The organism is Pseudomonas protegens, assembly GCF_003363755.1.
Lineage (GTDB): Bacteria > Pseudomonadota > Gammaproteobacteria > Pseudomonadales > Pseudomonadaceae > Aquipseudomonas > Aquipseudomonas danubii.
Genome location: NZ_CP031396.1, coordinates 2560744 through 2789340, shown reverse-complemented (window position 1 = coordinate 2789340; position 228597 = coordinate 2560744). Strand labels below are relative to the sequence as shown.

Below are 228597 nucleotides of genomic sequence, written 5' to 3'. Positions count from 1 at the left end.
GGCCTGCGTCAGTACAAGTCCGTTGAAGAACTGCCGAAAGTACGTGGCGGTCTTGGCGTGTCTATCGTCTCCACCAACAAAGGTGTGATGACTGATCGTGCTGCGCGCGCTGCCGGTGTCGGCGGCGAAGTTCTTTGCACTGTGTTCTAAGGGGGGATAAGCATGTCTCGCGTCGCTAAGAACCCCGTTAAGCTGCCAGCTGGTGTCGAAGTTAAATTCGCCGGCCAACAGCTTTCGGTGAAGGGTGCCAAGGGCACTCTCGAACTGAACGTTCACTCGTCCGTTGAAATTGTTGAGGAAGCTGGTGAGCTGCGTTTCGCTGCTCGCAATGGCGACCAACAAACTCGTGCAATGGCCGGTACCACTCGTGCTCTGGTAAACAACATGGTCCAAGGCGTTAGCCAAGGCTTCGAGCGTAAGCTCCAACTGGTCGGTGTTGGTTACAAGGCACAAGCAAAAGGCACAGTGCTGAACCTGGCCCTCGGCTTCTCGCATCCAGTGGATTACGAACTGCCGGAAGGCATCACCGCTGAGACTCCTAGCCAGACCGATATCCTGATCAAGGGCATCGATAAGCAGCTGGTAGGTCAAGTGGCCGCTGAGATCCGCGACTTCCGTCCACCAGAGCCTTACAAAGGTAAAGGTGTGCGCTACGCGGACGAAGTCGTCCGTCGTAAAGAAGCCAAGAAGAAGTAGGGCATAGCAAATGACCGACAAAAAAGTTACTCGACTGCGTCGCGCTCGCAAAGCACGCCTGAAAATGCACGAACTCGAAGTCGTGCGTCTCTGCGTGTTCCGCTCTTCGCAGCACATCTACGCCCAGGTCATTTCGGCCGACGGCAACAAAGTCTTGGCGAGTGCCTCGACTTTGGATAAAGAACTGCGTGATGGCGCCACTGGCAACATCGACGCGGCCACTAAGGTTGGCCAGCTGGTCGCTACGCGTGCAAAAGCCGCTGGCGTCTCGCAGGTGGCTTTCGACCGCTCTGGCTTCAAGTACCACGGCCGCGTCAAGGCGCTGGCTGATGCTGCTCGTGAAGCTGGGCTGGAGTTCTAAGTTATGTCAAATAACGACCAAAAGCGCGACGAAGGCTACATCGAGAAGCTGGTTCAAGTTAACCGCGTAGCCAAAACCGTTAAAGGCGGCCGTATCTTCACTTTCACCGCGTTGACCGTGGTTGGTGATGGTAAGGGCCGTGTTGGCTTCGGCCGTGGCAAGTCGCGTGAAGTGCCTGCTGCGATCCAGAAGGCAATGGAAGCTGCTCGCCGCAACATGATCCAAGTTGATCTGAACGGCACCACTCTGCAGTACGCTATGAAGTCCGCTCATGGCGCTTCCAAGGTGTACATGCAGCCTGCTTCTGAAGGTACCGGTATCATCGCTGGCGGCGCTATGCGTGCTGTCCTTGAAGTTGCTGGTGTTCAGAACGTTCTGGCCAAGTGCTACGGCTCGACTAACCCAGTAAACGTGGTTCATGCCACTTTCAAAGGTTTGAAGGCTATGCAGTCCCCTGAATCCATTGCCGCCAAGCGTGGCAAAAGCGTCCAGGAGATCATCTGATCATGGCTACCGTTAAAGTAACGCTGATCAAAAGCATGACCGGCCGTATCCCTAACCACAAACTGTGCGTTAAGGGTCTGGGCCTGCGTCGCATCGGTCACACTGTAGAAGTCCAAGATACTCCCGAGAACCGCGGGATGATCAACAAGGCTTACTACATGCTGCGTGTCGAGGGTTAATCGATGAAACTCAATGATCTGAGTCCAGCGCCGGGTTCCCGTCGCGAAAAGCATCGTCCGGGCCGTGGTATCGGTAGTGGTTTGGGTAAGACTGGTGGCCGTGGTCACAAAGGTCAGACTTCCCGCTCCGGTGGCACCATCGCTCCAGGCTTTGAAGGCGGTCAACAGCCGCTGCATCGTCGCCTGCCGAAGTTCGGTTTCGTTTCCCTGAAAGCCATGGACCGCGCAGAAGTGCGTCTGTCCGAGTTGGCCAAAGTGGAAGGCGACATCGTTACCGTGCAGTCCCTGAAAGATGCCAACGTGATTAACCAGAACGTTCAGCGTGTGAAAATCATGCTGTCCGGCGAAGTTACTCGCGCTGTGACCATCAAGGGTATCGCAGCCACCAAAGGTGCGCGTGCGGCTATCGAAGCAGCTGGCGGCAAGTTCGAGGAATAAATGGCTAAGCAAGGTGCTCTCTCTGCGCTCGGCAAAGGCGGTATGTCTGAACTCTGGGCTCGTCTGCGTTTTCTGTTCCTGGCGATTATCGTCTACCGAATAGGCGCACACATCCCGGTTCCAGGTATCAACCCGGACCGACTCGCAGACCTGTTTCGACAGAATGAGGGGACCATTCTTAGCTTGTTCAACATGTTTTCCGGCGGCGCGCTGGAGCGGATGAGCATTTTTGCACTGGGGATCATGCCGTACATCTCGGCTTCGATCATCATGCAACTTATGACAGCCGTCAGTCCGCAGTTGGAGCAGTTGAAGAAGGAAGGTGAAGCTGGCCGTCGCAAGATCAGCCAGTACACCCGCTACGGCACTGTCGTCCTAGCTCTGGTTCAGGCCATCGGCATGTCCGTTGGTCTGGCAGGGCAGGGCGTTGCGTTCACTGGTGACTTTGGCTTCCATTTCGTCGCGGTATCCACGTTTGTGGCTGGTGCGATGTTCATGATGTGGCTGGGTGAGCAGATTACTGAGCGTGGTGTTGGCAACGGTATCTCGATGTTGATTTTCGCAGGTATCGTCGCCGGTCTTCCGAGAGCGATCGGGCAGTCTTTCGAGTCTGCGCGTCAGGGTGATATCAACATTTTTGCCTTGGTTGCGATCGGTTTGCTGGCAGTAGCGATTATCGGTTTTGTGGTGTTCATTGAGCGTGGCCAGCGTCGTATTGCTGTTCACTACGCCAAGCGTCAGCAGGGCCGCAAGGTTTTTGCTGCGCAGACCAGCCACTTGCCGCTGAAAGTGAATATGGCCGGTGTAATTCCTGCTATCTTCGCGAGCAGCATTTTGCTGTTTCCGGCTTCGTTGGGTGCCTGGTTCGGTCAGTCTGAAGGTATGGGCTGGTTGCAGGACATCTCGCAGTCGATCGCTCCTGGTCAGCCGTTGAATATTCTGCTGTTTAGTGCAGGGATTATTTTCTTCTGCTTCTTCTATACGGCGTTGATGTTCAATCCGAAAGACGTAGCGGAAAACCTGAAGAAGTCCGGTGCCTTTATTCCGGGCATCCGTCCAGGTGAGCAGTCGGCGCGCTACATTGATGGCGTTCTGACCCGCTTGACCATGTTCGGTGCTCTATATATGACGGCCGTGTGTCTGTTGCCCCAGTTCCTGGTGGTTGCTGCAAACGTTCCGTTCTACCTTGGCGGGACCTCGTTGCTGATCGTGGTCGTGGTTGTTATGGACTTTATGTCGCAAGTACAATCGCACCTCGTTTCCCACCAGTACGAATCCCTGATGAAGAAAGCCAACCTGAAGGGTTACGGCAGCGGCATGCTGCGCTAATCCATAAGGTTCGAGGAGTTGGTGATGAAAGTTCGTGCATCGGTGAAAAAGCTGTGCCGTAACTGCAAGATTATTCGCCGCGAAGGTGTTGTTCGAGTAATTTGCAGCGCGGAACCGCGTCACAAACAGCGCCAAGGCTGAGTGTGATTGTGCTTCAAGCCCGGCAGCTAGTGCGCTGCCGGGTTGATTATTTGTTATTACAGCGATATTATCTCGCGCCCTATTTCTTGGCTTCCGGGGCGTAGGTAGCTGTCAATTGGAGTCCCACTGAATGGCCCGTATTGCAGGCGTTAACATTCCAGATAACAAGCATACTGTTATCTCGCTGACCTACATCTATGGTGTTGGTCGCACTACTGCGCAGAAAATCTGTGCAGTGACTGGGGTCAACCCAGCTGCGAAGATCAAGGATCTGAGCGACGAGCAAATTGAACAGCTGCGTGGCGAAGTGGCGAAGTTCACCACTGAAGGTGACCTGCGTCGCGAAATCAACATGAAAATCAAACGCTTGATGGATCTGGGCTGCTACCGCGGTCTGCGCCATCGTCGTGGTCTTCCAGTGCGCGGTCAGCGTACCAAGACCAACGCGCGTACTCGCAAAGGTCCGCGTAAGCCGATCCGCAAGTAATCGCACCAGCGAATCGACAGGAATTTAGTCATGGCAAAACCTGCTGCTCGTCCTCGTAAAAAGATTAAAAAGACAGTGGTTGATGGCATCGCCCACATCCACGCGTCTTTCAACAACACCATCGTGACCATTACCGACCGTCAAGGTAACGCTCTTTCCTGGGCAACCTCCGGTGGTTCGGGTTTCCGCGGTTCTCGCAAGTCCACCCCGTTCGCTGCTCAAGTAGCTGCCGAGCGTGCTGGTCAAGCTGCGCTGGAATATGGCCTGAAGAACCTCGACGTTAACGTCAAGGGGCCAGGTCCAGGTCGTGAATCCGCAGTCCGCGCTTTGAACGGCTGTGGCTACAAGATCGCCAGCATCACCGACGTGACGCCAATCCCGCACAACGGGTGCCGTCCGCCGAAGAAGCGCCGCGTGTAATCCAGGAGATTGTAAAGAATGGCTCGTTACATTGGTCCAAAATGCAAACTGGCTCGTCGCGAAGGCACCGATCTCTTCCTGAAGAGCGGCGTGCGCGCTATCGAATCCAAGTGCAACATCGAAGCAGCTCCTGGCATCCACGGCCAGCGTCGTGGTCGTCAATCCGACTACGGTACTCAGCTGCGTGAAAAGCAAAAAGTTCGTCGTATCTACGGCGTGCTCGAGCGTCAATTCAGCGGCTACTACAAACAAGCAGCTGGCAAGAAGGGCGCAACCGGCGAAAACCTGTTGCAACTGCTCGAATCCCGTCTGGACAACGTTGTATACCGCATGGGCTTCGGTTCTACTCGTGCCGAGTCCCGTCAGCTGGTATCGCACAAGTCGATCAGCGTAAACGGTCAGACCGTTAACGTTCCGTCCTACCAGGTTCGTGCTGGTGACGTGGTTGCTGTTCGCGAGAAAGCAAAAAATCAACTTCGCATTGTCCAAGCTCTCGATCTGTGTGCTCAACGTGGCCGCGTAGAATGGGTAGAAGTAGACACTGAGAAGAAGTCGGGCGTTTTCAAGAACGTTCCAGCTCGCAGTGATCTGTCCGCCGACATCAACGAAAGCCTGATTGTCGAGCTCTACTCCAAGTAAGGGCTAGAAAATAGGTGCATCCATGCAGATTTCGGTAAATGAGTTCCTGACACCCCGCCACATTGATGTGCAGGTTGTCAGTCCAACCCGCGCCAAGATCACCCTCGAGCCTCTCGAGCGTGGTTTTGGCCACACCCTGGGCAACGCGCTGCGCCGCATCCTGTTGTCCTCAATGCCCGGCTGTGCAGTAGTCGAGGCCGAGATTGACGGTGTGCTCCACGAGTACAGCGCCATCGAAGGTGTACAGGAAGACGTAATTGAAATCCTGTTGAACCTTAAAGGTCTGGCTATCAAGCTGCACGGCCGTGACGAAGTTACGCTGACCTTGTCGAAGAAGGGTTCGGGGGTGGTTACCGCTGCCGATATTCAGCTGGATCATGATGTCGAGATCGTTAACCCCGATCACGTAATCGCTAACCTGGCGTCTAACGGCGCCCTGAACATGAAGCTCGTAGTAGCTCGTGGTCGTGGTTATGAACCGGCCGACTCGCGTCAGAGCGATGAAGACGAAAGCCGCAGCATTGGTCGCTTGCAGCTTGACTCTTCGTTCAGCCCGGTTCGCCGTATCGCATACGTGGTGGAAAACGCCCGTGTCGAGCAGCGTACTAACCTGGACAAGCTGGTTATTGATCTGGAAACCAACGGTACTCTGGATCCTGAAGAGGCTATCCGTCGTGCTGCAACCATTCTGCAACAGCAGTTGGCTGCGTTCGTCGACCTCAAAGGTGACAGTGAGCCAGTGGTAGTCGAGCAGGAAGACGAGATCGATCCGATCCTGCTTCGCCCGGTTGACGATCTGGAACTGACTGTACGTTCGGCTAACTGCCTTAAGGCGGAAAACATTTACTACATCGGCGACCTGATTCAGCGTACCGAAGTAGAACTGTTGAAGACTCCGAACCTGGGCAAGAAATCCTTGACCGAAATCAAGGACGTTCTGGCCTCCCGCGGTCTGTCCCTCGGCATGCGCCTCGACAACTGGCCGCCTGCAAGTCTTAAGAAGGACGACAAGGCGACTGCCTGATCGTCGTAATCACCGAACGTTGTGTTTGGTAAGGAATGAACCATGCGTCATCGTAAAAGTGGGCGTCACCTGAGCCGCACCAGCTCGCACCGCAAGGCCATGTTCCAGAACATGGCGGTGTCGCTGTTCGAGCACGAGCTGATCAAAACTACACTGCCGAAAGCTAAAGAACTGCGCCGCGTTGCCGAGCCGCTGATCACTTTGGCCAAGACAGACAGCCTGGCTAACCGCCGTCTGGCTTTCGACCGTACTCGTTCGAAAGCTATCGTTGGTAAGCTCTTCAACGACCTGGGCAAGCGTTACGCTACCCGTGAGGGTGGCTACCTGCGCATCCTCAAGTGCGGTTTCCGCGCTGGCGACAACGCTCCTATGGCGTACGTTGAACTGGTTGATCGTGCTGTCGGCGGTGAAGCTGTATCCGCTGAGTAAGACGTCAGTCTGAAACAAGGAACCGGGCCTAGTGCCCGGTTTTTTGTATCTGTATGTATTAGATATTTCTATCGTTAGCTAATGTGTAATGCATTGGATCTTGTAACACTGCTGGTCAATACTCTTCGTCAGCCGATTAGCCGGCAGTTTCACAGACTGACAGAGGAAGATTGTGCATGAGCCAGACCAAAACTCTTACTACCGCTAGTGGCGCTCCTGTCGCTGATAACCAGAATTCCCGTTCCGCCGGCCCTCGTGGCCCGCTGCTTCTCGACGATTTTCACCTGATCGAAAAGCTCGCCCATTTCAATCGCGAGAATATCCCTGAGCGTCGCGTGCACGCCAAGGGCTCGGGTGCCTACGGCACTTTCACGGTCTCTCGCGACATCACCCAATACACCAGTGCCAAGTTGTTTGAAGCGGTTGGCAAGAAAACTCCGACCTTCCTGCGTTTCTCTACAGTAGGCGGCGAGCGTGGTTCGGCTGACACCGAGCGCGATCCCCGCGGCTTTGCCCTTAAGTTCTACACCGAAGAAGGCAACTGGGACATCGTGGGTAACAACACCCCGGTCTTCTTCATTCGTGACCCGCTGAAGTTTCCCGATTTCATCCACACCCAGAAGCGCCTTCCTCAGAGCAACCTGAAAAGTGCTCAGATGATGTGGGACTTCTGGTCGCATTCGCCTGAGGCGCTGCACCAGGTAACCATTCTGTTTTCCGATCGGGGCATTCCAGACGGTTACCGTCATATGCACGGCTTTGGCAGTCACACCTACAGCCTGATCAACGCCAAGGGCGAGCGGCACTGGGTCAAGTGGCACTACAAGACCAAGCAGGGCATCAAGAATCTGGCGCCGGCAGAGGCTGCACGTCTGGCGGGTACCGATCCGGATTACGCTCAGCGCGACCTGTTCAACGCGATCGAGCGCGGCGACTTTCCGAAGTGGAGCGTGTGCATCCAGATCATGACTGAGGCGCAAGCCGCGGCGCACTATGAGAACCCGTTCGATGTGACCAATACCTGGTCGCAGAAGGAGTTCCCGTTGATCGAGGTTGGCGAGTTGGAGTTGAACCGCAATCCGCTGAACTACTTCGCTGAGGTCGAACAGGCCGCTTTCGGACCAAGCAACATGGTGCCAGGGGTCGGGCTTTCTCCAGATCGCATGCTGCAGGGCCGGGTGTTTGCTTACGCCGATGCTCACCGTTATCGCGTTGGTACCAATCACCAGCAACTGCCAGTGAATGCGCCGCTGAGCCCGGTGAACAGCTATCAGCGCGACGGCTCCATGGCTTTCGGAAGCAATGGCGGTGCTGCGCCGAACTACGAGCCCAACAGCTACAGCGATGCGCCTAAGCAGGCTCCACGCTACGCAGAACCGCCCCTTGCCCTTAGCGGTGGCGCAGACCGCTACGATCATCGCGAAGACACCGACTATTACAGTCATGCAGGAGCTCTGTTCCGCTTGATGAATGATGAGCAGAAGGCTCTGTTGATCAACAACATTGCCGGTGCCATGACTGGAGTGACTGCTGATGTGGTTGATCGTCAGCTGCAACATTTCTATAAGGCTGACCCGGCTTACGGCGAGGGTATTGCCAAGGCTTTGGGTGTATCGCTCAAGTAAGTCTAAATAAGAAGCAGAACCGCCCTCATTTGGGCGGTTTTTGCGTTATTTATACTGCTTTTCTCAGATAATCTTCACTTTTTCGGTTATTTCTAAGTGACCTGCAAGTCAGCTTGGTTCACACTATCGACTTTCAAGCAGGGAGATGTAGGGCGATGCAAGGTCACCCGGACGTAATCGATTACCTCAACACGTTGCTGACGGGCGAACTGGCAGCACGCGACCAATATTTCATCCACTCGCGGATGTACGAAGACTGGGGCTTTACCAAGCTCTACGAGCGTATCAACCACGAAATGGAAGAAGAGGCGCAACACGCCGATGCCCTGATGCGCCGCATTCTGATGCTCGAAGGCACGCCGCGCATGCGTCCTGACGATCTCGACACCGGGACCACGGTGCCGGACATGCTGGCCAGCGACTTGCGCCTTGAATACAAGGTTCGCGCTGCGCTGTGCAAAGGCATCGAGCTGTGTGAACTGCACAAGGACTACGTCAGCCGCGACATTCTGCGTATCCAGTTGGCAGATACCGAGGAAGATCACACCTACTGGCTGGAGAAGCAGTTGGGCCTGATCAAATCCATCGGGCTGGAGAACTACCTGCAGTCGCAGTTCTGACTGCATAAGGCGTGGATACCGGTTCGTGAGCAAGCTCGCTCCTACGGTAGATGCGTCAAGCCTGAGATGTAAAAAAGCCCCTGTCACCGTGAGATGATAGGGGCTTTTTCATGGGGCTCAGGCTCGATCGCGGCTTAGCAGCGGCTTGAGGTAGTGCCCGGTGTGGGACTGCGGCATTTCCGCTACCTGTTCCGGGGTGCCGACGGCGATGATCTGGCCGCCTTTGGAGCCGCCTTCCGGCCCCAGGTCCACCAGCCAGTCGGCCGTTTTGATCACATCCAGGTTGTGCTCGATCACTACCACTGTGTTGCCGTGATCACGCAGGCGGTGCAGGACGTCCAGCAATTGCTGGATATCCGCGAAGTGCAACCCAGTGGTCGGTTCATCGAGGATATACAGGGTCTTGCCAGTGTCACGCTTGGACAGCTCGCGTGACAGCTTGACCCGTTGAGCCTCGCCGCCAGACAGCGTGGTAGCCGACTGACCGAGCTTGATGTAGGACAGGCCCACATCCATCAGGGTCTGCAGCTTACGCGCCAGGGCCGGGACGGGAGCGAAGAATTCGCGGGCCTCCTCGATGGTCATTTCCAGCACCTCGTGGATGCTCTTGCCCTTGTACTTGATCTCCAGCGTCTCGCGGTTGTAGCGCTTGCTCTTGCACACATCGCAGGGCACGTAGATGTCCGGCAGGAAGTGCATCTCGACCTTGATCAAGCCATCGCCCTGGCAGGCTTCGCAGCGTCCACCCTTGACGTTGAAGGAGAAGCGTCCAGGCCCGTAGCCTCGGGAACGGGACTCAGGAACCCCAGCGAACAACTCGCGGATCGGCGTGAACAGCCCGGTGTAAGTGGCTGGGTTGGAGCGCGGAGTACGACCGATCGGGCTCTGATCGATATCCACGACCTTATCCAGGTGCTGCAGACCATTGATGCTGTCGTGAGGCGCTGCCTCCAGGGTCGTGGCACCGTTCAATGCTGTGGCGCTCAATGGAAACAGGGTGTTGTTGATCAGCGTCGACTTGCCCGAGCCGGAAACCCCGGTCACGCAGGTCAGCAGGCCGATGGGAATTTCCAGGTCGACATTGCGCAGGTTGTTGCCGCGAGCGCCCTTGAGTGTCAGGGACAGCTTCTTGTTGCGCGGCGTACGTTTGGCCGGCACCACGATCTTCACCCGGCCCGACAAGTACTTGCCGGTCAACGAGTCCGGGTGCGCCATGACTTCAGCAGCCGTGCCTTCGGCGACGATACGGCCACCGTGCACACCGGCGCCCGGGCCGATATCCACCACATAGTCGGCCAGGCGGATAGCGTCTTCGTCGTGTTCAACCACGATTACGGTGTTGCCAATATCCCGCAGGTGTTTCAGGGTCCCCAGCAGCCGATCATTGTCCCGCTGGTGCAGGCCAATGGATGGTTCGTCGAGGATGTACATGACCCCCACCAGGCCGGCACCGATCTGGCTGGCCAGGCGAATACGCTGAGCTTCGCCGCCGGACAGGGTATCGGCACTGCGATCCAGGGTGAGGTAGTCGAGCCCGACGTTCACCAAGAACTGCAGGCGCTCGCGGATCTCCTTGAGGATCTTGTCGGCAATCTCACCACGGCGTCCGGTGAGTTTCAGCGTACCGAAGTAGTTCGTGGCATCGCCGATGGGCAGGCTGGTGACCGCCGGAAGGGTCTTCTCGCCGACCCAGACATGGCGAGCCTCGCGACGCAGGCGCGTGCCACGGCAATCCGGACAGGGCTGGGTGCTGAGGAACTTGGCCAGCTCTTCACGGACGGTGGCCGATTCGGTCTCCCGATAGCGCCGTTCCAGGTTCGGCACTATGCCTTCGAAGGGGTGGGAGCGCTTGACGATGTCGCCCCGGTCGTTGAGGTACTTGAAGTCGACGTTCTGGGTGCCACTGCCGTGCAGGATGACCTTCTGCTGATCCGCCGGCAGTTGGTTGAACGGCACTTCCAGGCTGAAGCCGTAATGAGAGGCCAGTGAACCGAGCATCTGGAAGTAATAGACGTTGCGTCGGTCCCAGCCGCGAATCGCCCCTTCGGCCAAGGTCAGTTCGCCATTGACCAGGCGCTTGATGTCGAAGAACTGCTTGACCCCCAGACCGTCGCAGGTAGGACAAGCGCCGGCGGGGTTGTTGAAGGAGAACAGCTTGGGTTCCAGTTCGCTGATGGCATGACCGCAAATCGGGCAGGCGAAACGCGCGGAGAAGATCATCTCTTCCCCCGGCTCGTCGTCCATCGGCGCTACCAGGGCAATCCCGTCCGCCAGTTTCAGCGCGGTTTCAAAGGACTCTGCTAGACGCTGCTGCAGATCGCCACGCACCTTGAAGCGGTCGACCACCACATCGATGGAATGCTTCTTCTGTTTATCCAGCTTCGGCAACTCGTCCAGTTCAAACAGCTTGCCGTTGACCCGGGCCCGCACGAAGCCCTGGGCCCGCAGCTCTTCAAAGACCGAGAGGTGTTCGCCCTTGCGCTCACGAATGACCGGGGCCAGCAGCATCAGCTTGCTGCCTTCGGGCTGCGCCAGCACCAGGTCGACCATCTGGCTGACGGTCTGGGCTTCCAGCGGAATGTCGTGGTCCGGACAGCGCGGGGTGCCCACGCGAGCATAGAGCAGGCGCAGGTAATCGTAGATTTCGGTAATGGTGCCGACGGTGGAGCGCGGGTTGTGAGAGGTGGATTTCTGTTCGATGGATATCGCCGGCGACAGCCCTTCGATGGTGTCGACATCGGGCTTTTCCATCATCGACAGGAACTGTCGGGCGTAAGCCGACAGCGATTCGACATAGCGGCGCTGGCCTTCGGCATAAAGCGTGTCGAAAGCCAGGGACGACTTGCCGGACCCAGACAGCCCGGTGATGACGATCAACTTGTCCCGCGGCAGGGTCAGGTCGATGTTCTTCAGGTTGTGGGTGCGGGCCCCACGAATCAGAATCTTGTCCAAAAGTGGCCTCGATCGGCGGGCGTAAAGGCAGGAGTATAAAACCAAACACTGGATGGATGCACACTATCATGCGGTGCTTTTTTGCTCGCTGTTGGGGCTGCGCGGCAAAGCGTCGCCATATACCCCCTCAATCGATCGGACTGGTAGAATCGCCGCCGGTTCACATGAGGTTTATCCATGCACGATCCCCACAGCGAACGCATGAGTGGCAGCGAGACCCGCGCAGCGAGCGGTCTGGCCCTGGTGTTCGCCTTCCGTATGCTTGGCATGTTTATGGTACTGCCGGTCCTGGCGACCTATGGAATGGATCTCGCAGGAGCGACCCCGGCTTTGATCGGCTTGGCGATTGGCGCCTATGGTCTGACCCAGGCGGTTTTCCAGATTCCCTTCGGCATCATTTCCGACCGTATCGGTCGTCGCCCAGTGATTTACCTGGGGTTGATCGTGTTCGCCCTGGGCAGCGTGCTGGCGGCCAATGCCGATTCGATCTGGGGCGTGATCGCCGGACGAATCCTGCAAGGTGCCGGGGCGATTTCCGCCGCAGTGATGGCGCTGCTTTCGGACCTGACCCGCGAGCAGCACCGGACCAAGGCCATGGCCATGATCGGCATGACCATCGGCCTGTCCTTTGCCGTGGCCATGGTGGTCGGTCCGCTGCTGACCCGCAGCTTTGGTCTGTCGGGGCTGTTCCTGGCCACGGGTGCCATGGCCCTGGTGGGCATCCTGATCGTTGCTTTCATGGTCCCGCGCTCCACCGGCCCGTTGCAGCACCGCGAGTCCGGCGTGGCGCGCCAAGCGCTGATCCCGACCCTCAAGCATCCCGATCTGCTGCGCCTGGATCTTGGTATCTTCGTGTTGCACGCCATGCTGATGTCGAGCTTCGTCGCCTTGCCCCTGGCACTGGTGGAAAAGGCCGGTTTGCCCAAGGAACAGCACTGGTGGGTCTACCTCACCGCGTTGCTGATTTCCTTCTTCGCCATGATCCCGTTCATCATCTATGGCGAGAAAAAACGCAAGATGAAACGAGTTCTGCTCGGCGCGGTCAGTACGCTGCTGCTCACCGAGCTATTCTTCTGGGAGTTCGGCGACAGTTTGCGGGCGCTGGTGATCGGCACCGTGGTGTTCTTCACCGCATTCAACCTGCTGGAGGCGTCGTTGCCGTCGCTGATCAGCAAGGTCTCGCCGGCAGGCGGCAAGGGCACGGCGATGGGGGTGTATTCCACTAGCCAGTTCCTCGGTTCGGCACTGGGCGGCATCCTCGGCGGCTGGTTGTTCCAGCATGGCGGTTTGTCGGTTGTGTTCCTTGGATGCGCAGGTCTGGCTGCACTCTGGTTGGGCTTTGCTGTTACCATGCGCGAGCCTCCATATGTGACGAGCCTGCGCTTGCCGTTATCGCCTGAAGCGATCCGCGAAGCTGGTCTGGTTGAGCGCCTGAAAGCCGTCGCTGGAGTAACAGATGCCGTGGTGGTGGCCGAAGAGGCTGCCATTTACATCAAATTGGACACCGAATTATTGGATCGCGCGACGCTCGAGCAGTTGGTCAACTCAGCGCCGTCGCCGCGCGAAGCCTAGGAGAACGTTATGGCCCGTGGGGTTAACAAAGTCATATTGGTCGGTACTTGCGGCCAGGATCCCGAAGTTCGCTATCTGCCTAACGGTAACGCCGTGACCAACCTGAGTCTGGCCACCAGCGAACAGTGGACCGACAAGCAGACCGGTCAGAAGGTCGAGCGCACCGAGTGGCACCGTGTTTCGATGTTCGGCAAGGTCGCTGAGATTGCCGGTGAGTACCTGCGCAAGGGTTCCCAGGTCTACATCGAGGGCAAACTGCAGACTCGCGAGTGGGAAAAAGACGGCATCAAGCGCTACACCACCGAGATCATTGTCGACATGCAAGGCACCATGCAGCTGCTGGGTGGCCGTCCACAGGGCGACCAGCAAGGCCAGGGCGGCATGTCCAACTCGGCACCGCGTCCTCAGCAGTCCCGTCCTGCTCCGCAGCCACAGCGTGAGTCGCGTCCGGCGCCACAGCAGGCCGCTCCGCAGCCGGCACCGGATTTCGACAGCTTCGATGACGATATTCCGTTCTGATTGCTCCCTCGAGCATTCAGTATCGATGAGAAAGGGGCCCCGTACAGGGCCCCTTTTTTATGCCGGACTGTTTCCTTTCAGGCGCTGGGATTGGGCTCAAAGTTGCACTCGGCGCAATCGACCGCTCAGGGCAACCACCTGATGATCCGGTGTGGGAATCGGCCGTCCACTGAGGCCCATGCCTTCGCTCACCAGCACCGCCCCCTCGACGCAGCACAGATTGGACGGTGTATCCAGTTCGTTGGCGAGCACTTGCACACTGCGTTGCTGCAGGTCGCAGCGCAGCAGCCGTCCACTGAAGCGGGCAAAGCCTCCGTGCAAGGTCTCGCCGGACCAATCGGGTTGCAGGGGCTGCAACAGCCGGTCGCACAGTTCCAGCACCAGAATCCGCTCCTGCGGGTCCAGCGCCAGCCCGGTGGGCAATTGCAGCCCGCGAATCAGTACCTCGATCCTGCCACTCTCGGGCCAGACCCGGATTACCTGGCCCGCCTTGTCGGCGAAGTCGATGCCCTTTCGCGCCGGGTCACTGTGCAGCTCGCCAGAGAACAGGCTGATCAGCACCGCGTCGGTCTGTGGCTCATGCACCAGGGTCACGGGTACGGCTTCCTGGCCCTGATCCAGGTCGGGCAGTTGGGCCAGGATCTGCTCCTCACCCTGAGTGAACTCCACCAACTGGTTGGTATCGGGCTTGACCGCCAGCCAGCTCTGGCGCGCGGGGTGATAGCACAATGAGTTGAGGTTGCCGTGGCTGTGGAACAGCGGCTCGGGCGGGCTGTATTGCAGGTCCAGAAGCTTGGAACCGGCGACGTAATCGGTCTGGCTGGCCAGGTAGCGCCCGGTACCGAAGGCAATGTCCGACAGCCCCATGATTTCATCGCGCAGCATCCGCGACTGCATGTTCATCGAGCGAAAACCCTTGGCCAGAACCTCGGGTGGCAGGTAGGTGCCGGGGGCGTGAGGATCTGGTCGCAGGCGACTGATGCGACCGCTGAACGCTTGGTCCGGCAGGCCTGAGCCAGCTTCTACCAGCAGCAGGCTGCCATCGTTTTCCACGCAGATACCGCGAGGGTTGAGCAGCCCCTGGGCGATGATGCTGCTTGAGCGCAGCAACTGTTCCGGCTGGGCGGGAATGTGTAAAGCAACGGGCATGGTCTTCTCCTTGTTCAAGGTTGCCAGGGCGTGCCGTTGAGATAGGCGGTCAGCAGGGAGCGCTGGCTCGGCGACATCGAACGCACCACGGACATGTACAAGGTGGTGTTCTGGTACTCGGGGGATATCCGGGCCAGGATCGCCTGTTTGTAACCCATCACCGCGTCGGGTTGATTGAGCTGGATGTAGCGCGACATGGCAGGGAAGGCCAGGTAATGAAAGCGCAGCACGTTTTGAAACGCCTGCTCCCAGGTGACGATGCTGCCGGTTGGAATGCCGAAGTCGCTCCAGGCGTACTTGCGGAAGTTGCTGAAGCTCTGGGTCAGAGGGTTGTTGTCGATGGTGTAGGTCAGTGTGGTGAAACCGGCCTGGGTATTGGAACCGGCGACGGGGACGACGTTGAAGCTCACCGAAGGTTGACCAGCCGGTACCGTTACCGAGTTCGGAAGCTCCAGGAAGTTCCAGTAGCGATTGGCTTGATAGACGGCGGTCGCCGAGGCGTCGATGCTGATTGGCGTATCTTCCTGTACCGGTGCTCCCAGGTAACGGACTTGCAAGGTGATCTGCACGCCGCTGCTGTCGGGGTCCAGGTAGGTGTTGCGCTGATCGCTGTAGACCCGATACGGGCATTCGGGAGCCGACAGCGCCGGGTTGCGGGTGGTCCCGGGGGCACTGATGCACAAGGGCGTGCTCTGCACCAACTGTGTCTGGGTCGAGTTGAGCGGCACGTCGATGATGCCGCCGTACCGGTAGTAGTCCTGCAGCAGCGGGTCGCTGGGCTCAAAGCTCGCCAGGGGCGTCGTTCCGGCCGCAATGGTGACGGTCCCGTAGTCGGCGTTGGGACCGATGGGGCTGGTGATGTCGTCGCGTACAGCCCTGAACGTCTGCTTGGGGATCAGGTTGACCATGTCGATGCTCAGTTGCCCGTTGGCAACCTCGGCATAGGCAACGCTGTTGATGTTCAGGTCTTTGTCGGCATTGATGATTTGCCGGCCCGGCGGACAGATTTGCGGCTCATCGGTAAACGCCGTGGCCAGGGTGCCGATGATTCGGCCGATGCTCGGGTTCGGGCTGAACTGGTTGGCGGCGTAGTCGGCGTTCAATTGCTCGGTAGTCAGGGTCGGACACATTTCGAACATCACGAAACGCAGCACGATCCCAGTCGCGTTAGGCGCTTCGATCAGGGCCCTGAGTCCGGCACTTTCCTTGTTGTAGCTGACGATGCTGCTCAGCGGAAAGGTCAGTTGAAAGGTGCCGCTGGCATGGAAGGAACCTGGTGAGTCCATGGTTGCCGGCTCCAGCACCCGAGTGTTGAGGTCGAAACTGCTGCACACGGTATCCCAGCGAATCAGTAGCTCAGGCGTGTTGCCGTTGCCGATCTGCAGGCCTCCGACAAAGATCTGGGTCGTGGTGCTGGCTGTGGGGTCCAGGTCGACCATCATCGGGCCGGAGTAGGGCCCTTGTCCGGTGCCGGGTGTAACGGAGCCGAGCAGGTAGACCGGTTGGCCGACCATATCCCCTTCCAACGCAATGTTGCCCGGGGTGCCTTGGGAACTGATCAACGCTTTGTGCAGTGTCACCACGTGTTCGCCATAGTGGTTCCAGCCGCCGGCCGTGTACCGGCTGTTGGGGCCGATTCTCGGGTCCGGGGCGTTGATCAGTTGGTACAGGTGCTCATCGCTGTAGGTCTTGGCCTGGTCCGCCACGGTCGAGGTGGTCAGGTCGAACAGCTCAAGGGACGTGGTGATGCCGTTGGGCAAGGTCGGCGAGTTGTTCGGCACGCTGACGTCGGTGGAGATACCGCCCCAGAAGTTCAGTCGGGGTCCATTCAATATGCTCATGTTCTATTCCTTATCCTTGGTGACGCTGCTGACCGGGGCTTGGGCGAATCTGAACAGGAAGGAGAAGTCGCTCTTGTACTGGCTGTTGAGCGGTGCCGCCATGGAGTGGCAGTTCATGCAGCTGCTGTTGGTCTGGATGTAGCTTTCCATGGTGACGTTGGCCGAAAGCGACGGCGTTGGCTGCCCCAACGGATTGCCGGGGTTGTCCGGCGACTGTGGGCGTTGGGTGGTGATCAACTGGTAGTACTTGAACACGCTCTGCTGTACCTGCGGATCGCTCTGGTACTGGGTATTGATCTGCTGGGTGACGTCCGTGATCGGGGTGACCCGGTTCAGCGGGTCAGGGGTGCTGAAGCTGCTACCGGGTTTGGGCGTACAGACCATCTTTCCCACCTGTTGCTGCCACAGGCACGGGGACTGGTTGAGGCTTTCGGCGGGTGCCTTGGCGTTGAAGTAGGAGTAGAAAATCCCCGAGGCCGGTTGGTCCACCCAACGGCCCCCCAGCTGGGTCTTGGGCGGCACGTTGTCGACCTGCTCGAAGGTCGACCAGATCCACTGCGGGAACCCCTCCACCTTGCTGATGATGTGCAGCCCCACCAATCCCAAGTTGGCCTCGGTGGTGCCACTGGGCTGTCCCTGACTGTCGAACTGGGTGACCAGTGCCTTCATCGTCAGATAGCGGCTGCTGTCGTCGGCGCTGGTGAGGATGCGCCAGCTGCTCTTGATCTCGCCGGCGTTGTTGGGAAAGCCGATGTTCTTCGCGGCATCGACGACCACCGCGTTGTAGAAGTCGTTAGCGACGATGTAGTTGTAGGAGACCTCGTTGGCGGCGATGTCGTAGTAGGTCGGGTTGCCGCGCTGATCAATCAGCCAGCCGCCCACCGCCTGGTTGTCCGCTTGCACCACCTGAGTGTTCTTGACCGCGGCAATGTTGATCAGGCTGAGGTTTCTGCGGGGCAGTTGCGAGTTCCAGGGGCCCGGATTCTTGGCCCCGGGGAGGAAGGTCTCGCTGACGCTCTTGTAGGTCTGCCACACGGTATCGCCTGGGCTGCCCAGGGGCTTGCTGCAATCGGCCACTCCGCGCTGCCCCGCCTGGGCCGGCCAGTTCAGGTTGATGAACATCTGCCAGCTGTATTGATCGAAAGCCTGCTGCGAGGCGCCGACGGCAGGCACCGTTGCTGTGGGTGGGCAGCTGGTTTGCGCCCCCGCTGCACTGGGTTGCAGGGCGCTGGCTTGCTGACTGCCCAGGCCAAGCAACAACAGGGCGGTGAAACGGCTCCAATGGTTCATGAGGCGGCTCCTGTCACTGCGGGGTGGGTGAAAGTTGGTTCCACTGTGGCCGTGCACCGTTCTTCAGCGATGGCGGTGGTGTGAAGAGCTGGCAGTCAGGCGGGTTGACCGGGCACATCTTCGCCACCTGGTCCCAGGTCTTGGCCGGGTCCGGCTTTGCATTGCTCCAGTTGCGGTAGTTCTGGCTGACGATGGGCGCGTTGGCGACGCTGGCATCACCGGAGAAATAGAACGACTGCGGGTGTTGATAGGCCGGTTGGCCCGGCCCGTCGCTGGTGGCCTGCTTGTAGAAGGCATAGCCGAAGAGGATGGGTGGGCTGCCTTTGCCGGGTTTGAGCTCCAAGGCGTAGGCCTGCACGCTGCCGTCCAGATGCTGGCTGCGGGCGGCGCTGTAGGGCAGGTGCTTGATGAAGTCCCGGCGCGGCGGGTGGTTCATGGGCGAGAACAGGCAGCAGGCCGGCATGTCCTTGGGCCGGTCCTCGGGGTAGGTGAGGAAGTAGGCCTTGTTACCCAGGGAGACGAAGGAGCAGGTGTAGTTGTTGTCCTTGATCGGGAAGATCGGCAGGCAGTATTTCTCGTAGTGCTCCATCATCGCCCCGGAGCCGTCGCCGTCGGCCGGGACATAGTCGTTGTCGTAGTAGCTGCTGCCCTGGGACACGGTGTAGTCGGCAGGTTGCAGGGTGCTGGGCGGGCTGCTGTAGGGCGGCGGGTTCTTCTCGTAGTTGGCGGTGACCCGGTACATGGTCCAGTCACTGACCCAGGTTGCCGGATAGAGCGGATCGGTCGGCTCGCCGGCCTTGCGCTTGATCACGCAGTTGTTGTTCAGGGCGTCGCAGCCCTTGGTGTTGTGCACGCCCATGTTGAAGTAGACGTTGTCGGGGTATTTCTGGGCCCACAGTGTCTGGCTGGCGCACAGCAGGGTGGCGGCCAACAGCAGGCGCTTGAAGAAACTGGCGTTCATCTGACTCTCCTTTGCAAAGCCGGGCGACCCAGGTCGCCCGGTGTTCCAGTGCGGGGCCGTTGCGGCTCAGCCTTGCTGATAGTCGTCGAGGTTCAGCTGGGTCGGCGGGTAGCCGGTGCTCACCAGGTCCTTGGCCCAGATTTCCAGCACCTGGCGACGGCTCTGCGGCAAGTCCCGGGTGATAGGCATGGCCAGGGTGCTGGCCTCCTGATACTCCTTACTGATCAGTTTGATGAACTGCTCGATCGCGCCCTCGATGCGTTGCAGGGAGTTGAGCGGCATGTACTTGTTCATGATCGGGTAGAGGTAATAGAAGGGCTGGAGGATTTGCGGAAAGATGAAGCCGTTCCAGATCCGCACGTTGGCGTCGTCGAACTTGCACACGCCGTTCCAGTAGTCGATGAAGTCCTTGAGCATCTGCGGTTCTTGCGGCAGCACCCGCAGCGGCGAAAGGAAGTCGGTGAAGGCACCGGTGTAGGAGAAGCTGAACGGAATGCCCGTCGGATCGTCCTGGATGAAAAACCGCACAGTGGGGAAGCCCGGCGCCACGGCATGCACCGTCAACTGGGCAATGCCGTCGGCATTGGTCTGGATGCGGGTCAGGCTGTAGTTCACGGTGGCGCCCATGCCGGCGTCATTATCCAGTTGCCCGCTCATCGCTTGCGGGTTCTCGAACCTCAGGCAGGGCCTCAGATCGACCGCGGCCGGGGTTTTCAGGAACTCCTGATAGGTGATGGCGTTGCTGACCGGCTCATCGCACGCGGAACCCCTGACGATCATGGCACTCAGGCTCCTGCCACTGCCCTCCCTTAACAGGCTCGGATGCTGCGAACCGCCGATGAACTGGGGCATTCCCGGCTTGTTCTTGGCACGCGCTTTGGGATAGTCAGTGATCAGCACGAAATCTGCCGGGTTGCTGAACGCCAGGTAGTAGTTGCTGGTGGTCAGCATGTAGGCGTTGTTGTACTCGGCGACCCACAAGGTGGTGCCGGCCGTTGCGGGCTTGCCGTTGTTTTGCACCATGATGTTCAGCGTCCGGCTGTCACCGACGTCGATGAAGCTGCCGCTCTCGATGACTTCCGCGGTCCACATCTGCTGTTCGGCGGCGATGGTATCCGTGCCCTTCAGGCGCAGTGCCAGGTTGCCGTTTTTCAACAGGGCCTGGGCGCTGGTATCGAGGGGCAGGTCCAGCAGGCCGGAACGCTTGTCAAAGGCGCTCTGCTGATATTGCTCGTAGCTGACGCTGGTCAGGGGCTCGAAGTTGCCGCCCTGCTGGACCCCCAACTCAAAGTCGCCGACGTGGAACTTGGCGGCGACCGGAACAGCGTTGTTGCGGCCATCCAGATCGGGGGCGGCCGGGCCATCATGGACGTCCGGGTAGATCGGAAAGGTATTGCCCAGATCCAGAGACAGCGTGTCGCCGTGGAGCTCGGCGCTGATCACGCCCAGATTGACCAACTGTTCATCCGCATGGATCTGCGTATCGTCCGGGACCTTTTTGTAGAACGGCACCGAAGTCTTAGGCACCAGGCGCTGGCCGGCCGGAGCGGTGGGGAACTCATTGGCGAACCACAGGCCAAGGGTGCCAGCGGTGCGGCTGTAGGCCGGGTTGAAGAAGGTTTCGGTCGGGTTGTCCAGGCCCATTTGATAGAGCATCTGCAGCCTGGACATGTCCCAGGGCGCCTGGGAATGGCTGTTGACGATCTTGAAGTCGTTGAACAGGCCGTTCTTGTCATAGACGGTCAGGTAGGTGGTGAACCTGATCATCAGGCCCTGGGCGTTCTGACTGAGCATTTCATCCTGCAGGTTTTTCAACAGTTTTGAGTCGCCGATGACCCATTCCAGTTGGTCCTTGGGAAAGCAGGTCTGCCAGGTGGCCGTGACGTAGACCAGGCCGCCAAAGGCGCCCCAGTTGAAGTCGAGAAAGCGGTTGAGCATGCGGTACGTGTGTTTCAGGGTCAGGCCACAGGTGGCGTCACCGAGCACCAACTTGTCGAAGTACAGGGCGGTGAAGGTGTTCTGCCAGGGGCTGACGTCGACGAAGCGTGCGGCGGTCGGGGTCGGGTTGCCGAAGGAGTTGCCCAGCAGTTGGTAGGACTTGTTGATCAGCGGATCGCTGTCGATGTAGCTGTCGACCTTGGATTCCCCGCCGATGATCACCGAGCGCAACTGCTGGTAGTCCACGGTGCCGCAGGCATTGTCGCCGAACAGATCCCACTCGGCGGGAATCATCGGGTAGTTGTTGGGATCGCCGTTGGTGGGCACCTGCAGCACGTAGTCCGGGACGTTCTCGTAGGCCAACGGCGTGATGCCCCAGGGCATCAGCGTTTGTGGGGCATTCTTGTCGTTGATCCCGTACCGGTTCAGGAAAGGCCAGTTCATCTGCATCTTCACCGCGTCGTATAGCGGCAGCACATCGTTGTTGTTGAAGGTTGGCGGGTTCCAGAACATGAAACCGTTGAGGTAGATCCGTGGAAAGTTCAAGACGCTCATGGGCTGCTCTCCTTAGCGTTTCCACTGGGCGCGTTTGAGCGACCAGACGTAATCCAGTTTTTGATAACCGACGAAGTCTTTGTCCGGCAGTACGCTGGTGGGGTAGAGGATTCCGCCTGTGTGGTCGATGTTGAACGAGAAGAAGGTGTTCTTCTTCGTCGAATAGGCCGCTGTGCTGTGGCAGGCCAGGCATGAAGAACTGCCCTGGAACGCCGACTCCAGCTGGGAGTTGGCCAGCAGCTTGGGTTCGGCAAGGTTCTGGTCGTACTGCACGCCGATCAGTTCGTACTGGGCCAGGTTCGAATACTGCTGCTGGAAGCCGGTGTTCACCGGTTTGGCCGCCTCGGTGGGGCCGGTGATGTTGGTCATCGGCTTGGGTGGGGTGTCATTGGTGACGGTGTACTTGGGATTGTTGCGGTTTTCGAAGGTGGTCCAGACCCAGTCCGGGGTCAGCTTGTTGATCACATGCATGCCGCTCAGGGCGGCGTAGCCCACCTGATACTGGCCCGTGCTGTCCACGTAATAGGCCTGGGAGATGTAGTACCCGTCCTGGGTCAACAGGGCCTTGAAGTCCTGGTCGGTGCCGATCCAGAACCAGGAGGTTTTCAACTCCCAGGCCGTGTCCGGGAAGTCCAGGTTGCTGGTGAGCTTGGCCAGGCCATCGCGGTTGTAGATCTTGTTGGCGACGATGTAGTTGAAGGTGTCCTCGCCCATCAACAGGTGAAAACGCACCAACTGTTCGTTTTTCGACGGTGGCACCGGTGGGCCGCTGCGCATTTTCAAAGCCAGGCCATCCACCTGCTGGATACCGTTCTGCGGGCTGCCTGGCATGTCGTTGCCGAGAAACTGAAACAGCCCTTTGGGGTCCATGCCCTGCTTTTGTGCCAGTTCCGGGACTTCGCTCGGCAGGTTTTCATGGTCGGAGTAGGGCAGGGGCTCGGCCCCCTTCAACAGGTAAACCTGATCGGAAGGCTTGAACGTTTCCCAGACCCGATTGTTGTTATGGCTGGCATCCGGCTGGTTGAGGCAGACAAACCAGTTCCAGGCCATGGTTTCCGGGCTCTGCTTGAACGTCGCCAGAGTGGTCGTGGGGTCGTCTGCGAAGGTCAGGAACTTGTTGCAATCGAAGGTGTTCGGGCTCTGTGCCTGAGCGAGACCGCTCAACACACTGAGTACTGCTATAGGGATGGTTCGCCGCATGGAATCTCCTTGGCTTGAGCCGTGTCGTCATAGGGGCGCCCTAGGAAATGCTCTAGGAGCAGGTGCTTTACCGCAGTGGCCGGCAGATGCTCCGGCAGTGGTAAATCGCAATCGGTGATCAATAGCGGTCCCACCTCATCGTTGCTCGGCAAGCGTCCGTGGCTGCCGCGAATCAGACGGGTGTCCAGGGGAATCAGGTCCATGTAGTAGCGAAAGCCGAGCTTCTTCTGCAGCAGGCGGCGGGCGACCCGCAGCTTGGGAAAGCGGATCGCCGGATCGATGAACAGCTCCAGCGGGTCATAGCCCGGCTTGCGGTGGATATCCACGGTGCGGGCGAAGTCCGGGGCCAGGCGGTCGTCGAACCAGTAGTAGTAATCGAACCAGAAGCTCGGGGCGGCCACCGCCACCAGCTCGCCGCTGCGCGGGTGATCGAGCTGCCAGGCCCGCTGTTCGGTTTTATCCAGCACCTGCTCGATACCCGGCTGGCGCTGCAGCAGGGCCTTGACCCGAGCAATGTCCCTGGGCTGGCGCACGTAGACGTGGGCGATCTGATGGTCGGCCACGGCAAAGGCGGCACTGGCGCCGGGGTCGAGCAGCTCCCAACTCAGGGAACGGCGTACTTGCAGCAGGCCCTGTTCCCGCAGCACGCGGTTGATGGAGATTGATTGCTGCACCGCTTCGATGCCGTATTCGGAAACCAGCATCACCGCCGCGCCTTGTTGCTGGGCAAAGTCCAGCAGGCGCCCGACTTCATGGTCGATGGCCCGCACTTCGTCGCTGATGGACGGATGCTCGGGCCCCAGGCGTTGCAGGCTGTAGTCCAGGTGCGGCAGGTAGATCAGTTGCAGGTCGGGGCGACTGATCTGGAACTCGGCGATGGCGCAGTCGACGATCCAGCGACTGGAGGCAATGCCCGCCGCCGGGCCCCAGAAGCCCGGAAAGGGAAACTCGCCAATCTGCCGTTCGATGCGTTCGTGCAGCCCGGGCGGTGACGAGTAGAGGCCGAACATCTTGCGCCCGTCGGCCGGGTAGTGGGGGCGTGGCGTAATGGCGGCATCCACCTCGGCGTACATGTTGAACCACCAGAACAGCTGGCTGCAGCGCAGGCCGGGGATCTCACGTTGCAAGGTCTGCCAGACCTTTTCACCCTGGATCAGCGCATTGGGCTGCAGCCAGAAGCGCACTTCGGCCTGATCGCGCAAATACCAGCCGTTGCCGACAATGCCGTGTTGCGAAGGTGGCAAGCCGGTGAGGATCGAAGCCTGTACCGTCGAGGTCACGGCCGGGAACACCGGGCGCAGCCGGGCCATTTTGGCCCGTTGCAGCAGGGCGTTGATCCGCGGCGTGGCCGGGCCCAGCAAGCTGGGGGTCAGGCCGACCACGTTGATCAGCAGCAGGGGCTGGCGCAGTGCTTCAGAGGGCATGGGCTGGCGCCTCCATGGGGGACGATTGCCCATGCAGCAAGTGCCGCTGGCGCAACTGTTGTTCAACCCACTGCAGCTCTGCGGCTATGCCTTGGAGCAGGGCTTGTTCGGTGTCCGGACGCAGGGTGCCGGGCAGTACGTTCCAGCTGTAGGTCTCGACTTCCAGCACCGGCTGGCACTGCGGATGGGCGGCGAGAAAGTCGAAGGTGCGCATCAGGGCCTGCTGGCTGCCGTTGAGCTCTGGCAACAGGAACTGTTCACTGAACAAGGGCACGTGAAAGTGAATGCGCAACTCGGGGCACTGGCCCTGCACCGCTTCCACCGCCTGCAGTGCCTTGGGCAGGTCGGCCCAGGCCAGCAGTTGGCCTTTGCGGTCACGGGCCTTCACCTGATGCAGGTAGGTGGCTTCGGCGAAGTTACCCAGGGCCTGCAGTACCTGCTCGCGGCGTGCCAGGTCCGTCACCGGCAAGTGACAGATCAGTGCATTGGACAGTTGGATCTTGCCCACCGGAATACGCGCCTGCAGCAGCCGTTGCAGCGATTGGTAACAGTCCTCGAAGACCACCGCCTGGTGGCAGACGTCGAAGCACAGCGCCAGGTATTGATGGTGGGGGTCGGTGGCTTTCCAGCGCTGAAAGAAGGCGATGGCCTGATCGGTGTTTTCCAGTACGCAGTCCGGCTCCATCTCCAGGCACAGCAGGATCTTCTTGCCGCTGCGTCGATGCAGGCTGGCCAGCCCGGCAGTCAACTGCAACAGCTGGGCCTCGGCCTGTTGTTGCTGGGCGTCGTCCCAAAGGGCGGCATAACCCAGGGGCACGCTGGAAATCACGCCCTGTTGGCAGTCCAGGGGCAGGGCGGCGGCGAGCAACTCCGCCAGTTGCAGGCTGTACTCCAGGCGTTGTGGTTCGGCCCAGGTCGGTCGGTAGACCTCGGCCTTCACCGCACCCTGATGGAACTGGCCGTAGGGAAAGCCGTTGAGGGACGTCAGGCGCATCCCGCTGTCGTGCAACAGCCCGAGGAAGGATTCGCGCACTGCGGGCTGCTGCAGCTCGGCGGCCGCCTGGGCGCTGATCCACAGGCCGCTGTCCTGCACCGCCAGGCCACGCTGGCGGCGCACCCCCTGGAAGTGCTGGAGGATCGAACTTTCCAGGCCGGCCACGTCCCGCGCCGGGTGCACGTTGCTGCAGTAACCGATCTGCGCGGCGCTCCAACCGGCCCGGGCGCTCATTTGACCACCGGTTCCTGGCCGCGCAGGGCGGAGTTGTCCTGCCATTGGCGACGCTGGTCGATGGGCAGCGGGGTGCTCACCTGTTGCTTGTCGAGTTGTCCGCTCTGGGCGAAGAAATCCACCGGGTTATGGAACAGCACCTGTTCCACCTGAGCCTCGCTGAATCCGGAGGCGAGCATGGCCTGGCCGGTCTTTGGCACCTTGAGCGGATCGCTGATGCCCCAGTCGGCGGCGCTGTTGACCACCATCTTCTCGGTGCCGTACTCCTTGAGCAGGGCCACCATGCGCTGCTCCGACATCTTGGTGTTGGGGTAGATGGAGTGCCCGCGCCAGCAGTCGCTGTCCAGCACCAGGGGCAGGGTCAGTTCGTTGAGGTGATCGATGATCACCAGATGCTCGGCGATGCCCACTTCACGGATCACCGCCAGGGTGCGCTTGGTGCCGCCGATCTTGTCCCGATGTGGGGTGTGCACCAGCACCGGCAGGTTGAACTGCTTGGCCAGCTCCAGTTGCGCGGCGAGAAAGCGGTCTTCCTCGGGAGTGATGTCGTCGTAGCCGATCTCGCCGACCGCTACCACACCGTCCTTGACCAGGTAGCGCGGCAGGATCTCCAGCACCTCGTTGGCCACCGACAGGTCATTGGCTTCCTTGGGATTGAGGCCGATGGTGCAGAAGTGGTGAATGCCGAACATGCTGGCGCGAAAGCGCTCCCAGCCCAGAAGGGTGTCGAAGTAGTCAATGAAGCTGCCGACGCTGGTGCGCGCCTGGCCTTGCCAGAAGGCCGGCTCGATCACCCCGGTGATACCGGCGGCGGCCATGTTCTGATAGTCGTCGGTGGTGCGGCTGACCATATGAATGTGCGGGTCGAAGTACTTCGGCATGGTGAGTCCCTGATGCAGTGGTAGAGAAAATGGAGTGGGTGCGCCGGTGTCGAATCAGGCGTCGGGTGGCAAGTGCTGGAGCCAGTGCGGTGGCAGTCGTCGCTGCTGGCACAGGTGGCGCAAGCGTTGGCGCTGGGCCTGGCTCAACAGCTCGAAGGCGATGGCATGGGGCAGCCCGTCGCTGACACTGCGGAACGCCGCCAACTGTTCTTCCATATGCTCCAGGGCCAGTTGGTTGAGGTCGACGCTGTGGCGCTGGGCCAGGCCTTCGATGCGCCCACTGTCCAGGCCCATGCCCAGGGTCTTGAGCAGCAACTGGTGAAAGGCCCGGTCGTGGTAGTGGCGAGCGGGAAAGGGGTTGTCCAGGGCGAGGGCGGCGAACACTTCACGGTTGTTGGTACGTCCTGCCTGGAGCGCCAGTTCGAGGCTGCGACCCTCTGTGTCGAGGTCGTCGAGGACCCTGAGCAGCACGCTTTTTTCCTGGTCGTCGCCCCACAGAAACAGCTGGCGCAGCAGGGCCAGTTGATCGCCCCCGGCCTGCTGTTCCAGCAGTTGCTCCAGGAGCAAGGCGCGGGCCAGTTGAGTCCGGTTCCAGCCTGGGCTGGCGCTGACCTCGGCGTTGCCAAAGCGACGCTTGCACTGGCTGCTGAGCAGCACCAGGGTGTTGGCCGACGCTTGGCTGGCCAGTTGCTCCAGGGCGGCGTGCCACCAGCGGCGGTTCTCGTCGTCGAGCTGGTCGTCGAGTTGGCGGCGGCGTTCGGCAAAGGCCTCATGGCGCATGACGAGCGGGAGCGAGGTGGGGAAAGTGACGTCCATGGTCATGTCGGCTTGATCCAGCGTTGAAGGTGGGGCAGCAGAAAGAACACCAGCACGCACAGCAGGCTGCCCAGGGGTTGATTGGCCAGGGCCAGCACCAGGGCATCGAACAACGGTAGGGCGGCGAGGCCGGCACCGATAAAGGCACGAATCTGCCGCTGTTGCGGGTTGGCCAAATGACGCCGGTAGTGCCAGCCCAACCAGCCCAGCCACAGCAGCAGGACCAGCCAGAACACCCCGTTGTCTGCGTAAGCGGCGAGGGCCAGGGGGCTGAGCATCAGCAGCAGCGGCAGGCGGCTGAGCAGTTGGTTGCGATGCTCCAGTCGGGCCAGGTAGGTCAGGCCGGCGATGTAGGTGCCCAGCAGCGCGGCACACAGCCACAGCGGCTGCGGTGGCATGGCCAGGCTGGCGGCGGCGGTCAGGTACAGGGCCGAGCGGCAGCCGCCCATGAGCCAGACGCTGTGGGGGTATTTTTTGTGCAGCAGGTTGTAGGCCAGGATGAACAGCAGCAGCAAGCCGGCGCTGGCCAGCAGCCAATGGGGCTGCGCGATCAGGTGGCTCAGGCCCAGTACCGACAGCGCCGCCAGCAGCAACAGGGCAGCGGTGGCCAGGCTGACCTGAGTCCGGCTGACCAGGCCCAGGACAATCGGCCGCGGGTTCTGATGTTGCTGGTCCCAATCGGCATCCAGCAGGTCGTTGAGCAGCATCCCGGCCAGGTACAGCGCCGAGAGCGCCACCAGCAGCAGGGTCCACACCAGTGGCGAGGGCGGTGCCAGGGTGGTGGCGCTGCTGGCCAGCAACGCGGCGGCCAGGGCGTTGGTCCACACCGTCGGCAGGTTGGATACCCGGCCCAGGGTCAGCCAGGTGGTCAGGGAGGAGTGGCTCATTGGGCGCAGCCTTCGGTCCAGGCGAAGTCCGGCCCACCGAAACTGCTCAGACGCAGCAGGGCCTGCTCCATGACCGGCAGTTCGATGTGGTGCACATCGGTGGACTGGCCCAGGCGGTTGAGCATCGGGATCGACAACTGGCCCCCCAGGTGCTGGCGAAACTCCTCCAGCCCCAGCAGCACCAGGGAGCGGCCCTGGGCATCCTGCAACCGCAACTCCGGCGGGCACAGGTTGAAGCCGAGCTTGTCCAGCAGCTGCAACAGGCGCTGGGTTTCAGCATGGCTCAGCAAGCCGGTGGCATTGGCATAGAGCGCGTCCAGGGCCATGCCCACCGCCACCGCCTCACCATGGCGCAAGCGGTGCTGGCTGAGGTTCTCCAGCTTGTGCGCAGCCCAGTGCCCATAGTCCAGGGGGCGGCCATTGCCCCGTTCGAAGGGGTCGCCGGCCCCGGTGATATGCCCCAGATGCAATTGCGCACAGCGGAAGATGGCGTAGCGGCTGGCGCTGTGTTCAAAGCTCGCCAGGGCCTCGGCCTGCTGCTCCATCCACTGGAAGAATGCAGCGTCCTTGATCACGGCCACTTTCACCGCTTCGGCCAGCCCGGCGATCTGGTCCCGGGGCGACAGGCTGAGCAGCAGCTGGAAGTCGTTGATCACTGCCGTGGCCGGGTAGAAGGCGCCCAGCAGGTTCTTCTGGGCGAACGCGTTGATGCCGTTCTTGACCCCGATGCCGGCGTCGTTCTGGGCCAGCACCGTGGTCGGGATGCGGATCAGCCGCATCCCCCGATGAAAGGTGGCGCAGGCATAGCCGACGGCGTCCAGTACCGCGCCGCCGCCCAGGGCCAGCACATAGCAATGGCGGTCCAGGCCGTGTTCAAGCATGTGGGCATACAACTGCTGGAGCACGTCCGGGGTCTTGCTCAGTTCGCCCGCCGGCACCGGGATCGGTGCGGCCTGCAGATGCAGGTCGGCGGCGTGGGCGCTGAAATAGGCGTCGATCTGTTGCGGCAGTTGTGGGCAGCACTGCAGCAATTGTTCATCGATGAACACCAGCACGGTGGTGCGTCCCTGTTGCGCCTGGACCAGTTGCCGGTGCAGGCAGGGATTGTCGGCCTGGAAAATGTGATCGGTGAACAGCACCGGGTAGTGGTAGCTCACCTCGAAGCGTCCTTCCAGAGGATGGTTTTGCTCCATCGGCGGCTGCGCAGCGCGAGGCTTGAGCAGGCTGCGGGCGCCCAGGACCAGCCCCGGCAGCACCATGCTGGCTAGAATGGTCGCCAGCAGTGCGTTCTGCTCCACCAGCAAACTGCCGATGGCGGCGTAGGCCAGGGCCAGCCCGGCATTGGCCAGGGTGGTGACCAGCAGGAACTGGCGCAGTGGATAACGCTGCATGCCCGCGGCCAGCACCGAGGTCTCTGCCAGCACTGGAACTCCGCGCAGGCAGATCAGCGACAGGGTGCTGAGGCGATAGGCCAGTTGCCCCGGCTGCCAGCTCCTGAGCCCCAGCCAGTTGGACAGCAGGCGAAAGTAGCCGGCCCCCAGCCAGTAGCCCAGACAGGCTCCCAGGCACAGGCCGATGAAAATCACCAGATAGCCGCCAACGGCGCCGAGGACCGCAACGGCCAGCAGCGCCACCAGGCTGGAAGGCACCGGCAAGAGCACGTCCAGGGCCAGCAGGGTGACCAGCAGCAGAGCGAGGCTGGTGCGTTGCACGGGATCGGAAGGGAGGAAGTTGCCAAGGTGATTCAGCAACTGTTGGATCTGTTGTTCAAACAGCAGGAAGCTGGCGACCACCAGGATCGAAAACAGCACTAACGAGAGCCAGTAATTTTCGGCCGCACCCTTGAATGAAAAAACTCGAGGCAATGAACTGCGCTTCATCAAGCATCCCTCTTGATTAATATGACTAATTCCGTGTCAGTCTCAGCTGGGGCAGGCGGGGGGCGTCCGGTTATTGAGTTCCTCGACAGTTTTTTATTGGTTTTCTGGCGGCTGAAGAGCACTTCAGTGGCGAGTAGCTATCAACTTAGCCAAGGTCGCTGGATTTGCAAGTAAGGTGATTGAAGTGGCTCGCAAGGCTCTTTTCTGGCGCGCTGGGAAAGTATCGAGTTCTGCTGTTGATACTGTTGCAAACACCCTCCCCAGGGACGTGGTGCAACCTTGTTGCTTGGCTTTAAGGGCAATGAATCCGGGGGGTGGGGAGTCCTGTGATAGGTGAGCTTGTTTTTTGTTATATGTATTATTCGCTTTGGCTATATTGAATTAGAGGTAACCGTAAGAAGTAAGCACTGAGATTTATAAGTGTTGATGTTATTAGGCGCGAAGCGACTCTTGGTAAAGCTCAAGGCAGGATTTGAAATAATCGGGGGTTAAAGCATTTCCATTAGTTAGCTATTGAATGTCGACCATTGTTAATGACGCCATTTATTTGACCGCTTTGAGTTGTGGCGACGAGAGTTTGGTCGCAACTAACAATTAGCCTGAATAACAAGAATCATTCGTAAGTAGTTCGGGAAGTTGTCTTGCTGGCGACAACAGGCGGTGTGGCGTCCTTGCCCGTGGATATCTGTCTGGGGCATGCCTGCCCAGACACAAACGGCGGTGAGGCTGAGCTCACCGCCATCGTCGGCGCAGAATGCAAGCGATCAGGCCGCGAGGAACTCTTCGGTGGACAGGACATCGGCGTAGGCGAATGCCAGGGCCGACATCACCGCGCTTTGTACTTGCGCCGCCGCTACTCGCTGGCCGTTGAACTCCAGGTCGAGGGTGGCACAGGCGTCGTGTATCACCTTGACCGGGTAGCCCAGGTCGGCAGCGGCCCGTGCGGTGCCCTCTACGCACATGTGGCTCATGTTGCCCACGATCACCAGTTCATCGATGCCCTGTTGCTGGAGGATCGCCTGCAGCTCGGTTTCCCGGAACGAGTTGACGAAGTGCTTGAGCACCACGGGTTCGTCGGCGCGGTTCAGCACCTTGGGGTGCAAGTGCGCACCCTCGGAGCCTGGGGTGAAAAAGGGCGCGCTGTCGGAGGTGAATTCGTGGCGGATGTGCACCACCGCCTGCGCCTTCTGGCGAAAGGCCTGGATCAGCCTTGCCGCGTTGTCCGCCGCTGCGTCGACCCCGACCAGGGGCCATTTGCCGTGGGCGAAGTAGTCGTTCTGGATATCGATTACGATGAGCGCCTGTTTGGCCATGGGTGTTGCCTCCAAGTGAGTGGATAACCTGGGGCCCAGTATCGGTGGCCCTTGCTCCCAGGAGGATTGGCCGCATCGACATTAACAGGGGGAAAACTGACAGTGGGCATTCAAGGCTCGGTCGCCGAACTGGGCGTACTGCTTTATCCCGGGGTGCAGATGGCGGCAGTGCATGGTCTGACCGATCTGTTCGAAGTGGCCAATCGGATTGCCGGTGAGCAGCCCCTGGCGCAACTGCCGCGGTTGCGGGTCAGCCATTGGCAAGCCTCTGAGGCACAAGGCCCACGGCGGATCTATGACAGCCAGGAGGGAGAGAGCGGCAAGCTACTGGCCGTGGTGATACCGCCTTCGTTGGCAGGTTTTTCCGCAAACCAGTCGTCCTCTGCCCTGGTGAGCTGGTTGCGCCAGCAGCATGCGGCCGGCGCCACGCTTGGCGGGGTCTGTGTGGGCTCGATCCTGCTGGCCGAGAGTGGCCTGCTCGATGGCCGCAGCGCCACCACCCACTGGACCTCGGCCAAGGCGTTCGCCGCCCGTTATCCACAGGTGCGCCTGGAGGCCGACCAGCCCATAGTCGACGATGGCGACCTGATCACCACGGCCGGGCTGATGGCCTGGGCCGAACTGGGACTGCGCCTGGTGGACCGCCTGCTGGGGCCGAGCATCGCCAGTGCCACGGCGCGTTTTCTGGTGATGGAGCACAGCGACAGCGCCAGCCAGTGCGGTAGCAATTTCGCGCCGATCCTCAACCATGGTGATGGGGCGATCCTCAAGTTGCAGCACTGGCTGCAGGCCAATGGCGCGGTGGATGTGTCGCTGCCGACGATGGCGCAACAGGCGGGTCTTGAAGAGCGAACCCTGCTGCGACGTTTCCGCGCCGCCACCGGCCTCAAACCGACCCAGTACTGCCAGCACCTGCGGGTGGGCAAGGCGCGGGAGATGCTGGAGTTCACCAACGGCACCATCGATCACATCGCCTGGACCGTGGGTTACCAGGACCCGGCGACCTTTCGCAGCCTGTTCAAGAAAATCACCGGCCTGGCCCCCAGCGAATACCGCAACCGTTTCGGTGTGTCTCCCAGTGCCGCCAATCGAGGGCAATAGACCCGGCAGCGGTAAAGCCCGGCCCTGTAGCTGTTGGGAAGACCGGGCAATGGCCGGGGATTGACGCTGCCGCCTCTGCCAGCATGCCGGCTCCCGCAGGGGAGGGTCAGTGCTGGATGAGTTTGTTGCGCAGGGCCTGGGCGGCCTCGGGTTCCAGTTCCAGCCACCAGTGTTGGGTGCCGCCGATCTCGGCCGCGGCGGGCAGGCCGTCGCGATACACCAGGCGGTTGCCACTGAGTGCCGCCACCTTGGGCCCGGGCAGCAGGGTGCCGGCAAGGTTCAGCGGGTCCACGCCACACACCGCGATCAGGCTGCCGTCATGGGGCCGGCGGCGTACCTCCCGTAGCAGCGGGATGGCTTCCGGCAGGGCGAACTGCTCGCCGGCCAGACCGCTGACAAAGCGCCCGCCACGGATCTCTCCCCGGGCTTCCAGCCGATGGAAGGTGCGCAGCAGTTCGCGCCAGCTGGGCAGCCAGTCCGCCTCGCGTTCCAGCAGTCGCCAGAACACCACGCCGTAACGGCGCAGCAAGGTCATGGCCACCTGTTCCAGAGTGGCTGTCGAGTCTTGAGTCGCTGAACGACGCAGCAAGGCCCAGCGTCCGGCATCGTCCATGCCACCGACAAAGGCCCCGCGACCTCGTCGGCTGCTGCGGTTCTGGCGTTTGCTCGCCGGTGTAATCAGGGCGCGCAGCCCGGCGAAACTGTCGGCGTTCACCAGGCCGGCGCCCACCAGTTCCTGGAGCACGCTTTCCAGTTCGCTGCGCAGCAGGTGGGCTTCGTGCAGCAGCTCATCGAAAAACAGAGCGCCTTGCTGGCTCAGTACGCTGTGGACTTTCTGCGCCCTGGGCGAGAGCTCGTGGCTGTCGGCCGGACAGGTCAATGCGCTCCAGAGAGCGGCCTGGGAGCGTGGCAGCAGCACGATCGGCGTGCTGCGCAGGGCGCTGCTGGCGGTCTTGCCCGTGCTGTTGATCCGGCTCCAGACCACCTTGCCGCTACGGCACAGCTCATCCAGCCAATTGGCGGAGTAATCCTTGATCCGCGCCGGCAGCAGGTCGCTGTCCCAGGCTGAGGCCGCCGCCGGGTAGCCTGCGAGCTGGCTGACCACTTCGGCGAGCATGGCGCTGCCCTGGCCCTGGGTGCCTGGGGACAGGTGCTGCCAGTCGAACAGGAAGCGCATGAAGTCCTGCAGGGCCACCGGTTCGATCTCCCGGCGCAAGCGCTTGACCGTGTAGCGGTGAATTCGTGCCAGCAGGTGGCGTTCGCACCACTGCTCTTCTTGGCAATCGGGGCTGAAGCGCCCCCGCAGTACATAGCCTTCGGTTTCAAGCTGGACCAGGGCCTGGGTGATTTGCCCGGGAGGCAGCCCAGGGGGGCGGCGATCTGGCTCAGGGTCTGGGGGGCAAAGCCGCTGAGGCGCGCGCGAATCAGTTCCACTCGCGCAGGTTCCGGGTCCCAGGCCTGATCGAAGCCGGGTACGGGGTTCAGGGCCGGCTGCAGAGGCGCTTGGGGATACAGGGCTTGCAGGCAGGTAATGCGTTCCAGGGCCAGCCATACCTGTTCACTGGGGCCCACCGGCAAGCGGCAGGCACGGCCTTGGGCTGCCAGGGTTGCGAGCCATTGCGGCCACTGGGGGTTGGCTTGGGCTTCAGCCTCGCTGATGGCGGCGAGGCTCATCAGGGCTTCGTGCATTTCATCGACCGTGGCCGGGTTTGGCCACGCCTCTTCAGCCACGGCGGTTATGGCGTCGGCATCCAGCGCGCCAAGGTCGTCGGTGGCTTGCGGGTCGCTCCAGCGCCGCGCCAATACCGCCTGAGTGCGGCGCTCTTCAAGGGGCGCGTCATCGAGAAAGGTGTAGGGCTTGGCGCTGAGAATTTCCGCCGCCAGGGGCGAGGGCGCCGGCAACTCGCGGCTCAGCAGGCGCACCTGACCCTGTTCCATGCGCCGCAACAGCTGCAGCCAGCCTTCGCTGTCCATGGCGTCGTGCAGGCAGTCGTCGAGGGTCTGTTCCACCAGCGGGTGATCGGGGATTTCCCGTTCGCCGGCGAGGTTTTCCAGGCAGGCGATCTGGTCGGGAAACACACTGGCGATCAAGTCTTCGCTTTTCATCCGCTGGATCTGCGGCGCCACTTTGCGCCCGCCGCTGTAGCGCGGCAGTGCCAGGGCGATCCCGGCGTTCCAGCGCCAGCGCACGCCGAACAGTGGGGCGTCCAGCAGCGCCTGGATGAGGAGGTGCTCGGCGCTGTTGCTATGCAGATACCGCCAGACTTCATCCAGGGCGAAGCTGTGGCTGGTAGACAGCGACAGGACGATGGCGTCCTCGCTGGCGGCAGCCTGCAGTTCGAAGTTGAAGGTGCGACAGAAACGCTTGCGCAGGGCCAGGCCCCAGGCGCGGTTGATGCGGCTGCCGAAGGGGCTGTGGATCACCAGTTGGGTGCCGCCGGATTCGTCGAAGAAACGCTCCATGATCAGCGTGTCCTGGGACGGCAGGGCGCCCAGGGCCAGGCGCGCGGGCGCCAGGTAATCCACCAGTTGCTCGGCGCTGGCGCGGTTCAGCCCCAGCGCCTGCTGCAGCCAGTCGATGGCCGGTTGCAACTGGCCCGGCGTCGCGCCGAGCAGGGCGTCGAGTTGCGCCAGCAGGCGGGCCACGGCGCTGGACAGCTCGGCACTGCGCCCCGGGGCCTCACCGAGCCAGAAGGGGATGTTCGGCGGCTGGCCCTGGGCGTCCTCGACCCGCACCTTGCCGGCTTCCACCCGCAGGATGCGATACGAGGTGTTGCCCAGCTGGAACACGTCGCCGGCAATGCTTTCCACGGCGAAGTCTTCGTTGACGCTGCCGATGTTCAGGCCCTGAGGTTCCAGCAGCACGCTGTAGTCGGCGTTGTCGGGAATGGTGCCGCCGCTGGTGACCGCCGTCAGCTTGGCCCCACGACGGCCGCGCAGGGTGCGGGTCAGGGCATCGCGATGCAGATAGGCGCTGCGCAGGCCCTGGCGACCGTTGAAGCCTTCGGCAAGCATCTGCAGCAGGGCCTGGTAGTGGGCCTGATCCAGGTCGGCGTACGGCGTGGCCCGGCGCAGCAGGTCCAGCAGCGCTCCTTCCGGCCATTCCTGGCAGCTGACTTCGGCGACGATCTGCTGGGCCAGCACGTCCAGCGGCGCATGGGGAATCAGCAGACTGTCCAGCTCGCCGCGGTGCACGCAGTCCAGCAGAGCGGCACATTCGATCAGGTCGTCCCGGGTCAGGGCAAACAACCGGCCCTTCGGGGTGCCGCCGACCTGGTGGCCGGAGCGCCCGACGCGCTGTAAAAAGGCCGAGATCGAGCGCGGCGAGCCGATCTGGCACACCAAGTCGACATCACCGATATCGATGCCCAGCTCCAGGGAGGCGGTGGCAATCAACACTTGCAGGTCCCCGGCCTTGAGCCGCTGCTCGGCCTCCAGGCGCTGCTCCTTGGCCAGGCTGCCGTGGTGCGCGGCCACCGCCTGTTTGCCCAGGCGTTCGCTCAGGTGCCGGGCCAGCCGCTCGGCCAGGCGTCGGGTGTTGACGAAAATCAGCGTGGTGCGGTGTTCCCGGCTCAGGGTGGCGAGGCGCTCGTACACCAGCTCCCAGACATCATTGGCCATGACCGCCGACAGCGGCACCGGGGGTACTTCGATATCCAGGTCCCGGGGGCGGGCATGGCCGATGTCGACGATGTCGCAAGGCCGCTCATGCCCCACCAGAAAACGTGACACGGCCTCGATGGGTTTCTGCGTGGCCGACAGACCGATGCGCAACAGGGGCTCGGCGCACAGCGCCTGCAAGCGCTCCAGGCTCAGGGCCAGGTGGCTGCCGCGCTTGCTCCCGGCCAGGGCGTGGATCTCGTCGACGATCACGCTGCGGGTGCTGGCCAGCATCTTGCGTCCGGAGTCCGAACCCAGCAGCACGTAGAGCGATTCCGGGGTGGTGACGAGAATCTGTGGCGCGCTCTTGCGCATGGCGCTGCGTTCTTTCTGCGGGGTGTCGCCCGTGCGCACCGCGGTGCGGATGCACAGTTCCGGCAGGCCCATCAGACGCAGTTGTTCGGTGATGCCGGCCAGCGGCTGCTGCAGGTTGATCTGGATATCGTTGCTCAGGGCCTTGAGCGGCGAGACGTAGACCACCAGGGTGGCGTCCGGCAACTGGCCGCCAGCAGCCAGGCCCTGGCGCACCAGGTCATCGATCACGGCGAGAAAGGCGGTGAGGGTCTTGCCCGAGCCGGTGGGGGCGGCGATCAGGGTCGAGCGGCGCTGGGCGATCAACGGCCAGGCGCGGGCCTGGGCCGTGGTCACGGCGGCAAAGGTGCGCTCGAACCAGGCGCTGACGGCGGGATGAAAACCGTCCAGGACCGGGTTCATGGATTCGGCGAGGGTCATGGATGGGTTTATGCGGCCGCTCGGGGCAACTTGCAAGTAGCGTGCTGTGCAGCTGGCGTCGCAGTCGGCGCTGAGGGCACAAGGTCGCACCGACACTTTCTCAGTGACGCTTGCGCCACAAACCCGCAAAATGCAACGATTCCGGCAATTCTCGACGGTCAAACCCACGGGACTGGCCGATCCAAACCATCGTTCTGAACAGACTGGGCCTGCTGACTCTATGCGAATGCGCCTTATGTTACTGGGCGGCGGAAATGCCCTTGGGCAGGCGCTGATTCGCCTGGGTGCGGAGGAGGACATCGGTTTCCTCGCCCCCCGTCCGCCGCAAGACGGTTGGGATGCCGCGAGCCTCACGCAACTGCTCGACGACACCCGCCCGGATGCCTTGATCAACCTGGCTTACTACTTCGACTGGTTTCAGGCGGAGACGGTGAGCGAGGCACGCCTGAGTGCTCAGGAGCGCGCGGTCGAACGGCTGGCGGAGCTTTGCCAGCATCACAACATCATTCTTGCGCAGCCTTCGAGCTATCGAGTGTTCGACGGTTCCCGGGCCACCGCCTACAGCGAGAAAGACGAGCCGGTGCCCCTGGGGCTGCGCGGTCAGGCACTGTGGCGGATCGAGCAGAGCGTTCGCGCCACCTGTCCGCAGCACGTCTTGCTGCGTTTCGGCTGGTTGCTGGACGACAGCTCCGACGGCATTCTCGGGCGTTTCCTGGCCCGGGCCGAATCCCCGGAAGAACTGTTGATGGCGGACGACCGTCGGGGCAATCCGACCCCGGTGGACGACGCCGCGCGGGTGATCATCTCGGTGCTCAAGCAGCTCGATTGTGCCGCGCCGCTGTGGGGCACCTATCACTATGCCGGCCAGGAAGCGACCACGCCCCTGGCTCTGGGCCAGGCGGTGCTGACGGAAGCACGGCAACTGCACCCGCTGGCCATCGAGGCCCCGACTGCCCAGGCCCATGCCGCTTGTGGCGATGCTGCCGAAGAACCGCAGCACGCGGTGCTGGCCTGCAAGAAGATTCTTCATACCTTCGGGATCAAGCCGCGCGCCTGGCGTGCCGCGCTCCCGGCCTTACTGGATAGGTTTTATCGTCATGGCTGATGGCCCTGTATTGATCACCGGCGGCGCCGGTTTCATTGGTTCGCACCTGACCGACGCCCTACTCGCCAAGGGCTACTCGGTGCGGGTGCTGGACGACTTGTCCACTGGCAAACCGAGCAACCTGCCGCTGGACGACCCGCGGGTAGAACTGATCGAGGGCGACGTCGCCGACGCGGGGTTGGTGAGCCGTGCCATGCAAGGCTGTTGCGCCGTGGCGCATCTGGCGGCGGTGGCCTCGGTACAGGCCTCGGTGGACGATCCGGTGCAGACTCACCAGAGCAATTTCATCGGCACCCTGAATGTCTGCGAGGCCATGCGCCAGTGCGGCGTCAAGCGGGTGTTGTTCGCCTCCAGCGCGGCCGTGTACGGCAACAACGGCGAAGGCCAGTCCATTGATGAGGACACGGCCAAGGCGCCGCTGACCCCTTATGCGGCGGACAAGCTGGCCAGCGAGCATTATTTTGATTTCTATCGGCGCCAGCATGGCCTGGAACCGGCGATCTTCCGCTTCTTCAATATCTTCGGTCCGCGTCAGGACCCTTCCTCGCCCTATTCCGGGGTCATCAGCATCTTCAGCGAGCGGGCCCAACAGGGGCTGCCCATTACCGTGTTCGGCGATGGCGAGCAGACGCGGGACTTTGTTTACGTCGGTGATCTGGTGCAGGTGCTGGTGCAGGCCATCGAGGCACCGCAGCTGGAAGTGGGGGCGGTCAACGTCGGCCTGAATCAGGCCACCACCCTCAAGCAGATGCTTGCGGCCCTGGCCGAGGTGGTCGGCGAATTGCCTGCCATCAGCTACGGTCCGGCCCGGGCCGGTGACATCCGTCATTCCCGCGCCAGCAACCAGCGTCTGCTGCAGCGCTTCACGTTTCCCGAGCCGACTCCGATGAGTGTCGGCCTCGCCCGCCTGATGGGGCGCTGAGGGAAAGTGCAGGCATGAAAAAGGCGCCTTTCGAGGCGCCTTTTTTATTGTCGGCGGGCTTAGAACTTGTAGCCCAGACCCACCATGTAGACCCAAGGATCAACGTCGACATTGACCTTGGCACGGGTGCCGGCGGCCAGGGCGTTGTTATCCACATACGCACGGGTATCGATATCGATGTAGCGCACCTGGGCGTTGACCATGATCTTGTCGGTCAGCATGTAGTCGGCACCGACCTGCCAGGCCAGACCCCAGGAGTTCTTGGCGCGGAAATTGTCGAAACCTGCGGCCTGGGCGCGGCTGCCGACGTGCTCGTCGTAGATCCAGGTGTAGTTGATACCGGCACCGACGTAGGGTTGGAACGCCGATTTGCTATCCAGCGGGTAGTACACAACGCTCAGGGTCGGCGGCAGGTGTTTGAGGGTACCGAGCTTGCCGTTGGCGGCGGCCAGGGAGGTGTCCTTGATCTTCACATCGTGTTCGAACGGGGTGGCGGCCAGCAGTTCGATACCGACGTTATTGGTCACCATGTAGGCGAAGTTCAGACCCAGCTGAGTGTCGCTGCTCATGGTCGCCTTGCCGCCCAGGTTGGCGCCGGCCAACGGGCCGCTGTCGACCTTGACGTCGGAGCTGTTGGCTTTTGGATTGACGGTAATGGCACCGGCGCGGATCAGGATATCGCCAGCTTCATGGGCGTTGGCAATCGGGGCGGCGAGTGCGAGCGCGATCAGGGAAGCGCTAAGCAGAGACTTGTGCATGGGAGCTCCAAAGGACGATTCAAATTGGCTATGTCCAATGGTAAGGATCGTCAAGTTGACTGCCTTGACTCAGCTCAATGAAATGGCGAACCCCGGTGGCAGGGCTGAACTATTCTTTTGTTCTGCACTCATTTGGCCTGGTGCCCGAACCCTGTCCGAGCCGGCACCGCTGCTGCACTCACTCCTGCAACTCATAGACATAGATCTTCTGCGCCGCCATCTGGTAGCCGGCGTCCGCCAGCTCGCTGGTAGAGGGTTTGACCTGCATGGCGCCCTCGATCCAGTAAGGCTGATACAGCTCGTCGAGTTTTACTCCGAGCTCGCTGGTGACGTGGACGATCTGGTTCGACGGCGGGGGGGGCACGTGGATGCAGGCGCCGAAGTAGGGCACCAGGAGAAATTCCGTGGTGCGGCCTTCCTCGTTTACTTCCAGGGGCACTATATAGCCCGGCAGGCGCACCGTCTGGCCGTCCAGGCTCTTCACCACCGGCGCATTGGGCAGGTCCTGCTTGGCGGCGGGGGCCGATTCGGCGGCCAGTGCATCGCTCATCTGCGACAGGTCGTGCAGCGGCTGCATGTTCGGCACTTCCGGCGGCGCGTCCGGCGGGATCATTTCCGACCAGGTCAGATCCTTCGGCGCTCCGGCCGCCCACAGCGGCGTGGCGATCAGCAGCGACAGGGCAAGCAGGGGGCGCAGCAGGCGTTGGGCTTTCATAAAGCGGTGCTCATAAACGAATCGACAGGCCATCGGCCAGGGATTGCCGGTAGGCGCGCCAGGCCGGCACGCTGCCCATCAGCAGCGCGGCGATCAGGATACCGCCCAGCAACGTCCACTCATACTGGCTGGGCCAGGACAGCGGCAGGTACAGGCCGTAGTTCGATTGCACGTAGCCCTGGGCCAGGGCGATGCCCAGGTACAGCAGGCCCAGACCGGCCAGGACCCCGAACAGTGCCAGGGCAAAGGCTTCTAGTACCAGCAATGTTGCAATATGCCAGGGACGGGCGCCTACCGAACGTAGGATGGCCATCTCCCGGCGACGCTCGTTGAGGCTGGTAAGGATTGCCGTGAGCATGCCGATCAGGCCGGTAAGAACCACGAACAGCGACACCACGAACAAGGCTTTCTCGGCGGTGCCCATCAGGCTCCAGAGTTCCTGCAGGGCCACGCCGGGCAGGATCGCCAGCATCGGCTCGCCGCGAAATTCGTTGATCTCCCGTTGCAGGGCGAAGGTCGAAATCTTGCTGTTGAGGCCAAGCATGAAGGCGGTGATCGCCTGGGGCGTCAGGTCCAAGTTGCGCGCCTGATCGGCAGTAATACGACCGTCGCCACGGGCCGGCACGCCGTTGTGCCAGTCGATGTGGATCGCCTCCATACCGCCCAGGCTGATGTGCAGCGTGCGGTCCACCGGAGTACCGGTGCGCTTGAGGATACCCACCACGGTGAAGGGCTTGTCGTCATGCTTGACCAGGCTGATGGCCGCCACGCCGTGGGCCAGCACCAGCTTGTCGCCAAGTTTGTAGTGCAGGGCATCGGCGACTTCGGCCCCCAGTACCACCTCGAAAGGATCACTGGCGAAAGCCCGGCCCACGGCCAGTTGCAGGCTCTGCTGATGACCGTACTGGTAGTGCTGGAAGTAGGCCTCGGTGGTGCCCATGACCCGGTAGCCACGATGGGAGTCGCCGAGCGAAATCGGGATCGCCCACTTCACCTTAGGGTTGTTGGCGAAGTGCTCGAAGCTGTCCCAGCGGATGTTGTTGGTGGCGTTGCCGATGCGAAACACCGAGTACAACAGCAGGTTCACCGAGCCGGAGCGGGCGCCGACGATCAGGTCGGTGCCGCTGATGGTGCTGGCGAAACTGGCCCGGGCTTCGGTGCGGACCCGTTCCACCGCCAGCAGCAGGCAGACCGAGAGTGCAATGGCGAAGGCGGTGAGGATCGCGGTGAAGCGGCGGTTAGCCAGGCTGGCCATGGCTAGACGGAACAGATACATCTCAGACCTCTGCGGGCGTGGCGGCGCGATTGAGTTCGGCCAGCGACAGATTGCGATCAAACAGCGGCGCCAGGCTCTGGTCATGGCTGACGAACAGCAGACTGGCTCCAGCCTCACGGCACTCGGCGAAGAGCAGTTGGATGAAAGCTTCCCGGGCGTCGTAGTCCAGCGCCGAGGTGGGTTCGTCGGCGATCACCAGCTCTGGCTGGCCGATCAGGGCCCTGGCGGCGGCGACCCGTTGCTGTTGGCCGATGGATAGCGAGTCGGCACGACGGCCGAGCAGGTCGGGGTCCTTCAGACCCAGATGGGCCAGCAAAGTGGCAGCCGCCTGATCGACGCTGCCGTGGCGCTGAATGGCGCGGCTGGCCCGCAGTCTGGAGAAGTGGCAGGGCAGTTCGACGTTCTCGCGTACCGAGAGAAACGGCAGCAGGTTGAACTGCTGGAAGATGTAGCCGGTGTGATCGACGCGAAAGCGGTCACGTGCTCCGGCGGCCAGCTCGGTCAGCTCCTGGCCCAGCAGGCGGATGCTGCCCTGATTGGGTTTCTGTACCCCGCCCAGCAAGCCCAGCAGCGTGGTCTTGCCGCTGCCGCTGGGGCCCTTGAGGAACAGTGTTTCGCCGGCTTCCAGGCGGAAACTCGGGATGTCCAGCAACTGAGGGTGGCCGGGCCAGCTGAAGCCCAGGTCGGACAGTTCGATGAGTGCTTGGGTCATGTTGGGCCGATCATGCAGTGAGTGGTGTAGCCGCCGCTGGAAGCCGCGGCTACAGGCGCAGCGCTTAGAACTTCAGGGTGGCAGCCTTGGCGGTGGCTTCGACACCTTGCTGGCCGTTTGGCGAAATCAGTTGTACCTGAATTTTCTGGGTGGCGGGGAAGGTCTTGAAGACTTGTTCCAGGTCGAGGTGCTTCAGGGCGTCCGGCTTGGCGCAGGTGAACTGGTAGTGAGCGTGGATCTCGCTGTGTTCGTGGTGATGTTCATGACCTGCCGCGTCCTTGTCATCGTCATCGTGGTCATCGGCTTCGGGCTTGTCGCCGAACAGCGGGCTCTCCAGTTCCTGTTTGGCCACTGTGCAGGCGGCGGCCTTGGGCAGGCTGAACAGCACCAGGGGCTGTTCCAGTTGAGTGCGGGCGGCAGCGACCTTGGCCTTGTCGGCGTCGGTGCTGGGGGCGTGTTCGAACCCCACCAGGTTCATCGCCGGGCTTTCCAGTTCCAGCTCCAGGGCCTGGCCGTCGAGCACCGCGTTCAAACGGGCTACGCCGTGTTCATGGGCGCCAAGGCTGCCGTGTTCATGCTCGTGATCATGGGCTTGCGCGGCCTGGGCAACGGCCAGCGGCAACAGGGCGAAGGGCAGGGCGAGTAGCAGACGGCGCATAGCAAGTCTCCAGGGCGAAGATGAAATAAATGTTATGTGATCTTATAACAATAGGCCGCAGAGTTTGACCGCCTGCTTGGCGTTGCGCAAGACGCGTGGGAGCATGCTCGTCAGAAAAATGTGGGAGCACAGCGATGTTGCGGATTCGTGGAAGCATCGGCGATTGGCCGGTGGATTTGACCCTGGAACTGGACGAAGGCGATTGGGCGCAACTGGGCGCGCAGTTGCAGGCGGCCAAGCCTGAAAGTGTCGCGGTAGCTACCCGGCCGGCCAGTCAGGACGATGCGTTGTGGCAGACCGCCAAGGATCTGTTGCGCAAGGCGGGCCAGATCAGCGGGCCCGAGTTGCTGGAGCAGTTGCAGGGGCTGACCGGCAGCGCGGCGGCGGGCAAGCGTTTGCTGGTGCGCTTGCGCCACTGCGCCGAGGTCAAGGTGATCAGCGGCGCCGATACGCCGCTCTACAGCTGGGTGCAATGATCCTGTAGGAGCCAGCTTGCTGGCCAATGGGTTCTGTCTGTCAGAACCCTTTCGCTGGCAAGCCAGCTCCTCCATCAGCCGGCAGATCAGTCTCAGTACAGCGCGGCGAACAGTTTGCGGCGATACGCGGTCACCAATGGGTGATCGTTGCCCAACAGGTCGAAAACTTGCAGCAGGGTCTTGTGGGCAATGCCTTCGTTGTAGCTGCGGTTGCGCATGAAGAGTTTGAGCAAGGCTTCCAGCGCCGCTTCGTATTGCTGGCGGGCCAGTTGCTGGATCGACAGCTGGTAGGTTGCCTCGTCATCCAGCGGGTCCTTGGCCAGGCGCGCCTTGAGGTCGGCGGCATCCGGCAGGTCCGCGGCCTGCTTGAGGAAGGTGATCTGCGCCTTGGCACCGGCCAGGGCGGCCTTGTGTTCATCGTTCTTGACCGCGTCGAGCACGGTCTGGGCTTCGCCCAGTTCGCCGCGCTCGGCCAGGCAGCGGGCGTAGAGAATCAGGGCCTTGGCGTTGCTGTTGTCTTCCCCCAGCAGCACTTTGAGGAGGGCCTCGGCGTCGCCGATCCGGCCGTCGCTGAACAAGGCTTCGGCCTGCTCCAGCGGGTCGGCGGCAGGGGGTGGCGGCATCTGCACATGGGGTTCGAGCATCGCCCGTACTGCGGATTCCGGTTGTGCGCCGGCAAAGCCGTCCACCGGTTGACCGTCCTTGAACAGCACCACGGTGGGCAGGCTGCGGATGCCGAAGCGGGCGACGATGTCCTGCTCGATATCGCAGTTGACCTTGGCCAGCAGCAACTCGCCCTGATAGCTCTCGGCGATCTGTTGCAGCATCGGCATCAGCGCCTTGCAGGGCGCGCACCATTCTGCCCAGAAGTCCACCAGGACCGGTTTGTGGAAGGAATTCTCGATCACCGACTGGTCGAAATCAGCGGTGCGGGCGTCGAAGATATACGGCGTGTCCTGACTCATGGGGTATCTCGAATAAGCGGGAATGGAACCACTATAAAGTTGCGCGAAGTAGATCGCTATTGCCCGTGGCAGCCGGGTCGCCGGTGAATGGCCGCTGCGCGTGATACAGGCTCACATTGCGAAACTCCCAAGGCTCGGCCAGGTCAGGCAGCGTCAGGGCGTTGAGCATTTCCAGGCGCTGATACAGCGGGTGCTGGAAGTCCCTGACCCGGGAATCCGCCACCAGGGCTTCGCGGCCGCGGCTGAGGAATTCATCCAGCAGCGGCAGGTTGGCTCGGTCATAGAGCACGTCCGCCACCAGGATCAGGTCGAAGCGATCAGCCTCGGCGAAAAAGTCCGTTGAATAGCTCAGCTCAACGTCGTTGAGTGCAGCGTTGGCCCGGCAGGCGGCGATGGCCAGTGGGTCGAGGTCGCAAGCCACCACTTCCAGGGCACCAGCCTTGGCCGCGGCAATCGCCGCCACCCCGGAGCCGGCACCGAAGTCCAGCACCCGCTTGCCTTGCACCCAGTGCGGGTGTTCGGCCAGGTAGCGGGCCAGGGCCAGGCCGCTGGCCCAGCAGAAACTCCAGTAAGGCGGTTCATGGAGAATGCGTCGGGTTTCTTCCGGGGTGAAGGCGCGGTCCATGTTCTGGGCGTCGATCAGCCAGAGTTTCAGGCGCGTGTCGGGCAGCTCGCAGGCCACCAGTTGCGCATCACCCAGCAGCTCGCTGAGGGCGTCTTGCAGGTCGAGCGGTACCTTCATGGGGCTTTGACGAATTGCAGTGGTCCCAGGGCCTGGGTGGTGGGTTGGTCGATGCGTACTGCCGGCAGGTGCAGGATCAACTGGCCGGATTGGCTGGCGCGGCCGCGCAGTTCGACCCGGGCGCCGGCGGGGAAGGCGTCGGGAGCGAAACGCAGGCGAAAGGGCAGGGCCTGGTTGGTACCGGTCAAGTTGTTGCTGGCCAGCAAGCGTTGCGGACGGCCGCGCTCATCGATTACCAACAGCGCCAGTTCGACGTTGGCGCCGGCCGGCACCCCGTCGAGGGTACCGCTCAGTTCGCGCTGGTAGGCCGGCAAGGGCCCAAGATCGGCAGGTTCCTGATTTTTTTGCGTGGTCTGTTGCTGTGAAGAAGAGGGGGCCGCAGGTTTTGGGGCATCGCTGCTGCAAGCGACCAGCAGGCTGACGAGACTGAGCAAAACGAGCGGTCTGAGCGGCATCTGAAGCTCCAACAAGGCGAATGTCCATGTGCGAAACATAATAGTCGGTCTGTATACCGTAAAGGCTATGGCTTGTCTTGCCAGTGGGATGCGCTACCATGGCCCTCCCTTTTTTTGTTGCCTGCCACCATGCACTGTCCCTTCTGCGGTGCCAACGACACCAAGGTCATCGACTCGCGTCTGGTCGCCGAGGGCGAACAGGTGCGCCGCCGGCGTGAATGCCTGGCCTGTGGTGAACGTTTCACCACCTTCGAAACTGCCGAACTGGTGATGCCGCGCCTGATCAAGACTGACGGCAGCCGTCAGCCCTTCGACGAAGAAAAACTGCGCGCCGGTATGCAGCGCGCCCTGGAAAAACGCCCGGTCAGTGTCGAGCGTCTGGAGGCGGCGCTGGTGCACATCAAGCATAAGCTGCGGGCCACTGGTGAGCGCGAAGTCAAATCCCTGGTCGTGGGTGAACTGGTGATGACCGAGCTGCAGAAGCTCGATGAAGTCGCCTATATCCGTTTCGCTTCGGTCTATCGACGTTTCCAGGACCTCAACGAATTCCGCGAAGAGATCGACCGTCTCGCCCGCGAGCCGGCCAAGCAATGAGCCTGTCCCCGGAGCAAGCGGTACTCGACGCGCACTACATGGCCCGTGCCCTGGAACTGGCGCGCAAGGGCCGGTATTCCACCCATCCCAACCCCCGCGTCGGCTGTGTCATCGTTCGCGACGGCCAGGTGGTAGGCGAAGGCTGGCATGTGCGGGCTGGTGAACCCCACGCTGAAGTCCATGCCCTGCGTGCCGCCGGGGAACTGGCCCGTGGCGCCACGGCCTATGTGACTCTCGAGCCTTGCAGCCATCACGGCCGCACACCGCCTTGCGCCGATGCCCTGGTCAATGCCGGGGTGGCGCGGGTGGTTGCGGCGATGCAGGACCCGAACCCGGAAGTGGCCGGGCGCGGCTTGCAGCGTCTGGCCCAGGCCGGCATCGACACCCACAGCGGAGTGCTGGAAGCCGAGGCCCGGGGGATCAACAAGGGTTTCCTGAAACGCATGGAGCACGGCCTGCCTTATGTGCGGGTCAAGCTGGCGATGAGTCTCGACGGTCGCACTGCCATGGCCAGTGGCGAGAGCCAATGGATTACCGGGCCTGCTGCCCGCTCCGCGGTGCAGCGTCTGCGGGCCGAATCTTCGGTGGTGCTGACCGGTGCCGACACAGTGCTGGCGGATGACGCCCGGCTGACCGTGCGCGCCGCTGAGCTGGGCCTGGACCCTGAGCAGACTGCCCTGGCCATGAGTCGCCCACCGCTGCGGGTGTTGATCGATGGCCGTTTGCGGGTGCCTCTCGACGCGCCGTTCTTCAAGGCCGGACCGGTGTTGGTGGCCACCTGTGCGGCCGTGGAAGAGCAATATGCCAACGGCCCGGAGTGCCTGATCGTTCCCGGCCCCGATGGCCAGGTCGACCTGCATCGCTTGCTGTTGGAGCTGGCCGCCCGTGGCGTCAATGAAGTGCTGGTGGAAGCCGGCCCGCGGCTGGCGGGAGCCTTTGCCCAGCAGGGGCTGGTGGACGAGTACCAGATCTTCGTCGCCGGCAAGTTCCTCGGTTCCTCGGCGCGGCCGTTGCTGGACTGGCCGCTGGCGCAGATGAGCGAGGCACCGTTGCTCAAGATCATTGAAATGCGTGCAGTGGGCGATGACTGGCGAGTCACTGCCATCCCGACCCCGCCAGCGAGCGTATAATTCCCGACTTTCGCCTACCCGGCGGCCCTGTTCTCGAGGAGGACTCCATGTTCACCGGCATCATCGAATCCATCGGCAGCATTCGCGCATTGACCCCAAAAGGCGGAGATGTGCGGGTCTATGTAGAAACCGGCAAGCTTGATCTGGCCGACGTCAAACTGGGCGACAGCATCGCGGTGAACGGCGTCTGCCTGACCGCAGTCGAGTTGCCGGGTGACGGTTTCTGGGCCGATGTCAGCCGTGAGACCCTCGATTGCACGGCCTTCCATCAGTTGAAGGCCGGCAGCCGGGTCAACCTGGAGAAAGCCCTGACCCCGACCACCCGCCTGGGCGGTCACCTGGTCAGCGGTCACGTCGACGGTGTCGGCGAAGTGGTGGCGCGGGAAGAAAATGCCCGGGCCATTCAGTTCCGTATCCGCGCACCGAAAGAACTGGCCAAGTACATCGCCCATAAAGGCTCGATCACCGTCGACGGCACCAGCCTGACGGTCAACGCGGTCAATGGCGCCGAGTTCGAGCTGACCATCGTGCCCCACACCCTGGCGGAAACCATCATGGCCGACTACCGGCCGGGTCGGCAGGTCAACCTCGAGGTCGACCTGCTGGCGCGCTACCTGGAACGCCTGCTGTTGGGTGACAAGGCGGCCGAAGCCACCACCGGCAGCAGCATTACCGAAAGTTTTCTGGCCGCTAACGGCTATCTCAAATCCTGACTCAAGGGGGTGCCGCGTGGCGCTCAACAGCATCGAAGAACTGGTTGAAGACATCCGCCAAGGCAAGATGGTCATCCTCATGGATGACGAAGACCGCGAGAACGAAGGCGACCTGATCATGGCCGCCGAGTGCTGCAAGGCCGAGCACATCAACTTCATGGCCAAGCACGCCCGTGGCCTGATCTGCATGCCCATGAGCCGCGAGCGCTGCGAGCTGCTCAAGCTGCCGCTGATGGCGCCGCGCAACGGTTCCGGCTTCGGCACCAAGTTCACCGTCTCCATCGAGGCCACCGAAGGCGTGACCACCGGCATCTCTGCCGCTGACCGTGCGCGTACCGTACAAGCGGCAGCGGCCAAGGACGCCAAGCCCGAGGACATCGTCAGCCCGGGTCACATCTTCCCGCTGATGGCCCAACCCGGCGGTACCCTGGCCCGTGCCGGCCACACCGAAGCCGCCTGCGACCTGGCGCGCATGGCCGGTTTCGAGCCAAGCGGGGTGATCTGCGAAGTGATGAACGACGACGGCACCATGTCCCGTCGTACCGAACTGGAAGCCTTCGCCGCCGAGCACAACATCAAGATCGGCACCATCGCCGACCTGATTCACTACCGGATGATCCACGAACGTACCGTTCAGCGGATTGCCGAGCAGCCCCTGGACAGCGAACTGGGCCAGTTCAATCTGGTGACCTATCGTGATTCGGTGGAAGGCGACGTGCACATGGCCCTGACCCTGGGCGATATCTGTGCTGAAGAGCCGACCCTGGTGCGCGTGCATAACATGGACCCGCTGCGCGACTTGCTGATGGTCAAGCAGCCGGGCCGCTGGAGCCTGCGCGCGGCCATGGTCAAAGTGGCCGAGGCCGGCAGTGGCGTGGTGCTGTTGTTGGGTCACCCGCTGGATGGCGATGTACTGCTGGCGCACATCCGTGAAACCGCGGAACACCAGCCGGTGAAGAAACCCACCACCTACAGCATCGTCGGTGCCGGTTCGCAGATCCTTCGCGATCTGGGCGTACGTAAAATGCGCCTGATGAGTGCGCCGATGAAGTTTAATGCGATATCCGGTTTCGACCTGGAAGTTGTAGAATACGTGCCCTCCGAATAAAAGCCGGTCGTTTCCGGCTTGAAATTCGCGGTTCAAATATCACTGAAGAGCGTGTGCTAGACACGCTCTGGCTCTTTAAGAGATTTGTCGAATGACCCTGAAGACCATCGAAGGTACCTTCATCGCCCCTAAAGGCCGCTATGCCCTGGTGGTCGGCCGTTTCAACAGCTTCGTCGTCGAAAGCCTGGTCAGCGGCGCGGTTGACGCCCTGGTTCGCCATGGCGTGAGCGAAAGCGACATCACCATCATCCGTGCCCCTGGCGCCTTCGAAATTCCGTTGGTCGCGCAGAAAGTCGCACAGAAGGGTGAATACGCGGCGATCATCGCCCTGGGCGCGGTCATTCGTGGCGGTACTCCGCACTTCGAATACGTAGCCGGCGAATGCACCAAGGGCCTGGCCCAGGTGTCCATGGAGTTCGGCGTGCCAGTGGCCTTCGGCGTGCTGACCGTTGATTCGATCGAACAAGCTATCGAACGTTCCGGCACCAAGGCCGGCAACAAAGGGGCCGAAGCTGCCTTGTCCGCCCTGGAAATGGTCAGCCTGCTGGCGCAGTTGGAGGCCAAGTGATTAGCGACGATAGCGATCGTTTCAACCCGCGCGATCCCAAGCCTGCCAACGCCGGCAAGCCATCCAAGAGCGCCAAGCGTCGCGAAGCCCGTCAGCTCGCGACCCAGGCGCTGTACCAATGGCACATGGCCAAGCATTCGCTGAACGAGATCGAAGCGCAGTTTCGGGTCGACAACGATTTCACTGACATCGACGGCGCCTACTTCCGGGAGATCCTGCACGGAGTTCCGGCCAACAAGAACGAGATCGACAACGCGCTCGTGCCTTGCCTGGACCTGGCCATCGATGAGCTGGACCCGGTTGAACTGGCGGTCCTGCGGCTGTCCACCTGGGAATTGCTCAAGCGCGTCGACGTGCCGTACCGCGTTGTGATCAACGAAGGTATCGAACTGGCCAAGGTTTTCGGTTCCACCGACGGCCACAAGTTCGTCAACGGTGTTCTCGACAAGCTGGCCCCACGCCTGCGTGAAGCTGAAGTGAAGGCGTTCAAGCGCTGAACCGCGCTTGCAGCTGCCATGGGCGAGTTTGAGCTGATCCGTAACTTCTTCGCTGCCGCGCCTTGTGCTCAAGGCGGCGAGGGTGTTGCCCTGGGGATTGGTGACGACTGCGCCTTGCTGGCGGTTGCTTCGGGCGAGCAGTTGGCGATTTCCACCGACACCCTGGTGGCCGGTGTGCATTTCGCCGATCCCTGCGACCCCTATCTTTTAGGCCAACGCTCCCTGGCGGTGGCTGTCAGCGATCTGGCTGCCATGGGCGCCACCCCGCTGGCCTTTACCCTTGCCCTGACCCTGCCGACGGTAAGCGCCGATTGGCTGCAGGCCTATGCCCGTGGCCTGAACGCCATGGCCCAGAGTTGCGACGTGCGCCTGATCGGTGGCGACACCACTCGTGGCTCGCTGACCTTGACCCTGACCGTCTTCGGGCGAGTGCCCGCGGGCCTTGCCCTGACCCGCAGTGGTGCCCGTGTGGGTGATTTGCTGTGCGTCGGCGGTGAGCTGGGCAATGCCGCCGGAGCCCTGCCGCTGGTCCTGGGCCAGCGCAGCGCTGATGCAAGCATCGCCGCCCCCTTGCTGGCTCACTACTGGTCACCGCAACCGCAATTGGCCCTGGGCCAGGCACTGCGGGGCAAGGCCACCTCGGCCCTGGATATCTCCGATGGCCTGCTGGCCGATTGCGGGCATATCGCGGCCGCTTCGAAGGTCGCCTTGCAGGTGGAGGTGGAGAAACTGCCACTGTCGCCAGCATTGTTGAGCTTTCTTGGAGAACAGGGTGCCCGCGCTGCGGCCTTGAGTGGCGGCGATGACTATGTCTTGGCCTTTACCTTGCCGCCTGCCGAGCTGGCGCCGCTGTTGGCGGCTGGTTGGCCGGTGCAGGTGGTGGGGCAAGTGGTGGCCGGGCAGGGTGTGACCCTGCTGGACGCCGGCGGCCAGGACATCACCCCCGGCACTCGGGGTTATCAACACTTTGCGGAGACACCGTGACAGATCATCCCAAACAGGTCCCGGCGGAGTTCGTACCGCCGTCGGTCTGGCGTAATCCCTGGCATTTCCTGGCGTTCGGTTTTGGTTCCGGCACCTTGCCCAAGGCGCCAGGCACCTGGGGCTCGCTGGTTGCACTACCCTTTATCCCGCTGTGGCAGATGTTGCCGGACTGGGGCTACTGGCTGATGCTCGGCGTCACCATGCTGTTCGGCTTCTGGCTGTGCGGCAAGGTCGCCGACGATCTGCGGGTGCATGACCACGAAGGTATCGTCTGGGACGAAATGGTCGGTATGTGGATCACCCTGTGGCTGGTGCCCGAGGGCTGGTACTGGCTGTTGGCGGGGTTTTTAATGTTCCGTTTCTTCGACATTCTCAAGCCGTGGCCGATTCGCTGGGTCGACCGGCATGTGCATGGCGGTGTCGGCATCATGCTCGATGATGTGCTGGCTGGCGTGTTTGCCTGGTTGGCGATGCAAGGGCTGGTGTGGTGCTTCAACTGAGGAATTAGGCATGGATGTCTGCCGCGTGCTGCTGGTGTTGCTGGTTGCCTGGAGCTGTTGCAGCGTCCGGGCCGGCGAGCTGCAGGCGCCATCCGGGCAGATTCGCATCGCCAGTGAGGTCTGGAGCGAATACACCGAGGCCGACGGCGATGGGTTGGCCTGGGCCATCCTGCGCGAAGTCTTCGAGCCCGTGGGAATCACCATCGAGCGTTGCAGCGTGCCTTATACCCGTTCGGTCGGGTTGGTGCAGCGCGGCGAGGTGGATGCACAGGTTGGGGCTTATCGCGACGAATCGCCGGGCGTGTTGTACCCGCACTGGAACTACGACACGGACCACATCTACGCCCTGGGCCTGGCGAGCAGTCCGGAACTGAGCCTGGCGACGCTCGGCAGTTACCGGCTGGTCTGGGTGCGTGGCTACAAGTACCAGGACTACCTGCCCAATGTTCGCCGCTACAACGAGATCCGGCGCCGTGTCGGTATCCTGCCGATGCTGCTCTACAGTCGCGCTGACTACTATATCGATGCCCAGACCGAGATCGATTATGTGCTGAGCCAGGCTCAGGACCCGAGCCAGTTCAAGCGCACCCATTTGGCCGAGCTGCCGCTGTACCTGGGGTTTGCCAGTAATCCCCGGGGCCGGGAAATGCGCGAGCTGTATGACCAGCGTATGGCGCAGTTGGTGAGTACAGGGCGATTACGGCCAATCTTCGAGCGTTGGAAGCAGCCTTATCCCTTTGATGGGAGTCCGCGTCCGGCGGTCCGTTGATCAAACTTATCGATCTTTATCTCCGATAATTCAGCCTAAGCGTGCAGTGGAGGCTGCTGTTACAATGCCGCCTCTGCGAATCTCCAGTCCTCATACAGATCAGGAGCACAACAGTGCCCGTCGTTTTTGTTGCCGCTTCCAAGCTGCCTACGCCTTTTGCGCAATTCACCATGCATGGTTTTCTCGATGAAGCCACCGGTCGCGAGCACGTCGTGCTCAGCCTGGGGGACATCGCCGATGGCGCGCCGGTTCTCGGCCGCCTGCACTCCGAATGCCTGACCGGCGACGCCCTGTTCAGCCAGCGTTGCGATTGCGGCTCGCAACTGGAAGCCGCGCTGCGGGCCATCGCCCGGGAAGGTCGCGGGGTGCTGCTGTACCTGCGTCAGGAAGGTCGCGGCATTGGCCTGCTGAACAAGATCCGTGCCTATGAGCTGCAAGATGGTGGCGCCGATACCGTGGAAGCCAACGAGCGCCTGGGCTTTGCCGCGGACCAGCGTGACTACGGCATGTGCCTGCCGATGCTCGAGCATCTGGGGGTCAAGTCCCTACGCCTGATGACCAACAACCCGCGCAAGGTCAAGGCACTGACCGAGATGGGCATCCAGGTTGCCGAGCGGGTGCCGCTGCACACCGGGCACAACCCCCACAACAAGCTGTACCTGGCGACCAAGGCCAGCAAGCTCGACCACATGATGGGCAACGAGCACCAGGGCGAGGTCGACCGCGCGTGACTCGGGGTCAAGTCAAACGGCGTCTGACCGTTAGCTGGTGGCAATACCTGGCCCTGGCCTTGCTGCCGCTGTTTGTGATCAACCTGGTGTTTGGTCAGGGCGAGGCCTTGATGCCAGTGCTGGCGATGCCATTCTTTATCGCCGGTACGGCCTCGATGTTCGTCAGCCTGCGTTTTTTCAACGGCTACAAACATGCCTTGATCGCCGCTGGCAAGGCCCTGGATACCCCTGAGGAACCTGCCGCCTGGATCACCCTGGCGGCCCGTCGTCGTGCCGCCTTCCTGGCGGCATCCTTGCCAGCCTGGATCGGTGCCCTGGCGGTGTTCGTCGGCCTGGAAGCGGTGCCGCTGATGCTCCTGGCCCTGTCCAGCGCAGTGCTGTTCTACCTCTACCGTATTCCTCGTCAGCTTGGCTGATGTGGCGCTGGCTGGCGGTCCTGTGCCTGCTGGTCGGCACACCGGCACTGGCGGCGCAGCGGGTGGTCAGCCTGGCGCCGTCACTCTCGGAAATCGTCGTCGAGCTGGGGGCTTCCGACTTGCTGGTGGGCGTGCTGGATGCCGGTGAGCGGCCGGCACCGCTCAAGGACCTGCCTTCGGTAGGGCGTTACGGCCAGTTGGATATCGAGCGTCTGCTGAGCCTTCGACCGGATTTGCTTTTGCTCTGGCCGGGCAGCGTCGGCCCGGTCCAGCGCGATCAACTGGCGCGCCTGGGGATCCCCACTTATGTCGCCGAGCCTCATGACTTCAAGCAACTGACGGCGCAGATCGCCGAAATCGGCGAGCGTCTGGGGCGCTCGGCGGCCGCTCGTAAACTGGCCGCCGAGTTGGACGGGCAACTGGCCGGTTTGCGTGCCCGCTATCACCGCGAACCGGCATTGCCGGTGTTCTACCAGGTCTGGGACCGGCCGCTGTATACCGTGGGCGGTGGCCAGATCATCAGCGAAGCCCTTAGCGTCTGTGGCGCCCGCAATGTGTTTGCCGACCAGTCGTTGCCGGCGCCCCAGGTCAGCATCGAATCGGTGTTGCAGCGTAATCCGCAGGCGATCCTGGCCACCGCCCAGGGGCAGCTGGATGCCTGGAAGGCCTGGCCGCAGATCGCGGCGGTGCAGCAGGGGCGGCTGTTGCTGGTGAGGGACAAGGGGCTGGAGCGACCCAGCGGGCAGATGATCGCGGCGACGGCCAAGCTCTGTGCCTTGATCGCGCCTGAGCGCTGAGCCCCTTCGGCGGATCTTACAGCTCGGGCGTCCAGGTCACGCCGAGCATCCAGGTGCGGCCTTCGGTGCGGTAGCCATAGTCGCCGCCTTGGTAGCTGTAGAGCGCTCGGGAGTAGGACTTGTCGAAAAAATTGTCGAGCTTCAGGTCCAGTTTGATCTCGCGATTGACGGTCCAGCTGCTGCGCAATCCAACCAGCCCATAGCCGCCGAGTCGCGCCTGCTTCTGCGGAGCTTGATCTTCACGGCTATCGCTTACCAACTGCCAACTGGCGCCCAGGCCCAACTGCTCGAACTGCCGGTCCAGATCCAGGTTCAGGGTGCGCCTGGCTCGGCGTGGCAGTTGCTCTCCGCTCTGACGGTTGCGTGGGTCGATGATGGCGGCGCCAAGGCTGCTCTGCCAGCCGAACCACTCCTGCTTCAGGGCCGTTTCCAGGCCATTGATCCTCGCCGAGCCGATGTTCTCCGGGCGCTGCGCGCCGAAGTCGAAGATGATCGCGTCCCTGATGTCGGTACGGTACACCGATGTTTCCAGGCGGCTGCTTGGCGTCAGTTGGCTGCGCCATTGCAGTTCGTAGCTCCTGGAGTGCTCCGGCTTGAGGTCCGGGTTGCTGAAGCCTGGGTAATACAGGTCGCTGAAGTTCGGCGCACGGAAGCCTTCGCTGTAGGACAGCAGCAGGTCGTTGTCCGGATTCAGTGGCAGGGTCAGGGTGCCGCTCCAGGTGTTCTGGCTGCCGTACTGCTGGTTCTGGTCACGGCGCAGGCCCAGTTCGGTGGAAAAGCTCTCGCCTTGAAACCGATGCTGGATAAAGGCTCCACGATTCCAGCGGCTGTCTTCGGCGAAGTACAGCGGGGTGCTACCGATGAAAAAGGCCGGCCCGGTATTGAGTCGGTCCTCATACCAGTCGGCGCCAAGGATCAGGCTGTGCTGCGCATTCAGGCGCAGATCGTTTTGCCAGGCGAGCGAGTCGCGGTAGGTGTTAAACACGCTGTTTTGGTCGCTGAGCTTATCGCGCTTGAGGTCGCGGTTCTCGCTGTGGCCCAGTTCCAGTCGAGACTGCCAGTGATCATTAACCATTGCATCGATAAAGCCGCTGACGCTGCTGACGGTGAAGTCGGTGTAAAGATCCTGCTCCGGGCCGAACGGGTTGTCATAACGGCTGCGGCCTCGGTTATCCAGCAGGTTGAAGCCCACTTCCAGGTCGTCGCTGAGGGCATGGCTGAGGGTGAAGCTCAGGGATTGGTTGCGGTAGCCATCGTGATCCGCATCGCTTGGGTAGGAGGCGTGGGTCCAGTCGATTCCGGCACTTTCATCCAGGTTGGCGCCGAGGCTGAAGCGGGTCTGGGCGTCGCCGCCGGAAAGGCCCAGGCTGCGCTCCCAGGTCTGGTTGCTGCCAGCGGCGACGCGCATGCGCCCATGCAGTCCCGACTCGGCGCCGCGCCGGGTGAAGATCTGGATCACCCCGCCAATGGCGTCGCTGCCGTAGATCACCGAGCGCGAGCCGCGCAGCACTTCCACTCGCTCGATCTGCTCGACGCTGATGAATTGCAGATTGCTGTCGCCGGAGGATGAACTGCTGATGCGCTGGCCATCCACCAGCACCAGGCTCTGGGCCGAGTTGGTGCCGCGAATGAAAATGTTTGGCAGGTTGCCGCGTCCGCCGCTGCGGGCGACTTGCACACCAGGCACCCGTTGCAGCAGATCGGTCAGGCTGCTGGGTTGCAGGCGGTCGATGTCCTCCCGGGTGAACACGGTGTTGGCGGCGCTGCTGTCGTTGCGAGCTTCCACCTGACGGTTGGTGCTGATCAGCATCTCGGGCAGTTTCAGGGCCTGATCGCGCTCGGAGGTGTCGGCCAGCAGATCGGCGCAGGGCAGGAGACATAGCGGCAGGGCCAGGCGAGAGAGTTTCATGGCTATTCCGTTAGCGCGGCTCGGCCTTCGCCGCAGTCTGTGAAGCCGGATAAGGAAGGGAGCAAAAGCGACGCCCGCATGGCGGGCGTGCAGCAGCGGCTACAGGTAGCCGCTGTGGATCAGGCCAGGCCCAGCAGTTCCAGGCGCTGGCGCACCGAAGCTTCGATGCCGGCTTCGTCGAGGCCGCATTCGGCAAGCATCTGCGCCGGTTTGGCGTGCTCGACGTAGGCGTCGGGCAAGCCCAGGTGCAGGATCGGCTTGAGGATGCTTTCGCGGGCCAAAAACTCGCTGACCGCGCCACCGGCGCCGCCCATGATGGCGTTTTCCTCGATGGTTACCAGCAGTTCGTGGCTACCGGCGATCTCGCGGACCAGGGCTTCATCCAGGGGTTTGACGAAACGCATGTCGACCACGGTGGCGTCGAGCTTTTCGGCCACTTGCAGGGCTTCCGCCAGTTGCACGCCGAATACCAGCAGGGCCACTTGCTTGCCTTGACGGCGGATCACGCCCTTGCCGATCTCGATCGGTTCCAGGTCCTTGTCGATCGGCGCGTTGGGGCCGGTGCCGCGCGGGTAGCGCACGGCGGCGGGGCCGTTGTACAGGTGCCCGGTGCTGAGCATCTTGCGCAACTCGTTCTCGTCGCTCGGGGTCATCACCAGCATGCCGGGGATGCAACGCAGGTAGGACAGGTCGAAGCTGCCGGCGTGGGTCGGGCCGTCTTCGCCCACCAGGCCGGCGCGGTCGATGGCGAACAGCACATCGAGGTTCTGTACCGCCACGTCGTGGATCAGTTGGTCATAGCCGCGCTGCAGGAAGGTGGAGTAGATCGCCACCACCGGCTTCGCGCCTTCGCAGGCCATGCCGGCTGCCAGGGTCACTGCGTGTTGCTCGGCAATTGCCACGTCGAAATAGCGCAGCGGGAAACGCTCGCTGAAGGCCACCAGGTCCGAACCTTCCTTCATCGCCGGGGTGATGCCCACCAGGCGCGGATCGGCGGCAGCCATGTCGCACAGCCACTCGCCGAAGACGCCGGAATACTTCGGACCGCCAGCCTTTTTCGGTGCGGCCGCCGGAGCATCCAGGGGTTCCAGCTTGGTGATGGCGTGGTAGCCGATCGGGTCGACTTCCGCCGGGGCGAAGCCCTTGCCCTTCTTGGTCACCACATGCAGGAACTGCGGGCCCTTGAGGTCACGCATGTTGCGCAGGGTGGCGATCAGGGTCGGCAGGTCGTGGCCGTCGATGGGGCCGATGTAGTTCCAGCCCAGCTCTTCGAACAGGGTGCCGGGGACCAGCATGCCCTTGGCGTATTCTTCGGTGCGGCGGGCGATTTCCCAGGCACCGGGCAGGCGCGACAGCACTTTCTTGCTGCCTTCGCGCATGCTGGCGTAGGTGCGGCTGGAGAGGATCTTGGCCAAGTAGTTGGACAGCCCGCCGACATTGCGCGAGATCGACATGTCGTTGTCGTTGAGGATCACCAGCATGTTGGCGTCCACTTCCGGCGCGTGGTTCAGCGCCTCGAAGGCCATGCCCGCGGTCAGGGCGCCGTCGCCGATCACCGCGATGGCCTTGCGCTCGCTGTGCTGCAGGCGGGCGGCGATGGCCATGCCCAGGGCGGCGCTGATGGAGGTGCTGGAGTGGCCGACGCCAAAGGTGTCGTACTCGCTCTCGGAGCGCCGCGGGAAGGCCGCCAGGCCGTCTTTCTGGCGCAGGCTGGCCATCTGTTCGCGACGACCGGTGAGGATCTTGTGCGGATACGCCTGGTGACCCACGTCCCACACCAGCCGGTCGTCCGGGGTGTCGAACACGTAATGCAACGCAATGGTCAGCTCGATGACCCCGAGGCCGGCACCGAAATGCCCGCCGGTCTGGCCGACCGTGTAGAGCAATTCCAGGCGCAACTCATCGGCCAGGGTTTCCAGCTCGGCTTCACCTAACCGACGCAGGCCGTCCGGCGTCTGGGCACGGTCGAGCAGCGGCGTGGTAGGGCGTTTGCGGGGAATCTCATGAAACGTCGTGGGCATCAGGCGAATCGTTATAGGTATAGAAAGAGGCGGCAGTTTACCTTATGCATCGCAAGCTGCCCACGCGGAGCGCCGAACTTGGCCGATATGCGGTCCGGCTATCGGGAGTCGATCAGCTGCGGCGCTCGACGATATACCGCGCCAGCTCGCGCAAGGGCTCGGCCGCTGCGTCAAACGGACGCAGCGCATGCAGCGCCTGGTCCCGCAATTCCAGGGCGTATTCCTTGGCTGCGGCCAGGCCCAGCAGCGCCGGGTAGGTCGGTTTGTCCCGAGCGATGTCGGCACCCTGGCGCTTGCCCAGGGTGGCGGTATCGCTTTCGACGTCGAGGATGTCGTCCTGCACCTGGAATGCCAGGCCGACTGCCTGAGCGTAGGTCTGCAGGGCCTTGAGTTCGTCTTTCTCGGCCCGGCCGCTGGCCAGGGCCCCGAGAATCACGCTGGCTTCAATCAGCGCGCCGGTCTTGTGCCGGTGCATGTACTCCAGGGCTTTCTGATCGAGCTTGAGCCCCACCGAGCCCAGGTCGATGGCCTGGCCGCCCACCATGCCCGCCGGGCCTGCGGCCTGGGCCAGGGTGGTGACCATGCGCAGGCGTATCTCGGCGCTGGCGTCGCTCAGCCCCGGGTCCAGCAGGGCGCTGAAGGCCAGGCTCTGCAAGCCGTCGCCGGCGAGGATCGCGCAGGCTTCGTCGAACGCCTTGTGGGTGGTGGGCTGGCCGCGACGCAAGTCGTCATCGTCCATGGCCGGCAGGTCGTCGTGGACCAGGGAGTAGGCATGAATCAGTTCTACCGCGCAGGCCGCGCCGTTGGCTTGCTCGGGCCGGCCGCCCAGGGCCTCGCAGGCGGCGTAGGCCAGCAGCGGGCGCACACGCTTGCCGCCATTCATCACGCTGTAGCGCATGGCTTCATAAAGACGGGCAAGTTCGGGGCTTGGCGCGGTGAACAGGGTGTGCATTGCAGCGTCGACGCGGGCCTGGCTGGTGGCCTGATAAGCGGCAATCATTCTGGCTGTTCCGCGTCGAAAGGTTGTTCGGCCAGTTCGCCGTCGCGCTCCAGCAGGATCTGCACCTTCTGCTCGGCCTGGGCCAGGGCGGCCTGGCAATCACGGGTCAGGCCGATGCCTTGTTCAAAGGCGGTCAATGAGTCTTCCAGCGACAGCTCGCCGTTCTCCAGACGCTCGACCAGGGTTTGCAGGTCGGCGAGGGATTGTTCGAAATCTAAGGCAGCTTTTTTGCGGGCCATGGCGGCTATCCCGGTTGACGTTAAACCGGCGCGACACTAGCAGACACCGGGGTTTCGGGCAAATGAGAAGCGCTCGCTGGCACGCGTTTCACTGGCCCTGGCTTGAGCGTTTCACGGGGTTTTTCCAGGGGTGCCGAGACGCTCCGGCAGGTCTTCGCTGCGTGGACTGGTGCGGCTTTCCAGAGGGAGTTCCAGGCCAGGCGCCGTGCTGTTGCCAGATCCAGCGTGGGTGGTCCATGGGCGGGCTCTTCGGGGATGAGCCGAATAAATGCGCTATTCGGCTCAGCGTCCAGTTGCACCCTGCCTGAATCAGGCGGATGCAGCGTCGGTCTTGAGCGTGCTGCGCCCTGGTTCACCGGGCGGTGGTGCCTGGATCAGCCACTCCCCGGGCACAGCCTCGATGCGTGGATCAAGGGTCGAGGCCTGCACGCTTGGCGGATGCTCGGGCATGGCCACGTGCTGCAACGGCGCGTCGTCGACCCGGAACTCCCCGCTGACCTTGCTCGGTTGTACCCGCCAGGCCAGCAGCAGGGCGAACAGCGAAAACACCATGTATAAGGCGTTGTGGCCATAGAGGCTCATCAGCGCGCCGCTGAGCAGCGGCCCCAGGCAGGCGCCGACGCCGTGGGTGGCCAGGAGCATGGCGCTCAGGGCCACGCGTTGGGGTTGCTCAATGTGGTCGTTGGCCAGGGCGACCGCCAGCGGGTAGAGGCTGAACAACAGCAGGCCGCTGAGGCAGGCGAACAGCAGCAAGAAGGTAAACGACAGGCCGAACAGCCCCCACAAAGGCACAGTCACCAGGCACAGGAGCAGCGCGCAGGCGCGGATCAGTCGCGCGCGGTCGAGGCGATCCGAAAGCCAGCCGAGCGGCCACTGGGCGCACAGCCCGGCCAGGATCGCCACGGCGACGAAAGTGCCGGCTTGGGCCGTGTCCAGGCCGCTCAAGGTGATGAACACCGGTGCCAGGGCATAGAACGAACCGACCAGCAGTCCGGTGATGAACACCGTGCTCAGGGCTTGCGGCACCCGGCGCCAGAAAAAGCCGATCTGCAGGGGTGCTGTCACCAGCTTGGCCGGGTGCAGGCGTCGGGTCAGGGCGACGGGTATCAGGCACGCGGCGAAACACAGGGCGACGATCAGCAGAGGCTTGAAGTCCAGTTCGGGACGCCAGATCAGCACGCTCTGACCCAGCATCAAGCCCAGGGAGACCGCCACCATGTAGCCGGCGAACACCGCGCCGCGCTGCTGGTTGCCCGCCTGCTCGTTGAGCCAGCTTTCGATCACCATGTACTGGTTCATCATCACCAGGCCGGTGATGAAGCGCAGCACCAGCCACAACCACAGATCTTCGAACAGCAGGTGCAGGAGCACGATCATGGTCGCGGCACCCGCGCAGGCGACGTAAGAGCGGATATGGCCCACGGCGGCAATCATCCGATGGCCGAACTTGGCGCCGCAGACCATGCCGGCGTAATAGGCGGCGGTCAGGCCACCGATCCACAGTTCGCCGACCCCGTCGCTGGTCAGGCGCAGGCCGATAAAGCTGAAGAACAGCCCGTTGCCGGCAAGCATCAGGAGGGTGGCGCAGTAGAGCGCGGGGAATGTCAGCAGGTTCAGGTTCATGAGTCGTCAGGTCGGGGCGGTCAAGGGCCGGTGTCGCGGGCAAGGTGGGTGTGTTCCAGCAGCCATTGGCGAAAGCGGCGTACGGCGGATGGTGGGTTGCGGTGGTGCGGTTGCATCAGGTTCAGGCGCCCGCGGCTGGGCATGCGCTGCGGCAGTGCGCGTTGCAGGCGTCCGGCGGCGAGTTCGTCCTGCAGCAGGCTTTCCCAGCCCAGGGCCACGCCCTGGCCCATCACCGCCGACTGCATCAGCAACTGGTAGCTGTTGGTGCGCAGGGCGTGTTGCGGGGAGTGATAGGTCGCGCCCACGGCGCTGAACCAGTCGGACCAGGTCAGCCAGTCGTGATAGTGGTCTTCGACAATCAGCAGCCGGTGTTCCTGCAGCAGGTGTTGCGCATCGCGAATCGGCCCCTTGCGGCTCAGGTAGTCCGGGCTGCAGACGCAGATCACCTGCTCCCCGGCAAAGACCGGGGTCAGCTCCAGGCCCAGGGGCGCCGGCAACTCGTCCAGGTGATAGAACAGTCCCAGGTCGTACTCGCTGACATCCAGGTGCTGGGGGCTTTCACTGCAGAGGATGCGGATGTCCAGCTCCGGATACAGGCTCTGGAACGCCGGCAGCAGGCGCGCCAGCCAGATCGAGCTGATGGTCGGGGTGCTGGCCAGGGTCAGTTGGCGCTCGGCGCCGCGGCGGCGCAGTTCCGCCGACTCGCGGTCCAGCTCGCGCAGCAGGCGCTGGATGGTGCGAAAGTAACGCTCGCCCGCCGGGGTCAGGCTGATGCCCAGGTTGTGGCGGTGGAACAGCGGCCGGGCGAGGTTTTCCTCCAGCCGCTTGATCTGGCGGCTGACCGCGCTCTGGGTCAGGTTCAGTTCCTGGGCGGCCCGGGTAAAGCTCAAATGACGGGCCACGGCCTCGAAAGGCTGCAGGCAGTTGAGAGGGGGCAGATCGACGTTTCGATGCGACATGCGGGTACCAGTCTACAGGGGCGGGCGCTGTGTCCTGCGTCCCGCCGAGTCTCGGAGATTGGGCATCCTGCCACGCTTTACAGCGTGGATCGGGCGATCCGTTTGTGCCACTGGCGTTGATGAATCTGCCGGCCATCGAGTCGCGCAACCTGGGTGGCGCGCAGGTAGAACCATTGCGCGTCGGCGTGCAGGCCCAGGGTGCTGTCCACTTCCACCGACCAGGTGCCGCGACCGGCCCGGTAATGCCATTGGATATCGGCCCGGGTCGACAGCGGGTCCCAGGGCAGGGTGCGGTACTGCTCGGTGCAGCGCTGGTCGACCCACAGGCCGTGGTCGAGCAAGCGCATGGCGCCCAGGTCGTCGTCGATACACACGCAGACTTCGCCGCTGGCCACGTCTTCGCTGAGGGTGCGCTTGGGGGCGGCGGCGCGGATGATTTCCAGGTTGGCCGGCGGGGCGCTTTGCGGGGCTTCGAACGGACACGCCACGGGTTCGCCGATGAACACCGGCAACTGCACGCTCTGCACCTCGGGCAGCAGGGTCAGGGTGGTCAGCTCCCGGGCCGGCCACAGCAACGGGAAGCTGGCGGTGCTCAACGCCAGGCGCAGGCGATAACCGGCCGGCAGGCGATAACCGACATGGTCGAGGTTGAAGCGCACCTGCAGGGGCGCGCCGGGCTCGGGTGGGCTGGCCACGGCGAAGTCGTCGCGCAGCGACAGGTTCAGGGTGCCGTAGGTGATCTGCGCCACCTGACCGTCCGGGGCCACGGCGTTGAGCCGGGCGACGATCTGCCCGCAAGGCTGGTCCGAGGTCAGGCGCAGGTCCAGGCGCACATCGCCCAGCAAGGCCAGGGGCTCGCTCAAGGGCTGGCTGTCGAAGCACAGCGAATGAGCATCGTCCCGGCGCTGGTCGGTGGGGCCGTCCGGGCCGAACCAGATGGCGCAGTACTCGCCCTGATGCAGGCCGGTGGTCAGGGGCGAGCAAATGCTGCGACTTGCGCTCAGCGCTTGCGCTCCCGCGCTGAGCCCGCTGTCGCTGAGGCTGAAGGTCTGCCACTGGATCTGTGGATCGGGCCAGCCGGCGGTCTGCACCCACACGCCCGGGCGTTCGGCGTAGCTGGCCTTGGGCGGCACGGCGTCCTGCAGGTAGAAGGTGCAGGCGGGCTCGTCCATCACCCCGTTGTCGATGCCCTTGAGCCAGTGGTCCCACCAGCGCTTGGCCTCCTGGAGAAAACCGATGGCCGGGTTGGGCACGGCAAAGTGCGGGTACTTGTGAATCCAGGGGCCGAGCAGGGCTTTCTTCGGGCCATTCAGGTGCTGCATCAGGCGCGGCACGCTGTTCTTGTAGGCATCGCCCCAACCGCCGATGCAGTACACCGCGGCCTTGATCGCCGCGTAGTCCTCGCACACCGAGCCCTGGCGCCAGTAGTCGTCACGGGTCTGATGCTGCAGCCAGGTTTCGGCCAGCATCGGCATGGCGTCCAGGCGTTGCTGCCATTGCGCCTGCCAGTCCGGTACCAGCAGCGGGTCCGGTACGGCGGCGCTGAAGTTGAGCATGGTGGCGGCCCAGCCCTGGTTTTCCATCAACAGGTTGCCGCCCTTGTAATGAATGTCGTCGGCGTAGCGGTCGTCGGTGGAACACAGGGTAATGATGGCTTTCAACGCTGCGGGTTGATGGGCTGCCACTTGCAGGCCGTTGAAGCCGCCCCAGGAGATGCCCATCATCCCCAGGTTGCCGTCGCACCAGGGTTGGGCGCAGAGCCAGTCGAGCACCTCCAGGGCGTCCTGTTGTTCCTGCGGCAGGTACTCGTCGGCCATCAAGCCCTGGGATTCGCCGTTACCGCGCATGTCCACGCGCACGCAGGCGTAACCCTGGCCCGCCATCCAGGGGTGGGTCAGGGCATCGCGCACGGCGGTGCCGTCGCGCTTGCGATAGGGCAGGTATTCGAGAATTGCCGGGTAACGCCGGGTGCCGGCATCGGCCGGCAGCCAGATACGCGCGGCCAGTTGGGTGCCGTCACGCAGAGGGATCAGGCAGTGCTCGATCTCGCGGATCGGATGGGGAAAGTCGCGGATGACGTCCATGGGCTACTCCAGTCGAAAAAGGGGCCGGCACCGGGCCGAGCGCGGTGGATCACAGCAGGCTGAAGGGGTATTCGGTGACCAGGCGGATGTGGTCGATATCGCCGTTCGAGGTTCCGTGGATGCGGTAGGTGCCCTGGCGCAGGCTCAGGGACAGGTCCTTGGCGACGCCGCTCTGCACCCGGTAGCTCAGGTCGATGTCCCGCTCCCATTGGCGCTCCTTGTCGGCGTAGTAGCGGTAGGGGCTGTCCTGGGGGATCCGCCGGCCGTCGACATGGCTGCCACGGATGTAGCGGGTGCCGAAGGACAGGCCGGGCAGGCCCAGGTGTTCCAGGTCGAGTCGGTAGCCCAGGCTCCAGGAACGCTCGCCGGGGCCGTTGAAGTCGGCGATCAACGAGGCGTTGGCCAGGTAGATCGAGCCGTGGAAGCCGCCGCCGCTCAGGGCCAGGTAGTCGAAGGGCTGCTGGCCATGGATGCGTTGGTGGGCCAGGGTCACGGTGTGCGGGCCCTGGTTCAGGGCCAGCGCCGCCGACCAGGCCGTTACCGCGATGTCTCCGGCCAGGGCCTTGCCGTCGTCCAGGGAGCGGTAGAGTCGCAGGTCCAGGTTCAGGCTGCGCCGTTCCTCGGCGTCCAGGGGCTGGTCGAGGTTGAGGTTGACGTAGTGCTGGCGCCACAGGTCCTGGTAGCGCGAGCTGTAGAGCCCCAGTTCGACCTGCGGATGCAACTGGTAGGTGCCGCCCAGATAGCTGGCGTCGCCGCCCTCGACCCTGGCGTAACCGGCGTGGAAGCCGCCCCGATGGCCGGTCTGGTTGAAGTCCCGGGAGGCGGTGAAGTGCCCGCCCTCCAGCAACAGGCCTTCCACCTCGCGGCTGCTGAAGGCCAGGCCGGTGGCGGTCGCCGGCATCAGCCGGTTGTCGGCCAGGGCCAGCACCGGGGTCTGTGGCCGCAGGTCGCCGTACTTGAGCTCGGTATTGGACAGGCGCATTTTCAGCGCGGCCCCGGCGGTAGCCGATTCTCGGCGGCTGCTGCCGTCGCTGTCGCTGACCAGCATCATGGTGCGCGCCCGGCCACCACCGCTGTCGAGTCGGGTGGCGAAATAGGCATGGGCATCCAGGCCCCAGCCCAGGGTGCCCTGGGTGTAGCCGGAGGCGTAGTCCAGCTGCAGGCCCTGGCCCCACTCGCGGGCATCCAGGTCCAACTGACGATGGTCGTTGTTGCGGTAGTTGTTGCGCACCAGGCCGTTGATTCGGCTGTCTTCGACAAAGCCCCGGGATTGCGCCTGACTGGCGTGGGCCAGCGCGGGGCAGAGCAGCGTCAGGCCCAGGCCGCCCAGGATCAGGAGACGGACGTTCATGGGGTAGGCCCTCGTGACGAGTGGCTTTCCCCGGGCTCTTGCGCTGGCCGCGGCGGTGTCAGCAATGCCGGGTTTTTCATCCAGATAATCAGCGCGCTGCTGGAGAGCAGGACAATCAGCATGCCCGGCAGGCCGCCCAGGTTGGAGAGCATCTTGACCCCGTCGATGCCGACGTAGGCCACCATCACCCAGGACACGCAGCCGATGATCGCGCCCCAGATCACCTTGAGCAGCGGGTTGCCGTCCAGATCGGAGTCGGCGGTGACCCCGCGACTGCACAGATTGCCGATGACGTCGGTGCTGGAGTCGGCAGCGGTGACGAAGGAAATGAAGGCAATGAACAGCAGGAAGGCAATGATCAGGCCGCTCGCCGGCAACTGCTGGAACACCTGGTACAGCACGTGCTCCACCCCTTGCTCGTTGAGCACGCGGTTGAGTACCCCATCACCCTGGGCGTCGAAGTACAGGCTGCTGCCGGAGAAGATGCAGATCCACAGGGCGGTGAACAGCGCCGGGTAGAGCATGGAGATGTGGATGAACTCGCGCACGGTATAGCCACGGCCGATCTTGCCCAGGAACATCGCACTCACCGGGGCCCAGGCGAACCACACCGACCAGTAGAACACCGTCCAGCTCTGGGGCCAGTTATCGCCACTGGCCGCGCCGGTGAACAGGCTGCGGCCGAAGAAGGTCTGCAGGTAGGTGCCGAAGGACTCGATGCCGAGGCTGAAGATGTACAGGGTCGGCCCGCAGACCAGAACGAAAAGCCCCAGCGCCAGCATGATCCAGGTGTTGAAGGTGGAGAACTTGACGATGCCCTTCTGCAAGCCGCTGGCGGCGGAGAACACGAAGGTGGCGACGATCACCGCGATGATCAGTCCCAGGCGCAGCGGTGTGGTTTCTCCGCCGATGTACTGGCTCAGGCCGCCGGACAGGGTCAGGGCGCCGGTGCCCAGGGAAGAGGCCATGCCCGCCACCAGGGCGAACATCGCCAGGGTGTCGATCAGTCCGGCATGGCGCTTGACCCATGCCTGGCCGAGCAGGGGTTGCAGCATGGCGCCGATGGAGAAGTGGCCGCGCAGGTTGTAGAACACCAGGGCGAACACCAGTGAGGGCACCAGATAGATGGCGTAGGGCGTCAGGGTCCAGTGCAGGAACATGCTGGACATGGCGAAGTGCTTGGCTTCGCTGCTGCCGGCTTCGATGTTCAGGCTCGTGGGCGGGCCATACAGGTGATAGAGCGGCTCGGCGGTGGTCCAGAACAGCACGCCGACCGCCAGGGTGGTGCAGAGGGCCACCATGAACCAGCGCGGCTTGCTCAGCAGGGGCTTGGCGTCTTCGCCACCGATGCGCACCCGCCCCAGGGGCGAAAAGTAGACGATGGCGGTCAGTACCAGGAGGAAGAAGCTGCCGGCGCTGAACAGCCAGGAAAAGTTGTCGAGGATGATCCGGTTGAGCTGCCTGCTCACCGCCAGGAAACCCTGCAGATCAAGGTAGCTGGCGATCACGGCTGCCAGCAGAATCAGAAAGGTGGGCCAGAAGACCCAGGCTCTTAACGGATACTTCATCAGTGAGGCACTCCCGTTGCTTATCTTTTTTATGGCCAGGCGAGGCCGCAATCACAGGGCGCCGCGGTGCAACGCTGCGGCGTTCTTAGATAAGCGTTGAGTGGTGCGCTGTAGCAATCGACTAATGGGTATGGGGTCATTCCCTGAGGGAATGCGCGATGGCCCCTGGCTGCCATGGGCGATGGCCGGGCCGATTGGTGTAGCAGGCATTGCAGAGCGCTTGCCGCAGGGTCGATCGGCAGCCGTCGGTGGTTGGCGGCCGGACGCTTGCGAGTGCTGGAGAGAGGGGGCCTCTGGGGCAGATTCGTACTTGAACTAAGGGTTTTTCTTGTCGGCTGATGAGGTGCGCAATTAATGGCGTATGGCCACCTTTCTCGGCGCGGATAATGTCGCCGTAGTGGCACCTGCGGGGCGGACTTCAGCAGGGTGTCGATTGCCTTGCAAAATCCCTTTTCGCCAATTGTGCAACAGGCGCCAAGTCGCTAATCTGCGGCCTTTCCAGCGCCCTTTGTCGCCGGGCACTCTTTCTGAATATTCGCAGCCGCGCCGAGGATCTGGCGCCAGGGTTTTCCCATGCATGGCAGGACGCATTACATGCGCGTTTTATCCTCCCTCCTGCTGACCTTGCTGGTGGCCGGGGCGGCGTTCGCCGAACCTTCCGCCGAACTTCAGGAACCCCTGGCCGGCTGGCGCTATTCCGGACTGCTGGACCGTACCGAGCAGGACCGGGTGGCCTATCCGACGCCACCCATCGACCGTGGCATTCAACGCAACCGCACTCTGATCGAGGGCCAGCTCAAGGCGATCGGTCACTTGCGCCAGCCCCATAGCCTGTCGGTCAACGGCAATCCGCTGAACCTCTACACCGACGAACAGGGCCGCTTCGCTCGCCCTTATGCATTTGGCGCCGGCTCCAACAGCGTCGAAGTGCGCAGCTCCGAGGGCAAGTCCCTCAAGCGCGTGCAATTCTACGAAGCCAATCAGAACAAGACGCCCCCACGCATTCGCGTGGTGCTGGGCTGGGATGATCCCAAGGCCGAGCTGGACATGCACATCATCACCCCCGACGGTCAGCACGCGTTCTTCGGTCATCCCGGTTTGACCAACGGTGGCGGCCTGGACCCGGACGGCGTCGACGGGCCGGGCCCGGAAATGTTCACCATGACCGCGCCGCTGCGGGGCACCTATCTGATCTACGTCAACTACTGGGGCAACTTCGGCGGTGGCGGGTACAACTTCGACGAAGGCAGCAATCAGAACGAGGTGATCACCTCGCAGATCAACCTGATCCTTAACGAAAACACCGTCGATGAGAAACGCGAGACCTTTATTGTGCCCATGCGGGCCATCGGCGACCTGTTGCTGGTCAAGTCTTTCAACTATTGAACATCCCGCACCACGGATGAATTGGGCTTTGTGAATCATGAGCGAAAACACAGCATCCCCGGCGGCCGGCGTTCCCGGCCCTGTACAACCCGGTAGCAAACGGCGCTGGCCAGCACTGGTCGCGGGCCTGTGTCTGGTCGCCGCCGCAGTCGCGGGTGTGGGCTGCAAGCCCAAGACCCCGGTGGTCGAACTGGCCGGCGACAAGCTGGGCCTGAGTCGCCCCGACGGGCTACTGGAAACCCACTCCCTGACGCAACTGCCCAAGGACCTGCTGGCGGTGCCTTTCCTCAAGGACACCCTGACCGAAGACTTCGTCTTCTATTACCAGGCCCACGCCGACCGCCTGGGCCTGATCGGCAGCCTGCGGCGGATCATCTACGAGCATGACCTGAAATTGCAGGACAACCTGATCGAGCAACTGTTCGACCAGCCGGCGGATGTGGCGCTGTGGCGCGGTGTCGATGGGCGTCTCAAGGATTTCCTGCTGGTGATGGATCGTGGCGGGCTGGCCAAGCTGCTGGAGCCCCTGGCCAAGGTTGCCCTGGACGACACGCAACTGAGCAAGCTGGCTGAGCTGAAGGTCGGCGGCGATGCGGTGACCCTCTACCAGTTGAACTACAACGCCGGTAAATCCCTGGCGTTCGCTTCCCACGGCGACAAACTGGTGGTGCTGTCCAACCCGGCCAAGCTGTATGACCTGAGCAGCGGTGCCGACGATGAGCATGGCGCCGTCTCCACCGCTGCCCTGGAAGCCCTGCTCAACGGTGACAAACTGTTCCCCGAAGCCTTTGGCCTGGAGGCGCGCAAGCCTGAAGTGCAGCAACGGTTGGCGGTCAACTCCAGTGTCCTGGCCATGGGTTACCAGCGTTTCATCCCCAACTTCGCCGGCCTGCGCTTCGACATGGACGCCAAGGGCTGGCACAGCTACCTGGCCATGCAAGAGCAGGACAACCAGCCGGCCTTCGACTTCAAGCCGATCTGGCAGGCCATGCCCATGGGCGCCAGTGCCTGCGTGGCGCTGCCCCTGGCAGCGGAGCAGCAGAAACCGTTGCTGGTCAAGCTCGGTGCCGAAGAAGCGGTGGCCAGCAGCCTGACTGAACACATGGCCGGCACCGCCGGCCTGTGCTGGTACGCCGATTCGCGGCTGTACACGCCGCTGCTGGTGGCCAGCCTCAAGGATAAGGACAACACCCAGCTCGATGGGGAACTGGGCAAGCTGTTCGGTTCCATGGTCGGGGCCCGGGAAAGCAAGGTGCCGGAGCGCATCTTCCCTGTGGTCGAGCAGCAGAACGGCGAGGTACACCAGTGGCAGCGCCAGGTCAGTTCCAACTTCGGTCAGTACCCGGCCAAGGAGGCCAAGGACCCGCAAGCCATCACCGGCCGCGCCTTCATGCAGGTCAGCCTGGCTCGCCATGGTTCGACCCTGGTGTTCTCCCTGGACGACAAGCTGGTGAGCAAGGCCCTGGATACTTTGGATAAACGCTTCCCGCCCCTGGCCGATGTGGTACCCAAGGATGCACTGATGCCGGTGTACCTGGGCCCGCAATCCCTGGCGCAGTTGATCCAGCAGGAAACCTTCGACAGCTTGCCCCAGGACATGGAGCCGGTGTTCAACAACGCTGCGCAAACCTACCTGGTGCCCAAGCTGCGCACCCTTGGCGGTTACGGCAAGTACGCCCTGACTCTGCCCGAAGGCAGCGAGCCCAACGGTCACTGGCAATGGCTGCCCCTGCAATGGCGCGCGCTGTGAGTGCATGGCGCAAGAGTCTTTCCAGCCTCGGCCTGCTGGCCCTGTTGCTGAGCAATGCCGTGGGCGCGACCCTGGTGCCGCCGCTGGACGTGCAGCAGTCCCAGGTGTTTCGCGCCTGGTTCGTGCGCATCGCCCAGGAGCAACTGAGCCAGGGGCCGAGCCCGCGCTGGTACCAGCAGGACTGCGCCGGCCTGGTGCGCTTTGCCGCCAACGAAGCGCTCAAGGCCCACGACAGCAAATGGCTGCGGGCCAACGGCATGTCCAATCGCTACCTGCCGCCGGAGCTGCAACTGAGCGAAGGCCAGCGTGGCCTGGCCCAGCAGTGGCAGCAGGGCGGCGGCCAGACCGGGCCCTACGTCAACGCCATCAAGCTGATCCAGTTCAACAGCCATCTGGTCAGCCGTGACCTGGGCCAGGCGCGCCCCGGTGACCTGCTGTTCTTCGATCAGGGCGACGACCAGCACCTGATGATCTGGATGGGCCGCAACATCGCCTATCACACCGGCACCACCACCCCCACCGACAACGGCATGCGCTCGGCCAGCGTGCAGCAACTGATGACATGGAAGGACACTCGATGGATACCCGACCCCGCCAACCCCAACTTCATCGGCATCTATCGACTGAACTTCCTCACCCAATGAGCGAATCGCGTATGTGGCGTTTTCTGTTTCGACTGACTGTTGTTCTGACCCTCGCGGCCCCCGCGAGCCTGGTCAATGCCGAAGACTCGGTGCCGTCCAGCGATTACGCGGCGGTCTCCGGCGAGAGTTTCTTCCTCCTGGCCGACAGCAGCTTTGCCAGCGACGAGCAGGCCATGGTGCGCCTTGAGGCTCCGGGCCGGGATTACCGGCGCTTTCGCATGGAGCCCTACGGCGGCGCGGACATCCGGGTGTACCGGATCAACCAGCCGCTGGACTTCCTCAAGCGCCAGAAGAACCTGCACCGGGTGGTCAGTGACGGCCAGTTCAAGGGCGAGGGCCTGTCCAACACCCTGGCCTACCTGTGGGACAACTGGTATCGCAAATCCCGCCGGGTGATGCAGCGTGCCTTCTCCTACGAGTCACGCAAGCAGGTGACCGAGGAGGTGCCGGAACTGAAGGTCGGCAATTCGATGTTGGCGCCGACGCCCTATGACGCACAGCCGCAGTTCGCCCTGATTCCGGGGCTGCCGCTGGTGACCCAGTTCCGTTATCCGCTGTGGCAGGCCAAGCCGATCCAGCCGCCGGCCGGGGTTGACCTGTCCGGTTCCTCCAGCCAGTTCATCAACGTCGCGCCGGGCAACGTCTACATCCCGCTGGGGCAACTCAAGCCGGGCCTGTACCTGGTGGAAGCCCTGGTGGGCAAGTACCGCGCGACCACCATGGTCTTCGTCTCCAACACCGTGGCGGTGAGCAAGATTGCCGGTGACGAGCTGCTGGTCTGGGCCGCAGGCAAGCATGAAGGCAACTCCGTGCCCAAGGTCAACGTGCTGTGGACCGACGGCCTGGGCGTGATGAACAGCGGCGCCACTGACGAGCAGGGCCTGGTGCGCCTGAAACACGTCAGCCCCGAGCGCTCCTACGTGATCGGCGAGGACCAGGAAGGCGGGGTGTTCGTCTCCGAGAACTTCTATTACGACAGCGAAATCTACGACACCAAGCTCTATGCGTTCACCGACCGGCCGCTGTATCGCCCGGGGGACTGGGTATCGCTGAAAGTCGTCGGCCGCGAGTTCAAGAACGCCCGGGATTCGGTGCAGCCGGGTGCCGGCACGGTGAATGTCAGCGTGCTGGATGCCGCCGGCACCGCGCTGCAGAACCTGACCCTGAATCTGGATTCCAAGTCCGGCACCCAAGGCCGTTTCCAACTGCCGGAAAATGCCGTGGCCGGTGGTTATGAGTTGCGTTTTGCCTACAAGGACCAGGTCTACAGCAGCGCCTTCCGCGTGGCCGAATACATCAAGCCGCACTTCGAGATTGCCCTGAGCCTGGCCAAGCCGGACTTCAAGACCGGCGAGCCGGTGAAGGGCAACCTGGTACTGCTCTATCCGGACGGCAAGCCGGTGGCCAATGCGCGCCTGCAACTGAGCCTGCGGGCCCAGCAGCTGTCCATGGTGGACAACGAACTGCAGTACATGGGCCAGTTCCCGGTGGAACTGACCAGTGCCGAGCTGACCACTGACGCCAAGGGCAGTGCCACCCTCGACCTGCCAGCGGCCAGCAAGCCGAGCCGCTACATGCTCACCGTGTTCGCCAGTGACGGCGCGGCGTACCGGGTCAAGACCACCAAGGAAATCCTCATCGAGCGCGGCGCTGCAAGCTTCAGCCTGAGTGCGCCACAGCGCTTCAGCGCCGCCGGCGACAAGGTGCAGTTCAGCTACGTCAACCAGAACACCGGCGAGCAGAGCCAGAAGGTTTCCCCCAGCCGCTACAGTTGGGTGCGCCTGGAAGACCAGTCCACCGGCGAGGGCAAGCTGGGCGAGGCCGACAAGGGCTTTGCCCTGGCCTTCGAACGTCCCGGCACCTACAACCTGACCCTGAAGGACGAGCACGACCGAGTGCTGGGCGGCACCAGCCACTCGGTCACCGGCGAAGGCGTTAAAGCGGTGCCGGGCACCGTGGAAATCGTTCTCGACAAGGCCGAATACAAGACCGGTGACGAAGCTCTGGCGCTGATTACCTTCCCCGAGCCGATCAACGATGCGCTGCTGTCGCTGGAGCGCGACAAGGTCGAAGCCACGGCGCTGCTGTCCAAGGGCGGCGACTGGCTGAAGGTGGAAAAACTCAGCCCTACCCAGTATCGCGCCCGGGTGCCGGTGAAGGACAACTTCGCACCGAACCTGACGTTCTCTGTGCTCTACACCAAGGGCGGCGAATACAGCTTCCAGAATGCCGGGATCAAGGTGCTGACACCGCAGATCGATGTGGCCATCCACACCGACAAGGACAAGTACCAGCCGGGTGACCTGGTCACCGTGGACCTGTCCACCCAGTTCGCCGGCAAGCCGGTGCCGGCGCACCTGACGGTCAGCGTGGTGGACGAGATGGTCTACGCGTTGCAGCCGGAAGTGGCGCCGAGCATCGACCAGTTCTTCTACCACCCTCGGCGTAACAACGTGCGCACCAGCGCCAGCCTGTCGTTCATCAGCTACGACGTGGCCCTGCCGGGCAGCCCCACCGCACCGGGCAAGGCCAACCGCAGCGAGCGTGGGGTCAAGGTGCTGGAGCGGCCACGTCGTGAAGACGTCGACACCGCCGCCTGGCAGCCGGAGCTGGTGACCGATGGCAGCGGCAAGGCGCGTTTCACCTTCCGCATGCCGGATTCCCTGACCCGCTGGCGCATTACCGCTCGGGCCATCGCCGATGACGGCCAAGTGGGGCAGAAGAAACAGTTCGTTCGTTCCGACAAGGCTCTGTACCTGAAGTGGAGCGGCCCGAGCCGCTTCCGCAGTGGCGACAAGCCGGACCTGGGGGTGTTTGCCTTCAGCCAGTCCGAACAACCGGTCAAGGCCGAGCTGGTGATTCATTACGCCGGGGAATCCCAGCGCCTGCCGCTGACCTTGAACAGCGGGATCAACTATGTGGCGCTGCCGGCCATTGCCCCGGGCAATGGCGAGTGGAGCGCCGAGCTGGTGCAGGGCGGCAAGACAGTGGACGCCCTGGCTGTGCGTCTGGTGAGCAGCGCGGCTGGCTGGCAGACGGTGCAAACCCAGAGCCTGGACGTGGTCAGCACCACGACGCCGTTGGGCCTGCCGGCCGATGCCGCAGAGATTCGCCTGCGTCTGGACGACAGCCCGCAAGCGCTGTTCCGTTCGGCCCTGGATGGGTTGCTGGAATACCCCTATGGCGGCGTCGAGCAGACCGCCAGCCAGTTGCTGCCGTTGAGCGTTGCCTACCCGGCGCTGGCCAGCAACCCGCAGATTCGCGATCGGTTGCGCCTGATCATGCAGAACAGTCGCCTGCGCCTGGTGCATATGGCCGGGCCGGAAGCGGCGTTCACCTGGTGGGGTGAAGACGCCGAACCGGATGCGTTCCTCACCGCCTATGCCTATTACGCTGACTGGAATGCCAGCAAGGTCATGGAGCTGAACCTGCCGCCGGAACACTGGCAGCGGGTGCTGGAGGTCTATGCCAAGCAGGCCGGCAGCACGCCATTGCTGCAACGGGCGCTGATCCTGTCCTTCGCCCGTGAGATGAACCTGCCGATCAATACCCTGGTCAGGGGACTGATGGACGACCTGGCCAAGGTGGGGGCCGGTCCGGCTGCCAGCATGGATGACGACAGCAGCGACAGCCTGGTGATGGTGGACCCGGATTCGGCCCTCGGCCTGGCCAGCGCCCGGGTGCTGACAGCCGCCCTGGCGCGGGACGCCAAGGTCACGCCGCCACCTGCCTTCGTGGCGCAGTTGGAGGCGGCACAGCAGCAGGTCGACATCAGCTCGCAGCCGTTCGCTCAGGCAATGAATCTGTCCTTGAAGCCTTTCGATCAAGCGACGGCGCGCGCATTGCTGCAACGTCTGCTGCCATCGCAACCGACCCTGGACCGTGCTCTGGCCCTGACCTGGCTGCAGCGTAGCGTGGCCCAGTCGGCACCGGCCGAGGCCCTGAATCCGGGGCAGGGCTGGCAACAGCAGCAGGGCGCCAGCGGCGAACGCTACTGGCAGTGGCAAGGGCCGCAGGTGCCGGCCGTGCTGACCCTGGACAAGGTGCCGGAGCGTCCGCTGCAGGCCTCGGTCAGCTACCTGAGCAAGCTGGACATGGGCACGCCGTCGCCGGTGAACATTACCCGTCGCCTGTTGCGCCTGGTGCCCGGGGATGAAGCCTTCACCTTCAAGCTGGAGCCGGTGGGTAACAAGCCGATCGCCAGTGACGGCCTGTATCTGGACGAAGTGATCATTGCCAACGAGGGCAACCGGCCGCTGCTGTACGGCATGCTGGAAGTGCCGTTGCCGCCGGGCGCCGATGTCGAACGCACCACCTGGGGCATCAAGCTGGCCGGTCCTGCGGGCACTGAAGCGGCGTCCCTGGAAAAAGCGCGTTTCGAACCCGGGCAGATGAGTTACGCGGTGCCGCTGGATGCGTTGAACGACAACAGCGAAGTGCGTCTGCGGCATTTGATCCGCTTCTCCCAGAAGGGCCAGTTCAACCTGCCTGCGGCACGTTACTACCAGGTGTATGCGCCAGAGCATCAGGCCCAGGAACGTACGCCGGCACTGGGTCAGGTCACGGTCAAATAACATGACGCGGTGTTGGGCCTGGTTGTGCCTGTGTCTACTCCCTGGGCTGGTGACAGCCCAGGACGAGCCTCTGCGCCTGGCCTGGAAAGCCGCCCCGGACAGTGAGCTGGTGAGCCTGAGCAAGACTCAGGTGCTGGCTCGCGAGCCGTTGCCGCAGGATCTGCAAGCGCCCCTGGGCAGCATCTGGAAACTCTTCGTCTACGCCTGGCTGGTGGATACCGGCGCACAAGAACCGGCCTATGCCTGCCAGGGCAAGTCCAAGGACGAGGTCTATTGCTGCACGGCAGGCGGCAGCATTGCCCGGGATCAGGCCCTGGTTCGCTCCTGTGGTCTGTACTTCGAGCCTCAGCGCTTGCAGCTGTCCAGTGCTGACTGGCGCGCCTACTGGCAAGCGCGCAATGCTCCGAACTGGCTGCAGGACCTGGACCAGTTGCAACCCCAGACCCGGGTTCCGGTGACGCAACTGTTGCAGGTGCTGGCGCTGCTGCCGGCACGGGATACGGCGCGGCGCGTGCTGCTGGATGTGGTGCTCAATGCCGGTGACGGTGCCGTAGCGGGCGAGTTGGGTGGGCGCCTGCGGGTCAAGACCTGGAGCTGGCTGGCGGATCAGGACCCGCAGTCGCGCCAGGGCGGCTTTGCCGGTTGGCTGGTGGATGGTACGCCGCTGTGGGTGGGCGGGCGCGGTACTAGCCAGCGGGTGCTGAAGGACTACGCCCAGGCCCTGAACCAAGTGCTGCCGGACAATCCGCCTGTGGATGAAGGCCGCTGTGTGGAAGTCAGCCTGTTTTCCCGCTACCCGCTCAAAAGCGTCAGCCAGAAGGGTCAGCCAGCCAGGCCGGGCGCTCTGCAAGGGGATTATCGGGTGGAATTTGCCAACGGCAACCGGCTGGATATCCACAGCGCCGGCGAGTTGTTCCTGCAGCAAGACCCTGCGGCCCAGCGACTGGTGGCGCGCCTGGACCGTGAAGAATATGTGGCCCGTGTGCTGCAACGCGAGGCCAGCAGTGAACCGGCGGAGGCCGCCAAGGCCCTGGCCGTGGCGATCCGCACCTACCTGCTGCAGAACGCCGGACGCAGCGGCGAATGCCTGAGCATCGACGACAGCAGCAATCGCCAGCGGGTCGCGCCGCGCCCGGCGACCGCCCAGGCCCGCGCCGTTGCCGCCTGGACCAGTGACCTGGTGTTGGCCGGCACGCAAGTCACCTACCACTCGGACCTGAGTGCGCCGGACAAACTGTCCTGGCAGCAGGCCGTTGAACAGGCGCGCGCTGGCCAGCGTTACGACGCCATCCTGCTGCATGCCTACCCTCGGGCCAGCCTCAGCCGCTGGGACAACCCGGTGGCGTCTTGCGAACCCTTGCCCGCAGCTCAGGAGTGGCTGTTGAACCAGCGTCGGCGCTGGCGCCAGCCGCTGGAGCAAGAGATCGGCTACAACGAAATCAGCCAGTTCGCCGTGTGCCGCCTGAGCTTCGGTCGGCCCTACGTCGACCGCGAACGACAACGCATCTACGTGCGTGGCGTGCTCTCGCTGCAAGACCGCCTCGACCTGACTCACGAATACCTGCACCTGGCCTTTGAAGCTCATCCCAACGGCCAGGATGAAACCTACATCGAAGGGCTCGCCCGTCATCTTTTATTGGAATAGGCCATGAAACTTCCTGCTCCCCCGGTCCTCCTGTTCCTTTGCGGAATGTTCAGCCTGCCCATGGCCCTGGCCGACAGCGGCATCCAGCTCGACACCCCCAAAGGCGGCTGGCGGACCCGCGCCGTCGATGGCGAGCAATACATTCAGGAGGTCAACTACCCAGCCTCCTCGGTGAACACGCCCCAGGGCCAGGCCGATAGCGCGCGTATCAGCGGGCAGATCAAAGGCGCGCCCAAAGCGAGCAAGGAGCCGGGCCAACTGATCGTCAATGGCGTCAGCATGCCGCTCAAGTTCAATGAACAAGGTGGTTTCGACCGGCCATATTCCTTCCCCAATGGCAGCAACAGCGTTGAGGTGCGCAGCCCGGACGGCCAGCAGCGCAAGCGCGTGCAGTTCCTCAATACCGGCGGTGGCGTGACTCCGCCCAAGTTGCGGGTGCTGCTGTCCTGGGACAGCGACAACACCGACCTCGACCTGCACCTGGTGACCCCAGACGGCGCGCACATCTGGTATGGCGAGCGCGTGGCCCCCAACGGCGCGGCCCTGGATGTGGACGTGACCACCGGCTACGGCCCGGAAATCTTCTCCATGCCGGCGCCGCTCAAGGGCCAGTACCTGGTGTATGTGAACTACTACGGTGGCGGCTATCGCAGTGACGATGAAGACGGCGGCCAGGAAAACGCCGTGCAGCCCCTGACCACGGCCCAGGTCACGGTGATTACCGAGGAGGGCACGCCGGATGAGAAGAGCGAATCCTTCATCGTGCCGATGCGGGCGCCTGGGGAGCTGACCCTGGTACGCAGTTTCAGCTATCCATGATCGGGCTCAATCTATCCGCCTGCCCGAGCGTTGGTTCATTGCCCTGAGACAATACGGTTGCCCGGCGCTTGCCTTGCAATGAATGACCATTCATTGGCAGGGAAATGCGCAACATGGGTAGGTTTCAATCGTGGTTGAAGTGTTGTGTGGTGGTCGGCAGTTGTGCCTCCGGCCTGGTGTTGGCTGCCGGTGCCGACGGCTTGCAGAGGGTCAAGGTTGACCTGGTGGCACCGCCCCAGGTGCACGCCCATGAACAAGTGGTCAGCGGGCCGCCGAAGGTCGTGCAGTTTCGCATGACTGTGGAAGAGAAAAAGATGCAGGTGGATGACCAGGGCACCACCTTGCAGGCCATGACCTTCAACGGCTCCATGCCCGGCCCGACGCTGGTGGTGCACGAGGGCGACTACGTCGAGCTGACGCTCAGCAACCCGGCCAGCAACAGCATGCCCCACAACATCGATTTTCACGCCGCCACCGGCGCCCTGGGCGGGGCCGCGCTGACCCAGGTCGTGCCGGGCCAGGAGGTGGTGCTGCGGTTCAAGGCCGATCGTAGCGGCACCTTTGTCTATCACTGCGCGCCGTCGGGCATGGTGCCCTGGCACGTGGTCTCGGGCATGAGCGGAACCTTGATGGTGCTGCCTCGCGATGGTTTGAAAGACCCTGCCGGCAAGCCCTTGCACTATGACCGCGCCTACACCATCGGTGAGTTCGATCTGTATATCCCCAAGGACAAGGACGGGCATTACAAGGACTACCCGGACCTGGCCTCCAGCTACCAGGACACCCGTGAAGTGATGCGCAAGCTGACCCCGAGCCATGTGGTGTTCAACGGCCGGGTTGGGGCTCTGACCGGGGCCAATGCGCTGACCGCCAAGGTCGGGGAAAGCGTGCTGTTCATCCACTCCCAGGCCAACCGCGACAGCCGTCCGCACCTGATTGGCGGCCATGGCGACTGGGTCTGGACCACCGGCAAGTTCGCCAATGCCCCTTTGCGCAATCTGGAAACCTGGTTCATCCCCGGCGGTTCGGCGCTGGCCGCGCTCTACACCTTCAAGCAGCCCGGCACCTACGTGTACCTCAACCACAACCTGATCGAGGCCATGGAGCTGGGGGCCCTGGCTCAGGTCAAGGTCGAAGGCACCTGGGACGATGACCTGATGACCCAGGTAAAGGCCCCGGGGCCCACTGTTCCGGCCAAGCCTTGACCTGAAGCCGCGCCGTGGCCGCGGGGTTCAAGCCGCGGCTCCGAAACCTGGCATCAGAGGTTCAGGGCGAACTTCAGGTAGCCCGGGTACGCCTGGCGCCAATCGTCCTGGAAGGTGTGGCCTTCGGCATGTTCATGGCTCTGGACCTGGTTGCCGGGTTCCAGGGCCTGTTGCGTGGTGGCGGTGAGCTTCTGGTTGCTCTCGTGCTCTTGGGCGCCATGGACAATGACGATGCGCTTGTCCCGGGCCCGGGTTTCGCCGAACGGAATCCGGTAGCCGCCGGGGGACAGCAGCAACGCGCCGCTGTACTGCTGCGGGTATTCGGCGATCAGGTGCGAGGCGTGCTCGGCGCCTTGGGAGAAGCCCATCAGGGCAATGCGCGAGCGGTCGATGCGAGTCTGTTTTTCCAGTTTCTTCAACGCCGCGCTGACCGCTTCCTGAGTGGGCGCTACAGAGTGCTGCTGCCACATGAACTGGTGCTCATCGCGCTTGAGGGTGCCGTTGATGCCCACCAGCACGGCCTGCTCGCCCACAAGGTCGGTGCGCATATCGACGCCGTCGCTGCCCTCGGTGCCGAATCCCGATAGCCAGACCACCACCGGCCAGCCTGCGGCCGGGGCCTTGCCCTGGGGAATACTGAAGGCCGCAAGGCCGGCATCCTTGGCCTTGGCCGGGTAGTTCTGTTCCGCGGCTCGCAGCAGCTTCTGGTAGGCCGGGGTCTGCTGCAGGGATTGCAGTTCGTCGTCCTCCTTGAGAATCACCAACTGCCAGAAGCCTCGCTCGCGGGCCTGATCGAGGAATTCGGCGGCGCGCTTGTTCTTGTCCATGGCGGCCAGGCTCCCAGCCGCCTGATAAGAGGCGTAGGCATTCTTCGGGTCGAGGCGGGCGGCGGTCAGGTAGTAGGCGAGGGCGCCAGCGTAGTTGTCATGCTGGCTCTTTTCGTTGTCCCCGGCCTCAATGAAATCCGCCGGCGTGGCCTCGTCCAGGTACAGGTTGGCCATACCGGCCAGGCCTTGCCAACGGCCCTTGGCGACGTCCTGTTGCGCATCGGCATGGGCCCAGGAACCGCTGAGGCTCAGAGCCCCGAACAACGAGAGGAATGACAGGGGCAGGCGTACTGCGGCCGGCAACGACATGACTGAGCGTCCTTTTTCAGTGAAGGAAGTCCCGGGCCGTTGCCCGAAACGGCGCGCAGCTTAGCATGGTGGATCGCCCTGGCGGACGACCCGTGCACTGGCTGGATTCAACGCCGAAATGCCAGATCAGTCGCTCTGATCGGCGGTGGAAAGTACCTCGTCGATCTTCCAGCAGCCCTTGTCCTTGATCATCCGCACATCGACGATCTGGGTGGTGTCCGGGGTGCTGCCCAGCGTCACCTGTTCCTTGGCGCTGGAGCCCTGGACCTGCGGTTCGCTGACCTTGATCTGGGTCAGCCACTCATCCATGTAGTCCTGGGCTTTGAGGAAGTAGTCCTCTTCCAGGCCGTCGGGGCTGGCCATCTGTTTCTTGATCTTGGCGATCAGCGAGTCCGTGACGTATTTCTTCATCTCGGGGACGCTGTCGGTGATCGGGTCCTTGTCTTCGCTGAAGGTTTGCAGGTACCAGCTGTAGAACGCCTGGGTGGCGGGTTTTGGCGAGCTGGCGCAGTCGGCCAGGGCGACCGACTGATGCATGGCGACCGCTGCCAGCAGCGAGCAGAACAGCATTCTCATGGGGAACCCCTTACGGATGGCGATAGATTTTGTAGGCAGGCTTCTGCACCCGATAGGAATGCCCCGGGTAAAAACCGTGCAGTTGCTTGAAGTCTGACACCCAGATGGTGCCGTTGAACATCGCCATGTGGCCGTGGGGGTGCCCGGGAATGGGCTGGATGATGACCACGTCGCCTGCTGCGGGCGCCTGGCCGGCCGGTTGCTCGATAAAACCGGCGGAGGTCAATGATGAGCCGAAATCCTTGGCCGAGTGCTTCCTGTGCAAAATCACCCCACCGCCACCGGCTTCGATCGCTTTGCGGGTATAGGCCGCGCAGCGCCCGGTACTGCCGGCGTGAGCGTGCGCGTTCAAGTGACTGATAGCGGCTTGTTTATTCCACATTCCTTGTTATCCGAGAGTCCTGAAGAGCGGCGATTCTATGCTTGCGCAGGGGTAGCGGAAATACTGGCTAAGTGCCTTTTCTTCGGGCTTTGGGGGCCGTATCACAGTTATCGTTAAGGCCGCTAAAACCGCGTTGAGTCCACTTCGGCAAAGGTTGCCCTGACCATTCAACCCGGCTGTAGCTCAGGGACGTTGCGCGCCGCCGTTTGCACCCGGTTGCGCCCCCGGTCCTTGGCGCCATACAGGGCTTCATCGGCCAGGGAAAGCAGGCGCGGCAGATCGTAGCCTTGGGTTTCACTGGTTACTACGCCAATGCTGACACTGAGCAGCCCTGGCTCCAAAAGAGGCAACCGGGCAAATGCCTGGCGAATCCGTTCGGCGACCCGCACGGCGGACTGCTCGTCGGTCGATTCCAGCAGGCAAGCGAACTCTTCACCGCCGATGCGGGCAAACACGTCTTTGCCGCGCAGGGTGTCTGAGAGTACCCGGCTGAAGGCGATCAGCGCCTGGTCACCGGTCTGATGGCCAAAGGCGTCGTTCAAACGCTTGAAATGGTCCAGGTCGCACAACAGCAAGGCTATTGGCGCGCCTCGACGCTGGCATTCGAGCAGCATCCGCTCGCCATGGACCATGAACGCCCGGCGGTTGCCGATGCCGGTCAGGGCGTCACAGAAGGCTGCGGCCTTGAGGCGCAGTTCGACCCGTTCCTTGACCATGCACAGGGTCACGTAGGCGATGCCGATCACATACAGCATCGATTCGAACAACATGAGCGAGAACAGCGGCACTCCGGCGCCGTAGCCTTTGAGCACCTGATCCATGGCCAGGCCCTGGTCAATCACCGCGCGCACGCTGTAGAACACGGTGTGCAGCAGAGTCAGGGCCAGGGCAGGCATATAGGCAACTTCCAACTGCCGACGGCTGCGCCAGAACTCCAGCATGATCAGCAGGCCATAGCCGGCCACCAGCAGCGAATACACCGAGACCCGAACCGTCATCGACTGGTAGAACGCTGGAACCATGCACAGGGCCAGCCAGATGCCGGCCCCGGCGAGCATGCCCGGTGCATGGGGCGGACGTCCGGCGAACACCCGCATGGCCGTCCAGTTGAGACCGGCGCTCAGCAGCAGGACCACGTTGCCCAGCACCTTGGGTACGAAGTCCATGCCCATATCGCGCAAGCTCACCAGCACCATCCCCGCAGCGGCCAGCAGCATCATGCCGCCCAGGTAGGCCAGCGGGCGCTCGCGGGTTTCCTGCCGCCAGGCGTGGAAGGTCAGCAGGCTCATGAGGAAGAAAATGAACACCGAGACGACCAGCAGGGTGGGGATATGCAGGGCCATGTCCGGGGTTCTCGTGAAGTCGCGTTCAAGGGCGGGGAAGCAAAGCCGCGGCCGGAAGCGGGCGAATTGCCATCAGTGGGCGCGATTGTAGCGAGAACTTCCGGGCCTTGGTGGATGTTGCTGCAGGAAGTGCCCGGTCTAGCGAAATACGCCGCAGACCGCGTTGCCCTGGTAGCCGTGCGCGATGGGTCCGAGAAACATGAACGGACCACAGGCGTAGAAATCCGAACTGATTTTCCGATTTGTGTACAACAGCGGCACTTCGACGCCATTGATATCGTCGCCATAAGCGGTGGCGCTGTAGGACTCGCAGACTGGCAGCTTGAGTGGAATCGGCAGGATCACGACCAAGAGGGTGGTGCCACACCACTGGCGTTCGGGCGTGCTCTTTTGCGTGTGGGTGACAACCGGCTTCATGGAGTTGCCGATGAGCTTTTGGTGAGCGTCGGTCTTCGATACTTGCTGGTAGGGCATATCCACCCAGGCCCCCACGCAGCCGCTGAGGCCAAGCGTTGCAAGCGTCGCTACCAGTGCGCCTTTCATGGTCCGCTGCACGGGCTGCGGGAGGACCCGGCTGGGGCGCACGGCCGATGCTTCGGGCTTGGATTCCAAGGGGGCGGCAAAGCTGCGTAGGTCGTGCATCCTGCACCTGCTGTCGGAGTGGTCAGTTCTTTGCGTGCCCGGCTTGCAGGCATTAAAAAGCCGGCTTGTGGCCGGCTTCTCGGGGACTGGCTTGGTTCATTTTTGGTAAACCGCACCAGCCTTCAAAACGTACACCCAGCTCTTGCGGCTGGCTGTGGGACTGGGCAGGAAAGTCATCCGCTTCGTCGGGCGATCTGACCGCAGGGAGGGTCGATGCGCAAATGTGGGGCGCAGCATACGCATATTCGCCGGCAATTCCCAGTGCGAAGCGCTATCCAGAGGCCCTGGGGACGAAAATAGTGCGTGGGAATTTGTTGCCGGGTGCGTGTTTGGTGCGGCCTTGTTGGCTGGCAGGACGATTGTGATGGGGGAACAGGTACGAAAAAGCCCCGATCACTCGGGGCTTTCTCTTGAAGCTTGTCGCTCGAAGCTTAACGCTGCTTCTCAGCCTTTATAGGCGGCAACCGACTTCAGGATCTCGGCGCGGGCTGCATCGGCATTGCCCCAACCGTCGATCTTCACCCACTTGCCTTTTTCGAGGTCTTTGTAGTTCTCGAAGAAGTGCTTGATCTGTTCCAGCAGCAGGGCTGGCAGGTCGGTGTATTCCTTCACGTCGACATACAGCTGGGACAGCTTGTCGTGAGGAACCGCGATCACTTTGGCGTCGCCGCCGCCGTCGTCGGTCATGTTCAGGATGCCCACTGGGCGAGCACGGATCACCGAGCCTGGCGCTACTGGGTACGGGGTCACGACCAGCACGTCGAGGGGGTCGCCGTCGTCAGCCAGGGTGTTGGGGATAAAGCCGTAGTTGGCCGGGTAGAACATGGGGGTGGCCATGAAACGGTCAACGAACAGGCAGTCGCTGTCTTTGTCGATTTCGTACTTGATCGGCGCGTGGTTGGCCGGGATTTCGATAGCGACGTAGATGTCGTTCGGCAGGTCTTTGCCCGCCGGAATCTTGCTGTAGCTCATTGGGCGTTGCCCCCGTTAGTTGACCAAATGACTTGGCCGGATTGACCAAAAAGTGGCGGCGATTATAGACACACTCCGCAACCGTTGCTACGTGCCAAGGGTCGTAGAACCTTGGTTGTACTGTCTCGCAGACCTGTTCGGGCGAGCCTTGCGACCGGCGGTTTTGCCATCGGTCGGCAGGCGGTGCAGTGGTCTTTCAACTGGCCTTCAGATGAACAACGTATCGGCGCGACAGGACATTAGTGATGCGTTTGATAGACCGGATCTTCAGCTTGAAGTTGCTGCAGTCGGGCCAATGGATTCTGCCGATAAAACAGCTGCAACTGTTCATAGACTTTCGGATAGGCCGCCACGAGCAAGTCCGGGGCACTGAAGAAGTATTCGCTGGTGACGGCGAAGAACTCCGCCGGGTTTTCCGCCGCGTAGGGATCGATGGCGGTTTCGGCGTCCGGATCATGGTCGAGCTGGCGGTTGAGATCGTCGTAGGCACTTTGCATCACCTGCGCCCAGTCGCTGACTCGCATGTCGCTGTGCAGCGGCGGCAGGCCATTGGCGTCGCCGTTGAGCATGTCCAGCTTGTGGGCCAGTTCGTGGATCACCAGGTTGTAGGCTTCCCAGCCGCCGCTGGCTTGCACCCCGGGCCAGGCAAGGATGATCGGCCCCTGTTGCCAGGCTTCGCCGCTGTGCTCGCCGTCCCATTCATGCTCGATACCGCTGGCATCGCGGTGGCGCTGGGGGCTGAGGAAGTCGTCGGGATAAAGAATGATTTCATGGAAGCCCTGGTACCAGTTCAGGTCGCCCAGGTGCAGCAATGGCAGTTGCGCCTGGGCTGCCAGCAGCAGGCGTTGTTCCTGATGCAGCTCCACGCCGGGCAGGGCGGTGAGGTGCTTGTCATCGAGAAACAGCACGCTGGCCTCCCTGAGCCACTGGTCCTCGGCAACGCTGAGGCCGTCGAGGAAGGGCAGGTGCTGGCGCACCCGCTGCCAGGTTTCATCACTGACCGGGTGCTTGGCCAGTCGGCGCTTGCGGCGCCAGGCACTGAGGGACCACATGGTGTTTAGCGGGTTTCGGCTTTTTCAGCACTGCGGCCGAAGCGGCTGCGCAGCACGCCAATGATCATCGGCACCAGGGACAGCAGGATGATGGCCACCACCAGCAACGACAGGTTTTTCTTGATGAACGGTACGTTGCCGAAGAAGTAGCCCAGGGTCACCAGGCCGCCGACCCAGAGGATGGTACCGATCACGCTGAAAGCGAAGAATCGTGGGTAGGGCATGCGGGCCACGCCAGCGACGAACGGTGCGAAGGTGCGGATGATCGGCAGGAAGCGCGCCAGGGTTACGGTCTTGCCACCGTGTTTTTCATAAAAATCATGGGTTTTCTGCAGGTAGTCGCGACGGAAGATCTTCGAATTGGGATTGCTGAACAACCGTTCGCCCGCGGTTCGCCCGATCACGTAATTGGTGCTGTCACCGAGGATCGCCGCCAGCATCAGCAGGCCCCCCAGCAGCACCGGGTCCATGCCGCCGCCCGCAGCGACTGCGCCGGCGATGAACAGCAAGGAGTCCCCGGGCAGGAACGGCGTCACCACCAGGCCGGTTTCACAGAAAATCACCAGAAACAGGATGGCGTAGATCCAGGTCCCGTAGTTTTTCACCAGCATGTCGAGGTAAACGTCGAGATGAAGGATTAGGTCGATCGGGTTGAAATCCATGGGGGCACCTGTGGTGACAGCCTGGCTCGGCAGGCCTGTGCGATGACTCGGAGAAAGGGACTACAAGGACGTGTAGCTTTTCTTACGCGCCGAAAAGGGCGGCCATTATAAAGGCAGAGAGGTGAAATGCGTGTTCAGATTGTAGCGGGGCGTTTCGGCGTGCAAAGCGCGGCAGGCCCCCTGGGATCATCCCCGGCCTGAGGGACTAAAGCGGCCCGCAGGCCGCTGTTGGTGAGATCAGCTATCGCTGAGAGGCAGGACGTAGTTCTTGAACTCGCTGTCTTCGCGAAAGCCCATGGACTCGTAGGTTTTCTGCGCCACGGCGTTGTTGCTGCTGGTGGACACACGCAAGCGGACGGCGTTGGTTTCCTTGGCCATCTTCTTTGCGGTGCGCATCAGGTTGTCGGCCACCAACTGGCGCCGGGCATCTTCAGCGACGTAGATGTCGTTGAGAATCCATACGCGCTTGAGCGACAGGGAGGAGAAGCTTGGGTACAGCTGGCAAAAACCCAGCAATTTGTTGCTGTCATCATCGGCCAGGGCCAGGTAGATCACCGATTCCTTGCGGCGCAGGCGCTTTTCCAGAAAGGCCCGGGACGAATCCGGATAGGGCAGGGCGCCATAGAACTCGCGGTATTTGACGAATAACGGGGTCAACAGATCCAGGTGCTCGAGGGTTGCTTGAGTAATCCGCATGGTGGCTCTCAACTTCAAGTGGATGTGACGGCACAGGTTGGATGACTCGGGCAGCCGTGTTCCGATGCTGCCCAAAGCGGAAAAAAAGCGCAATCGTCTTGCAAAATCACGCTTGGGGCGGCCCCAGAAGGAAGTTGCCCTTCATGTCTGCCGTTGAGTCGCTGTCCAGAGTCTGCACTTGCGCTTCGTCTTTGAGGTTTACTCCCGACAATTGCCGGCGGCAGGCTTCACGCATCAAGTACAGCAGGCGATGGGCGGCCATGCCATAGCTCAGGCCTTCCAGGCGCACATTGGAGATGCAGTTGCGATAGGCATCGGTGAGCCCGACTTTCGGCTGGTAGGTGAAGTACAACCCCAGGCTATCGGGAGAACTGAGCCCGGGACGCTCACCGATCAGGATCACAGTCATCTTCGCCCCCAGCAGTTCGCCAATCTCGTCGGCCACCGCTACCCGACCCTGTTCCACCAGGATCACCGGCGACAGCGACCAGCCTTCGGCAGCGGTCTGTTCCTCCATGCGCGCCAGAAAGGGCAGGGTGTGGCGATGCACCGCCAGGGCCGACAGACCATCGGCCACCACCACCGCCAGGTCGACCCCACCGGGATGGGCGCTGGCGTAGTCGCGCAGGCTCTGGGCCGATTCATCACTGAGCCGGCGCCCCAGGTCGGGGCGTTGCAGGTAGCTGTGGCGATCGGTAGCGGCGCTATGGAGCAGCAGGCTGTCACGGCCGCGCTCGGCCAGTTGGGCGCTCAGGCCGGCGTGGTCGAAGGGCAGGTGCACGGCATCCCGGGCCTGGGCGTGGGCGAATTGGAAGTCCAGTTGGGCACCGGTCGGCAGGCTGGTGCCGGTGCGGCCCAGGGCAATGCGCGCGGGGGTCAGGCGGCGCAGTTCCAGCCAGGAATTTTGCGAGTCGGTCGGATGTTTTTGCATGTGCCTGTTCCTTATCCCAGCTGGGCCAGTGCCTGGCGGAAAGCCGGTGGCAGGTTGTTGCCGAAATGCACCTTGCCGTCGGCCTGGGTGAAGATACCGGTCCTGGCTAGCCATTGTTCGAACTCAGGGGCAGGTTTCAGGCCCAGGGTCTGGCGAGCATAGAGTGCGTCGTGGAAGGACGTGGTCTGGTAGTTGAGCATGATGTCGTCGGAGCCGGGGATGCCCATGATGAAGTTGATCCCGGCCACGCCCAGCAGGGTCAGCAGGTTGTCCATGTCATCCTGATCGGCTTCGGCGTGGTTGGTGTAGCAGATGTCGCAACCCATGGGCACGCCCAGCAACTTGCCGCAGAAGTGGTCCTCAAGGCCGGCGCGGATGATCTGCTTGCCGTTGTACAGGTATTCCGGGCCGATGAAACCGACCACGGTGTTGACCAGGAACGGCTTGAAGTGCCGGGCCACGGCGTAGGCGCGGGTTTCACAGGTTTGCTGGTCGATGCCGAAGTGGGCGTTGGCCGAGAGGGCGCTGCCCTGGCCGGTCTCGAAGTACATCAGGTTCTGCCCGAGGGTGCCGCGGTTCAGGCTCAGGCCTGCTTCGTAGCCTTCCTGGAGCACGTTGAGGTTGATGCCGAAGCTGGCGTTGGCGGCTTCGGTGCCGGCAATCGACTGGAACACCAGATCCAGGGGCACGCCGCGATTGATGGCCTCGATGGAGGTGGTGACGTGGGTCAGCACGCAAGCCTGGGTCGGGATCTCGTAGCGCTGGATGATGGCGTCGAGCATTTCCAGCATGGCGCAGATCGAGGCGATGCTGTCAGTGGCCGGGTTGATGCCGATCATCGCATCGCCGTTGCCGTACAGCAGGCCGTCGAGAATGCTCGCGGCAATGCCCGCTGGCTCGTCGGTGGGGTGGTTGGGTTGCAGGCGGGTGGACAGGCGCCCGCGCAGGCCCAGGGTGCCGCGAAACTGTGTCACCACGCGAATCTTCTGCGCCACCAGGATCAGGTCCTGCACGCGCATGATCTTCGACACCGCGGCGGCCATTTCCGGGGTCAGGCCCGGCGCCAGGGCACGCAGGCTCTGCTCGTCGGCGGCGTCACTGAGCAGCCAATCGCGAAAACCGCCAACGGTGAGGTGGCTGACGGTGGCGAAGGCCTGCTTGTCATGGCTGTCGATAATCAGCCGGGTGACTTCGTCGGACTCATAGGGAATCAGCACTTCTTCGAGAAAGTGCTTGAGGGGGATATCCGCCAGGGTCATCTGGGCAGCGACCCGTTCGCCGTCGTTGAGGGCGGCGACACCGGCTAGAAAATCTCCGGAACGGGCCGGGCTGGCCTTGGCCATGACTTCCTTGAGGCTGTCGAAGCGATAGGTCTGAGAACCTACGCTGTGGGAAAATTGGGCCATCTCAGTCTCCGTTTCAACGATGTAGGGGCGTTGCCGAGTGCTGGCGGATCATCAGGATGCCACCTTCTTCAGCAGGTTTTCCAGACGGTTTCCGGCAGCCCGGTGGTGGAGGATGGCAAAGGCCTTTTCCGCCACCAGGCTGCCGCCTTCCAGCGGTGGCAGGCCACCGCTGTAGATGTTCGAAATCACGGTGTATTCGTAGCGAATGTCCGGATTGCCGCTGAACTGGGCGGCGGCGCGGCGTGCCTGGTCGTCCGGCAGGCGGTAGCCCAGGTAGGCGGACATGCTGCGCGAGGCCAGGGCATCGCCGCCGGGACGCTCGCCAATCAGCACGATGATCAGTTGCGGTTGCAGGGCTTCACCCACCGACTCCGCCAGCTTGACCCGGCCATAGGGCGCGAGGATCGGCTGGCCGATGCGCAGCTCGCGGCTCTGCAGACCGTCCAGCAGCACCGGCAGCAGCTCGGGAATGTTGTGGTGGATGGCCTCGGCGCTGAGACCGTCGGAAATCACGATCTGCACGTCGTTGTATTCCGGTTGCAGGCGCCGTAGCACCTCTTCGGTCAGCCGCGCACCCAACTCCGGGTCCTGCAGGTGGGCCAGCTTGTCCGGGGCGGCGGTGCGCAGTTCCCGCAGGGGAATGGCGGCGATTTCGGCAGGGCGCAGGTCGACGTAGATCGCCTCTCGGGCCACCGCGAGGTTGGCGCGCACGGTCCGCGATACCGCGTTGGCCGGGCGTGGGCCGGCGTTGTCGAAGCCGTAGGTGGCCGGGGTGGACTCCAGCAGGCGCTGGAAATCGATGTCCGACTCACAGAAAATCCGCGGGTTGCCCCAGTTCGGTCCGCGTTCCACGTTGCCGTGGGCGTCCTCCTGGAAAATCCCCTTGCCCAGGGCCCAGCGCAGGTATTCCGGGGCCGGCGCCAGGTCATGGACTTCGCGCAGGGTCTGGTTGTCGTGGGCGCTGGTGTCGAAGTAGGCGAGCATGCGGTCGGTGCTCAGGTACACGTCCATGAAGAAGTTGGCACCGGCGGCGGTCAGCAATTCGGTGGCCATTTGCTGGCCTTCCAGGGTCACCTGGGAGTGCAGGGTGTAGCAGGGCGCCATGCCCATGGGCAGCCCCAGCAGCTTGCCCATGAACTGGTCCTGCAGGCAGGAATAGGTCATCTCGAAGTTGTCGAGGTGGGTTTCCGGGCCGATGAAACCGGTGACGTTGTTCACCATGTACGGCCGATAGCGCCGGGCCAGTCCGTAGCACAGGGCTTCGCAGGTGGTCATGTCGATGCCTTCGTGCTTGCCGTAGGTCAGCTCGCTGCCCTGGCCGGTCTCGAAGTACATGAAGTTTTCTGCAACATCGCGCAGCGGGCCGCGCTCGGTCATGGTCTGCCAGGCCTGATCCAGCAACTGCACGGTGACGTCGAACTCGTCGGTCAGGGTGCGTTCGGTGCCGGCCAGGCTCTGGAACATGATTTCCACTGGCGCGCCCTGGTCGAGGCAGGCCAGTTGGGTCTTGATGTGGGAGAGCACGCAGATCTGCGTCGGCGCTCCGGTTTCCCTACGCAACTTATCCAGGTGGCGCAGGGTGGCGCTGATGTTGTCCACGGTGTCGATGGCCGGGTTAAGGCCGATCAGCGCGTCCCCCGAGCCCATGCTCAGGCCGGTGTAGACCAGCAGCGTGATGCCGCTGAGGTTGTCGGTGGGATGGTTGGGCTGTAGCCGCGACGACAGAGTACCGGGCAGGCCCACCAGGGTCCGGGCCTTGGCCGCCGCGCCGCTCTTGAGCTTTTTCGACAGCAGGATCAGTTCATGCACGTCCAGCAGCTTGGCCAGGGCCGCCACCATGACCCCGGTCAGGGCCGTGCCGATACGGCGTATTTCAGTGCCATGGCTGCGCAGCAGGCGATCTTTCAGGGCGCCCAGGGTCAGGTCGGCGATTTCGCCAAAGACGCTGTGGTCGATGTCGTAGTTGACCTGCATGACGCTGTCGATGCGGCCGTGGCGATCGGTCAGTGGATGCTGGAAGTAGTGATCCAGGGTCAGCTCTGAGAGCACCTTGCGCGCCGCCTCGCGGGTGATTTCATCAGCCGCCGCGAGCCCTGCCACCCGGTCCCCGGCCTTGCTGATGTCGGCGGCGCCGAGCACCGCCTTGAGGCTGGCGAAGCCTATCTCGCGGTCCAGCACCCGGGTGCTGTAGGCCCGTTCGGCAAGCGCTTCGGGAAGGCGGATGTGCTGCAGTGCGGTGAGTGACATGGCAAGACGCTCCTTGGCCGGCATCGGCTCAGTGCACGCCGTAGAAGGCGACGGGCACGATGTGCTGGTGGGGTTTTCCCAGGTTGATGAAGTGTGCCGAACGCTCGCGTACTTCATCGATGACGATCAGGTTGCAAGATCTGCGCCCCCAATCCGTGGCGTAGTTGCCCAGGACCTTGCCGACGTTGCTTTCCAACAGCAGCACCAGCGGCCAGTCCGGGGCGGGTCGTGCCTGCTCCAGGGCGCGGGCCAGGCGTGCGCCCAGCTGTCGGATGTCCTCCAGTCGTGGCGCCTGGCCGTTGTCGAGCAATTGCAGGCAAGCGCCGTCGCAACTGCTCAGTGCCAGGGCCAGGGCGTCGTCCAGTTGCTGCTCGGTGGCATCCATGGGCAGCCGGGCGACGATGGGCAGGTCCTTGAGCGGCAGCACCTCGGGCTGGGGCAGAAACAGGGTGCTGCCGGAAATCTCGGTGTTGTGCAGGGTCAGGCCGTAGACCGTGGCCCGGCCGCGGTTTTCCGGCACCAGCCGGGTGGCCGCCTGCACCAGTCGCGGGTGGCGGGCAATGGCCAGGGCCAGATCGATGCCCAGATCGCCGTAATAGGTGGTGCCGGGCATGGGTTCGCCTTGCAGGTGGCGATAGAGCAACTCGCCCACACCACCGGAAAAAGTCAGGGCCGGGTCGGCATTGCGTGCAGGGAGGATCAGCGGCAGTTGCTCGGTCAGTTGGCCCAGCGGGCCGGCAAAGAAGTGGCGATCACCTTCGGCAATGGCGACCAGGGCATCGATGTACCAATTGACCACCGCCCCCAGCTCGGAACGCTCCAGGACCTGTCCGGGATGCTTGTGGATTGCCAGGTGATCGAGCAGTGCCTGACCGAACTCCGATACGCCGCTGAGACGATAACTGCCCGGCTCGAACTGCAAGTGCCGGGCACCGATGAAATGGCAGCCGCTGGCCAGGACGTTGCCATCCAGGCCCCAGGCCGCGTTGGTGGTGCCCCCGCCGATATCCAGGTTGAGTATCGGTTGCCGAGCGTGGAAGCGGCTCAGCGCCGAACAGCTGCCCATGAAGGCCAGCCAGGACTCCAGCCCGCCGTCGTCGGCGCGCGTGATCAGGGCGTTGCCGATCAATTGGCCGACCAGTTGCGCCAGGGCCTGGGCGTTGTGCCGCCGCGCCGCCAGACCGGTGATGATCACGCCACCGGAAAACAGCTGTTGCGGGCTTACGCCGGCCTGTTCGAGCCAGGTTTCGATCAGGGCCCGGATCGCGGCTTCATCGATGACCTGGCCCTTGAACGGGGTGAACACCGGCTCGCCACGAAACAGTACCCGTGGCTCGTTGAGGGCCATGCGTCCGGTGATGCAGTGGCTGCTCAGGCTGGCCTGGGCGATCAGCGCGCTGCTGGTGGTGGACCCGAAGTCCAGCCCCAGCAGCAGTACCGATGCGCCGCCCGTGATGGCTTGCATGCAGGCGTTCCTCGCCGCGCCGCAGTCAGGCGGTGGCCTTCTGGCCTGCAGGTTCCGGCGTGTCCAGCGCAGTGCCGCCCAGGTACTCGCCCGGGGCGATGATGCCCGCTGCCCGATCCTGAGCCTCCAGTTGCAGCGCCTTGGGCACCGACAGCCAGTAGGCCAGGCCGACGGCGACGAAGCCGGCGCTGATCTTGCCGATCAGGACCGGCAGGATGATGGTGGGCTGGAAGTTGGCGGTGAAGGACAGGTGGTCCCCCAGCAGGAAGGCGGCGCAGACGCCGAAGGCGATGTTCACCACTTTGTCCTTGGGGGGCATGAGGCGCACCAGGCGGAACATGGCGAGGATGTTGGCGATGGTCGCCAGCATGCCGGCGCTGCCTACCGCGCTCAAGCCGATCTTGCCGCCGAGGTTTTCCAGAGGTTTGCCCAGGTATTTGCGCAGCAGGTAGACCATGGGGAAGGCGCCGGCCAGCATGATGCCGATGTAGCCGGCGGTTTCCAGGGCGCGGGTCTGGTCCTGAGCGTCGGCGATGATCGGGTGGAAGCCCCAGCCGCCAAATACCACGGAGAAGACCCCGGTGAAGTACTCGACGATGGAGAACACCAGCACCAGCTTGATGGCCGCGTCCATGGCGCGGCCGAAGATGATGAAACCCTTGATCATCATGTCCGGCAAAAAGCGCAGGCCCAGGGCCAGGGCCACGACGAAGATCAGGATCGGCAGCAGGTTGGCGAAGATGCTGCCCAGGCCCAGGGCCAGTTGGTAGCTGGCTTCACCGTTGGTGCTCACCAGTTCGCGTACCACCGGGTTGCTGAAGGCCAGGATCAGGCTGGCGATCATCACCCCGACGGGGATGGTGAGGATGCCGGACATGATCCCCAGGGCCATGTACTTGTGGTCGCGCTTGTCGAGCATCGCCAGGCCCATGGGGATCGAGAAGACGATGGTGGCGCCGCCCATGAAGCCGGTGATCAGGGCCATCACCAGGGCTTCCTTGCTGGCGGCCAGGGCCGAGGCCAGCTGATAGCCTCCCATGTCCGAGGCGATGATCATGGTCGCCGCCAGGGCCGGGTCGGCGCCCAGGGAGTTGAAGAACGGACCGAAGACGGTCTCGATGACCACGGTCAGGTAGGGAATGGAAGCCATGATCCCTGCGGCCGGCACAAAGATGTAGCCGGTGGCATGGATGCCTTCCATGAATTCTTTGCCCAAGCCTCGCTCGCTGTCATAGATGGCGGCGAAGGCACCGATTACGGCGCAGAGCATGATGAGGTAGAGCACGTAGTTGCCGATCTGATCCATTGCGTTTGTCCCTTGTTATTGTTTTTCAAGCAGGGTCTGTGCACGACTGGTTTGGCGCAGAACTTCCGACAGCAGTGTTCCGTCCGGCCAGCCTTTGGCACCGGATCAGAGCAGGTGAACAAGTGCGGCAAGGCCGCGAAAAGGCCTCCCGGCGACCTGGGTCGCCGGGAGGGTCGATCAGAAGAAGCCCAGTGGGTTGATGTCGTAGCTCACCAGCAGGTTCTTGGTCTGCTGGTAGTGGTCGAGCATCATCTTGTGGGTTTCACGGCCAACGCCGGACTTCTTGTAGCCACCGAACGCGGCGTGGGCCGGGTACAGGTGGTAGCAGTTGGTCCACACGCGGCCGGCCTTGATCCCGCGGCCCATGCGATAGGCGCGGTTGATGTCGCGGGTCCAGACCCCGGCACCCAGGCCGAACTCGGTGTCGTTGGCAATCGCCAGGGCTTCGGCTTCGTCCTTGAAGGTGGTGACGCTGACCACCGGGCCAAAGATTTCTTCCTGGAACACGCGCATCTTGTTGGTGCCCTTGAGCAGGGTCGGCTGGATGTAGTAGCCGCTGGACAGGTCGCCTTCGAGTTTCTCCACCTTGCCGCCGGTGAGCAGCTGCGCGCCTTCGTTCTTGGCGATGTCGAGGTAGGAGAGGATCTTGTCGAACTGCTGCTCGGAGGCCTGGGCGCCGACCATGGTGTCGGTGTCCAGCGGGTCGCCGCGCTTGATCTGCTCGATCTTCTTCATCACCACTTGCATGAATTCGTCGTAGATCGACTCCTGCACCAGGGCGCGGGATGGGCAGGTGCAGACTTCACCCTGGTTGAAGAACGCCAGCACCAGGCCTTCGGCGGCCTTTTCGATGAACTTCGGTTCGGCCTGCATGATGTCTTCGAAGAAGATGTTCGGCGACTTGCCGCCCAGTTCCACGGTGGACGGAATGATGTTCTCGGCGGCGCACTTCATGATGTGCGAGCCCACCGGGGTCGAGCCGGTGAAGGCGATCTTGGCGATGCGCTTGCTGGTGGCCAGGGCCTCGCCGGCTTCACGGCCGAAACCTTGCACCACGTTGAGCACGCCCGGTGGCAGCAGGTCGCCGATCACTTCCATCAGTACGGTGATGCCCAGTGGGGTCTGCTCGGCGGGTTTGAGTACCACGCAGTTGCCGGCAGCCAGGGCTGGGGCGAGTTTCCAGGCGGCCATCAGGATCGGGAAGTTCCACGGGATGATCTGCCCGACCACGCCCAGGGGTTCATGGATGTGGTAGGCCACGGTGTTGCCGTCGATTTCCGCGGCGCTGCCTTCCTGGGCCCGCAGGCAACCGGCGAAGTAGCGGAAGTGGTCGGCGGCCAGGGGAATGTCGGCGTTCAGGGTCTCGCGTACCGCCTTGCCGTTGTCCCAGGTTTCGGTGATGGCCAGCAGTTCCAGGTTCTGTTCGATGCGGTCGGCGATCTTCAGCAGGATCAGCGAGCGGGCCTGTACCGAGGTGGCGCCCCAGGCGTCGGCGGCGGCATGGGCGGCGTCCAGCGCCTTGTCGATGTCTTCGGCGGTGGAGCGGGGGAATTCGGCAATCGGCTGGCCATTGACCGGCGAGGTGTTGGTGAAGTACTGGCCTTTGACTGGCGCAACGAATTCGCCGCCGATGTAGTTACCGTACTTGCTCTTGAACGAAACAATAGCGCCTTCAGTACCGGGGTGTGCGTAACGCATGGTGGGTATCTCCTGGCTTTTATGCTTATGGGGGAGGACGCGCTATAGCGCATACCAAGCGTAGAGCAAAGGTCGGGCCAGTGGGGTGCAGGCCATATGAATCAAGGGTTTGCGGATGTTTCGAAGCGGTGCCAACGGCAGCGTGTGACGAATCTGGTACGGCACTGAGTGACAGTTTGTAACCTGGATGGCACAAGCTGTGACTCATGGGTCAAGCCGGCATTGCAATGAAACAGCGGCTGGAGGATGCTGGTTCGCGTGTCGAATCTTGTCGGATAGATCTGATGGTCTGTCCTTCTTTACAGGGCCGATTGCGGCCTGCAGCGGCGCCAGTGTTCCGTCTGAGCGTGACAGCGCATCAGGAGAATAATAAGAAATGCACAGTAGTAATCATCTGAGTCGACATGCCCAGCAGGTGCTGACGGTGGCCCAGGGTAAAGCCCATTTGCAGGGCCCCGGCAGCGATCCTTCCATTGCTCGCTCCTGGCTGCGCTGCCTTGAGGACTATCACCTGGATCCGGCCCAGGCCATGGCCCCCACAGTGCTGGAGCATGGTCGCCTGCTGGAAAGTCGCGAACGCCTGCAGGATGTGCTGCAAATAGCCGGCACCGAGATGGCCAACCTGCACCAGCAATTGTCCGGCGCGGGCCATGCCGTGCTGCTGACCGATGCCCGAGGGGTAATCCTCAACTGCATCACCGCCCCTAGCGAGCGCAAGATTTTCGAGCATGCCGGTCTCTGGCTGGGCGCCGACTGGAGCGAGGCCCGGGAAGGCACCAATGGTATTGGCACCTGCCTGGTGGAGCGCCAGTCGCTGACCATTCACCAGGGCGAGCACTTCCGTGGCCGGCACACTGGCCTGACCTGCTCGGCGAGCCCGGTGTTCGATCCCCATGGCGAATTGCTGGCGGTGCTGGATGTGTCCTCGGCGCGTCAGGATGTTTCCCGGCAGAGTCAGTTCCACACCATGGCTTTGGTCAATCTCTCGGCGAAAATGATCGAGAGCTGCTATTTCCTGCGTTATTTTGAGAACCAGTGGCTGCTGCGCTTTCATCTGCAGGCGGAGTCTGTGGGGCTGTTCAGCGAGGGTTTGCTGGCATTTGACGGCGAAGGGCGAATCTGTGCGGTGAACCAGAGCGCCCTGAATCTGCTGGGGCATATTCGCGGTGGTTTGCTGGGCAAGCCGGTGGACAGCTTTTTCGACTGTTCCCTGGATGAATTGCTCAGTCGCGCCAGCATCAATGCCAGCGCCAGTTGGCCCTTGCGCACCCGGGATGGGCGGCGCCTGTTTGCCTTGTTGCGCGGTCAGCCGCACCCGGTATCGCAACCAGCACCGCGGGTGCCGGCTGGTGTTACGTCGCCACGCACTTCAAGCATCTGCCTTGGGGATGAAGGGCTGCAGAATGATTTTCGCCGCGCCTCGCGGGTGTTCGAGCGTGATGTGCCGCTGTTGATCAATGGTGAAACCGGCTCCGGCAAGGAGGCTTTCGCCAAGGCCGTGCACCAGGGCAGTGCCCGTTCGGATAAAACCTTTGTCGCCCTCAATTGCGCGGCGATTCCGGAGAGCCTGATCGAGAGCGAACTCTTCGGTTATCGCGGCGGCAGCTTTACCGGGGCACGCAAGGAGGGCATGCGCGGCAAGTTGCAGCAGGCCGATGGCGGCACCTTGTTCCTCGATGAAATCGGCGATATGCCCCTGGCCCTGCAGACGCGTTTGCTGCGGGTGTTGGAAGATCGCCTGGTGGTGCCGATTGGCGGTGAGCCGCAATCGGTCAACGTGCGGATCATCAGCGCCACCCACCGGGATCTGCTGGAGCGGGTCCGCGACGGCAGTTTCCGTGAGGATCTGTATTACCGGCTCAATGGCCTGGAGATCGCGCTGCCGGCCCTGCGCGAGCGCAGCGACAAATCCCAGTTGCTGGACTTTCTCCTGGCCGAAGAAGCGGGCGGGCAACCGGTGGTGCTGGACGAAGCGGCGCGTCAGAGCCTGTTGAGTTATTCCTGGCCGGGAAACGTGCGGCAATTGCGCAATGTGCTGCGAACCCTGGCGGCCTTGTGTGAAAACGGCCGCATTGGTCTGGAAGACCTGCCGCCGCTGATCCGCAACAGCCGCCCGGCGCCAGTTGGCGAGCCGGTTGCCGAAGCGCAGGAGCGCCCCCTGGAGGACGCCGAACGGGTTGCGTTACTGGCAGCCCTGGAGCAACAGCGCTGGCACATGACCCATACCGCCGAACAGCTGGGGGTCAGCCGCAACACCCTCTATAGAAAGCTGCGCAAACACGGTATTGCGCGTTAAACCGCACCTGTGACCGCCGGTACAGGGCCGCTTGCCTTGTGCCAGCAGCGGCAAGCTCAGCAGCCTCCCGGTCAGCTAATGGGTGCGATTTGCAGCCCTCTAGGCTAACCTGCGCCGATGTTTTATGAGGTCGACTATGCACATCCATATTCTCGGTATCTGCGGCACTTTCATGGGCTCGATGGCGGTTCTGGCTAAAGAACTGGGCCATCACGTCACCGGCTCCGACGCTAACGTCTATCCCCCCATGAGCACCCAGCTGCAAGCCCAGGGCATCGAGCTGACTCAAGGCTATGACCCGGCCCAGCTGGACCCGGCTCCGGATCTGGTGGTGATCGGCAATGCCATGTCCCGGGGCAACCCGGCCGTGGAGTATGTGCTGAACAAAGGCCTGCCCTATGTTTCCGGCCCGCAGTGGTTGGCGGACCATGTCCTGCAAGGGCGCTGGGTCTTGGCGGTAGCCGGCACCCACGGCAAGACCACCACCAGCAGCATGCTGGCCTGGGTACTGGAGCATGCCGGCATGAGCCCGGGCTTCCTGATTGGTGGGGTGCCGCAGAATTTCGCCGTTTCGGCCCGCCTGGGCGGCACACCGTTCTTCGTGATCGAGGCCGATGAGTACGACAGCGCGTTCTTCGACAAGCGCTCGAAGTTTGTCCACTACCGCCCGCGCACCGCGATCCTCAATAACCTTGAGTTCGACCATGCGGACATCTTCCCTGACCTGGCAGCCATCGAGCGGCAGTTCCACCATCTGGTGCGGACCATTCCCAGCGAAGGCCTGGTGATTCATCCCACCACCGAACCTGCCTTGCAGCGGGTCATCGAGATGGGCTGCTGGACGCCGGTGCAGACCACCGGTGCCGGTGGGCAGTGGCAGGTCAAGTTGCTCAGTGCCGACGGTTCGGCCTTTGAAGTGATGTTCGAGGGCGTGAGCCAGGGCGTCGTGGAGTGGGAACTGACCGGGCAGCACAACGTGGCCAATGCCCTGGCGACGCTGGCCGCTGCTCGTCATGTTGGCGTGGTGCCGTCGATGGGCATTGCTGGCCTGAGTGCGTTCAAGAGCGTGAAGCGCCGCATGGAGAAGGTCGCCGAAGTGCATGGCGTGACCATCTACGATGACTTCGCCCACCACCCGACGGCCATCGCCACCACCCTGGACGGCCTGCGCAAGCGGGTCGGCGACGCACCGGTGATCGCCATCATCGAGCCGCGCTCCAACTCCATGAAGCTTGGCGCCCACCGTGATGGGTTGCCGGAAAGCGTCAACCAGGCCGATCAGGTGATCTGGTACGCACCGGCCAACCTGGGCTGGGACCTGGCGGCAACGGCGGCCTTGTGTTCGGTGCCATCGATTGTCAGCGACTCTCTGGAAGGCATCATCGAACGGGTGAAAAGCCAGGCTAAGCCGGGCACCCAGGTGGTGATCATGAGTAACGGCGGCTTCGGCGGCCTGCACGGCAAACTGGCCGAGGCACTGCAATGAGCAACGGCCCGGAACGCATCACCCTGGCCATGACCGGTGCCTCGGGCGCCCAGTACGGTTTGCGCCTGCTGGATTGCCTGGTGCGTGAGGATCGGGAAGTGCACTTCCTGATCTCAAAGGCTGCGCAGTTGGTCATGGCCACGGAAACCGATGTGACCCTGCCGCCCAAGCCGCAGATGATGCAGGCCTTTCTCACCGAGTACACCGGTGCGGCGGCGGGGCAGATCCGGGTGTACGGCAAGGAAGACTGGATGTCGCCGGTAGCCTCGGGTTCCGGCTCGCCGGCGGCGATGGTGGTGGTGCCTTGTTCCACCGGCACCTTGTCGGCGATTGCTACCGGGGCTTGCAACAACCTGATCGAACGGGCTGCGGACGTGACCCTCAAGGAGCGCCGGCAGTTGATTCTGGTGCCTCGGGAGGCTCCCTACTCCAGCATTCATCTGGAGCACATGCTCAAGTTGTCGAACATGGGCGTGACTATCCTGCCGGCCTCGCCGGGTTTCTATCATCAGCCGCAGACCATCGATGACCTGGTGGACTTCGTCGTGGCGCGGATTCTCAATTTGCTGAACATCCCCCAGGACATGTTGCCGCGCTGGGGCGAGCATCATTTGAGCAGCGATGAGTAAATCCCTGCTGATGCTACTGGCTGCCCTGCAGTTGGGGGGCTGTGCCACGGTCCGCACCTTGAACGCCGCGCAACCTGGGGCGCCGGTGGTGTATTCGGGGACGCGCCTGGATCTTTATGCCATGCAGGGTGGTTGCTGTGCCATGGACCGCTTTGGCGCCGAGGCACCGAGCTATCCGGGAGTAGACCTGCCGGCCAGCGCCTTGCTCGATACGCTGTTGCTGCCGTTGTCGGTGCTGACAGTGTTGGGGGTGGGGTTTCAGGCAACGGGTGGGTTGTAGTGTTTCGCCGGCAATCCGGCTCCTGCAGCTATGTGCAGGAGCCGGATTGCCGGCGAGTGCTTTATTTACCTAGCTTGCGCAACTCATCGGATTCGACGACCCGAGTGCCGCTTTGCTCTTCCAGGGCCAACCGCCACATGGCGCGTGCCAACTGGCAGGCTTCGATGCCGTGGTACTTGCCCGGGATCAGTCGCGACAATGGGCCAGCCAGTTGTTCGGTCAGGCGCGGTTCGATCCGGTCTCCCAGCAGCAGTGACGGCCGGCAAATGGTCAGCTGTGGCCAGCCCTGCTGCTTAAGGGCCTCTTCCATTTCACCTTTGACCCGGTTGTAGAAAATCGATGACTTGGGGTCGGCGCCCAGGGCGCTGACTACTATCAGGTGCCGCGCGCCCATTTCCAGGGCGCGTTTGCCGAAGGCCACCACCATGTCCAGGTCCACCGCGCGAAAGGCCGCTTCGGAACCCGCCTGCTTGATGGTGGTGCCCAGGCAGCAGAAGGCGATCTCCACCTTGCCGCTCAGTTGCGGCAGGAATACCGCCGGATCGCCGACGGGGTTCTCCAGGCGTGGGTGCTTGCTTAGCGGGCGTCTGCTGGGTGCCAGAACACGAATGATGGTGGGCTCGTTGAGCAGGCGATCGAGCAGATGCTCTCCGGTCAGTCCGGAGGCGCCGGCGAGCAGGATATGCTGAGGCGTCAAGTACATAGTCATTCCCCCTTGATACTGTTTCAGCTTAGTTGCTCTGTGCTTCCTTGCTGCCTATAGAGACACTTTGCAGCGCTTTTCGTGCCTGCTGTTTGCGCAATTGTTGCCAATGCGCGATCACGCCCTTGGGTGCCCAGATCTGTGGTTCTGACGCTTCGAAACCATCGGCCTGTTCACGTTCGGCCACAGTGGCCCGGGCCAGCTTGAAGGCGTGCTCCAGGTCATCGGTCTGGTTCAGTGCCTGGGCGAACATAGCATCGCCGAAGTAGGTGAAGTCGGCTTCTTCGGAACAGCCGAAAGATACCCGGTCGGCCTGGGAGGCGGTCATGATCAGGGTTCGTTCGTCCTTGAGCGCAGGGATGAAACCGCCCGAGTAGCAGGACGAGATGACGATGATCTTGTCGCGGTTTTTCAGGGGGGCCAAGGCGATGGCCAGTTCATCGGCTGGTAGGTCGGTCAACTCCATGCGCGGCTGATCCAGTACCAGTTCGTGCTCGCTGGTGCCATGGCTGGTGAGGTAGATGAACACCAGGTCCTCGGGGCCGCTGCGTTCGGCCAGGGTCTGTGCGGCGCGGCGCAGGTTCTCCCGGGTGGCCATGGGCCGGTTCATCAGGTGGTCCCGGTGGTTGACCAGGCGGATCTGACCGTAGGCGCCGAAGCGGCTCGCGAGCATGTTGCTGACGTAGTCGGCTTCGCGCAGGAAGACACTCTGCTTGCCGTCGCCGGCCAGGGTCAGGCTATAGAGTTCGATGGTCGGGCTGGAGGCAGGCACCGCATCGAGGGCCTCCTTGAGCAGGCGACCCTGGACCAGCAGAGCAGTTTCCAAGGGGTCAGGCAGTAGTTTGCCGTCGGCGTCGCGAACCCGCATGCCATTGCTCCAGACACCGCTTTGCACACTGCCATCGCGCAGCACCAGCACACCGTGGCCCTGGTAGTTGTCGCTGTCGAAGCCGCCGATGTAGAAGCTGCCGTCACTGAGGTTCAGTCGTCCTTCGCCGCTGAAGCGCCAGTCGCTGAAGGTGCCGACATAATGGCTGCCATCGGCGCCGATCAGCTCGCCCTTGCCACCCAGGGCGCCTTCCTTGAACTGGCCGATCCAGACGTCGCCGTCGGAGTTTTCGTAGCGGCCCTTGCCATTGAGCTGGTTGTGTTTGAAACCACCGACATAAATGTCGCCTTCGGCGCTGTTGAAGGTGCCGTTGCCTTCCAGTTGGCCGTTGACGAAGTTGCCGCTGAACTGGTTGCCGCTGGCATCGCTGCGCTGGCCTTCGCCATTGGGCTTGCCCTTGGCGAATTGCCCCTGGTACTGGCTGCCGTCCTCCAGCTCCAGGCGGCCCAAGCCCGAGTACAGGTCGGCCTTGAACTCGCCGCGATAGGTCATGCCGTCTTCTTTGAGGGTGCCTTCGCCGTCCCGGCGGCCTAGTTTGAAGCCGCCGCTGTAGCTGCTGTCCTTGGTGGTCAGGGTGCCTTGCCCGTGGAACAGCCCTTGCTGGAACTGGCCGCGATAGACCTCGCCATTGCTGCCGTGCCATTCGCCCTGGCCATGCCATTGGCCCTTGTCGAACTGGCCGGCGTACCAGCTGCCGTTGGGGTAGTCGATGCGTCCCTGTCCCTGGAGCAGGCCATTGACCAGGTCGCCGCGATAGCGCCCGCCGTCGGGCAGTCGGGCATCGGGCGGCAACAGCGATTCGCCGTCTCCGCAAGCGCTGAGCAAGAGAGTCAAGACCAGGGGTACAAGTGGGCGCATAACGGGTTCCGGATAATTAGGGGACCGAGTATGCCGCAGCGGTGTGACTTATATATAGAGAGGTTGAGCGAAACAGCATGAGCTGTTTCGCATCAGGGACATTTCAGACGAAGCAGAGCGAAAGAGGCTCAGCGATATAGGCAGGTTTTTCCTCGCCGTCGATTTCCAGGGTGGCCGTGGCCTTGAGCAGCCATTGGCCGGGTTTCTTCTCGGTGACGTCGGTCAGTTCGACCTTGAGACGCACCTTGGAGTCGACTTTCACCGGCTGGATGAAGCGCACGCTGTCCAGGCCATAGTTGACCACCATCTTCAGGCCCTCGGGCAGCACGAGGATGTCTTCCATCAGTTTGGGGATCAGCGACAGGGTCAGGAACCCGTGGGCGATGGTGGTGCCGAACGGCGTTTTCGCTGCCTTGACCGGGTCCACGTGAATGAACTGGAAGTCGCCAGTGGCTTCGGCGAACAGGTTGATACGCTCCTGGTCAATGGTGAGCCATGCGGAACGTCCGAGTTCCTTCCCGACATAATCTTTGAGCTCTGCAACAGGAACATAGGGCATTGAGACTCTCCTTGGTTCAACGATTTTTTAGTATTCGACCCAGTGCTTTGTGGTCTGAAGTATCCACTTTAGATCATCATGGCGATCCTTCCCGGTAAACATCCATGCTTTTGGCGAATGCCGGTTCATAGCGCCTGCGTGCTTATAATGCGCCACGGGATCAGGCTGGAGAGGCGGTATGTTGTTACGCGGTTTGACATGGCTGGTGCTGTTCCAATTGCTCGGCACGGCGCTCAATCATCTGCTGTTGCCCGTACTTCCCGGGCCGATCATCGGCCTGTTGTTGCTGCTGGTTTTTCTGGTGGTGCGCGGCGAAGTGGGCGAGCCGTTGAACCTGGCGGCCAGCAGTTTGCTGCGATACCTGCCGCTGTTACTGGTGCCGCCTGCGGTCGGAGTGATGGTCTATGCCCGGGATATTGCCGCGGACTTCTGGGCGATCAGTGGCGCGCTGGTGCTGTCTCTGGTGATCTCCATGGCCTTTGTCGGTGTGCTGATGCAGCGCCTGGTCAAGCGCCAATCCCGCCAGGAGGACAGTCAATGAGTGTTGATTGGCAAGGCGCCTGGGCGGCGGTGATTCACCATCCGCTGTTCGGCATCGGCATCACCCTGGGTGCCTACCAGTTGGTGCTGGCGGCCTTTGAGAAAACTCGCTGGATGTTCCTGCAGCCGGTACTGGTGTCCATGCTGCTGGTGATCGGTGTGCTGCTCGGCTGTGGTTTGAGTTATGCGGAGTACCGCAAGAGCACCGAGATTCTGAGCATTCTGCTGGGCCCTGCCACGGTGGCCCTGGCGGTGCCCCTGTACCTCAACTTGCGGCGCATCCGCCAATTGTTCTGGCCGATATTGACTACGCTGGTGGTGGGCGGGGTGCTGGCCACCAGCCTGGGGGTACTGCTGGGGTGGTGGTTCGGTGCTGAGCACATGATCCTCATGACCATGGCACCCAAGTCGGTGACTTCGCCGATCGCTATGCTGGTGGCCGAGCAGATTGGTGGCGTCGCGGCTCTGGCTGCGGTGTTCGTGCTGATTACCGGGGTGATCGGGGCGATCTTCGGCCCGAGTATCCTCGACCGCCTGGGCGTTCATGGGCCTGAGGCGCGGGGCATGGCCCTGGGCATGACCGCCCATGCGGTGGGCACCTCGGTGGCCTTGCAGGAGAGTGAGGAGTGCGGCGCCTTTGCGGCGCTGGCCATGAGTCTGATGGGCGTGGCCACGGCGGTACTGCTGCCGTTGGCGGTGTCTTTGCTGGTTTAAGGATGGGTGTATGAGCCTGGCGCTGTTTCCTTTGAATACCGTGCTGTTCCCTGACTGCATCCTCGATCTGCAGATTTTCGAGGCGCGCTACCTGGACATGATCGGCCGCTGCATGAAGCAGGGTTGCGGCTTCGGGGTGGTGTGCATCCTGGAGGGCGAGGAGGTCGGTACGGCCGCGCCAGGCTATGCCCTGGTGGGGTGCGAAGCACTGATTACCGACTTTCACCAGCAGGACAATGGGCTGCTGGGAATCAGGGTCAAGGGTGGTCGACGCTTCCGCGTGCTGGAGAGCGAAGTGCAGAAAGACCAACTGACGGTGGCCCAGGTCCAGTGGCTGGCGGAGGCTGCGGAGCAACCATTGCAGGATGAGGACGCAGACCTGATCGCGCTGCTCAAGGCTCTGGCCGAGCATCCGATGGTGGAGGCCCTGGACATGGGCAGCGAGGCCCAGGGGCAATTGTCCCTGGCCAATCAGCTGGCCTACCTGTTGCCCTTTTCCGAACAGGACAAGATCGACCTGCTGCAACTGGATGATCCGCAGCAGCGTCTCGATGCAATCCAGCAACTGCTGGATGAACTGCAGGGCGAGCTCTTCGCCTGAGACCTGAACCTCTAGCGGCGGCTACAGGTTGCCGCCTGCACGCTTAATAGGCGTATCGCAGCAGGGCGTGAGGCAGATGCCGTGTCGCCATGAACCCGCACAACAGCAGCATGACTGGCAGTAGCAGCCACCAGACCTTGGCCGACATCGGCTTGAGCGATTCTTGCCATTGAATCAGGGTCAGGCTGGCGGCGCAGACACAGGTCGCGAGCATGGCGCCGGCGAGAATGTCGGTTGGCCAATGGGCCCCCAAGTAGACCCGGGACAAGGCAATGGATGCCGCCGGCAGGCAGCCCAGCAGCAGCCAGGTCAGGCGCATTCGTGGTGGCTGGCCACGGCCTGCCAATACCGCCAGGGTCAGGAACAGGGCGAAGGAGCCAGAAGAATGCCCGCTGGGCATGCTGAAACTGGTGAGGGGCTCGGTCAGGACCTCGGGACGTACCCGCGCAAAGAACCATTTGCTGGCAGTGTTGGCCAGTGCGGTGCACATCAGGGTGGCGCCGGCGAATACGGCGTGACGCCATTGGCGCAGGGCCAGAAGTAGCAGGGTCAGTACCGCGCTGATGATGAACATGGCGCGAAACTCGCCGATCTGGGTGACCATCACCATGATCTTGTCCAGGGTCGGGTTCCGGTGTTCCTGCACCAGGGCGATCAGCCCCTGGTCGAACTGCGTGAGATAGGGGTAACCGATGAACAGCCCTGCCAGGATCAACAGGCTCAGGCCGGACATCAGCAGGGTAGCCCGACGATGGCGACGCAGGCTGCTGGCGACGCTCAAGCCGATCAGTATTGCGAGGCTGCCGGCCACGACACCGGCTTGTGGCCAGAAGCCTTCGGGCAGCGGCAGGCGAATCGCCGCACCCGTGGCCCAGCCTGGCAGCAGGTAAGCCACCGACCAGCCCGCGGCTGCCAGCAGGCTGACGGCGAAAAATCGTACAAATGGCATGTCGAACATGCCGGCAACCATTGGCAACATTGGCCGCAGCGGGCCGATGAAGCGTCCTACCAGCAGACTGGCGATGCCGTAACGCTGAAAATAGGCTTCGGCGCCGTTGATCCATTCCGGATGATGGCGCAGTCCCGGCAGGCGCCGGATGCTTTGGTGAAAGTGACGCCCCAGCAGGTAGGACACCACGTCCCCGAGCAAACCGCCGAACAACCCCAGAAGCAGGGTTTCTCCCAGTGACAGCGCGCCGTTGCCCGCCAGCACGGCAATCGCGAACAGTAGCACCGTTCCCGGAACGATCAGGCCGGCAATGGCCAGGCACTCCACGCAGGCCACAATAAATACAGCGGCGGCCAGCCATTGCGGGTTGGTGGTCAGCCAGGCGGTCACGCTGTCGAGCCATGGGCCCATAATTTCAACTCCATTGTCAGTGTCTGGCGGGTACGGGGTTGCGCTAATCAGTCGAGGATCAGGTAGTCGCGACCTTCGACTTGGCCGCGGCGCAGCGGGTTCCGTGTGCAGTAGGGCGCATAGGCGGCATCGACGAAGCGGTACATCAGGTGTTCGTCACGACCGCGGGGGATACCCAGGCGGGTGGTCTGGATGATGTGCGGCACTGCGCTGCCGACGTCCTCGACGAAAAGGGTTTCGTGATCGAAGCGCTTTGCATCCCAGATTGGGACTTTCAAGCCCATGGCCTTGCACAGCAGGGTCTGGCCGGCGCAGAGCTTTTGCGAGGGGCGCGGGCGGCCACTGGCGTCCGGGTTGTTCAGTAGCATCTGCGCCAGGCTGGTCGGGCCGGAGACAGTGTCAACCCAGGGATAGGCGGACTTGATCAGTACCGCATTGCCGGGCCCCTGGGCGCTGAAGTTCAACGAGTCGCCACCGCGTGCGTAATACATATAGATGTGGCCGCCATCGAGAAACAAAGCCTTACGCTTTTCTGTGTAGCCGAGGGAGGCGTGGCTGCCTTTTTCCTCGCAGTAATAGGCTTCGGTTTCGATAATGCGCGCGGATAACCACAGCTCGCCGACTTTATGGCGAATGACTTTGCCCAGCAGTTCACGGGCCAAAAGCTCGGCGTCACGGTCGAAAAAGCCGTCAGGCAAGGCTTTGGGCGGGTTCGCAGAGGTCAGGATGGACATGGTGGCGAGGGTTATGGCGGAAAAAGTGACGTAATGGTAACAACTCCAGGCTTAATTCAGGCTGAACTGCGGGTATTTACACTCCATTTCGACCATCCGCCCGTGACCGCTGTCCGTGAACGGGCGCGACAGCTATAATCAGCCGCTTTCCTCTTTGCCAAGACCACACCAGACCATGACTGAGTCCGTTCTTGACTACATGACCCGTTTGGGTCGCGCTGCCCGCCAAGCTTCCCGGGTGATCGCCCGTGCCACCACTGCGCAGAAGAACCGTGCGCTGTTGGCGGCTGCCGATGCCTTGGACGCTGCGCGACCGGAGCTGACCGCAGCCAACGAGCAGGACCTGGCCAACGGCCGGGCCAATGGTCTGGAACCGGCTCTGCTGGATCGTCTGGCGCTGACTCCGGCGCGTATCGATGAAATGATCGAAGGCCTGCGTCAGGTGGCCAAGCTGCCTGACCCCATCGGTGAAATCCGCGACATGCGCTACCTGCCTTCGGGCATCCAGGTGGGCAAGATGCGTGTGCCCCTGGGAGTGATCGGCATCATCTACGAGTCCCGTCCGAACGTGACCATCGATGCTGCCAGCCTGTGCCTGAAGTCCGGCAACGCCACCATCCTGCGGGGTGGTTCCGAGGCCATTCATTCCAACCGTGCCATTGCCACCTGCATTCAGCAGGGATTGGCGGCTGCCGATCTGCCACCTCACGTGGTGCAAGTGGTGGAAACCACTGATCGCGCCGCGGTGGGTGCGTTGATCACCATGCCCGAGTTTGTCGACGTAATTGTGCCTCGTGGCGGCAAGAGCCTGATCGAGCGGGTCAGCCGCGATGCCAAAGTGCCGGTGATCAAGCACCTGGACGGCGTCTGCCACGTGTATATCGATGTGGCGGCGGACCTGGACAAGGCGATTCGTATTGCCGATAACGCCAAGACCCAGCGCTACGCGCCGTGCAACACCATGGAAACCCTGCTGGTTCACGCCGCCATTGCCGAGCGCGTATTGCCGCCATTGGCTGCGATCTATCGCGACAAGGGCGTCGAGTTGCGTGGCTGCGAGCAAACCCGAGGAATTCTTGGCGCCGATGTGCTGCAAGCGACCGAAGAAGACTGGCGCACCGAGTACACCGCGCCGATCCTCTCGATCCGGGTGCTGGACAACCTGGAGCAGGCCATCGAACACATCAACACTTACGGCTCGCACCATACTGACTCCATCGTCACCGAGAACTTCAGTGACGCTCGGCGCTTCCTCAATGAAGTGGACTCCAGTTCGGTCATGGTCAATGCCTCTACGCGCTTTGCCGACGGTTTCGAATATGGCCTGGGCGCTGAGATCGGCATTTCTACCGACAAGCTGCACGCCCGTGGCCCGGTGGGCCTGGAAGGCTTGACCAGCGAGAAGTATGTGGTTTTCGGCGACGGTCACGTGCGCACTTGATGGGCAAACGTATCGGTCTGCTGGGCGGCACCTTCGATCCAGTGCATATCGGCCACTTGCGTGGTGCGCTGGAGGTGGCTGAATCCATGCAACTCGATGAGCTGCGCCTGACACCCAGTGCCAGGCCGCCGCATCGGGATACACCGCAGGTGTCGGCGCTCGATCGTCTGGCGATGGTCGAATATGCGGTGGCGGGCGTTTCACCCCTGGTGGTGGACGACCGTGAGCTGAAACGGGACAAGCCGTCCTACACCATCGACACCCTGGAGCAGATGCGGGCCGAGTTGGCCGCGGATGACCAGTTGTTTCTGTTACTGGGCTGGGACGCGTTTTGCGGCCTGCCCACCTGGCATCGTTGGGAAGAATTACTCCAGCATTGCCACATCCTGGTGCTGCAACGCCCGGATGCCGACAGCGAGCCACCGGATGCCTTGCGCAACCTGTTGGCGGCGCGCTCGGTGAGCGACCCACTGGCCCTGCAAGGGCCGGGGGGACACATTGCATTCGTCTGGCAGACGCCGCTTGCGGTGTCCGCCACCCAGATCCGTCAACTGCTGGCCAGCGGTAAGTCGGTACGTTTCCTGGTGCCTGACGCGGTCCTGGCCTATATCGATGCTCACGGACTTTACCGTGCGCCGAACTGAAGGAACGCTGCCGGCCTGTGCTGAGCGGCGCTCCAAACATACGAGCTGAACGAGTTTTATATGACTAACCAAGTAATGAAAGGCGAAGATCTGGTCAAGGTGGCTGTTGCCGCGCTGGAAGACGTCAAGGCCCAGGATGTCCTGGTGATCGATGTTCGCGACAAGCAAAGCATCACTGACTACATGATCATCGCCACCGGTACCTCCAATCGCCAGATCGGCGCGATGCTGGAAAAGGTCCGCGAGATGGTCAAGGCCCAGGGCGTGCGTCCGCTGGGTGAAGAAGGCAAGGGTGACAGCGACTGGGTGCTGCTGGACCTGGACGATGTGATCGTGCACATGATGACTGCCTCGGCTCGTCAGTTCTATGACCTGGAGCGTCTGTGGCAGGGCGCCGAGCAGAGCCGCGCGGCCGATGGCAAGCACCACAGCCCGGAGCATGGCCACGAGCACTTCACCAAGCTCAACAAAGACCAGCAATAAGGGACAGCTGTGCGCCTGCGTCTGATCGCTGTTGGTTCACGCATGCCCAAGTGGGTGGAAGAGGGTTGGCACGAGTATGCCAAGCGTCTGCCCTCCGAGCTGGCGCTGGAACTGGTGGAAATTCCGCTCAATACCCGGGGCAAGAACGCCGACGTGGCTCGCTTTATCCGTCAGGAAGGCGAAGCCATGCTGGCCAAGGTCGGGCATAACGAGCGCGTCGTCACCCTCGAGGTGCACGGCAAACCCTGGAGCACCGAGCAGTTGGCGGTGGAACTGGATCGTTGGCGTCTCGATTCGCGCACCGTGAATTTCATGGTCGGCGGCCCGGAAGGGCTGGCGCCGGAAGTCTGTGCGCGAGCGGATCAGCGTTGGTCGCTGTCGCCGCTGACCTTGCCGCACCCGCTGGTGCGGATTCTCATCGGTGAACAGCTGTATCGCGCCTGGACCGTGTTGTCCGGGCACCCTTACCACAAGTAGCCCGCGCCCCTAATGTCCCAGCCGATCCGCATCAAGGACCACGAAAAAGACGCCCGTCTGGTGCGTAGCCGGGTCGTGTTCGGCGCCATTATGGTGGTCTGCCTGATTGGCGTGCTGATTGCCCGGCTGTATTACCTGCAGGTGATTCAGTACGACTATCACTCCACGCTGTCGGAGAACAATCGGGTGCATGTGCAGCCGATTCCCCCGACTCGCGGACTGATTTTCGACCGCAATGGCGTGGTAGTTGCTGATAACCGGCCCAGTTTCAGCCTGAGCATGACCCGCGAACGTTCCGGCAACTGGCAGCAGGTCCTCGATGTGATTGTCGAGGTGCTGGAACTGACCCCGGAAGACCGGGTGCTGTTCGAAAAGCGCATGAAACAGGGGCGGCGCCCTTTCGAACCGGTGCCGATCCTGTTCGAGTTGACGGAAGAGCAGATAGCCCGCATTGCGGTGAACCAGTTCCGTCTGCCCGGGGTGGAAGTGGTTGCGCAACTGGTCCGGCACTACCCGCAGGGCGCGCACTTTGCGCACTCCGTGGGCTATATGGGGCGGATCAACGAGAAAGAGCTGAAGTCCCTGGACCCGGTGAACTACAGCGGCACCCACCATATCGGCAAGACTGGCATCGAACGTTTCTACGAGCCGGAATTGCATGGCCAGGTGGGTTACGAGGAAGTTGAAACCAACGCCCGTGGCCGAGTGCTGCGGGTGCTCAAGCGCACCGACCCGATTCCCGGCAAGGACATTGTCCTGAGCCTGGATATCAAGTTGCAGGAGGCCGCGGAGCTGGCTCTGGGCGGCCGCCGCGGTGCGGTGGTGGCGCTGGACCCGAGCACCGGGGAAGTTCTGGCGATGGTCAGCCAGCCAAGTTTCGATCCGAACCTGTTCGTCACCGGTATCAGCTTCAAGGCTTATGCCGAATTGCGTGATTCCATTGATCGGCCGCTGTTCAACCGGGTGCTGCGCGGTCTGTATCCACCGGGTTCGACCATCAAGCCGGCGGTGGCGATTGCCGGGCTGGATGCCGGGGTGGTGACGGCCTCGTCCCGCGTCTACGACCCGGGCTACTACCAACTGCCCAACTACGATCACAAGTACCGCAACTGGAACCGAAGCGGTGACGGTTATGTCGACCTGGACACCGCGATCATGCGGTCCAACGACACCTATTTCTATGACCTGGCCCACAAGCTGGGGATCGATCGGCTCTCGGCCTACATGACCAAGTTCGGCATCGGCCAGAAGGTCTCCCTGGACATGTTCGAGGAATCCCCGGGGCTGATGCCGACCCGCGAGTGGAAGCGCGCCACCCGGCGTCAGGCCTGGTTCCCGGGAGAAACCCTGATTCTCGGGATCGGCCAGGGCTACATGCAGTCGACGCCGTTGCAACTGGCCCAGGCGACCGCTCTGGTTGCCAGCAAGGGCAAGTGGAACCGACCGCACCTGGCCAAGAGCATCGAAGGCGAGAAGCCGGTGGATCACAACCCGATGCCGGACATCGTCCTGCGCGACCCGTCGGACTGGATGAGGGTCAATCACGGCATGCAGCAGGTGATGCACGGCGCCCGCGGCACTGCGCGCAAGGCTGCGGTTGGTTCGCAGTACCGGATTGCCGGCAAGAGTGGTACTGCCCAGGTGGTGGCGATCAAGCAGGGCGAGAAATACGACCGCTCCAAGGTTCAGGAGCGCCATCGCGACCACGCCCTGTTTGTCGGCTTCGCCCCGGCGGAAAACCCCAAGATCGTAGTTTCGGTCATGGTCGAGAACGGCGAGTCGGGCTCCGGCGTTGCGGCTCCCGTGGTGCGCCAGGTGATGGATGCCTGGCTTCTCGGCCAGGACGGCCAGCTCAAGCCTGAGTTCGCCAGCCCTATCAGCGCGGAGGCTACGGCCCGTGAAGAGTAATTTTGACCGCATCCTCTCCAGTGAGGATGTGATGCGCCGTCGTGCGACGCTGTTGCAGCGCCTGCATATCGATGGCCCCTTGCTGGTGTTGCTGTTGACGCTGGCCGCCGGCAGCCTGTTCGTGCTGTATTCCGCCAGTGGCAAGAGCTGGGATCTGCTGGCCAAGCAGGCCACGTCCTTCGGCATCGGCTTGGTGTCGATGATTGTCATCGCCCAGTTCGAGCCACGTTTCATGGCGCGCTGGGTGCCTCTGGGCTATGTGTTCGGCGTGGTGTTGCTGGTGGTGGTGGACGTCATGGGCCACAACGCCATGGGCGCGACCCGCTGGATCAACATTCCCGGGGTGATCCGCTTCCAGCCGTCGGAGTTCATGAAGATCATCATGCCGGCGACCATCGCCTGGTACCTGTCCAAGCGCACCTTGCCGCCCCATCTCAAGCATGTGGGGATCAGCCTGATACTGATCGGCATTCCGTTCATCCTGATCGTGCGTCAGCCGGACCTGGGCACCGCCCTGCTGATCCTGGCCGGTGGCGCCTTCGTGCTGTTCATGGGTGGGCTGCGCTGGCGCTGGATTCTGAGTGTGCTGGCGGCCGCGGTGCCGGTGGCCATCGCCATGTGGTTCTTCATCATGCATGACTACCAGAAACAGCGAATCCTGACTTTTCTCGACCCCGAGAGCGACCCCCTGGGCACGGGCTGGAACATTATCCAGTCCAAGGCGGCCATCGGTTCCGGCGGGGTTTTCGGCAAGGGTTGGCTGCTGGGTACGCAGTCGCACCTGGACTTTTTGCCGGAGAGCCACACCGACTTCATTATTGCGGTCATGGGCGAGGAGTTCGGCCTGGTGGGCATTTGTGCGCTGCTGCTGATCTACCTGCTGTTGATCGGGCGCGGGTTGGTGATCACCGCTCAGGCGCAGACGCTGTTCGGCAAGTTGCTCGCAGGCAGCCTGACCATGACGTTTTTTGTTTACGTTTTCGTCAACATCGGTATGGTCAGTGGCTTGTTGCCGGTAGTGGGGGTTCCGTTGCCGTTCATTAGCTACGGAGGAACTTCGCTGGTGACGCTACTGTCAGCGTTTGGGGTTTTGATGTCGATCCATACCCATCGCAAGTGGATCGCGCAGGTTTGATTAAGGTGAAGAATTCAATGCAAGTAATGCGTGGCTGGGCTGCTCGGCATGCGCCGTGGGTCGGCCTGGTAAGCATCCTTGGTGCAGCGCAACCCGCGTTCGCCGGTGATTACGAAGGTTCGCCGCAAGTGGCCGAATTCGTTGGCGAAATGACCCGGGACTATGGTTTTGCCGGGGAACAGCTGATGGGGGTGTTCCGCGAGGCCGAGCGCAAGCAATCGATTCTTGACGCCATTTCGCGGCCGGCCGAGCGGGTCAAGCAGTGGAAAGAATACCGGCCGATGTTCATCACCGACGCGCGCATTGCCCGCGGTGTGGATTTCTGGCGTCAGCATGAGGCGGTTCTGGCTCGCGCCGAGCAGGAATATGGCGTACCGGCCCAGGTCATAGTGTCGATTATCGGCGTTGAGACCTTTTTTGGGCGTAATACCGGCAATTACCGGGTGATCGATGCGTTATCTACCCTGGGCTTCGATTATCCGCCACGCGCCGAATTCTTCCGCAAGGAACTGCGCGAGTTCCTGCTGCTGGTCCGTGAAGAGCAACTTGATCCCTTGAGCCTCAAGGGCTCCTACGCGGGAGCCATGGGGCTGCCGCAGTTCATGCCGAGCAGTTTTCGCGCCTATGCGGTGGACTTCGACGGTGATGGCCACATCAATATCTGGACCAACCCGGACGATGCCATCGGCAGCGTTGCCAGCTACTTCAAGCGTCATGGCTGGGTGGCCGGCGAGCCGGTGGTGAGTCGCGCCGATGTGCGTGGCGATCGCGTGGACGAAGGCTTGACCACAGGGATAGAACCGACCAAGACGGTCGGGGAGTTGCGGGCCTTGGGCTGGTCGAGTCATGATGCGCTGCGCGATGATCTGCCGGTCACCGCTTTCCGTCTGGAAGGTGACAGTGGCCCGGAATACTGGATGGGCCTGAAGAACTTTTACGCGATCACTCGCTATAACCGCAGCGTGATGTATGCCATGGCCGTACATCAGTTGTCTGAACAACTGGTCCAAGCACGGGGCGTCAAGTAATGCTGGCAATGCCAATCCGCAAACCCCTGAAGCTGGTGGCTTTTGCCGCGTTGTCCTTGTTGTTGGTCAGTTGCTCGACGAGCCGCTCGCCGCAGCACAAGTCCACGAGTGGCGTGCGCGCCATGCCGGGCCTGGACGTCAACCGTGCACACAAGGATGGCGCGCCCTGGTGGGACGTCGACGTCTCGCGCATTCCCGATGCGACCCCGACCCTGCACACCGGCCCGTACAAGGCCAACCCCTATACGGTGCTGGGCAAAACCTATTTCCCCATCCAGGAGTCCAAGAACTACGTGGCCTCCGGTACGGCGTCCTGGTACGGCACCAAGTTCCATGGTCAGAACACCGCCAATGGCGAGGTCTATGACCTGTACGGTATGAGTGCCGCACACAAGACCCTGCCGTTGCCCAGTTACGTGAAGGTCACCAACCTGGACAACAATCGCAGCGTGATCCTGCGGGTCAACGATCGTGGTCCGTTCTACTCCGACCGCATCATCGACCTGTCCTACGCGGCTGCAAAGAAGCTCGGTTATGCCGAGACCGGCACCGCTCGGGTCAAGGTCGAAGGCATCGATCCGCAGCAGTGGTGGGCCCAGCGTGGCCGTCCGGCGCCGTTGATGCTCAATGAGCCGCAAGTGGCGCAAAATAACGCGCCGGTGATCACGGCTTCGGCCGGTACTGTCGAGCAATGGACGCCGCCGCCCCAGCAACACGCTGCAGCGGTAGTTCCCGTACAAGTTAAAAACACTCCTGCAGCCGCCTCAGGCCAGTATCTGCAGGTGGGGGCCTTCGCCAACCCGGACGCTGCGGAGCTGTTGAGGTCTAAATTGAGCAGCATGGTGAGCGCCCCGGTGTTCATCAGCTCGATCGTACGTAATCAGCAGACGCTGCATCGGGTACGCTTGGGGCCATTCGGCACGCCGGGTGAGGCTCAGCAAGCGCAGAACAGTGTGCGCTTGGCTAACCTTGGCCAGCCCAGTGTGGTGACTGCCGAGTAAGAAGATTGAGGGTCCGCTTGCGGTATTGGGGGGCGGACCCTGGTTGTTGGCTCGTCGAACAACAAAAGCCCGGCAAGGGTCAGTGAGTGAGCAACTGAACACGCGACAGCCCTTTAGAAGGCTGTCTGAAATAGTTTTGCCCTCGGGCAAGTTTCCATTAGCAACTTCGAGAGACGGATGAACATCACCACCTTTGCCAAACGCCTGTGCCTGCTTGTCCCGCTGATCATCACGCCCGCCGCCTGGGCGGTCGAAGCGATGCCGTCGCCACCGCAACTGGCCGCCAAATCCTATGTGCTCATGGACGCCAGCAGCGGTAACGTGCTGGTGGAGAACAATGGTGACCAGCGCCTGCCACCGGCCAGTCTGACCAAGCTGATGACCGCCTACATCGCGACCCTGGAAATCCGTCGCGGCCAGATCGGCGAGAACGATCCGGTAACCGTCAGCGAGAACGCCTGGCGTACTGGCGGGTCGCGGATGTTCATCAAGGTGGGTTCGCAAGTCACCGTCAGCGACTTGCTGCACGGCATCATCATTCAGTCGGGCAACGACGCCAGCGTTGCGGTTTCCGAGCACATTGCCGGCAGCGAAGACGCTTTTGCCGACATGATGAACAAGACGGCTGCCGATCTGGGCATGAGCAACAGCCACTTCATGAACCCGACCGGCCTGCCGAACCCTGAGCACTACTCGTCGGCCCATGATATGGCGGTGCTGGCTCGCGCGATCATCCATGAAGACCCTGCCCACTATGCGATCTACTCGCAGAAGGAGTTCTTCTGGAACGGCATCAAGCAACCTAACCGTAACCTGCTGCTGTGGCGCGACAAGACCGTCGATGGTCTGAAAACCGGCCACACCGATGAAGCCGGCTACTGCATGGTGTCTTCGGCAGTACGTGATGGCATGCGTCTGATCGCCGTGGTGTTCGGCACCAACAGCGAGCAGGCCCGCGCCGCCGAAACCCAGAAGCTGTTGACCTACGGTTTCCGCTTCTTCGAAACCCAGACCTTCTACCAGAAAGGCACCGAGCTGGCTCAGGCGCAGGTGTGGAAGGGCACCTCTCATCAGGTCAAGGCCGGTCTGGCTGAAGATCTGACCATGACCATGCCTAAAGGCCAGTTGAAAAAGCTCGCCGCCAGCATGACCATGAACCCGCAACTGGTTGCGCCGATCGCCAAGGGCGACGTGATTGGTAAAGTCGAAGTGAAACTGGACGACAAGGTGGTGCACAGCGCTGACCTGATCGCCCTGGAAGCGGTCGACGAAGGTGGTATCTTCCGCCGCATGTGGGATAGCATCCGTCTATTCTTCTACGGCTTGTTCAACTGATATTGTCGACCTGCATGGCCCCCGCTCCGAAGTGGAGCGGGGGCCATGTCCGTCGTCCGGCTTACGAGGCCGTTACTGCCATGACAGACACTGACGTTAAGTCGCACAAGATTGAATTCCCCGTCGATGACTACCCGATCAAGGTGATCGGTGACACGGTTGTCGGCTTCAAGGACACCGTGATCGAGATCCTCGCCAAGTACGCCAAGCTGGACATCAAGTCCCTGGCCGAGCGTCAGAGCAGCAACGGCAAGTACACCACGGTACAACTGCACATCACCGCCACCGGTGAAGACCAACTGCGTGATATCAATAGTGCCCTGCGTGCTACCGGTGTCGTCCACATGGTGCTGTGATGCCACAGACGCTGGGCTTTCGTGAGCTTGGCCTGATGGCTTACGAGCCGGTCTGGCAGGCCATGCAGCGCTTTACCAACGAACGTGGCAGCAGCGCCCCAGACGAAATCTGGCTGGTGCAGCATCCGCCGGTGTTTACCCAAGGCCAGGCGGGCAAGGCCGAGCATCTGCTGCTGCCGGGAGATATACCGGTGGTGCAGGCCGATCGCGGCGGACAGGTGACTTATCACGGTCCCGGCCAGTTGGTGGCCTACTTGCTGCTGGATGTGCGCAGGCTGGGATTCGGCGTGCGTGACCTGGTCAGTCGCATGGAGCAATGCCTGGTGGAGTTGTTGGCCAGCTACGGCGTGCCGGCGGCGGCCAAGCCCGATGCACCGGGTGTCTACGTCGAAGGGGCGAAAATCGCCTCCCTGGGCCTGCGTATCCGCCATGGATGTTCCTTTCATGGCCTGGCCTTGAACGTGGACATGGATTTGCAGCCGTTTCGACGGATTAACCCCTGTGGTTATGCCGGGTTGGCGATGACCCAGCTGAGCGACCATGCAGGGCCGATTGAATTTGCCGAGGTAAGTGCCCGGCTGCGTGCGCAGCTCGTCAAACACCTCGACTATGCTGAGCAGACGACCCTAACGGGCGGAATCGACTGATATGACTACTGCGCAAGACGCTGTTCAAACCCTGATCCCGACGGTGGATGTCTCCGAGCGGGCGCCACGTCCGAAAGTTGAAGCCGGCGTCAAATTGCGCGGTGCGGAGAAGGTTGCGCGCATTCCGGTGAAGATCATTCCGACCACCGAACTGCCGAAGAAACCGGACTGGATCCGGGTACGTATTCCGGTATCCCCGGAAGTCGACCGGATCAAGCAACTGCTGCGCAAGCACAAGTTGCACAGCGTCTGCGAAGAAGCATCCTGCCCGAACCTGGGCGAATGCTTCTCCGGCGGTACCGCAACCTTCATGATCATGGGCGACATCTGCACCCGTCGCTGCCCATTCTGTGACGTTGGCCACGGTCGTCCAAAACCTCTGGATGTCGACGAGCCGATGAACCTGGCAGTGGCCATCGCCGACCTGCGCCTGAAGTATGTGGTGATCACTTCGGTGGACCGCGACGACCTGCGTGACGGCGGTGCCCAGCACTTTGCCGACTGCATTCGCGAGATCCGCAAGCTGTCGCCGAACGTACAGTTGGAAACCCTGGTGCCCGACTACCGCGGTCGCATGGATGTAGCCCTGGAAATCACCGCTGCCACGCCACCGGATGTGTTCAACCACAACCTGGAAACCGTGCCGCGCCTGTACAAGGCTGCGCGTCCGGGCTCGGATTACCAGTGGTCGCTGACCTTGCTGCAGAAGTTCAAGCAACTGGTGCCCCATGTACCGACCAAGTCCGGCTTGATGCTGGGCCTGGGCGAAACCGACGACGAAGTCATCGAAGTCATGAAGCGCATGCGTGAGCACGACATCGATATGCTGACCCTTGGCCAGTACCTGCAGCCGTCCCGCAACCACTTGCCGGTTCAGCGTTTCGTGCATCCGGATACCTTCGCCTGGTTCGCCGAGGAAGGTTACAAGATGGGCTTCAAGAATGTCGCTTCGGGCCCGCTGGTACGTTCCTCGTATCACGCCGACGAACAAGCGAAACTGGCCAGAGAAGGCCTGGTTTCCTGATTTGCCTGCCCGCAAGGCTTGGGTCTTGCGGGCAGTTTCCCGGCTCTTTCGAGCACCTCTGCAGTCTCGGTTGTTTTTCGCCCACCCGGTCGCGTCATCCTCTTCTGTTTAACGAGATTCATGGCTACTGTGCTTGAGTGAATTCACACAGGGAGAATCTGCATGCCCATCCAACCGACTGCTGCCCTTCATGCTCACCTGCCGGTGCCGGCACTGGCTGCGGAAGGCGTCATCGGCCTTATTGCCCCCGCCGGTCCCGCAGTGCTGGATACCGAAAAAGCCTTTCAATGGATGCGTTCCCGTGGCTATACGCTGCGGATCTTTCCCGGCGTTGGCCAGCAGGAGGGATATCTGGCTGGCAGCGACGAGGTGCGCCTCGATGACTTGCACAGCGCCTTTGCCGATAGCCAAGTCGACGCCATTGTGTGCCTGCGCGGGGGCTATGGCAGTCCGCGTTTGCTGGACAAGATCGACTTTGAGTTGCTGCGGCGCAACCCCAAGCCCTTTGTCGGCTACAGCGATATCACCGCCCTGCACCTGGCGATCAACCGCTATGCCGGGTTTGTGAGTTTTCACGGACCCATGCTCAATGCCGACCTGCTGGGTGACAAGCAACCGCCAACCGAGGCGTCCTTTTTCAACCTGCTCCGGGGCCAGGTAAAGGCGGGCAGTCTGCTGTCTCATCCCGTGGCTTTCCCATTGACCACTGTGGAGCCGGGCATTGCGTTGGGTCCGCTGTTGGGGGGAAATCTGTCGATGATTGCCTGCACGCTGGGCACGCCTTACGAAATCAATACCGACGGCGTCATCCTGTTTATCGAGGACGTCAACGAGCCGTTGTACCGTATTGACCGCTTGCTCAATCACCTGCGGCTGGCCGGCAAACTGGACAACCTGCGGGGCGTCTTGGTGGGGGATGTGGCCGGTGTGGACTTCAGCGCATTGTGCCGCCTGCTCAAGCAGACCTTCGAGCCGCTGCGGATTCCGGTGCTGGCAGGATGGCGCAGTGGCCATTGTGACCCGAACCTGACTTTGCCCATGGGCGCTCTGGTCAGGCTGGACGCAGGGGCGAGGGAGTTGGCCCTGGCACAGGACGTGGTGTTCAAGTAGGGCTGGCCCTGGCGAAGGGGGAAGCCCTTCGCCAGCTCCGGGCTTAGCGGTTGCGCAGGCTGTCCAGCAACTTGTGAGTAGGGTAGCCGTCTGCGGGCCAACCCAATGCTTGCTGGGCGCTACGAATGGCTTTGCGGGTGTTGGCTCCGATGATGCCGTCGGGGTTGCCGGCGTCATACTGGTTGGCGTTGAGCAGGCCCTGCAATTCGATGCGCTCGGAGCGGCTCAGGGGCAGGTCGTCCTTGGGCCAGTCGCCACTGATCAGGCCGGCGCCGCCGAAGCGGTCGGACAGCAGGTTGACTGCCAGGGCGTAGGACGATGAGTTGTTGTACCTGAGCACCGCTCGGAAGTTATCCAGGATCAGGAACGCCGGCCCCCGATAACCCGCAGGCAGCAGCAACGAGGCGGACAATTGCTCTGATCCGTAAGGCAACGCCTTGCCATTGGCGGTTGTCATCCCCAGGCGCATCCACTCGGCCACGGTCTTGCGGGTGGACGCATCGGCCAGGGCATAGTCGAAGCCGCTGTTGAGCTGGACTTCAACACCCCAGGGCTGGCCCTTTTGCCATCCTGAGCTTTGCAGATAGTGAGCGGTGGAGGCCAGGGCGTCGGCCGGGCTGTTCCAGATATCGCGCCGACCATCGCCGTCGAAGTCCACAGCGTGGGTGTTGTAGGTGGTTGGAATGAATTGGGTCTGGCCCATGGCCCCGGCCCAGGAACCCAGCATCTTCTCTGGCTGGATATCGCCGTGTTGAATGATCTGCAAGGCGGCAATCAGCTGGCTGTTGGCAAAGGCCGGGCGTCGTCCTTCATACGCCAGGGTTGCCAGGGAGCGAATCACCGACTTGTTGCCCTGGAAGTCACCGAAATTGCTCTCCATGCCCCAAACGGCCACCAAGGTCTGGCGATCAACCCCATAGCGCTGTTCGATCCGTTGCAGGATGTCGCTGTACTGGACCAGCAGTGCCTTGCCCTTGCGTACCCGTACCGGGGACAGCGCCCCATCCAGGTATTCCCAGACGGGGCGGGTGAATTCCGGTTGGCTGCGGTCGGCCTTGATCACGCTCATATCCGGGGTGATCCCGGCGAAGGCACGGTCGAATACATCGGCGCGAATCCCGGCGCCCAAGGCTTCGGCGCGGAATGCGTTCATCCATTCATCGAAGGTCTGAGTGGGCTGGATGTCCAGATTGTCGACGGCCAGTGGTGCGACGGTGGCAGGTGCGGCAAGGGGGGCTGCCTGGAGGTTGGGTAGCGGCTGGGCGTCGGCGGCAGTGGGTTTCTCCGCGCAGGCGACGAGTAGAACAAGGCTGGAGGCAGCGATCAGTTGGCGCATGTGCCAACGACGAGAAAGACAAAAGGGCATGCACAGGTCCAGAGAGAATAACAATCAGGTGCAGACCTTATCATGCCAACGGGGTTCAGGGCTTTAGGCGGCCAGAAAGTAAGAAGCCTCCCAGCTTTTAGACTGGAAGGCTTCGCGGCGGTAGCTGCCTTTGCCCTTGGCCGGGCGTTCCTGACGGCTGCGGAACAGTGGCTGGGCGATGATGGATTTGGCCTTGTTGGGGCCATGCTTGGATGGCTTGCTCATGGTGAGTGCTCGCTGTTTCAGGAATAGAAGTGTTGCGGCGCGAATCATCGGCCAGAGTGGAGTTGCTGTCTAGGGTCTGTTCCCGTTTGGTGACGAGCCGCGTTGCTGGGTCAAACGAGAACAGACCCTAGTGCAAGCAAAAGATAAGTAGCGCGATTATTCGGCAGGCAGGGCCAGGCGTTGGCCGGCCATCAGCAGCGACAGCCGGCTCAGGCTGCTCCAGGGCGAACCACTGGCTTGGCCCTTGATCTGGGCATCAATGCGCTGGGCATCCAGTAGCAATTGGCCCCAACGTTGCGCCGAATAGCGCTGCAAGGCTTTGCTCATCAGGGGTTTGCGCTTGTCCCAGACGGGAGGGCGAGCCTGACTGAACACCTTGTCCAGTGGTACACCCTGGCTGAATTGCAGTGCCAGGTTGGCCAGCAGTCGCAGTTCCCGGGACAGGGCCCAGAGAATGACCGGCGGTTCGACGCCTTCGCCCCTCAGTCCCTCAAGCATGCGCAAGGCATGGGCGGCCTCGCCGTTGAGAATCGCATCCACCAGCCCAAACACGTCGAAGCGAGCGCTATCGGCCACGGCGGCCTGTACCGTTTCGACGGTGATCTGCCCGCCTTCGGCCATCAGCTTGAGCTTTTCGATTTCCTGTGCGGCCGCCAGCAGGTTGCCTTCTACCCGGGCGGCGATCAGCTCCACGGCGTCCTGGCTGGCGGACAGGCCGGCCTGTGACAGGCGCTGACGAATCCACTGTGGAAGCTGGTTGGCGTCCACCGGCCAGATCTGCACGAACTGAGTCTGGGCACCTTCGACCAGGGCCTTGCCCCACTTGGTCTTCTGTGCGCTGCCGTCGAGCTTGGGCAGGCTGATCAACAGCACCGTGTCTTCGGCCGGACGCGAACAGTATTCGATCAGTGCTGCTGCACCCTTGTCCCCAGGCTTGCCCGAAGGCAGGCGCAACTCCAGCAGGCGCTTTTCTGCGAACAGCGACATGCTGGCCCCCGCTTGCAGCAGGGTGCCCCAGTCGAAGCTGGCATCGGCGCTGAAGACCTGGCGCTCGTCGAATCCCTGCTGGCGCACGGCAGAGCGAATGGCGTCGGCGGCTTCCTGGCACAGCAGGGGATCGTCGCCGCTGATCACGTAGACCGGCGCTAGTGTGCCTTGCAGGTGTTTGCCGAGTTGGGCGGGGGCGAGTTTCATAGGCGGGGGCCAGAGGGGCGCCTGAGCGCCCCGCAAGGCTTACTGGTTCGGCAGTTCCAAGGGAGACTGTTGCGGAGTTTCCGCCTCAGCCTTGCGTGCGGCTTCCAGGGCCTCGGCTTCTGCCTTGGCTTTGGCCTCGGCGGTAGCCTGCAACTGAGCAAGCTGTTCCGGGGTCAGCAGTTGCAGGCGGATCAGCATGCGCTGGATCAGGTCGCGACGCATTTCCTTGCGGGTTTCCGACGATTCCTGATCCGAACCGGTGATGTTGTTGCCGTCGTGCAGGAAGACTTTCTGCACTTCCAGCTTGTCGTTGAGCAGGTGCAGGTTGTCGTGAGTCAGGATCTCGTACCTGAGGGTTGTGCTGATCTCGTATTCGGCCGAGCTGCCACCGCCGGTGTAGCTGAGCGTGCGCTGGGAGTTCTCCTCATTCAGCAGCACCAGCTTGTAGGGCGCGCCGGCATGGACCCGTACGCCACTGTTTTCCAGTTGCTGCTGGAGCATTTTCACGGTGGTGCCGTAGGCGTCCCGAGCACTCAGGTCGAGCTCCTTGATGGTCAGCTCCTGGGTTCCCGTGCCGCGCAACTGGAAGCCACAGGCGCTCAGCAGAACAGCCAGGCCCATCACCAGCAGGTTACGTTTGATCATGTATTGCTCCCCTTGAAACCATATGGGCCAACCTTGTGGCCCTGAAGGTTTTGTTCGGCGCCCGGTCCCGGACCGGGCGCCCGATCCAATTAGCTGGCGACGATGTTGACCAGTTTGCCAGGCACCACGATGACCTTGCGGATGGTCAGGCCTTCGGTGAAGCGCAGCACGTTCTCGTTGCTGCGCGCCGCGGTTTCGACTTCTTCACGGCTGGCGCTGGCCGGCATTTCGATCTGGCCGCGCAGCTTGCCGTTGACCTGGATGACCAGTTGCAGGCTGTCCTGAACCAGGGCGCTTTCGTCCAATACCGGCCAGCCGGCGTCGATCACCGGGTCGGCGTGACCCAGGCGATTCCACAGTTCGTGGCTGATGTGCGGGGTGATCGGCGCCAGCAGCAAGGTTACGGTTTCCAGACCTTCCTGAACCAGTGCGCGATCCTGCTCGGTACCTTGCGGGGCTTTTTCCAACACGTTCATCAGCGTCATCACCTGGGCGATTGCGGTGTTGAACTTGTGGTTCTGACCCACGTCGTGGCTGGCCTGCTTGATGGCTTGATGGATCGAGCGGCGAATGGCTTTCTGCTCGTCGTTCAGGCTGGCGATGTCCAGTGTGCCCGGCAGGCCCTGTGTGACATGTGCTTGAGCCAGGCGCCAGACGCGCTTGAGGAAACGGTGCGAGCCTTCAACGCCGGAGTCCGACCATTCGGCACTCATGTCTGGTGGCGAGGCGAACATCATGAACAGGCGGCAGGTGTCTGCGCCGAACTGGTCAATCATCGACTGTGGGTCGACGCCGTTGTTCTTCGACTTGGCCATCTTCTCGGTGCCGCCGATTTCCACCGGCAGGCCGTCCGCGATCAGCTTGGCGCTGATGACCTTGGCCTTGCTGTCGCGTTCGAGTTCGACGTCCGCCGGGTTGAACCAGGTGTAGGCACCGTTGGCTTCACGACGGTAGTAGGTCTCGGCGATCACCATGCCTTGGGTCAGCAGGTTCTTGAATGGCTCGTTGGAGCTCACCAGGCCTTCGTCACGCATCAGCTTGTGGAAGAAGCGCGCGTAGAGCAGGTGCAGGATGGCGTGTTCGATACCGCCGATGTACTGGTCCACCGGCAGCCAATGGTCGGCTGCCGATTTTTCCACCAGGCCGCCTTCATAGTGCGGCGAGGCGTAGCGGGCGTAGTACCACGACGATTCGACGAAGGTGTCCATGGTGTCGGTTTCACGCTTGGCCGGTGCGCCGCATTTCGGGCAACTGCACTCGTAGAACTCAGGCATGCGTGCCAGGGGCGAACCGGCGCCGTCCGGCACCACATCTTCCGGCAACACGACCGGCAATTGGTCTTCCGGCACCGGCACATCGCCGCAGCTGTCGCAGTGGATGATCGGGATCGGGCAGCCCCAGTAACGCTGGCGGCTGATGCCCCAGTCGCGCAGGCGGAACTGGGTACGCGATTGGCCGAGGTTCTTCTTCAGCAGGGCCACTTCGATGGCGTCGAACGCGCCGGGGAAGTCCAGGCCGTTGAATTCGCCGGAGTTGATCAGTTCGCCGTGCTCGCCGTAAGCGTCCTGCCAAGGGGCAGGCGTCTCATCGCCGGCGCTGGTGCGCACCACGGTCTTGATCGGCAGGCCGTACTTGCTGGCGAATTCGAAGTCGCGCTCATCGTGGGCTGGCACTGCCATTACTGCGCCATCGCCATAGTGCATCAGCACGTAGTTGGCGACCCAGACCGGAAGCTTCTCGCCAGTCAGTGGGTGCTCGACGAACAGCGAGGTCGGCAGGCCTTTTTTCTCCTGGGTCGCCATGTCGGCTTCGGCAACGCTGCCGCCTTTGCATTCGGCAATGAACGCCTGCAGCTCAGGGTTGTTGCGGGCGGCCAGGGTGGCCAGCGGGTGTTCGGCCGCGACGGCGACGTAAGTCGCGCCCATCAGGGTGTCGGGACGGGTGGTAAAGACTTTCAGGGTGCCGGTTTCGCCGATCGACGCCTGATCGTAAGGGAACTGCACTTCCATGCCACGGGACTTGCCGATCCAGTTGCGTTGCATGGTCTTGACCTGCTCGGGCCAGCCCGGCAGCTCGTCGAGACTCTCCAGCAGCTCATCCGCGTAGGCGGTGATCTTGAAGTAGTACATCGGGATTTCGCGCTTTTCGATCAGCGCGCCGGAGCGCCAGCCGCGGCCATCGATCACCTGTTCGTTGGCCAGGACGGTCTGGTCGACCGGGTCCCAGTTCACGGTGCCGCTCTTACGGTAGATCACGCCTTTTTCGAACAGGCGGGTGAACAGCCACTGTTCCCAGCGGTAGTAGTCCGGCTTGCAGGTGGTGACCTCACGAGACCAGTCCACCGCCAGGCCCAGGCTGCGCAGTTGGGTCTTCATGTAGGCGATGTTTTCGTAGGTCCACTTGGCCGGTGCGACGTTGTTCTTCATCGCGGCGTTTTCCGCCGGCATGCCGAAGGCGTCCCAACCCATGGGTTGCAGGACGTTTTTGCCTTGCATGCGCTGGTAGCGGGAAATCACGTCGCCGATGGTGTAGTTGCGCACGTGCCCCATGTGTAGCTTGCCGCTGGGGTAAGGGAACATCGATAGGCAGTAGTAAGTTTCCTTGCCTGGCTGTTCTCTGACTTCAAAGGACTTTTGCTCATCCCAGAACGACTGGGCGGCGGCTTCGATTTCACGGGGCTGATAGTGTTCGTGCATGGCTACTTTTGTACTGAATAGGGGTGGCCTAATCCTCTTCAACGCAACCTCGGGTAGTGATGGCGCCAAATACGGCGTTTTTCAGGGCCCGGTGGAGCTGGAAGTGGAGTTACAGGAAGCGCCGTAGCATACATGACCGCACTCTGCCGAGGGAAACCCTGATTGCTCGCGCGGGCCGTTGGTCGCGGCGGCGCGTCGCTTCCAGCTGTCCGACTAAGCTCAAAAAGGGGAGTGATTCTTATCTTCGATGAGGTGAACGGATGCTTGAGTCGCAGCGAAAAGTAACAGAACCGGAGGTGTATGAAAGGCTGCTGAATCGACTGGCTCTGGCCCTGGATGCGGCAAGAACTGCGGATCGACTGCGCAATGAACGGCCGGTCGAGTTGGAGCTGCGGGGGTTGAGCCCTGCTGAGTTCGAGTTGATCAGGGCCTACCTGGCCCGCAGTCAGCATGAAATGCAGGTCAATGTATCGGGCAGTCCGCAACACCAGGAAAGGCCCCGTTCGGCCAAGGTCATTTGGTTGAAGGATCAGGCGCCCCTCAGGGATTCGGTAAGCGTCCGGTCCCAGCAGTTCAAGTAGGTCCCGAGCCCTTTATTGGGTTGAGAGGTCGTTGCCGAGGACCTCGAAAGCGAAAGTGCCTGGCAACGGTTGTTGCCGCATGGGTATCCCCTTTAGGCTTCGAGCATCTTTTGGAGATGCTCGATGCCTTTTCGTTATTTCATCAAACAGTTACTGCTGCCGCCCGGCATTCTCTTGCTGCTGCTTCTACTGGCCTGGAGTCTGCGTCGGTCCAGGCCTCGGCTGGCGCGATGGTGCTTTGTCCTGGGCTTGGGCGGCTTCTGGTTGATGAGCCTGCCGGTAATGGTGGAATGGGGTGCCCGTGGGCTTGAACGGTTGCCGCCCTTGCCACAGAGCCAATGGGCCAGCCTGGCGGAGCAGGCGGACGCGATCGTGGTCCTGGGTTCCGGCCGTGAGCGGGGTGATCCGGCTTGGGGTTCTGATCAGCCCACGGGCGTGGGGTTGGAGCGCGAGCGTTATGCCGCGCGGCTGGCCAAGGCTTCCGGGCTGCCCCTGTTGACCAGCGGCGGCCTGCATTACGGTACGCCGCCCACCGAAGCTGCGCTGATGGCCGAATCGCTGCTCAATGACTTTGGCGTGAGCGTGCGCTGGCAGGAAGGTCGTAGCCGCACCACCTGGGAAAACGCCCAGTTCAGCGCCGAAGTCTTGCAGCCACTGGGTATCAAGCGCGTGGTGGTCGTGACCCAGGCCTGGCACATGCCCCGTTCGGTCTGGAGTTTTGAGCGCGCAGGGTTTGTTGTGGTGCCAGCACCGGTAGGATTTCTGGGCGTGGACAACGCTCGGCCGTTGGGAGGCTGGATGCCGGAGTTCAAGTCGATCTGGCAGAGCGGCCAGTTGCTGAACGAGGCGGTGGGCCAGTTAGGTTATCGCCTCTTTTATCGCTGATCACAGGGCCGACTCCAGTCGGAGCCGGCTTGCGGGCGAAGCTTTCTAAACGGTCTTGGCGATGCGGCTGGCCAACAAGGCCCAGCCAAACAGCAGGGCGCAGAGCACTGCCAGTGGCCATGAGCGCCACTGCAAGTACGGTGTCAGGTTATGCATGGGCACCACTTCGCCATAGAGAATGCCTCGTTCGAACTGTGGAATCTGCACGGTGATCTTGCCGAACGGATCAATCAGCCCGGTGACTCCGTTGTTGGTGGCGCGGATCATCCAGCGTCCGGCTTCCAGGGCGCGCATCTGCGCCATCTGCAAATGCTGAAGAGGGCCGATGGAGGTGCCGAACCAGGTGTCGTTGCTGATGGTCAGCAGCAGGTCGCTGCGGGCCGAAAGACCGGCGGCGAACTCAGGGTAGACCACTTCGTAACAGATGAACGGCGCAATCTGATACCCCTTGGCTTGCAGTAACGGCTGGTCGGCCGGGCCGCGGGCAAAATCCGACATTGGCAGGTTGAAGAAGTCGATCAGGCCACGCAGCAGCTCCTGCAGGGGCACATACTCGCCAAAGGGCACCAGTTTTTGTTTCAGGTAGGTGCCATCGCCTTCGCCGGTCACGGTGATGCCGTTGAAGTAGCGTTTTTCATGGTGCACCAGTTGGCGCACCGGAACGCCGGTAATCAATGCGGAATGACGCTCGGCGGCAAAGTTGCCCATCATCGTCAGGTAGCCCTCGGCGGACTCCTTGAGCACCGGAACCGCGGTTTCCGGCCAGACCAGCAGGTCAACCCGCTTGCTGCTGAAACTCATGTCGCGGTACAGAGCCAGTTGGGCATTGAGCTCGGCCGGGTCCCATTTCATGCTTTGTTCGATATTGCCCTGAATGGCGGCGACCGAAAGCGGATCACCCGAAGGGCTGGTCCAGGCGTGACCTTTGAGTGCCAGGCCAACTGCCCAGGGCGCAGCCAGCAGCAACAGGCCGGCGGCGATAAACCCCTTGCGTCCGGCCTTGATCAGGCGCGGCAGGTTGTAGAGCAATGCAGCGGTCAACGCCAGGGAGAAGGAAATCAGCCAGATGCCGCCTACAGGCGCGAGTCCGGCCAGGGGACCGTCGAGCTGGCTGTAGCCAGAGTAGAGCCAGGGGAAACCGGTAAGGAACCAGCCGCGAAACGCTTCCTGCCCCAGCCACAGGGCAGCGAAAGCCAGAGCATCCGCCAGCGGTGCTTCGTTGCGCCGCAGCCAGCGGGCCCAGAGCCAGGCGGGCAGGGCAAAGAACCAGGCAATGGCGGCGATGAAGGCCAGCATCAGCACGCTGGCGAGCAAAGCCGATGCGCCGCCGTAGGTGTGGATGCTGACGTAGATCCAGCTGGTACCGGCGCCGAACAGGCCGAAGCCGAAGCACCAGCCCCGGCCGAGGGCCTGGCGGGGCGTGAGCTCCCGCAGACCGGCATAGAACAGTCCTACCGCCAGCAGCGCCAGCGGCCAGATGTCATAGGGCGCCAAGGCCAGGGTGGTAATGGCGCCGGCTGCAACGGCTAGCAGGTTGCCGGGCCAGCCGGGTTGGGTTGAGCGCTGCAAGAGGCGTTTCATCAGCTCTTTCCTGTTTCGCGCCGGGCGGGGCACGAGGAGATGGGGTGGGTGGATTCAGATGAGCGGCGAATCCTGCAGCGCTGTTTGACAGTCCGCCCCCGAGATCTGTCGTCCCCAGGCCAGGTCGTTGGCCTGGGGACGATGATTCTGTGCGGGGGAGGGCTGATGCCCCTTGTCCTTAGCGGGAGATGGGGGTCAGGCGCAGCAGATGAATCCGCCGGCTGTCGGCGTTGAGCACGCGGAAGCGATAGGCGCCGATTTCAGTGATTTCGTTGCGTTTTGGCAAGTGGCCGAAAGCACTCATCACCAGGCCGCCCACGGTATCGAACTCGTCATCGGAGAAGTCGCTGTCGAAAAACTCGTTGAAGTTCTCGATCGGCGTCAGCGCCTTGATCAGGAAGTCGCCGCTGGGAAGCGGTTTGATGTAGCTGTCTTCCTCGACGTCATGCTCGTCCTCGATGTCGCCGACGATCTGTTCCAGCACGTCTTCGATGGTCACCAGGCCCGCCACGCCGCCGTATTCGTCGATGACGATGGCCATGTGGTTGTGGTTGGCGCGGAACTCGCGCAGCAGCACATTCAGGCGCTTGGACTCGGGGACGAAGGTCGCCGGGCGCAGCAGGTCCTTGATGTTGAAGCTGTCGCCGTTCTCCTTGAGGATCAGCGGCAGCAGGTCCTTGGCCAGCAGGACGCCCATCACGTCGTCATGGCTTTCGCCGATCACCGGGTAGCGCGAGTGCGCCGAATCGATGACTGCAGGCAGGAACTCCCGGGGTGTCTGGGTCGCCTTGATGCTGATCATCTGCGAGCGCGGAACCATGATGTCCCGGACTTGCAGGTCAGCTACCTGGATGGCGCCTTCGACGATGGCCAGCGCTTCGCTGTCCAGCAATTTGTTCTGATGGGCTTCGCGCAGCAGCTCCAGCAGCTCCTGGCGGTTTTTCGGCTCATGGGCAAAAGCCTGGGTCAGTTTGCCCAGCCATGACTTTTGCCCGTTGCTCGATCGATCTTCGCTCATAGCGATTGCTCTGAATCCTTGGTTGTTACAGGTGGTTGTTGATCAGCTTTCGTCGTCTGCATACGGGTCGGGGTGACCCAGCTCAGCAAGCAACGTTCGTTCCAGTGCTTCCATTTCTTCGGCTTCGTCATCATCTATATGGTCGTAACCCAACAGATGCAAGCAGCCGTGAATGACCAGATGGGCCCAGTGGGCCTTAAGTTCCTTGCCTTGTTCGGCGGCCTCGCGTTCGACCACCGCAATGCAGATCACCAGGTCCCCCAGCAAGGGGATATCCAGCAGTTCATCCGGCACGTCGGCAGGAAATGACAGCACATTGGTTGCGTAATCTTTGTGACGCCAGGTGTGATTCAGCTCACGGCCTTCGTCTTCGTCCACCAGGCGGATGGTCAGTTCCGAATCGGCGGTGCGCTGGCGCAGAGCCAGTTCGCACCACTGGCGGAACTCTTCATCGCTGGGGGCCGGCTGCTGGCTGGCGCGTTGCAGGTCAAGCTCAAGCATCGCGGCGGTTGCCTCTGTCGGCTGAAGCCTTGGCGGCCTCGTCCTCGGCTCGCAGCTCGAAGCGTTCATAGGCTTCGACAATGCGTTGCACCAGTGGATGGCGCACCACGTCCTTGGGCATGAAGTGAGTGAAGCTGATGCCGGGTACATCCTTGAGCACGTTGATCACTTGGGCCAGGCCCGACTTGGTGCCTTTGGGCAGGTCGACCTGGGTGATGTCGCCGGTGATCACTGCGGTGGAGCCGAAGCCGATTCGGGTGAGGAACATTTTCATCTGTTCCACGGTGGTGTTCTGGCTTTCGTCGAGGATGATGAAGCTGTTGTTCAAGGTCCGGCCGCGCATATAGGCCAGAGGCGCGATCTCGATGACCTGGCGCTCGATCAGCTTGGCCACCTGTTCGAAACCGAGCATTTCATACAGCGCGTCATACAGCGGGCGCAGGTACGGGTCGATTTTTTGTGCCAGATCGCCGGGCAGGAAACCGAGCTTCTCGCCCGCTTCCACGGCTGGCCGCACCAACAGGATGCGCCGCACTTGCTCGCGCTCCAGGGCATCTACGGCGCAAGCCACCGCGAGGTAGGTCTTGCCGGTACCGGCCGGGCCAATGCCGAAGTTGATGTCATTGCCGAGGATTTCTTTGACATAGCGCTGCTGATTCAGGCCGCGAGGGCGAATCATGCCTTTCTTGGTGCGCAGGGCTATGGCGGCATCGGCCACCGATGGGTTGTCCAACTCTTCCACGGCGGATTCCTGGAGGAACAGGTGTACCAGGTCCGGCGATAGCTCGGTGCCCTTGGTTTCCCGGTAGAGACGGCGCAGAAGATTTTCCGCGGAGGTGGTGTGCTTGGGTTCGCCAATCAGCTCGAACTGATTGCCGCGGTTGCGGATCTCGATCATCAGGCGCTGTTCGATCAAGCGCAAATGCTCGTCGAATTGCCCGCACAGATTGGCGAAGCGGCGAGCCTCGAAGGGCTCGAGGATGAAACGATGAGGTTCTATGGGTGCGTTCAAGGTCGTTTTTTAGCCGCCCAACGGCAATTAAGATGAATTCAAGGATAACGCCAGCGGCCTGGGTGCGAAAGCTCTTATGCGGTGCAATGGCCGGTGATGCTTTCTTTGTAGGAGTCGGCTTGCCGGCGAAGGTGCTCTTGAAGGTTTCTTCGCCGGTAAGCCCGCTCCTGCACAAGCCCGCTCCTGCACAAGCCCGTTCCTACACAAGTCAGTGCTTACGATAACAGCGAGCCGCGCAGCGAATGGGGCTGCGCCGAATCGATGTGCACGTCGGCGAACTGGCCGATCAGTGTGGGATTGTCGCAACGGAAGTTGACGATCCGGTTGTTCTCGGTACGGCCCTGCAATTCGCCAGGGTCTTTCTTGGAGTAATCGGTGACCAGAATGCGTTGGGTCGAGCCGACCATTTGTCGGCTGATCTCGAATCCTTGCTGGTTCAGGCGATGCTGCAGTGCGTTCAGACGCTCCTTCTTCAGCGCTTCGGGTGTGTCGTCGGCGAGGTCTGCAGCCGGGGTACCTGGGCGCTGGCTGTAGATAAAGGAGTAGGAGAAGTCGAAGCCTACGTCCTCGATCAGCTTCATGGTCTGCTGGAAGTCTTTCTCCGTCTCGCCGGGGAAGCCGACGATAAAGTCCGAGCTGATGCAGATTCCCGGGACTGCCGCCCGTAGCTTGCGCAGCTTGGACTTGTATTCCAAAGCTGTGTGATTGCGTTTCATCGCCGCCAGAATGCGGTCCGAGCCCGATTGCACCGGCAGGTGCAGGTGTTTAACCAGCTCTGGTACTTCGGCATGAGCCTGGATCAGGCTGTCGGAGAACTCCAGGGGGTGCGAGGTGGTGTAGCGAATTCGTTCGATACCATCGACAGCGGCGACTACGCGGATCAACTCGGCCAGGTCCGCCATGCGCCCGTCGTGGGTCTGCCCCCGGTAGCCGTTGACGTTCTGGCCCAGCAAGGTGACTTCACGCACACCGTTTTCCGCCAGGTGGATGATCTCGGCGATCACGTCGTCAAATGGCCGGCTGACTTCTTCGCCGCGGGTGTAAGGCACTACGCAGAACGTGCAGTACTTGCTGCAGCCTTCCATCACCGACACATAGGCGCTGGGGCCGTCGATGCGCGGCTCGGGCAGGTGGTCGAACTTTTCGATTTCCGGGAATGAGACATCCACTTGCGGCAGCTTGGTGGCGCGAGCGACGTCGATCATTTCCGGCAGGCGGTGCAGCGTCTGCGGGCCGAAGACCACGTCCACGTAGGGCGCTCGATCACGGATGGCCGCGCCTTCCTGACTGGCCACGCAGCCACCGACGGCGATCACCATGTCCGGGTTGGCCAGCTTCAGCTCGCGCCAGCGCCCCAGTTGCGAGTACACCCGGTCCTGGGCGCGCTCGCGAATGGAGCAGGTGTTGAGCAGGATGACGTCAGCGTCTTCGGCGCGGGCGGTGACTTCCAGGGCCTGATGTTCACCCAGTAGGTCTACCATGCGCGAGCTGTCGTACTCGTTCATCTGGCAACCGTGGGTTTCGATGTAAAGCTTCTTGGCCATGGACCTCGGTCTCACGTGATTCAAAGAACCGCGCATTATAGGGGCCATACCTACAGGTTCCTAGCGTTGTGCATCGGGTAGCTATGCTATAGTTCGCGCCCTATTTTTGTCCCCCGATGTGTTGCCCGCCCACCATGACCAAACGTGAAGCCCCAATCTATAAGGTGATTTTTCTCAACCAGGGCCAGGTGTTCGAAATGTACGCCAAGCAGATCTATCAAAGTGATCTGTGGGGCTTTCTGGAAGTGGAAGAGTTCGTCTTTGGCGAGCGCACGCAAGTGGTCGTCGATCCGAGCGAAGAAAAACTCAAGGCTCAGTTCGAAGGCGTTGTGCGCAGTTTTGTGCCGATGCATTCGATTGTGCGCATCGACGAAGTGGAGCGCCTAGGCACACCGAAGATCAGCGAGGCTCGTGGCGTAAGCAACGTCATGCCGTTTCCCATGCCAATGCCCGAAAAGTAAGCCTGGTTTGCGTAGGCGCCAGTTTGCCGGTGAGTGGCGCGAAGCGGTTACGGCAGGGGCGAGAAAGGCGAACGCCCATCGGCGCTTTGCAGTTCCATCAGGTATTTACGGAAGATCTGCCCCAGCACCTGGGTCGCAACTTCCAGTTCGTCACGCTGCATGTGCTCGGCGACTTCGTCGGCGGTGTCCAGGGCGTCTTCGGCACCATTGACCGCAGCCATCTTCAGCACGATGTAGGCTTGAACGTTGTTGGCCGGCACGCCTTCGCCGTGGAAGAACATGGTGCCGAGCTTGAACTGCGCCTGGGCATGGCCTTGCAACGAGGCCTTTTCGAAATAGCTCAGGGCTTGATTGAGGTCCTGCGGCGCGCCTTTACCCTCGTAGTAGAACTCACCCAACTCGTATTGCGCCTGTGCATCCCCTTCATCGGCGGCTTTCTGGCACGCGGCTAGCGCCTCGGCCTGTTCCTGTGCCTGGGGATCGAGGGTGCAGCGACCCATCGCTGGGATCAACAACGAGTTGCCGCCTGCTTGTGCGTGCGCGAGCAGGGGCTGAAGGAGCAACAGGCAGCCCAATGTCAGGGCGCGGCCGGTGCGGTTCATGGGAATCGACTTACCTCTGAGGGGCGCGCGGACCCGGCGAGGGGGTCCAATAAGCGCGCATTATGAAATAAGCAGGGCCAACCTTACAAAGTCTTTACTCGTTTTTCTGCTGCGTGGCCGCGATATCCGCTGGTTTGCCGCGTATTTCCCCCTTTGCCAAGGGAAAGTTCGAGTAAAGCACGAAGCTGGCATGGTCGGTCACCATGCCAGCCATGTAGCGCTTATTTCAGGGCGGCAAATGCGCGCTCTGCTGCATCCAGGGTCAGTTGCAGCTCAGTCTCGCCGTGGGCGATCGAGGTGAAACCGGCCTCAAAGGCACTTGGCGCCAGGTACACGCCGCCTTCCAGCATCAGGTGGAAGAAGCGCTTGAACAGGTTGGCATCGCTGGCCATCACATCGTCAAAGGTGACGATATCGTCGGCGCCACTGAAGTACAGGCCGAACATGCCGCCCGCCTGAGTGGTGACGAACGGAATGCCTGCGGCATCGGCGCGTTGCTGCAAGCCTTCGAGCAGGCGGCTGGTGTAGTCGCTCAGTTCGGCGTGGAAGCCCGGGCGGCTGATCAGGCGCAGGGTGGTCAGGCCGGCAGCCATGGCCAGTGGGTTACCGGACAGGGTGCCGGCCTGGTAGACCGGACCCAGGGGCGCAATGTGTTCCATGATCTTGCGTTTGCCGCCGAAGCAGCCCACTGGCATGCCGCCGCCGATGATCTTGCCGAAGGTGGACAGGTCTGGAGTCACGCCGTAATGGGCCTGGGCGCCGCCTAAAGCGACACGAAAGCCGGTCATCACTTCGTCGAAGATCAGCACTACGCCGTGTTGGTCGCAAAGAGTGCGCAGCCCCTCGAGGAAGCCCGGTGCCGGCGGCACACAGTTCATGTTGCCGGCCACAGGTTCGACGATGATGCAGGCCACTTCCTGGCCCACTTCCGCCAGCATTTTTTCCACTGCAGCGATGTCGTTGAAGGGCAGGGTCAGCGTGTGTTTGGCGAAAGCTGCAGGTACACCGGCAGAGCTGGGTACGCCTTGAGTCAGGGCGCCGGAACCGGCCTTGACCAGCAGGCTGTCGGAATGCCCGTGGTAGCAGCCTTCGAACTTGATGATGCTGTCGCGGCCGGTAAAGCCACGGGCCAGGCGAATCGCGCTCATGGTGGCTTCAGTGCCGGAGCTGACCATGCGCACCATTTCCATGGAGGGAACGATGGAGCACACCAGATCGGCCATTTCGGTTTCCATGGCAGTCGGGGCGCCGTAGGACAGGCCATGCTCCAGCTGCTTGCGTACCGCGTCCAGCACGTCCGGGTGACTGTGGCCGAGAATCATCGGGCCCCAGGACCCGACATAGTCGACATAGCGCTTGTCGTCTTCGTCAGTGACGTAGGCACCTTCGGCGTGCTTGAAGAACAGCGGGGTGCCGCCCACGCTCTTGAAGGCGCGGACCGGCGAGTTGACGCCACCAGGGATGTGTTTCTGGGCGTCGGCAAACAGGGTTTCGGAACGGGACATGATCGGGCTCTCAAAAAATCAGCTGTTGAATAGGGCGTTGAAGGCGCGGGCGCGACGGGTCACTTCGTCGGCGCTATCGGCGCCGAACAGGCCGTGAACCACCGCCAGCAGGTCGGCGCCGTGGTTCACCAGGGGAGCGGCGTTTTCCAGGGTGATGCCGCCAATCACGCAGATCGGCAGATGCAGGCTGGCCCGGGCCTGATCCAGCAACTCCAGGCTGGCCGTGGGCGCGCCGGGTTTGGTGGTGGAATTGAAAAAGCGGCCGAAGGCGACATAGCTGGCGCCTTCCTTCGCGGCTTGCTCGGCCAGTGGCAATTGGTCGTGGCAGGTCGAACCGATAATGGCCTGGCGCCCCAGCAGGGCGCGGGCCGGCGTCAGGGGACCGTCGCTCTGGCCCAGGTGCACGCCGGCACCGATGCGTGCCGCCAGCTCGGCGTCATCGTTGATGATCAGGCGGGTCTTGTAGCGCTCGCACAGGTTCAGCAGGGTTTCGGCTTCCCGCAGACGGCGGGCCTGGTCATCGCTTTTATCGCGGTACTGCAACAGGGTGACGCCGCCTTCCAGCGCTGCCTCCACGTACTTCAGGAACTTGCCGGCCAACAGCTGGCTGTCGGTGATGGCGTACAGACCACGTAGTTTCATTGAGCGGGCCTCATGACATTACGAGCAGAAATCCAACGGCAAGCGGCGCGGGACAAACTGGCCGCGGCCCAGTTGCTCGGCGTCGCGCAGGGTGCGCCAGGTGTAGTCCAGGGCCGACTTTACGGCGCTGGCCAGATGTTCGCCTTGGGCCAGACGTCCGGCCAGGGCACTGGCCAGGGTGCAGCCGGAGCCGTGGTAGCTGCCTGGCAGACGCTGGCAGGTGTAGGTCTCGCGCAGGCCGTCACGGCTGTACAGGCGATTGTGCACTTCGTGTTCATCGCCATGGCCGCCGGTGATCAGCAGGTGCTTGACGAACGGCAGGAGTTTTTCGGCGCATTGGTCGGCGCTGCCTTCGGGCAGTTCCGCAAGAATTCGGGCTTCGGGAAGGTTGGGAGTGGCAATGGTGGCCAGGGGCAGCAGGCGTTCGCGCATGGCGTAGCCCACTTCATCCTTGCCCAGGCGGCCACCGCCGCCGGCGCGCAGCACCGGGTCGCACACCAGGGGCAGGTGTGGGTGTGCCTGGAGCAGTTCGACCACGGTGTCGACCATCTCCAGGGAGCCCAGCATGCCCAGCTTGACCGCGGCGACAGTGGAGTCGTTGAGCACGGCATTGGCCTGGGCCAATACCCACTCGCGATCCAGAACGCGGAAATCGCTGACGTTGACCGTGTCTTGCACGGTCAGGGCGGTGACAGCCGGAGCTGCGTGACAACCCTGAGCCAGCAGGGCTTCGATATCTGCCTGCAAGCCGGCGCCACCACTGGGGTCGTGGCCGGAGAGACAGAGGACAACGGGGCGAGAGCTGTAGATATTCATGGGCGGCGAGCTTACCACCAAACGCTTTTTTTCGCGGCGCCTGGTGCGCAATGGAAGTTGTCGCTTTGCCGTGTTCGATCTTCTTGACCGATGCAACAGCTCTAGCTCGCTGGATTGCGCTGAAAGGCCCGTTCTAGAGCCTTTAGACTAAAATTTTCAATGGTGTTCATTGGCCATCAACGGCTATGCTAGAGTGCATTCAAACCAATAACAGGTCATGCCGGTCTTGCGTCTGCTCAAGGGAAATGGGGGACTTCCTGACACCACCGGACAAGCCACGCTGGGGCTTTAATGCGCTATTTGCTGATGTTGCTGTTGAGCTTGCCGATGCTGGCTGGCGCCGTCGAGTTCGACGAGTTCACTCAACGCTTGCCTTTGGGCCGAGTGATGCAAGTATTCGAAGACGCGGGTGGCGAAGCAACCATTGCCGATGTCAGTTCGGGGCCCTTGGCTGAGCACTTCAAACCCCACGATAAAGACACCCTCAATGCCGGTTACTCACGTTCGGCCTTCTGGCTGAAGATCGACCTTCAATACCGCCCCGGCAATCCCACGGCACAGCGCAGCTGGTTGCTGGAACTGGCCTATCCGCCCCTGGATCACCTGGATCTGTACGTCCCCGATGAAGCCGGTGGCTTTCGTCTGGCGGAGCGCACCGGCGATGCCTTGCCATTCGACAGCCGACAGATTCGCCAGAACAATTACCTGTTCAACCTGAATTTCTCCCCCCATGAGCACAAGACTGTCTATTTGCGCCTGGCCAGTGAAGGTTCGATCCAGGCGCCGCTGAGCCTCTGGTCCACCACTGCCTACCTTGAGGCGCAGCCAGTGCGGCTCTACGTGCTGGGGCTGATCTACGGGGTGTTGCTGGGCATGCTGGTGTACAACCTGTTCATCTATCTCAGCGTGCGTGACACCAGCTACCTCTACTACATCGTCTACATCGCTTCGTTCGGTCTTTATCAACTGTCGGTCAACGGTGCCGCAGTGGAGTACTTCTGGCCCAACAGTCCGTGGTGGGCCAATGCGGCGACGCCATTCTTCATCGGCGCCGCGGGGCTGTTCGGCAGTCAGTTCGCCCGCAGTTTCCTGCAGACCTCCCGGCACAGTCCCTGGGTTGACCGGGTGCTGCTGGCGCTGATGGCGTTCGGCGCAGTGGTCATGGCCTTGTCACTGATGACCAGCTACGCCCTGGCCTTGCGCCTGGCAACCACCTTGGCGCTGCTGTTTACCGTGGTGATTTATGTGGCGGGGATCGTCGCCTGGTGTCGCGGATTGCGGGTGGCGCGTTATTTCATCATTGCCTGGTCGGCCTTTCTGTTCGGTGGGGTGATCAACACCTTGATGGTGCTGGGTTACCTGCCGAACGTATTCCTGACCATGTACGCCAGCCAGATCGGCTCGGCGATCGAGGTGGCGCTGCTATCCCTGGCCCTGGCCGACCGGATCAACTCGATGCGTGAGCAACAAGCCCAGACGCTGCTTGAGGCCGGGCAGAAGCTTGAAGTGCTGAACCAGCAACTGGCTCACAGTAACCGTCTCAAGGATGAGTTCCTGGCTACCCTGACCCACGAGTTGCGTACGCCGATGAACGGTGTCATCGGCTCGCTTGAGCTGATGCAGACCCTGGAACTGGACCCGGAGATGGAGCAGTACCAGCAGACCGCCGCCGGCTCGGCACGGGACATGATGCGCATGGTCAACGGCATCCTCACGTTGACCGAACTGCAAGCCGGCAAGCTCAGCGCCCAGCGCCAGCCGTTCAGCCTGCGTTCGATGCTCAGCGCACTGCAAACCCAGTTTGGCGCCAGCGCGGCGGCCAAGTCCCTGTCCTTTCAGGTCGACCTCAGTGCCGGGCTGCCCGACCGCTTGCAGGGAGATCGCTGCAAGCTCAGCCATTGCCTGGAGTGCCTGCTGGAGAATGCCGTCAAGTTCACCCATTCCGGTGGCGTGGTGTTGCGGGTGGTCACCCGGTCTGTTTCGGCCGAGCGAGTGAGCCTGAGCTTTGAGGTGATCGACAGCGGGATAGGTTTTGTCAATCTGGACGAGGCGACGCTGTACCAGCGTTTCTTCCAGCTCGACGGTTCCATGACGCGTGAATATGGCGGATTGGGCATCGGCCTGGCGATCTGCCGGCAATTGGTGGACTTGCTGGGCGGGCAATTGACCCATGAGTCCACGCCTGGACAGGGCAGTTGTTTCCGCTTGCTGGTGGAGTTCGATGTCCAGGAACCCACTCCTCGGGCGCCGACAGCCCTTCATCGGCGTGCGCCCCAGGACTGTACCGTGCTGCTGATGGACGATAACGACGTCGATCAACTGGTGGTGCGGGGCATGTTGCTCAAGCTGGGGTACCGAGTTCGCACCGTCGGCAGTCCCACCGATGCGCTGCAACTGCTGGGGCGTGAACTTGTCAGCGCGGTGCTGATCGATGGCCAGATCACTGCAGCGCAACTGGGGGCATTTCGTCTTCAGGCCCAGGCAATGCCCGGATACGCCCACCTGCCCATCTTGCTGGCCTGCGCTCCTGGTACTGAAGGTTGTGCAGCGACAGCAGGGGCCGACTGCCTGGGCAAACCGGTGAAATTCGAGGCACTGCAAGCGGTGCTGTTGAAGCGGGTACTTTGTGTTGAGCAAGGCGAAAGTGCCGATATTTAGGCTGATATGCCACTTTGTTCGGGGTAGAGCGGGTGCTTAACTGGGGTCTTGGCACACCCTGAAGGAGTCCCGCAATGAACCTCCACCAGTTCGCTGAAACTCACGAAGTCACCAACCAGCCGCCCGCCCTGGACGGCGCCAACCTCTATCGGATCGACCTGCCGTTGCAGCAGTGGATGCGGCGCTTCGATGCCGGCTGGGCCGAATCCCGGGTCGATGCCTATGGCGCCCTGGCGGGTGGTCCGCTGATGGAGGCGGGGTTCCTGGCCAATCAGAACAAACCGGTGTTTTCCAGTCACGACCGCTTTGGTCACCGGATCGACCTGGTGGAGTTTCATCCGGCGTATCACCAGTTGATGCAGGCGGCCATCGAGGGCGGGCTGACCTCACTGCCCTGGACCGACCCACAAGCGGGGGCTCATGTAGCCCGCGCCGCCATGACCTATCTGCACAGTCAGGCCGAGGCGGGCAGCGGTTGCCCGTTGACCATGACGTTTGCCTGCGTGCCGGCGCTGAAACTGCAGCCGGACATCGCCGAGCAGTGGTTGCCGAAGATCCTCGCCACTCAATACGACCCACGTAATGTTGGCATGCAGCACAAGACCGGGCTGACGATTGGCATGGCCATGACCGAGAAGCAGGGCGGGACCGACGTTCGTGCCAATACCACCCGAGCCTATCCGGTGGGAGCCCCGGGACCGGGGCAGGCTTATGAGCTGGTGGGGCACAAGTGGTTCTGCTCGGCGCCGATGTGCGATGCCTTCCTGACCCTGGCCCAGACCGACAAGGGCCTGACTTGTTTCCTTCTGCCCCGTCATCGTCCGGATGACAGCCGCAACCAGTTCTATATCCAGCGCTTGAAGAACAAGCTGGGCAACCTCTCCAATGCTTCCAGCGAAGTGGAGTTCCGTGGCGCTCTGGCCTGGATGATCGGTGACGAGGGGCGCGGCGTACCCACCATTATCGAAATGGTCGCCATGACTCGCTTTGACTGCATGGTCGGCTCCAGCTCGCTGATGCGCCAGGCCTTGACCCAGGCCAGCCATCATTGTGCCCATCGCCGCGTCGGCGGGCGGGTGCTCAGTGAGCAACCGCTGATGCAGAACGTGCTGGCCGACCTGGCCTTGGAAAGCGAAGCGGCCCTGGCCTTGAGCATGCGCATGGGACGAGCCCTGGATCATCAGGACGATGCCCAGGAAGCGAAGTTCTCTCGGCTAGTGACGGCGGTGGGCAAGTATTGGATCTGCAAGCGCGCCCCGGCCATGATCAACGAGGCCGCCGAATGCATGGGAGGCGCCGGATATGTCGAAGACAGCATCCTGCCGCGGCTGTACCGCGAGGCGCCGGTGAACTCCACCTGGGAAGGCTCAGGCAACGTGCAATGCCTGGACGTGCTGCGGGCCTTGTCGAAAGAGCCCGGGGTACTCGATGTATTGTTTGCCGAGCTGGGGGACGGGCATGGCGAGCAGCGTCTGGCGGCGCATATTGCGGCGCTCAAGGACAGCTTCAGGGACACCGGCGACATCCAGTACCGCGCCCGCCAACTGACCGAGGACATTGCCTTGGGCCTGCAGGCCAAGCTCCTGCTTGAGGCCGGTAACGAGGTGGTCAGCGACGCCTTTATCGCCAGTCGTCTTGGAGGGCAGAGCGGTCGGGTCTACGGTACCTTGCCCCGCGGGCTGGACGTAGCCGCCATTGTTGCCCGCTCCACGCCTCAAGGCTTCTGACCTTTCGTAGCAGCCGGCTTGTCGGCGAAGAGGCGTTGTCGCCATGGCCAGCGCCGACACGCCGGCTCCTGTAACTCCGCTGTTCCCGTGGGGCGGTGTTGCAGGCAAGATGAACGCCTGCAAGATCAGAACACAGGATGCTTACCGTGACCGAAGCTTTTATTGTCGTTCAAACCGCCGAGCAAGCCGTGGATCGGCTTGCTGCTTTGCATGAGCGGGCCACCACGGCCCTGAGCCAGGCGCTCAAGCGTTACCTCAAGGACCGGGTCGAGCCGGATGCCGAGCAAAGAGCGCTGTTTCGCTATCCCGAATTGCGCCTGACCTACCACTGCCATGGCGAAGTTCCGCAGACCACCCGGGCTTATGCCAAGGTGCAACTGCCGGGCACCTACAGCGTCACCGTCACTCATCCCGCGGCCTTTCGCAATTATCTGCTCGAGCAACTGGTGCCTTTGATGCATGACTTCACCGTCACGGTGGAAGTGGGTGTCAGCGAGCAGAACATTCCTTATCCCTACGTGGTGGAACAGGGCGACGAACTGGCCGGTTCCGGCGTAACCGCGGCGGCCCTGGCCCGGGTATTCCCCAGCACCGACCTGTCGGCTGCCACCGACGGTATCGCCGACGGTCTCTACGACTGGGAAAACACTCACCCGCTGCCTTTGGCGCTGTTTGATGCGGCGCGGGTCGATTTCTCTTTGCGGCGCCTGGTGCATTACACCGGCAGCGACTGGCGTCATGTGCAGCCGTGGATCCTGCTAACCAACTATCACCGTTACGTCGACCAGTTCATCGTCCATGGCCTGGAGCAACTGCGCAGTGATCCGCGTTTTGTGCGCATGGTCCTGCCGGGCAACGTGATCATTGAAAAGAGCATGGATCATGGCGAGGCTTCGGCAATCGCCGCCGGTGTTGTCTGGCATCGCTACCAGATGCCGGCCTATCACCTGCAGGCCAGCGATGGCCACGGTGTGACCCTGGTGAATATCGGCGTCGGCCCCTCCAATGCCAAGAACATCACCGACCACTTGGCGGTGCTGCGCCCTCATTGCTGGTTGATGATTGGCCACTGCGGTGGACTGCGGCAGTCCCAGACCATCGGCGATTACGTCCTGGCTCACGCCTACATGCGGCGTGACGGCATTCTTGATCGCGTGGTGCCGCCGAACATTCCGATTCCGGCCTTGGCCGAGGTCCAGCTGGCGTTGCAGCAAGCGGCGGCCAATGTCACCGGGGAGAAGGGCGAGCAACTGAAGAAGCGCCTGCGCACCGGTACCGTCCTGACTTACGACGACCGCAACTGGGAGCTGCGCTGGGCCGAGGAACGTCCGTTCATCAACCTGTCCCGGGCCGTGGCGGTGGATATGGAAAGCGGCACTATCGCGGCCCAGGGCTATCGCCTGCGGGTGCCTTACGGCACTTTGCTGTGTGTCTCGGACAAACCCCTGCACAGTGAGATCAAGTTGCCGGGTGCGGCCAATGCCTTCTACGAGCGGGCGGTCAGCCAGCATTTGAAGATCGGTATCGAAGCCGTGGACCTGATGCGCAGTGAGCTCAACTCCCTGCACTCGCGCAAACTGCGCAGCTTCGACGAGCCGCCTTTCCGCTAAGCGTTTAATCCATGGTCATTTGGCGATCAGGCCACTAGCATTGTCGGTCCTGATCGCTGAATGTTCCTGATCCCATGTCCCGTCCGTCCCGTCCTGCTTCCCGTCGCCCTGGCGCGAAGCCGTTTTCCGTTTCTCCCTCCAAGCGCGTGGCCAAGGCGCCACCGGCCGAGCCGAAGCTGATCCTGTTCAACAAGCCTTTCGACGTGCTGACCCAGTTCAGCGATGGTGAGGGACGGGCGACGCTCAAGGATTTCATCGCCATTCCCGGGGTCTACCCGGCCGGGCGCCTGGACCGCGACAGCGAAGGGTTGCTGCTGTTGACCAATGACGGGCAGTTGCAGGCGCGGATCGCCGATCCCAAGCACAAGTTGGCCAAGACCTATTGGGTACAGGTCGAAGGCGAACCCAGCGCTGAGCAGTTACAGCGCTTGCGTGACGGCGTGGAGTTGAACGACGGCATGACCTTGCCGGCTGAGGCGCGACGGCTGGAAGAGCCAGAGCTGTGGCCGCGCAATCCGCCAGTGCGCTTTCGCAAGAGCGTGCCTACTCATTGGCTGGAATTGGTGATTCGTGAGGGGCGCAATCGCCAGGTGCGGCGCATGACCGCCGCCGTCGGCTTGCCGACCTTGCGGCTGGTGCGGGTCAGGATTGGCGACTGGACCCTGGATGGCCTGGATCAGGGCCAGTGGAAGGAAGTGCCGGCGCGCTTATAGAGCGCCGGATTCGATCAGGCCGATCACCACGCTCTTGATGATGAAGGCGGCCACGCCCAGGCCCAGTACGAAGAACAGGATAAAGGAGCCGAAGCGTCCGGCCTTGGACTTCTTGGCCAGGTCCCAGACGATGAAACCCATGAATATGATCAGGATGCTGACCAGACCGGTCATCATCCACTCTTCGAATACTGCTGGGTCCATCGATCATCTCCATTGCAGGCAGGTCAAAAAACGCCGGGCGAGTATACGCCATGGGACACTTGCCGAGCATTGATCTGCCTGCGTTACGTCGCCACAGCCGCTATTCAGCTGCGCAGGTGGGTCAGGGGCAGTTCGGTGCTGTTGAGCACCTGATTGAGCACGAAACTGGAGCGCACACTGGTCACGCCGTCGATACGGGTCAGGTGGCCGAGCAGCAACTTCTGATAGTGATCCATGTCCGGCACCACCACCTTGAGCTGGTAGTCGGCGTCCACACCGGTCACCAGGCTGCATTCCAGTACCTGGGGCAGGCTGCGGATGGCCGCTTCGAAGTTCTCGAAGCGTTCCGGCGTGTGCCGGTCCATGCCGATCAATACGTAGGCGGTCAGGCTCAGGCCGAGCATCTTGCGGTCCAGCAGGGCGACCTGGCGGGAAATATAACCGTCGTCTTCCAGCTGCTTGACCCGGCGCGAGCAGGGCGAGGGCGACAGACCGATGCGCTCGGCCAGTTCCTGGTTGGAGATGCGGGCATCGCGTTGCAATTCCGCCAAAATACTCAGGTCATAGCGGTCGAGTTTGCTCATCAATCAGGCCTTTGTCATAAGTATTGCGTTGAATTATCTATCTTGAGTTAAAAATTGCGCAAGAGGTGTTTTTGCAAGCAATCTTCGCAATCCGCTGTCGCCGGCCCAGGCCTATTCTTATCACCAGAATCACTGCCCGGACATAGAGTCCACTGCGGCCCGCCGAATCAGGCCTGCCGCGGCCGCCAACCCCACAGGGTTGATCCGGCCCCCGGGCTACACCCTGTCCAGAAGACGGAGTGAGGTGAGCCGGCGCCACAAGCGTCGAGCACGGACAAAATCTCAAGGGGTGGCCGACGGGCCGCCCTTTTTTATTGCCTGCGAAATAAGTCTCGTGACTGATAATCTGCTGCAGAACCGCCCCAGGCTTTTTCAGTCTTAGGTACAGGCCCCAATCCGCAGTGAGGAATAGCATGAAGTCGCGCATCTGGCGTTTGGCAGGTGTTGGTGTGTTGTGCGTGAGCGTCAGCGCGCAAGTGCTCGCCGATGAGCGGGACGAGAGACTGCAGGGAGCACCTTCCGGCGGGCAGCGTGAGCATGCCCCCGAAGGGCGTGGCGAGGGCCATCAGGGCGGTCCGGCGAACTCGCCTGAACGTGCGCAACCTGCCCCGCAGCAACCGCGTCCGCAGAATGAGATCATTCGTGGCGATAACAGCCGGCAGTTCGAACACAACGGCCAGAATCCGGGTGGGCAGTGGCAGAACCGTCCCCAGCATGATCCCAATCAGCAGGGGCGACCGGCTCCTCAGCAGCCGCAGCCGGCGCCAGGGCTGCCCATCCAGAGCCGTCCCGATACCGTGCGCCAGACCCAGGAACCCCTGCGCGGCTACTACCAGGACATTCCCCGACGCAATGACTACAACCCGCATTGGCAGGCCGGTGGTCCAGGCTCGCGTCCCGACCATGGTCGCCCCGACGACTATCGCTGGCCGGGCCGTCCCGACGGGCATGGCAACGGCTGGGGGCCAGGTCCGCAGTATCGCCCGGGTTACGTGATTGACCGTTTCCCCGAGCGCAATTACCGGGTGCCTTACCGTGGCCAGGATTACTTTTTCTCGGGGGGCTATTGGTATCGTCCACAAGGTCCACGGTATGTGGTGGTGCGCCCGCCTTATGGGATTCGAGTGGCCTACCTGCCTGACTACGCGCGGGAAGTGTGGATCGGCAGCGCGCTGTTTTTCCTCGCTGCCGGGGCTTATTACACCTATGAAGCCAACACCCAACAGTATGTAGTGGTCGAACCGCCCGTGGGTGTGCCGCCGCCGGACCAGCAGCCGGCTGGCAATGGCTATGATGTGCTGGCGTACCCGGTCAACGGCCAGTCGCCACAGCAGATCGATCAGGATCGCTACGACTGCTATCGCTGGGCGGTGCAGCAGAGTGGCTTCGATCCGGCCAGCGCAACCTATCAGCCGGCCCCGCAAGTGGTGCAGGCCTACCGTCAGGCCCAGGGCAACTGCCTGAGCTCGCGGGGCTACCAGGTCACTTACTGAGCCCTGGCGGTGTCGACCACTTCCTGCGGATCGGCGTGTACCAGTACCTCGGCCCGTGGATAGGCCTGGTGGATCGCGTCGGCGGCCTGATCGCTGATGGCGTGGGCCACCGACAGGCTCAGGTCGCCGGGCAGTTCCAGATGCAGTTGGACGAACCAGTGGCTGCCGGAAATCCGCGTGCGCAAGTCATGGGCGCCCAGCACGCCGGGCACACTGCAGGCCAGTTCCAGCATGTGTTGGCTGACATCGGCGGGCAGTTCCTCGTCCATCAGCACCGAGAAACTTTCCCGGGCGATCTGGATCGCGCTCCAGAGAATGTAGACGGCGATCCCCAGGCCGAACCAGGCATCCACCTGATGCCAGCCGAAGGCCGCCAGTACCAGGGCCAGGAGGATGCTGCCATTGAGCAGCAGGTCGGAGCGGTAGTGCAGGGAGTCGGCCCGTACCGCGTTGGAGCCGGTTTCGCGGATCACCCGATGCTGCAGGATCAATAGCGCCATGGTCAGTACCAACGACAGCCCGATCACCCCGATGCTCAGCCAGGGTGCGCCTACCGGTTCCGGGTGCTGCAGGCGTTCGAACGCCTGAAAGGCAATCAGCACCGCACTGCCGGCGATGAACAGCGCCTGGGCCATGCCCGCCAGGGACTCCGCCTTGCCGTGGCCGTAGCGGTGATCATCATCGGCCGGGCGCAGGGCGTAATGCACCGCCAACAGATTGAGCAGCGAGGTGAAGCCGTCGAGCACCGAGTCGGTCAGCCCCGCCAGCATGCTCACCGAGCCACTGAGCCACCAGGCGATGGCCTTGGTCACAATCAGGATGCCTGCCACCGTAACCGAGGCGCGGGTGGCCAGGCGCAGGAGGCGAGCGTGTTCCGGGTTGCCAATCATCGGCGGCGGGTTCCTTGAAGGTTGGGGTCAGGCTGCAGGCTGCAGACCGTACAAGGCCAATTGCTGCACGCTGCCCTTGTGCTGGATCAGGCGCGGATCATCCAGAGGGAAGCTGCCCCCCAGTTCGCTTTCCAGAATGGCCTGCAGTTTGCGGTTGTCGACTTTACCGTCGGCGCCAATGGCCTGCTGGAGTTTTTCCGGCGCGATTTGCGCGGTCTTGCCCGGCTCCAGGTAGATCGCCCCGGTGGCGAAGTCGACGCCAAAGGCGATCAGCCCCGGAATGACATAGAACAGCAGGCCCACGGCATCGAGCACCACCACCACTGGATCGATCTTGCCGTCGATCTGGCCGCGGCGGTCGGGAAAGAAGATCGAGCCACAGGCCGTGAGTTGGGTCAGCAGAGTGGTCACCAGAACGCCGCCAATGACACGGTGGGGAATACGCATGGATATCTCCTGGTAAATATGCAGACAAAGCGAAATGGAGCGGGGCATTGAGTCTTGTCGATCAGCACTCAGACCATGATTAACCCCAGGCAGTTCGCCGTTATACTCGCGCCTCTGTTTTGGAGCCAGCATGAATTCTTTGCCAATTGATGAAGTTTTGCCTGCATTGCGCGAGGCCCTGGCGGCGCGCCATGAAGCGGTGCTCGAAGCCCCGCCCGGTGCCGGCAAGACCACCCGTGTGCCCCTGGCGCTTCTGGATCAGGACTGGCTGGCCGGACAGACCATCCTCATGCTCGAACCCCGGCGCCTGGCGGCCCGGGCTGCGGCGGAGCGCCTGGCCAGCGAACTGGGGGAGAAAGTCGGTGAAACCGTGGGCTACCGCATCCGCCTGGAAAGCAAGGTCGGCCCGCGGACCCGTATCGAAGTGGTCACCGAAGGTATCCTCACCCGACGCCTGCAGGACGACCCGGCCCTGGAAGGGGTTGGCCTGCTGATCTTCGATGAGTTTCACGAGCGCAGCCTGGATGCCGACCTAGCCCTGGCCTTGAGCCTCAATGGCCGGGAGCTGTTTCGTGACGAGCAGCCCCTGAAGATTCTGTTGATGTCGGCGACCCTGGAGGGCGAACGTCTTTCCACGCTGCTGGGCGATGCGCCGATCCTGCGCAGTGAGGGGCGCATGTTCCCGGTGACCCAGCGCTGGGGTCGGCCGTTCCAGCCCGGCGAGTTCATCGAACCGCGGGTGGTGCAGACCGTGCTTGAAGCCATCAACGATGAAAGCGGCAGCCTGCTGGTGTTTCTCCCAGGCCAGGCCGAGATTCGTCGAGTGCATCAGCAGTTGGCCGAGTCCTTGGGACAGCGCAGTGAGATTCTGCTCTGTCCACTGCATGGCGAGCTGGACCTGGCCGCCCAGCGCGCGGCCATCGATCCGGCCCCGGCGGGGCGGCGTAAAGTGGTATTGGCCACCAATATCGCCGAAACCAGCCTGACCATTAACGGCGTGCGGGTGGTGGTGGACGCCGGGCTGGCCCGAGTGCCGCGCTTCGATCCCGGCAGCGGCATGACCCGCCTCGACACCCAGCGTATCTCCCGGGCCAGCGCCACCCAGCGCGCCGGCCGGGCCGGGCGCCTGGAGCCTGGCGTGTGCTATCGCTTGTGGTCGGCGGATCAGCAGGAACAACTGGCGGCCTATGCCGGCGCGGAGATCCTTCAGGCCGACCTGGCCGGTCTGGCCCTGCAACTGGCGCGCTGGGGCGTGACCCCGAATCAGCTGGCCTGGCTGGACCCGCCTCCCAGCGCCGCTTATGCACAGGCCCAGGACCTGTTGCAGCGCCTGGGAGCGCTCAACGATGACGGCACACTGACCCGCCACGGTCAGGCCATGGCCGAGTTGCCGGCCCATCCGCGCATTGCCCACTTGCTGTTGCGCGGCCAGTCCCTGGGGCTGGCGCAGATGGCCTGCGACGTCGCGGCCCTGCTGGGGGAACGGGACATTTTGCGCGGGGCCGGCGCCGACCTGCACAGTCGCCTGGTGCTGCTTTCCGGGGAGGAGCGCGCGGCCCGTGGTGCCCAGGGTGGTGTCCAGCGTGCGCGGCAACTGGCGCGGCAGTACCGTGGCTACCTGCGAGGGCAGCCCGAGGCAGCGGTCGCCGATCCCGAGCATCCGCGCTGGCTTGGTGCCTTGCTGGCCCTGGCCTACCCCGATCGGGTGGCCCAGCAGCGCCGTCCCGGTGGTGCCGAGTATCGACTGGCCAACGGCCGTGCGGCGCTGTTCAGCGAAACCGACAACCTGATGAAGCAGCCCTGGCTGGTGATCGCCGACCTGGGCAGCCGCCAGGGCCAGCGTGAGGAGCGCATCTACCTGGCAGCGGATTTTGATCCGACCCTGTTCGATACGGTGCTGGCAGAGCAGGTGCGCAACGTCGACCAGCTGGATTGGGACGAGCGCGAAGGCGTGCTGCGGGCCGAGCGTCAACGCAAGGTTGGTGAGCTGGTACTCAGCCGTGAACCGCTCACCGGCCTGGACGAGTCAGCCCGTAGCCAGGCCCTGGTCAATCTGGTGCGGCGCAAGGGCCTGGAGCTGCTGCCCTGGACCCCGGAGCTGCGCCAGTGGCAGGCTCGGGTGACCTTGCTGCGGCAGCTGGATCTGGCGGACAAGGGCGAGAGCCAATGGCCGGATGTCAGTGATGGCGCCTTGCTCGCAGGGCTGGAACAGTGGCTACAGCCCTACCTGGGCAAGGTGTCGCGACTGAGTCACTTTGCCAACCTGGAGCTGGCCAGCATTGTCCACAACCTGTTGCCCTGGCCGCTGCCCCAGCGCCTGGACGAGCTGGCTCCGCATCATCTGACGGTACCTTCGGGTTCCTCTATCCGTCTGGACTACAGCGAGCAGCCGCCGATTCTGGCGGTGCGCCTGCAGGAGCTGTTTGGGCTGTCGGACACGCCGCGGATTGCCGGTGGCCGCCAAGTGGTCAAGTTGCACCTGCTGTCGCCGGCGCGGCGTCCGGTGCAGGTCACCCAGGATCTGGCGAACTTCTGGCGCAGCACTTACGCCGAGGTGAAGAAGGATCTCAAGGGCCGTTATCCCAAGCATTACTGGCCGGACGATCCGCTGATTGCCGAGGCTACGGCGCGGATCAAACCCCGCAAGTAAAGCGGGGTTACAACGCCGGCAACAGGAACCGGGCAAGCACCGGCAGGTGGTCGGAGATGCGCTGGGTGTCGTCCTGGCGTACTCGGGATTCAACCCGCTTCAGTCGTGGGCTATAGAACAGGTAGTCCACCGTGCGATCCGGGCCGTCGAGGCTCGGGTCGTTGGGGTAGTGGGTCAGCCAGCGAGCACGGTCGACCCCACTGGCCTGGGTGTTGCTGGGGATCATCGGGTACTTGTCCCATAGCAGGTGCAGCGGGCTGTCAGCGTTGTAGGGCGCGCGCTGTTCTTCGCTCAGGCGTTGGTACTGGCTCAGGGGCAGCAGGTTGAAATCGCCGCCAATCAGCCAGGGGGTGCCGCGGCTCTCCAGTTTGTCCAGAACCTTGGCAATGGCCGTCACCTGCTTGTGCTGAGTGTCGTCGGCGCGCTGTGCACGTTCCAGATGGGTGTTCAGCACCACCAGTTGGCCGCCATCGCTCAGGGGCAGGTAGCTCAGCAGCAGGGCGTCCTTGGGCTGGAACTGCCGGCTGATGAGCGGGTGCGGGGCAACCGGCAGTTGCAAGCGTTCGGCGTGATCGATGCGGTAGCGGCTGAGGGTCGCCAGTTGTCGGCCGACGCTGCCGAAAATGTGCGGCGAGGGCACGAAGTCCGCCTTCCAGTCGTAAGCCTGGGTGCTGCAGGGGTAGAGGTCGGCGAGCCGCTCCTGCAGGAGTTTGAGTTGATCCTGGTAGGCGCTGGCCTTGGCGCCGTTGTCCACTTCCTGCAGCAGCACCAGGTCCGGCTGTTCGTCGCGGATGACCCGGGCCACTTCGTCGAGGCTGAAGGCCATGTCTTCCAGGGTCGGACGTTCGTCCTCGCCCCGGGCCTGGTCGTTCCAGAACACGTAGCGCTTGCCCGCCAGGTACTGCAGGTTCCAGGTCATCACCTTGAGTGCCTGGCCCGGCACCAGCGGCGTGGCCTGGGCGCTGCAACTGACCGTCAGGGTTTCCTTGGGCAGAGGGCGCCAGGTCAGGCTGTAGATCAGGCCGGCCAGTACCAGGCCGATCAGGAGCAGGCTCAACAGGGTGATGCGCAGTAGACGGGTCATCGGCTCGGCTTATGGCGTTGCAGGATGGGCCGGAGCATAACCGAGTGCGCGGCGCTCACCCAAGGGGTAGAGCGGCCGCAAGGTGAATCAGCGGTTGTCCGTTGGCTCGTTGATGAGCATGTACAGGCGGAACAGCACCACGCTGGTGAACAGCTGCAGGAAGCTGTAAGCGCTGTCGATGGCCAGGGACAGGATCGGGTTGTGCGGATCGGGATAGGCGGTTTCGCTCGCCCCTTTGAGCAGCCACAACGGGGCCATGACCGCCAGGATGCACAACAGGATGCGCAGGAAGTGCCCGCGGCTCAGACGCAGGCTTTCCTTGATGGCCGCCAGGGGCGCCAGGCCCTTGAGCACCAGCAGGTACTCGGCGAAGGCCAGCACCACCATCAGCCACAGCCCCGGCAGCAAATACAGCGACAGCCCGAGAAGAATCAGCAGCGTGCTGACCGCCGTCAGCACGGCGAAGCGCGGCCACAGGCTCAGGGCCATGGCCCAAAGATCACGGTTGCGAGGCGATTCCCCCCGGGTGCGGGCGTCGAGAAACAGGATCAGCGCGCCGGTGTACAGCGGATAGAGCAAGAGCCCCACCACCACGCTGGAGCCGGGAAAGGCATTCTCGCCCAGGGCGCTGCTGACGCCTTGTTGCAGCAGCGCTTCGAGAATCACCAGGGGCAGGCACAGTTGGGCGATGCGGCCGAAGTTGCGTTGGAAAAAATAGAAAGAGTCGCGCAGAACATCTAACGGAGTCATTGATGGGGATCGCAGTTGACCAAGCGGTTGAACACTTTAACCGAAGCTGGCCCCTCGGGAGCAAACGTAAACCTTGAGTAAAGACCATTGAAAGTCGTCGCCCCAACCCCATAACTGGTGCGTACCGCGGCCCTGTGGGGGCACGGACCAGATTTTTACCGGCAATCTAAAGAGGTCGCCATGAACAGCGAAGAGCAAACCCTGATCGATGGACTGTTTTCACGGTTGCAACAAGCCGAGACGGACTCAGCTCCACGTGACGCCCAGGCCGAAGCGCGGATCAAGGAACACCTGATCCGCCAGCCTGCGGCCGGGTATTTCATGACCCAGGCGATCCTGGTGCAGGAGGCTGCCCTGAAAAGCCTCGATGAGCAGAACAAACAATTGAGCCAGCAAGTGCAGCAGTTGCAGGCCGAACTGCAACAGGCTCGCTCCCAGGCCCGCGCTGCAGCTCCGGCGGCCAGTGGCGGCTTTCTGTCGAGCATCTTCGGCGGTTCCCGCGAGTCGCAACCGGCTCCCGCGCAGGCCCCGAGTGTGGCGCCATCCTCCGGCGGTGGCTGGCGTGAGCCGTCGCGCTCTTCCTTTGGCGCGCCACCGCAGCAGAATTTCGGTGCCCCGCAGCAGAACTATGCGCCGCAACCGGCACCGGCTGCCGGCAGCAGCTTCCTCGGTGGGGCCTTGAAAACCGCAGCCGGCGTGGCCGGCGGGGTGATGCTGGCCCAGGGCATCAGCAGCCTGTTCCACAGCAACCAGCAGCCTCAGGAAGTCGTCGAAGTCATCAAGGAAGAACCGGCACCGGCCAGCGACAACAGTGGCTGGGGCAATGACGATCAGCGGCTGGCCAACAACGACTCCTGGGGCAACAGCGACCAGGGCGGCTTCAGCAACGCCGATTACGGCAACGACGACAGTTCGTTCTTCTCCGACGACGATTCCTTCGTCTGAGGCTCCGTCGGTCCGGGGCAGGCACCTGCCCCGGACCGATTATTCGCGGAACATTCCTTGTGACTGGCATACTGGGCGACTTTTCGGGTCTTGAGCCCCGTTCCAGCCCCTGCGCTGCTGCGCCATGAGGATTAGCGGTGAAGAAAATCGCGGTGTTCGCCGACGTCCAGAACCTCTATTACACCGTCCGCCAGGCCTATGGTTGTCACTTCAACTACGCGGCGCTGTGGGCGGATATCAGCAAGCAAGGGCAGATCGTCGAAGCCTATGCCTATGCCATCGATCGCGGTGACAGCAAGCAGCAGCAGTTTCAGCAGATCCTGCGCAACCTGGGCTTCACGGTAAAACTCAAACCCTACATTCAGCGCAGCGATGGCTCGGCCAAGGGCGACTGGGACGTGGGCATCACCATCGACATCATGGACGCGGCCGCCCAGGTCGACGAAGTGGTGCTGGCCTCCGGCGACGGCGACTTCGACCTGCTGCTCGAGCGCATCATCCACAAGCATGGGGTCAGCGCGGTGGCTTATGGCGTGCCGGGTCTGACTGCCAATTCGCTGATTCGCGCCGCTACCCGCTATGTGCCGATCGAAGGCGCCTTGCTGCTGAAAAGCTGATCATTTTTTATACGGAGCTGCACAGGTTTGGAACGTATTGCCGTCATCGACTTTGAAACCACCGGAATCTCCCCGAGCAGCAGTTGCCGGGCCACGGAAATCGCCGTGGTGATTCTTGAGCAGGGGCGCATCGTCGAGCGTTACCAGAGCCTGATGAATGCCGGCGTGCGGGTGCCGGGCTTTATCGAACAACTGACCGGCATCAGCAACGCCATGCTGCGCAGCGCCCCGCCAGCGGATCAGGTGATGAACGAGGTCAACGAGTTTGTCGGCACCACGCCGTTGCTGGCCCACAACGCGGCCTTCGACCAGAAGTTCTGGGATTTCGAACTGGGGCGGATCAAGCGCACCCGCTTGCAGAATTTCGCCTGTTCCCTGCTGCTGGCCCGGCGCCTGATGCCGGCGGCGCCGAACCACAAGCTGGGCACCCTGACCTCATTCGCCGGCTTGCCCCACACCGGTCAGGCGCACCGGGCCATGGCCGATGCGGAAATGGCCGCCAACCTGGTGGCGCATCTGGCGGGCGAGCTGCGGCACACCCATGGCGTGCGTGAGCTGTCCCACGACTTTCTCTGCAAGCTGCAGAAAGTCCCGGCGGCCAAGATCCCCGAGCACCTCAAACGTCAGCGCGGGGGCTGAGCCCAGGCTCCGGATTCATTTGCCGTTGCTTTCCAGTTGCCCCAGGGGCACCCGCCGTTCGATGGCGCTGGACAGCACGATGGAAGTCTTGCTGAAACCGAACTGGGCCACGCGATTGATCAGTTCCTCCAGCTCCGGCATCGAGCCCACGGCAGCCTGCATGATCACGCAAGGATCTCCCGTCACCCGATGACACTCGGTGAGCTGGGGGATCTTGATCAGTTCGTCATAGTTCTTCTGGTTGCCATGCTGGGCCAGGCGCAGTTCGATCACGCACTGGATCGGCAGCCCCACCTTGGCCATATCGACCTTGGCCTGATAACCGGTGATCACGCCGCTGGCCTCCAGCTTGGCCACGCGCTCGGCCACTGCCGGCGCCGAGAGGTTGACCTTGCGCGCCAGCTCGGCGTAACTCGCCCGGCCGTTTTCCAGCAGGCTGGCTAGGAGCAAGCGATCGTATTTGTCCATGGAAGGCCTCTAATAGGTACGACTTTCGAAAGCACGGCATATAGCCCTGAACTCCATGTTTTGGAAAGTGTACTGCCGTTATAAACACTTTTTGTAACTTAAGTTCCCCGGGTCACCTTTCTAGAATAGTTCTCCCCCTGCCTGCTCCGAGCTGCCCCCATGCCTGGCCAAAGCCGTTTTCCCTTGCCGTTGATTGCCGCCTTTTTTGCCCTGTACGTGATCTGGGGGTCGACCTATCTGGTGATCCGCATCGGCGTCGAGTACTGGCCACCGTTGATGCTCGGCGGTGTGCGTTTCATCATCGCCGGCAGCTTGATGTATGCCTTCCTGCGCTGGCGCGGGGTTCCGGCACCGACCTGGGCGCAATGGAAGGCCGCGGGGATCATCGGCGTGTTGCTGCTCAGTTGCGGCAACGGTGCGGTGACGCTGGCCGAACACTCCGGGGTGACCTCTGGAGTGGCGGCCCTGGCGGTGGCCACGGTGCCTTTGTTCACCTTGCTCTGCGGCTATTTCTGGGGTGCACGCAACACGCGTCTGGAGTGGGCCGGGATCATCCTCGGGATGATCGGTATCGGCATGCTCAACCTGGGTTCCAACCTGCAATCCAGCCCGCTGGGTGCGGCCTTGTTGCTCTTCGCCGCTGCGGCCTGGGCCTTCGGTTCAGTGTGGAGCAGGCACCTGCCGCTGCCCCAGGGGGCCATGGCCAGCGCTGCGGAAATGCTCGTCGGTGGCGTGGTGCTGATGATCGGCAGCGTCTTGAGCGGCGAGCATCTGGACGCCATGCCGCCCCTGGAAGGCTGGTTGGCCCTGGCCTATCTGGCCGGCTTCGGGTCGATCATCGCCTTCAACGCCTACATGTACCTGCTCAAGCACGTGCGGCCGGCCGCGGCCACCAGCTATGCCTACGTCAATCCGGCGGTGGCGGTGCTGCTGGGGATCGTCTTTGTCGGTGAAACCATCGGCATCGAGGAGGGCCTGGCCATGCTGGTGATCATCAGCGCGGTGGTGCTGATCGGCCTGCCCCAGTGGCGCAAGCCGAAAGCCGCTCCTCAGCAAGAGGTTGTCTGATCAGCCTGCCGGTGGTTGGCCGGCAAGCTTCTGATCCAGAAAGTCGCCGATCAGCTTTGCCACCTGCCGGTGGATGCCCTGGCGATCACCGGCATCGCCATCGCGGCAGATAATCTCATCCCCAGGCGCCTCTTCCTTGAGCAGGGCCACGGCGCCTGGCTTGCAGACTTGCATGAAGCTGAAGTGGCTGGCATTGGCCAGGACCTCATAGCGCGAAGGCGGGGACGCCAGATGGGCGTTCAGATAGCCCGACTCTTCTTCCACGGGCATGTCCGCGATGTTCACTCCGGCCCCCAGGACCAGAACCGGTGTGTGCAGTGTCGACAAACTTTCGGGGGTAAAGCCGCGGGCGAACCCCAGGTCCAGCGCAACGACGGCCTTGACTCGCGGGTCCCGCAGATCGGTGCTCAGCGGGCCCTGATTGTGCGCGGTGATTCCCAGTTCCGGAGCTATGTGGCAAAGGCGTGGATTGGGATGCAGCCGGCATTCCTCCAGGTAACGTTCCGGGCTGTAGCGGGCGCCGGCCAGCGCGGTGACCGTCCAGCCGCCCAGGGAGTGGCCGATGGCGGCGATGCGCTGCGGGTTGACCGTGCCGGCCAGGGTGTTATCGCGGGTGAGCCTGTCGATGACCCGGCTCAGGTCACGCGGGCGCTCCCAGAGCTTGGCGGCTTCTGCGGGGCGCTGGTCGAATGTGGTGGTGCCCGGATGGTCGGGAGCCGCGACTATATAGCCTTGGTCCACCAGGCTCGATACCAGCCAGCTGAGATTGCGCCAGTTGCCGCGATAGCCATGGGACAGCACCACCAGCGGATGGGCAGAGCCGCTAGGGGCGGCATTCTTGATGGTCGCTACACCCTGGAAAATCGGGTTTTCAGCCGATGGCAGGAGGGGGATGGTGGCCGTGGTGGGGTACCAGAGGGCGACATGCAGGGGGCGCTGCTGACTGGCGTCCGCCAGCGTCACTTCACGAAAGCCGATGAGTTCGGCGGCCTGCACCTGGGACAGGCACAGGGAAAGGGAAAGGCCCGCTAGCATCCATGCGGACAGGGCAGATTTGCGCATTCGGATCTCCATTGGCAAAGCATCGGTGTTCTGCCAGTGGGGGCGCGCCTTGGAGGAGTCGACGGCGTTCAGCGGCAGAGGGCGGACGACGACTGATGGCAGTCGCCGCCCATCCTTTTACCTGAAGTGGCCGGGAAAGGGTGACCGGATTGCGGAGCAAGCGGTCACGCCTCAGGCATCAGTTACAGGCGCCGGCGTCGCGCCAGACCTTGCCACTGCCTTCGCCACCGACAGTGGCAGCAGACGGCTCGTTGCCTTTGGTCCACCAGCGGGCGATGTAGTAGCGGCCGTTGTGGCTGACCTTGTCGTTGGCCAGGTAGGTACCTTGACGGCTCCAGGCGCCCAGGCAACCGGCTGGCGTTTCCACGCTGTCGGCCAGCACGGTCACGCTATGGTCGCGGCTGACCGTGTGGCTGCCGTTGCCCAGGTTCAGGGTGAAGCGGTAGCTGGTGTCCTTGTCGCTCTTGGGCGCGACAAAGGTCAGTTTCGATCCCGAGGCCTGGAAGGCGACGCTGGGCGTCACGGTCCATTGGTAGCTCAGCGCTAGACCGGCCGGATCGCTGGAGCCTGCGGCATCCAGGGTCACCGTTTCACCGCCCTTGGCCTGGCTGACGCCGGCGATGCTCGCCACCGGCGGCTTGACCGGCGCCGGCTTCTCGGCCAGGACCTTGACCTGATGGGTGCGGGTGGCGCTGTGCTTGCCGTTGTTCACCGTCAGGTTGACGTTGTAGGTGACATCCTGCTCGGCCTTCGGGGCGACGAACTTCATCAGGTCGCCAGCGGCTTCAAAGGCGACGCTAGGGTTGACGCTCCAGCTGTAGCTGAGCTTCAGGCCCGCCGGGTCGCTGGACCCGCTGGCGTTGAGGTAGACCGTTTCGCCCGGCTTGGCCTGGCTGGTACCGCCGATCACGGCCACCGGCGGTTTGACTTCCTCCACCGGTGGCTCGACCGGTTTCTCACCCTCGCTCTGGCACGGGCCCAGGTCCCGCCAGACCTTGCCGGCGCCGTCCGGGCCGGTGGTGCTGGCCAGGCCCGGCTCGGCGCCGGAGGTCCACCAGCGAGCCTGGTACTGACGACCTTTCCACTGCACCACATCGTTGCCGACGTAAGTGCCTCTGAGCGTCCATTCCGGTTTGCAACTGGCGGTGCCGGCCTTGCCCTTGATCAGCATCTCGTGGGTCCGGGTGCTGCTCTGCTTGCCGTTGCTCAGGGTCAGGGTGAAACGGTAGCGGGTGTCTTCCTGCAGCTCGGGCGCGGTGAAGCTGATGCGCGCGCCGTCGTAGTCGAAGTCCAGGCGCGGCGAGGCTTCCCAGGCGAAGCTCAGGGCATTGCCCTGGGGATCGCTGGAGGCCGAGGCATCGAGGACGATCCTGTCCCCGGCGTTGGCTTCGGTCTTGCCGCTGATCACCGCCACCGGAGGTTCACCGGCATTCACCGGCTTGAGGGACGCGGCCTTGACCTCGTTGTCGGCGCTGAATTCGCCGTCGGCCAGCAGGGTCCAGGCGCCGTTGGCACTGCTGCTGCCATAGACCTGATAGCCCTTGATGTTGCCGCTCAGGCCGGCGTCCTGGCGCGGCAGGTAGTGCAGTTGCGAGAAACGGCTGTCGGCTCCCAGGTCGATCAGTATTTCATGGGGGTAGCGCGCCCCCGCCGCCGTGCTCCAGTAGGAGTTGGGGTTGCCGTCGATGGCGTGGTTGCCGACCGCTGCGCCAGGCACCGCGCTGCTGGTGGACATGACCTTCCAGCTATTGCGGGGCAGGGCCTTGCCCTTGGCATCCACCAGCAGCAGTTCGGCGACGCTGGCGTTGTCCTTGCCGTCCACCGCGGAGGTGGCGACGAATTTCAGGTAGCGGCCCTGGGCCGTGTCCTGGGTCAGGCCATAGGCGTGGCCTTCAAGCACCTGGTCCTGGGTGGCGCGGTGGTCGGTGTTGACCGCCAGGTACCAGCGTCCCGGCTGCGGGTTGTTGACCCCCAGGGAGACGTTGTGGCTGCGTGCCGAGCGATAGTCGTAGCTCGAGCCGCTGGGCTGGGCGCCGCGCTTGAGCAGCAACTGGATCTGGCCGGCCTTCTCGGTAAGTTCGCCGTCCACCACGGTGAATACCAGGCGCCGGGTGCCTTCGGGCACATCCACCGGGAAGTAGCGCGTCTGACCGCTGGCCAGGGTGACTTTCTGGTTGAGGATCGAGGTGCTTTGCTCCTGTTCGAGCGGAATCACGGAAGGGCTGTAGGCCGACATCAGCGCCGCGTTTTCCCGCCAGACCCGGGCCATGTTGGCGGTTGTCGCGTTGCCCAGCGGCACGCCGCGGCTGTCCTTGACGTCCGGGTTGGAGAAATAGCCCACATGGTTGCCGCAGAGGATAGTGCCGACCCGACCGTTGTTGTAACCGAAGCGGTAGTGGCTGCCATCGGAGCAGTGGCTACCGCCGATGTTGTGGGCCAGTTCGTGACGGAACACGGTGGACGATTTGATGGAGTTGATGGTGTAGCGCCCGGGTAGCTGGCCCCAACCCACAGCGGTGTTCTCCCCGGGGATGCCAACGACGAAGCTGGCGACCACGTCCGGGCTGTAGCGGCGCATGCCTTCGGCGAAGACGTTGCGCACCTGATTCACGTTGGGGCTGGTGATGGCGACATCCTTTGGCACAACTTGAGTGCCCACCAGGCGCAGGCGCACGCCCTGCACCTTGGACTGTTGCAAGGCGCGGTTGACCGAGGCTACCTGGACCAGGGCGTAGGCTTCGTGGTCACCGATATAGTCGGCGGCGGCCTGGGAGAACCCGGCCAGCAGGTCGATCACGGTTTCGCCCTGGACGTTGCGGTCGACCTGGAAACTGCGCAGGCCGCTGCGTGATTCCTTCTGGGCTGGCGGCTCGCTGCCGTCATTGGCGATGTAGTCGACGCTCGACGGGTCAAAGGCCGCCCCGGGGTCGAGGTGGATCAACGACTGCTGGCCGTTGGCGTCGCCGCGAATGATCGCATTGGCGTCCGGCAACAGGGCGAGAAAGCTGCCGTCGGGACGCGCGGCGAGGGTCATCTCTCCGGGGGCGCTGAGGGTACGGGCACGTCCTTCCAGCTGGCCGGTCATGACCCGCAGATCCTTGAAGGTATCGTCCTGTTGCGGGACCAGGCTGCGGATGCGCATCCCGGTGACCTGTTGCAGCTGTTCGGTGCCGGTTTCGGCCGCGCCGAATGGCATGGCCCTGGCACCGGGCATCGGCAGGTTGATGAAGTGACCCTGGGTCACCGTCGCGCCCTGAGTCGCATCGGGAGTGGGCTGGCCGACATCGGCCTGCACCATGCCCAGGGGCAAGAGCAGGGCGGCGCCCAGGCTGGCGCCCCAAAGGCGGGTAGCGCGGGACAAGGCAGTCAATCTGAAGCTCGACATAACTATTCCTGGAGAGTCTCGGCGCGGTGCGAAACCTGGCGAACAGGACCGCTAAAGCGTCCGCGCTGAGAAGGTGGATAAGGAGTTTTGCCGGCGGAGGGCATCATAGGCAGGGGCGCTCCGGGCGTACATCGAACAGGGGGCTTTTCGTACCGGTCCTAGGTGCCTGGCAGGATCGCCGGAGTGGGTGGGGCGGAGCGTCCAGGCCGCTAAACAACAGCATGGGTGCGGTGCCACAGAGAGGTTGGCGAGGTCACGCAGGCAGCGGCCGCAGGAGCCGTCGCCTGTGCTGGGGGAAGGGGGCTGGTTGCCGGGGGCGTGAAGCCCCCGGCGGCTGTCAGTGACAGGGGCCGAGGTCGTTCCAGACCTTGCCGCTGAAGTCCGGCCCGGTGAACGCCGGGTTGCCCGGCTCCTGGCCTTGGGTCCACCAGCGGGCGAGGAAGAAGCGCCCGTTGTGGCTGACTTTCTGACCGCCCAGGTAGGCCTTGCTGCGATTCCAGGCAGCTGTGCAGCCGGGCGCCGTTTGCGGTGGGGCGAGGACCGTGACGCTGTGCTCGGCGGTGGCGGTTTTCTGGCCGTTGTCCACGCTCAGGGTGAAGCGGTAGCGGGTGTCCTGCTTGAGCTGCGGGGCGTTGAAGCTGACGCTTGCGCCGTCATGGCTGAAGTCCAGTGCCGGCGTGACTTGCCAGGCAAAGCTCAAGGCTTTGCCTTGTGGGTCGCTGGAGCCCGAGGCATCCAGCAGCACCCGTTCACCGGCGTTGGCCTGGCTACGACCGCTGATCACGGCGACAGGTGGCAGGCTGGCCTCGACTGGCTTGAGGGCAACGGACTTGACCTCGTTGTCGGCACTGAACTCGCCTTTGGCCAGCAGCGCCCAGGCGCTGGTCGGGCTGTCGCCGCCATACACTTCGTAGCCCTTGATGTTGCCGGCGGCATCGTTGTTTTGCCGCGGCAGGTAGTTCAAGGAGGAGAAGCCCCGCTCTGCTCCGAGGTCGATGATGATCTCGTGGGGATAGCGGGCGCTGCCCGAACTCCAGTACGAGCTCGGTTTGCCATCGACGAACCACAGGCTGTTGTCGATGCCGGAGGTCTTGCCGTTGACCGAGTGGACGCGCCAGCCGCTTCTTGGCAGCGGCTTGCCCTTGGCGTCGGCCAGGAGCAGTTCGGCGATGCTGGCGACGTTGCTGCCGTTGATCGACGACGTGGCGAAAAAGCGCAGGTAGCGAGCCTGGCTGGTTTCCCGGGTCTTGGCGAAGACATGGCCTTCAAGCAACTGGTCGCTGGCGCTCTTGTTCTTCTCGGCTCGTACCCCGACGTACCAGCGTCCGGGCTTGGGATGATTGACCCCCAGGGCGACGCCATGGTTTTCCAGGGAGCGGTAGTCATAGTCGCTGGCGCTGGGGCGGGCGCCGTGCTTGAGCAGCAGTTGCACCTTGCCCGCGCGTTCATGGCGCGGGCCGTGGTTGATCGACAACGCCAGGCGCTCGGTGCCCTCGGGAATGTCCAGAGCCTCGTAGTGGATCGCGTCCCGTCGCAGGTCGATGGATTTGCTCAGCAGCGGTTGGGCTTCCTCGTGATCCATGGGAATCACCGCCGGGCTGTAGGCGGACATGCGCTGGGCGCCTTCACGCCACAGGCGGGCCATGTTGGCGGTGCCCAGCTGGCCCAGGGGCACGCCCAGGTTGTCCCTGACCTCCGGGTTGGAGTAGTAGCCCACGTGGTTGCCACACAGGATCGTGCCCACCCGGCCGTTGTGGTAGCCGAAACGGTCGCTGCTGCCGTCCGAGCAATGATCGCCGCCGATGTTGTGCCCCACCTCGTGGCGGAAGGTGGTGGGGGACTTGATGTTGTTGATCGAGTAGCGGCCGTTGATATTGCCCCAGCCGAGCATGGTGTCGACCCCCGGGGTGCCGACGAAGAACCCGGTCACCAGGTCGGGGCTGTATTGCCGCATGCCTTCGGCGAACAGGGTGCTGACCTTGCGCATGGTGCCGTCGGGGCCGGAGGTGATCGGGTGATCCTCGGCAATCACCTGGGTGCCCACCAGGCGCAGGCGTACCCCTTCGATCTGTGACTGGCGCAAGGCATGGTTGACCGAGGCGACCTGGGCCAGGGCGTAGGCTTCGTGGTCGCCGATGTAGTCGGCGGCGGCCTGGGAGAAACCGGCCAGCAGATCGATGACGGTTTCGCCCTGGGCGTTGCGGTCGACCTGAAAGCTGCGCTGGCCGTTGCGAGTCTGCAGCAGGTTGGGCTCCTGGGCTTGCTCGGACTGCACATAGTCGATGTTGCCGGGCGCATGGGAGTGCCTGGTTTCGGCGGGGATCAGCGTCTGCTGGCCATTGGCATCGCCGCGAATGGTGGCATTGGGCAGCAGGGCAATGAAGCTGCCGTCGCTGCGGGCAGTGACGATGACATTGCTTTCACCGAATGCCAGGCGAGCGGGGCCCTGGGCCCGGCCCACCAGGACCTTGATGTCCTTGAAGCGATCGTCCTGATCCAGGCGCAGGGCGCCGATGCTCAGTCCGGTGGCCTGGGTCAGGCGCTCGGTACTGGCGGCAGGCGCGTTGCGCAGCCTGGGATCGGGGTTCAAGGCCTGGATGTCGATGAACGGGCCGCTGATCACCGCGGCGCTGGCAACGGCAGATGTGGCGGGTGATGTCTCGTCGGCCAGGGCCGGGTTGGCCAAGGGCATGAGCAGGACGGCACCCAGGCCGGCTGCGCGGATGGCGTCGGCCAGGGAAAGGGGAGGCAATGTGCGGTGGGGCATAACCACTCCAGGAAAGGCACAGCGCAGTGCGAAACCTGTTTGGGGAATCGTTGAGTAACAGGCGCTGATGAGGTGTGTTTGGGAGGTTTGCCGGCGCGATGAATCTTATGAATCGACCTGTTGCTTGTACATGTCCGCCAGGCCTTTTCGGTCATGTACGAGGCGTTGGGTGGCCGGAGATGCCAAGCGGCGGTCGGGAAAGCAAGCGCGCAAAAGTGCGGTAAACTGCCGGCCATTGCCTCCCTGTGCTGACTTTTTCCTACGGTACCCCCAATGACATTCGCCACTCTTGGCCTGATCGACCCCTTGCTGCGCGCCCTTGAAACCCTCGGCTACCAGACCCCTACCCCGGTACAGGCACAAGCCATTCCGGCGGTGCTGGGCGGTCGTGACCTGATGGCGGCGGCCCAGACCGGCACCGGCAAGACTGCCGGTTTTGCCTTGCCGCTGCTGCAGTTGCTGACCATGGAAGGGCCGAAGGTCGACAGCAACTCGGTGCGCGCGCTGATCCTGGTGCCGACCCGGGAGCTGGCCGAACAGGTCCACGAAAGCGTGCGTCAGTACGCCGAGCACCTGCCGCTGCGCACCTACGCGGTGTACGGCGGGGTCAGCATCAACCCGCAGATGATGAAACTGCGCAAAGGTATCGATCTGCTGGTGGCGACCCCGGGGCGTCTGCTGGACCTGTTCCGCCAGAACGCGGTGAAGTTCAGCCAGTTGCAGACCCTGGTGCTGGATGAGGCCGACCGCATGCTGGATCTGGGCTTCTCCGAGGAGCTCAAGAGCATCTATGCCGCGCTGCCGAAGAAGCGCCAGACCCTGCTGTTCTCCGCCACGTTCTCCGACGCCATCCGCCAACTGGCCGGGCAGATGCTCAACGACCCGCTGAGCATCGAGGTCAGTCCGCGCAATGTGGCCGCCAACACGGTCAAGCAATGGGTGGTGCCGGTGGACAAGAAGCGCAAGCCGGAGCTGTTCAGCCACCTGCTGCGCAAGAACCGCTGGAAGCAGGTGCTGGTGTTCGCCAAGACCCGCAACGGCGTGGATGCGCTGGTGGAAAAGCTTCAGGGCCAGGGCGTGAACGCCGACGGCATCCATGGCGACAAGCCCCAGGCCACGCGCCAGCGCGCCCTGGACCGGTTCAAGGCCAGCGAGATCCAGATCCTGGTGGCCACCGACGTGGCGGCCCGTGGCCTGGACATCGAAGACCTGCCGCTGGTGGTCAACTTCGACCTGCCGATCGTCGCTGAGGACTACATCCACCGCATCGGTCGTACCGGCCGTGCCGGCTCTACCGGTGAGGCGATTTCCCTGGTGTGTGCCGACGAAGTCAACCTGCTGTCGGCAATCGAGATGCTCACTCGCCAGACCTTGAAGCGCCATGAAGAGCCGGATTTCGAGCCCGAGCACCGGGTACCGGAAACCGACGCCAGCGGTCAGGTGGTGAAAAAACCGAAAAAGCCCAAGAAACCGAAAACGTCCGGCGGTGGCGGCAAGCGCAACCTGGGCAAGTGGGTGGACAGTGGTGAAGTGGCCGAAGCCCCGGCGGTGAAACCGGTACGCAAGGTCCCGGCGTTCAACACCGGGCCACGCAAGCGCAAGCCTTGATCTGAATTGTGCTGACCTCTTCGCCGGCCAGTCGGCTCCTACAATCCCCCGTAGGAGTCGGCTGGCCGGCGAAGCTATTTATGGCCGGTGTTGCAGCCACTCCAGCATTCCCAGCCCGGCCCGACGGCCGCTGGCAAAGCAGGCGGTCAGCAGATAACCGCCGGTGGGGGCTTCCCAGTCGAGCATTTCCCCGGCGCAGAACACCCCGGGCAGTTGCTCCAGCATCAGTCTTTCATCCAGCGCTTCGAAGGCGACGCCGCCGGCGCTGCTGATAGCTTCGTCCAGGGGCCGTGGGCGTATCAGGGTCAAGGGCAGTGCCTTGATCGCCGCCGCCAGGCGCGCCGGATCGTTGAAGGTGTCGGCGCCCGTCAGCTCCCGCAGCAACCCCGCTTTCACCCCCTCGATCCCCAACTGACTCTGCAGGTGCTTGGCCATGGAGCGCGAGCCACGCGGCTTGGCCAGGGCGGCCTGGACCTTGTCCCGAGGCTTGCCCGGCAGCAGGTCGATATGAATGGTGGCTTGCCCGTGTTGGTGGATGCTGTCGCGGATCGGCGCCGACAGGGCATAGATCAGACTGCCTTCGATACCGCTGGCAGTGATCACGCATTCCCCCAGCCGGGGGATGTCGTCATTGAGGCCAATGGCCACGTTCTTCAGCGGCGCCCCGGCGAATTTGCTGCGCAGCAACTCGCTCCAGGCACTGACCTCGAACCCGCAATTGCTTGGTTGCAAGGGGGCTACCTGCACTCCGCGCTGTTGCAGCAGGGGCAGCCACGCTCCATCGGAACCCAGGCGCGACCAACTGCCACCGCCCAGTGCCAGCAGGGTGGCATCGGCCTCTACCGCGCGCTCGCCTTCGGGGTGCCGGATGCGCAGGCTGCCGTCGGCATTCCAGCCCAGCCAGCGGTGCCGGGTGTGGATAACCACCCCGGCGTCGCGCAGGCGCTTGAGCCAGGCGCGCAGCAGCGGCGCGGCTTTCATGTCGGTGGGGAAGACCCGTCCCGAGCTGCCGACGAAGGTGTCGATACCCAGGCCGTGAATCCACTGGCACAAGGCCTCGGCGCCGAACTCGCGCAGCAGCGGGGCGATGTGCGGGGCTCGCTCGGCATAGCGCGAGAGGAAGGCCGGGTAGGCTTCGGAGTGGGTGATGTTCATGCCACCGACCCCGGCCAGGAGGAACTTGCGGCCCACCGATGGCATGCCGTCGTACAGATCGACCCGAACGCCGGCCTGGCTCAGTACCTCGGCAGCCATCAGGCCGGCGGGACCGCCGCCGATGATCGCGACGTGGGAAGTAGGGGAGGGGGACATCAAAAAGCCTAGAAAATGGGAGGGGTGGTTATTGTAAGCACTGCTCGGGAACAGCAGTTGCTGGATGAGTTGCCGGCCATTGGTACAACGTCATGACCGGCAGTAACCAAGTCCTTGACTAAATCTGCACGAACCCCGTAAACGCATGATGCAGTCGCGCCGGCCAGTGCAGTCTTCATCTAAAACTACCGGTACCCATCTGGGTTATTCGACTGCCAACGCCACGTATCCTCCATCATCTCCTTCAACCCGAGCTCCGCCTTCCAGCCCAGATCCTGAAGTGCCTTGGACGGGTCTGACCAGCATTGCGCAATGTCGCCTTGGCGACGTTGGGAGAACGTGTGGGGAATGCTGCAGCCAGAGGCGTCCTCAAAGGCCTGGATCATCTCCAGTACTGAGTAACCCACCCCAGTCCCGAGGTTCCAGGCATTTATACCGGTGTGCTGGGAAATGTAGTTCACGGCTGCTACGTGCCCTTTGGCAAGATCAACGACATGAATGTAGTCCCGAACACCGGTGCCATCGGGGGTCGGATAGTCGTTGCCATAGATGGAAAGCCTTTCGAGTTTTCCCACTGCGACACGGCTTATGTAGGGCAGTAGATTTTCCGGCAGGCCGTTGGGGTCCTCGCCCAGAAGTCCACTCTGATGTGCGCCCACCGGATTGAAGTAGCGCAGCAGGGCAACTGACCAGCGTGGATCGGCAGTTGCCATATCCTGCAGCATCTTTTCGACCATTAACTTGGAGGTGCCATAGGGGTTGGTAGGTGTTCCCAGCGGGCAGCTCTCGACAATCGGTATCTGCACCGGGTCGCCGTACACTGTGGCGGAGGAACTGAACACCAGGCGGTAGACGCCTGCGGTGGCCATGGCCTGGCACAAGGTGATGCTGCCACTCACGTTGTTCTGATAGTAGGACAAGGGCTGCTTTACGCTCTCACCGACGGCTTTCAGGCCAGCGAAGTGCAGTACCACATCAATCTCGTGCTGGGTAAAAATACGGTCAAGGATGGCGCGGTCGCAAACATCACCTTGAACAAATACAGGGGTGCTACCGGTAATTTGTTGCACGCGCTGTAGCGAGAGCATGGAACTATTGCACAGGTTATCCAGAACCACCGCTTCGTGGCCTGCTTGAAGCAATTCCAGCAATGTGTGTGAACCGATATACCCTGCACCGCCAGTTATTAAGAACCGCATAGTTATGAGCCTGTTTCAAGTGAGTGCTGACAGTCCGGCCGCAGTATTATCTGGATCTGATGGTGGATTGTGAAAAATGATACAGCACTGCCAATAGGTTTTTAACGCTTTCATTCTGACAACATAATAAAATTTGCTCGCGTCAAGCCCGATGTCCAGTGCGCTTGTCAGATCGCGAGATCTTGCTTTTGATCACTCGCAAACGTGGTCCCCTCACACAAATACACGGTGATGTCCCGGAAAAAGCGCTCGACCATGTTCATCCAAGAGCTGAACGTCGGGGGGGGAATGCACTTGGAAGTGTTTATGTTTTTCCTGCGACGCTTTCATATTGGGATGTTTGTGGGGGGTGTAGTTGTCGGTAATCAAATGCAGTTGTAGATGCTTGGGTATTTCTCGATTGATCTTCTTGAGAAACTTCCAGCCACTGTTGATGCCGATGTTGATATTCAATATTCCTAATCAAATGCCCCTGAAGTGAGTCCAGGCCGTGAACAGCGTGGCGGTGCCATGACGCACATAATCGTGCGACTGCATGATGCTTCGGCAACTCCATCGAGCTTTACCGATGCGAGGTTGAGTGACTGGCTCAAGGACGCGACGCACAGCTTCGCGGGGCAGAAAAGGTTTACGGCCCCACCTGGCTTATCGAGCAAACCGTTATCTGGCAACGAGTGCGGGCGTCGAAAAACGCCAGGGAGGTGTGTCGCTACCCTGATCAAAAAACAGACACCGCTCTACAAGCCTTGCAGAGCAAGGGATCTAGCGCCTTTCACTCAGGTTATCCACAGGCAGCTCCACAGGTATTGGGGGTAAGCGATCCACAACAACATGACCGTCTGGTGACATTGATCAAAAAACAGGCGATAGCCTTGAAGCCCCGTAGAGCAAGGGCTGTAGAGGCTTTCTCCCAGGTTATCCACAAGCGGTTCCACAGTGGATGTGGGTAAGGCCGCAAGGGCTCAGTAGCAGCCTGACGACTCCCAGACGCGTTGTGCGCTGTGGTGGAGGATGCCGTGGCGTCGGGCCAGGGCCTGGCGGTCCTTGCTGTAGCCGCCGCCGATCACGCCGACCACCGGGATGTCGCGGCCCAGGCAGTGGCGCATGACCCGCTCGTCACGCTCGGCCAGGCCGGCGTCGGTGAGCTTGAGGTAGCCCAGGGCATCGTCCTGGTGCACGTCGACCCCGGCGTCGTAGAGCACTAGATCCGGCTGATACAGGGGCAGCAGGTAGTTGAGAGCGTCGTCCACCACCTTGAGGTAGTCGGCGTCGCCCATGCCCATGGGCAGCGGGATATCCCAGTCGCTCTGGGCCTTGCGTGCGGGGAAGTTCTTTTCACAGTGCAACGAGACGGTCACCGCGTCGGGGGTATGTTGCAGGATCCGAGCGGTGCCATCGCCCTGATGCACGTCACAGTCGAAGATCAAAACCCGCCCCACACGCCCGCTTTGCAGCAGGTAATGGCTGATCACGGCCAGGTCGTTGAAGATGCAGAACCCCGCCGGGTAGTCGTAGTGGGCGTGGTGGGTGCCGCCGGCCAAGTGGCAGGCCAGGCCATGTTGCAGCGCCTTTTCGGCCGTCAGCAGGGAGCCGCCGACAGCGCGCACCGTGCGCCGGGCCAGGGCTTCGCTCCAGGGCAGGCCGAGACGCCGCTGGTCTTCCCGGGACAACTCGCCGCTCATGTAGCGTTCGATATAGCCAGGGTCGTGGGCCAGGGCGAGGATTTCGGCCGGGCACAGCTCGGGGCGCAGCAGATCGGCATCGTGGGTCAGGCCACTGTCCACCAGGTGGTCGCGCAGCAGGCGGAACTTGTCCATGGGAAAGCGGTGCTCCGCCGGGAACTCGGGGCTGTAGTCGTCGTGATAGATCAGTGGCAATGACATGGCATTTTCTTAGAGGAACCCGTGAAGGATCCTACCAGCGATGTAGACTTGCACCCACGGAAACGGAGGGGCCTGATGGAGCCAATACTGCAACTCGAAAGCGCGCGTCTGCTGCTGCGCCAGTGGCGTGACGATGATTTACCGGCATTTGCCGCGATGTGTGCCGATCCGCAGGTCATGCGCTACTTTCCCGCGCCCTTGAGTCGTCTGGAAAGTGCCGCGCTGATCGGGCGCATACGCGGGCATTTCGCCGAACATGGCTTTGGCCTCTGGGCGCTTGAACGTAAGGATAACGGTGCCTTTATCGGCTTTACCGGGCTGCTGGAGGTGGGCTTCGAAGCGACCTTTACCCCTGCGGTGGAGATCGGCTGGCGCCTGGCCCGGGAACACTGGGGCCTGGGGTATGCCAGCGAAGCGGCCTGGACCGCCTTGCGTTGCGCGTTCGATCGACTGGCCCTGGACGAAGTCGTGGCCTTCACCACCCGCAATAACCTGCCGTCGCAGAAAGTCATGCAGGCCATTGGCATGCATCACGCGGCCCAGGAGGATTTCGAACACCCTAAACTCGCCGCCGATCATCCGTTGCGCGAGCATGTGCTGTACCGCATTACCCGCGAACAATGGCTGGAAACCTTGCATGGATAGCAGGCGCGCACGTTTAGAATGTGCCGACGAGATACCTGGCCCCAATTGATATCACCGCCGCAGCCGAGATTGCGCGGTGTTGCCCTGTGTGAGGAGAGTCTGAATGAGTCATGTGCTGGATGATCTGGTCGATCTGTTGACCCTGGAAGCCATTGAAGAAAACCTGTTTCGCGGTCGCAGCCAGGACCTGGGTTTTCGCCAGCTGTTTGGCGGCCAGGTGCTCGGCCAGTCGTTGTCCGCGGCCAGTCAGACGGTAGAGGAAGCACGCCACGTGCATTCCATGCACGGCTACTTCCTGCGTCCCGGCGACGCCGCCTTGCCAGTGGTCTACCAGGTGGATCGGGTGCGCGACGGTGGCAGCTTCAGCACCCGGCGGGTGACGGCGATTCAGAAGGGCAACCCGATCTTCACCTGCAGTGCTTCCTTCCAGTACGACGAAGAAGGCTTCGAGCACCAGAACAGCATGCCCCAGGTGGTCGGGCCGGAGAACCTGCCGTCGGAACTGGAAATCACCACCCAGCGTGCGCACCTGATTCCCGAGCACATGCGCGAGAAGCTGCTGTGCCCCAAGCCCATCGAAGTGCGCCCGGTGACCGAGAAGGACCCCTACAACCCGCAGCCGATGGACCCGGTGAAGTACGTCTGGTTCCGCGCCGACGGCGCCCTGGCGGACATCCCGGCCCTGCACAAGTACCTGCTGGCCTACGCGTCGGACTTCGGCTTGCTGACCACCTCGATGCTGCCTCATGGCAAGTCGGTGTGGCAAAAGGACATGCAGGTCGCCAGCCTCGATCACGCCCTGTGGTTCCACGCCGACCTGCGGGCCGACGACTGGCTGCTGTACGCCATGGACAGCCCCTGGGCCGGTAACTCCCGGGGCTTCTCCCGGGGCAGTGTGTTCAACCGTGCCGGTCAACTGGTAGCCTCGGTGACTCAGGAAGGGTTGATCCGTCATCGCAAGGATTGGGCATGAGTCTTTCAGACATAGAACATTGGGTGTTCGACATGGACGGCACCCTGACCATCGCCGTGCATGATTTCGCGGCGATCCGCCAGGCGCTGTCGATTCCTCCGGAGGACGACATCCTCACTCACCTGGCGGCCTTGCCGGCAGAGGAGTCTGCGGCCAAGCACGCCTGGCTGCTGGAGCATGAGCGCGACCTGGCCCTGGGTTCGCGCCCGGCGCCGGGTGCGGTGGAACTGGTGCGGGAACTGGCCGGACGCGGTTATCGCCTGGGCATCCTCACCCGCAATGCCCGGGAGCTGGCCCACGTGACCCTGGAAGCCATCGGCCTGGCGGACTGCTTTGCCGAAGCTGATGTGCTGGGGCGCGATGAGGCCCCGCCCAAACCCCATCCCGGTGGTTTGCTCAAGCTGGCCGAGGCTTGGGATGTGGCGCCGCAGCGCATGGTCATGGTCGGTGACTACCGCTTCGACCTGGACTGCGGGCGTGCCGCGGGAACGCGCACGGTGCTGGTGAACCTGCCGGACAACCCCTGGCCGGAGCTGACCGACTGGCATGCCCGGGATTGCGCGCAGTTGCGCGAACTGCTGTCGGCCTGAGGGCCTGTTCGCTGATAAGTCGGTTCTTACCCGTCCCGTAGGAACCGCCTTGCCGGCGAAAACGTCATTTCAGACAGCGCCTTTCTCTACTTGAACAGCGCCGCCTGCCCTGCGGGGGAGGTGAACATCTTGTCGCCGTCATGCCCGACCCCGGGCACTTCCACCAGCCGTTGTGGCAAGCCTTGCGGGTGACGCCGCATCAGGTAGTCGAAGTAGTTGTGCCCGCGAATCAGCCGGTAGGCGCCCTGGGTCTCGGCCGCGCAGCTCTTGTCCAGGGCCGGGTGGTTGGGGTCGATGTCCTGCTGGCCCAGCAGGTAGGTGATGTGGCGTGTCACGTAGCCTTGTTCGAGCTGCGCCGGGGATGGGGCGCTGGCATAGGCCGGGAGCCGGTTCAGGCCATATTTCCAGTCGTTGAACCCCGGGCAACTGGCCGGCTCGAAAGCCACCGGGCGCGTTGCATCGAAGTAGGCGTAGGACGACGGATTGGCGATCACGTAGCGCAGTTCGATTCCGGACTGCTTCAGCTCGGCATGTTGCCCTGTGGTCAGGGCATAGCGCTGCACCACCTGGGCGCCGCCGGAGTGGCCGGCAATCACCACTTCCTTGAGAGCAGGAAAGAACTGGCGGTCCTGCAGACGCTGGAGGACGGCATCCAGTACCGCGTAGGAGCTGATGGCCACGGGGCCGGCAGCAGGTTCGCCGGCCATCCAGTCATTACCTTTCCAGCGCAGTAGCGCGTCCGGTAGCTGATGGCGGGCGATGTCACTCTGGTTGAGAAACTGGGGGGCGATCACCAGGGTTGCGGCGCTTTGCCCTGCTTGTCGTGAAGCACTTTCGCCGCTCTTGAGGTAAGTCTGGGCGTTGCGCAGCCGACCGTGAACCATGATCAGCGCGCGCTGCACCCCAGGCAGTGGCTGGCGCCAGTCCTGGCTCAGGCCCAGGGCCAGTTGCCCGCCCTCCAGGGGCAGGCGTTCGGGGCTGACGACCTTGACTGTGTGTTCCGCGGCCTGGGCGCCCAGGCAGCCCAGGCACAGTAATGCCGCCAGCAGTCGGCCCATCTACAGGCTCTTGGCGGCGAAGGTGTCGCACTGGCCAACCTGGCCCTGGCTGAAGCCGGTCTTGAACCAGCGCACCCGTTGCGCCGAGGTGCCGTGGGTGAAGGAGTCCGGTACGACCCGGCCCTGGCCCTGTTGCTGCAGTCGGTCGTCACCGATGGCATTGGCAGCGTTCAGGGCTTCTTCCACATCCCCGGGCTCCAGCCAGTTCAGGCGCTTCTGCCCATGGTAGGCCCAGACCCCAGCCAGACAGTCGGCCTGCAATTCCTGGCGTACCAGTAGACCGCCGTCACCTTCCATTTGCCGGCCTTGCTGGCGTGCGGCCTGCATTTTCGCCGAGACCCCCAGCAGGGTCTGTACGTGGTGTCCGACTTCATGGGCAATCACGTAGGCCTGGGCGAAGTCGCCGGCAGCGGAAAAGCGCTGGGCCATCTCGCGGAAGAAGTCCATGTCCAGGTACACCTGCTGATCGGCAGGGCAATAGAAGGGGCCGCTGGCAGAGGTGGCGGAGCCGCAGGCGGAGTTGACCCGGCCACGGAACAGAATCAGCTTGGGCGCCTGATACTGGCGGCCGGCCTGCTGGAAGATCTGGCCCCAGGTGTCTTCGGTGTCGCCGAGGATGGCGCGGACGAACTCCGCCTGCTCGTCATTGGCCGGTGGGCTCTTGCGCGCCTGAGTGGTGGCCGGGGCCGAAGTCTGGCCGCTCTGGCCCACCAGTTGACCGAGGATCTGCAGCGGGTCCTGGCCGGTGGCCCAGCCGATACCGACGATCAGGATGATCGCCGTCAGGCTCAGCCCCTTGCCACCGCCAAAACGCAGGCCGCCACCACCGCCGCCACCGCTGTCATTTCGCGCATCCACGACGTTGTCGCTGCGCCGGCCTTTTTTCCAAAGCATGGGGGAGTCCTCGTTTTTTCTGCTGGTCAGTGTTGCTGCTGGCATGCAGCGGCGCCAGTCCGGTCGTCAGGGATTTTTGCGCACGCTACCATGGCCCGATTGCGGATCTCTCCGCTTCTGGCGCATTCGGGGCTTCCTATTGAACATCGATACCCGCATCAAATTCCGTCACTTGGTGTGTTTTCTTGAAATGGCCCGCCAAGGCAGCCTGGCGCGGGCCGCCGACGTGCTGTCGGTGAGCCAGCCGGCAATGTCGAAAACCCTCAAGGAACTGGAGGAGCTGCTGGACACTCGGCTGTTTGCCAGGAGCAAGGCCGGGCTCAGCCTGACCGAAGCCGGGCGAGCCTTCCTGCGCTATGCAGGGCCTTCGGTGCAGGCCCTGCGCGAAGGCGTCAGCAGTTTGCGCGGCGGCGAATACGCCGCCGGGCTGGTGCGCATCGGCGTGTTGTCCACGGTGGAAAGCCTGCTGCTGCCGGAGGTGATGCGGCGCCTGCACCAGCGGCATTCGGCGTTGACCGTGAGTGTGCTGACCGGCCCCAGCGCTCATCTGCTTTCGCAACTGCGAGTCGGTGACCTGGATCTGGTGGTTGGCCGCATGACCGAGAGTCCGGAGATCCACGGCCTGAGCTTCGAGCACCTGTACAGCGAATCCATGACCCTGGTGGCCCGCCCCGAGCATCCCCTGGCGGCCGGGCCCCTGGATCGCGATGCGCTCAGCGCCTATCCGCTGGTACTGCCCCTGGCTGGCACCAGCATTCGCAAGCACGCCGACAGCCTGTTCATTCAGTGCGGTATCGCCCAGTCGCAACAACGCCTGGAAACCCTGTCGGTGGCCCTGAGCCGGCGCTACACCCTGTCCAGCGATGCACTGTGGATAGCGCCACTGGATGCGGTGCGCCTGGATCTGGCCAATGGCGAGTTGCAGGAGCTGGATCTGGGCCTGCGCGAGCCCGGCGGTTCGGTGGGTATCTCCAGCAATGCCAGCCTGCCGCTGTCCCTGGCGGCGCAATGGGCGGTGGACGTGCTCAGGGAAGTGGGGCGGGCCTATCACGAGGGCAGTTATCCATAACCTTTTGGTTATGGATGGCGGGCGGCTTTTCAATTTTCCCCACTCCTGGTTTGTTTGAAACTGCGCCGGCTGCGCTCCATAAATCAAACAACAGGAGATCGACATGTCTGATGCAGACAACAGTCGCTTTGTGATTCGCGACCGTAATTGGCACCCCAAGGCCCTGACCCCCGACTACAAGACCTCCGTCACCCGCTCGCCGCGCCAGGCACTGGTGAGCATTCCGCAATCGGCCAGTGAAACCAGTGGCCCGGACTTTTCCCACCTGCGCACCGGGCGTTTTGATAACGACCTTTTGCTCAACTTCAACCACGGCGGCTTGCCGGTAGGTGAGCGGATCATCGTTTCCGGGCGAGTCTGCGATCAATACGGCAAGCCGATCCCCCACACCCTGGTGGAGATGTGGCAGGCCAACGCCGGTGGCCGCTACCGGCACAAGAACGACCGCTACCTGGCGCCCCTTGATCCGAACTTCGGCGGCGTCGGCCGAGCCCTCACCGACCGTGACGGCTACTACAGCTTCCGCACCATCAAGCCCGGGCCTTACCCATGGCGCAACGGTCCCAACGACTGGCGTCCGGCGCATATCCACTTCTCCATCAGCGGCCCGTCGATTGCCACGCGGCTGATCACCCAGCTGTATTTCGAAGGCGACCCGTTGATCCCGCTGTGCCCGATCGTCAAGTCCATCGCCAACCCGGACGCGGTGCAGAGTCTGATCGCGCGCCTGGACATGGGCAACGCCAACCCCATGGATTGCCTGGCCTACCGCTTCGACATCGTGCTGCGCGGCCAGCGCAAGACCCACTTCGAAAACTGCTGAGGAGCCTGCCATGCCTGTTCAATTGCTGCCTGAAACCCCCTCGCAAACGGCCGGCCCCTATGTGCACATTGGCCTGGCCCTGGCGGCGGCGGGAAATCCGACCCGTCCCGAGGAGATCTGGAACCAGATGGCCAAGCCCGATGCGCCGGGCGAGCGGATTCTGCTGATCGGCCATGTGTACGACGGCAACGGCCACCTGGTGCGCGACTCCTTCCTGGAGTTCTGGCAGGCCGATTCTGCCGGGGTCTACGACCCGGTGTTCGACACGGAAAAGCCCTTCAACTGCTTTGGCCGCACCGCCACCACCTTCGATGCCGGGGAATGGACCCTCCATACCGTCAAGCCCGGGGTGGTGAACAACGCCGCCGGCGTGCCGATGGCGCCGCACATCAACCTGTCGCTGTTTGCCCGGGGCATCAACATCCACCTGCATACCCGGCTGTACTTTGCCGACGAGCCGGAGGCTAACGCCCAGTGCCCGGTGTTGAACCTGATCGAGCAGCCGCAACGTCGGGAAACCCTGCTGGCCCACCCCTGTGAAGTGAACGGCCAGCGCGCCTACCGCTTCGATATCCGCATTCAGGGTGAGGGCGAGACGGTGTTCTTCGATTTTTGACCCAGCGTCCCGCCACCGATGGCAAGCTTCGGTCCTGACTGGTTTATGGAAGGTTGTTCCAAAAAATAGCCGGGCTCGGCTAATCTGCGCACAAGACGTTGTGCCGGGCCCCAAGGTCCGGCCTCGTCGCTTCTGGGCGGTCATCGAACCCTGCCGCGCAGTTCCCCAACCGGCCCGTTGTCACTAGAATCGGCCAAATTTTGTCGGGACCCGACCATGGCTGGCAGTCAAATCGAACGCGTCTTCAGCGTTCTCGAACGTCTTACCGGTGATCCCCGCGGCCTGCCGTTGCAGACCCTGGCGGAACAACTGGAGATCCCCAAAAGTGCAACCCATCGCCTGCTGGCGGAGTTGATTCGCCTGGGCTACGTGCGCCAGAACCCGGACAACCTGCGTTACCAGCTGTCCACCCGGCTGGTGGCCATGGGCTTTCGCTACCTTGCGGTCAGCGGCGCCGACATTGTCCAGCCGGTGCTCGATCGTCTGGCCCAGGAGTCCGGCGAGCTGGTACGCCTGGGGGTGATCGAAGGCGAGCGCCAGACCTGGATCGCCAAGTCCCAGGGCGCCCGTTCCGGTCTGCGTTACGACCCGGACATGGGCCGCGAGGCGCCGCTGTTCTACACCGCTTCCGGGCATGCCTGGCTGGCTACCCTGAGCGATGCCGAGGCCTTGTCGCTGGTGGAGCGCCAGGGCGTGGAGCCCCCGGCGGACCTGGGGCCCAATGCACCGCGCTCGAACATCGAGTTGCTCGAACGCCTGCGCCTGGCCCGCGACCAGGGCTACGCCTGGGTCGAGGAAAGCTCGGCGGTCGGCACCTCGGCGATTGCCGCCGTGGTGCGTCATCCCATCGATGGCCGGGTGGTGGGGGTGCTCAGCATCGCCGGCCCCAGCGCGCGCCTGCCGTTGGCGCGGCTGCATGAACTGGCGCCGTTGCTGCTGCGATTTGCCGAAGAGCTGTCGGCCGCCAGCCAGGCTTCCGAACTGTTCAACCTGTAGCCGCTGCCGAGCCTGCGAGGCTGCGCAAAGGCCCGCAGGGCCTTGCCTGGCGATCTACCGTCGAGCAGGTAGTGGTCTTGATATCGCCGCGTCTGTTGCACAGCCGTTCGCAGCCTGCGGCAGCGGCTACAAAGGCTTCGGTATGGCCTTGTCCTCTGTAGCCGCTGCCGAGCCTGCGAGGCTGCGCAAAGGCCCGCAGGGCCTTGCTTGGCGATCTACCGTCGAGCAGGTGGTGGCCTTGATACCGCCGCGTCTGTTGCACAGCTGTTCGCAGCCTGCGGCAGCGGCTACACGAGCCTCGGCTCGGCACAAAGCTGTTCGATAATCGGACGGTATTTTTTATCCCTCTTGTATGAAAGTGGAACTGAGTTCTAAATATTTGGAATTCATTGTCCCTATAACAATCACAAGAGGATCTTCCATTGAACCCGCCACTGCGCATTGCCCTGATCGGCGTCGGCAACATGGGGCAGCAGCACTACCAGCACCTCAATACCCTGGCCGAGGCCCGGCTGTGCGCCGTGGCCGATCCCGGGCCCCAGGCGCAAGCCATTGCCGGGCAATGGCAGGTGCCGCATTTCAGCGATCACCGGACCCTGCTGGAGGACATTCGCCCGGACGCGGTGATCGTCGCCAATCCCAACAACCTCCACGTCAGCACGGCCCTGGATTGCCTGGCCGCAGGCGTGCCGGTGCTGCTGGAAAAACCCGTGGGTGTGCACCTGGATGAAGTGCGCGAGCTGGTGGCGGCATCGCGCAACACGGGCGTGCCGGTGCTGGTGGGCCACCATCGACGACACAACCCGTTGATCGCCCGTGCCCATGAACTGGTGCACAGCGGCGCCTTGGGTCGCCTGACCAACGTCACCGCGCTCTGGCAGTTGCGCAAACCCGAGAGCTACTTCGATATTCCCTGGCGCCGCGAGGCCGGGGCCGGCATGTTGCTGACCAACCTGATCCACGACCTGGACCTGTTGCGCCACCTGTGTGGCGAAGTGCGACAAGTGCAGGCCATCACCAGCAACAGCGTGCGCGGCTACGCCAACGAAGATTGCGCCGCGGTGCTGTTGCAGTTCGACAACGGCGCCCTGGGCAGCCTGACCGGTTCCGATGCCGCGGCCGCGCCCTGGAGCTGGGAGCTGGATGCCGGGGAGAACCCGGTGTACCCGCGCCAGGCCGATCAGCCTTGCTACCTGCTGGCCGGCACCGAGGGCGCGCTGAGCATTCCCCAGCTCAAGCGCTGGCATTACGCCGAAGCCGGGGAGGGTTGGCATCAACCCTTGCTGATGCAGCAGGAAGCCTTTGATCCGGGCGAGGCCCTGCGCTTGCAATTGCTGCACTTCGTCCAAGTCGCCCGCGGCGAAGTCGCGCCCCTGGTCAGTGCCGCCGATGCCGCGCGCACCCTGGCGCTGGTTGAAGCGATTCGCCAGGCCGCGGCCACGGGTCGCGCCTGCACCCCCACCCCGATTGAGTGAACGACTGATGAGTGAGCGGATTTTTTCCCTGGCCAGCCTGACCGTGCTGGAGCTATCGCCACCGGAGATGGTGGAGGTGGCGGCCCGGGCCGGCTACAGCCATGTCGGCCTGCGCCTGGAACCGGCGACCCCGGAGGAGCATCACTTCCCGCTGGTGGCGGATGCCGGCTTGCGTCGCCAGACCCTGGCGCGCCTGCGCGATAGCGGCGTGCGGGTGCTGGATGTGGAGATCCTGCGGCTCAAGCCGCAGACCCGGGTGGGGGACTTCGAAGCGCTGCTGGCGGTGGGCGCCGAGTTCGCCGCCAGCGAGTTGCTGGTGGCGGGCAATGACCCGGACGAGGCGCGCATGACCGACAACTTCGCCGCCCTGTGCGATCTGGCGCGGCAGTACGGGTTGCACCCGCACCTGGAGTTCATGCCCTGGACCGACGCGCGTAACCTGGAGCAGGCCGTGCGGGTGGTGGAAAACGCCGGTCGTGACAATGGCTGTGTGCTGGTGGACGCCTTCCATTTCGACCGTTCGGGTTCGCGTCTGGCGGACCTGGCCAAGGTCGCTCCGGCGCGCCTGCGTTACGCGCAGTTGTGCGACGTGGCCGGGCCGCGTCCGGACGACATGCAGGAGATCCTGCGCCAGGCCCGTAACGAGCGGCGCTTTCCAGGGGAGGGCGATTGTGATCTGGCGGGGTTGCTCAAGTGTCTGCCGCCGGAGTTGCCCCTGAGCCTGGAAATTCCCACGGTGCAATTGCTCGAACAGGGCGTGAGTGCCTTGCAGCGGGCACAGATGGCGCTGGATGCAACTCGCGCGCTGCTGGCCAGGACCTGAGTGGGCGGGAGGGCTTTCGCCGGCAAGCCGGCTCCTACAAATACCCGCTAGGAGCCAGCTTGCCGGCGAAGCTGTGTCTTCAATCACCTTCAAGGAAAGCCCATGACCCGCAGCACGCCCCTTTCCGGGGTCAATCAGCCTTTCAAGGGCATCCTGCTGATCGTCCTGGCGACCTTCCTGTTCGCCAGCCACGATGCCCTGTCCAAATACCTCTCGGGGTTCTTCCCGGTGATCATTGTGGTCTGGGCCCGATACCTGGTCCATACCTTGCTGATGGCCGGGATCTTCCTGCCGCAATCCGGCCTGCGGGTGCTGCGCAGCAAGCGACCGCTGCTGCAAGTGCTGCGGGCCTTGTGCCTGCTCAGCACCAGCTTGCTGTTCACCTCGGCGCTGCTGTTCATCCCCCTGGCCGAGGCCACGGCGGTCAACTTTCTCGCGCCGGTGCTGGTCACCGCGTTGTCGGTGCCCTTGCTCGGCGAGCAGGTGACCCGCGGCCAGTGGCTGGCGGTGATCTGCGGTTTTGTCGGGGTGCTGATCATCGTCCACCCGGGCGGTGAACTCTTCACGCCGGCGGTGCTGCTGCCGTTCTGTTCGGCGCTGTTCTTCTGCTTCTATCAACTGCTGACCCGCAAGCTGGCCGAGCACGACAGCCCCACCACCAGCAACTTCTTCGCCGGGTTGTGCAACACCCTGGTGATGACGGCGCTGGTGCCGTTCTTCTGGCAGACCCCGGGGATTGTCCATGGCGTGCTGATGCTGGCGCTGGGGGCCTGTGGCATGTGCGCCCACCTGTTCCTGACCCAGGCCTTTCGCCATGCGGCGCCGGCGCTGCTGGCGCCCTTCGGCTATTGCCAGATTGTCTTTGCCGGGCTGCTGGGCTGGCTGCTGTTCAGCCACACGCCGGATGCGATTACCCAAGTGGGCATCGCCGTGATCTGCCTCAGCGGGCTGGCGGCGGCCTGGCAGCAACGCCGCCGCTGAGACGGCTCAGAAGCGGAAGCGCACCACCAGGTTCTGCAGGCCGGCCGCCAGGTGCGACAGCTCCTGGCTGGTGGCGTTGGTGCGCGTGGCGGCATCGGCGCTTTCCAGGGACAGGTCGCGGATGTTCAGCAGATTGCGGTCCACTTCACGGGCCACCTGGGCCTGTTCTTCCGAGGCACTGGCGATCACCAGGTTGCGCTCGTGGATCTGCTCCATGGCCCGGGTGATTTCCCCCAGGGCCAGCCCGGCCTGTTCGGCGATGGACAGGGTCTGGGCCACCCGCTGACTGTTGCCGTGCATCGACTGCACCACGCTGTCGGTGTCGCCCTGGACCCGGCCGATCATCTGTTCGATTTCCTGGGTCGACTGCTGGGTGCGATGGGCCAGGGCCCGCACTTCGTCTGCCACTACGGCAAAACCACGCCCGGCTTCACCAGCCCGCGCGGCCTCGATGGCGGCGTTCAGGGCCAGCAGGTTGGTCTGTTCGGCGATGGCGCGGATCACGTCCAGCACCTTGCCGATTTCCCGTGACTGCTCGGCCAGGGTCTGCACTTGCTGCAGGGCGGTGCCGACATCGCTGCTCATGGCCTGGATCGAGTCCAGGGTCTCGATCACCCGGGTCTGTCCCTGGGCGGCCTGGGCGGTGGATTGGCGGGTGGTGTCGGAGGTGGACACCGCGTTGCGCGCCACTTCCTCGACGGCCGCGGTCATCTCGTTGACCGCGGTGGCCGCTTGCTCGATTTCGTTGTGTTGCTGCTGCAGGCGGCTGGAGTCCTGGTGGGTGCTCTGGCTCATCTGTTGCGCGGCGGCGGCCAGTTGGGTCGAGGTGCTGCTGATCAGTTGCAGGGTTTCACGCAGGCTGGCCTGCATGCTGGCCAGGGCCTTGAGCAGGCGCGCGGTTTCATCGCTGCCCTCGCTGTGGATCGGGCGGCTGAGATCACCGGCGGCCACTTGCTCGGCCACGCCCACGGCCTGGCGGATGGGCATGACGATGCTGCGAATCAGCAGCCAGGCCAGGCACAGGGTCAGCAGGGCGACGGCGATCAGGGCGCCGATCACCGTGACTTTGACCTGGGTGTACAGCGCGTCTGCATGCTGGGCCGACTGGCTGACTTCCTCGGCGGTCAGGTTCATCAGTTCGGCGAACTGGTCGCCGGTCTGGGTCGAGTAATCCTGGATCCTGCCGTTGAGCAGGGCCGTCATCTCGCTGCTGCGATTGTCCTGGGACAGGGCTTCGTACTGGGCCAGGGCCTGTTGGTAGCTCTTGACCGTGGCGAGGAATGTCTCGTACTGCACCCGGTTGTGATCGCCCACCAGCGGCGCGAACCTGGCCAGGGCCTGGTCGAGCCAGGCTTGCACCTGATGCAGGCGGGCAATGGTGCTTTCCAGCACTTTGGGTTCACGGTTGAGGGCCATGCGCAGGCTCAGCACGCGGATGCTCAATACGTAGTCGCGCACTTCTCCCAGGTAGCGGGTGCTGGGCAGGGAAATGTTTTCGGTGTGCTGGCCGGTGGCGCGGACTTCGGCCACTTGCTTGAGGGCGAACAGCCCCTGCAGCAGGACCAGCAGGGCAATCACGCCGAAGCTGATCACGGCGCGTTTGGCGATGCTCAGGTTACCCAGCGTCATGGGACGATCTCCGAGTGTGGAAAAACAAAAGGGGGGAGGGTGGCGATAAAAAAAACGCAGGCCCTGGGCGGGCCTGCGTGAAAGGAGCATCAGTCTTCTACGTGAGGAATCTTGCGCGGGGCCATGAAGTACATCCAGGTCAGGGCGAGGAAGTACATGGCCGGGATCAGGGTGAACAGCAGGGTGTAGTTGTTGTTGGTGACGGTGAGGATGTGGCCGACGATCTGGGTCATGAACATGCCGCCGATGGCCGCGCACATGCCGCCAAAGCCGAACACGGTGCTCATCATGTGCTTGGGCGTGTAGTCCATCACCAGGCTCCAGATGTTGGCGGTCCAGGCCTGGTGGGCACCGATCCCCAGGGAGATGGCGAACACGGCCAGCCACAGGTTGGCGGTGCCGGCGGCCATGATCACGCCGATGATGCAGCAGGCGAACAGGAACATCGACAGCAGCCGCGCCTTGATCGGGTTCATGCCGCGTCCGATCAGGAACGAGGAGAGGATGCCGCCACCGACGCTGCCGAAGTCGGCGGTCAGGTAGATGATGATCAGCGGGATGCCCATCTGGGTGACGTTGATTCCCAGGTTGTACTGCTGGTTGAGGAACGGCGGCAGCCAGTACAGGTAGAACCAGAACACCGGCGCGGTCAGCGAGTAGGCCAGGGCGAAGGCCCAGGTGCCGCGCATGCGCAGGATGCGGCTGAAGGGCACGCGGGTCGGCTCGGGTTCCACCTGTTGCTGGATATAGGCCAGTTCCGAGGCTTTGACGCTGGGGTGATCTTCCGGGTTGAAGTACTTCAGGCCCCAGAACAGCAACCAGACGCCGCCCAGTGCCGCCATACACAGGAACGCCGCTTGCCAGCCCCAGGCGTGGAGGATCAACGGCAGCAGCATGGGGGTGAACATAGCGCCGACGTTGGTCCCGGCGTTGAAGATGCCGGTGGCTACCGCGCGTTCGCCGGCCGGGAACCACAGGCGCGTGGTCTTCACGCAGGCCGGGTAGTTGGCGGCTTCAGTGAGCCCGAGAATGAAGCGGCAAACCATGAAGCCTGCCGCCGAAGTGGCCAGGCCATGGGCGCCGGTGGCCAGGCTCCAGAGCAGCACGGCGAAGAAGAACACCCGTTTCACGCCGACTCGGTCGATCAGGCGCCCTTGCAGCACGAAGCCCACGGCGTAACCGACCTGGAACCAGAAGTTGATATTGGCGTAGTCCATCGCCGTCCAGTTCATTTCCTTGGCCAGGATCGGCTGCATCACGCCCAGTGCGGCGCGATCGATGTAGTTCAGGGTGGTGGCGAAGAACACCAGGGCGAGCATGCCCCAGCGGGTCTTGCCGACGGCCATGGCGCCGCGGATCTTGTCGCCGATGCCGCCGGCAACACTGAGGCTCGGGGCGATGCGAGAGCTTTGGGAAGGAATCATATAGGCCATCCGTTCAGTGACTGACGAGCCAGGGCTCGTCGGAACTCAAGGGCGCGTGATCAATCGTCAGCGAGGGCATGAGCGCCAGGGACTGGGTGATTGATCGGCTGGTTTGGTTCGTCGAGCCGTTAATTGCGGGCCGGCGAACGCCATCGGTACGACGATCCGCTCAGGGCAGTAGCGGGTCGTGATCCAGGGTGCCGATTGAGGCCGTTCCAGGCGCGAGCCAAAGGGATGAGCAGCAGGGCGGGGCGTTGAGTGCAAGCATGAGGATGTACCCGATTTTTAAAATTTTTATGGTGTGTTCTGGGTCTGGGTGATTGAAGCCACGGTTTCTTGGGGCGGCTCAATGTGCTGTCGATGGTGCGCAGTGGCTGAAAAATCGTCAATTCGCCAAGCGGCTTTTTGTTCGATAATCGAACACAAAACTAACTGGTTCGTACACTTTAAATCATGCTGTGGAATAATCCGCAACATCGAATAAAAGGCTCGGGTGCCACCGGCCGTCATCCCCCGGGAGTTCAATCATGCAGCGTTCCATTGCCACCGTTTCCTTGAGCGGCACCCTGCCGGAAAAACTCGAAGCCATCGCCGCCGCCGGCTTCGATGGGGTGGAGATTTTCGAGAACGACCTTCTCTATTACGACGGTAGCCCTCGGGAAATCAGGCAGATGTGCGCCGACCTGGGGATCGCCATCACCCTGTTCCAGCCATTCCGGGATTTCGAGGGCTGCCGCCGCGATCGCCTGTCGCGCAACCTGGAACGTGCCGAACGCAAGTTCGACTTGATGCAGGAGCTGGGCACCGACCTGGTGCTGGTGTGCAGCAACGCCCAGGCCGACAGCCTCGGGGACCGGCAGATTCTCATCGATGATTTGCACCTGTTGGCCGAACGGGCCGCGCTGCGCGGCTTGCGCATCGGCTACGAAGCCCTGGCCTGGGGCCGTCACGTGAATACCTATCAACAGGTCTGGGACATCGTGCGCAGCGCCGATCACCCCAACCTCGGGGTGTTGCTGGACAGCTTCCATACCCTGTCGCTCAAGGGCGACCCGGCGGCGATTGCCGAGATTCCCGGGGACAAGATCTTCTTCGTGCAGATGGCCGATGCGCCGATCCTGGCCATGGATGTACTGGAGTGGAGCCGGCATTTCCGCTGTTTTCCGGGCCAGGGCGAGTTCGATCTGCCGGGCTTTCTGGCGCCGATCATCAAGAGCGGCTACACCGGGCCGCTGTCCCTGGAAATCTTCAACGACGGCTTTCGCGCCGCGCCGCCGCGGGCCAATGCCGCCGACGGCTTGCGCTCCTTGCTGTACCTGGAGGAGAAGACCCGCGAGCGCCTGCTGCAGGAGGCGCAGCCGGTGGCCAACCTGGACACGCTGTTCGCCCCGCCAGCGGTTGAAGCCTATGGCGGCACCGAGTTCCTTGAGTTCGCGGTGGACGATGCCCTGGGCGCCAAGCTGGGGAGCTGGCTGGAACGCCTGGGTTTTGCCAAGGCCGGACAGCATCGTTCCAAGAACGTGAGCCTGATGCGCCAGGGCGATATCAACCTGATCCTCAACTCCGAGCCCTATTCCTTCGCCCACAGCTTCTTCGAGGCCCATGGCCCTTCGGTGTGTGCCACGGCCATCCGGGTCAAGGACAGCGCCAAGGCTCTGGAGCGGGCGGTGGCCTACAAGGGCCAGCCTTATCGCGGGCTTGTAGGCCCCAACGAGCTGGAACTGGCGGCGGTGCGCGAGCCCGATGGCAGCCTGATCTATCTGGTGGACCCGCAGCAGGGCGGCCAGCACCTGTACGACACCGACTTCAACATGCATGACGGTGTGCAGGCCAAGGGCGGCCTCAAGCGTATCGACCACATGGCCATGGCCCTGCCGGCGGACAGCCTCGACAGTTGGGCGCTGTTCTACAAGAGCCTGCTGGATTTCGAGGCCGATGATGAAGTGGTGCTGCCCGATCCTTATGGCCTGGTGAAAAGCCGCGCCCTGCGCAGCCGTTGCAGCTCGATCCGCTTGCCGCTGAACATCTCGGAGAACCGCAACACCGCGATCTCCCACGCGCTGTCCAGTTATCGTGGTAGCGGGGTGCATCACATTGCCTTCGACTGCGACGACCTTTTTGCCGAGGTCAGCCGGGCCAAGCAGGCCGGAGTGCCGCTGCTGGATATTCCGCTCAATTACTACGACGACCTGGCGGCGCGTTTTGATTTCGACGACGAGTTTCTCAGCGAACTGGCCTACTACAACGTCCTGTATGACCGCGATGCCCAGGGCGGCGAGCTGTTTCACGTCTACACCGAACCGTTCGAGGGGCGGTTCTTCTTCGAGATCATCCAGCGCAAGAACGGCTACGCCGGCTATGGTGCGGCCAACGTTGCGGTGCGTCTGGCGGCCATGGCCAAGTCTCGCAGTGGCGCGGTGCGCCAGGCCAAGTTGTAGCGCATTGGTAACCGGAGGCGGTAATCCACCGCCTCTGTGCTTTCTTTCGCGACTGGACGCGGCCCATAATCGCCCGCGTGTTCAGTGATGGCCGTGAGCCCAGAATGACAATGACCAGTGAACGCTCGATTGCGTCCGATGAGCCTGCTCTCGAACCGCGCAAGAGTCGCAAGAACAACCCGGAAAAAACCCGCGAGAACATCCTTCAAGAAGCCATTGTCGAGTTCGTCCAGCAGGGACTTTCCGGTGCGCGGGTGGATGCGATCGCCGAGCGCATCCATACCTCCAAGCGCATGATCTATTACTACTTCGGCAGCAAGGAGCAGCTGTACGTCGAAGTCCTGGAAAAACTCTACGGCGATATCCGCAGCACCGAGAGCCGCCTGCATCTGGCCGAGCTGGCGCCGCGGGAGGCGATTCGCCGGCTGGTGGAGTTCACCTTCGACCACCACGACCGCAATGTCGATTTCGTGCGTATCGTCAGCATCGAGAACATCCACAAGGGCGAGTACGTCAAGCAGTCCGGCGTGATCAAGGCGATGAACAACACCATCCTCCATGCCCTGGGCGAGATCCTTGAGCGCGGTGCGCAGGAAGGCGTGTTCCGCAGCGGCCTGGACCCGCTGGACGTGCATTTGCTGATCAGCTCGTTCTGTTTCTATCGGGTGTCGAACCGTCATACCTTTGGCGAGATCTTCCAGATCGACCTGCCGGACGAAGCCATCAAGCAGCGGCACCGGGAAATGATCTGCGAATCGGTGCTGCGCTACCTGCAGGCCTGACCCGGAGCTTTAGGGCCGGGTTGGCTTGTCAGGCGCTGGCTTGCTGGCGAAAGCGTCCGTAAGATCGCCTCGCCACCCCGGCTCTCGCATCATCCCCCACGACAAGGAAGGCACCATGGGTAACCCCGTCCCAACGCTTAAAATCATCCTGATCCTGATGATCGTCGTTGACTCGTTCTGGTTCGGTGAGCGCCTGCTGTCCCTGACCGGTTTCAGCGTGTTCGACTGGCTGCCGAGCTCGCTGATCAATGTAGTGGGCCTGTTCGGCAGTCTGCTGATGATTCTCTTCAACGTGCTGTTGATCGGCCTGCTCGCGCGCCTGCAGCTCAAGCCCGAGTAAACGCAGTACCTGTAGCCGCTGCCGAAGGCTGCGAACGAGCCGCAGGCTCGCCAGCGTCCTGACGGATGCCGAGGCCCCTGCGGGGCCTGTCGCAGCCTGCGGCAGCGGCTACAGGCGTATTTCAGCCATTCATGCTGTGGAAGTGCGCCAGCATGCGTTGCGGGTCGGCGCTCTGACCGCTGAACAGCTCGAACGCCTTGACCGCCTGGAACACCGCCATGGTGCCGCCGTCCAGGGTTCGGCAACCCAGGGCGCGGGCATTGCGCAGCAGCTCGGTTTCCAGTGGGAAGTAGACGATCTCGGCGACCCACAGCTCCGCCCGCAGCAGTTCCACCGGCACCGGCGTGCCCGGCAGCTTGGCCATGCCCATGGGCGTGGTGTTCACCAGGCCGTCGGCGCTCGCCAGGGTGCTGGGCAGGTCGGTGCCGGCCTTGGCCCGACCGGCGCCGAAATGCTGGTTGAGGTTGTCCGCCAGGCTCTGCGCCCGCTGGTTTTCCACATCGAAAATGCTCAGTTGCTCCACACCCTCACTGAGCAGAGCGTGGGCCACTGCCGCTCCGGCGCCGCCGGCCCCCATCTGCACCACGTGCCGCCTGGCCACGCCTTGCAGACCGCGCCGGAACCCTTCGGCAAACCCCAGGCAGTCGGTGTTGTGACCGACCCGTTTGCCGTCCTTGAGGACCACGGTGTTGACCGCGCCGATGCCGCGAGCTTCCGGGGACAGTTCGTCCAGTAGCGGCAAGATGCTCTGCTTGCAGGGAAAGGTGATGTTCAGGCCGGTGAAGTTCATCCGTTCGGCGGCGCTGAGCAGGTCGGGCAGGGCGCTGCTGTCGAGCCCCAGCTGGTCCAGATCGATCAGCCGGTACAGGTAGCGCAGGCGTTGCGCGTCGCCTTCGTGTTCATGCAGGGCCGGGGTGCGTGAAGCCTGGATGCCGGCGCCGATCAGTCCGGCGAGTACGCCTGTATGGCCTGTCATAGACCTTGCTCCTTGAACCGCAGGCTGAAGTGTTCCAGCGCCAGGCGATAGCCGTGGCTGCCAAAGCCGCACATCACCGCCAGGGCAATACCCGAGACAAAGGAGTGATGGCGGAAGGGTTCGCGGGCGTGGACGTTGGACAGGTGCACTTCGATCACCGGCAGTTCACTGGCCACCAGCGCATCGCGGATCGCCACCGAGGTGTGGGTCCAGGCGGCGGGGTTGATCACGATGCCGGCGCAGCGCCCGCGGGCGGCGTGGATCCAGTCGAGCAATTCGCCTTCGTGGTTGGTCTGGCGAAACTCCACGGCCAGGCCCAGTTCCTCGGCGGCACGGCCGCACAAGGCCGAGACATCGGCCAGGGTTTCGTGGCCGTAAGTGGCAGGTTCACGGCTGCCGAGCAGGTTCAGGTTCGGGCCGTTAAGCACCAGAACGATAGGACGCATGGGGGTAGATCTCCGTTGTTATTGTCAGCCTCGGGAGCGGGTACGAGGCACTGGGGAGGTAAATTGTACTAACTGGTTAATTTGGTCAATTGATGGCCGAGAGCGGAACCCGGGAAGGCTGATTAAGTGTTCGATAACCGAACGCTGTTATGGGCGATGGCCGTGGCGAGGCCTTGCCCGGCAATAAATGCTGACGACTTTGCGGCTGCCCGGAGGCCTTCCTGACCTTCTCCGGGACTAACCTCAAGCAGGTCACCTCACTTGGATGGCGGTCGTTGGAGTGCCCGTTTTCGCTTCAGCTTCTGGCACAACGGTGTCGAGCTCTGGGACGTTGTCCCCCATGGCCGTCGCCCGGCACTGGCAGTCCTTGAAGGCTTGCGCCAGGCCTTGAAGCAACGGGTGCATCTGGCTCGGCGTATCGGGTGGAGCAAGCTGCGCACCTTGTGCCTTGAGCAGCAGTTGTGGGATTGGCAAGCGAACGCCGTGGTGGAAGGTTCAAGCGCCGGCTGCAGGGTGTACCTGATCGAGTCAGCGCACTACGAGGAACAACGAAACCTGACTCGCCTGACCCTGGTGGGTGCGGCGCAAGGAGTGGAGATCGAACTATGAAAGTCGTCAAAGCAGCGGTGCCCGTCGATGTGCCCTTGACCCAGGAGCAGCTGGATCAAGCGGTCGAACGTGGTGAGGCGCGTCACGACGCGGGTTTGCAAGTCAGTACCTTGAGCTATGCGGCCGGGTGCCTGTGCCTGGGCTTTGCCGATGGCAGCTCGATTCATTTGCCTGTGGACAACTATCCGGAGCTGGCGGCGCTGAGCGACACCCAGTTGCAGCAACTGCAGCTGGGCTTTTCCGCCACGGCGGTGTGCCATGAGGCCCTGGACCTGCAGGTGTCGATGGTCGGGCTGCTGTCGGCCAGCGAGCCGCTGATGAAACTGGCGACCCAGTTGGTCGCCTCCCGCAACGGTCGGCAAAGCAGCGCGGCCAAGGCTCGGGCGGCGCGCCTGAACGGCAAGAAGGGCGGCCGGCCGCGCAAGGTCGAGGTGCCAGCCTAGGTCCTGGAAAGCGGCTGGTAGCTGGTGTAAGCGATCGCTAATGAATACTGATATCAATTGAAAATCATTCTCGACTGACCGTAAGATGCCGGCAATTTCCTTCATGTTCCAGGGAGTCGGTTTGTCGGACGTGGATCTCAAGGGACTGTTTCTCAAGCATGCCGCGACCTTGCGTGGGTACCTGGCGCGCAAGGTACGGGACCCGCAGTTGGCCGCAGATCTGGTGCAGGAGAGTTTTCTGCGGCTGGCCGAGCAAACGCGCGGTGAGCGGATCGACAACTCCCAGGGCTATCTCTACCGCACGGCGAACAACCTGCTGATCGACCATGTACGTCAGGAGGCGCGGCGCAAGACCGAGACCGTGCCCCATGAAGTGCTGGCCGACATCGAGGATGAGGCGGCCGGGTTGGAGGCTCAGGCGATGGCGCAACAACAGCGCAAGGCACTGAAACAGGCGATCACGGAGCTGCCTGCGCGCACTCAGGAAATCTTCCGCCTGAACCGTATCGAAGGCATGACCCACGCCGAGGTGGCCCGGCACCTGAATATCTCCGACAGCTCGGTGCAAAAGCACCTGTCCCGGGCGCTGGCTTATGTGATGCAACGCCTGCAGGCTACCGACGGTCGGCCGGTTGACCAGTGAGTTACGGTAAAAGTCGGGGTCAGACGTCACTGCTTATATATAACGAGAAATCGAGATTCACACGTGAATAGCCAGGGTCCGCAAGAGCGCAGTATCACCGAGGCCGCCGCCGATTGGGCGGTGCGTTTGCACGCGGGAGGCCTGAGCGCCACCGAGCAGGCGCAGCTTGCCCAATGGCAGGCCGAGGACCCGCGTCATCCCCAGGCTCTGGTGTTTGCCCGGCAGACCTGGGAGGCCTTGGGCGAGCTGCGCCTGGACCCCGAGCTGGCGGCCACTGCCCCACCAAGACGCCAGGTGGAACGGCCTGCGGCGACAATACAGCGCCCGCGCCGTCGACGCCGGCTGGTGCGGGTCGCCAGTGCGGCCATGCTGGTTCTGGCGGTGGCCCTGGGCTGGCTGCAAGGGCCGCAGGCACTGCTGTACCTGCAGGCCGACTACCAGACCGGCAAGGGCGAGGTGCGCACCGTGCAACTGGCCGATGGCAGCCAAGTGGAGCTGGACTCGAGCAGCGCCATTCGCCTGGATTACAGCGGCGACAAGCGTCAGATCCAATTGCTGGCCGGCTCCGCAGTGTTTGATGTGGCGCCCATGGTCGGTGAGGAGCAACGACCTTTCATCGTGCACAGCGCTAGCGGCCAGACCCGGGCCCTGGGCACCCGTTTTGTGGTCGGGCGCGAGAGCGATCAACAAGCCTGGGTTGGGGTGTTGCAGCACAGTGTCGCCGTGAGCCTGGATACCCCGGCGCAACGCGGCGTTTCCGAGCGGGTTCTGCAAGAGGGACAGAGCGTGCGCTATGACTCGCAGTCGGGGGTGGTGGCACTTGATGGGCTCGACCTGCAGCGCGCCACCAGTTGGCGGCGCGGCGTCCTGGTGTTCGACCGCCAGCCCCTGAGCGCGGTAGTGGAGCGCCTCAATCGCTATCGATCCGGGCGAGTGGTGCTGGCCAACAGTGCCCTGGCCCAGCGTCAGGTCAGCGGTGTATTCCGTCTGGATATGCTCGACGCGGCCCTGGTCACCCTCACCCAGGAGTTGCAGGTGCAGCGTTTCGACCTGGCCGGCGTCAGCCTGATTTATTGAGGCCTGCGGGCCTTTTTTCACCTTCGGCGAAAAATAACTGAAAAAACCTTACTGAGTTTTCCTGCCTGGCACGTCTAGCTAATTGAGATGCATTCGCATGCACTAAAAGTAGCCAGCGCAGGAATCAGGAACATGAGGTTAGGCAGTCGCACTGGAATTCACGCCGCAAGTCGTCTGGCCCTGGCCATTCACTTGGGCGTAGCAGGGCTGTTGGCAGGAGGCGGTTTGTTGCACGCAGCAGAGCCCGTGGGCCTAGCCCCGCAGAGTGCTCAGCAACCACGCGAACTGGATTTCGATATCCCTGCCCAGGCCCTCGGCAGTGCGGTGCTGTCTTTTGCCGAGCAGGCCGGGGTACAGGTGCTGTTCGACAGTTTGCGCCTGCATGGCTTGCACAGCTCGCCGCTCAAGGGCCGCTACAGCGCCGAGGAAGGACTGGCCCGGCTGCTGGGCAATGCGCCGGTGGAGTACCGCTTTAGCGGCGAGCGCCAGGTGACCCTGAGTCGGGTGGAAACCGGACGTGATGGCGCCCTGGCCTTGGTCCCCACCACGATTTCCGGTGACCTTGAAGGGCGGCAGAGCGATTGGGTGTACAACGCGCCACGCTCGGTGAGCGTGGTCGGGCGCGAGCAACTTGATCGCAATCCACCGCGGCATGCCGCCGAAATGCTGGAGGAAACCTCCGGCGTGTATTCGGCGCTCAGCCAGCAGGACCCGGGCGTGTCGGTGAACATCCGCGGTATCCAGGACTATGGTCGGGTCAACATGTCGGTGGACGGCATGCGCCAGAACTATCAGCAGAGCGGCCACCAGCAGCGCAACGGAACGCTCTATGTCGACCCCGAGCTGCTCTCCGAAGTGGTGGTAGAGAAGGGCGCCACCTCCACCATGGGCGGCGCCGGCGTCATTGGCGGGGTTGCCAACTTTCGCACCATCGAGGCCCGTGACCTGCTCAAGCCCGGCCAGGAGATCGGTGGTCGAATTCGCCTGACCACCGGCTTGGGCGGCCGCCGCAACGGCACCCACTTCATCGGCAGTTCCGCCTTCGCCATCGGCACCGAAGTCTGGGACATGCTGCTGGCCGCCAGTGAACGACACCTGGGGGACTACAAGCCGGGGACCCGTGGCGGCATTGGCGAATTGCGCACCGGCAGCTGGATGGACCCGTCGATCAATGATCGGGTGAAGCATTCCAAGGTGGCCTATTCCGCTTCGGTGATGCGCTCGCGCCTGGTCAAGCTGGGGCTCAACCTGCCCCAGGACCAGCGTCTGCAACTGAGCTACCTGACCACTGAGGTGTCCTACGACGACGCCAACATGATGAACACCGAGAACAAGGATCAGCTCTGGGAAAAGCTCGGCAGCAGCGATGTGCATTCGCAGAACTTCGGCCTCGACTACAGCTACACCCCGGACAACCCGCTGATCGACTTCAAGGCCAAGCTCTATTACGTCGACAACAGCAATGACCAGAGCACCCTGACCCGCCGCAGCAGCCCTGGCTACTCGATCACCTACCAGACCGATACCTATGGCGCCCAGGCACAGAACACGTCGACCTTTGCCCTGGGCGGGCTGTCCACGCTGAAGGCCAACTACGGCCTGGAGTTCTTCTACGACAAGGTCCGCCCCGACTCCAGCCAGCCGGTGCCGAAGGGCTCGGCGGTCAGCGCCTCGCCTGCGGCGAGCATGACCCCCGAGGGCGATCGAGCCCTGGGTAGCCTGTTCACCCGCCTGGACTTCGACTACGACGGTTGGCTGAACCTCAATGCCGGCTTGCGTTACGACCGCTACCGCCTGCGCGGCGAAACCGGAATCAACACCCGCACCTTCGTGATCGGCAAGACGCCCCAGCAAATCTCGGTGCCGGTGGCCTATGACATCGACAACCAGGCAGGGCGCTTCTCGCCGACCTTCGGCCTGTCGGTCAAGCCCGGGGTCGAGTGGCTGCAACTGTTCGCCAGCTATGGCAAGGGCTGGCGGCCACCGGCGGTGACCGAAACCATGATCACCGGACGCCCCCATGGTGGAGGTTCTGAGAGCACCTTTCCCAACCCCTTCCTCAAGCCAGAGCGCTCCACCACCTGGGAAGCGGGGGTCAACGTCTTCAAGGAAAACCTCTGGTTCAACGATGACCGCCTGGGCATCAAGGTGGCCTACTTCGATACCCGGGTCGATGACTTCATCTATATGGCCATGGGCGTGCAGCCCCCGGGCTATGGCTCACCCGGCATCGGCAACAGCGCCTACGTCAACGATCTCAGCAGCACCCGCTTCAAGGGCGTCGAGTACCAGCTCGACTATGACGCCGGTCGCGCCTACGGCCAGCTCAATTACACCCACATGATCGGCGACAACGATTTCTGCATGAAGACCGCCTGGCTGGGAGGGGTGACCCAGCCGGTGAAGAACGGCACAGGGCGGGGCGCGATTGTCACCGGCATGCGTCCCGATGAGGCGGCCAACAATGCCAGCCGCTGCAACGCCGCGATCCTCGGTTCGGCCGAACACATGCCCATGGACCGCGGCACCCTGACCCTGGGCGCGCGCTTTTTCGAACGCAAACTGGATATTGGTGCCCGGGCCCGCTACAGCGCCGGCTACTCGATCGCCGGCTCGGCGACCGGCACCGTGAGCCAGACCGGCGTCTACCCGGCCGACTGGAAGCCCTACACCGTCTACGACCTGTATGGCAGCTACCGCGCCACTGAAGAACTGACCCTGCGCCTGGCCATGGAAAACGTCACCGACCGCGCCTACCTGGTGCCCCTCGGCGATGTCCTGGCCTTCACCCTCGGCCGTGGCCGCACCTTGCAGGGCACCGTGGAATATCAGTTCTGACCGCTTTTGCCCATTGAAGGGCAAAACCGCAGCAGGCACTGGCGTGCTGCGGACCTGACCCACCTAATGTATTGGAGTTTTGCATGAGCATTTCGATCTCTTACAGCGCTACCTACGGCGGTAACACTGTTGCGCAATACCTGACTGACTGGTCGGCCTACTTCGGCGACGTCAACCACCGCCCAGGCGAAGTGGTTGATGGCACCAATACCGGTGGTTTCAACCCGGGCCCGTTCGACGGCACCCAGTACGCCATCAAGAGCACCGCCAGCGACGCCGCCTTCGTGGCCGACGGCAACCTGCATTACACCCTGTTCAGCAACCCGAGCCACACCCTGTGGGGCTCGCTGGACAGCGTTTCCCTGGGCGACACCCTCGCCGGTGGTTCGGGCAGCAACTACCACCTGGTCAGCCAGGAAGTCAGCTTCAGCAACCTGGGCCTCAACAGCCTGAAAGATGAAGGCCGTGCCGGTGAAGTGCACAAGGTGGTCTACGGCCTGATGAGCGGCGACAGCTCGGCGCTGGCCGGCGAGATCGATGCCCTGCTCAAGGCGATCGACCCAAGCCTGTCGGTGAACTCCACTTTCGACGACCTGGCCGCCGCCGGTGTGGCCCACGTCACCCCAGCTGCCGCCGCAGCCGATGTCGGCCTGGTGGGTGTGCAGGACGTGGCCCAGGACTGGGCACTGGCCGCCTGAGTGCTGGCTTGAGGCATAAAAAAGCGAATGCAGGATCGCTCCTCCATTCGCTGGTCTGACTCACCTCCGTCGCCCGAGTTTTCGAAGGCCAGGGCGGCGGCGGTGGCAAATTCTGGGGAGCGCCGGGGTGCCTGTCAACGCACCGGGCGCGCCTCTTGTCGTTCCGCTCTGCCTGAGCGGAAGACCCTGTATCCCTAAACTCTGCACAGGACACCTTGATGAGCAGGCCGAATCCACTTGCCGCTTCCGAGACGCTGGCGGCCCTGACGGCCTACAAGGGCGGCTTCTTCAACATCGGCCTGTTCTCGGCGGTGATCAATTTGCTGATGCTGGCCCCGGCCCTGTACATGCTGCAGGTCTACGACCGGGTGCTGGCCTCGGGCAATCAGATGACCCTGTTGATGCTGACGCTGATGATCCTCGGCCTGTTCGGCCTGATGGGGGCGTTGGAGTGGGTGCGCAGCCAGGTGGTGATCCACCTCGGCACCCAGATGGACATGCGCCTGAACCAGCGGGTGTATGACGCGGCGTTCGAGGCCCAGCTCAAGGGCAGCCCCCAGGCCGCCGGCCAGGCCTTGAATGACCTGACCGCGCTGCGCCAGTTCGCCACCGGCAATGCCTTGTTCGCCTTCTTCGACGCGCCCTGGTTCCCGGTCTATCTGCTGGTGATCTTCCTCTTTCACCCCTGGCTCGGTCTGTTGGCCCTGTGCGGTGCGCTGCTGTTGGTGGCGCTGGCCTGGATCAACCAGCATATCTGCCAGGCACCGCTGGCCCAGGCCAGCCAGTTGTCGATCATCACCAGCCAGCAGGCCACGGCCAACCTGCGCAACGCCGACGCCATCGAAGCCATGGGCATGCTCGGCGCGCTGCGCGAGCGCTGGTTCGTCGGTCACCAGGGCTTTCTCGCTCAGCAGAACCTGGCCAGTGAAAAGACCGCCACTATCAGCGCCTGGTCCAAGGGCGTGCGCATGGCCTTGCAGTCCCTGGTATTGGGCCTGGGCGCGTGGCTGGCGGTGCAGGGGCAGATCACTCCGGGGATGATGATCGCCGGCTCGATCCTCATGGGCCGGGTGCTCAGCCCCATCGACCAGTTGATCGCGGTGTGGAAGCAATGGAGCTCGGCGCGCCTGGCCTACGAGCGCTTGTCCGAGCTGTTGCAGGCCAACCCGCCACGGCCGGTGCGCATGAGCCTGCCGACGCCCAAGGGCAAGTTGAGTGTCGAGCAATTGAGTGCCTGTGCCCCGGGAAGTCGCCGTCCGGCCCTGAGCAACCTCGGCTTCACCCTGGAGGCCGGCCAGGTCCTGGGGGTGATCGGCCCTTCCGGTTGCGGCAAGTCCACCCTGGCCCGGCTGTTGGTCGGTGCCTGGACGCCCCTGACGGGAAAGGTGCGCCTGGATGGCGCAGACCTGGCCCAGTGGGACAAGCAGCAACTGGGCCCGCATATCGGCTACCTGCCCCAGGACATCCAACTGTTCGCCGGCAGCATTGCCGAGAACATCGCGCGTTTCGGTCCGCTGGACTCCGATCAGGTCCTGCAGGCTGCGCAAATGGCCGGGGTGCATGAGTTGATCCTGCAACTGCCCCAGGGCTATGACACGCGCCTGGGTGAGGGTGGTGCCGGGCTGTCCGGCGGGCAGCGCCAGCGCATCGGCCTGGCGCGCGCGTTGTACGGCTTGCCGGCGCTGATCGTGCTCGACGAACCCAACTCCAACCTTGATGAAGCTGGCGAACAGGCGCTGCTGCAGGCCATCGGCCAACTCAAGCAACGGCAGCGGACCCTGGTACTGATCACCCACAAACCCAATGTGCTGAGCCTGACCGACCAGCTGATGATCCTGCGCGAAGGCCAGCTGCAAGCCTTCGGCCCGACGGCGCGGGTGCTGGAAGCGAACCAGAAGGCCAAGGCCGCGCCGCCGCCCGCGGTACCGGTGAGCAATCCGGTGACCAGCCTGAACATGAATTACCGACTGGGCGTGGCCGGCGGCGAAGGGAAGAAAGCATGAACGCGAGGTTATCCACAGGCCGCACGGCGCCTGCCCCAGGGCCCGCAGCGAACAATGTGTTGGTCCTGGACGAAAGGAAGTATTCACGCCTCGGCTGGCTCCTGGTGCTGGGAGGCTTTGCCGGGTTTATCGGCTGGGCCGCCCTGGCGCCGCTGGACAAGGGCGTGGCGGTGTCGGGCAAGGTCATGGTCTCGGGCCATCGCAAGACCGTGCAGCACCAGAGCGGCGGCATCGTCGAGCGGATCGAGGTCAAGGAGGGCGACCGGGTCAGCACCGGGCAGGTGTTGCTGCGCCTCAACGAGACCCCGCTGCGCACCCAGATGCAGTCCTTGCGCAGTCAGTACCTGGGTTCCCTGGCCAGCGAAGCGCGACTCAATGCCGAGCGCGATGGCGCCAGCGAGATCGTCTTCGATCCACAGCTCCAGGCCTTGGCGAGCGAACCTGAGGTGGCCGCCAGCCTGGCCCTGCAACGACAGCTGTTCAGCAGTCGGCGCCAGGCCCTGAGCATGGAGCAACAGGGCATTGCCGAGACCATTGCCGGCTCCGAAGCGCAGTTGCGCGGTACCCGGGATTCCCAGGCCAGCAAGCGGCAACAGCGCAGTGCCTTGAACGAACAATTGCAGGGCCTGCGGGAGCTGGCCCGGGACGGCTACATCCCACGCAATCGCCTGCTGGACAGCGAACGCCTGTACGCGCAGATCGACGGCTCGATCGCCGAGGACTTCGGCCGCATCGGCCAGTTGCAGCGGCAGATCCTCGAACTGCGCCTGCGCATCCGCCAGTCCTCCGAGGATTTCCAGAAAGACCTGCGCAGCCAGTTGGCCGACACCCGGATTCGCACCGAAGACCTGCGCAATCGCCTGGCCTCCGCCGAGTTCGAACTGGCCAACAGCCAGGTGCGCGCCCCGGCTGCCGGTGTGGTGGTGGGCCTGGAGGTGTACACCGAGGGCGGGGTGATCAAGCCGGGCCAGCCGCTGATGGACATCGTGCCCCAGGACGAGCCGCTGCTGGTGGAGGCGCGGGTGCCGGTGCAACTGGTGGACAAGGTGCACCCGGGGCTGCCCGTGGAACTGATGTTCTCGGCCTTCAACCAGAGCACCACGCCGAGGGTGCCGGGGGAGGTGACCCTGGTGTCCGCCGATCGCCAGGTCGACGAACGTACCGAAGAGCCCTATTACACCTTGCGCGCCACGGTCAGCGCCGAAGGCATGCAGCAGTTGCAGGGCTTGCAGATCCGTCCGGGAATGCCGGTGGAGGCCTTTGTCCGTACCGGCGAGCGCTCGATGCTCAACTACCTGTTCAAGCCGTTGCTGGACCGGACCCATATGGCGTTGGTGGAAGAATGACTCGCGCCTTTTGCTTCCTCGCGCTGCTGTGCCTGCTGAGCAGCCCGTCGGCCCTGGCCCTGGGTTTGCTCGATGCCTACGATCTGGCTCTGCGTAACGACCCGACCTTCCAGGCGGCGATCAAGGAGCGCGATGCCGGTGAAGAGAACCGGGCCATCGGCCGTGCCGGGCTGTTGCCGAACCTGTCCTGGAGCTACAACAATTCGCGCAACCAGTCCGAGGTGACCCAGGACACGGTTCGTGGCGATGTCACCACCGATCGTGACTACCGCAGCTACGCCTCGACCCTGACCCTGCAACAGCCACTGCTGGACTACGAGGCCTATGCGCGCTATCGCCAGGGCTCGGCCCAGGCGCTGTTTTCCGACGAGCGTTTTCGCGGCAAGAGCCAGGAACTGGCGGTGCGCCTGCTCAGTGCCTACAGCCAGGCGCTGCTGGCCCAGGAGCGCATCGAGCTGAGCCGGGCACAGAAGCGCGCCTACGCCGAACGCTTGCAGCTCAATGAACGTCTGCTCAAGGGCGGCGAGGGCACCCGCACCGATGTGCTGGAGACCCAGGCCCGTTTGAGCCTGGCCCTGGCGCAAGAGATCGAGGCCCAGGACCAGCAGGATGCGGCCCTGCGCGAGCTGCAAGCCATAGTCGGCGAGCCGTTGCAGATCGACGAGCTGGACCCGCTGACCCGGCAGTTCGAGATCCAGCCGCTGCTGCCCAACCGCTTCGACAGTTGGCGTGACCTGGCCATGGCCAACAACCCTGAACTGGCTTCCCAGCAGCAGGCCCTGCGGGCGGCGGAATACGAAGTGGAGCGCAAGCGCGCCGGGCACCTGCCCAAGATCAGCCTGTACGCCAGCAGCCGGCAGACCCGCTCTGATTCGGAGAGCACCTACAACCAGCAGTACGACACCAACACCGTGGGTATCCAGGTCAGCCTGCCGCTGTTTGCCGGTGGTTCGGTCTCGGCCTCGACCCGCCAGGCGGCCAGTCAGCTGTCCCAGGCGCAATATGAACTGGATGCGCAAACCGCCAACACCCTCAACCAGCTGCGCAAGCAGTTCAACCTCAACACCAGTGCGGCGGCCAAGGTCCGCGCCTATGAAATGGCCGTCAGCTCAGCCGAGGCCCTGGTGACCGCGACCCGCAAAAGCGTGCAGGGTGGCGAGCGGGTCAACCTCGATGTGCTGGACGCCGAGCAGCAACTGTTCACTGCCCGTCGTGACCTGGCGGATGCCCGGCATGCCTACCTGCTGGCACGGATTGAGCTCAAGTATTACGCCGGCCTGCTCAATGAACAGGACCTGCAGCAACTGGCCGGGTACTTTCAACCCGCGGGCTGACCTTGTAGCCGCTGCCGCAGGCTGCGACCGGGGCGCCGCCCCGCACACCCGGCGACGCAGACGTGCCTGATGCACCGCGGTGTCAGGTTTGCGCCAGCTTCGCAGTCGATCGCAGCCTGCAGCAGCGGCTACAGGAAGCGGTAGGGGGATCGGCGGCCGTGAATGACAACGGCCGTCTCGAGGACGGCCGTTGGGCAGCGGGGCAAATCAGCGGCGGGTCAGCAGGACCCCGGATTCCATGTGGTGAGTCCAGGGGAACTGGTCGAACAGCGCGCAGCGGGTGATGCGGTGGGTGTCGTGCAACTGGGCGATGTTGGCCGCCAGGGTTTCCGGGTTGCAGGAGATGTACAGGATGTTGTCGAAGCGCCGGGTCAGTTCGCAGGTGTCCGGGTCCATGCCGGCCCGGGGCGGGTCGACGAACACGCTGCCGAATTCGTAGCTCTTCAAGTCCACGCCCTGCAGGCGGCGGAACGGCCGCACTTCGTTCAGGGCTTCGGTCAGCTCTTCGGCGGACAGACGCACCAGGGTGACGTTATCCACAGCGTTTTCGCTGAGGTTGCTCAAGGCGGCGTTGACCGAGGTCTTGCTGATCTCGGTGGCCAGTACCTTGCGCACCCGGGTGGCCAGGGGCAGGGTGAAGTTGCCGTTGCCGCAGTACAGTTCCAGCAGGTCGTCCTGGCGTTCGCCCAGGGCTTCATAGGCCCAGTTGAGCATCTTCTGGTTCACCGTGCCGTTGGGCTGGGTGAAGGCGCCTTCGGGTTGGCGATAGCTGAAGGTACGCCCGCCGACTTCGAGCTTTTCCACCACGTAGTCCTGGCCGATGACTTCGCGTTTGCCCTTGGAACGGCCGATCACACTGACATTGAGGTCGGCGGCCAGTTGGCTCGCGGCCTTGTGCCAGTGCTCGTCCAGCGGGCGGTGGTAGCACAGGGTGATCATCGCATCGCCCGCCAGGGTGGTGAGGAACTCCACCTGGAACAGCTTGTGGCTCAAAGGCGCGCTGGCTTGCCAGGCGGCCTTGAGCTGGGGCATCAACTGGTTTATGCGTTGGCTGGCGATGGGGAACTCTTCAATGAGGATCGGCGTGCGTTTGTCGTCCTGGGAGAACATCGCGTAATGGCGTTCACCGGCCTCGCGCCACAGGCGGAACTCGGCCCGCAGGCGGAAGTTCTGCAGGGGCGAGTCGAAGACCTGGGGCTCGGGCGCAGCGAAGGGCGCCAGCAGGTCACGCAGGCGCGTGACCTTGTCGTTCAATTGGGTGCTGTAGCTTGCGGCGTCAAAAGTCATGCGGCGAACCAACCCAGCTTGATCACGAACAATATCGACAGGATCACCAGCGGTGCGTTCAGCTCGCGGGCGCGGCCCGACAGCAGCTTGATCGCGGTCCAGGCAATGAAGCCGAAGGCGATGCCGTTGGCGATCGAATAGGTGAACGGCATGGCCAGGGCGGTGACCACCACCGGGGCGGCGACGGTGATGTCTTCCCAGTCGATTTCCGCCAGGCCCGAGGTCATCAGCACGGCCACGAACAGCAGTGCCGGCGCGGTGGCAAACGGTGGCACGCTGGCCGCCAGTGGCGAGAAGAACAGTGCCAGCAGGAACAGAATCGCCACCACGATGGCGGTCAGGCCGGTGCGGCCACCGGCGCTCACGCCCGCGGCGGATTCGATGTAGCTGGTGGTGGTCGAGGTGCCCAGCAGGGAGCCGGCCATGGCGGCGGTGCTGTCAGCAATCAGCGCGCGGCCCATTTTCGGCATGTGGCCGTCCTTGCCCATCAGGCCGGCGCGCTTGGCGACGCCGATCAGGGTGCCGGAGTTGTCGAACAGATCAACGAACAGGAAGGCGAAGATCACGCTCACCAGACCAATGTCCAGGGCGCCCTTGATGTCCAGTTGCAGGAAAGTCGGGGCCAGGGACGGAGGCATCGAGGTCACGCCGGCGAACGGGGTGAAGCCCATGATGATCGAGGCAATGGTCACCGCGAGGATGCCGATCAGCACCGCCCCGCGCACTTTCAGCGCTTCCAGGGCGACGATCAGGGCAAAGCCCAGGGTGGCGAGGATCGGTGCCGGCTTTTTCAGATCACCCAGGCCGACCATGGTGGCCTGGTTGCTGACCACGATGCCGGCGTTGTGCAGGGCGATCAGCGCCAGGAACAGGCCGATACCGGCAGCAATCGCCGAGCGCAGCGGCAGGGGGATGCTGTTGATGATCCATTCGCGGATTCTGAAGATCGACAGCAGGAAGAACAGCACCGCCGAGATGAATACCGCACCCAGCGCCACTTGCCAGGTGTGGCCCATGTGCAGGACCACGGTGTAGGTGAAGAAGGCGTTCAGGCCCATGCCCGGGGCCAGGGCGATCGGGTAGTTGGCGATCAGGCCCATGATGGTGGAGCCGATGGCGGCAGCCAGACAGGTGGCAACGAACAGGGCGCCCTTGTCCATGCCCGTCTCGCCGAGAATGCTCGGGTTGACGAAGAGAATGTAGGCCATGGCCAGGAAGGTGGTGACGCCCGCAAGAATCTCGGTGCGCACGTTGGTGTTGTGTGCCTTGAGTTGAAACAGCCTTTCCAGCATGTCTGCTCCCCGTGGCGCCGCCGGGCGCCGTGAATGTATCGACTCCAACAGCAAAGCACAGACTTTATAAGGTGCCTGTGGATTTGCTCTGGGTCGGAAAAAGCCGCGCATCATACCAGCAGCGTGGGCCAATGGCTGCGATCGTCGGCGATGTTTTGCACTGCTGGCAAGTAGCGCATACTGCGCGCTGCTTTTAAGGGGGGATTTATGCGCAGCACAGTGAAAATGACAGCATTGACGCTGCTGGGGGCAGCGGCCTGCTGGTTGGCGTCTCCGGCCCTGGCGCGTTCGGCGCCGCCGTTGAGCCAGGTGGAGATTCTCAAGGTGCTGTCACCTTCCTGCGGCCTGGAAGATGTCTCCGATGGGCGTGAACGCACCCAGTGCGACCACAACGGCCCGAACATCAAGGTCTACGTGCTGGAGATCGGCTACGGCCGCGAGCCCCATGTGAACCTGGACGGTTTCGAGGTCGACGGCACTCGCTCGCCGGTGTGCGAGGACGGCTCCGCCTATGTGCCCTGCGGCAACTCGGGAATCACTGTGGGCTACATCTATGTCTTCGACCTGGCGGGCAAGCAGGAAGGCACCTTCAGCTTCAGCAACACCTCGATCAACGCACCGGGCAATACCCTGAGTGCGCAGATCTACATCAGGTAGCCCCGAACGGCGTTCGGCAAAGCTGACTAAGCTCTAAAGACCTTCCTTGTGGAGTCATCCCCATGACCTTCAGAGCCTTGGTCACCCTTGCCGAAGGTATTGATGACCTGCAAAGCGTGACCCTGATCGACGTACTGCGCCGTGCCGAAATCGAGGTGTTGGCGGCCAGCGTCGAAAACCGGCGCATGCTCACCTGCGCCCGCGGCACCCGACTGACCGCCGACGCCATGCTGGTGGATGTGCTGGCCCAGCGCTTCGACCTGATTGTGCTGCCCGGCGGCGCGGTAGGTGCCCAGCATTTGGCGGGCCATCACCCCTTAATGCAGCTGCTCAAGGATCAGGCGGCCGCTGGCAGGTTCTTCGCCGGCATCGCCGAAGCACCGGCCCTGGCCTTGCAGGCCTATGGCGTGCTGCGCCAGCGGCGCATGACCTGCCTGCCCAGCGCCAGCCATCAGCTGTTGGGCTGTACCTTTGTCGACCAGCCGGTGGTGGTGGATGGCAACTGCATCACCGCCCAGGGTTCCGGCGCGGCCCTGACGTTTGCCCTGGCCCTGGTGGAGGCGCTGTGTGGTCGCGGCAAGCGCGCCCAGGTGGCAGCAGAGTTGTCGGTATAGGGCTCAGCCGACATGGGCCGCGATAGGCTCGATCACCGGTTGCAACTCCTGCTCGGTGTGCCAGATGTCGTAATCGGCCTGCACCGCCAGCCAGACCTTGGCCTTGCCGATTCCGGCACGTTCCAGGCGGACCGCCAGTTCCGCGCGGATCGGCGCATGGCCGTTCAACACCTTGGACAGATGCGGGCGGGCATAGCCGATATGCCGGGCCAACTCCGTCACGCTGATGCCCAGCTCAGGCAAGACATCCAGGCGCAGGGTGTCACCGGGGTGGGGGGGGGTGTGAATGGGCATGATCCTGCCTCCTGTTCAGTGGTAGTCCAGATAATCGACCAGTTCGATATCCGAACCTACGAAACGAAAGATCACTCGCCAGTTGCCGGACACCACCAAAGACCAATAGCCGTGCAGGTCGCCCTTGAGTGGGTGCAGCCGCCAACCCGGCAGGTTGAGGTCTGCCGGTTCGCTGGCGTGATCCATGAACGACAGCTGGCGGGCCAGCCGGCGTGCATGCTCAGCCCGTATTCCACGAGTCGATCCGGTTTCATAGAAGGCGCGCAGGCCTTTGTGCTGAAAGGACTTGATCATGGGGAGTGAGTGTAAGGCGATACCTTACACTCTTCGTAGCGGTTTTGTATTGCAGAGAATGATCAACACGCTGTTACGAGGTGGTTGCGTGCATTGATTGTTGTTGGAGAGGGCCGGCTACAGCGACCTGCTGGAGGCGGCGAAATGGCGAGCCGTCTCTGAGGCTCAGCCCAGCCACTGAGGCTTGAACCTGGCCGCGCTCGCCCGGCGCGGCATCAGGCCTTGGATTGCTCGACTGATTCGATCATCCGGTCGCGCTTGGCCAGGGTCGGGAACAGCTTGATCCAGACCCCGGTCACCAGCAGCGTGCCGACCCCGCCCAGCACCACCGCCGGCACGGTGCCGAACCAGTGGGCGGTCAGCCCGGATTCAAATTCCCCCAGCTGGTTCGAAGCACCGATGAACAAGCCGTTCACCGCGCTGACCCGGCCGCGCATGTCGTCCGGGGTTTCCAGCTGCACGAAGGACGCGCGGATCACCATGCTGATCATGTCCGCCGCCCCCAGCACCACCAGCACCGCCAGGGAAAACCAGAACGAAGTCGAGAGGCCGAAGGCGATGGTGGCCACGCCGAATACGCCGACGGCGGTGAACATCACCCGCCCGACCTTGCGCTCGACGCTGAAACGCGCCAGCCACAGTGACATCAGCAGCGCGCCCACCGCTGGCGCCGAACGCAGCAGGCCCAGGCCCCAGGGGCCGGTCAACAGGATGTCCTTGGCGAACACCGGCAGCAATGCGGTGGCGCCGCCCAGCAACACCGCGAACAGGTCCAGGGAGATGGCACCGAGGATGTCCGGGCGGCTGCGGATGAAGCGAATCCCCGCCAGCAGCGAATCGAGGGTGGCCTTGCCCTTGTTTAGCGGCGTCTGCCGGGCCGGCAGGTTGAGCATCAGCAGGCAGGCGATCAGGTACAGGACCACGGTGGGGCCGTAGACCCAGACGCTGCCGAAGGCATACAGCAACCCGCCCAGGGCCGGGGCGACGATGGTCGCCGACTGTTGCGCCGATTGCGCGGCGGCCACCGCCCGGGGAAACAGCACCGCTGGCACGATGCTCGGCAGCAGGGCCTGGGTGGTGGGCATCTCGAAGGAACGGGCGCCGCCGAGGAGGAAGGCCAGGATGAAGATCATTTCCCGGGTCACGCTGTCGGTCAGGCTGCCGACGGCCAGGGCCAGGGCGATCAAGGCTTGCAGCGACTGGCAGATCGCCGCTACCCGGCGCCGGTCGTAGCGGTCGGCCACGTGCCCGGTGTGCAGCATGAACAGCACGCGCGGGGCGAACTCCACCAGCCCCACCAGGCCCAGGTCGAGCACGTTGCCGGTCAGTTGGTAGAGGTTCCAGCCGATGGCCACGGTGAGCATCTGGAAACCACTGGCGGTGAAGATCCGGGCCAGCCAGAAAGCGATGAACGGGCGATGGTGACGGAGCAACAGAGGCGTTTGGCTGGGCATCGGGCGGTCAATCTGAGCGGGGAGTGCGACGAGGTTATCACCAAGATGTAACCAATAGTTGCGGCGTGCGGGAAAATCGTTAGCTGCGCATCTATCTGATTTTTTGCTCGCATGCCGGGCCGCCAACCCTTGTAGCCGCTGCCGCAGGCTGCGAACGGCTCCGGAGGAGATGCCAGGCTCTTGAGTACGCCGCAGGTTCGACGGGCAATCGCCAGGCAAGACCCTGCGTACCGAACGCGGCCCGGCCTTTCGCAGCTTCGCAGGCTCAGCAGCGGCTACAGGCGTTTTGTGTGGGGAAAAGCCGGGAAAACCCCGGGTTTGGCGGGGTGAGGCAAGCTGTCACGCGGCAAATAACCACAGAGTTGCGCGCTGAAAATAGGACTACTCTTTTAACGTTGCTTGACCCAGATCAAAACCTTTTCCAGCGGTTTGATGTGGCGGCCCAAGGGCCAGAATCCCTACGTTGCGATGGTTTAAAAAAGAACGAATCCGAATTCGCCGAACTCCATATCCGTGGGGGCAGTAGGCGCTGGCCTTTGGCCCGCAGCCGGTTTTACCTGATAGAGGAAAGCTTATGTTCGGTTTAGAGGCGCTTGATCTCGCCCGAATTCAGTTCGCATTCACCGTTTCGTTCCACATCCTGTTCCCGGCCATCACCATTGGTCTGGCGAGTTATCTGGCGGTACTCGAAGGCCTGTGGCTCAAGACCCGCGACGATACCTATCGTGATCTTTACCACTTCTGGTCGAAGATCTTCGCTGTCAACTTCGGCATGGGGGTGGTGTCCGGTCTGGTGATGTCCTACCAATTCGGCACCAACTGGAGCCGTTTCTCCGATTTTGCTGGTGCTGTCACCGGCCCCTTGCTCACCTATGAAGTGCTCACCGCGTTCTTCCTCGAGGCTGGTTTCCTCGGGGTCATGCTGTTCGGCTGGAACAAGGTCGGGCGCAAGCTGCACTTTTTCTCCACGGTGATGGTGGCCATTGGCACGCTGATTTCGACCTTCTGGATTCTGTCCTCCAACAGTTGGATGCAGACCCCGCAAGGCTTCGAAATCGTTGACGGCCGAGTGATTCCGGTGGACTGGCTGGCGGTGATCTTCAACCCGTCATTCCCCTATCGCCTGGCGCACATGGCGGTGGCGGCGTTCGTCGCCACGGCGTTCTTCGTCGGCTCGTCCGCAGCCTGGCACTTGCTGCGGGGGCGCGACAACCCGGCCATTCGTCGCATGCTGTCGATGGCCATGTGGATGGCCCTGATCGTGGCGCCGGTGCAGGCGGTGATCGGTGACTTCCACGGTCTTAATACCCTCAAGCACCAACCGGCGAAAATCGCCGCCATCGAAGGTCACTGGGAAAACGTCGGTAATGAGCCGACCCCGCTGATCCTCTTCGGCTGGCCGGACATGAAGGCTGAGAAAACCAAATACGCAGTGGAAATCCCTTACCTGGGCAGCCTGATCCTCACCCACTCGCTGGACAAGCAGGTGCCGGCGCTCAAGGAGTTCCCGCCCGAAGACCGTCCCAACTCGACCATTGTGTTCTGGTCGTTCCGGGTCATGGTGGGCCTGGGCATGCTGATGATCTTCACTGGCCTGTGGAGTGTCTGGCTGCGCAAGCGCGGCACCCTCTACACCTCGCGTCCGTTCCTGTACCTGACGTTGTGGATGGGGCCGTCCGGCCTGATCGCGATCCTGGCGGGCTGGTTCACCACCGAGATCGGCCGTCAGCCCTGGGTGGTCTATGGCCTGATGCGCACGGCGGATGCTTCGTCCGCACACAGTTTTGTGCAGATGAGTATCACCCTGGCGTTGTTCGTGGTGGTGTATTTCTCGCTGTTCGGCGTGGGTCTGGGCTACATGATGCGCCTGGTGCGCAAAGGCCCGGTCACCAACGAAGGTGCCGAAACCAGCCACGGTGGTCCCGGGCAGAAACGTACTCCGGCCCGTCCGCTGTCCGCAGCCGACGATGACCACGACGCCGACCACGGCACCCGCCTGAACAAGGGGAACTGAGTCATGGGTATTGATCTTCCGCTGTTGTGGGCCGTGATTATCATCTTCGGCATCATGATGTATGTGGTCATGGACGGCTTCGACCTGGGGATCGGGATTCTCTTCCCGTTCGTCAAGGACGACCGCGACCGTGACGTGATGATGAACACCGTCGCCCCGGTCTGGGACGGCAACGAGACCTGGCTGGTGCTGGGGGGCGCGGCCTTGTTCGGCGCCTTCCCGCTGGCCTACTCGGTGGTGCTCTCGGCGCTGTACCTGCCGCTGATCCTGATGCTGATCGGCCTGATCTTCCGCGGGGTGGCCTTTGAGTTCCGCTTCAAGGCCAAGGAAGACAAGCGTCATATCTGGGACAAGGCGTTTATCGGCGGCTCGGCGGCGGCGACCTTCTTCCAGGGTGTGGCTTTGGGCGCATTCATCGACGGCTTGCCGGTGGTGGACCGCCAGTTTGCCGGTGGCTCCCTGGACTGGCTGACGCCCTTCACCCTGTTCTGCGGCCTGGCGCTGGTGGTGGCCTATGCCTTGCTCGGCTGCACCTGGCTGATCATGAAGACTGAAGGCAAGCTGCAGCAGCAGATGCATGACCTGGCCCGGCCCCTGGCCTATGTGGTGCTGGCGGTGATCGGCATCGTCAGTATCTGGACGCCCTTGGCCCATGCCGACATCGCGGCGCGCTGGTTCACCCTGCCCAATCTGTTCTGGTTCCTGCCGGTGCCGATCCTGGTGCTGGTGACCATGTACGGCCTGCTCCGTGCTGTGGCCCGCAACGCGCATTACACGCCGTTCCTGTTGACCCTGGTGCTGATCTTCCTCGGCTACAGCGGCCTGGGTATCAGCCTGTGGCCGAACATCGTGCCGCCGTCGATCTCCATCTGGGACGCCGCGGCGCCGCCGCAAAGCCAGGGCTTCATGCTGGTGGGCACCTTGTTCATCATCCCGTTCATCCTGGGCTACACCTTCTGGAGCTACTACGTGTTCCGCGGCAAGGTCACCCACGAAGACGGTTACCACTAGGCAGGAGCCGGCTTGCCGGCGAACAGGCCCTTGCACCTTGTGCCTGGCTGGCCGGCGCTTTCACTGGCCAGCCAGCCCCGGCGAGGGTTTGGGTCAAGCAGGAGTTGAAATCATGAGCGATAAACACTCTTTGCAGGAAATCGAACAGGCGGAAAAACAGCCCCTGTGGCGGCGCCTGGGCTGGCTGGCGATGATCTGGGGTGGCAGTGTGCTGGCCCTGTTCGTGGTGGCCAGCCTGATGCGCATGTTCATGAGCGCCGCGGGCCTGACTACCCACTGATCATCCCATCCCGTGCCTTGCGGCGCGGTTTCAACCCTCCGCCAGCGGAGGGTTTTTTTTGCCTGTTACTTGCGCGCTTTGAGGATCACGAACTTGGGCGTGGCCGCCACTTGTTCGACGCCGCGGAACAGCCGCGCCAGCTTGCTGTGATAACCCAGGTGACGGTTGCCGACGATATACAGCGCACCGCCCACCACCAGGGCTTCCCGGGCCTGCTGGAACATGCGCCAGGCGAGGAAGTCGCCCACCACCTGCTGCTGGTGGAACGGCGGGTTGCACAGCACCACGTCCAGGGACTGCGGCGCCTGACCGGCCAGGCCATCGCCGGCGCGCATCTCGGCTTCGCGCTCGCCCAGCAGTGCCTGCCAGTTCTCCCGTGCCGACTGCACGGCCATGAAGGATTCGTCCACCAGGGTGTAGTGGGCCTGGGGGTTGTCCAGGGCGCTGGCGATGGCCAGCACGCCGTTGCCGCAGCCCAGGTCCGCGACCCGGGCGCTGCCGAGGTTCTGTGGCAGATGCGGGAGGAAGGCGCGGGTGCCGATGTCCAGGCCTTCGCGGCAGAACACGTTGGCGTGGTTGAGCAGCTCGATGGCCGGCTGCTCCAGGCGATAGCGGGTCGGGTAGGGCGATGCGACCGGCGGTCTGGCTTCTGGCGTGGCGACCAGCAGGCGGGCCTTTTTCACCGCCAGGGAGGCCTGCACCGGGCCGATGTAGCGCTCCAGCAAGTCACCGGCGGCGCGGGGCAGGTGCTTGACCATGGCCGCCGCCACGACCTGGGCGCCAGGGGCCAGTTGTCCCTGCAGGCGGATCAGCTGTTCTTCCAGCAGGGCCAGGGTCTTGGGCACGCGAATCAGCACCCGGTCGAAGGGGCCGTGCAACGGCTCGCTGGCCGGTATCACCCGCAGGGCGTCGAAGGGCAGGCCGTTGCGCACCAGGTTCTTTTCCAGGGCCAGGGCGCCCAGGTACGAATCGCCGCTGCTGCTGACCTGGACCTTGCCCAGCAGGCTTGCAGCCAGGGCGCCGAAGCTGTCGTTGAGGATCAGCACCCGGGTATCGCTGGTCGGTTGCTGCTCGGCCAGATGGTTGAGCAGGTATTCGTCCGCTGCGTCGAAGGCTTGCAGCGGCTCGTTTTGCTGTTCGGGCTGGCGGATCAGGTCGAGCTGGGCGAAGGGGCTTGCAAGCAGGGGCATGGGGCGGACTCTAGGTAATCGGTGAATGTCCCGGCGGTGGGGGCTGTCGCGCGCACGGGAACCCTCGAACAGCGCAGGCGCGGGCCGTTCGAAGCGGGGCTAAATGGTACGTTTTTTTGCCGGGGATTGCCCGCGCTCTATGCCACTACAAACCGCCGGTGTTTCTGTCCGGCGCTTTGCGGGACACTAGCGCATCGCTTTTGTGGAGCCCGTCATGACCGCCAGTGAAGAAAAGTACACTCGCCAGACCCTGCTCGAGGTCCAGCCGCTGACCTCCAGCTTGTTCACCCTGCGCACCACCCGGGATGCGGGTTTTCGCTTTCGCGCCGGGCAGTTCGCTCGTCTCGGGGTGACCAAGGCCGATGGCAGCACGGTATGGCGCGCCTATTCCATGGTGTCGTCGCCGTTCGACGAGTTTCTCGAATTCTTTTCCATTGTGGTGCCCGGTGGCGAGTTCACCAGCGAGCTGAGCCGCCTGGAAGTGGGGGACAGCCTGTTGGTGGATCGTCAGGCCTTTGGCTATCTGACCCTGGATCGTTTCGTCGACGGTCGCGATCTCTGGTTGTTATCCACAGGCACCGGGATTGCGCCGTTCCTGTCGATCCTCCAGGACTTCGAGGTCTGGGAGAAATTTGAACGCATCATCCTGGTCTACAGCGTGCGCGAGGCCAGGGAGCTGGCTTATCAGCAGTTGCTTGCCGAGTTGCCGCAACGTGAGTACCTGGCCGAGTTCGCGCATAAGTTGCAGTTCATCAGCACCGTGACCCGCGAGCAGCACCCGGGCAGCCTCAATGGGCGCATCACCCAACTGATCGAGAACGGCGAGCTGGAACGCGCCGCTGGCGTGGAACTGACCCCCGAGCATTCCCGGGTGATGCTCTGCGGCAACCCACAGATGATTGACGACACCCGTGCGCTGCTCAAGCAGCGAGGGATGAACCTGAGCCTGAGTCGACGGCCGGGGCAGGTGGCGGTGGAGACTTACTGGTAACCAAAACGGCGCCTTGGGGGCGCCGTTTCTTCGAGTGCTGAAGCCTGTATCAGGGCTTGTTGTTCTGCGCCTTGAGCAGATCGCGGATCTCTCCCAGCAACTCTTCTTCCTTGGTCGGTACCGGTGGCAGGGTAGGGGCCACGGCTTCTTCGCGTTTCAGGCGGTTGATGACCTTGACGCCCATGAAGATGGCGAAGGCGATGATGAGGAAGTCGATGATGCTCTGGATGAACTTGCCATAGGCCAGAACCACCGCGGGTGTATCCCCTGCCGCCGCTTTCAGCGTGACTGCCAGGTCCCCGAAGTTCACCCCACCGACCAACACGCCGATGGGCGGCATGACCACGTCGCCGACAAAGGACGAGACGATCTTGCCGAACGCGGCGCCGATGATGATACCCACGGCCATATCGACCACGTTACCTTTGACCGCGAAGGCCTTGAACTCACTTAGCACGCCCATAGGTTATTCCTTGTTACAGATGAGGTTGGTTACGGCAGTGTAATTCAGCAAAAAGCATTTTGCCGACACAACTTTTAACAGCACGCGAGGTTATTGACCGATAAACAGGCAAAGAGTTTTTTCAAAGTGCCATCGGATCGCGCGCGATATACCCCGCATTTGACGAGATAACCAGAACATTCTGTCAATCGATGGGTTATGGCCTTTCTATTTATCTTTCAAATGTTTAGTCACTAGCCTCTAGCAGGCGCACCGAGATGCGCCTTATATAACTAGAGGAATTCAACATGACCGCTTCTCTTGGCCTTGGGAGTTTTTCCCAGCGACGCGTACTGGGCGTGCTTGCCGCCAGTCTGCTTTCCCTTTCCGTACAGGCCGCCACGCTGACTCGCGACAATGGCGCGGCAGTGGGCGATAACCAGAATTCACAGACCGCAGGCGCCACCGGCCCGGTGTTGCTGCAAGATGTGCAACTGATCCAGAAACTTCAGCGTTTTGATCGCGAGCGCATTCCAGAGCGCGTGGTACACGCCCGTGGCACCGGCGCCCACGGCACCTTCACCGTCACCGACAACCTCAGCGACCTGACCCGTGCCAAGGTGTTTGCCGCCGGCGAGGTGACTCCGGTATTCGTGCGTTTCTCGTCGGTGGTGCATGGTAACCACTCCCCGGAAACCTTGCGTGATCCACGGGGTTTCGCCACCAAGTTCTATACCGCAGAGGGAAACTGGGACCTGGTCGGCAACAACTTCCCGACCTTCTTCATTCGCGATGCCATCAAGTTCCCGGATATGGTGCACGCGTTCAAACCCGATCCGCGTACCAACCTGGATGATGACTCGCGACGTTTTGATTTCTTCTCTCATGTTCCCGAAGCCACTCGCACATTGACCGAGCTGTATTCCAACTCCGGAACTCCGGCCAGTTACCGGGAAATGGATGGTAATGGGGTGCACGCCTACAAGTTGATCAACGCCAAGGGTGAAGTGCACTACGTGAAGTTTCACTGGAAGAGTCTGCAAGGTCTGAAGAATCTCGATCCGAAACAGGTGGTCGAGGTACAAGGGCGTGATTACAGCCATATGACCCATGACTTGGTAACCCACATTAATAAAGGGGACTTTCCCAAGTGGGACTTGTATGTCCAGGTATTGAAACCCGAAGACTTGGCCAAGTTTGATTTCGATCCCCTGGACGCCACCAAGATCTGGCCGGATGTACCCGAGCGCAAAGTGGGACAGATGGTGTTGAACCGTAACCCCGCCAACGTCTTCCAAGAGACTGAGCAAGTGGCCATGGCCCCGTCCAACCTGGTACCGGGGATCGAGCCGTCGGAAGACCGCCTGCTGCAAGGCCGGGTGTTCTCCTATGCCGATACCCAGATGTACCGCATCGGCGCCAATGCTCTGCAACTGCCGATCAACGCACCGAAGAATCCGGTGAACAACGGCAACCAGGACGGTGCGATGAACCTGGGCCACACCAGCACGGGGGTCAACTACCAGCCGAGCCGCCTGATGCCCCGCGAAGAGCCGCAAATCGCGCGTTACAGCCAGCTGGCACTGTCGGGCAGCACCCAGCAGGCGAAGATCCAGCGCGAGCAGAACTTCAAGCAGGCCGGTGATCTGTACCGTTCCTTCAGCAAGAAGGAACGTCAGGACCTGATCGACAGCTTTGGCGGCTCCCTGGCCACCACCGATGACGAGAGCAAGCACATCATCCTGTCGTTCCTGTATAAGGCCGACCCGGAGTACGGCACCGGCGTGACCGGTGTGGCCAAGGGCGACCTGACTCGGGTCAAGGCGCTGGCGGCCAAGCTGAGCGATTGATCGAGCGCGTTTCACTCCGTCACGCCCGCCTGGGCGTGACGACTTTTTCCGACAGAGGAGTCGCGCCATGCGTCTTTTTACAGCGCTGCTGTCAGCGGCCTGTTCGTTTGCCGCCTACGCGCAGCCGGCGGCCGAACCCGCGACCGCCGCCGACCCGGTGGCGGTCAAGGTGCAGCTGGAACACTACTATTTCGATGCCGCCCGCCGGGGCGATGTGGAAATGCTCGACACCTTTATCGAGGCTGGTTACTCCCTCGATACCCAGGATGAAAAGGGCTACACGGCATTGATCCTCGCCGCTTATCACGGCCAGGGTCTGGCAGTGGAGCGCCTGCTGGACGCCGGCGCCAATGCCTGTGCCCAGGACAAACGCGGCAACACGGCGTTGATGGGGGCGATCTTCAAGGGCGAGGTGCAGATCGCTCGGCGTTTGCTGGCGACCGATTGCAGTCCCGATCAGCGCAATGGCGCCGGGCAGACGGCGGCCATGTACGCCGGGTTGTTCAAGCGGGTCGAACTGTTGGACGCCTTGGCCGCCAAGGGCGCTGACCTGAATGCCGAAGACCCGCTGGGCAATAGCGCCACGCGTCTGGCCAGCGGGCAGATACGCACCACGGCGCCGCGCTGATCGGTTCCAGCTGAGCTATCATCGCGGTTTTTGCCGGGGGTTCAGATGGCCAAGGCCAAGCGCATGTACGGCTGCACCGAGTGCGGCTCCACCTTTCCCAAATGGGCCGGGCAATGCGGTGAGTGCGGGGCCTGGAACACCCTGACCGAGACCATGATCGAAAGTGGCGGCGCCGCGGCACCTGCCGGGCGCACCGGCTGGGCCGGGCAGCAGGCGCAGATCAAGACCCTGGCGGAAGTCAGCGTCGAGGAAATCCCGCGTTTCTCCACTGCCTCCGGCGAACTCGACCGGGTGCTGGGCGGTGGCCTGGTGGACGGATCGGTGGTGCTGATCGGCGGCGATCCGGGGATCGGCAAGTCGACCATCCTGCTGCAGACCCTGTGCAACATCGCCACGCGCATGCCGGCCTTGTACGTCACCGGCGAGGAGTCCCAGCAGCAGGTAGCGATGCGCGCCCGGCGGTTGGGCCTGCCCCAGGATCAGTTACGGGTGATGACCGAGACCTGCATCGAAACCATCATCGCCACCGCTCGGGTGGAAAAACCCAAGGTCATGGTGATCGACTCGATCCAGACCATCTTCACCGAACAGCTGCAATCGGCTCCCGGCGGCGTGTCCCAGGTGCGCGAGAGCGCGGCCTTGCTGGTGCGTTACGCCAAGCAGAGCGGCACGGCGATCTTCCTGGTGGGCCACGTGACCAAGGAAGGCGCCCTGGCCGGGCCGCGGGTGCTGGAGCACATGGTCGACACCGTGCTGTATTTCGAGGGCGAGTCCGACGGCCGCCTGCGGTTGCTGCGGGCGGTGAAGAACCGTTTTGGTGCGGTCAACGAGCTGGGTGTGTTCGGCATGACCGACCGCGGTCTGAAGGAGGTGTCCAACCCTTCGGCGATTTTCCTCACACGAGCTCAGGAAGAAGTGCCCGGCAGCGTGGTGATGGCCACCTGGGAAGGCACCCGGCCGATGCTGGTTGAAGTCCAGGCGCTGGTGGATGACAGCCACCTGGCCAATCCGCGCCGGGTCACCCTGGGCCTGGATCAGAACCGCCTGGCCATGCTGCTGGCGGTGCTGCACCGCCACGGCGGGATTCCGACCCATGACCAGGACGTGTTCCTCAACGTGGTGGGTGGGGTCAAGGTGCTGGAAACCGCCTCCGACCTGGCGTTGATGGCCGCCGTGATGTCGAGCTTGCGCAATCGTCCGCTGCCCCATGACTTGCTGGTGTTCGGTGAAGTCGGCCTGTCCGGTGAAGTGCGTCCGGTGCCCAGCGGCCAGGAGCGTTTGAAAGAGGCCGCCAAGCACGGCTTCAAACGGGCCATCGTGCCCAAGGGCAATGCGCCGAAAGAGTCGCCGCCGGGCTTGAAGATCATTGCCGTGACCCGCCTGGAACAGGCGTTGGATGCGCTCTTCGAATAAATCGAGCTGGGCTCTCATGGAAGGAAGCAGGTAATGGGCATGACAAAGTTGAAGGGCTGGTGGCTGGGCCTCAGCCTGCTGTGTGGCAGCGGCTTTGCCGTGGCGCAGCCGAGCGAGGTGCCCGAGGGCTATCGTGTGGCCCAGCAAGTGCTGGTGGGCGATGGTTCGCTGCTGGAGGTGCTGGAGGATGTGCGCATCACGCCGCAACTGCACGCCGACAGCTGGGGCAATGGCTTGGACGCCGACAGCTTTGCCCAGTCCGAGGACGATCACCCGACCACGCCCTTGGGCGCTCAGGTGCGCCTGGTTTCCGACAGCGGCGAGGTGCTGGCGCAGAAGCCCCTGGACTATCCCCTGGCCACGGTGGAAAAGGCGCCGCTCAACGGCCTGCCATCGCCGGCGTTTTTCCTCACTGTCGACCAGACCGCCCCCATGGGCAGCTACAGTGGTCCGGCCACGCAAGTGCTGATGCCGCAGCAGGGTCAGCTGGACTCGGTGCTCTATCTGGGGGAAGGAGGGGAAAGGCAGCCGCTGGTGTTCGCCCAGACTGGCAAGGCGGCGTGGCGGATCGTGCCGTCCCGGGAAGGGGGCACCGAAAGCATCCAGCAGGTGTCATCGGCGTCGACGATGGAGAACGAAGAGTTCATCACCACCTATCGCACCTTCCGTTATGTCGACGGCCAATGGACAGCATCTTCGCGGCAGCAAGCGGGTTACTGGGACACGGAAAGCGACTTTCCCGAAACCGCGCTGTTCCCCTGAACACGGGTGCTTTTGATCAAATACTGATCAGTGCACCCAGTTCCCGCTCCAACTCCTCGGGGTCCCCAAGGTTCAGCTCGATCAACCTCCTGAGGTGTTCGATGGACTCCAGGCCGATGTGCAGGCAGACGAAGCCCAACTGACCGTTATGGTCGTGGGCCAGTTGCACATCCATACGCACGTCGGCATCGAGGCCCAGGTGAACATCGGCTTCGAAGGGGCGGTTGGGATCTCCGAGCCAGGGATCGGGGCGTTCGATCAACAGTCCCTTGAGGGACAGGTCCAGCAGCCGCACCGGCCAGCGGTGGGTGCCTTGACTCAGTTCAGTCGTGGCATCGAAGGCGATGCGTTTGAAGCGTCGGCGTTCGGCGTGTTGCTCGCTCATGGGCTGGCCCTCTGCGTGGTGCACTGACTATAGACCCCGGTTTATGACTGTCGCTACAAAGCCATCGGACCGCAAAAAAAATGCAATGCCGCCGTGCTCGCGGCTTGCCGGACGAATGGGGCTGATTCAGGGTTTTGTGGCGGTGCGCCTTGCGCAGAAAAATGTCCCAAAAAATGCCGCTCATAAGATAAAAGAAGGCTCTAGACCAACGTGGGGGGTGGTCTTTGAGAACAGTAGCGCTACACTCGAAATGCTGTTTTTCTATCCCCCTGGCCGGAATAAAAAAATGAAAAATAATAATAGCCTGCTGCGCCATGTCCCTTGGCTGCTGCTGGCAATCGTAGGAGCGTGCGCCCTCGGCGTAGTTGCATTGCGTCGCGGCGAGGCGATCAACGCCTTGTGGATTGTGGTGGCCGCGGTGGCCATCTATCTGGTGGCGTACCGGTACTACAGTCTGTTCATTGCCAATAATGTGATGCAGCTGGACCCACGTCGGGCCACTCCCGCCGTGCTCAACAATGACGGTCTGGACTATGTGCCGACCAATAAACACATTCTCTTCGGTCACCACTTCGCGGCCATTGCCGGCGCCGGTCCCTTGGTGGGTCCGGTCCTGGCGGCGCAGATGGGCTACCTGCCCGGCACCCTGTGGCTGATCGCCGGGGTGGTCCTGGCCGGTGCGGTTCAGGACTTCATGGTGCTGTTCCTGTCCACCCGACGTAACGGCCGTTCCCTGGGCGACATGGTTCGTGAGGAAATGGGGCGTATTCCCGGCACCATTGCGCTGTTCGGCTGCTTCCTGATCATGATCATCATCCTCGCGGTGCTGGCGCTGATCGTGGTCAAGGCCCTGGCCGAGAGCCCGTGGGGCATCTTCACGGTGATGGCGACCATTCCGATCGCGGTGTTCATGGGCGTGTACATGCGCTACATCCGCCCGGGCCGCATCGGCGAGATTTCGTTGATCGGCGTTCTATTGCTGCTGGGTTCCATCTGGCTGGGGGGGCAGGTGGCCGCCGATCCGGTCTGGGGCAAGATGTTTACCTTCACTGGCATCCAGATCACCTGGATGCTGATCGGCTACGGTTTTGTCGCCGCGGTGCTGCCGGTGTGGCTGATCCTGGCGCCCCGTGACTATCTGTCGACCTTCCTCAAGATCGGTACCATCATCGCCCTGGCGATTGGCATCCTGATCACCATGCCCGAGCTGAAAATGCCGGCCCTGACCCAGTTCACCGATGGCACTGGCCCGGTATGGAAAGGCGGCCTGTTCCCGTTCCTGTTCATCACCATCGCTTGTGGCGCGGTGTCGGGCTTTCATGCGTTGATCTCCTCGGGGACCACGCCCAAGCTGCTGGATAACGAAGCCAATGCCCGCTACATCGGCTACGGCGGCATGCTCATGGAGTCCTTCGTGGCGATCATGGCCATGGTCGCGGCTTCGGTGATCGAGCCTGGCGTTTACTTCGCCATGAACAGCCCGGCGGCCATCGTCGGCGGTGATGTGGTGGCCGTGGCGCAGACTGTCAGCAGTTGGGGTTTTGTCATCAGCCCGGAACAACTGCAGGCGGTGGCCAAGGACATCGGTGAAAACACCATCCTGGCCCGTGCCGGTGGGGCACCGACCCTGGCGGTGGGTATCGCGCAGATCCTCCACCAAGTACTGCCGGGTGAGAACACCATGGCGTTCTGGTACCACTTCGCGATCCTGTTCGAAGCCCTGTTCATTCTGACCGCTGTGGATGCCGGTACCCGTGCCGGTCGTTTCATGCTCCAGGATTTGCTGGGGTCTTTCGTTCCAGCGCTCAAACGCACTGAATCCTGGACCGCCAACCTGATTGCTACCGCCGGTTGCGTGGCCCTGTGGGGCTACCTGCTGTACCAGGGCGTGATCGATCCGCTGGGTGGCATCAACACCTTGTGGCCGCTGTTCGGCATCTCCAACCAGATGCTGGCCGGTATTGCCCTGATGCTGGGCACCGTGGTCCTGATCAAGATGAAGCGCCAGCGCTACATCTGGGTCACCCTGCTGCCGGCTGTCTGGCTGCTGATCTGCACCACGACTGCAGGCTTCATCAAGCTGTTCGACGCCAACCCGGCGATCGGCTTCCTGTCGCTGGCGAAGAAATACAGCGATGCGATGGCCAATGGTCAGATCCTCGCTCCGGCCAAGGACATCACGCAGATGCAGCACGTGATCTTCAACGCCTACACCAACGCGACCCTGACTGCCTTGTTCCTGCTGGTGGTGTTCAGCATCCTGTTCTACGCGCTCAAGGTCGGTATCGCGGCTTGGGGCAGCAAGGAACGTACGGATAAAGAGTCGCCCTACCAGGCTGTGCCTGACGCGTAACCCGAGGATTGCAAGCATGTTCAATGACCTGAGTCGCCTCGGTAAATACCTCGGTCAGGCCGCGCGCCTGATGGTCGGCATGCCCGACTACGACAACTACGTCGAGCATATGCAAACCAAGCACCCGGACAAGCCGGTGATGTCGTACGAGGCGTTCTTCCGTGAACGCCAGGAGGCCCGGTACGGCGGCAAGGGCGGTCCGAAGTGCTGTTGAAGTACAGCGTGTAAGCCACACCCATGTAGGAGCCGGCTGCTCGGCGATAGCGCTCTGATTGACGCCATCGTCGGCCAGCCGGCTCCTACGTTTTTATGCGTGGGAGATCCTGTTTTGCAAAATCCTATTCCCGTCACCGTGCTCAGCGGTTTCCTCGGCGCCGGCAAGACCACTTTGTTGCGTCATCTGCTCAAGGCCGAGCACGGTTTGAAGATCGCCGTGATCGAGAATGAGTTCAGTGATGCCGGTATCGACACCCAGCTGCTGGGGGACGAGCCGGTCCAGGTCATGACCCTGTCCAATGGCTGTGTCTGCTGCACCATCCACACCGACCTGACCAAGGCCCTGTATCTGCTGCTGGAGCGCCTGGACAGTGGCGAGATCGCCTTTGATCGACTGGTGATCGAGTGCACCGGATTGGCCGACCCGGCTCCGGTGGCGCAGACCTTTTTCATTGATGAAGAGTTGCGTGAGCGCTACATCCTCGACGGCATCATCACCCTGGTGGATGCCAAGCACGCCGAGTTCCACCTGACCCAGACCATCGCCCAGGCGCAGATCGGCTTTGCCGACCGGCTGCTGGTGAGCAAGCGCGACCTGGTGGATGAGCAGACCTTCGAGGCCCTCAGCCAGCGCCTGACGCGGATCAACCGCCGGGCGCCGATTCGCCTGGTGGAGCACGGCCGGATCGATCTGGCGGAACTGCTGGATGTGCGGGGCTTCAACTTGAATGCTGATCTGGGCGGCGGCATCAGCTTGCGTCCGGTGAGCCCGGCACCCTCGGTGGATCGGATTTCCAGCCTGGTGCTGCGCACTGAACAGGCCCTGGATCTGGATCGCCTCAGCGAGTTCATGAATGAGCTGCTGGAGGATCATGGCAAGCAATTGTTGCGTTACAAGGGCGTGCTGAACGTGATCGACGAGCCACGGCGCATGGTGTTCCAGGGCGTGCTCAAGCTTTACGGCTTCGACTGGGATACCGAATGGGCTGAGGGCGAGGCGCGGGAGAGTGTGATGGTGTTCATTGCCGACGATCTGCCGGAAGAGAAGATCCGGCAGGGCTTCGAGAAGATGCTGGGGGGCTGAAGTCCTCGCTGGCCAGCCGACTCCTACAGGTCGGCGGGCGCTGTGCCTAGCAGGCGTTGTTCCAGGTGATCCAGGTGGCGGTTCATCAGGGCTTCGGCCTTTTCGACGTCAGCCGCCTGTAGCGCATCGATGATCGTCGCGTGCTCTTGCCAGGCGCAGCAGTGGCGGGCGCGGCCTTCAAACTGGGCGATGGCCAGGGAGGTCAGCGGCACCAGGCTGCCGAGAAACTGCGCCAGTGGGGCGTTGCCGGCCACTTCAGCCAGTTGCAGGTGGAACTCCCCGGACAGGCGGATGGCCGGGCCGCGTTGGTCGCGCTCAATGGCTTCACGTTCCCGGGCGATCAACTGTCGCAGGGACTGCAGCTGGCGCCGGGGTTGCTGGCAGGCCAGGCGCACCAGGGTGATTTCCGTCAGGCGCCGGGCGTGCAGGATCTGCCGGGTCTGCTCCAGGTCAGGAGCCGCGACCTGGGGGCGGTAATTGGGCCGCAGGATCACCACTTGCTGGTGGGACAAGCGCGCCAGGACCTGGCGGATGATGCTGCGGCTGACGCCGAAGGCCTGCCCGAGGCTGTCTTCGGTGAAGCGGCTGCCGGGTGCGATGCGCTGTTCGAGAATGGCGTCGAAGATCTGTGGATAGACATCATCGACCAGCAGTTTTTTTTCGCCGCACTGACGCCGAGGCAGGCTGGCCACCAGGGTGAAGGGGTTGTTTTTCAGGGCGTAGCTGACCATGGCCTGTCTCCAGTCCAGTTGCTGACTCGGGGGTTGATTACAGGGCGTTGGAGCCCAGGTGATCGTCCGGAATATTCAGTTCGATGCCCATGCGCTGGCCTTCCTGGAGGATGTGCCGACGCATCTCGGCGCTGGCCAGGGCGCTGTTCTTGTTGCGGATCGCCCGCACCACGGCTTCATTTTCTTCCAGGCGTTCGGCCAGGTGCTCCGGCGAATTGCGCAGGATCTGCGCACTTTGCTTGAGGGCATTGCTGGTCTGTTGCACCACGTTCTGGAAGATCGGGTTGCTGGTCAGGGTGAACAGTTCCTCGTGGAAGGCGATGTAGGCATTGACCCCGGCTTCGCTGTCATTGGCCTCCAGGGCTTCGCGCATGTCCATGAGGGTCAGGCGCAGCTGGCCGACTTCCTTGCTGCTGATGGATTGCGCCACCAGCCCGACGATGAAGGGCTCCAGGGTGTAGCGCAGTTGCAGCACGTCCTCGAGGCTGGCGCCGGCCACGCTGCGCTCGGCACCTTGGGCTTCGCTCTGGGGCGCATCCAGCACCACCACGCCCTTGCCAGGCATGGAGCGCACCAGGCCCAGGGTTTCCAGGACGATCACCGCTTCGCGCAGGCTGGGGCGGCTGATGCCCAGTTGCTCGGCCAATTCACGTTGCCCGGGCAGCATGTCGCCGGAGCGCCACTGGCCTCGGGCAAGGGCCGCCCGGAGCTTTTCTACCACTGAATTCACAACCGTTGACGAGCTGATCACTGTTGACTCCATGAGCTATCGGTAGCGCGCTGTTGCCGCGCTGATTGTTGTGCCTGCCGTCGGCAGGCACAAGGTTGGATCAAAATTCCTGCTGGTGGGCACCGGCCACCGGTTTTCGCGCCTGGAAGGTATAGCCCTGTTGACCACTGAGCACCTTGTTGGCCCGTTGCACGTCGATGTCCTTTTCCCAGCGGGCGATGGCCACGGTGGCCACGCAGTTGCCGATCAGATTGGTCAGGGCGCGACCGATGCCCATGAACCAGTCCACGGCCAGCACCAGCACCAGGCCCACCACCGGAATTGCCGGGATCGCGGTCAGGGTCGCGGCCAGGATCACCAGGGCTGAACCGGGAATGCCATGGGCGCCCTTGGAGGTGATCAGCGACACCAGGAGGATGGTCAACAGGTCCGACATGGACAACGGCGTACCGGTGGCATTGGCGATGAAGACGATGGCCAGGGTCAGGTAGATGGAGAAACCATCCAGGTTGAACGAGTAGCCGGTTGGAATCACTAGGCCCACGGTGGAGCTGCCAATGCCCAGGTGCTCCAGCTTGCGCATGATCTGCGGCAGGACGGCGTCGGAGGAGGCGGTGCCGAGAACGATCAGCAACTCTTCGCGCAGGTATTTGAGGAAGGGCAGCATGCGCAGGCCCGACAGGCGCATGACCAGGCCGAGGATCAGCGCGACGAAGGCGACGCAGGTCAGGTAGAACAGGCCCACCAGGCTGCCCAGGTGCTGCAGCGAATCCAGACCGTATTTGCTGGTGGTGAAGGCGATGGCGCCGAACACGCCGATGGGCGCCAGGCGCACGATCATGCCCATGATGCGGAAGATCACGTGGCTCAGTTCATTGATCAGCCGGGAGATGCCGGAGGCGGCTTCGCCCACCAGGTTCAGGGCACTGCCGAACAGCACCGAGAACAGCAGCACCTGGAGGATATTGTTCTCGGCAAAGGCGCCGATCACCGAGGTGGGGATCAGGTCCATGAGGAACTGGGTGGTGGTGTGCATGTGCTGGCCGCGTTGAGCGATATCGCCCATGTCGGCGGTGGACAGCTGCTCCAGGTGAATATTGGCGCCGCTGCCGATGCCGGTGCTGAAGGCCATGACCAGGCCGATCACCAGGGCGATGGTGGTGAGGATCTCGAAGTAGATCACTGATTTGAGGCCGATGCGGCCGACCTTCTTCAGGTCGCCGGCGCCGGAGATGCCGCTGACCACCACGCAGAACACGATCAGGCCGATGAGCATCTTGATCAGCTTGATGAAGCCGTCGCCCAGTGGTTTGAGTTGTGAGGAGTATTCGGGGAGGGTGAGGCCGCAGACGATGCCAAGCATCAGTCCGAGCACAACCTGGAGGAAAATCGAACGCGAGCACCATCTGAGCATGGGGAGGAATCCTGGTCGGTGTCCTGTCTGCCGTGTGCGGGAGAGCACAGCGGATGGAGGACTTAATTATTGTGGTCTTACCGGTATGTCCAGTGCAGGCGCAGTCTACGCTCGGGTTTTATGGGTTTACAAGAGGCTGAACGAAAATTGGCTTTACCGGTCTGACCAGTGGTTTTTCCTTCCCTGGCCACTGTAGCCGCTGCCGTAGGTTGCGATCGGCCGGGACGGCCGCCCGAGTATCTTGCGTTCGCAAGACCTCGCAGGCTCCTTTCAGCGCCTGGTGCGGCGGCCATCCAGGCACAAAAAAGCCCGGCGCTGGGCCGGGCTTTTTCTGTTGCGGTCTGCGGGCTGATTAAGCGCCGTATACCGGCAGCTTCTTGCAGATGGCCTTGACCTTCTCACGCACGGCGTCGATCACCGCTTCGTTGGACAGGTCCGCCAGGATGTCGCAGATCCAGCCGGCCAGTTCCTTGCACTCGGCTTCCTTGAAGCCACGGGTGGTCACGGCCGGTGTACCGAAGCGCAGGCCGGAGGTGACGAACGGGGAACGTGGGTCGTTAGGCACGGAGTTCTTGTTCACGGTGATGAACGCTTTGCCCAGAGCGGCGTCGGCGTCTTTACCGGAGATGTCCTGCTTGATCAGCGACAGCAGGAACAGGTGGTTCTTGGTACCACCGGAAACCACGTCGAAACCGCGTGCGATGAACACTTCGGCCATGGCTTGGGCGTTCTTCACCACTTGTTCCTGATAGGCCTTGAACTCAGGCTGCAGCGCTTCCTTGAAGCAGATCGCTTTAGCGGCGATCACGTGCTCCAGCGGGCCACCCTGGGCGCCCGGGAATACTGCGGAGTTCAGCTTCTTCTCGATGTCGGCGTTGGCGCGAGCCAGGATCAGGCCGCCACGTGGACCGCGCAGGGTCTTGTGGGTGGTGGTGGTGACCACGTCGGCGAATGGTACTGGGTTCGGGTAGACGCCAGCGGCGACCAGACCGGCCACGTGGGCCATGTCGACGAACAGGTAGGCACCGACCTTGTCAGCGATTTCGCGGAAACGCGGGAAGTCGAGGATCTGCGAGTAGGCGGAGAAACCGGCCACGATCATTTTCGGCTTGTGCTCAAGGGCCAGGCGCTCGACTTCGTCGTAGTCGATCAGGCCGTTGGCGTCGATGCCGTACTGAACAGCGTTGTACAGCTTGCCGGAGGAGGAAACGGCAGCACCGTGGGTCAGGTGACCGCCGTGGGCCAGGCTCATGCCCAGGATGGTGTCGCCGCCTTGCAGCAGGGCCAGGTAGACCGCTGCGTTGGCTTGGGAGCCGGCGTGTGGCTGGACGTTGGCGTAGTCGGCGCCGAACAGCTCCTTGGCGCGATCAATGGCCAGTTGCTCAACCACGTCGACGTATTCGCAACCGCCGTAGTAGCGCTTGCCTGGGTAGCCTTCGGCGTATTTGTTGGTCAGTACCGAGCCTTGAGCTTCCATCACCGCTGGGCTGGTGTAGTTTTCCGAAGCGATCAGCTCAATGTGCTCTTCCTGACGCTGAGCTTCTTGCTCCATGGCGGCAAAGAGATCGGCGTCGTACTTGGCAATAGTCAAATCACGGCTGAACATGGCGGTCCTCAAGGATCGGGGGCAGAAAGGGGAGGCATTCTAACCCAATGGGTTTTAGATGGCATATGAAAGGACATCATGTCGCAGACAAGTGGCCTTCACGTAGTACGTGATCTCTCGTAGGAGCTGGCTTGCCAGCGAAGAGGCCCCTGAATCGCCTTCGCCGGCAAGCCGGCTCCTACGTACGCGGGGGTTAGTCGAACATGAACAGCGCGTCGTTGCTGAACTGCGCTTCGAAGCGGTTGGCTGGCATCGGCCGGCCGAACAGGTAGCCCTGGACCTCGTCGCAGCCGTGTTCGCGCAGGAACTCCAGCTGCTCGTGGGTTTCCACGCCCTCGGCGATTACCGCCAGGTTCAGGCTGTGGGCCATGGCGATAATGGCGCGGGCGATCTGCGCATCCTGCTCGCCGGACGGCAGGCCGTCGACGAAGGTGCGGTCGATCTTCAGCACGTCGATGGGGAACTGCTTGAGGTAGTTCAGCGATGAATAACCGGTGCCGAAGTCGTCCACCGCGATGCTCAGGCCCAGATTCTTCAGGCCGTCGAGAATCTGCATCGCCTCGCTGACTTCGCGCATCAGGATACTTTCGGTGAGCTCCAGCTCCAGGCACGCCGGCGGCAGGCCGGTGTCCTTGAGGATGGTGGCGATGCGCATGCCCAGCTGGCCGTCGGAGAACTGCCGCGCGGAAATGTTCACCGAGACCTTCGGCACCCGCACCTTGGCCTGGTGCCAGGACTTGAGCTGGCGGCAGGCTTCGCTGATTACCCAGTCGCCCACATCCACCACCAGGCCCAGTTCTTCCAGGACCGGAATGAAGTCGCCCGGCGGCACCAGCCCGCGGCGCGGATGACGCCAGCGCAGCAGCGCCTCGGCACCGGTCAGGCGTTTGCCGTCGCCGCTGAACTGCGGCTGGTAATAGAGCACGAACTCTTCCTGTTCCAGGGCGTGGCGCAGGTCGCTTTCCAGCTCCAGGCGCTCCAGGGCACTGGCGTTCATGTCGGCCTGGTAGAACTGGAAGTTGTTCTTGCCGCGCTCCTTGGCGTGGTACATCGCGGTGTCGGCGTTCTTCATCAGCTGGCTCAGTTCTTTGCCGTCCTGAGGGCTCAGGGCGATGCCGATACTGGCGGTGACGAAGAACTCCCGACCTTCGAGGACGAAGGGCTTGACCAGGCTGGCGAGGATCTTCTCGGCCACATTGATGGCCCGGTTCAGGGCAATCTCGCGGCTGGCGCGCGGTTGCAGGAGCAGGGTGAATTCGTCGCCACCCATGCGCGCCACGGTGTCGTCATCGTCGACGCAACCCAACAGGCGGGTGGCCATTTCCTTGAGCATGCGATCGCCCGCCGCGTGGCCCAGGGAGTCGTTGATCGGCTTGAAACGGTCCAGATCGAGGAACATCAGCACCACCCAGGACTTCTGCCGCTCCGCCGATTGCAGCGCGGTGTGCAGACGGTCCTGGAACAGGGTGCGGTTGGGCAGGTGGGTCAGGGCGTCGTAGTAGGCCAGGCGGTGAATCCGCTGTTCACTGGCCTTGCGCTCGCTGATGTCGCTGAAGAAGCACACGTAGCTGGCCAGGTCGCCTTCATCGTCGAGCACTGCAGTGATGCCGACCCAGGCCGGGTAGTGCTCGCCATTGCGGCGCTTGAGCCAGACTTCGCCTTCCCAGCTGCTGTGCTGGTGCAACTGCTTGAGCACATAACGCAGGTGGGCTTCCTGCTGGTCGTCGACGGTGAGCATGTTCGGCAACTGGTCAAGCACCTGGGACACCGCGTAGCCGCTGACCCGGCTGAAGGCTTCGTTGGCCTGGACGATGTAGCCGGCGGGGTCGGTGATCAGGATCGCCGAGGTCGAGTGCTCGAATACCGTGGCCGCCATGCGCAGGTCTTTTTCCGCCCGGCGTTGCTGGCTGATATCGCGGCCAACCCCGAGTACGCCCTCGAAGGCGCCGTGTTCGTCCCACACCAGGACCAGGCGCAGTTCGATGGGGATCTTGCGCCCATCGGCTCGCAGGCAGTCGAACAGGAACAGCTGGGTCTGCACCTGGCTGCGCAACTGCGCCAGTTGCTCGGGCTTGTCCAGGGCCTTGCTGACCCGGTCCATCAGGGTGTAGATGCCGGCCAGTTGCTGTGGGTTGGCGATGGTGGACTGCCAGCCATTCTGGAAGATCCACTCCACGTCGTAGCCGAGCACCGCATGCACCGAGGGGCTGACGTAGTTCAGCGACAGCTTGTTGTCAGTGGAGAAGATCACGTCGCTGATGCTTTCGGCGAGCATGCGGTAGCGCTGTTCGCTGTCACGCAGCGACTCGCTGGCCTCGATCTGGTCGGTGATGTCCTTGGCCACGCCGATGATTCGCGTCACCTGGTCGTAGCGATCCCGGGCCAGGGCCTGTTCGCGGATCTCGAAGCGCCGCCACTGGCCGCTGCGGTGGCGGAAGCGCAGTTGGCATTGCAGGAGCTGGGCGTAGGCCGAGTGGCGCTGTTCCTGGCGCAGGCGGTGATAGAGGTCGGCGTCTTCCGGGTGCAGGAGGATTTCCCAGAAGTACTCGCCCATCTGGTGCAGTTCGGTCTTGTTGTAGCCGAGGGTCTGGCCCAGGTGGTGGTTGCTGAAGATCATCCGCTGGCTGATCACGTCCTGCACATACAGGTGATCGGGCACGGTGCGCACCACGTCCGACCAGAAACCTTCGCGCTCCAGCAGCGACAGCTCGATCAGCTTGCGGCTGGTGATGTCGCTGATGCTGAGGATCACGGCGCTGTAATCCTCTGTCGCTTCCGGCAGGCGCAGTACCAGCCATAGATGCTGGTCATTGCCCTGGGCGTCGCTGAGCTTGATCTCCAGTTCCAACTGTTTCTGCTGGTTGACCACGGCTTCCAGTAACTGGCCGCCGATGGCGTTGCCGTTCTTCGGGCAGCCTTCGATCAGTAGTTGCCAGGCCTGGTCGCTGGATTCGACATTGAGCAGGCGCAGCGCCACCTGATTGACTTCGGTGATGCGCAATTCTTTCAGCAACTGGCGAGGGTGGTCCGGATGGCTGGTTTGCCAGCGCTTGAGCTGCTCGCTGTTGTGTAAATGGTGTTGGCCGAGCAGCTCCGGGAGCCCGGAGATATCCAGGACGCAGAGGGCGACCCCTGTGCCCTCGAAAATATCCTGATAGCGTCGCCGGCCCTCGTGGAGCTGGCGTTGGCGCCGACGCATGTTGAGCAGGGCAATCACCGGCAGCAGGGAGAACGCCAGGCCCAGCAGGCACTTGCCGATAAAGGCCGGCAGCAGTTCCTCGATCACCGCCCGTTGGTCGAACAGCCCGCGCAGTTGCCAGTCGCTATTGTTCAAAGGCACCAGCAGCACACTGCTGGCCATCTCGTCGGGGGCCAGCATGCCTGGGGTCGGGGCGCTGCGTTCATCGCGCTTGATCACCTGTCGGCTCAGGCGATTCTCGATCACCCAAGTCGGCTTGAAACCTTCCTCGCTTTGCCGCACCAGGGTCTGCAGGAAACTGGGGGACATGCGCAGTACCCAGAAACTGCGAGTCGAGCCACTGGCCTGGTGCAGCAAGACATGCACCACTGAACCGTCGGCAGGATTGCTGTAGTAATAGCGCTGGGAACGGCTGCGCTGGACCAGTTCGGCGAGCCAGAGAGCATCCTGGCTGTCGGCGGCACTGTCGCTGAGGATCTGCCCCTGGCTGTCCAGCAGGGCGAAACTGCGGACGTCCGGCAGGGAGCGCTGGAGCTTTTGCAGCAGTTGCTGTTGTTGCTGGCTGTCTTGGGGGGCTTCGACGGTCGGTAGCAGATTGAGGGCGATCTGGGCATTGAGCGCCAGGTTCAGGCTCAGGTGGTCGGCCAGATCGGCGCTGTAGTCGATGGCGTGCTGGCGCTGGTCCTTGCGGGTTTGCTGCAGTTGATCGAGCAGTTGCCAGAACAACAGGGCCAGGAGCAATAGCACCAGCGTCGCCAGTGCGCCTTTGAGTGTGCCCCGCAAAGGAAGGGCCGACGCGGAGGCTTTAGCGCGCGCGGGCTGTGGCGAAATGACGTTGGACAAGCTGTGATCCTGCGGTTTGGCTGGGCTGGCGCGACGTGCACTATAAGCCGGACGCCCGAAGGGCGGCTAGCATGCCTTGAGTTGTGGCAAAGTGCCAGTCCCGCTTGGCTGGACCTGGATCGTGCATTGAGGTAGTTTTGCCGGTTACGCGGGAGCGTTCCAGCTCCAAACAATCAGGCTTTTTCCGCCCGTCGGTATTGATCATGGTCAATGCCGGTGCCGCGCATGGCCTGGCCCGGGCCCGGCCCGTTCTATTCATCTGTCACTGACGCTAGGTTCACCATGGCTCAATACGTCTTCACCATGCATCGGCTGGGCAAAGTTGTTCCGCCGAAGCGGGAAATCCTGAAAAACATCTCCCTGTCTTTTTTCCCCGGCGCCAAGATCGGCGTACTGGGCCTCAACGGTTCGGGTAAGTCCACGCTGCTGAAAATCATGGCCGGCGTCGATACCGAGTTCGAAGGTGAAGCCCGTCCGATGCCGGACCTGAACATCGGCTACCTGCCTCAGGAACCGCAACTGGATCCAACCAAGACTGTGCGTGAAGTGGTCGAGGAAGCGGTGAGCGTGATCAAGGACGCCCAGGCACGCCTGGACGAAGTCTACGCCGCCTACGCCGAGCCGGATGCCGATTTCGACAAGCTGGC

Annotated in this window: 207 protein-coding genes and 2 pseudogenes (2 of these 209 cut by a window edge); 110 read left to right on the top strand and 99 right to left on the bottom strand. The window is 62.8% G+C overall.

Annotated elements, in window-relative coordinates; genetic code table 11:
* From rpsH to bfr, 15 genes are all read left to right on the top strand, one after another.
* Positions 1-150 carry the 3' portion of a 30S ribosomal protein S8 gene (gene rpsH / locus DWF74_RS12425; protein WP_011063773.1) on the top strand. 243 nt of this gene lie to the left of the window's left edge, so only the last 150 of its 393 coding nucleotides appear in the window; its start codon lies beyond the left edge, outside the window; the stop codon is at positions 148-150.
* Between the two features lie 12 nt (positions 151-162).
* On the top strand, positions 163-696 hold the full coding sequence (gene rplF / locus DWF74_RS12420) for a 50S ribosomal protein L6 (protein WP_025129400.1): 534 nt from the start codon (positions 163-165) through the stop codon (positions 694-696).
* A gap of 10 nt (positions 697-706) precedes the next feature.
* Positions 707-1057 carry a 50S ribosomal protein L18 gene (rplR, locus tag DWF74_RS12415; protein WP_003186037.1) on the top strand — a complete coding sequence of 117 codons (351 nt, stop codon included), beginning with the start codon at positions 707-709 and terminating at the stop codon, positions 1055-1057.
* 3 nt (positions 1058-1060) lie between these two features.
* A complete protein-coding gene (gene rpsE / locus DWF74_RS12410; protein ID WP_007924184.1) occupies positions 1061-1561 on the top strand; it encodes a 30S ribosomal protein S5 in 501 nt (166 codons plus the stop codon).
* 2 nt (positions 1562-1563) lie between these two features.
* Positions 1564-1740 (top strand): 50S ribosomal protein L30, encoded by a 177-nt coding sequence (gene rpmD / locus DWF74_RS12405; RefSeq protein WP_003176408.1) that lies wholly within the window; start codon positions 1564-1566, stop codon positions 1738-1740.
* Between the two features lie 3 nt (positions 1741-1743).
* Positions 1744-2178, top strand: coding sequence for a 50S ribosomal protein L15 (gene rplO / locus DWF74_RS12400; RefSeq protein ID WP_007924183.1), 435 nt, complete (start codon positions 1744-1746; stop codon positions 2176-2178).
* Positions 2179-3507: a preprotein translocase subunit SecY gene (secY, locus tag DWF74_RS12395; protein WP_007924182.1), complete on the top strand. Its 1329-nt coding sequence runs from the start codon at positions 2179-2181 to the stop codon at positions 3505-3507. It begins immediately after the preceding gene.
* 24 nt (positions 3508-3531) lie between these two features.
* Entirely contained in the window at positions 3532-3648 is a 117-nt protein-coding gene (gene rpmJ / locus DWF74_RS12390) for a 50S ribosomal protein L36 (RefSeq protein ID WP_002555468.1), read from the top strand.
* A 130-nt stretch (positions 3649-3778) separates the two neighbouring features.
* Positions 3779-4135, top strand: a complete 357-nt coding sequence (rpsM, locus tag DWF74_RS12385; protein ID WP_003186020.1) for a 30S ribosomal protein S13 — start codon at positions 3779-3781, stop codon at positions 4133-4135.
* 30 nt (positions 4136-4165) lie between these two features.
* Positions 4166-4555 (top strand): 30S ribosomal protein S11, encoded by a 390-nt coding sequence (gene rpsK / locus DWF74_RS12380; RefSeq protein WP_007924177.1) that lies wholly within the window; start codon positions 4166-4168, stop codon positions 4553-4555.
* An 18-nt stretch (positions 4556-4573) separates the two neighbouring features.
* Positions 4574-5194 carry a 30S ribosomal protein S4 gene (rpsD, locus tag DWF74_RS12375; protein WP_115581047.1) on the top strand — a complete coding sequence of 207 codons (621 nt, stop codon included), beginning with the start codon at positions 4574-4576 and terminating at the stop codon, positions 5192-5194.
* 22 nt (positions 5195-5216) lie between these two features.
* Positions 5217-6218: a DNA-directed RNA polymerase subunit alpha gene (locus DWF74_RS12370; RefSeq protein WP_007970428.1), complete on the top strand. Its 1002-nt coding sequence runs from the start codon at positions 5217-5219 to the stop codon at positions 6216-6218.
* A gap of 42 nt (positions 6219-6260) precedes the next feature.
* Positions 6261-6647, top strand: a complete 387-nt coding sequence (gene rplQ / locus DWF74_RS12365; protein ID WP_007924175.1) for a 50S ribosomal protein L17 — start codon at positions 6261-6263, stop codon at positions 6645-6647.
* A 176-nt stretch (positions 6648-6823) separates the two neighbouring features.
* Positions 6824-8272: a catalase gene (locus DWF74_RS12360; RefSeq protein WP_115581046.1), complete on the top strand. Its 1449-nt coding sequence runs from the start codon at positions 6824-6826 to the stop codon at positions 8270-8272.
* A 155-nt stretch (positions 8273-8427) separates the two neighbouring features.
* Entirely contained in the window at positions 8428-8892 is a 465-nt protein-coding gene (bfr, locus tag DWF74_RS12355; protein ID WP_025129396.1) for a bacterioferritin, read from the top strand.
* Positions 8893-9009: 117 nt separating this feature from the next.
* Here bfr and uvrA read toward each other — a convergent pair whose 3' ends face one another.
* Positions 9010-11844, bottom strand: a complete 2835-nt coding sequence (gene uvrA, locus DWF74_RS12350) for an excinuclease ABC subunit UvrA (protein ID WP_102865262.1) — start codon at positions 11842-11844, stop codon at positions 9010-9012.
* Between the two features lie 177 nt (positions 11845-12021).
* Here uvrA and DWF74_RS12345 point away from each other — a divergent pair, with 177 nt between their 5' ends.
* Positions 12022-13416 carry an MFS transporter gene (locus DWF74_RS12345; RefSeq protein ID WP_102865263.1) on the top strand — a complete coding sequence of 465 codons (1395 nt, stop codon included), beginning with the start codon at positions 12022-12024 and terminating at the stop codon, positions 13414-13416.
* A 9-nt stretch (positions 13417-13425) separates the two neighbouring features.
* A complete protein-coding gene (locus DWF74_RS12340) occupies positions 13426-13935 on the top strand; it encodes a single-stranded DNA-binding protein (protein WP_011063767.1) in 510 nt (169 codons plus the stop codon).
* Positions 13936-14031: 96 nt separating this feature from the next.
* Here DWF74_RS12340 and DWF74_RS12335 read toward each other — a convergent pair whose 3' ends face one another.
* From DWF74_RS12335 to DWF74_RS12275, 13 genes are all read right to left on the bottom strand, one after another.
* Complete coding sequence (locus DWF74_RS12335; protein WP_115581045.1) at positions 14032-15084, bottom strand: hypothetical protein; 1053 nt, start codon at positions 15082-15084, stop codon at positions 14032-14034.
* 14 nt (positions 15085-15098) lie between these two features.
* Entirely contained in the window at positions 15099-16925 is a 1827-nt protein-coding gene (locus tag DWF74_RS12330; RefSeq protein WP_115581044.1) for a hypothetical protein, read from the bottom strand.
* A gap of 3 nt (positions 16926-16928) precedes the next feature.
* Positions 16929-18215, bottom strand: coding sequence for a hypothetical protein (locus DWF74_RS12325; RefSeq protein ID WP_115581043.1), 1287 nt, complete (start codon positions 18213-18215; stop codon positions 16929-16931).
* 13 nt (positions 18216-18228) lie between these two features.
* On the bottom strand, positions 18229-19176 hold the full coding sequence (locus DWF74_RS12320; protein WP_115581042.1) for a hypothetical protein: 948 nt from the start codon (positions 19174-19176) through the stop codon (positions 18229-18231).
* 66 nt (positions 19177-19242) lie between these two features.
* On the bottom strand, positions 19243-21669 hold the full coding sequence (locus DWF74_RS12315) for a hypothetical protein (protein ID WP_115581041.1): 2427 nt from the start codon (positions 21667-21669) through the stop codon (positions 19243-19245).
* A gap of 12 nt (positions 21670-21681) precedes the next feature.
* On the bottom strand, positions 21682-22869 hold the full coding sequence (locus tag DWF74_RS12310) for a hypothetical protein (RefSeq protein ID WP_115581040.1): 1188 nt from the start codon (positions 22867-22869) through the stop codon (positions 21682-21684).
* The gene (locus DWF74_RS12305; RefSeq protein WP_115581039.1) at positions 22848-24293 is read right to left on the bottom strand and encodes an alkaline phosphatase family protein; all 1446 of its coding nucleotides are present in this window, start codon (positions 24291-24293) and stop codon (positions 22848-22850) included. Before DWF74_RS12305 ends, DWF74_RS12310 begins: the two co-directional genes overlap by 22 nt.
* The gene (gene eboE / locus DWF74_RS12300; protein ID WP_115581038.1) at positions 24283-25521 is read right to left on the bottom strand and encodes a metabolite traffic protein EboE; all 1239 of its coding nucleotides are present in this window, start codon (positions 25519-25521) and stop codon (positions 24283-24285) included. The genes DWF74_RS12305 and eboE overlap by 11 nt, the downstream gene beginning before the upstream one ends.
* Positions 25518-26402 (bottom strand): TatD family hydrolase, encoded by an 885-nt coding sequence (locus DWF74_RS12295; RefSeq protein ID WP_102865272.1) that lies wholly within the window; start codon positions 26400-26402, stop codon positions 25518-25520. The genes eboE and DWF74_RS12295 overlap by 4 nt, the downstream gene beginning before the upstream one ends.
* Positions 26403-26456: 54 nt before the next feature.
* Entirely contained in the window at positions 26457-27224 is a 768-nt protein-coding gene (locus DWF74_RS12290; protein ID WP_115581037.1) for an EboA domain-containing protein, read from the bottom strand.
* Positions 27221-28105 (bottom strand): UbiA family prenyltransferase, encoded by an 885-nt coding sequence (locus tag DWF74_RS12285; protein ID WP_102865274.1) that lies wholly within the window; start codon positions 28103-28105, stop codon positions 27221-27223. The genes DWF74_RS12290 and DWF74_RS12285 overlap by 4 nt, the downstream gene beginning before the upstream one ends.
* A complete protein-coding gene (locus DWF74_RS12280; RefSeq protein ID WP_102882389.1) occupies positions 28102-29985 on the bottom strand; it encodes a 3-dehydroquinate synthase in 1884 nt (627 codons plus the stop codon). Before DWF74_RS12280 ends, DWF74_RS12285 begins: the two co-directional genes overlap by 4 nt.
* A gap of 764 nt (positions 29986-30749) precedes the next feature.
* A complete protein-coding gene (locus DWF74_RS12275; protein WP_102865276.1) occupies positions 30750-31298 on the bottom strand; it encodes a cysteine hydrolase family protein in 549 nt (182 codons plus the stop codon).
* A gap of 159 nt (positions 31299-31457) precedes the next feature.
* On the opposite strand from DWF74_RS12275, the gene DWF74_RS12270 reads away from it, so the two are divergent.
* Positions 31458-32399 (top strand): GlxA family transcriptional regulator, encoded by a 942-nt coding sequence (locus DWF74_RS12270; protein WP_243433865.1) that lies wholly within the window; start codon positions 31458-31460, stop codon positions 32397-32399.
* Positions 32400-32505: 106 nt separating this feature from the next.
* Here the strand turns inward: DWF74_RS12270 and DWF74_RS12265 are convergent.
* Positions 32506-36791 (bottom strand): annotated as a pseudogene (locus DWF74_RS12265) (DEAD/DEAH box helicase).
* Between the two features lie 220 nt (positions 36792-37011).
* Between DWF74_RS12265 and DWF74_RS12260 the strand changes: the two are divergent.
* Both DWF74_RS12260 and DWF74_RS12255 read left to right on the top strand, forming a co-directional pair.
* The gene (locus DWF74_RS12260; RefSeq protein WP_102865279.1) at positions 37012-37896 is read left to right on the top strand and encodes a sugar nucleotide-binding protein; all 885 of its coding nucleotides are present in this window, start codon (positions 37012-37014) and stop codon (positions 37894-37896) included.
* The gene (locus DWF74_RS12255; protein WP_115581036.1) at positions 37889-38818 is read left to right on the top strand and encodes an NAD-dependent epimerase/dehydratase family protein; all 930 of its coding nucleotides are present in this window, start codon (positions 37889-37891) and stop codon (positions 38816-38818) included. The genes DWF74_RS12260 and DWF74_RS12255 overlap by 8 nt, the downstream gene beginning before the upstream one ends.
* A 59-nt stretch (positions 38819-38877) precedes the next feature.
* Here DWF74_RS12255 and DWF74_RS12250 read toward each other — a convergent pair whose 3' ends face one another.
* The 5 genes from DWF74_RS12250 to DWF74_RS12230 all read right to left on the bottom strand — a co-directional run bounded on the left by DWF74_RS12250 (position 38878) and on the right by DWF74_RS12230 (position 42937).
* A complete protein-coding gene (locus DWF74_RS12250; RefSeq protein WP_041120027.1) occupies positions 38878-39576 on the bottom strand; it encodes an OmpW/AlkL family protein in 699 nt (232 codons plus the stop codon).
* Between the two features lie 178 nt (positions 39577-39754).
* On the bottom strand, positions 39755-40276 hold the full coding sequence (locus tag DWF74_RS12245; protein ID WP_102865508.1) for a DUF3299 domain-containing protein: 522 nt from the start codon (positions 40274-40276) through the stop codon (positions 39755-39757).
* Between the two features lie 25 nt (positions 40277-40301).
* Positions 40302-41567: an ABC transporter permease gene (locus DWF74_RS12240; RefSeq protein WP_102865281.1), complete on the bottom strand. Its 1266-nt coding sequence runs from the start codon at positions 41565-41567 to the stop codon at positions 40302-40304.
* Position 41568: 1 nt separating this feature from the next.
* A complete protein-coding gene (locus DWF74_RS12235) occupies positions 41569-42279 on the bottom strand; it encodes an ABC transporter ATP-binding protein (protein ID WP_102865282.1) in 711 nt (236 codons plus the stop codon).
* A gap of 64 nt (positions 42280-42343) precedes the next feature.
* Positions 42344-42937, bottom strand: coding sequence for a DUF2796 domain-containing protein (locus tag DWF74_RS12230; RefSeq protein ID WP_115581035.1), 594 nt, complete (start codon positions 42935-42937; stop codon positions 42344-42346).
* Between the two features lie 134 nt (positions 42938-43071).
* Between DWF74_RS12230 and DWF74_RS12225 the strand changes: the two genes are divergently transcribed.
* Positions 43072-43413, top strand: a complete 342-nt coding sequence (locus tag DWF74_RS12225) for a hypothetical protein (RefSeq protein WP_102882381.1) — start codon at positions 43072-43074, stop codon at positions 43411-43413.
* A 92-nt stretch (positions 43414-43505) separates the two neighbouring features.
* Here DWF74_RS12225 and trxA read toward each other — a convergent pair whose 3' ends face one another.
* The 3 genes from trxA to DWF74_RS12210 are packed head-to-tail and all read right to left on the bottom strand — an operon-like array spanning position 43506 to position 45575.
* The gene (trxA, locus tag DWF74_RS12220; RefSeq protein WP_115581034.1) at positions 43506-44378 is read right to left on the bottom strand and encodes a thioredoxin; all 873 of its coding nucleotides are present in this window, start codon (positions 44376-44378) and stop codon (positions 43506-43508) included.
* 31 nt (positions 44379-44409) lie between these two features.
* Positions 44410-45120: a class I SAM-dependent methyltransferase gene (locus tag DWF74_RS12215; protein WP_115581033.1), complete on the bottom strand. Its 711-nt coding sequence runs from the start codon at positions 45118-45120 to the stop codon at positions 44410-44412.
* Positions 45117-45575 carry a hypothetical protein gene (locus DWF74_RS12210; RefSeq protein ID WP_102865287.1) on the bottom strand — a complete coding sequence of 153 codons (459 nt, stop codon included), beginning with the start codon at positions 45573-45575 and terminating at the stop codon, positions 45117-45119. Before DWF74_RS12210 ends, DWF74_RS12215 begins: the two co-directional genes overlap by 4 nt.
* A 129-nt stretch (positions 45576-45704) precedes the next feature.
* Between DWF74_RS12210 and nrdR the strand changes: the two genes are divergently transcribed.
* From nrdR to DWF74_RS12150, 12 genes are all read left to right on the top strand, one after another.
* Positions 45705-46169: a transcriptional regulator NrdR gene (nrdR, locus tag DWF74_RS12205; protein WP_019095943.1), complete on the top strand. Its 465-nt coding sequence runs from the start codon at positions 45705-45707 to the stop codon at positions 46167-46169.
* Entirely contained in the window at positions 46166-47299 is a 1134-nt protein-coding gene (gene ribD / locus DWF74_RS12200) for a bifunctional diaminohydroxyphosphoribosylaminopyrimidine deaminase/5-amino-6-(5-phosphoribosylamino)uracil reductase RibD (RefSeq protein ID WP_102865288.1), read from the top strand. The genes nrdR and ribD overlap by 4 nt, the downstream gene beginning before the upstream one ends.
* 47 nt (positions 47300-47346) lie before the next feature.
* The gene (locus DWF74_RS12195) at positions 47347-48012 is read left to right on the top strand and encodes a riboflavin synthase (RefSeq protein ID WP_102865289.1); all 666 of its coding nucleotides are present in this window, start codon (positions 47347-47349) and stop codon (positions 48010-48012) included.
* 16 nt (positions 48013-48028) lie between these two features.
* Complete coding sequence (gene ribBA / locus DWF74_RS12190) at positions 48029-49120, top strand: bifunctional 3,4-dihydroxy-2-butanone-4-phosphate synthase/GTP cyclohydrolase II (RefSeq protein WP_102865290.1); 1092 nt, start codon at positions 48029-48031, stop codon at positions 49118-49120.
* A 91-nt stretch (positions 49121-49211) separates the two neighbouring features.
* The gene (gene ribH, locus DWF74_RS12185; protein ID WP_003185938.1) at positions 49212-49688 is read left to right on the top strand and encodes a 6,7-dimethyl-8-ribityllumazine synthase; all 477 of its coding nucleotides are present in this window, start codon (positions 49212-49214) and stop codon (positions 49686-49688) included.
* On the top strand, positions 49685-50185 hold the full coding sequence (gene nusB / locus DWF74_RS12180) for a transcription antitermination factor NusB (RefSeq protein WP_102865291.1): 501 nt from the start codon (positions 49685-49687) through the stop codon (positions 50183-50185). Before ribH ends, nusB begins: the two co-directional genes overlap by 4 nt.
* Before the next feature lie 18 nt (positions 50186-50203).
* Complete coding sequence (gene thiL, locus DWF74_RS12175) at positions 50204-51169, top strand: thiamine-phosphate kinase (protein ID WP_102865292.1); 966 nt, start codon at positions 50204-50206, stop codon at positions 51167-51169.
* The gene (locus DWF74_RS12170) at positions 51166-51669 is read left to right on the top strand and encodes a phosphatidylglycerophosphatase A family protein (RefSeq protein ID WP_102865293.1); all 504 of its coding nucleotides are present in this window, start codon (positions 51166-51168) and stop codon (positions 51667-51669) included. Before thiL ends, DWF74_RS12170 begins: the two co-directional genes overlap by 4 nt.
* Before the next feature lie 10 nt (positions 51670-51679).
* Complete coding sequence (locus tag DWF74_RS12165; RefSeq protein WP_102865294.1) at positions 51680-52438, top strand: substrate-binding periplasmic protein; 759 nt, start codon at positions 51680-51682, stop codon at positions 52436-52438.
* Between the two features lie 113 nt (positions 52439-52551).
* Positions 52552-53169 (top strand): GTP cyclohydrolase II, encoded by a 618-nt coding sequence (ribA, locus tag DWF74_RS12160; RefSeq protein WP_102865295.1) that lies wholly within the window; start codon positions 52552-52554, stop codon positions 53167-53169.
* Positions 53166-53585 carry an MFS transporter gene (locus DWF74_RS12155; RefSeq protein WP_115581032.1) on the top strand — a complete coding sequence of 140 codons (420 nt, stop codon included), beginning with the start codon at positions 53166-53168 and terminating at the stop codon, positions 53583-53585. Before ribA ends, DWF74_RS12155 begins: the two co-directional genes overlap by 4 nt.
* The gene (locus DWF74_RS12150) at positions 53585-54382 is read left to right on the top strand and encodes a cobalamin-binding protein (RefSeq protein WP_102865297.1); all 798 of its coding nucleotides are present in this window, start codon (positions 53585-53587) and stop codon (positions 54380-54382) included. The genes DWF74_RS12155 and DWF74_RS12150 overlap by 1 nt, the downstream gene beginning before the upstream one ends.
* A 16-nt stretch (positions 54383-54398) precedes the next feature.
* Here the strand turns inward: DWF74_RS12150 and DWF74_RS12145 are convergent, their stop codons facing one another.
* The 9 genes from DWF74_RS12145 to DWF74_RS12105 form a co-directional block, all read right to left on the bottom strand.
* Positions 54399-56291: a TonB-dependent receptor plug domain-containing protein gene (locus tag DWF74_RS12145; protein WP_115581031.1), complete on the bottom strand. Its 1893-nt coding sequence runs from the start codon at positions 56289-56291 to the stop codon at positions 54399-54401.
* A 119-nt stretch (positions 56292-56410) separates the two neighbouring features.
* Complete coding sequence (gene dxs / locus DWF74_RS12140) at positions 56411-58312, bottom strand: 1-deoxy-D-xylulose-5-phosphate synthase (protein WP_102865299.1); 1902 nt, start codon at positions 58310-58312, stop codon at positions 56411-56413.
* 112 nt (positions 58313-58424) lie between these two features.
* Positions 58425-59312, bottom strand: coding sequence for a polyprenyl synthetase family protein (locus DWF74_RS12135; protein ID WP_102882371.1), 888 nt, complete (start codon positions 59310-59312; stop codon positions 58425-58427).
* Positions 59309-59551, bottom strand: coding sequence for an exodeoxyribonuclease VII small subunit (locus DWF74_RS12130; protein WP_011063724.1), 243 nt, complete (start codon positions 59549-59551; stop codon positions 59309-59311). Before DWF74_RS12130 ends, DWF74_RS12135 begins: the two co-directional genes overlap by 4 nt.
* A 309-nt stretch (positions 59552-59860) precedes the next feature.
* Entirely contained in the window at positions 59861-61174 is a 1314-nt protein-coding gene (locus DWF74_RS12125) for an MFS transporter (RefSeq protein WP_115581030.1), read from the bottom strand.
* A gap of 20 nt (positions 61175-61194) precedes the next feature.
* The gene (locus DWF74_RS12120; RefSeq protein WP_115581029.1) at positions 61195-62133 is read right to left on the bottom strand and encodes a LysR substrate-binding domain-containing protein; all 939 of its coding nucleotides are present in this window, start codon (positions 62131-62133) and stop codon (positions 61195-61197) included.
* Between the two features lie 77 nt (positions 62134-62210).
* Entirely contained in the window at positions 62211-64217 is a 2007-nt protein-coding gene (locus tag DWF74_RS12115) for a CocE/NonD family hydrolase (protein WP_115581028.1), read from the bottom strand.
* A 49-nt stretch (positions 64218-64266) separates the two neighbouring features.
* Entirely contained in the window at positions 64267-65568 is a 1302-nt protein-coding gene (locus DWF74_RS12110; RefSeq protein WP_102865304.1) for an OprD family outer membrane porin, read from the bottom strand.
* On the bottom strand, positions 65565-67136 hold the full coding sequence (locus DWF74_RS12105; RefSeq protein ID WP_115581027.1) for a BCCT family transporter: 1572 nt from the start codon (positions 67134-67136) through the stop codon (positions 65565-65567). The genes DWF74_RS12110 and DWF74_RS12105 overlap by 4 nt, the downstream gene beginning before the upstream one ends.
* A gap of 594 nt (positions 67137-67730) precedes the next feature.
* Between DWF74_RS12105 and DWF74_RS12100 the strand changes: the two genes are divergently transcribed.
* The 7 genes from DWF74_RS12100 (at position 67731) to nirK (ending at position 79159) form a co-directional block, all read left to right on the top strand.
* Positions 67731-68522: a YfaP family protein gene (locus tag DWF74_RS12100; protein ID WP_115581026.1), complete on the top strand. Its 792-nt coding sequence runs from the start codon at positions 67731-67733 to the stop codon at positions 68520-68522.
* Positions 68523-68559: 37 nt separating this feature from the next.
* Entirely contained in the window at positions 68560-70272 is a 1713-nt protein-coding gene (locus tag DWF74_RS12095) for a DUF2138 domain-containing protein (RefSeq protein WP_115581025.1), read from the top strand.
* On the top strand, positions 70257-70916 hold the full coding sequence (locus tag DWF74_RS12090; protein WP_115581024.1) for a DUF1175 domain-containing protein: 660 nt from the start codon (positions 70257-70259) through the stop codon (positions 70914-70916). Before DWF74_RS12095 ends, DWF74_RS12090 begins: the two co-directional genes overlap by 16 nt.
* Positions 70913-75490 (top strand): alpha-2-macroglobulin family protein, encoded by a 4578-nt coding sequence (locus DWF74_RS12085; protein WP_115581023.1) that lies wholly within the window; start codon positions 70913-70915, stop codon positions 75488-75490. Before DWF74_RS12090 ends, DWF74_RS12085 begins: the two co-directional genes overlap by 4 nt.
* 1 nt (position 75491) lies before the next feature.
* Positions 75492-77135 carry a DUF2300 domain-containing protein gene (locus DWF74_RS12080; RefSeq protein ID WP_115581022.1) on the top strand — a complete coding sequence of 548 codons (1644 nt, stop codon included), beginning with the start codon at positions 75492-75494 and terminating at the stop codon, positions 77133-77135.
* Positions 77136-77138: 3 nt separating this feature from the next.
* Positions 77139-77954 (top strand): YfaP family protein, encoded by an 816-nt coding sequence (locus DWF74_RS12075; protein WP_115581021.1) that lies wholly within the window; start codon positions 77139-77141, stop codon positions 77952-77954.
* A gap of 113 nt (positions 77955-78067) precedes the next feature.
* Complete coding sequence (nirK, locus tag DWF74_RS12070) at positions 78068-79159, top strand: copper-containing nitrite reductase (protein WP_115582442.1); 1092 nt, start codon at positions 78068-78070, stop codon at positions 79157-79159.
* A 53-nt stretch (positions 79160-79212) separates the two neighbouring features.
* On the opposite strand, the gene DWF74_RS12065 is transcribed toward nirK, so the two are convergent.
* From DWF74_RS12065 to exaC, 15 genes are all read right to left on the bottom strand, one after another.
* Complete coding sequence (locus DWF74_RS12065; RefSeq protein ID WP_115581020.1) at positions 79213-80295, bottom strand: dienelactone hydrolase family protein; 1083 nt, start codon at positions 80293-80295, stop codon at positions 79213-79215.
* 126 nt (positions 80296-80421) lie between these two features.
* Positions 80422-80871, bottom strand: coding sequence for a DUF3828 domain-containing protein (locus DWF74_RS12060; RefSeq protein WP_102865313.1), 450 nt, complete (start codon positions 80869-80871; stop codon positions 80422-80424).
* Between the two features lie 10 nt (positions 80872-80881).
* On the bottom strand, positions 80882-81253 hold the full coding sequence (locus DWF74_RS12055) for a cytoplasmic protein (protein WP_102865314.1): 372 nt from the start codon (positions 81251-81253) through the stop codon (positions 80882-80884).
* Between the two features lie 167 nt (positions 81254-81420).
* Positions 81421-82596 carry a GGDEF domain-containing protein gene (locus tag DWF74_RS12050; protein WP_115581019.1) on the bottom strand — a complete coding sequence of 392 codons (1176 nt, stop codon included), beginning with the start codon at positions 82594-82596 and terminating at the stop codon, positions 81421-81423.
* Positions 82597-82734: 138 nt separating this feature from the next.
* On the bottom strand, positions 82735-83238 hold the full coding sequence (locus DWF74_RS12045) for a hypothetical protein (RefSeq protein WP_240322046.1): 504 nt from the start codon (positions 83236-83238) through the stop codon (positions 82735-82737).
* A gap of 444 nt (positions 83239-83682) precedes the next feature.
* Entirely contained in the window at positions 83683-84210 is a 528-nt protein-coding gene (gene ppa, locus DWF74_RS12040; RefSeq protein WP_011063696.1) for an inorganic diphosphatase, read from the bottom strand.
* A 239-nt stretch (positions 84211-84449) separates the two neighbouring features.
* On the bottom strand, positions 84450-85262 hold the full coding sequence (locus DWF74_RS12035) for a zinc-dependent peptidase (protein ID WP_102865323.1): 813 nt from the start codon (positions 85260-85262) through the stop codon (positions 84450-84452).
* Positions 85263-85267: 5 nt separating this feature from the next.
* Positions 85268-85924, bottom strand: coding sequence for a DedA family protein (locus DWF74_RS12030; RefSeq protein ID WP_102865324.1), 657 nt, complete (start codon positions 85922-85924; stop codon positions 85268-85270).
* A 237-nt stretch (positions 85925-86161) separates the two neighbouring features.
* Positions 86162-86620, bottom strand: a complete 459-nt coding sequence (locus DWF74_RS12025; RefSeq protein WP_102865325.1) for a GNAT family N-acetyltransferase — start codon at positions 86618-86620, stop codon at positions 86162-86164.
* Between the two features lie 106 nt (positions 86621-86726).
* Positions 86727-87551 carry an ethanolamine ammonia-lyase subunit EutC gene (eutC, locus tag DWF74_RS12020; protein ID WP_115581018.1) on the bottom strand — a complete coding sequence of 275 codons (825 nt, stop codon included), beginning with the start codon at positions 87549-87551 and terminating at the stop codon, positions 86727-86729.
* An 11-nt stretch (positions 87552-87562) separates the two neighbouring features.
* Positions 87563-88957: an ethanolamine ammonia-lyase subunit EutB gene (locus tag DWF74_RS12015; protein ID WP_102865327.1), complete on the bottom strand. Its 1395-nt coding sequence runs from the start codon at positions 88955-88957 to the stop codon at positions 87563-87565.
* Between the two features lie 51 nt (positions 88958-89008).
* The gene (locus DWF74_RS12010; RefSeq protein ID WP_115581017.1) at positions 89009-91204 is read right to left on the bottom strand and encodes an ethanolamine ammonia-lyase; all 2196 of its coding nucleotides are present in this window, start codon (positions 91202-91204) and stop codon (positions 89009-89011) included.
* A gap of 28 nt (positions 91205-91232) precedes the next feature.
* Complete coding sequence (locus DWF74_RS12005) at positions 91233-92669, bottom strand: ethanolamine ammonia-lyase reactivating factor EutA (RefSeq protein WP_115581016.1); 1437 nt, start codon at positions 92667-92669, stop codon at positions 91233-91235.
* A gap of 25 nt (positions 92670-92694) precedes the next feature.
* The gene (gene eutH / locus DWF74_RS12000; RefSeq protein WP_115581015.1) at positions 92695-93975 is read right to left on the bottom strand and encodes an ethanolamine utilization protein EutH; all 1281 of its coding nucleotides are present in this window, start codon (positions 93973-93975) and stop codon (positions 92695-92697) included.
* Between the two features lie 177 nt (positions 93976-94152).
* Positions 94153-95673: an acetaldehyde dehydrogenase ExaC gene (gene exaC / locus DWF74_RS11995; protein WP_011063687.1), complete on the bottom strand. Its 1521-nt coding sequence runs from the start codon at positions 95671-95673 to the stop codon at positions 94153-94155.
* Positions 95674-96049: 376 nt separating this feature from the next.
* Between exaC and DWF74_RS11990 the strand changes: the two genes are divergently transcribed.
* From DWF74_RS11990 to DWF74_RS11975, 4 genes are all read left to right on the top strand, one after another.
* Entirely contained in the window at positions 96050-97969 is a 1920-nt protein-coding gene (locus DWF74_RS11990) for a sigma-54-dependent Fis family transcriptional regulator (RefSeq protein WP_102865332.1), read from the top strand.
* A gap of 136 nt (positions 97970-98105) precedes the next feature.
* Entirely contained in the window at positions 98106-99455 is a 1350-nt protein-coding gene (gene mpl / locus DWF74_RS11985; RefSeq protein WP_102882340.1) for a UDP-N-acetylmuramate:L-alanyl-gamma-D-glutamyl-meso-diaminopimelate ligase, read from the top strand.
* Positions 99452-100084 (top strand): flavin prenyltransferase UbiX, encoded by a 633-nt coding sequence (gene ubiX, locus DWF74_RS11980; protein WP_102865334.1) that lies wholly within the window; start codon positions 99452-99454, stop codon positions 100082-100084. Before mpl ends, ubiX begins: the two co-directional genes overlap by 4 nt.
* Positions 100077-100364, top strand: a complete 288-nt coding sequence (locus DWF74_RS11975; RefSeq protein ID WP_115581014.1) for a YceK/YidQ family lipoprotein — start codon at positions 100077-100079, stop codon at positions 100362-100364. Before ubiX ends, DWF74_RS11975 begins: the two co-directional genes overlap by 8 nt.
* Before the next feature lie 61 nt (positions 100365-100425).
* Here DWF74_RS11975 and DWF74_RS11970 read toward each other — a convergent pair whose 3' ends face one another.
* The 3 genes from DWF74_RS11970 to DWF74_RS11960 all read right to left on the bottom strand — a co-directional run bounded on the left by DWF74_RS11970 (position 100426) and on the right by DWF74_RS11960 (position 103373).
* Entirely contained in the window at positions 100426-101067 is a 642-nt protein-coding gene (locus DWF74_RS11970) for an oxidoreductase (RefSeq protein WP_102865336.1), read from the bottom strand.
* Between the two features lie 28 nt (positions 101068-101095).
* Positions 101096-102814 (bottom strand): C13 family peptidase, encoded by a 1719-nt coding sequence (locus DWF74_RS11965; RefSeq protein WP_115581013.1) that lies wholly within the window; start codon positions 102812-102814, stop codon positions 101096-101098.
* A 103-nt stretch (positions 102815-102917) separates the two neighbouring features.
* Entirely contained in the window at positions 102918-103373 is a 456-nt protein-coding gene (locus DWF74_RS11960) for a MaoC family dehydratase (protein ID WP_102865338.1), read from the bottom strand.
* A gap of 178 nt (positions 103374-103551) precedes the next feature.
* Between DWF74_RS11960 and DWF74_RS11955 the strand changes: the two genes are divergently transcribed.
* The 3 genes from DWF74_RS11955 to DWF74_RS11945 are packed head-to-tail and all read left to right on the top strand — an operon-like array spanning position 103552 to position 105228.
* Positions 103552-103914 carry a CidA/LrgA family protein gene (locus DWF74_RS11955; RefSeq protein WP_115581012.1) on the top strand — a complete coding sequence of 121 codons (363 nt, stop codon included), beginning with the start codon at positions 103552-103554 and terminating at the stop codon, positions 103912-103914.
* Positions 103911-104627: an LrgB family protein gene (locus tag DWF74_RS11950; RefSeq protein ID WP_102882337.1), complete on the top strand. Its 717-nt coding sequence runs from the start codon at positions 103911-103913 to the stop codon at positions 104625-104627. The genes DWF74_RS11955 and DWF74_RS11950 overlap by 4 nt, the downstream gene beginning before the upstream one ends.
* A 10-nt stretch (positions 104628-104637) precedes the next feature.
* Positions 104638-105228 carry an LON peptidase substrate-binding domain-containing protein gene (locus DWF74_RS11945; protein ID WP_102865341.1) on the top strand — a complete coding sequence of 197 codons (591 nt, stop codon included), beginning with the start codon at positions 104638-104640 and terminating at the stop codon, positions 105226-105228.
* A gap of 43 nt (positions 105229-105271) precedes the next feature.
* Here the strand turns inward: DWF74_RS11945 and DWF74_RS11940 are convergent, their stop codons facing one another.
* Positions 105272-106588: a bifunctional DedA family/phosphatase PAP2 family protein gene (locus DWF74_RS11940; protein ID WP_102865342.1), complete on the bottom strand. Its 1317-nt coding sequence runs from the start codon at positions 106586-106588 to the stop codon at positions 105272-105274.
* A gap of 47 nt (positions 106589-106635) precedes the next feature.
* Positions 106636-107322: a DNA-3-methyladenine glycosylase gene (locus DWF74_RS11935; protein ID WP_115581011.1), complete on the bottom strand. Its 687-nt coding sequence runs from the start codon at positions 107320-107322 to the stop codon at positions 106636-106638.
* 175 nt (positions 107323-107497) lie between these two features.
* Here DWF74_RS11935 and DWF74_RS11930 point away from each other — a divergent pair, with 175 nt between their 5' ends.
* From DWF74_RS11930 to DWF74_RS11870, 13 genes are all read left to right on the top strand, one after another.
* Entirely contained in the window at positions 107498-108763 is a 1266-nt protein-coding gene (locus DWF74_RS11930) for a glutamate-5-semialdehyde dehydrogenase (RefSeq protein WP_102865344.1), read from the top strand.
* Positions 108763-109407 carry a nicotinate-nucleotide adenylyltransferase gene (gene nadD, locus DWF74_RS11925; RefSeq protein ID WP_102865345.1) on the top strand — a complete coding sequence of 215 codons (645 nt, stop codon included), beginning with the start codon at positions 108763-108765 and terminating at the stop codon, positions 109405-109407. Before DWF74_RS11930 ends, nadD begins: the two co-directional genes overlap by 1 nt.
* A 60-nt stretch (positions 109408-109467) precedes the next feature.
* Entirely contained in the window at positions 109468-109890 is a 423-nt protein-coding gene (rsfS, locus tag DWF74_RS11920) for a ribosome silencing factor (protein ID WP_015637171.1), read from the top strand.
* A gap of 9 nt (positions 109891-109899) precedes the next feature.
* The gene (gene rlmH, locus DWF74_RS11915) at positions 109900-110367 is read left to right on the top strand and encodes a 23S rRNA (pseudouridine(1915)-N(3))-methyltransferase RlmH (RefSeq protein WP_095181903.1); all 468 of its coding nucleotides are present in this window, start codon (positions 109900-109902) and stop codon (positions 110365-110367) included.
* 12 nt (positions 110368-110379) lie between these two features.
* Entirely contained in the window at positions 110380-112275 is a 1896-nt protein-coding gene (gene mrdA / locus DWF74_RS11910) for a penicillin-binding protein 2 (RefSeq protein ID WP_102865346.1), read from the top strand.
* 31 nt (positions 112276-112306) lie between these two features.
* Complete coding sequence (gene rodA, locus DWF74_RS11905) at positions 112307-113410, top strand: rod shape-determining protein RodA (RefSeq protein ID WP_102865347.1); 1104 nt, start codon at positions 112307-112309, stop codon at positions 113408-113410.
* 5 nt (positions 113411-113415) lie between these two features.
* Complete coding sequence (gene mltB / locus DWF74_RS11900) at positions 113416-114438, top strand: lytic murein transglycosylase B (protein ID WP_371826211.1); 1023 nt, start codon at positions 113416-113418, stop codon at positions 114436-114438.
* Positions 114438-115439, top strand: coding sequence for a septal ring lytic transglycosylase RlpA family protein (locus DWF74_RS11895; RefSeq protein ID WP_102865349.1), 1002 nt, complete (start codon positions 114438-114440; stop codon positions 115437-115439). The genes mltB and DWF74_RS11895 overlap by 1 nt, the downstream gene beginning before the upstream one ends.
* A 177-nt stretch (positions 115440-115616) precedes the next feature.
* On the top strand, positions 115617-116774 hold the full coding sequence (locus DWF74_RS11890) for a D-alanyl-D-alanine carboxypeptidase family protein (RefSeq protein WP_102865350.1): 1158 nt from the start codon (positions 115617-115619) through the stop codon (positions 116772-116774).
* Between the two features lie 80 nt (positions 116775-116854).
* Positions 116855-117130, top strand: a complete 276-nt coding sequence (locus tag DWF74_RS11885) for a DUF493 domain-containing protein (RefSeq protein WP_011063665.1) — start codon at positions 116855-116857, stop codon at positions 117128-117130.
* Entirely contained in the window at positions 117130-117777 is a 648-nt protein-coding gene (gene lipB, locus DWF74_RS11880) for a lipoyl(octanoyl) transferase LipB (protein ID WP_115581010.1), read from the top strand. Before DWF74_RS11885 ends, lipB begins: the two co-directional genes overlap by 1 nt.
* Before the next feature lies 1 nt (position 117778).
* The gene (gene lipA, locus DWF74_RS11875) at positions 117779-118801 is read left to right on the top strand and encodes a lipoyl synthase (protein ID WP_102865352.1); all 1023 of its coding nucleotides are present in this window, start codon (positions 117779-117781) and stop codon (positions 118799-118801) included.
* Between the two features lie 162 nt (positions 118802-118963).
* Positions 118964-119911, top strand: coding sequence for a S66 peptidase family protein (locus DWF74_RS11870; protein WP_115581009.1), 948 nt, complete (start codon positions 118964-118966; stop codon positions 119909-119911).
* A 43-nt stretch (positions 119912-119954) separates the two neighbouring features.
* On the opposite strand, the gene DWF74_RS11865 is transcribed toward DWF74_RS11870, so the two are convergent.
* The 5 genes from DWF74_RS11865 to leuS all read right to left on the bottom strand — a co-directional run bounded on the left by DWF74_RS11865 (position 119955) and on the right by leuS (position 126037).
* Positions 119955-121277, bottom strand: coding sequence for a lytic murein transglycosylase (locus DWF74_RS11865; RefSeq protein ID WP_115581008.1), 1323 nt, complete (start codon positions 121275-121277; stop codon positions 119955-119957).
* Between the two features lie 63 nt (positions 121278-121340).
* Positions 121341-121502: an alternative ribosome rescue factor ArfA gene (gene arfA, locus DWF74_RS11860; protein ID WP_007927093.1), complete on the bottom strand. Its 162-nt coding sequence runs from the start codon at positions 121500-121502 to the stop codon at positions 121341-121343.
* Positions 121503-121658: 156 nt separating this feature from the next.
* Positions 121659-122696, bottom strand: coding sequence for a DNA polymerase III subunit delta (holA, locus tag DWF74_RS11855; protein ID WP_115581007.1), 1038 nt, complete (start codon positions 122694-122696; stop codon positions 121659-121661).
* Positions 122697-122735: 39 nt separating this feature from the next.
* Complete coding sequence (gene lptE, locus DWF74_RS11850) at positions 122736-123341, bottom strand: LPS assembly lipoprotein LptE (RefSeq protein ID WP_102865356.1); 606 nt, start codon at positions 123339-123341, stop codon at positions 122736-122738.
* A gap of 89 nt (positions 123342-123430) precedes the next feature.
* Complete coding sequence (gene leuS / locus DWF74_RS11845) at positions 123431-126037, bottom strand: leucine--tRNA ligase (protein ID WP_115581006.1); 2607 nt, start codon at positions 126035-126037, stop codon at positions 123431-123433.
* Between the two features lie 260 nt (positions 126038-126297).
* Here leuS and DWF74_RS11840 point away from each other — a divergent pair, with 260 nt between their 5' ends.
* Entirely contained in the window at positions 126298-126618 is a 321-nt protein-coding gene (locus DWF74_RS11840) for a hypothetical protein (protein WP_102865358.1), read from the top strand.
* Positions 126619-126741: 123 nt separating this feature from the next.
* A complete protein-coding gene (locus DWF74_RS11835) occupies positions 126742-127503 on the top strand; it encodes a YdcF family protein (protein WP_102865359.1) in 762 nt (253 codons plus the stop codon).
* Between the two features lie 45 nt (positions 127504-127548).
* Here DWF74_RS11835 and lnt read toward each other — a convergent pair whose 3' ends face one another.
* The 5 genes from lnt to miaB all read right to left on the bottom strand — a co-directional run bounded on the left by lnt (position 127549) and on the right by miaB (position 133159).
* Positions 127549-129084: an apolipoprotein N-acyltransferase gene (gene lnt / locus DWF74_RS11830; RefSeq protein ID WP_430757465.1), complete on the bottom strand. Its 1536-nt coding sequence runs from the start codon at positions 129082-129084 to the stop codon at positions 127549-127551.
* A gap of 178 nt (positions 129085-129262) precedes the next feature.
* On the bottom strand, positions 129263-130102 hold the full coding sequence (locus DWF74_RS11825; RefSeq protein WP_011063653.1) for an HlyC/CorC family transporter: 840 nt from the start codon (positions 130100-130102) through the stop codon (positions 129263-129265).
* 42 nt (positions 130103-130144) lie between these two features.
* Positions 130145-130603, bottom strand: coding sequence for an rRNA maturation RNase YbeY (gene ybeY / locus DWF74_RS11820; protein ID WP_102865360.1), 459 nt, complete (start codon positions 130601-130603; stop codon positions 130145-130147).
* Positions 130596-131615, bottom strand: coding sequence for a PhoH family protein (locus tag DWF74_RS11815; protein ID WP_102865361.1), 1020 nt, complete (start codon positions 131613-131615; stop codon positions 130596-130598). The genes ybeY and DWF74_RS11815 overlap by 8 nt, the downstream gene beginning before the upstream one ends.
* A gap of 215 nt (positions 131616-131830) precedes the next feature.
* Positions 131831-133159 (bottom strand): tRNA (N6-isopentenyl adenosine(37)-C2)-methylthiotransferase MiaB, encoded by a 1329-nt coding sequence (gene miaB, locus DWF74_RS11810; protein ID WP_162884095.1) that lies wholly within the window; start codon positions 133157-133159, stop codon positions 131831-131833.
* Positions 133160-133293: 134 nt separating this feature from the next.
* Here miaB and DWF74_RS11805 point away from each other — a divergent pair, with 134 nt between their 5' ends.
* Complete coding sequence (locus DWF74_RS11805; protein ID WP_007927079.1) at positions 133294-133620, top strand: DUF1820 family protein; 327 nt, start codon at positions 133294-133296, stop codon at positions 133618-133620.
* A gap of 47 nt (positions 133621-133667) precedes the next feature.
* Here the strand turns inward: DWF74_RS11805 and DWF74_RS11800 are convergent, their stop codons facing one another.
* From DWF74_RS11800 to DWF74_RS11785, 4 genes are all read right to left on the bottom strand, one after another.
* Complete coding sequence (locus tag DWF74_RS11800) at positions 133668-134222, bottom strand: tetratricopeptide repeat protein (RefSeq protein WP_102865363.1); 555 nt, start codon at positions 134220-134222, stop codon at positions 133668-133670.
* Between the two features lie 221 nt (positions 134223-134443).
* Positions 134444-135727, bottom strand: coding sequence for a glutamate-1-semialdehyde 2,1-aminomutase (gene hemL / locus DWF74_RS11795; protein ID WP_102865364.1), 1284 nt, complete (start codon positions 135725-135727; stop codon positions 134444-134446).
* Positions 135728-135745: 18 nt separating this feature from the next.
* On the bottom strand, positions 135746-136369 hold the full coding sequence (gene thiE / locus DWF74_RS11790; protein ID WP_102865365.1) for a thiamine phosphate synthase: 624 nt from the start codon (positions 136367-136369) through the stop codon (positions 135746-135748).
* A gap of 18 nt (positions 136370-136387) precedes the next feature.
* Positions 136388-137185: a hydroxymethylpyrimidine/phosphomethylpyrimidine kinase gene (locus tag DWF74_RS11785; protein WP_042941299.1), complete on the bottom strand. Its 798-nt coding sequence runs from the start codon at positions 137183-137185 to the stop codon at positions 136388-136390.
* A 291-nt stretch (positions 137186-137476) separates the two neighbouring features.
* On the opposite strand from DWF74_RS11785, the gene DWF74_RS11780 reads away from it, so the two are divergent.
* The 4 genes from DWF74_RS11780 to DWF74_RS11765 all read left to right on the top strand — a co-directional run bounded on the left by DWF74_RS11780 (position 137477) and on the right by DWF74_RS11765 (position 143893).
* Complete coding sequence (locus DWF74_RS11780; protein WP_102865366.1) at positions 137477-139843, top strand: hybrid sensor histidine kinase/response regulator; 2367 nt, start codon at positions 137477-137479, stop codon at positions 139841-139843.
* A 74-nt stretch (positions 139844-139917) separates the two neighbouring features.
* Positions 139918-141570, top strand: coding sequence for an acyl-CoA dehydrogenase family protein (locus tag DWF74_RS11775; protein WP_110596243.1), 1653 nt, complete (start codon positions 139918-139920; stop codon positions 141568-141570).
* 137 nt (positions 141571-141707) lie between these two features.
* A complete protein-coding gene (gene amn / locus DWF74_RS11770) occupies positions 141708-143180 on the top strand; it encodes an AMP nucleosidase (RefSeq protein ID WP_162884094.1) in 1473 nt (490 codons plus the stop codon).
* A gap of 146 nt (positions 143181-143326) precedes the next feature.
* The gene (locus DWF74_RS11765) at positions 143327-143893 is read left to right on the top strand and encodes a pseudouridine synthase (RefSeq protein ID WP_162884158.1); all 567 of its coding nucleotides are present in this window, start codon (positions 143327-143329) and stop codon (positions 143891-143893) included.
* Here the strand turns inward: DWF74_RS11765 and DWF74_RS11760 are convergent.
* Entirely contained in the window at positions 143888-144097 is a 210-nt protein-coding gene (locus tag DWF74_RS11760; protein ID WP_003228500.1) for a DUF2788 domain-containing protein, read from the bottom strand. The genes DWF74_RS11765 and DWF74_RS11760 overlap by 6 nt on opposite strands.
* A gap of 104 nt (positions 144098-144201) precedes the next feature.
* Positions 144202-144681 carry an Lrp/AsnC family transcriptional regulator gene (locus DWF74_RS11755; protein WP_102865370.1) on the bottom strand — a complete coding sequence of 160 codons (480 nt, stop codon included), beginning with the start codon at positions 144679-144681 and terminating at the stop codon, positions 144202-144204.
* 413 nt (positions 144682-145094) lie between these two features.
* Here DWF74_RS11755 and DWF74_RS11750 point away from each other — a divergent pair, with 413 nt between their 5' ends.
* Positions 145095-146174, top strand: a complete 1080-nt coding sequence (locus tag DWF74_RS11750) for a DUF6515 family protein (RefSeq protein WP_102865371.1) — start codon at positions 145095-145097, stop codon at positions 146172-146174.
* Here DWF74_RS11750 and DWF74_RS11745 read toward each other — a convergent pair.
* Entirely contained in the window at positions 146168-147064 is an 897-nt protein-coding gene (locus DWF74_RS11745; RefSeq protein ID WP_102865372.1) for a cation diffusion facilitator family transporter, read from the bottom strand. The two genes, DWF74_RS11750 and DWF74_RS11745, sit on opposite strands and share 7 nt — an antisense overlap.
* A 27-nt stretch (positions 147065-147091) precedes the next feature.
* Positions 147092-147511, bottom strand: a complete 420-nt coding sequence (locus tag DWF74_RS11740; protein ID WP_102865373.1) for a polyribonucleotide nucleotidyltransferase — start codon at positions 147509-147511, stop codon at positions 147092-147094.
* A gap of 130 nt (positions 147512-147641) precedes the next feature.
* On the opposite strand from DWF74_RS11740, the gene hrpB reads away from it, so the two are divergent.
* The gene (gene hrpB / locus DWF74_RS11735; protein WP_110596238.1) at positions 147642-150161 is read left to right on the top strand and encodes an ATP-dependent helicase HrpB; all 2520 of its coding nucleotides are present in this window, start codon (positions 147642-147644) and stop codon (positions 150159-150161) included.
* Positions 150162-150168: 7 nt separating this feature from the next.
* Here the strand turns inward: hrpB and DWF74_RS11730 are convergent, their stop codons facing one another.
* Positions 150169-151245: an endonuclease/exonuclease/phosphatase family protein gene (locus tag DWF74_RS11730; RefSeq protein ID WP_102865375.1), complete on the bottom strand. Its 1077-nt coding sequence runs from the start codon at positions 151243-151245 to the stop codon at positions 150169-150171.
* 87 nt (positions 151246-151332) lie between these two features.
* Positions 151333-151995: a YciC family protein gene (locus DWF74_RS11725; protein ID WP_115581005.1), complete on the bottom strand. Its 663-nt coding sequence runs from the start codon at positions 151993-151995 to the stop codon at positions 151333-151335.
* Between the two features lie 180 nt (positions 151996-152175).
* Between DWF74_RS11725 and DWF74_RS11720 the strand changes: the two genes are divergently transcribed.
* From DWF74_RS11720 to DWF74_RS11710, 3 genes are all read left to right on the top strand, one after another.
* Positions 152176-152940 carry a DUF2076 domain-containing protein gene (locus DWF74_RS11720; RefSeq protein WP_102865377.1) on the top strand — a complete coding sequence of 255 codons (765 nt, stop codon included), beginning with the start codon at positions 152176-152178 and terminating at the stop codon, positions 152938-152940.
* Positions 152941-153077: 137 nt separating this feature from the next.
* A complete protein-coding gene (locus DWF74_RS11715; RefSeq protein ID WP_060841231.1) occupies positions 153078-153557 on the top strand; it encodes an NYN domain-containing protein in 480 nt (159 codons plus the stop codon).
* A gap of 27 nt (positions 153558-153584) precedes the next feature.
* On the top strand, positions 153585-154196 hold the full coding sequence (locus DWF74_RS11710) for a 3'-5' exonuclease (protein WP_102865378.1): 612 nt from the start codon (positions 153585-153587) through the stop codon (positions 154194-154196).
* 15 nt (positions 154197-154211) lie between these two features.
* On the opposite strand, the gene DWF74_RS11705 is transcribed toward DWF74_RS11710, so the two are convergent.
* Complete coding sequence (locus tag DWF74_RS11705; protein WP_060841229.1) at positions 154212-154664, bottom strand: Lrp/AsnC family transcriptional regulator; 453 nt, start codon at positions 154662-154664, stop codon at positions 154212-154214.
* Between the two features lie 159 nt (positions 154665-154823).
* On the opposite strand from DWF74_RS11705, the gene yedA reads away from it, so the two are divergent.
* Positions 154824-155732, top strand: a complete 909-nt coding sequence (yedA, locus tag DWF74_RS11700; protein WP_102865379.1) for a drug/metabolite exporter YedA — start codon at positions 154824-154826, stop codon at positions 155730-155732.
* Here yedA and DWF74_RS11695 read toward each other — a convergent pair whose 3' ends face one another.
* The 3 genes from DWF74_RS11695 to DWF74_RS11685 all read right to left on the bottom strand — a co-directional run bounded on the left by DWF74_RS11695 (position 155733) and on the right by DWF74_RS11685 (position 162946).
* The gene (locus tag DWF74_RS11695) at positions 155733-156794 is read right to left on the bottom strand and encodes an alpha/beta hydrolase family protein (RefSeq protein ID WP_115581004.1); all 1062 of its coding nucleotides are present in this window, start codon (positions 156792-156794) and stop codon (positions 155733-155735) included.
* 178 nt (positions 156795-156972) lie between these two features.
* The gene (locus tag DWF74_RS11690) at positions 156973-160179 is read right to left on the bottom strand and encodes a discoidin domain-containing protein (protein WP_115581003.1); all 3207 of its coding nucleotides are present in this window, start codon (positions 160177-160179) and stop codon (positions 156973-156975) included.
* 337 nt (positions 160180-160516) lie between these two features.
* Entirely contained in the window at positions 160517-162946 is a 2430-nt protein-coding gene (locus DWF74_RS11685) for a discoidin domain-containing protein (RefSeq protein ID WP_115581002.1), read from the bottom strand.
* A 273-nt stretch (positions 162947-163219) separates the two neighbouring features.
* On the opposite strand from DWF74_RS11685, the gene DWF74_RS11680 reads away from it, so the two are divergent.
* A complete protein-coding gene (locus DWF74_RS11680) occupies positions 163220-164554 on the top strand; it encodes a DEAD/DEAH box helicase (protein WP_115581001.1) in 1335 nt (444 codons plus the stop codon).
* Between the two features lie 78 nt (positions 164555-164632).
* Here DWF74_RS11680 and DWF74_RS11675 read toward each other — a convergent pair whose 3' ends face one another.
* The 4 genes and pseudogenes from DWF74_RS11675 to DWF74_RS11660 all read right to left on the bottom strand — a co-directional run bounded on the left by DWF74_RS11675 (position 164633) and on the right by DWF74_RS11660 (position 168947).
* Positions 164633-165865, bottom strand: a complete 1233-nt coding sequence (locus DWF74_RS11675) for a TIGR03862 family flavoprotein (protein WP_115581000.1) — start codon at positions 165863-165865, stop codon at positions 164633-164635.
* Between the two features lie 185 nt (positions 165866-166050).
* Entirely contained in the window at positions 166051-167064 is a 1014-nt protein-coding gene (gene galE, locus DWF74_RS11670) for a UDP-glucose 4-epimerase GalE (RefSeq protein WP_115580999.1), read from the bottom strand.
* 170 nt (positions 167065-167234) lie between these two features.
* Positions 167235-167726: pseudogene (locus tag DWF74_RS11665) on the bottom strand (transposase); the annotation flags it as partial.
* A gap of 300 nt (positions 167727-168026) precedes the next feature.
* Positions 168027-168947: a histone deacetylase family protein gene (locus DWF74_RS11660; protein ID WP_115580998.1), complete on the bottom strand. Its 921-nt coding sequence runs from the start codon at positions 168945-168947 to the stop codon at positions 168027-168029.
* 75 nt (positions 168948-169022) lie between these two features.
* Here DWF74_RS11660 and DWF74_RS11655 point away from each other — a divergent pair, with 75 nt between their 5' ends.
* The 3 genes from DWF74_RS11655 (at position 169023) to DWF74_RS11645 (ending at position 171155) form a co-directional block, all read left to right on the top strand.
* Positions 169023-169592: a GNAT family N-acetyltransferase gene (locus DWF74_RS11655; RefSeq protein WP_060841221.1), complete on the top strand. Its 570-nt coding sequence runs from the start codon at positions 169023-169025 to the stop codon at positions 169590-169592.
* A gap of 103 nt (positions 169593-169695) precedes the next feature.
* On the top strand, positions 169696-170565 hold the full coding sequence (gene tesB / locus DWF74_RS11650) for an acyl-CoA thioesterase II (protein ID WP_102865388.1): 870 nt from the start codon (positions 169696-169698) through the stop codon (positions 170563-170565).
* Entirely contained in the window at positions 170562-171155 is a 594-nt protein-coding gene (locus DWF74_RS11645) for an HAD family hydrolase (protein ID WP_102865389.1), read from the top strand. The genes tesB and DWF74_RS11645 overlap by 4 nt, the downstream gene beginning before the upstream one ends.
* A gap of 86 nt (positions 171156-171241) precedes the next feature.
* Here DWF74_RS11645 and DWF74_RS11640 read toward each other — a convergent pair whose 3' ends face one another.
* Both DWF74_RS11640 and ypfJ read right to left on the bottom strand, forming a co-directional pair.
* Entirely contained in the window at positions 171242-172213 is a 972-nt protein-coding gene (locus tag DWF74_RS11640) for a hypothetical protein (RefSeq protein WP_102865390.1), read from the bottom strand.
* A complete protein-coding gene (gene ypfJ, locus DWF74_RS11635; RefSeq protein WP_110596228.1) occupies positions 172214-173107 on the bottom strand; it encodes a KPN_02809 family neutral zinc metallopeptidase in 894 nt (297 codons plus the stop codon).
* Between the two features lie 139 nt (positions 173108-173246).
* Here ypfJ and pcaQ point away from each other — a divergent pair, with 139 nt between their 5' ends.
* The 7 genes from pcaQ to DWF74_RS11600 all read left to right on the top strand — a co-directional run bounded on the left by pcaQ (position 173247) and on the right by DWF74_RS11600 (position 179890).
* Positions 173247-174176 (top strand): pca operon transcription factor PcaQ, encoded by a 930-nt coding sequence (gene pcaQ, locus DWF74_RS11630; protein ID WP_102865392.1) that lies wholly within the window; start codon positions 173247-173249, stop codon positions 174174-174176.
* 103 nt (positions 174177-174279) lie between these two features.
* Positions 174280-174999: a protocatechuate 3,4-dioxygenase subunit beta gene (gene pcaH / locus DWF74_RS11625; protein ID WP_102865393.1), complete on the top strand. Its 720-nt coding sequence runs from the start codon at positions 174280-174282 to the stop codon at positions 174997-174999.
* Between the two features lie 10 nt (positions 175000-175009).
* On the top strand, positions 175010-175615 hold the full coding sequence (gene pcaG, locus DWF74_RS11620) for a protocatechuate 3,4-dioxygenase subunit alpha (RefSeq protein ID WP_102865394.1): 606 nt from the start codon (positions 175010-175012) through the stop codon (positions 175613-175615).
* Positions 175616-175831: 216 nt separating this feature from the next.
* Positions 175832-176611: an IclR family transcriptional regulator gene (locus DWF74_RS11615; RefSeq protein ID WP_102865395.1), complete on the top strand. Its 780-nt coding sequence runs from the start codon at positions 175832-175834 to the stop codon at positions 176609-176611.
* A 422-nt stretch (positions 176612-177033) separates the two neighbouring features.
* A complete protein-coding gene (locus DWF74_RS11610) occupies positions 177034-178086 on the top strand; it encodes a Gfo/Idh/MocA family protein (protein WP_115580997.1) in 1053 nt (350 codons plus the stop codon).
* A gap of 7 nt (positions 178087-178093) precedes the next feature.
* Positions 178094-178909, top strand: a complete 816-nt coding sequence (locus DWF74_RS11605) for a sugar phosphate isomerase/epimerase family protein (RefSeq protein ID WP_115580996.1) — start codon at positions 178094-178096, stop codon at positions 178907-178909.
* A 102-nt stretch (positions 178910-179011) separates the two neighbouring features.
* The gene (locus DWF74_RS11600) at positions 179012-179890 is read left to right on the top strand and encodes a DMT family transporter (protein WP_115580995.1); all 879 of its coding nucleotides are present in this window, start codon (positions 179012-179014) and stop codon (positions 179888-179890) included.
* Between the two features lie 6 nt (positions 179891-179896).
* Here the strand turns inward: DWF74_RS11600 and DWF74_RS11595 are convergent, their stop codons facing one another.
* Together DWF74_RS11595 and DWF74_RS11590 are read right to left on the bottom strand one after the other, a co-directional pair.
* Complete coding sequence (locus DWF74_RS11595; RefSeq protein ID WP_115580994.1) at positions 179897-181519, bottom strand: methyl-accepting chemotaxis protein; 1623 nt, start codon at positions 181517-181519, stop codon at positions 179897-179899.
* Between the two features lie 89 nt (positions 181520-181608).
* Positions 181609-182943: an MFS transporter gene (locus tag DWF74_RS11590; RefSeq protein WP_115580993.1), complete on the bottom strand. Its 1335-nt coding sequence runs from the start codon at positions 182941-182943 to the stop codon at positions 181609-181611.
* Positions 182944-183470: 527 nt separating this feature from the next.
* Between DWF74_RS11590 and quiC the strand changes: the two genes are divergently transcribed.
* The 3 genes from quiC (at position 183471) to DWF74_RS11575 (ending at position 186503) form a co-directional block, all read left to right on the top strand.
* Positions 183471-185381: a 3-dehydroshikimate dehydratase QuiC gene (gene quiC, locus DWF74_RS11585; protein WP_115580992.1), complete on the top strand. Its 1911-nt coding sequence runs from the start codon at positions 183471-183473 to the stop codon at positions 185379-185381.
* Between the two features lie 104 nt (positions 185382-185485).
* On the top strand, positions 185486-186163 hold the full coding sequence (locus DWF74_RS11580) for a TetR family transcriptional regulator (protein ID WP_115580991.1): 678 nt from the start codon (positions 185486-185488) through the stop codon (positions 186161-186163).
* Positions 186164-186278: 115 nt separating this feature from the next.
* The gene (locus DWF74_RS11575) at positions 186279-186503 is read left to right on the top strand and encodes a hypothetical protein (RefSeq protein ID WP_102865403.1); all 225 of its coding nucleotides are present in this window, start codon (positions 186279-186281) and stop codon (positions 186501-186503) included.
* Between the two features lie 121 nt (positions 186504-186624).
* Here the strand turns inward: DWF74_RS11575 and DWF74_RS11570 are convergent, their stop codons facing one another.
* Both DWF74_RS11570 and aroQ read right to left on the bottom strand, forming a co-directional pair.
* Positions 186625-187479 (bottom strand): shikimate dehydrogenase, encoded by an 855-nt coding sequence (locus tag DWF74_RS11570; RefSeq protein ID WP_115580990.1) that lies wholly within the window; start codon positions 187477-187479, stop codon positions 186625-186627.
* Positions 187476-187925, bottom strand: coding sequence for a type II 3-dehydroquinate dehydratase (gene aroQ, locus DWF74_RS11565; protein ID WP_102865405.1), 450 nt, complete (start codon positions 187923-187925; stop codon positions 187476-187478). Before aroQ ends, DWF74_RS11570 begins: the two co-directional genes overlap by 4 nt.
* A gap of 261 nt (positions 187926-188186) precedes the next feature.
* Between aroQ and DWF74_RS11560 the strand changes: the two genes are divergently transcribed.
* The 9 genes from DWF74_RS11560 (at position 188187) to DWF74_RS11520 (ending at position 198916) form a co-directional block, all read left to right on the top strand.
* Entirely contained in the window at positions 188187-188534 is a 348-nt protein-coding gene (locus DWF74_RS11560; protein ID WP_102865406.1) for a DUF4160 domain-containing protein, read from the top strand.
* A complete protein-coding gene (locus DWF74_RS11555) occupies positions 188531-188977 on the top strand; it encodes a DUF2442 domain-containing protein (RefSeq protein ID WP_115580989.1) in 447 nt (148 codons plus the stop codon). Before DWF74_RS11560 ends, DWF74_RS11555 begins: the two co-directional genes overlap by 4 nt.
* A 121-nt stretch (positions 188978-189098) precedes the next feature.
* On the top strand, positions 189099-189620 hold the full coding sequence (locus DWF74_RS11550; protein WP_102865512.1) for an RNA polymerase sigma factor: 522 nt from the start codon (positions 189099-189101) through the stop codon (positions 189618-189620).
* 63 nt (positions 189621-189683) lie between these two features.
* On the top strand, positions 189684-190697 hold the full coding sequence (locus tag DWF74_RS11545; RefSeq protein ID WP_115580988.1) for a FecR family protein: 1014 nt from the start codon (positions 189684-189686) through the stop codon (positions 190695-190697).
* Positions 190698-190829: 132 nt separating this feature from the next.
* Positions 190830-193535 carry a TonB-dependent receptor gene (locus DWF74_RS11540; protein ID WP_115580987.1) on the top strand — a complete coding sequence of 902 codons (2706 nt, stop codon included), beginning with the start codon at positions 190830-190832 and terminating at the stop codon, positions 193533-193535.
* A gap of 83 nt (positions 193536-193618) precedes the next feature.
* On the top strand, positions 193619-194233 hold the full coding sequence (locus tag DWF74_RS11535; protein WP_115580986.1) for a heme acquisition protein HasA: 615 nt from the start codon (positions 193619-193621) through the stop codon (positions 194231-194233).
* 218 nt (positions 194234-194451) lie between these two features.
* Positions 194452-196236, top strand: coding sequence for a type I secretion system permease/ATPase (locus DWF74_RS11530; RefSeq protein WP_115580985.1), 1785 nt, complete (start codon positions 194452-194454; stop codon positions 196234-196236).
* Entirely contained in the window at positions 196233-197582 is a 1350-nt protein-coding gene (locus DWF74_RS11525; protein WP_115580984.1) for an HlyD family type I secretion periplasmic adaptor subunit, read from the top strand. The genes DWF74_RS11530 and DWF74_RS11525 overlap by 4 nt, the downstream gene beginning before the upstream one ends.
* Entirely contained in the window at positions 197579-198916 is a 1338-nt protein-coding gene (locus tag DWF74_RS11520; protein ID WP_102865413.1) for a TolC family outer membrane protein, read from the top strand. The genes DWF74_RS11525 and DWF74_RS11520 overlap by 4 nt, the downstream gene beginning before the upstream one ends.
* 207 nt (positions 198917-199123) lie before the next feature.
* On the opposite strand, the gene trmA is transcribed toward DWF74_RS11520, so the two are convergent.
* Positions 199124-200203, bottom strand: coding sequence for a tRNA (uridine(54)-C5)-methyltransferase TrmA (gene trmA, locus DWF74_RS11515; RefSeq protein WP_115580983.1), 1080 nt, complete (start codon positions 200201-200203; stop codon positions 199124-199126).
* On the bottom strand, positions 200200-201495 hold the full coding sequence (locus DWF74_RS11510) for an NCS2 family permease (RefSeq protein ID WP_102865415.1): 1296 nt from the start codon (positions 201493-201495) through the stop codon (positions 200200-200202). The genes trmA and DWF74_RS11510 overlap by 4 nt, the downstream gene beginning before the upstream one ends.
* A 207-nt stretch (positions 201496-201702) precedes the next feature.
* Between DWF74_RS11510 and DWF74_RS11505 the strand changes: the two genes are divergently transcribed.
* Both DWF74_RS11505 and DWF74_RS11500 read left to right on the top strand, forming a co-directional pair.
* Positions 201703-202152, top strand: coding sequence for a DUF4879 domain-containing protein (locus DWF74_RS11505; RefSeq protein WP_102865416.1), 450 nt, complete (start codon positions 201703-201705; stop codon positions 202150-202152).
* 62 nt (positions 202153-202214) lie between these two features.
* Positions 202215-202766, top strand: a complete 552-nt coding sequence (locus DWF74_RS11500; RefSeq protein WP_115580982.1) for a DJ-1 family glyoxalase III — start codon at positions 202215-202217, stop codon at positions 202764-202766.
* 3 nt (positions 202767-202769) lie between these two features.
* Here DWF74_RS11500 and DWF74_RS11495 read toward each other — a convergent pair whose 3' ends face one another.
* From DWF74_RS11495 to DWF74_RS11485, 3 genes are all read right to left on the bottom strand, one after another.
* Positions 202770-203060: a HigA family addiction module antitoxin gene (locus DWF74_RS11495; protein WP_115580981.1), complete on the bottom strand. Its 291-nt coding sequence runs from the start codon at positions 203058-203060 to the stop codon at positions 202770-202772.
* Between the two features lie 15 nt (positions 203061-203075).
* Positions 203076-203354: a type II toxin-antitoxin system RelE/ParE family toxin gene (locus DWF74_RS11490; RefSeq protein WP_016966171.1), complete on the bottom strand. Its 279-nt coding sequence runs from the start codon at positions 203352-203354 to the stop codon at positions 203076-203078.
* A 215-nt stretch (positions 203355-203569) separates the two neighbouring features.
* A complete protein-coding gene (locus DWF74_RS11485; protein ID WP_115580980.1) occupies positions 203570-204808 on the bottom strand; it encodes an MFS transporter in 1239 nt (412 codons plus the stop codon).
* 574 nt (positions 204809-205382) lie between these two features.
* Between DWF74_RS11485 and DWF74_RS11480 the strand changes: the two genes are divergently transcribed.
* The 3 genes from DWF74_RS11480 (at position 205383) to DWF74_RS11470 (ending at position 208113) form a co-directional block, all read left to right on the top strand.
* Positions 205383-206822 carry a cytochrome ubiquinol oxidase subunit I gene (locus tag DWF74_RS11480; protein WP_102865419.1) on the top strand — a complete coding sequence of 480 codons (1440 nt, stop codon included), beginning with the start codon at positions 205383-205385 and terminating at the stop codon, positions 206820-206822.
* A gap of 3 nt (positions 206823-206825) precedes the next feature.
* The gene (cydB, locus tag DWF74_RS11475; RefSeq protein ID WP_102882278.1) at positions 206826-207833 is read left to right on the top strand and encodes a cytochrome d ubiquinol oxidase subunit II; all 1008 of its coding nucleotides are present in this window, start codon (positions 206826-206828) and stop codon (positions 207831-207833) included.
* Between the two features lie 112 nt (positions 207834-207945).
* Positions 207946-208113, top strand: a complete 168-nt coding sequence (locus DWF74_RS11470; RefSeq protein ID WP_102865421.1) for a DUF2474 domain-containing protein — start codon at positions 207946-207948, stop codon at positions 208111-208113.
* A 65-nt stretch (positions 208114-208178) separates the two neighbouring features.
* Here DWF74_RS11470 and DWF74_RS11465 read toward each other — a convergent pair whose 3' ends face one another.
* The gene (locus tag DWF74_RS11465; RefSeq protein ID WP_115580979.1) at positions 208179-209303 is read right to left on the bottom strand and encodes a methyltransferase; all 1125 of its coding nucleotides are present in this window, start codon (positions 209301-209303) and stop codon (positions 208179-208181) included.
* 214 nt (positions 209304-209517) lie between these two features.
* Here DWF74_RS11465 and DWF74_RS11460 point away from each other — a divergent pair, with 214 nt between their 5' ends.
* Complete coding sequence (locus DWF74_RS11460) at positions 209518-210294, top strand: ferredoxin--NADP reductase (protein WP_102865423.1); 777 nt, start codon at positions 209518-209520, stop codon at positions 210292-210294.
* A gap of 49 nt (positions 210295-210343) precedes the next feature.
* Here the strand turns inward: DWF74_RS11460 and mscL are convergent, their stop codons facing one another.
* Positions 210344-210757: a large-conductance mechanosensitive channel protein MscL gene (gene mscL / locus DWF74_RS11455; RefSeq protein WP_102865424.1), complete on the bottom strand. Its 414-nt coding sequence runs from the start codon at positions 210755-210757 to the stop codon at positions 210344-210346.
* A 287-nt stretch (positions 210758-211044) separates the two neighbouring features.
* Between mscL and katB the strand changes: the two genes are divergently transcribed.
* From katB to DWF74_RS11435, 4 genes are all read left to right on the top strand, one after another.
* Positions 211045-212586: a catalase KatB gene (gene katB, locus DWF74_RS11450; RefSeq protein WP_115580978.1), complete on the top strand. Its 1542-nt coding sequence runs from the start codon at positions 211045-211047 to the stop codon at positions 212584-212586.
* Between the two features lie 67 nt (positions 212587-212653).
* Positions 212654-213214, top strand: coding sequence for an ankyrin repeat domain-containing protein (locus tag DWF74_RS11445; protein ID WP_115580977.1), 561 nt, complete (start codon positions 212654-212656; stop codon positions 213212-213214).
* Positions 213215-213259: 45 nt separating this feature from the next.
* Entirely contained in the window at positions 213260-214627 is a 1368-nt protein-coding gene (radA, locus tag DWF74_RS11440) for a DNA repair protein RadA (RefSeq protein WP_025129215.1), read from the top strand.
* Between the two features lie 33 nt (positions 214628-214660).
* The gene (locus tag DWF74_RS11435; protein WP_371826210.1) at positions 214661-215389 is read left to right on the top strand and encodes a hypothetical protein; all 729 of its coding nucleotides are present in this window, start codon (positions 214661-214663) and stop codon (positions 215387-215389) included.
* A gap of 16 nt (positions 215390-215405) precedes the next feature.
* Here DWF74_RS11435 and DWF74_RS11430 read toward each other — a convergent pair whose 3' ends face one another.
* On the bottom strand, positions 215406-215774 hold the full coding sequence (locus DWF74_RS11430) for a PilZ domain-containing protein (protein ID WP_115580976.1): 369 nt from the start codon (positions 215772-215774) through the stop codon (positions 215406-215408).
* 286 nt (positions 215775-216060) lie between these two features.
* Here DWF74_RS11430 and DWF74_RS11425 point away from each other — a divergent pair, with 286 nt between their 5' ends.
* The 3 genes from DWF74_RS11425 (at position 216061) to yjiA (ending at position 219427) form a co-directional block, all read left to right on the top strand.
* The gene (locus DWF74_RS11425) at positions 216061-218127 is read left to right on the top strand and encodes a carbon starvation CstA family protein (protein ID WP_102865428.1); all 2067 of its coding nucleotides are present in this window, start codon (positions 216061-216063) and stop codon (positions 218125-218127) included.
* Between the two features lie 16 nt (positions 218128-218143).
* On the top strand, positions 218144-218341 hold the full coding sequence (locus DWF74_RS11420) for a YbdD/YjiX family protein (RefSeq protein WP_007937254.1): 198 nt from the start codon (positions 218144-218146) through the stop codon (positions 218339-218341).
* 114 nt (positions 218342-218455) lie between these two features.
* Positions 218456-219427, top strand: a complete 972-nt coding sequence (yjiA, locus tag DWF74_RS11415; RefSeq protein ID WP_102865429.1) for a GTPase — start codon at positions 218456-218458, stop codon at positions 219425-219427.
* A gap of 23 nt (positions 219428-219450) precedes the next feature.
* Here yjiA and DWF74_RS11410 read toward each other — a convergent pair whose 3' ends face one another.
* From DWF74_RS11410 to DWF74_RS11390, 5 genes are all read right to left on the bottom strand, one after another.
* A complete protein-coding gene (locus tag DWF74_RS11410) occupies positions 219451-220158 on the bottom strand; it encodes a GntR family transcriptional regulator (RefSeq protein ID WP_102865430.1) in 708 nt (235 codons plus the stop codon).
* Between the two features lie 37 nt (positions 220159-220195).
* Positions 220196-220909: a FadR/GntR family transcriptional regulator gene (locus DWF74_RS11405; RefSeq protein WP_102865431.1), complete on the bottom strand. Its 714-nt coding sequence runs from the start codon at positions 220907-220909 to the stop codon at positions 220196-220198.
* A 79-nt stretch (positions 220910-220988) separates the two neighbouring features.
* A complete protein-coding gene (locus tag DWF74_RS11400; RefSeq protein ID WP_102882270.1) occupies positions 220989-222302 on the bottom strand; it encodes a C4-dicarboxylate transporter DctA in 1314 nt (437 codons plus the stop codon).
* A gap of 352 nt (positions 222303-222654) precedes the next feature.
* Positions 222655-223908, bottom strand: a complete 1254-nt coding sequence (glyA, locus tag DWF74_RS11395; RefSeq protein WP_102865433.1) for a serine hydroxymethyltransferase — start codon at positions 223906-223908, stop codon at positions 222655-222657.
* Between the two features lie 193 nt (positions 223909-224101).
* Positions 224102-227950, bottom strand: a complete 3849-nt coding sequence (locus tag DWF74_RS11390) for a sensor domain-containing protein (protein ID WP_115580975.1) — start codon at positions 227948-227950, stop codon at positions 224102-224104.
* 282 nt (positions 227951-228232) lie between these two features.
* Here DWF74_RS11390 and ettA point away from each other — a divergent pair, with 282 nt between their 5' ends.
* Positions 228233-228597, top strand: partial view of an energy-dependent translational throttle protein EttA gene (gene ettA, locus DWF74_RS11385; protein WP_092309880.1) — the beginning only. It continues 1300 nt past the right edge of the window; only the first 365 of its 1665 coding nucleotides appear in the window; the start codon lies at positions 228233-228235; the stop codon falls past the right edge of the window.

Excerpts from the sequence above, each read along its gene's own strand:
- rplF (WP_025129400.1), top strand. The coding sequence starts at position 163 with ATGTCTCGCGTCGCTAAGAACCCCGTTAAGCTGCCAGCTGGTGTCGAA.
- rplR (WP_003186037.1), top strand. The coding sequence starts at position 707 with ATGACCGACAAAAAAGTTACTCGACTGCGTCGCGCTCGCAAAGCACGC.
- rpsE (WP_007924184.1), top strand. The coding sequence starts at position 1,061 with ATGTCAAATAACGACCAAAAGCGCGACGAAGGCTACATCGAGAAGCTG.
- rpmD (WP_003176408.1), top strand. The coding sequence starts at position 1,564 with ATGGCTACCGTTAAAGTAACGCTGATCAAAAGCATGACCGGCCGTATC.
- rplO (WP_007924183.1), top strand. The coding sequence starts at position 1,744 with ATGAAACTCAATGATCTGAGTCCAGCGCCGGGTTCCCGTCGCGAAAAG.
- secY (WP_007924182.1), top strand. The coding sequence starts at position 2,179 with ATGGCTAAGCAAGGTGCTCTCTCTGCGCTCGGCAAAGGCGGTATGTCT.
- rpmJ (WP_002555468.1), top strand. The coding sequence starts at position 3,532 with ATGAAAGTTCGTGCATCGGTGAAAAAGCTGTGCCGTAACTGCAAGATT.
- rpsM (WP_003186020.1), top strand. The coding sequence starts at position 3,779 with ATGGCCCGTATTGCAGGCGTTAACATTCCAGATAACAAGCATACTGTT.
- rpsK (WP_007924177.1), top strand. The coding sequence starts at position 4,166 with ATGGCAAAACCTGCTGCTCGTCCTCGTAAAAAGATTAAAAAGACAGTG.
- rpsD (WP_115581047.1), top strand. The coding sequence starts at position 4,574 with ATGGCTCGTTACATTGGTCCAAAATGCAAACTGGCTCGTCGCGAAGGC.
- DWF74_RS12370 (WP_007970428.1), top strand. The coding sequence starts at position 5,217 with ATGCAGATTTCGGTAAATGAGTTCCTGACACCCCGCCACATTGATGTG.
- rplQ (WP_007924175.1), top strand. The coding sequence starts at position 6,261 with ATGCGTCATCGTAAAAGTGGGCGTCACCTGAGCCGCACCAGCTCGCAC.
- DWF74_RS12360 (WP_115581046.1), top strand. The coding sequence starts at position 6,824 with ATGAGCCAGACCAAAACTCTTACTACCGCTAGTGGCGCTCCTGTCGCT.
- bfr (WP_025129396.1), top strand. The coding sequence starts at position 8,428 with ATGCAAGGTCACCCGGACGTAATCGATTACCTCAACACGTTGCTGACG.
- DWF74_RS12345 (WP_102865263.1), top strand. The coding sequence starts at position 12,022 with ATGCACGATCCCCACAGCGAACGCATGAGTGGCAGCGAGACCCGCGCA.
- DWF74_RS12340 (WP_011063767.1), top strand. The coding sequence starts at position 13,426 with ATGGCCCGTGGGGTTAACAAAGTCATATTGGTCGGTACTTGCGGCCAG.
- DWF74_RS12335 (WP_115581045.1), bottom strand. The coding sequence starts at position 15,084 with ATGCCCGTTGCTTTACACATTCCCGCCCAGCCGGAACAGTTGCTGCGC.
- DWF74_RS12330 (WP_115581044.1), bottom strand. The coding sequence starts at position 16,925 with ATGAGCATATTGAATGGACCCCGACTGAACTTCTGGGGCGGTATCTCC.
- DWF74_RS12325 (WP_115581043.1), bottom strand. The coding sequence starts at position 18,215 with ATGAACCATTGGAGCCGTTTCACCGCCCTGTTGTTGCTTGGCCTGGGC.
- DWF74_RS12320 (WP_115581042.1), bottom strand. The coding sequence starts at position 19,176 with ATGAACGCCAGTTTCTTCAAGCGCCTGCTGTTGGCCGCCACCCTGCTG.
- DWF74_RS12315 (WP_115581041.1), bottom strand. The coding sequence starts at position 21,669 with ATGAGCGTCTTGAACTTTCCACGGATCTACCTCAACGGTTTCATGTTC.
- DWF74_RS12310 (WP_115581040.1), bottom strand. The coding sequence starts at position 22,869 with ATGCGGCGAACCATCCCTATAGCAGTACTCAGTGTGTTGAGCGGTCTC.
- DWF74_RS12305 (WP_115581039.1), bottom strand. The coding sequence starts at position 24,293 with ATGCCCTCTGAAGCACTGCGCCAGCCCCTGCTGCTGATCAACGTGGTC.
- eboE (WP_115581038.1), bottom strand. The coding sequence starts at position 25,521 with ATGAGCGCCCGGGCCGGTTGGAGCGCCGCGCAGATCGGTTACTGCAGC.
- DWF74_RS12295 (WP_102865272.1), bottom strand. The coding sequence starts at position 26,402 with ATGCCGAAGTACTTCGACCCGCACATTCATATGGTCAGCCGCACCACC.
- DWF74_RS12290 (WP_115581037.1), bottom strand. The coding sequence starts at position 27,224 with ATGACCATGGACGTCACTTTCCCCACCTCGCTCCCGCTCGTCATGCGC.
- DWF74_RS12285 (WP_102865274.1), bottom strand. The coding sequence starts at position 28,105 with ATGAGCCACTCCTCCCTGACCACCTGGCTGACCCTGGGCCGGGTATCC.
- DWF74_RS12280 (WP_102882389.1), bottom strand. The coding sequence starts at position 29,985 with ATGAAGCGCAGTTCATTGCCTCGAGTTTTTTCATTCAAGGGTGCGGCC.
- DWF74_RS12275 (WP_102865276.1), bottom strand. The coding sequence starts at position 31,298 with ATGGCCAAACAGGCGCTCATCGTAATCGATATCCAGAACGACTACTTC.
- DWF74_RS12270 (WP_243433865.1), top strand. The coding sequence starts at position 31,458 with ATGGCGGCAGTGCATGGTCTGACCGATCTGTTCGAAGTGGCCAATCGG.
- DWF74_RS12260 (WP_102865279.1), top strand. The coding sequence starts at position 37,012 with ATGCGAATGCGCCTTATGTTACTGGGCGGCGGAAATGCCCTTGGGCAG.
- DWF74_RS12255 (WP_115581036.1), top strand. The coding sequence starts at position 37,889 with ATGGCTGATGGCCCTGTATTGATCACCGGCGGCGCCGGTTTCATTGGT.
- DWF74_RS12250 (WP_041120027.1), bottom strand. The coding sequence starts at position 39,576 with ATGCACAAGTCTCTGCTTAGCGCTTCCCTGATCGCGCTCGCACTCGCC.
- DWF74_RS12240 (WP_102865281.1), bottom strand. The coding sequence starts at position 41,567 with ATGTATCTGTTCCGTCTAGCCATGGCCAGCCTGGCTAACCGCCGCTTC.
- DWF74_RS12235 (WP_102865282.1), bottom strand. The coding sequence starts at position 42,279 with ATGACCCAAGCACTCATCGAACTGTCCGACCTGGGCTTCAGCTGGCCC.
- DWF74_RS12230 (WP_115581035.1), bottom strand. The coding sequence starts at position 42,937 with ATGCGCCGTCTGCTACTCGCCCTGCCCTTCGCCCTGTTGCCGCTGGCC.
- DWF74_RS12225 (WP_102882381.1), top strand. The coding sequence starts at position 43,072 with ATGTTGCGGATTCGTGGAAGCATCGGCGATTGGCCGGTGGATTTGACC.
- trxA (WP_115581034.1), bottom strand. The coding sequence starts at position 44,378 with ATGAGTCAGGACACGCCGTATATCTTCGACGCCCGCACCGCTGATTTC.
- DWF74_RS12215 (WP_115581033.1), bottom strand. The coding sequence starts at position 45,120 with ATGAAGGTACCGCTCGACCTGCAAGACGCCCTCAGCGAGCTGCTGGGT.
- DWF74_RS12210 (WP_102865287.1), bottom strand. The coding sequence starts at position 45,575 with ATGCCGCTCAGACCGCTCGTTTTGCTCAGTCTCGTCAGCCTGCTGGTC.
- nrdR (WP_019095943.1), top strand. The coding sequence starts at position 45,705 with ATGCACTGTCCCTTCTGCGGTGCCAACGACACCAAGGTCATCGACTCG.
- ribD (WP_102865288.1), top strand. The coding sequence starts at position 46,166 with ATGAGCCTGTCCCCGGAGCAAGCGGTACTCGACGCGCACTACATGGCC.
- DWF74_RS12195 (WP_102865289.1), top strand. The coding sequence starts at position 47,347 with ATGTTCACCGGCATCATCGAATCCATCGGCAGCATTCGCGCATTGACC.
- ribH (WP_003185938.1), top strand. The coding sequence starts at position 49,212 with ATGACCCTGAAGACCATCGAAGGTACCTTCATCGCCCCTAAAGGCCGC.
- thiL (WP_102865292.1), top strand. The coding sequence starts at position 50,204 with ATGGGCGAGTTTGAGCTGATCCGTAACTTCTTCGCTGCCGCGCCTTGT.
- DWF74_RS12165 (WP_102865294.1), top strand. The coding sequence starts at position 51,680 with ATGGATGTCTGCCGCGTGCTGCTGGTGTTGCTGGTTGCCTGGAGCTGT.
- DWF74_RS12150 (WP_102865297.1), top strand. The coding sequence starts at position 53,585 with ATGTGGCGCTGGCTGGCGGTCCTGTGCCTGCTGGTCGGCACACCGGCA.
- DWF74_RS12145 (WP_115581031.1), bottom strand. The coding sequence starts at position 56,291 with ATGAAACTCTCTCGCCTGGCCCTGCCGCTATGTCTCCTGCCCTGCGCC.
- dxs (WP_102865299.1), bottom strand. The coding sequence starts at position 58,312 with ATGCCCACGACGTTTCATGAGATTCCCCGCAAACGCCCTACCACGCCG.
- DWF74_RS12135 (WP_102882371.1), bottom strand. The coding sequence starts at position 59,312 with ATGATTGCCGCTTATCAGGCCACCAGCCAGGCCCGCGTCGACGCTGCA.
- DWF74_RS12130 (WP_011063724.1), bottom strand. The coding sequence starts at position 59,551 with ATGGCCCGCAAAAAAGCTGCCTTAGATTTCGAACAATCCCTCGCCGAC.
- DWF74_RS12125 (WP_115581030.1), bottom strand. The coding sequence starts at position 61,174 with ATGAACCTGAACCTGCTGACATTCCCCGCGCTCTACTGCGCCACCCTC.
- DWF74_RS12120 (WP_115581029.1), bottom strand. The coding sequence starts at position 62,133 with ATGTCGCATCGAAACGTCGATCTGCCCCCTCTCAACTGCCTGCAGCCT.
- DWF74_RS12115 (WP_115581028.1), bottom strand. The coding sequence starts at position 64,217 with ATGGACGTCATCCGCGACTTTCCCCATCCGATCCGCGAGATCGAGCAC.
- DWF74_RS12110 (WP_102865304.1), bottom strand. The coding sequence starts at position 65,568 with ATGAACGTCCGTCTCCTGATCCTGGGCGGCCTGGGCCTGACGCTGCTC.
- DWF74_RS12105 (WP_115581027.1), bottom strand. The coding sequence starts at position 67,136 with ATGAAGTATCCGTTAAGAGCCTGGGTCTTCTGGCCCACCTTTCTGATT.
- DWF74_RS12100 (WP_115581026.1), top strand. The coding sequence starts at position 67,731 with ATGCGCGTTTTATCCTCCCTCCTGCTGACCTTGCTGGTGGCCGGGGCG.
- DWF74_RS12095 (WP_115581025.1), top strand. The coding sequence starts at position 68,560 with ATGAGCGAAAACACAGCATCCCCGGCGGCCGGCGTTCCCGGCCCTGTA.
- DWF74_RS12090 (WP_115581024.1), top strand. The coding sequence starts at position 70,257 with ATGGCGCGCGCTGTGAGTGCATGGCGCAAGAGTCTTTCCAGCCTCGGC.
- DWF74_RS12085 (WP_115581023.1), top strand. The coding sequence starts at position 70,913 with ATGAGCGAATCGCGTATGTGGCGTTTTCTGTTTCGACTGACTGTTGTT.
- DWF74_RS12080 (WP_115581022.1), top strand. The coding sequence starts at position 75,492 with ATGACGCGGTGTTGGGCCTGGTTGTGCCTGTGTCTACTCCCTGGGCTG.
- DWF74_RS12075 (WP_115581021.1), top strand. The coding sequence starts at position 77,139 with ATGAAACTTCCTGCTCCCCCGGTCCTCCTGTTCCTTTGCGGAATGTTC.
- nirK (WP_115582442.1), top strand. The coding sequence starts at position 78,068 with ATGGGTAGGTTTCAATCGTGGTTGAAGTGTTGTGTGGTGGTCGGCAGT.
- DWF74_RS12065 (WP_115581020.1), bottom strand. The coding sequence starts at position 80,295 with ATGTCGTTGCCGGCCGCAGTACGCCTGCCCCTGTCATTCCTCTCGTTG.
- DWF74_RS12060 (WP_102865313.1), bottom strand. The coding sequence starts at position 80,871 with ATGAGAATGCTGTTCTGCTCGCTGCTGGCAGCGGTCGCCATGCATCAG.
- DWF74_RS12055 (WP_102865314.1), bottom strand. The coding sequence starts at position 81,253 with ATGTGGAATAAACAAGCCGCTATCAGTCACTTGAACGCGCACGCTCAC.
- DWF74_RS12050 (WP_115581019.1), bottom strand. The coding sequence starts at position 82,596 with ATGGCCCTGCATATCCCCACCCTGCTGGTCGTCTCGGTGTTCATTTTC.
- DWF74_RS12045 (WP_240322046.1), bottom strand. The coding sequence starts at position 83,238 with ATGCACGACCTACGCAGCTTTGCCGCCCCCTTGGAATCCAAGCCCGAA.
- ppa (WP_011063696.1), bottom strand. The coding sequence starts at position 84,210 with ATGAGCTACAGCAAGATTCCGGCGGGCAAAGACCTGCCGAACGACATC.
- DWF74_RS12035 (WP_102865323.1), bottom strand. The coding sequence starts at position 85,262 with ATGTGGTCCCTCAGTGCCTGGCGCCGCAAGCGCCGACTGGCCAAGCAC.
- DWF74_RS12030 (WP_102865324.1), bottom strand. The coding sequence starts at position 85,924 with ATGGATTTCAACCCGATCGACCTAATCCTTCATCTCGACGTTTACCTC.
- DWF74_RS12025 (WP_102865325.1), bottom strand. The coding sequence starts at position 86,620 with ATGCGGATTACTCAAGCAACCCTCGAGCACCTGGATCTGTTGACCCCG.
- eutC (WP_115581018.1), bottom strand. The coding sequence starts at position 87,551 with ATGCAAAAACATCCGACCGACTCGCAAAATTCCTGGCTGGAACTGCGC.
- DWF74_RS12015 (WP_102865327.1), bottom strand. The coding sequence starts at position 88,957 with ATGGCCCAATTTTCCCACAGCGTAGGTTCTCAGACCTATCGCTTCGAC.
- DWF74_RS12010 (WP_115581017.1), bottom strand. The coding sequence starts at position 91,204 with ATGTCACTCACCGCACTGCAGCACATCCGCCTTCCCGAAGCGCTTGCC.
- DWF74_RS12005 (WP_115581016.1), bottom strand. The coding sequence starts at position 92,669 with ATGCAAGCCATCACGGGCGGCGCATCGGTACTGCTGCTGGGGCTGGAC.
- eutH (WP_115581015.1), bottom strand. The coding sequence starts at position 93,975 with ATGGATCAGATCGGCAACTACGTGCTCTACCTCATCATGCTCTGCGCC.
- exaC (WP_011063687.1), bottom strand. The coding sequence starts at position 95,673 with ATGCGTTACGCACACCCCGGTACTGAAGGCGCTATTGTTTCGTTCAAG.
- DWF74_RS11990 (WP_102865332.1), top strand. The coding sequence starts at position 96,050 with ATGCACAGTAGTAATCATCTGAGTCGACATGCCCAGCAGGTGCTGACG.
- mpl (WP_102882340.1), top strand. The coding sequence starts at position 98,106 with ATGCACATCCATATTCTCGGTATCTGCGGCACTTTCATGGGCTCGATG.
- ubiX (WP_102865334.1), top strand. The coding sequence starts at position 99,452 with ATGAGCAACGGCCCGGAACGCATCACCCTGGCCATGACCGGTGCCTCG.
- DWF74_RS11975 (WP_115581014.1), top strand. The coding sequence starts at position 100,077 with ATGAGTAAATCCCTGCTGATGCTACTGGCTGCCCTGCAGTTGGGGGGC.
- DWF74_RS11970 (WP_102865336.1), bottom strand. The coding sequence starts at position 101,067 with ATGTACTTGACGCCTCAGCATATCCTGCTCGCCGGCGCCTCCGGACTG.
- DWF74_RS11965 (WP_115581013.1), bottom strand. The coding sequence starts at position 102,814 with ATGCGCCCACTTGTACCCCTGGTCTTGACTCTCTTGCTCAGCGCTTGC.
- DWF74_RS11960 (WP_102865338.1), bottom strand. The coding sequence starts at position 103,373 with ATGCCCTATGTTCCTGTTGCAGAGCTCAAAGATTATGTCGGGAAGGAA.
- DWF74_RS11955 (WP_115581012.1), top strand. The coding sequence starts at position 103,552 with ATGTTGTTACGCGGTTTGACATGGCTGGTGCTGTTCCAATTGCTCGGC.
- DWF74_RS11950 (WP_102882337.1), top strand. The coding sequence starts at position 103,911 with ATGAGTGTTGATTGGCAAGGCGCCTGGGCGGCGGTGATTCACCATCCG.
- DWF74_RS11945 (WP_102865341.1), top strand. The coding sequence starts at position 104,638 with ATGAGCCTGGCGCTGTTTCCTTTGAATACCGTGCTGTTCCCTGACTGC.
- DWF74_RS11940 (WP_102865342.1), bottom strand. The coding sequence starts at position 106,588 with ATGGGCCCATGGCTCGACAGCGTGACCGCCTGGCTGACCACCAACCCG.
- DWF74_RS11935 (WP_115581011.1), bottom strand. The coding sequence starts at position 107,322 with ATGTCCATCCTGACCTCTGCGAACCCGCCCAAAGCCTTGCCTGACGGC.
- DWF74_RS11930 (WP_102865344.1), top strand. The coding sequence starts at position 107,498 with ATGACTGAGTCCGTTCTTGACTACATGACCCGTTTGGGTCGCGCTGCC.
- nadD (WP_102865345.1), top strand. The coding sequence starts at position 108,763 with ATGGGCAAACGTATCGGTCTGCTGGGCGGCACCTTCGATCCAGTGCAT.
- rsfS (WP_015637171.1), top strand. The coding sequence starts at position 109,468 with ATGACTAACCAAGTAATGAAAGGCGAAGATCTGGTCAAGGTGGCTGTT.
- mrdA (WP_102865346.1), top strand. The coding sequence starts at position 110,380 with ATGTCCCAGCCGATCCGCATCAAGGACCACGAAAAAGACGCCCGTCTG.
- rodA (WP_102865347.1), top strand. The coding sequence starts at position 112,307 with ATGCGCCGTCGTGCGACGCTGTTGCAGCGCCTGCATATCGATGGCCCC.
- DWF74_RS11895 (WP_102865349.1), top strand. The coding sequence starts at position 114,438 with ATGCTGGCAATGCCAATCCGCAAACCCCTGAAGCTGGTGGCTTTTGCC.
- DWF74_RS11890 (WP_102865350.1), top strand. The coding sequence starts at position 115,617 with ATGAACATCACCACCTTTGCCAAACGCCTGTGCCTGCTTGTCCCGCTG.
- DWF74_RS11885 (WP_011063665.1), top strand. The coding sequence starts at position 116,855 with ATGACAGACACTGACGTTAAGTCGCACAAGATTGAATTCCCCGTCGAT.
- lipB (WP_115581010.1), top strand. The coding sequence starts at position 117,130 with ATGCCACAGACGCTGGGCTTTCGTGAGCTTGGCCTGATGGCTTACGAG.
- lipA (WP_102865352.1), top strand. The coding sequence starts at position 117,779 with ATGACTACTGCGCAAGACGCTGTTCAAACCCTGATCCCGACGGTGGAT.
- DWF74_RS11870 (WP_115581009.1), top strand. The coding sequence starts at position 118,964 with ATGCCCATCCAACCGACTGCTGCCCTTCATGCTCACCTGCCGGTGCCG.
- DWF74_RS11865 (WP_115581008.1), bottom strand. The coding sequence starts at position 121,277 with ATGCCCTTTTGTCTTTCTCGTCGTTGGCACATGCGCCAACTGATCGCT.
- arfA (WP_007927093.1), bottom strand. The coding sequence starts at position 121,502 with ATGAGCAAGCCATCCAAGCATGGCCCCAACAAGGCCAAATCCATCATC.
- holA (WP_115581007.1), bottom strand. The coding sequence starts at position 122,696 with ATGAAACTCGCCCCCGCCCAACTCGGCAAACACCTGCAAGGCACACTA.
- lptE (WP_102865356.1), bottom strand. The coding sequence starts at position 123,341 with ATGATCAAACGTAACCTGCTGGTGATGGGCCTGGCTGTTCTGCTGAGC.
- leuS (WP_115581006.1), bottom strand. The coding sequence starts at position 126,037 with ATGCACGAACACTATCAGCCCCGTGAAATCGAAGCCGCCGCCCAGTCG.
- DWF74_RS11840 (WP_102865358.1), top strand. The coding sequence starts at position 126,298 with ATGCTTGAGTCGCAGCGAAAAGTAACAGAACCGGAGGTGTATGAAAGG.
- DWF74_RS11835 (WP_102865359.1), top strand. The coding sequence starts at position 126,742 with ATGCCTTTTCGTTATTTCATCAAACAGTTACTGCTGCCGCCCGGCATT.
- lnt (WP_430757465.1), bottom strand. The coding sequence starts at position 129,084 with ATGAAACGCCTCTTGCAGCGCTCAACCCAACCCGGCTGGCCCGGCAAC.
- DWF74_RS11825 (WP_011063653.1), bottom strand. The coding sequence starts at position 130,102 with ATGAGCGAAGATCGATCGAGCAACGGGCAAAAGTCATGGCTGGGCAAA.
- ybeY (WP_102865360.1), bottom strand. The coding sequence starts at position 130,603 with ATGCTTGAGCTTGACCTGCAACGCGCCAGCCAGCAGCCGGCCCCCAGC.
- miaB (WP_162884095.1), bottom strand. The coding sequence starts at position 133,159 with ATGGCCAAGAAGCTTTACATCGAAACCCACGGTTGCCAGATGAACGAG.
- DWF74_RS11805 (WP_007927079.1), top strand. The coding sequence starts at position 133,294 with ATGACCAAACGTGAAGCCCCAATCTATAAGGTGATTTTTCTCAACCAG.
- DWF74_RS11800 (WP_102865363.1), bottom strand. The coding sequence starts at position 134,222 with ATGAACCGCACCGGCCGCGCCCTGACATTGGGCTGCCTGTTGCTCCTT.
- hemL (WP_102865364.1), bottom strand. The coding sequence starts at position 135,727 with ATGTCCCGTTCCGAAACCCTGTTTGCCGACGCCCAGAAACACATCCCT.
- thiE (WP_102865365.1), bottom strand. The coding sequence starts at position 136,369 with ATGAAACTACGTGGTCTGTACGCCATCACCGACAGCCAGCTGTTGGCC.
- DWF74_RS11785 (WP_042941299.1), bottom strand. The coding sequence starts at position 137,185 with ATGAATATCTACAGCTCTCGCCCCGTTGTCCTCTGTCTCTCCGGCCAC.
- DWF74_RS11780 (WP_102865366.1), top strand. The coding sequence starts at position 137,477 with ATGCGCTATTTGCTGATGTTGCTGTTGAGCTTGCCGATGCTGGCTGGC.
- DWF74_RS11775 (WP_110596243.1), top strand. The coding sequence starts at position 139,918 with ATGAACCTCCACCAGTTCGCTGAAACTCACGAAGTCACCAACCAGCCG.
- amn (WP_162884094.1), top strand. The coding sequence starts at position 141,708 with ATGCTTACCGTGACCGAAGCTTTTATTGTCGTTCAAACCGCCGAGCAA.
- DWF74_RS11760 (WP_003228500.1), bottom strand. The coding sequence starts at position 144,097 with ATGGACCCAGCAGTATTCGAAGAGTGGATGATGACCGGTCTGGTCAGC.
- DWF74_RS11755 (WP_102865370.1), bottom strand. The coding sequence starts at position 144,681 with ATGAGCAAACTCGACCGCTATGACCTGAGTATTTTGGCGGAATTGCAA.
- DWF74_RS11750 (WP_102865371.1), top strand. The coding sequence starts at position 145,095 with ATGAAGTCGCGCATCTGGCGTTTGGCAGGTGTTGGTGTGTTGTGCGTG.
- DWF74_RS11745 (WP_102865372.1), bottom strand. The coding sequence starts at position 147,064 with ATGATTGGCAACCCGGAACACGCTCGCCTCCTGCGCCTGGCCACCCGC.
- DWF74_RS11740 (WP_102865373.1), bottom strand. The coding sequence starts at position 147,511 with ATGCGTATTCCCCACCGTGTCATTGGCGGCGTTCTGGTGACCACTCTG.
- hrpB (WP_110596238.1), top strand. The coding sequence starts at position 147,642 with ATGAATTCTTTGCCAATTGATGAAGTTTTGCCTGCATTGCGCGAGGCC.
- DWF74_RS11730 (WP_102865375.1), bottom strand. The coding sequence starts at position 151,245 with ATGACCCGTCTACTGCGCATCACCCTGTTGAGCCTGCTCCTGATCGGC.
- DWF74_RS11725 (WP_115581005.1), bottom strand. The coding sequence starts at position 151,995 with ATGACTCCGTTAGATGTTCTGCGCGACTCTTTCTATTTTTTCCAACGC.
- DWF74_RS11720 (WP_102865377.1), top strand. The coding sequence starts at position 152,176 with ATGAACAGCGAAGAGCAAACCCTGATCGATGGACTGTTTTCACGGTTG.
- DWF74_RS11705 (WP_060841229.1), bottom strand. The coding sequence starts at position 154,664 with ATGGACAAATACGATCGCTTGCTCCTAGCCAGCCTGCTGGAAAACGGC.
- yedA (WP_102865379.1), top strand. The coding sequence starts at position 154,824 with ATGCCTGGCCAAAGCCGTTTTCCCTTGCCGTTGATTGCCGCCTTTTTT.
- DWF74_RS11695 (WP_115581004.1), bottom strand. The coding sequence starts at position 156,794 with ATGCGCAAATCTGCCCTGTCCGCATGGATGCTAGCGGGCCTTTCCCTT.
- DWF74_RS11690 (WP_115581003.1), bottom strand. The coding sequence starts at position 160,179 with ATGTCGAGCTTCAGATTGACTGCCTTGTCCCGCGCTACCCGCCTTTGG.
- DWF74_RS11685 (WP_115581002.1), bottom strand. The coding sequence starts at position 162,946 with ATGCCCCACCGCACATTGCCTCCCCTTTCCCTGGCCGACGCCATCCGC.
- DWF74_RS11680 (WP_115581001.1), top strand. The coding sequence starts at position 163,220 with ATGACATTCGCCACTCTTGGCCTGATCGACCCCTTGCTGCGCGCCCTT.
- DWF74_RS11675 (WP_115581000.1), bottom strand. The coding sequence starts at position 165,865 with ATGTCCCCCTCCCCTACTTCCCACGTCGCGATCATCGGCGGCGGTCCC.
- galE (WP_115580999.1), bottom strand. The coding sequence starts at position 167,064 with ATGCGGTTCTTAATAACTGGCGGTGCAGGGTATATCGGTTCACACACA.
- DWF74_RS11660 (WP_115580998.1), bottom strand. The coding sequence starts at position 168,947 with ATGTCATTGCCACTGATCTATCACGACGACTACAGCCCCGAGTTCCCG.
- DWF74_RS11655 (WP_060841221.1), top strand. The coding sequence starts at position 169,023 with ATGGAGCCAATACTGCAACTCGAAAGCGCGCGTCTGCTGCTGCGCCAG.
- tesB (WP_102865388.1), top strand. The coding sequence starts at position 169,696 with ATGAGTCATGTGCTGGATGATCTGGTCGATCTGTTGACCCTGGAAGCC.
- DWF74_RS11645 (WP_102865389.1), top strand. The coding sequence starts at position 170,562 with ATGAGTCTTTCAGACATAGAACATTGGGTGTTCGACATGGACGGCACC.
- DWF74_RS11640 (WP_102865390.1), bottom strand. The coding sequence starts at position 172,213 with ATGGGCCGACTGCTGGCGGCATTACTGTGCCTGGGCTGCCTGGGCGCC.
- ypfJ (WP_110596228.1), bottom strand. The coding sequence starts at position 173,107 with ATGCTTTGGAAAAAAGGCCGGCGCAGCGACAACGTCGTGGATGCGCGA.
- pcaH (WP_102865393.1), top strand. The coding sequence starts at position 174,280 with ATGTCTGATGCAGACAACAGTCGCTTTGTGATTCGCGACCGTAATTGG.
- pcaG (WP_102865394.1), top strand. The coding sequence starts at position 175,010 with ATGCCTGTTCAATTGCTGCCTGAAACCCCCTCGCAAACGGCCGGCCCC.
- DWF74_RS11615 (WP_102865395.1), top strand. The coding sequence starts at position 175,832 with ATGGCTGGCAGTCAAATCGAACGCGTCTTCAGCGTTCTCGAACGTCTT.
- DWF74_RS11605 (WP_115580996.1), top strand. The coding sequence starts at position 178,094 with ATGAGTGAGCGGATTTTTTCCCTGGCCAGCCTGACCGTGCTGGAGCTA.
- DWF74_RS11600 (WP_115580995.1), top strand. The coding sequence starts at position 179,012 with ATGACCCGCAGCACGCCCCTTTCCGGGGTCAATCAGCCTTTCAAGGGC.
- DWF74_RS11595 (WP_115580994.1), bottom strand. The coding sequence starts at position 181,519 with ATGACGCTGGGTAACCTGAGCATCGCCAAACGCGCCGTGATCAGCTTC.
- DWF74_RS11590 (WP_115580993.1), bottom strand. The coding sequence starts at position 182,943 with ATGATTCCTTCCCAAAGCTCTCGCATCGCCCCGAGCCTCAGTGTTGCC.
- quiC (WP_115580992.1), top strand. The coding sequence starts at position 183,471 with ATGCAGCGTTCCATTGCCACCGTTTCCTTGAGCGGCACCCTGCCGGAA.
- DWF74_RS11580 (WP_115580991.1), top strand. The coding sequence starts at position 185,486 with ATGACAATGACCAGTGAACGCTCGATTGCGTCCGATGAGCCTGCTCTC.
- DWF74_RS11575 (WP_102865403.1), top strand. The coding sequence starts at position 186,279 with ATGGGTAACCCCGTCCCAACGCTTAAAATCATCCTGATCCTGATGATC.
- DWF74_RS11570 (WP_115580990.1), bottom strand. The coding sequence starts at position 187,479 with ATGACAGGCCATACAGGCGTACTCGCCGGACTGATCGGCGCCGGCATC.
- aroQ (WP_102865405.1), bottom strand. The coding sequence starts at position 187,925 with ATGCGTCCTATCGTTCTGGTGCTTAACGGCCCGAACCTGAACCTGCTC.
- DWF74_RS11555 (WP_115580989.1), top strand. The coding sequence starts at position 188,531 with ATGAAAGTCGTCAAAGCAGCGGTGCCCGTCGATGTGCCCTTGACCCAG.
- DWF74_RS11540 (WP_115580987.1), top strand. The coding sequence starts at position 190,830 with ATGAGGTTAGGCAGTCGCACTGGAATTCACGCCGCAAGTCGTCTGGCC.
- DWF74_RS11535 (WP_115580986.1), top strand. The coding sequence starts at position 193,619 with ATGAGCATTTCGATCTCTTACAGCGCTACCTACGGCGGTAACACTGTT.
- DWF74_RS11530 (WP_115580985.1), top strand. The coding sequence starts at position 194,452 with ATGAGCAGGCCGAATCCACTTGCCGCTTCCGAGACGCTGGCGGCCCTG.
- DWF74_RS11525 (WP_115580984.1), top strand. The coding sequence starts at position 196,233 with ATGAACGCGAGGTTATCCACAGGCCGCACGGCGCCTGCCCCAGGGCCC.
- DWF74_RS11520 (WP_102865413.1), top strand. The coding sequence starts at position 197,579 with ATGACTCGCGCCTTTTGCTTCCTCGCGCTGCTGTGCCTGCTGAGCAGC.
- trmA (WP_115580983.1), bottom strand. The coding sequence starts at position 200,203 with ATGACTTTTGACGCCGCAAGCTACAGCACCCAATTGAACGACAAGGTC.
- DWF74_RS11510 (WP_102865415.1), bottom strand. The coding sequence starts at position 201,495 with ATGCTGGAAAGGCTGTTTCAACTCAAGGCACACAACACCAACGTGCGC.
- DWF74_RS11505 (WP_102865416.1), top strand. The coding sequence starts at position 201,703 with ATGCGCAGCACAGTGAAAATGACAGCATTGACGCTGCTGGGGGCAGCG.
- DWF74_RS11500 (WP_115580982.1), top strand. The coding sequence starts at position 202,215 with ATGACCTTCAGAGCCTTGGTCACCCTTGCCGAAGGTATTGATGACCTG.
- DWF74_RS11495 (WP_115580981.1), bottom strand. The coding sequence starts at position 203,060 with ATGCCCATTCACACCCCCCCCCACCCCGGTGACACCCTGCGCCTGGAT.
- DWF74_RS11490 (WP_016966171.1), bottom strand. The coding sequence starts at position 203,354 with ATGATCAAGTCCTTTCAGCACAAAGGCCTGCGCGCCTTCTATGAAACC.
- DWF74_RS11485 (WP_115580980.1), bottom strand. The coding sequence starts at position 204,808 with ATGCCCAGCCAAACGCCTCTGTTGCTCCGTCACCATCGCCCGTTCATC.
- DWF74_RS11480 (WP_102865419.1), top strand. The coding sequence starts at position 205,383 with ATGTTCGGTTTAGAGGCGCTTGATCTCGCCCGAATTCAGTTCGCATTC.
- cydB (WP_102882278.1), top strand. The coding sequence starts at position 206,826 with ATGGGTATTGATCTTCCGCTGTTGTGGGCCGTGATTATCATCTTCGGC.
- DWF74_RS11470 (WP_102865421.1), top strand. The coding sequence starts at position 207,946 with ATGAGCGATAAACACTCTTTGCAGGAAATCGAACAGGCGGAAAAACAG.
- DWF74_RS11465 (WP_115580979.1), bottom strand. The coding sequence starts at position 209,303 with ATGCCCCTGCTTGCAAGCCCCTTCGCCCAGCTCGACCTGATCCGCCAG.
- DWF74_RS11460 (WP_102865423.1), top strand. The coding sequence starts at position 209,518 with ATGACCGCCAGTGAAGAAAAGTACACTCGCCAGACCCTGCTCGAGGTC.
- mscL (WP_102865424.1), bottom strand. The coding sequence starts at position 210,757 with ATGGGCGTGCTAAGTGAGTTCAAGGCCTTCGCGGTCAAAGGTAACGTG.
- katB (WP_115580978.1), top strand. The coding sequence starts at position 211,045 with ATGACCGCTTCTCTTGGCCTTGGGAGTTTTTCCCAGCGACGCGTACTG.
- DWF74_RS11445 (WP_115580977.1), top strand. The coding sequence starts at position 212,654 with ATGCGTCTTTTTACAGCGCTGCTGTCAGCGGCCTGTTCGTTTGCCGCC.
- radA (WP_025129215.1), top strand. The coding sequence starts at position 213,260 with ATGGCCAAGGCCAAGCGCATGTACGGCTGCACCGAGTGCGGCTCCACC.
- DWF74_RS11435 (WP_371826210.1), top strand. The coding sequence starts at position 214,661 with ATGGGCATGACAAAGTTGAAGGGCTGGTGGCTGGGCCTCAGCCTGCTG.
- DWF74_RS11430 (WP_115580976.1), bottom strand. The coding sequence starts at position 215,774 with ATGAGCGAGCAACACGCCGAACGCCGACGCTTCAAACGCATCGCCTTC.
- DWF74_RS11425 (WP_102865428.1), top strand. The coding sequence starts at position 216,061 with ATGAAAAATAATAATAGCCTGCTGCGCCATGTCCCTTGGCTGCTGCTG.
- DWF74_RS11420 (WP_007937254.1), top strand. The coding sequence starts at position 218,144 with ATGTTCAATGACCTGAGTCGCCTCGGTAAATACCTCGGTCAGGCCGCG.
- DWF74_RS11410 (WP_102865430.1), bottom strand. The coding sequence starts at position 220,158 with ATGGTCAGCTACGCCCTGAAAAACAACCCCTTCACCCTGGTGGCCAGC.
- DWF74_RS11400 (WP_102882270.1), bottom strand. The coding sequence starts at position 222,302 with ATGCTCAGATGGTGCTCGCGTTCGATTTTCCTCCAGGTTGTGCTCGGA.
- glyA (WP_102865433.1), bottom strand. The coding sequence starts at position 223,908 with ATGTTCAGCCGTGATTTGACTATTGCCAAGTACGACGCCGATCTCTTT.